The organism is Streptomyces sp. NBC_00094 (assembly GCF_026343125.1).
In the GTDB taxonomy this organism is placed as follows: domain Bacteria; phylum Actinomycetota; class Actinomycetes; order Streptomycetales; family Streptomycetaceae; genus Streptomyces.
Genome location: NZ_JAPEMB010000001.1, coordinates 5,888,883 through 6,119,568 on the forward strand (window position 1 = coordinate 5,888,883; position 230,686 = coordinate 6,119,568).

Consider the following 230,686-nt stretch of genomic DNA (forward strand, 5'->3'; position numbering starts at 1 on the left):
GCAACCGGGTCACCGGCCGGATCGTCGCCTCCTCCTTCATCGGTGTCTCCACCCAGTACGTGGTGAACAGCCCGGCGGGCGCGGAGCTCCAGGTGTACGAGCAGAACATCGAAAGGGACGCGCGACTCCGCCCCGGTGCCGAGGTCGTCCTGCACTGGAACCCGGCGCACACCTTCGGGCTCGACGCGGCGCAGGACATCGACGCCGGTGTGGAGACGGTGGAGGACGCCGGATGAGCACTCCCACTCTCCCGAAGGAGGCTGCGGCGCCGGTCGAGGAACCGGTTCTGCGCAAGCCCTCCGCCCGCAAGCGGCTCGTCCCCTACTGGCTGCTGCTGCCCGGCATCATCTGGCTGCTCGTCTTCTTCGCGCTGCCGCTGGTCTACCAGGCGTCGACCTCGGTCCAGACCGGCTCCCTGGAGCAGGGCTTCCAGGTCACCTGGCACTTCCAGACGTACTGGGACGCCTTCACCGAGTACTGGCCGCAGCTCGTCCGCTCCCTGCTGTACGCCGGGACCGCGACGCTCCTGTGCCTGCTGCTCGGCTACCCGCTGGCGTACCTGATCGCCTTCAAGGCCGGCCGCTGGCGCAACCTGATCCTGGTCCTCGTCATCGCCCCGTTCTTCACCAGCTTCCTCATCCGGACGCTCGCGTGGAAGACGATCCTGGCCGACGACAGCGTCGTCGTCGACGTGCTGAACGCGCTGCACGTCCTCGACGTGACCAGCTGGCTCGGCTGGACCGAGGGCGAGCGCGTCCTCGCCACCCCGATGGCCGTGGTCTGCGGTCTGACGTACAACTTCCTGCCGTTCATGATCCTTCCCCTCTACACCTCCCTGGAGCGGATCGACGGCCGACTGCACGAGGCCGCGCAGGACCTGTACGCCTCCCCGTCGACCACCTTCCGCAAGGTGACCTTCCCGCTGTCGATGCCCGGCGTCGTCTCCGGCACCCTGCTCACCTTCATCCCGGCCGCCGGCGACTACGTCAACGCCGAACTGCTCGGCTCGACCGACACCAAGATGATCGGCAACGTCATCCAGTCGCAGTTCCTGCGGGTCCTCGACTACCCGACGGCCGCCGCTCTCTCCTTCATCCTCATGGCGATCGTGCTCGTCATGGTCACCGTCTACATCCGCAAGGCCGGAACGGAGGACCTGGTCTGATGCGTTGGATCCGTCGGAACCTCGTCGTCATCGCGGGCCTGCTCACGCTCGCGTACATGCTCCTGCCGAACATCGTCGTGATGGTGTTCTCGTTCAACAAGCCGAACGGGCGCTTCAACTACTCCTGGCAGCGGTTCTCCCTGGACGCCTGGAAGGACCCCTGCGGCGTCGCCGACATGTGCGAGTCGCTCTCGCTCTCGCTCCAGCTCGCCGCCTGGGCGACCGTGGGCGCCGTCGTCCTCGGCACGATGATCGCCTTCGCGCTGGTCCGCTACCGCTTCCGGGCGCGCGGCGCGATCAACTCGCTCATCTTCCTGCCGATGGCGATGCCCGAGGTCGTGATGGCCGCCTCGCTGCTCACGCTCTTCCTCAACATGGGGATCGAGCTGGGCTTCTGGACGGTCCTGATCGCCCACATCATGTTCTGTCTGTCGTTCGTCGTGACGGCGGTCAAGGCGCGGGTCATGTCCATGGACCCGCGTCTGGAGGAGGCCGCGCGCGACCTCTACGCGGGCCCCACGCAGACCTTCCTGCGCGTGACCCTGCCGATCGCCGCGCCCGGTATCGCAGCCGGCGCGCTGCTCGCCTTCGCGCTCTCGTTCGACGACTTCATCATCACCAACTTCAACGCGGGCTCCACCGTCACCTTCCCCATGTTCGTCTGGGGCTCGGCGCAGCGTGGAACCCCCGTTCAGATCAACGTCATCGGCACCGCGATGTTCGTCCTCGCGGTACTGATGGTGGTGGCCGGTCAAATCATCACGAACCGGCGCAAGAAAACAGCAACAGCCTGAGCAATAGGCAGCTCAGGCACTGAAGGAGTTGGAAACCATGGCCCCAGTTGCCATGCGTCTCGCTGCACAATCTCTCTCCGACGCCCAGCCCGTCCCCTTCTGGCTGGAAGATCCCGGCAAGCCCGGAGCCCTGCCCGCCCTCACCGGCACCGAGAAGTGCGATCTCCTCGTCGTCGGCGGTGGCTACAGCGGACTGTGGACCGCGCTCCTCGCCAAGGAGCGCGACCCCTCCCGGGATGTCGTACTGATCGAAGGCCGCGAGGTGGGCTGGGCCGCCTCGGGCCGCAACGGAGGCTTCTGCGCCGCCTCCCTCACCCACGGCTTCGGCAACGGGCTCGCCCGCTGGCCGGGCGAGCTGCCGAAGCTGGAGGAGCTCGGCGAGCGCAACCTCGACTCCATCGAGGAGGCGGTCGCCCGCTACTCCCTGGACTGCGACTTCGAGCGCACCGGCGAGATCGACGTGGCCACCGAGCCGTACCAGGTCGAGGAACTGACCGAGATCTACGAGGAGATCGACCGGCTCGGTCTCGCGGACGGCCTCGAACTCCTCGACCGGGACGCCGTCCGGGCCGAGGTCGACTCGCCGACCTTCCTCGGCGGCCTCTGGGACCGCCGCGGCGTGGCCATGCTCAACCCGGCCAAGCTGGCCTGGGGCCTCAAGCGGGCCTGTCTCGACCTGGGCGTCCGGATCTTCGAGAACACCCCCGGCCTCGAACTGGTCTCCGTCGGCGCCGGCATGGGCGTGCGCACCCCGTACGGCCGGGTCCTCGCCGGCCGGGTCGCGCTCGGCACCAACGTCTTCCCTTCGCTGGTCAAGCGGGTCCGCCCGTACACCGTCCCGGTGTACGACTACGCCCTCATGACCGAGCCGCTCAGCCCCGAGCAGCTCGCCTCCGTCGGCTGGAAGAACCGGCAGGGTCTCGGCGACTCCGCCAACCAGTTCCACTACTTCCGGATCACCGCCGACAACCGCATCCTGTGGGGCGGCTACGACGCGATCTACCCCTTCGGCGGCAAGCTCGACGCCGAGATGGACCACCGCCCGGAGACCTACCTCAAGCTCGCCGAGCACTTCTTCCGCTGCTTCCCGCAGCTGGAGGGCCTGCGCTTCAGCCACGCCTGGGGCGGCGCGATCGACACCTGCTCGCGCTTCTCGGCCTTCTTCGGTACGGCACACAAGGGCAAGGTCGCGTACGCGGCCGGGTTCACCGGCCTCGGTGTCGGCGCCACCCGCTTCGGCGGCGACGTCATGCTCGACCTGCTCTCGGGGGAGCGCACCGAGCGCACCGACCTTGACATGGTCCGCTCCAAGCCGCTGCCGTTCCCGCCGGAGCCGATCGCCTGGGCCGGCATCGGCATCACCAAGTGGTCGATGGCCCGCGCCGACGAGCACGGCGGCCGGCGGAACCTGTGGCTGAAGACGATGGACAAGCTGGGTCTGGGCTTCGACAGCTAGGCGGTGGATTCACGCGGCGGGGTCACGGTGTCTTCCGTGGCCCCGCCGCGCCGTTCCCGCCCGCCGCGGCCAGCTCGCCCTCGCCCTCCGTGTCGACGTGCGGCAGGATCCTGTCCAGCCAGCGCGGGGTCCACCAGGCCCACTTCCCGAGCAGGGTCATCACCGCGGGCACGAGCAGCAGCCGCGCGACCGTCGCGTCGATGAGCACGCTCGCGGCCAGACCGAGCCCCATCATCTTCACCACGATGCTGTCGTTGAGGATGAAGGCCGCGAAGACGCTCACCATGATGAGCGCCGCGCAGGTGATGACGCGCGCGGTGATCTCCAGGGCGTGCGCCACGCTCGCCTTCGCGTCGCCGGTGCGCAGCCACGCCTCGTGGACCCGGGACAGCAGGAAGATCTCGTAGTCCATGCTCAGGCCGAAGACGATGGCGAACATCATCATCGGTACGTAGCTCTCGATGGGGACGTCGCCGGAGACTCCGAGCGCCGGGCCGCCCCATCCCCACTGGAAGACGGCGACGACGACGCCGTACGAGGCGGCGATGGACAGCAGGTTGAGCACCGCCGCCTTGAGGGCCACGAGCGGGCCGCGGAAGACGACCAGGATGACGAGGAACGCCAGCGCGACGACGACGGCGATGATGAGCAGCAGCCGGCTGGAGACGATGTCGAGGAAGTCCACCTGCGCGGCGGTGGTGCCGGTGACGTACGTGGCGGCGGTGGTGCCGTCGACGGCCTGCGGCAGGACGTCGTCGGCCAGGTGGTTGGTCAGGGAGGTCGTGGCCTCGTCCTGCGGGGCGGCGACCGAGTAGGCCGTGGCGATCAGGACGTCGCCGTCCGAGGTCGGGGTGAGCGGGGTGATCAGGAGGGCGTCGGGGACCCCGGTGAGTGCCTTCTGGGCCTGGCTCGCCAGGGCGGAGCGGTCGGCCGCGGCGACCGAGGTCTGGTCGATCACCAGCGTCAGCGGCCCGTTGGAGCCGGGTCCGAAGGCCGTGGACATCAGGTCGAACGCGCGCCGGTCGGTGAAGGACTCCGGGTCCGCGCCGTCGCCGATGTGGCCGAGCTGGATGGAGAACAGGGGGATGGCGAGCACCGCGAGGACGACGACGCCCGCGGTCAGGAACGACCAGGGGCGGCGCTCCACACGCAAGGCGTAGCGGTGCCAGGTGCCGTGCGCCTCGCCGGTCGACTCCTCGCTCCCGCCGGTCGACGGCTCGGTCTCGGCGACCGGGGTGCGCAGGTGCAGCCGGTCGATGTGGCGGCCGATGAGCCCGAGCATCGCCGGAACGAGCGTGAGGGCTCCGGCGACGGCGGTGACCACGGTGGAGGTCGCGGCCAGGCCGAGCAGTCCGATGAAGCTCAGTCCGGAGACCCACAGTCCGCCGAGGGCGATGACGACGGTGCAGCCCGAGACGAGGACGGCCCGCCCGCTGGTCGCGGTGGCGAGGCCCGCCGCCGTGACCGGATCCCGGCCGTTCATCAGCAGCTGTCGGTGCCGGGTGATCAGGAAGAGCGCGTAGTCGATGCCGACGCCGATGCCGATCATCGTGGCCAGGGTGGGGGAGACGGTCGCGAAGGTCCACACCGAGGCGAGGAGCCCGAGCACCGCGAGGCCGCAGACGGCCGCCACCAGGGCGGTGACCAGGGGAAGCACGGCGGCGATCAGGCTGCCGAAGCCGATGATCAGGACGATGATCGCGACACCGAACCCGATCGCCTCGCTGGTCCGGTCATCGGCCTCGGGCCGGGCCAGTTCACCCAGCGAACCGCCGTACTCGACCTGGACCCCGGCGGCGCGCAGGGGTTCCACGGCGCTGTCGACCCCGGTCAGGTAGTCGTCGCCGAGGGTGCCGGGCTGGACGTCGAAGCGGACGGTGATGTAGCCGGTCTTCCCGTCGGTGGACAGCGGGCCGACGTTGGGGGTTCCCGCGGGAGGGGCGGGCGGCGGGGTGCCGGGCGCGGGCAGCGGGCTCGTGGCGTTCAGGACGTGCGGGAGCTTCTTCAGCGAGTCCACGGCGGTCGAGACCTGGTCGCCGACGTCCGTGAGCGGTTTGGCGCCGTCGTGCAGCACCACCTGGGCGCTGTAGCCGCCGGCGGCGGGCTCGTGCGCACGCAGCACGTCGAGCCCCTCCTGGGACTGGGTGCCCGGCAGCGAGTAGTTGTCGGAGTACTCGCCGCCGTACGCGTGGTTCAGCCCCACCAGGGCGCCCAGGGCCACGACCCAGGCGACCAGCACGACGACGAAGTGGCGGGCCGACCACTCGCCCATCCGCCGGAGCAGGCCCTTGCCGGAGCGTCGACCGCCCTGACCGGCACCGCCTGGTGCGGTACCACCGGATGGCTGGGGCAACGGCATGCGTACTCCCGTGGCGAGGGCGGTGTGTCCGGGTATGGGCGGAGGCTCATACGAACACGCGGGGGCGGGCGAGCCGGGGAGGCCGCCGATCAGGCCCCCCGGCATCCACCCGATCGGGCGCGCCCGAGGGACGCCGGTGCGCCGGCTGTATCCCCCTGGCGCGACCACCCGCTCGCCGTGTGACGCAGGTCACTCGTGATCGGTGGTCCGAACCCGCGTAATGATCGCCGCCGAGCCCGCTCTCCCCTGTGTGGACAACGCGTCCGCGCAGAGAAGGGAGGCCGGAGGCCATGACTGGTTCGGGGGCGGCCAAGACCGCGGTGGAGTGGCTGGCATCGGTGGCGCCGGATCCCGACGCCTGCAGGTGGGAGTGGGAGCGCAACCCTCACGGGGTCGCGCTGCTGCCCGCCGGCAGGCGCTGGGACGTGCTGATCCTGCCGGGGGAGCTCGGCTATCCCACCCTCGACGTGCTGACCCGTCTGGTGGACCGGCCGGGTCCCGTCCTCGCCGACTTCGGCGACGCCCGGGTCGGCTTCTTCGTCCCGCCGGGCACCGCGGCCCGCTGGCTCGGCACCGGCGTGCGCGGTGCGGGCTCCGGCACCTGGATCGTCGTCCCGTACCCGGGGCGGGCGACCGGCGGGGTCCGCTGGCTGGTGGCGCCGGACGGGGTGGGCACGCTCAACGACACCTCGCTCCTGGAGCTCGCCATGCATGAGGCGGCGGGCCAACTGGCCAGGGGAGAAGGGGGATCGGCCGGGGATTGACGGGCGGGCGGCAGGGGGACGGCAGGGGGACGGCAGGGGTCCCGTGCGCGACAGAGGTCTTGACCACTTGATTGGTCTGGACCATGCTGTGGCGCGCTCCACCTCGATTCCCCCACCCCCGGAGGCAGTTGTGGACCGCACCAGACCCCTCACCCTGCTGTTGGCGAGCGCCCTCGCCGCCGGCGGGCTCATGGCGCTCACCCCTGCGGCGGCCCAGGCCGCCGACGCCGAACTCGCCCGCAACGGCGGCTTCGAGGCCGGCCTCGACGGCTGGAGCTGCACGGCGGGCAGTGGCGCCGTCATCTCGTCACCCGTGCACGGCGGGACGAAGGCGCTCCAGGCAACCCCGGCCGGCAGCGACAACGCCAAGTGCTCCCAGACCGTCACCGTCAAACCCAACTCCTCGTACGAACTGAGCGGTTGGGTGCGCGGCAGCTACGTCTACCTCGGTGCCGCCGGTACCGGCACCACCGACGTCTCGACCTGGACGTCGTCGGCCTCCGACTGGCAGCGCCTCTCGACCCGGTTCACGACGGGCGCCTCGACCACCTCGGTCACGATCTACACCCACGGCTGGTACGGCACCCCCGCCTACCAGGCCGACGACCTCTCCCTCTTCGGCCCCGGCGGCGACCCCGTCCAGATCCCGGCCGCCCCCGCCGGGCTCTCCGCGGGCTCGCCGACCTCCACCACCGTGCCGCTGACCTGGACCGCGGTCTCCGGTGCCACCTCGTACCACGTCTACCGGGGCACCACGAAGATCCAGACGGTCACCGGCACCTCGGCCACCGCGACCGGGCTGACGGCCTCCACCCCGTACACCTTCCAGGTCACCGCGGTGAACAGCGCGGGCGAGTCCCCGAAGTCCGCGACCGTGACCGCCACGACGACCAGCGGCGGCGGGGGCGGCAACCCCGGCCTGCCCGCGCACGCCCTCGTCGGCTACCTGCACGCCAGCTTCGCCAACGGCTCCGGCTACACCCGCATGGCCGATGTCCCCGACTCCTGGGACGTCATCAACCTCGCCTTCGGCGAACCGACCTCGGTGACCTCCGGCGACATCCGCTTCAGCCTCTGCCCCGCCACCGAATGCCCCAACGTCGAATCCGTCGCGGACTTCAAGGCGGCGATCAAGGCCAAGCAGGCCGCGGGCAAGAAGGTCCTCATCTCCATCGGCGGCCAGAACGGCCAGGTCCAGCTCGCCACCACCGCCGCCCGCGACACCTTCGTCACGTCCGTCTCGAAGATCATCGACGAGTACGGCCTCGACGGCCTCGACATCGACTTCGAGGGCCACTCCCTCTCGCTGCAGACCGGTGACACCGACTTCCGCAGTCCGACGAGCCCGGTCATCGTCCACCTGATCCAGGCGGTCAAGACCCTCAAGGCCAAGTACGGCTCGGGCTTCGTCCTGACGATGGCCCCCGAGACCTTCTTCGTCCAGCTCGGCTACCAGTACTACGGCTCCGGCCCCTGGGGCGGCCAGGACCCGCGCGCGGGCGCCTACCTCCCGGTCATCCACGCCCTGCGCGACGACCTCACCCTGCTGCACGTCCAGGACTACAACTCGGGCTCCATCATGGGCCTGGACAACCAGTACCACTCGATGGGCGGCGCCGACTTCCACATCGCCATGACCGACATGCTGCTCACCGGCTTCCCGGTCGCCGGCAACACGGAACGCTTCTTCCCGGCGCTCCGCCCCGAGCAGGTCGCCATCGGCCTCCCGGCCTCCACCCAGGCGGGCAACGGCCACACGGCCCCCGCCGAGGTGAACAAGGCCCTCGACTGCCTCACGAAGAAGACCGGCTGCGGCACCTACCAGACCCACGGCACCTGGCCGACGCTGCGCGGCCTGATGACCTGGTCGATCAACTGGGACCGCTACAACCAGTGGCAGTTCTCGCAGAACTTCGACGCGTACACGTGGAGCTGACCGCCAGGATCAGCACGCCCAGGCAGAGGCTGGCCAGCACGTCCAGCGGCCAGTGAAAGCCCCGTAGGACAAGACCGGTCCCCGTCACCGCCGTCAGCACGGCGGCGACGGGGATCAGCCGGTTCGAGACGAGGAAGGCCGCGCCGAAGTAGGCGACCATCGCGGTGGCCGTGTGGCCCGAGGGGTAGTAGCCGTGAGCCCAGGGTTCCAGGGGGCCCGGGCGGGCCGTCCACTCCTTCAGCGGAATCACGAGGAGCGGTACGAGGGCCATGGCGAGCCCCGCGTACAGCGCGGCGATTCGGCGGCCGCGCCACACCGCGTACGCCATCGCGCAGCCGAGGACCGGAAGGGCGACCGTCATGTTGCCGAGGTCGGAGGCGAGCTCGCTCAGGGAGCGGGGGACCGTGTCCACCAGGGAGCGGGAGACCCGCTCGTCGAGCCTGGCCAAGGGGCCGTGGACGAGCACCTGCCAGGTCACGACGGCGAGGGCGACGAGCGCCGAGAAGAGAGCCGGCCGCCCTGGAACAGGGGGGGTGGTTCCAGGGCGGCCGAGGGGATCGGGCTGCCGCGCGCCCCGGGGGGTGTGGGGCGGGCGGCCATCCGATCGGTGAGGAGTCCCGGAGCACGAGGCTCCAGCGGGGTGCGCCGAGGCGCGGTGTGGACGGGGCTGGGGAGGCTCCGCCCGGGGTGTTTCTCTCATCTGCAGAAACCGTACGCCAGAGAAGAGGGGGCCGACAGCGGGAAGGGCATCCCGCCATCGGCCCCCCACAGAGTCTTCACACCGTGTGTGAGAACCGGACCCGTCGAGCACCGCTCGACGGGTCCGGGCGTGTCGGGCCCACCCGGGCCCGGACGGCTCAGATCTGGGCGAACGCGCCCTCGATGACGTCGAGGCCCTCGTTCAGGAGGTCCTCGCCGATGACCAGCGGCGGCAGGAAACGCAGCACGTTGCCGTAGGTGCCACAGGTCAGGACCAGCACACCCTCGGCGTGGCAGGCCTTCGCCAGGCCGGCCGCGGCCTCCGCGAACGGCTCCTTGGTCGCCGGGTCCTTCACCAGCTCGATGGCGATCATGGCGCCGCGGCCACGGATGTCGCCGATGATCGGGAACTTCTCCTGCATGGCGGTGAGGCGGGCCTTCATGACCTCCTCGATGCGCTTCGCCTTGCCGTTGAGGTCCAGCTCCTTCATCGTCTCGATGGAGCCGAGCGCACCGGCGCAGGCCACCGGGTTGCCACCGTAGGTGCCGCCCAGACCGCCGCCGTGGACGGAGTCCATGATCTCGGCGCGGCCGGTGACGGCGGCGAGCGGCAGACCGCCCGCGATGCCCTTGGCGGTGGTGATGAGGTCCGGGACGATGCCCTCGTCCTCACACGCGAACCACTGGCCCGTGCGGCAGAAGCCGGACTGGATCTCGTCGGCGACGAAGACGATGCCGTTGTCGTTGGCGAACTTCACGATCGCCGGCAGGAAGCCCTTGGCCGGCTCGATGAAGCCACCCTCGCCGAGGACCGGCTCGATGATGATCGCGGCGACGTTGTCGGCGCCGATCTGCTTGCTGATCTGGTCGATCGCCTGGGCGGCGGCCTCGGGACCGCAGTTCTCGGCGCCGGTCAGCCAGCGGTAGCCGTAGGCCACCGGCACGCGGTAGACCTCGGGGGCGAACGGACCGAAGCCCTGCTTGTACGGCATGTTCTTCGACGTCAGCGCCATCGTGAGGTTCGTACGGCCGTGGTAGCCGTGGTCGAAGACCACGACGGCCTGGCGCTTGGTGTACGAGCGGGCGATCTTCACCGCGTTCTCGACGGCCTCGGCGCCCGAGTTGAACAGCGCGGACTTCTTGGCGTGGTCGCCCGGGGTCAGCTCGGCGAGCGCCTCGCAGACCTCCACGTAGCCCTCGTACGGCGTCACCATGAAGCAGGTGTGCGTGAAGTCCTGGAGCTGCGCGGAGGCGCGGCGCACGACGGCCTCGGCGGAGGCGCCGACGGAGGTCACGGCGATGCCGGAGCCGAAGTCGATCAGACGGTTGCCGTCGACGTCCTCGATGATGCCGCCGCCGGCCCGCTTGGTGAAGACGGGCAGCGTGGAGCCCACGCCACCGGCGACCGTGTCGAGACGGCGGGCCTGAAGCTCCAGCGACTTCGGACCGGGGATGGTGGTGACGACGCGCCGCTCCTGCGGGACAGCGTTCATGCGGGGCTCCTGGGGGTGTTCTGGACGCACTTGCGGGTTTCCTCCGCAGGCTAGGTGCGGGGGAGGGGGTGTGGCATGCGCCGATCGGGAGTGATCGCGGGTGTGTCGTTGTCCGGGATGGACATGGCGGCTCCGATTCCCCACCCAAGGGTGAGCGGTTACGCCGGTCGGCGGCGATCGCCCGTACGGGTGGGCGAAACCCCTCCGGGGCGCTCCCGGCCCACTAGATTGACGAGGGCACAGACGCGGCGACCTGGCTGGTCAGGGGGCAGGGGTAGATGGAGACCGACGGCACGTACGAGTCACGCGACACCAGGGGAGGCGCGGTACCACGGCCGGCGGTGCCGCCACCCGGCTCCGCGCCGGTGGTTCCCCCGGCGTCGGCTTCTCATGCGGCGGCCTTCGTTCCGCCGCCGGGTCGTGTCCCCGCGGCTGCACCGCCACACCCGGGGGCCATTCCTCCGCCGCCCGGCCACGCGCCCGGTCGGATCGCCGTCGCCGACTGGCTGCGCATCCCCCGGCCGGTTGCCGAGCCCGGGGTGTGGCGCCTCGGACACCGGCCCCGCCCCGCGGAGGAACCCGAGGAGGTGCCCGCCCGCCGGCTCTTCACCGGCGCCGTGATCGCCCTGCTCAGCGGCTGGCTTCTGTGGTCGCTGCTCTGGAACGGATACCTCGGCCGCTACTGGCTCTGGCCTCTGCTCGTCCTCACCCCGGACTCCTGGCGCACCGATGCCGACACCTGGGGAATGGCCATCTACACCTATTACGCGATCGTCGGTGGAGGCTTCCTCGTCTTCTTCGCCCGCATCGGCCACGTACCGGACATCTGGCGCCGCTACACCCGTAAGAAGGACGCGCCCGTCCCGCCGCCCCCGCCCGGCGCCGACCCCGCAGACTGGCCCGAGATCCGGGAGGCCGGGCTCGCCGACACCGCGCAGACCCTCGCCGAGGCCATTCGGCAGGGGCTCCTCGGGGACGTGGACTATGCCCGGCTCCGGCGCGCCTGGCACGGCGTGCGGACGCGCCCCGATCGACTGCCCGCCTTCACCGAGGCCGTGCGGACCCGAGGCGCCGCCGCCTGCGGTCATCCCTCCGGCAAGCGCGATCTGCCGATCCGTACCGCCACCCACGACCTCGCCACCGGGCAGGTCCTCATCGGCACGGCTGCCGACCACCCCCGCAATCCTTACGCGCGGCGCACCACCGGTGTCGCCCTGGAACAGGGCGTGCTCGGGACCTCGCTGCTGGCCGTCGGGCCCGCCGGGTCGGGGAAGACCACGCGGCTGATCCGGCCTGTCGTCGAGTCCCTCTGCCTCCAGGCCCTCGCCAACCGTGCCGCCGTCGTCGCCGTCACCGCCCACGGTGCCTCGCTCGGAGCTGACGAGGCCTTCGACGTCGTCGTCTCCGTCGGCCGAGCCGAATCCACCCACGACCTCGACCTGTACGGCGGCACCGACGACCCCGACGAGGCCGCCCGGATCCTCGCGGAGGCGCTTGTCGGCGACCTCGTGGCCGACAGCCGCAGGGCCGCCACCGCGCTCGCCCAGCTCATCGGCCCGTTCCGGGCCGTGTACGGCCGCTTCCCCGCCGTCCCCGAGCTGCGCGAACTCCTCTCGGGCACCCCCGCCGCCCTCGATGCCCTCCGCGCGGCCGTCGCCGCCGACCCGGCCCAGATCCGCGAACTCGACGCCCGGCAGCGCCAGGCCGAGCGCGGCGATGACATCGGCGTACTGCTCGCCGAGAGGATCGCCTTCCTCGACCGGCCCGCCTTCGCCGCCTTCTTCGCCACGGACCCGGACGCGCGGCCGCAGTTCTCCCTCCGGGCCCTCGAACACCCCCTCCGGGTCCGCGTCGATCTCCCTGAGCGTGGCCACGCGGAAGCCTCACGGATCGTCTCCCGGCTGCTCCTCTCCCAGTTCACGGAGGCCGCCCTCGGCCGCCGAGACCGCTCCCTCTTCGCCTGCCTGGTCCTCGACGACGCCACGCACACCGTCACCGGCGAGGCGCTCCGCGCCGTCCAGCGGCTCCGCTCCGCGCACGCCGGCGTCGTCCTCGCCTTGCGCAGTCTGGAGGACGTGCCCGAGGCACTGCGCGGACCGTTGCTCGGCGCGGTCGGCTGCCGGATGGCCTTCGCCGGACTCGCGCCCTGGGACGGTGGACGGTTCGCCGATACTTGGGGCACCGAATGGGTCCAGACGAGGGACGTCACCAACCGGCAGATCATCTCCGATGAGCCCCTTACCAAGGCCCTTCACGCGATGCGGCGGATCGTGACCGGCAAGGCGACCACCGCGGAGGCCGTCACCGTCCGGGAAGTGGAGCGGCAGCGGTGGTCGGCCTCCGACCTCGCCCACGCCGTCCCACCCGGCCACGCGGTCCTCTCCCTCACCCATGTGCGCGGCGAGCACACGCCACCGCTCCTCGTCGAGCTCGGCAGCTGAGCAGGCACCTTTCGGCCCTGGCACAATCGGGGGCGCCGCTCGGCTGAGCGGCGCCCCCTCGCTCAAAGGTCCGACGGTCCCCAATGCCGCCCACCCTCGCCTCGCTCGTGCAGCACTCCGCCCTCAAGCTGATCGTCCGCGCGGGTGAGGACCGCCTCGACACCCCCGTCCGCTGGGCCCACGTCAGCGAGCTGGCCGACCCGGTCCCGTACATGGAGGGTGGCGAGCTCCTGCTCACCACCGCGCTCACGCTGGACGCCGAGGACCTGGAGGCGATGCGCCGCTACGTGCGGCGGCTGCTCGGTGCGGGTGTCGTCGGGCTCGGCTTCGCCGTGGGCGTCAACTACGAGGAGATCCCGCGGGCCCTGCTCGACGCGGCGCGCGAGGAGCATCTGCCGCTCCTCGAAGTGCCGCGCAGGACCCCCTTCCTGGCGATCAGCAAGGCGGTCTCGGCGGCCATCTCCGCCGACCAGTACCGGGCCGTCACGGCCGGCTTCGAGGCCCAGCGCGAGCTGACCCGGGCCGCGCTCGCCGAGGGCCCGGAGGCGGTCGTCGCCCGGCTCGCCGCACACGTCGACGGCTGGGCCGCGCTGTACGACACCTCCGGCACGGTCGTCGCCGTCTCGCCCGAGTGGGCGGCCCGCCGGGCCGCCCGGCTCACCTCCGACGTGGAGCGGCTGCGCGACCGGCCCGCCCCCGCGAGCGCCGTGGTGGGTGGTACGGACGACCGCGTCGAACTCCAGTCGCTCGGGTCCGGGCGGCGGGTGCGCGGCGCGCTCGCGGTCGGCACCGGCGCCCCGCTGGGCACCGCCGAGCGGTACGCCGTCCACTCGGCGATCGCCCTGCTCACCCTCACCACGGAACGTTCCCGCTCGCTCCAGGCCGCCGAGCACCGCCTCGGCGTGGCCGTCCTGCGCATGATGCTCGCGGGCCATGCCGACCACGCCCGCGCGGTCGCCGGCGACGTCTACGGAGGCCTGCTCGACTCCCCCTTCCGGCTGATCGTCGCGGAGCCCGCCGGGAGCGGGCCGGCCGGGGAGGCCCCGCTGCCGGTCCTCGCCGAGACCCTGGAGACGGCCGCGGCCCGGGCGGGCGAGGCGGTGCTCACGGTCCCGGAGAGCGAGGGGCGGCTCGTCGTCCTCGCCGGGGACGGGGGCGCCGTCGCCGCCGCCTGCCACGCGTACGCGAACCGGGAGGCGGAGGAGACCGGGTTCGTCCTCGGGCTCTCCGCCCCGGCCGGCCCTGTTACCGCGGCGGGTGCGTACAAGCAGGCGGAACAGGCCCTCGCCGTGGCCCGGCGGCGCGGCCGCGCGCTCGTCGAGCACGAGGAGCTGGCCGCCGGCTCGGTCCTGCCGCTCCTCGCCGACGACGCCGTCCGCGCCTTCGCCGACGGGATGCTCCGCGCCCTGAGGGAGCACGACGCGACGGGCCGCGGCGACCTGGTCGCCTCCCTGCGCGCCTGGCTCTCCCGGCACGGTCAGTGGGACGCGGCGGCGGCGGACCTGGGCGTCCACCGGCACACCCTGCGCTACCGGATGCGGCGCGTGGAGGAGATCCTGGGCCGCTCGCTCGACGACGCGGACGTCCGGATGGAGCTGTGGCTGGCTTTGAAGGCGACGGGGCAGGACGGGGAGTAGGGGAGTAAGGGGAGGAGCGCGGGGCCTACCGGGCCCACCGGCTGTACGGGCCTAACAGGCCCACCGCGCCCAAGCCCCCGGGCCCACCGGCCGTACGGGCCTAACAGACCCAAGCCCCCGCGCCCACCAGCCCCCGGCCCACCCCCTACTCGCCCGAACCCTCGTTCCCTCCCTGCCCCACGCTCCGCCGCCGGCCGTCGCGCACCGCCTCGCCGCCCAGCAGGGTCACGGTGGCCACCGCGCGGACCCAGCGCGGGCCGCCCCGCGCCGCCCACACGACGCAGACGCACCCTCCGACGGCGAGCACCAGTACGCCGATCAGGATCATCAGGATCATGTCTTCCCCCATTCGCTGTCGCGGTCGGGGTCATCCTGTCACCAGCCCGACCGAGAGCCCTTTGCCCTGCTCCCGCCGTCCGGATCCTGGTATTCCTGCCCGAAAACGGGCAGATTCCTTGATCGTCGCGCCCCGGACTCCCTACTCTCCTGTACATGACACGATCCGCCGCCGGTCCGGCCCCCGAGTCCCACCAGGCCGCCCCCGAACCCCGTACCGCCGCTCCGGCCGCCCCCGCCCGCCGGATCACCGGCGCCGTCTGGGCGGCCCTCGGCATCGTGTACGTCGTGTGGGGGTCGACCTACCTCGGTATCCGGATCGTCGTCGAGACGGTGCCGCCCTTCCTCTCCAGCGGCGCCCGCTTCGTCACCGCCGGCCTGCTCCTCGCCGCGATCATCGCCTGGCGGCAGGGCCCCGCCGCCCTCAAGGTGACCCGCCGGCAGCTCGCCTCGGCCGTCCTCGTCGGCCTGCTCCTCATCCTCGGCGGCAACGGCCTCGTCGTCCTCGCCGAGACCTCCATCCCCTCCGGCCTCGCCGCCCTCCTCATCGCCGTCGTCCCCGCCTGGGTCGTCCTCCTGCGCGCCGCCGCCGGGGAGCGCCCCGGCCTCGGTGCCGTCGGCGGCGTCCTGCTGGGCCTCGCCGGTCTCGGCGTCCTCACCCTCCCCGGCCTGAGCGGCGAGGTGAAGATCGGCGGCGTCCTGCTCGTCGTCGTCGCGACCCTCTTGTGGTCCGTCGGCTCCTTCTCCTCCGCCCGGCTCCCGATGCCGTCCAACCCGTTCACGGCGAGCGCGTACGAGATGGTCGCGGGCGGCCTCGGTGGGCTCGCGCTCGGCCTGTTCCGGGGCGAGCACCACGGCCTCGACCTCGGCGCGATCTCCGGCCGTTCATGGGTGGCCCTCGCCTACCTGATCCTCTTCGGCTCGCTGCTCGCCTTCACGGCCTACGCCTGGCTCCTCCAGGCCGCCCCGCTCTCGCTCGTCGCCACGTACGCGTACGTCAACCCGGTCGTCGCCGTCCTCCTCGGTGCCCTCGTCCTCGACGAGGCCCTGACCTGGCCCATCGCCCTGGGTGGCGCGATCGTCGTCGGCGGTGTCTGCCTCATCGTCTCGACCGAGCGGCGCGGGTGACCGACGGCCCACCCGCACCGAGCGCCCCGGGGCACCCGCGGAGCTCTTCGGCCGAAGCGGACAGGCCCGCCACCCCCACTACTCCATACCGGACAAGCCCACGCCCGCCGTCCCGGCCCTAACGTGTCACGAGAGCAATCGCTCGCTCCCCGAAACGGAAAGGGCCGGGACGCAATGACGACCACCCACGCCTTCTGGCTCGCCGGCCGCGAGGCCACCGGCGACACCACCTTCGACGTCACGAACTCGTACGACGGACGTCTGGTCGGCAAGGTCAGCGTGCCCACCGAGGCCCAGGTCGAGGAGGCCGTCGCCGCCGCGCACGCCGTCGTCGACGAGTTCGCCGCGACCCCGGCGCACGTCCGCGCCGCCGCCCTGGACCACGTGTCGAAGCGGCTCGCCGAGCGCACGGAGGAGATCGCCCTGCTGATCTCCGCCGAGAACGGCAAGCCCATCAAGTGGGCCCGCGGCGAGGTCGGCCGTGCCGTCTCCGTCTTCCGTTTCGCCGCCGAGGAGGCCCGCCGCTGGAACGCCGGCGAGGCCCAGCGCCTGGACACCGAGGCCGGCGGCGCGGGCCGCCTCGCCCTCACCCGCCGTATCCCCAAGGGCGTCGTCCTCGGCATCGCGCCGTTCAACTTCCCGCTGAACCTCAGCGCCCACAAGGTCGCCCCGGCCATCGCCGTCGGCGCCCCGATCATCCTCAAGCCGGCCCCGTCGACCCCGATCTCCTCCCTGATCCTGGGCGAGATCCTGGCCGAGACCGAGCTGCCGGCCGGCTCCTGGTCGATCCTGACCGTGCCGAACGACCGCATGCCCGCCCTCGTCAAGGACGAGCGCCTCCCGGTCATCTCCTTCACCGGCTCGGACAAGGTCGGCTACGCCATCCAGGAGTCGGTGCCGCACAAGCACTGCACCCTGGAGCTCGGCGGCAACGCCGCGGCCGTCGTCCTCCCCGACTGGTCCTCCGAGGCCGACCTGGACTGGGCGGCGAGCCGTATCGCCACCTTCTCCAACTACCAGGGCGGCCAGTCCTGCATCTCCGTCCAGCGCGTGATCGTGGACTCCTCCGTCCACGACCGCCTGCTGCCGAAGATCGTCGCCGCCGTCGAGGCCCAGGTCACCGGTGACCCGTCCGACGCCGCCACCGACGTCGGCCCGCTGGTCGACGAGGCCGCCGCCCAGCGCGTCGAGGCCTGGGTCGACGAGGCCGTCGCGGCCGGCGCGAAGCTCCTCACCGGCGGCAAGCGCGAGGGTGCCACCTACGCCCCGACCGTCCTCACCGACCTTCCGGAGGGCGTCACCCTGGCCCGCGCCGAGGTCTTCGGCCCGGTCCTGACGATCGCCAAGGTCGACGGCGAGGCCGAGGCGTTCGCCGCGGTCAACGACTCCGACTTCGGCCTCCAGGCGGGTGTCTTCACCCACGACCTGCAGACCGCCTTCCGCGCCCACCGCGCGCTCGAGGTCGGCGGCGTGATCGTCGGCGACGTCCCGTCCTACCGCGCCGACCAGATGCCGTACGGCGGCGCCAAGCGCTCCGGCGTCGGCCGCGAGGGCGTCAAGTTCGCGATGGACGACTACACGTACGAGCGCGTCCTGGTCCTGACGGGCCTGGCGCTGTAGTTCGTACGCGACGAGGCCAGACGGCCCGAGCCCACTGTGCGGGGGCTCGGGCCGTCTTCCGTTCTCCGCGGGGCGCCTCTCCGTGAGGCCCCACCGTGGGGCAACCCCTTCCGCCGGGCGCCCCTCCGTCAGGCGACGGGAGCGTCGACGAGGCGGACGACCTCGGCGGGCTTCGCTCGGAAGGCCTTGTTCGTGGCGTCGGCGGCGGCCATGTGCGGGGCGACGTCGTGCGCGGCGAGCGCCTCGGCCGAGGCCCAGCGCTCGATCAGGGCGAAGCGGTCGGGGTCGTCCGCCACCCGGTGGAGGTCGTACTGCAGGCAGCCGTCCTCCGCCCGTACGAGCGGTGCGAGCGCCTCGAAGGCGGCGACCTGTTCCGAGCCCCTGCCGGGCAGTGCGGTGATGAGGACGATGAGCTTGATCGGCTGCGACATGCCGGGGACCTTACGCGGCACCCTCCCCACCGGCGGGCCCGTCTCACCAGGAGGACGAGGGAGCGCGAGGGCCAGCGGGGGAGAGCAAGGGGGAACGAGGGAGAACGAGGGCCAGCGGGGGAGAGCAAGGGGGAACAAGGGGGGAACGAGGGAGAACGAGGGAGAACCTCCCGCACACGCCCCCGCCGCCTTTCCGAACCCGCGGATATCGGGTACGACGGACACAGAACCCCCAGCCCCGACGAGCGGCGAGGTGAGCATGTCCGCACCCACCCAGCGGCCCAAGGTCACCGAGCGCGAGGCCCGGCAGACCGCCGAGGCCGCGCGCGAGCAGGACTGGCACAAGCCGAGCTTCGCCAAGGAACTCTTCCTCGGCCGGTTCCGCCTGGACCTCGTCCACCCCCACCCGCTCCCCGCCGACGAGGACGTCCGGCGCGGGGAGGCGTTCCTCGCGACCCTCCGCGCCTTCTGCGAGACCCGGATCGACGGCGCCCGCATCGAGCGCGAGGCCCGCATCCCGGACGAGACGATCACCGGGCTCAAGGAGATCGGCGCGCTCGGCATGAAGATCGACCCGGCGTACGGCGGTCTCGGTCTCACCCAGCTGTACTACAACCGCGCCCTGGCCCTCGTCGGCTCCGCGAGCCCCGCCGTGGGCGCCCTGCTCTCCGCGCACCAGTCGATCGGCGTACCGCAGCCACTGAAGCTCTTCGGCACCCAGGAGCAGAAGGACGCCTTCCTGCCCCGCCTCGCCCGAACGGACCTCTCCGCCTTCCTCCTCACCGAGCCCGACGTCGGCTCCGACCCGGCCCGCCTCGCCACCAGCGCCGTACCCGAGGACGACACGTACGTCCTCGACGGCGTGAAGCTGTGGACCACCAACGGGGTCGTCGCCGACCTGCTGGTCGTCATGGCCCGCGTCCCCGTGTCCGAGGGCCACCCCGGCGGCATCACCGCCTTCGTCGTCGAGGCCGACTCGCCCGGCATCACCGTCGAACACCGCAACGCCTTCATGGGGCTGCGCGGCCTGGAGAACGGCGTCACCCGCTTCCACCGTGTCCGCGTCCCGGCCGGAAACCGCATCGGCCCCGAGGGCAGCGGCCTCAAGATCGCCCTCACCACCCTCAACACCGGCCGGCTCTCGCTCCCGGCGGTGTGCGCGGGCGCCGGCAAGTGGTGCCTGAGGATCGCCCGCGAGTGGTCGGGCGTCCGCGAGCAGTGGGGCAGGCCCGTCGCCCGCCACGAGGCCGTCGGCACCAAGATCTCCTTCATCGCGGCCACCACCTTCGCCCTGGAGGCCGTCGTCGACCTCGCCTCCCAGCTGGCCGACGAGGACCGCAACGACATCCGCATCGAGGCCGCCCTCGCCAAGCTGTACGCCTCCGAGATGGCCTGGCTGATCGCCGACGAACTGGTCCAGATCCGGGGCGGCCGCGGCTACGAGACCGCCGACTCCCTGGCCGCCCGAGGGGAGCGGGCGGTCCCCGCCGAGCAGATCCTGCGCGACCTGCGGATCAACCGGATCTTCGAGGGCTCGACCGAGATCATGCACCTGCTGATCGCCCGCGAGGCCGTCGACGCCCACCTCTCCGTCGCCGGCGACCTCATCGACCCGGACACCTCCCTCGCCGACAAGGCGAAGGCCGGCGTCCGGGCCGGCGGCTTCTACGCCCGCTGGCTCCCCGGACTCGTCGCCGGTCCGGGGCAGCTGCCCGGGGCGTACGGGGAGTTCGGCGCCCTCGCGGGTCACCTCCGGTACGTCGAGCGGACCTCCCGCAAGCTCGCCCGCTCGACGTTCTACGCGATGTCCCGCTGGCAGGGCCGCATGGAGCTCAAGCAGGCCTTCCTCGGGCGGATCGTCGACATCGGCGCGGAGCTCTTCGCGATGAGCGCCGTCTGCGTACGGGCCGAACTCCTCCGCACCACGGGCGACCACGGCCGGGAGGCGTACGAGCTCGCGGACGCCTTCTGCCGCCAGGCCCGGCTGCGGATCGAGGAGCTCTTCGGCCGCCTCTGGTCCAACACGGACGACCTCGACCGGCGGATCGTCGACGGCGTCCTCGACGGCCGGTACGCGTGGCTGGAGGCGGGCATCGTCGACCCCGGCGACGACGGCCCGTGGATCGCGGACGCCACGCCGGGGCCGTCGACCGAGGAGAACGTCCACCGCAGGATCCCCTGAGGCAGCCGCCAGCCGCCAGCCGCCAGCCGCCAGCCGCCAGCCGCCAGCCGCCCGCTCGCTGACCGCCCGCCGTGCTCCCGCTGACCGTCCGCCGCCCTCCCGTCGACCGTTCGCCCCCGTTCCGCCATGCGGAACGCGGGGCCGCCCGCCCCGCCCACACGGCAGGATGACGCCCGTGACCGTCATCGACATCCCCGGCTCCAAGTCCGTCACCGCCCGCGCGCTCTTCCTCGCCGCCGCGGCCGAGGGCACCACCACCCTTCTGCGGCCGCTCGTCTCCGACGACACCGAGGGTTTCGCCGAAGGCCTCACCGCCCTCGGCTACGCGGTCCGCCGCGAGCCCGACGCCTGGCACATCGAGGGCCGCCCCGCCGGTCCCGGCGCCGAGACCGCCGAGGTCTACTGCCGCGACGGCGCCACCACCGCCCGCTTCCTGCCCACCCTGGTCGCCGCCGGCCACGGCACGTACCGCTTCGACGCCTCCGCCCAGATGCGACGGCGCCCCCTCGGCCCGCTCAGCACCGCCCTGCGCACCCTCGGCGTCGACCTGCGCCACGAGGAGCACGAGGGCCACCACCCCCTCACCGTCGCCGCCGCCGGCGTCAAGGGCGGGGCGCTCACCCTCGACGCCGGGCAGTCCTCCCAGTACCTGACGGCCCTGCTCATGCTGGGCCCGCTCACCTCCGACGGCCTCGACATCACCGTCACGGACCTGGTCTCGGAGCCGTACGTCGAGATCACCCTCGCGATGATGCGGGCCTTCGGCGCCGACGTACGCCAGGAGGGCCGTACGTACCGGGTGGCCCCCACCGGCTACCGGGCGAGGACGTACGGCATCGAGCCCGACGCCTCCACCGCCAGCTACTTCTTCGCCGCGGCCGCCCTCGAACCGGGCCGCTCCGTCACCGTCCCCGGCCTCGGCACCGGCGCGCTCCAGGGCGACCTGGCCTTCGTCGACGTACTGCGCCGCATGGGCGCCGACGTCGAGATCACCGACACCGGGACGACCGTCCGCTCCACCGGAAGCCTGCGCGGACTCACCGTCAACATGCGGGACATCTCCGACACCATGCCGACCCTCGCCGCGATCGCGCCCTTCGCCGACGGCCCCGTCCGCATCGAGGACGTCGCCAACACCCGGGTCAAGGAGTGCGACCGCCTCGACGCCTGCGCCGAGAACCTGCGCCGCCTCGGCATCACCGTCCGCACCGGCCCCGACTGGATCGAGATCCACCCCGGCACGCCCACCGGCCCCGCCGAGATCGCCACCCACGGCGACCACCGGATCGTCATGTCCTTCGCCGTCACCGCCCTGCGCACCCCCGGGATCACCTTCGACGACCCCGGCTGTGTGAAGAAGACGTTCCCCGACTTCCACCGGGTCTTCGACACGTTTGTCCACACCCCGTGAAGTCCGCACAGCGTTTGCGGCGAGAATGGGGGGCATGAGCGACCGCCCCTCTCCTCTCGCCGATCCCCACATCGCCTTCGACGTCTCCGAAGGACGCCGGGACATCGTCGTCCTCGGCTCGACCGGGTCCATCGGCACGCAGGCCATCGACCTGGTGCTGCGCAACCCCGACCGCTTCCGGGTCACCGCCCTGGCCGCCTCCGGCGGGCGGGTCGGACTGCTCGCCGAGCAGGCGCACCTGCTCAAGGTCGCCGCGGTCGCGGTCGCCCGCGAGGAGGTGCTGCCCGAGCTGCGCGAGGCGCTGACGGCGCTGTACGGCTCCGAGCCCCTGCCCGAGCTCCTGGCGGGCCCGGACGCGGCCACGCAGCTCGCGGCCTCCCCCTGCCACACCGTCCTCAACGGCATCACGGGCTCCATCGGCCTCGCGCCCACGCTCGCCGCCCTCGAAGCCGGCCGCACCCTGGCCCTCGCCAACAAGGAGTCGCTGATCGTCGGCGGCCCGCTGGTCAAGGCGCTGGCGAAGCCGGGCCAGATCATCCCGGTCGACTCCGAGCACGCGGCCCTCTTCCAGGCGCTCGCCGCCGGCACCCGCGCCGACGTCCGCAAGCTGATCGTCACCGCCTCCGGCGGCCCGTTCCGCGGCCGTACGCGCGCGGAACTGGCCCATGTGACCCGCGAGGACGCGCTCGCCCACCCGACCTGGGCCATGGGCCCGGTGATCACGGTGAACAGCGCGACCCTGGTGAACAAGGGCCTGGAGGTCATCGAGGCGCATCTGCTCTACGACATCCCCTTCGACCGCATCGAGGTCGTCGTGCACCCCCAGTCGTACGTCCACTCGATGGTCGAGTTCACGGACGGCTCCACGCTCGCCCAGGCGACCCCGCCGGACATGGGCGGCCCGATCGCCATCGGCCTCGGCTGGCCCGAGCGCGTCCCGGACGCGGCCCCCGCCTTCGACTGGAGCAAGGCCTCCACCTGGGAGTTCTTCCCGCTCGACACCGAGGCCTTCCCGTCGGTCGGGCTGGCCCGGCACGTGGGCGACCTGGGCGGTACGGCACCCGCCGTCTTCAACGCGGCGAACGAGGAGTGCGTCGAGGCGTTCCTCGCCGGAAGGCTGCCGTTCAACGGAATCATGGATACGGTCACAGCGGTCGTCGCGGAGCACGGCGTTCCCGGTACGGGAACCTCTCTCACCGTCCCGGACGTCCTCGAAGCGGAGACCTGGGCGAGGGCCCGGGCCCGAGAGCTCGCAGCGAAGGCAACAGCGGAGGCCCGCGCATGACCGAAATGCTCCTGTACGCCCTGGGCATCGTGCTGTTCGCGCTGGGACTGCTCGTCTCCATCGCATGGCACGAGCTGGGCCACCTCTCCACGGCCAAGCTCTTCGGCATCCGCGTGCCGCAGTACATGGTCGGCTTCGGCCCCACGATCTGGTCGAAGAAGCGCGGCGAGACCGAGTACGGCATCAAGGCCATCCCGGCCGGCGGCTACATCCGCATGATCGGCATGTTCCCGCCGGGCGCGGACGGCAAGATCGAGGCCCGCTCGACCTCGCCCTGGCGCTCCATGATCGAGGACGCCCGCGAGGCCTCGTACGAGGAACTCCAGCCCGGAGACGAGACCCGGCTCTTCTACACGCGCAAGCCGTGGAAGCGCGTGATCGTGATGTTCGCGGGACCGTTCATGAACCTGGTCCTGGCCCTCGCGCTGTTCTTCGGCTCGATGATGACGCTGGGCATCGCGGGCCAGACGACCGAGGTCGCCGGGGTCCAGAAGTGCGTCATCAAGCAGAGCGAGAAGCGCGAGAAGTGTGCGACGGGCGACCCCGTCTCCCCGGCCTTCAAGGCCGGCCTGAAGGACGGCGACAAGATCGTCGCCTTCAACGGCACGCCGGTGAACGACTGGGACGCGCTCTCCGACCGCATCCGGGAGACCGTCGGCCCCGCGACGATCACGGTCGAGCGGGCCGGACAGCGCGTCGAGCTGCACCCCACGCTCGTCTCCAACAAGGTCCCGAAGAAGGACGAGGACGGCGAGGTCGTCCAGCCCCTGACGTACATCGACGCCGGCTACCTCGGCTTCGCCTCCAAGTCCGAGGTCGCGCCCCTCACCTTCGGCGAGACCACCGAACGCATGACCGACCGCCTGGAGGGCAGCGTCCACTCGGTCATCGCCCTCCCGGGCAAGATCCCCGGCCTCTGGGACGCCACCTTCGGCGACGGCGAGCGCGCCGACGACTCGCCGGTGGGCGTGGTCGGAGCCGCCCGGATCACCGGCGAACTCATGAACATCGAGGCGCCGCCGACGACGATCCTCGTGATGTTCATGGACCTTCTGGTCATGTTCAACGTCTCGTTGTTCCTGTTCAACATGCTTCCGCTGCTGCCGCTCGACGGCGGCCACATCGCGGGCGCCCTCTGGGAGTCCGTACGCCGCCACACGGCCCGGATCTTCCGGCGCCCCGACCCGGGCCCGTTCGACGTGGCCAAGCTGATGCCCGCCGCCTACGTCGTGGCCGGCGTCTTCGTCTGCTTCACCCTGCTCGTCCTTGCCGCCGACATCGTCAACCCGGTGAGGATCACGTAACTCCCAGGGGGGCCGGACGCCACGGTGTCCGGCCTCCCGCTCCCGGGGCGGTAACCTCGGAGACCTGAGACCGCCGACGCACAACCTTGAGGTTGCACAGAAGATGACCGCGATTGCTCTCGGTATCCCGACCGTCCCCACCCGGCTCGCCGAGCGGCGCAAGAGCCGGCAGATCCAGGTCGGCAGCGTGGCCGTCGGCGGTGACGCCCCCGTCTCCGTGCAGTCGATGACGACGACCCGCACCTCCGACATCGGCGCCACGCTCCAGCAGATCGCCGAGCTGACCGCCTCCGGCTGCCAGATCGTGCGCGTGGCCTGCCCCACGCAGGACGACGCCGACGCGCTCGCCACGATCGCCCGGAAGTCGTCGATCCCGGTCATCGCCGACATCCACTTCCAGCCGAAGTACGTCTTCGCCGCGATCGACGCGGGCTGCGCGGCCGTCCGCGTCAACCCCGGCAACATCAAGCAGTTCGACGACAAGGTCAAGGAGATCGCCAAGGCGGCCGGCGACGCCGGCACCCCGATCCGCATCGGCGTCAACGCCGGCTCGCTGGACGCGCGGCTCCTGAAGAAGTACGGCAAGGCCACTCCCGAGGCACTCGTCGAGTCCGCCCTCTGGGAGGCCTCCCTCTTCGAGGAGCACGGCTTCCGCGACATCAAGATCTCGGTCAAGCACAACGACCCGGTCGTGATGGTCGAGGCCTACCGCCAGCTCGCCGCCCAGTCCGACTACCCGCTGCACCTCGGCGTCACCGAGGCGGGCCCGGCCTTCCAGGGCACCATCAAGTCGGCCGTCGCCTTCGGCGCCCTGCTCTCCCAGGGCATCGGCGACACCATCCGCGTCTCGCTCTCCGCGCCGCCGGTCGAGGAGATCAAGGTCGGCATCCAGATCCTGGAGTCGCTGAACCTGCGCCAGCGCCGTCTGGAGATCGTCTCCTGCCCGTCCTGCGGCCGCGCCCAGGTCGACGTCTACAAGCTCGCGGAGGAGGTCACCGCCGGCCTCGACGGCATGACCGTCCCGCTGCGCGTGGCCGTCATGGGCTGCGTCGTCAACGGCCCCGGCGAGGCCCGCGAGGCCGACCTCGGCGTCGCCTCCGGCAACGGCAAGGGCCAGATCTTCGTGAAGGGCGAGGTCATCAAGACCGTCCCCGAGTCGAAGATCGTCGAGACCCTCATCGAAGAGGCGCTCAAGATCGCCGAGCAGATGGAGAAGGACGGCGTCGCCAGCGGCGAGCCGACCGTCGCCATCGCCGGCTGACCCCCTCTTCACGGCTCGGTTCGCCTCCGGGGCGCTCCAGCCGGGCTCACGGCCCCGACCGTGCTCGCCTCCTTCGTTCCTCAGGAGGCTCCGCGCGCTCGGGCCGTTCCCCCGGCCGCGCCCCTTCGGCTCACTCGCCGGTCCGCGCGAGCCTTGTCAAGGCTCGGTGCGCGCAAGCCCCGTCACCCGCCCAGGGTGGCGGGGCTTCGCGCTGCCACAGGCGTGGCCCGCGACCGTCCAGGTAAAGTGCGGAGACCAGCAGATCCGTCCCGTGAGGCCCCCTCGTGTTGACACAGACGACCACCCGGGTCCTCGAACCCGCCGACCTCGGCGCCGCACTCGCCGTCCTGGAGAGCGCCCCCGTCGAGAACGCCTTCGTGACCGCCCGCGTCCAGGTCGCCGGACTCGACCCCTGGCGTCTCGGCGGCGAGATGTGGGGCTGGTACGCCGACGGCCGACTGCGCTCGCTCTGCTACTCCGGCGCGAACCTCGTCCCCCTCTGCGCCACCCCCGAAGCCGTCCGCGCCTTCGCCGACCGGGCCCGCAGGATCGGCCGCCGCTGCTCCTCGATCGTCGGCCCCGTCGAGCCCACCAGCCTGCTGTGGCAGCTCCTGGAGCCCAGCTGGGGCCCGGCGCGGGACGTCCGCGCCCGCCAGCCGCTGATGGTCGCCGAGGAGCCCTCCACGACGGTCGTGCCCGACCCGCTGGTCCGCCGCGTCCGCAAGAACGAGATGGACGCGATCATGCCCGCCTGCGTGGCCATGTTCACCGAGGAGGTCGGCGTCTCCCCGCTCGCCAACGACGGGGGACTGCTCTACCAGGCCCGGGTCGCCGAGCTCGTCGGCGCGGGCCGCTCCTTCGCCCGGATCGAGGACGGCAAGGTCGTCTTCAAGGCCGAGATCGGCGCCGCGACCCGCCAGGCCTGCCAGATCCAGGGCGTCTGGGTCGCCCCCGAGCACCGCGGCAAGGGCCTCTCGGAGACGGGCATGGCCGCCGTCCTCCAGTACGCGCTCGCCGACGTCGCACCTGTGGTCAGCCTGTACGTCAACGACTACAACACGCCCGCCAGGGCCTCGTACCGCCGTGTCGGCTTCCAGGAGACCGGCGCCTTCATGAGCGTGCTGTTCTAGGGGGTGTCTTGTCGGTCAGGCCGGGCTCGCGGCGTCTGGCACGGCACCTCGCCGCGTTGCCGAAACGCCTGAATAGCTCCGCTATCAAGGCGCTCCGGCGCCTTGCGATGCACTGCACCAGACGCCGCTCCCTGGTCCGGCCTGACCGACAAGACACCCCCTGAGGCCCCGGCCACTTGTAGGGTGCGCCGCATGGATGACGCAGAGGTCGTGATCGGGCCGGTCAATCTCGCCGCCCGGGTGGACGAGGCCCTCGCCGTACAGGCGGTCGCCTTCGGCCTGGACCAGGGCGAGGTCGCCGTACGCCGGCACATCGTGTTGCGCCACCTCATGAGCCCCGGCGCCCGCGCCTTCGGGGCGACCACGCCCGACGGACGGCTCGTCGGCTTCGTGTACGGGATGCCCAACGACCGGACCCACTGGTGGTCCACCGTCGTGGAGCCGTACCTGCGCGCCACCGGCACCGCGGACTGGCTCGACGACTCCTTCGTGATCACCGAGCTCCACGTCCACCCCGACTTCCAGGGGCGGGGCGTCGGCCGCGAGCTGATCACCACGATCACCGAGGGGGCCGCCGAGGAGCGCTCGATCCTCTCCGCGATCGACACCGACTCCCCGGCCCGCGGCCTCTACCGCGCCCTCGGCTACGACGACCTCGCCCGCCAGGTGCACTTCCCGAGCGCGGCCCGCCCGTACGCCGTGATGGGCGCGCCCCTGCCGCTCAAGCGCCGGAACTGATTTCTCCGACGCGGGCCCACCCGGCTAACCTCGGGCCATCACCGTCAGTCCCGGCAGGAGTACGAGAACCATGGCCAACGCACCGGTCCAGCGCATGTCCCAGTTGATGGCGAAGACGCTGCGCGACGACCCGGCGGACGCCGAGGTCCTCAGCCACAAGCTCCTCGTCCGAGCCGGCTACGTGCGCCGCACCGCCGCCGGCATCTGGAGCTGGCTGCCCCTCGGCAAGAAGGTCCTCACCAACGTCGAGCGCATCGTCCGCGAGGAGATGGACGCCATCGGCGCCCAGGAGGTCTCCCTGCCGGCGCTGCTGCCCCGCGAGCCCTACGAGGCCACCGGCCGCTGGGACGAGTACGGCGCCGAGCTCTTCCGCCTCCAGGACCGCAAGGGCGGCGACTACCTCCTGGGCCCGACCCACGAGGAGATCTTCACCCTCCTGGTGAAGGACCAGTGCTCGTCCTACAAGGACCTGCCGGTCATCCTGTACCAGATCCAGACCAAGTTCCGCGACGAGGCCCGTCCCCGCGCCGGCATCCTGCGCGGCCGCGAGTTCCTCATGAAGGACTCGTACTCCTTCGACACGGAGGACGAGGGCCTCGCCCAGTCCTACGCCCTGCACCGCCAGGCGTACCAGCGCGTCTTCGAGCGCCTCGGTCTCGACTACCGCATCGTCGCGGCCACCGCCGGCGCGATGGGCGGCTCGAAGTCCGAGGAGTTCCTCGCCCCGGCAGAGGCTGGCGAGGACACCTTCGCCGACTGCCCGAACTGCGACTTCGCGGCCAACACCGAGGCGGTCTCCTACGAGCTGCAGCCGGTCGACGGCTCGGCCGTCCCGGCCGCCGAGGAGATCCCCACCCCCGACACCCCGACCATCGAGACCCTCGCCGCCTCGCTCGGCGTGCCGGCCTCCGCCACGCTCAAGAACCTCCTGGTCAAGGTCGACGGCGAGATCGTCGCCGTGGGCGTGCCGGGCGACCGCGAGGTCGACCTGGGCAAGGTCGAGGAGCACTTCGCCCCGGCGACCGTCGAGATGGTCACCGAGGCCGACTTCGCCGAGCGCGCGGACCTGGTGCGCGGCTACGTCGGTCCGCAGGGCCTGGAGAAGGTGAAGTACGTCGCGGACCCGCGCGTGGCGCCGGGCACGTCGTGGATCACGGGCGCCAACAAGGACGGGATGCACGCGAAGAACGTCGTCGCGGGCCGTGACTTCGAGGTCGACGAGTACGTGGACGTCGTCGTCGTGGTCGAGGGCGACCCGTGCCCCAAGTGCGGCACCGGCCTGAAGCTGGACCGCGCCATCGAGATCGGCCACATCTTCCAGCTGGGTCGCAAGTACGCCGACGCCCTCAAGCTCGACGTCCTCGGCCAGAACGGCAAGCCGGTCCGCGTGACCATGGGCTCGTACGGCATCGGCGTCTCGCGCGCCGTGGCCGCGCTCGCCGAGCAGACCGCCGACGAGAAGGGCCTGTGCTGGTCCGCCGAGGTCGCCCCGGCCGACGTCCACGTCGTCGCCGCCGGCAAGGCCCTCCAGACCGAGCTGGCCCTGGAGGTCTCCGACAAGCTGGCCGCCGCGGGCCTCCGCGTCCTGGTCGACGACCGCGCGGGCGTCTCCCCGGGCGTCAAGTTCACCGACGCGGAGCTCATCGGCGTCCCGAAGATCCTGGTCGCGGGCCGCCGCTCCGGCGAGGGCGTCGTGGAGCTGAAGGACCGCCTCACGGGCGAGCGCGAGGAGCTCACGGTCGACGAGGCGATCGCCCGCCTCACGGCCTGACGACGCACCGGAGGGGCCGGGCCGCACACCGCCCGGCCCCTCCACCACGCCCCACCCCACGTGGAGCCGCCGTACCCGGGCCCGGGGGGGCCTTGTGGGGATCAAGGCCGCAGGCCCGCCCGCGCGGGGCTCACCTGTCGGTGTCGTCGGGCGTCGGTACGGGTTCCACCGACGCGCCCGTCAGGTCCGCCACCACCTCCGCCGCGTCCGCCCGCCCCTTCAGGTACGCCGCGCTCAGCGGCGCGGTCACCGGCTCCGTACCGGTCACCGGCTCCGTACCCGCTGCCACCCCGCCTGCCGCCGCGGGCGCCGGCGTCGCGCGCTCCAGGAACCGCAGCAGTTCCACCGGGATCGGCAGGACCAGCGTCGAGTTCTTCTCCGCCGACACCGCCATCACGGTCTGCAGCAGCCTCAGCTGCAGCGCCGCCGGCTGCGCGGACATCACCGCCGCCGCCTGCGCCAGCTTCTTCGACGCCTGGAGCTCCGCGTCCGCGTTGATCACCCGCGCCCGCCGCTCCCGGTCCGCCTCCGCCTGCCGGGCCATCGAGCGCTTCATCGTCTCCGGCAGCGAGACGTCCTTGATCTCGACCCGGTCGATCGCGACGCCCCAGCCCATCGCGGGGCTGTCGAGCATCAGCTCAAGGCCCTGGTTGAGCTTCTCCCGGTTGGACAGCAGATCGTCCAGGTCGCTCTTGCCGATGATCGACCTCAGCGACGTCTGCGACATCTGCGAGACCGCGAACCTGTAGTCCTCCACCGCCACCAGCGCGTCCGCCGCGTCGACCACCTTGAAGTACACGACCGCGTCCACCCTCACGGTGACGTTGTCCCGGGTGATGCCCTCCTGCGCGGGCACCGGCATCGTGACGATCTGCATGTTGACCTTGTGGAGGCGCTCGGCGATCGGCACGATCATCGTGAATCCGGGGGAGCGCACCTCGCTGCGCAGCCGGCCGAAGCGGAAGACGACCCCGCGCTCGTACTGCTTCACCACCCGCGCTGCCGCGCCCGCGTACACCACGGCCGCCGCGGCCGCGCCGGCCACCGCCATCAACAGCTCTTCGATCATCACGGCCCCCTGGAATCGAGCCGAACGGTACAAAAAGGGTATTCCCCTACAGCCAGCCCGCGAACTCCAGGAGCAGCTCGGCATCCTGCCGCCGCCCCGCCGTGAGCGCCCGCGTCCCCGACTCGACCGCGCGGAACAGGGTCCAGCCGCGCAGCCGCTCCCGGTCCATGTCCAGGGAGTCCGCCAGCTTGTTCACCCGCCGCCGGGCCGTCGACGCGCCCGCGGAGGCACCCACCAGGTCCTCGACCCGGTCGCGGACGAGCCGTGCCAGGTCGTAGGCCCGCTCGCCGACGAGCGGCTCGGGCCCGACCGACAGCCACGGGGCCCGGTCACCGGCCAGCACCTTGCCCTGCCGGAAGCAGCCGTGCAGCAGCAGCGACTCCTCCGGGGCGGCCACCAGCTCCTCGCGGGCGGCGAGCGCCGCCGCCGTCAGCTCGGCGGTGGCCGGGTCCGTGCGGTGCTGCTCCATCGCCGTGGCCTGCCGTTCCGTCCGCTCGGCCACCGACTCGAAGCCGTGCCCGGCCGGCGGCTCGACCCAGAGCTTCCGTACGGTCCCGGCGGCCTCCAGGAGGGCCTTTGCCTCCGGCAGTGAGCGCAGCGACACCTCGGGGTGCAGCCGTTCGAGGACGAGCCCGCCCTCGGCCGTCTCGTCGACGAGCTTGACCGCGCCCCAGCCGTTCCAGTGCGCCAGCGCGTCCCGCTCCAGGTCGGGCCGGGCGAACGGCGGCGCGATCTTGAGGGCCGCGGGGGAGTCGTCGGGGCGCCGGACGAGGAGGACCAGACTGCTCCGCCCGCCGGGGGCCATGACCCGTTCGGCCTTCAGCGAGGCGTGGTCGAGCACGGTCCGCGCGTGCTCCGGCAGCGGCCCGAGCCACTCGGTGGCCGCGGTGTCGCCGTACGTCTCGCCGAGCGCCCGTACCAGTCGCTGCGGCGGTTCGAAAGCCATGCGTGCGTTGTCCTTCTGACGTTCGGTCTGGCGTGGGGTCGGCCCGCTCGGGGCCGGACTCACACCCGCTCGGCGAGCCCAGGAAAGGTTACGTCGCTGCCGCGCCAGCGGACCGCGCGTACCGCCGCCTCCCGCAGCGCGGCGGCCGCCTCGCGCCGCAGCGGGCCCTCGGCGGCCCGGACGAGGTCGGAGTACACCCCGGCCACCCGGTCCTCCAGAACGGCCGCGAGCCGCACGGCGGCGGCCTGGTCCGTGACCCGGAACGGCAGCCGGTAGGCGGCCGCGGCGACCGCGGGGGCGCCGCCGAGGTCGCGCACGGTCCGGCGCAGGCCGTCCCGGCGGGCCCGGTGCGCCTCGTACGCGGCGGTGGCCTCCGCGCGGCGCTCCGTACCGATCCGGCCGCCGACGACCCCGTACCCGTACACCGCCGCGTGTTCGGCGGCGAGGGCCGCCTGGGCGGCGTCGAGGGCGCTGCTCATGCCGGTGCTCCTTCGGTCAGCAGGTAGGCGTGCGCGGCGCCCGCCGCCGCCACGGAGGCGAGCAGCCGGGCGTACTCCGGAGGGGCGGTGAGCAGGGCGTCCGTGTGCCGGTCGGAGGCGGTGCGCTCGGCAGCCGCGAGCTCCTTGAGGGCCGCCCGGGGGTCCGCCGCGACCGGTACGGGTACCGGCCGCGGCGACACCGAAGCCGAGGCCGAGGCCGAAGGGGAGGGGGAGGAGGGCGAGATCGTCGCGGGTCCCACCGTCGTGCCGCCCTCGCCGAGGGCCTTCGCGTGCGCCGCCACCGAGCGTCGCAGCGGGGTCAGCCGGGTGGTCAGGGCGGGATGCGCGGCGAGCGCCGCGTCGTAACGTTCCAGCAGGGTCCGGGCCGTCGAGACCGAGCGGAGCCGCAGCGCCGCCTCGGCGCGCGCCACCCGTTCGGCCTCCAGCTCGGCGGCGCTCGGCCGCCGAGTTCCGTCGCCTTCGCCGGAGGAGGAGGTGCAGCCCACCAGGGCCGTGGCGCCCGCCGCCGCGCCCGCCCTGAGGAGTGCGCGCCTGCCCGTCGTCGTCACGCTCTCTCCCTCGTCCGTCGTCCGTCGTCGAAGATCGTCGAGATCACCGCAGGCGAGCGTACCCGCGGCCCCCGAGGCGGTGGACGGCAACACCCTCCGGGACCGGATACCCTTTGGTCTGACACGCGACGAAACCCACAACAGCACACGCGGCCGAGGAGTCACCCGGATGAGCACCACCCAGAGCGACAGGCTGCGCGGACTCCTTGAGCCGCTCGTCCACGCGAAGGACCTGGATCTGGAAGAGATCGAGGTGTCCCGGGCCGGCCGCCGTGGCCTGCTGCGCGTCGTCGTGGACTCGGAAGAGGGCGTGGAGCTCGACGTCTGTGCCGAGCTGAGCCGTGAGATCTCCGAGAAGCTCGACGAGACCGACGTGATGGGCGAGGGCGAGTACGTCCTCGAAGTCAGCTCCCCCGGCGCCGACCGCCCCCTGACCGAGCACCGCCACTACGTGCGGGCGACCGGTCGGCTGGCCAAGCTCCAGCTCGCCGAGGACGGCGAGCTCGTCGCCCGGATCCTCGCCGTGGACGAGGACGGCCTCGACCTCGAAGTGCCGGGTGTGAAGGGGCGCAAGCCCACCGCCCGTCGGGTCGAGTTCGCCGACATCGTCAAGGCGCGTGTCGAGATCGAGTTCAACCGCAAGGACAAGAAGGAAGAGGAGGCGTAGCCGTGGACATCGACGTGAAGCTGCTCAAGGGCTTGGCGAATGAGAAGGAGATCTCCTTCGACCTGCTGGTCGAGGCGATCGAGTCGGCCCTCCTCATCGCGTACCACCGCACCCCCGACGCCCGCCGCCACGCGCGCGTGGAGCTGAACCGGGCCACCGGCCACGTGACGGTGTGGGCGAAGGAAGACCCCTCCGATCTGGAGGAGGGCCAGGAGCCCAAGGACTTCGACGACACGCCGTCGGACTTCGGCCGGATCGCGGCGAGCACCGCCCGCCAGGTGATCCAGCAGCGACTGCGGGACGCCGAGAACGACGTGACGTTCGGTGAGTACGCGCGCCGCGAGGGCGACGTCGTCGCCGGTGTGGTGCAGCAGGGCAAGGACCCGAAGAACGTCCTCGTCCGTCTGGACGACAAGCTGGAAGCTATCCTTCCGGTGCAGGAGCAGGTGCCGGGCGAGGACTACTCGCACGGTCTGCGACTGCGTACGTACGTCGTCCGGGTGGCTCGTGGTGTCCGCGGTCCGTCCGTCACCCTCTCGCGCACGCACCCCAATCTGGTGAAGAAGCTCTTCGCCCTGGAGGTGCCGGAGATCGCCGACGGCTCGGTCGAGATCTCGGCCATCGCCCGTGAGGCCGGTCACCGCACCAAGATCGCGGTGCGTTCCACCCGTTCGGGCCTGAACGCCAAGGGTGCCTGCATCGGCCCGATGGGCAGCCGCGTCCGCAACGTGATGGCGGAGCTGCTCGGCGAGAAGATCGACATCGTCGACTGGTCGGACGACCCGGCCGAGATGGTGGCCAACGCGCTCTCCCCGGCGCGGGTCTCCAGGGTCGAGATCGTGGACATGGCCGCCCGGTCCGCCCGGGTGACGGTGCCCGACTACCAGCTGTCGCTGGCGATCGGCAAGGAGGGCCAGAACGCCCGCCTGGCCGCACGTCTGACCGGCTGGCGGATCGACATCCGTCCGGACACGGAGCAGGCCGGTCCGCAGGACTGAGACCCGTTTTTGGCCAACAGCTGTTCGATTCTTGCCCCAAACGGGTGGGGTCGGTACGGGGAGGTAGACTTAATCGTGTCTGGCCGGACGCAAGCCCGCGTATGCCCTGAACGAACCTGTGTGGGATGTCGGGAGCGAGCGGCCAAGAGCGATCTACTGCGGATCGTGGTGATCAAGGACGAGTGTGTTCCGGATCATCGCGGTACGCTGCCCGGCCGGGGTGCGTACCTGCACCCCGCCATCGTCTGTCTCGACCTGGCGGTCCGCCGTCGAGCGTTCCCGAGGGCCTTCAAGGCCCAGGGCCCGTTCGACACCGCGGAGCTCCGTCACCACGTCGAGCGATCGGCACCGCAGTGAAGAAGTACGGCACGGATCACCGTGCGGTCAGGTACCTCGCGAGTTGGAAGTAGGTCGAGATTGCGATGAGCACTCGATGAGTACGCGATGAGTACGCCCATGAAGTAGCGACGGTCCGGCGGTAACCGGACCTAAAAGGAGCGAAGTGGCTAAGGTCCGGGTATACGAACTCGCCAAGGAGTTCGGCGTGGAGAGCAAGGTCGTCATGGCCAAGCTCCAAGAACTCGGTGAATTCGTCCGTTCGGCGTCCTCGACGATCGAGGCGCCGGTCGTGCGCAAGTTGACTGACGCTTTGCAGGGTCCCGGCGGCAACGCCGGCAAGACCGCTGCCAAGCCTGGCGCGCCCCGCAAGGCAGCGCCCTCCCCCGCCGCGCCGAAGCCGGCTGCGGCATCCGCCGCGCCGTCCCCGGCGCAGGCTGTACGTCCCTCCGCCCCGAAGCCTGGAGCGCCCGCCCCGGCGGCGCCCAAGCCCGTGGTCGCGGAGAAGCCCGCCGCGGCGCCCACCTCGGGTACGCGTCCCACCCCGGGTCCGAAGCCCCCGGCCGCGCAGAAGCCTGCGCCGGCCTCCCCGGCTCCGACGACTCCGGAGTTCACCGCGCCTCCGTCGGCTCCGGCCGCCGGTCAGCAGCGTCCCGCCGGTGCGACCCCGGGCCCGCGCCCGGCCGCCCGTCCGGCCCAGCAGGCCCCGCGCCCGCAGGGTCAGGGTGGTCAGGGTCAGGGCGCCCCGCGCCCGCAGGGCCAGGGTGCCCCGCGTCCGGGCGGTGCCCGTCCGGCCGGTCCGCGTCCCGGCAACAACCCGTTCACCTCGGGTGGCTCCACCGGCATGGCGCGGCCGCAGTCGCCGCGTCCCGGTGGCGGCGCCCCGCGTCCGCAGGGCGGCCCCAACGCCGTTCCGGGCGCTCCGCGTCCGCAGGGTGGCCCCGGTGGCGCCCCGCGTCCGCAGGGCCAGGGCGGCGCGCGTCCCACCCCCGGTGGCATGCCGCGTCCGCAGGCTCCCCGTCCGGGCGGCGCGCCCGGCGGTAACCGTCCGAACCCGGGCATGATGCCGCAGCGTCCCGCTGCCGGCCCGCGTCCCGGTCCTGGCGGTGGCGGCCGTGGTCCCGGTGGCCCCGGCGGTCGTCCGGGTGGTCCCGGCGGTGGCGGCGGTGCTCGTCCCGGCTTCGCCGGTCGTCCGGCCGGTCCCGGCGGTGGCGGCGGCGGCTTCGCCGGTCGTCCCGGTGGTCCCGGTGGTGGCGGCGGCGGTCGTCCGGGTGGTCCCGGCGGCGGTGGCGGCGGCTTCGGCGGTCGTCCCGGTGGCTTCGGTGGCCGTCCCGGCGGTCCCGGTGGACGTGGTGGCACGCAGGGCGCCTTCGGTCGTCCCGGCGGTCCCGCGCGTCGTGGTCGCAAGTCGAAGCGTCAGAGGCGCCAGGAGTACGAGGCCATGCAGGCCCCGTCCGTGGGCGGCGTGATGCTGCCCCGCGGTGGCGGCGAGGTCATTCGCCTGTCGCGCGGTGCGTCCCTCACCGACTTCGCCGAGAAGATCGGCGCCAACCCGGCGTCGCTCGTCGCGGTGATGATGAACCTCGGTGAGATGGTCACGGCGACGCAGTCCGTCTCCGACGACACGCTGACGATGCTCGGCGAGGAGATGAACTACACCGTTCAGATCGTCTCGCCGGAGGAAGAGGACCGCGAGCTCCTCGAGTCCTTCGACATCGAGTTCGGCGAGGACGAGGGCGGCGAAGAGGCTCTGGTCTCCCGTCCGCCGGTCGTCACCGTCATGGGTCACGTCGACCACGGTAAGACCCGACTTCTCGACGCGATCCGCAAGACGAACGTCGTCGCGGGCGAGGCCGGTGGCATCACCCAGCACATCGGTGCCTACCAGGTGGGTACCGAGGTCAACGGCGAAGAGCGTCGCATCACCTTCATCGACACCCCGGGTCACGAGGCGTTCACCGCCATGCGTGCCCGTGGTGCGAAGTCGACCGACATCGCGATCCTCGTGGTCGCGGCCAACGACGGCGTCATGCCGCAGACGATCGAGGCGCTCAACCACGCCAAGGCCGCCGGCGTCCCGATCGTCGTCGCGGTCAACAAGATCGACGTCGAGGGTGCCGACCCGACCAAGGTCCGCGGTCAGCTGACCGAGTTCGGTCTGGTGGCCGAGGAGTACGGCGGCGACACGATGTTCGTCGACATCTCCGCCAAGCAGGGTCTGCACATCGACTCCCTGCTCGAGGCCGTCGTCCTCACCGCCGACGCCTCGCTCGACCTGCGGGCCAACCCGAACCAGGACGCGCAGGGTATTGCGATCGAGTCCCACCTCGACCGTGGTCGTGGTGCCGTCTCGACCGTCCTGGTCCAGCGCGGAACGCTGCGCATCGGCGACACCGTGGTGGTCGGCGACGCGTACGGCCGTGTCCGGGCGATGCTCGACGACAAGGGCAACAACGTCGAGGAGGCGACCCCGTCGACTCCCGTCCTGGTGCTCGGTCTCACCAACGTGCCGGGTGCCGGCGACAACCTTCTGGTGGTCGACGAGGACCGTACGGCCCGCCAGATCGCCGAGAAGCGTGCTGCGCGTGAGCGCAACGCCGCCTTCGCCAAGCGCGTCCGCCGGGTGTCCCTCGAGGACCTCGACAAGGTGCTCAAGGCCGGTCTGGTCCAGGAACTCAACCTCATCATCAAGGGCGACGCGTCCGGTGCGGTCGAGGCTCTCGAAGCCTCGCTGCTCCAGCTCGACGTCGGTGAAGAGGTCGACATCCGGGTCCTGCACCGCGGTGTGGGTGCGGTCACCGAGTCCGACATCGACCTGGCGATGGGCTCCGACGCCATCGTCATCGGCTACAACGTCCGTGCGGCCGGTCGTGCCGCGCAGATGGCGGAGCGCGAAGGCGTCGACGTCCGGTACTACTCGGTGATCTACCAGGCCATCGAGGAGATCGAGGCGGCCCTGAAGGGTCTCCTCAAGCCGGAGTACGAAGAGGTCGAGCTCGGTACGGCGGAGATCCGCGAGGTCTTCCGCTCGTCCAAGCTGGGCAACATCGCCGGTGTTCTCATCCGCTCCGGCGAGGTCAAGCGCAACACCAAGGCGCGCCTCGTCCGCGACGGCAAGGTCATCGCCGAGGACCTCACGATCCACGGTCTGCGCCGCTTCAAGGACGACGTCACCGAGATCCGCGAAGGCTTCGAGGGCGGTATCAACCTCGGAAACTTCAACGACATCAAGATCGACGACGTCATCGCGACGTACGAGATGCGCGAGAAGCCGCGCGCCTGATCGCGTCCGATCGCAGTAGTGAGCCGGGGCCGGTCGGTGGAACTTATTCCGTCGATCGGCTCCGGCCGTTGCGTGTACGGTTCTGGTGTCCCTGCCGAGCGACGGCCCGGCAGGCCACCGAACCCGAACCGGCGGGACATCCGGCACCGCATGTACGTGGGGACTCTGTCCTTCGATCTGCTCCTCGGCGACGTTCACTCGCTGAAGGAGAAACGCTCCGTTGTCCGCCCCATCGTCGCCGAGCTCCAGCGCAAGTTCTCCGTGAGCGCGGCCGAGGTGGGCGACCAGGACCTCCATCGCAGAGCCCGGCTGGGCGTCGCACTGGTGTCCGGGGACCCGGGGTTCGTATCGGACGTGCTCGACCGCTGTGAGCGGCTCGTCGCCGCACGTCCCGAGGTGGAGCTGCTTTCGGTGCGCCGCAGGCTCCACACTGATGAAGACTGAATGAGCAAGGCAAAGAAGGAGAAGGACCAGTGGCCGACAACGCGCGGGCGAAGAAGCTGGCAGACCTCATCCGGGAGGTGGTCGCCGAGAAGCTGCAGCGCGGCGTCAAGGACCCCCGCCTGGGTACGCACGTGACCATCACGGACACCCGCGTCACCGGTGACCTGCGGGAGGCCACGGTCTTCTACACGGTCTACGGCGACGACGAGGAGCGGGCGAGCGCCGCAGCCGGCCTGGAGAGCGCCAAGGGCGTCCTCCGTTCGGCCGTGGGCCGCGCGGCGGGGACCAAGTTCACCCCGACCCTGACGTTCATCGCCGACGCCCTCCCGGAGAACGCCAAGACGATCGAGGACCTCCTCGACAAGGCGCGGGCCTCGGACGCGCAGGTGCGGGAGGCGTCCTCGGGCGCCGCCTTCGCGGGCGAAGCCGACCCCTACAAGAAGCCGGGCGAGGACGAAGCCGCCGAATGAGCAACGCAGCAAAGACGCCCGACGGGCTTGTCGTCGTCGACAAGCCGTCGGGCTTCACTTCGCATGACGTCGTGGCCAAGATGCGCGGGATCGCCAAGACCCGCCGTGTCGGCCACGCGGGCACGCTCGACCCCATGGCCACGGGCGTTCTCGTCCTGGGCGTGGAGCGGGCGACCAAGCTTCTCGGTCACCTCGCGCTGACCGAGAAGGAGTACCTGGGCACCATCCGCCTGGGTCAGACCACGATCACCGATGACGCCGAGGGCGAGATCACGGCGTCTGTCGACGCTTCGAAGGTCACCCGGGAGCAGATCGACGCGGGCGTGGCCGAGCTGACCGGCGCCATCATGCAGGTGCCGTCGAAGGTCTCCGCGATCAAGATCGACGGCAAGCGGTCGTACGCGCGGGTGCGCAGCGGCGAGGAGTTCGAGATCCCGGCCCGCCCGGTCACCGTCTCCTCCTTCCAGGTGTACGACGTCCGCGAGGCCGAGGCCGAGGACGGCACGCCCGTCGTCGACCTGGTCGTCTCGGTCGTCTGCTCCTCCGGTACGTACATCCGGGCGCTCGCCCGGGACCTCGGTGCCGGGATCGGCGTGGGCGGCCATCTGACCGCGCTGCGCCGCACCCGGGTCGGCCCGTACAAGCTGGACGCGGCCAAGACCCTGGAGCAGCTCCAGGAGGAGCTCACGGTCATGCCGGTCGCCGAGGCGGCCGACGCGGCGTTCCCGCGCTGGGACGTCGACGAGAAGCGGGCCAAGCTGCTCCTGAACGGCGTCCGGCTGGAGATGCCGGAGTACCCGGCGGGTCCGGTCGCGGTCTTCGGACCCGAGGGGACGCTGCTGGCGCTGGTCGAGGACCAGCGGGGCAAGGCCAAGAGCCTGGCCGTCTTCGGCTGAGGTCACCTGCGCACTTCCGTGGGGCGGGCACGCACGCGTGCCCGCCCCACGGTGCTTTCCCGGAGTCCGGGGAAGACCGCTGTCCGCCGACTCCGTGAGATTCACCCCATCGGGGAGGCGCTCGGAGTGAAAGGGGGAGCGCCGGGGGGCGTGTTTCCCGAGTCGGTTCTCCGAGTGATCACCGTCGACCTACCGTCGACACCATGGGACGCGGGGACCTGGCGACGCTGGTGGAAATCTGTGATCCGGCGGGCCGGCCGCGCGGCACCGGATTCCTCGCCGATCACCACGGCACGGTCGTCACCAGTCACGAAGCCGTCGACGGGCTCGCCCGTGTCGTTCTGCACGCCCCCGGCGACCTGACCTGCCTCGCCGAGGCCGAGGCCGTCACCGCCCTGCCGGAGAGCGGCCTCGCACTCGTACGGACCGAGGGGCTCGGCGTCCGTCCCATGGCACTCGCGACCCGCCCCGAGATCGAACCCGGTACGTACGTGCGGATCGCCGCCCAGGGCTGGCGCGAGGCGCGGGTGCTCGGCCCCGCCGCCGTCACCTACACCACCGCCGACCGCTTCCACGTCCTCGCGGACGCCCTCGAACTCGCCATCGGCACCGAGGGCGCCGAGGCGATCCGCCTCGGCGGACAGGCGGCCGGCGGCCCCGTCCTCGACACCGCCACCGGCACCGTCCTCGGCGTCCTCGGCACCGCCCTGCACGGAGAGCGCGCGGCCGCCGGATACGCCGTGCCGCTCCGGCCCGACGGCCCGCTCGCCGCCCTCCTGCGGCGCAACGCGGCCACCGTCCCCGCCTACGGACCGGACCTCAACCTCGCCGGGATCCTGGAGCTCACCGCCACCTCCACCGGGCCCGCGAGAGACCCCGACCCCTGGCCGGAGCCGGTCGAACGCCCCGAGTGCGTCAGGGAGTTCGCCCGTTTCGCGACCGGTGAGGCGCCCGTCCTCGCCCTGGTCGGCGCCCCCGGTACCGGCCGTACCACCGCCCTCGCCTCGCTCTGCGCCCGCCGAGCCCGGGGCGTCGCACCGGCCCCCACGGTCCGGCTGCGCGGCGCCGACCTGCGTGCCGAGGACCACTCGCTCGCCGACGCCGTCGGGCGCGCCCTGCGCCAGGGGGGCCGGATCGTGGCGGCCTCCGGGGCGCTCGGCGACACCGCGACCGCGACACCGGAGCGGGCCGCCGCCCTCGCCCGGGAGGCCGGCCGGCCGCTCCTCGTCGTCCTCGACGGCCCCGAGGAGATGCCCCCACTCCTCGCCCACCGCCTCGCCGACTGGACGGCGGCCACCGAGCAGTGGCTGCGGGTCCACGGCGTACAGCTCGTCACGGCCTGCCGCCCCGAGCACTGGGACCTGGCCGGCGCCCTCTACACGCCGCACGCCCTGCACCGGCCGGCCCGGGGGAGCGGGGAGGGCCTGCCCGGGGCGCTCACCCTCGGGCCGTACTCCGAGGAGGAGGCGCGGGCCGTCCGCCAGGGGTACGGGATCGGGGCGGCCGACCTCGCCGAGGCGGACGCCCGTCACCCGCTCGCCCTGCGGCTCCTCGCCGAGGTGCGGGCGGCGCTGCCGGGAGAGGTGCCCGGGCGGCCGGGGCGGGAGGAGATCTTCACCGCCCATCTGGACCTGATGTGCCTGCGCGTCGCGGTCAGGGTCGCCGCGGGCTCCCGGCCCCTCGTGCGGGGGACCGTCGTGCGCCTGCTCGCCGCGCGGGTCGCCGGCCAGGTCCACGAGGCCGCCCGTCGCTGCCTCGGCCCCGGACACGGTGTCCTCGACCGCGCCTCCTTCGAGGAGCTGTTCCCGTGGCGGGAGGGGTGGGCCTCGGCCGTCCTCACGGAGGGCCTGCTCGTCCCCGCGGGCTCCGGCTACCGCTTCGCCCACGAGGAACTCGCCGACTGGCTGCAGGCCGCCCACCTGGACCTGGACACCGCGCTGGACGCCCTGGTCCACAGCCGCCGCGAGGAACCGTCCCCGCCGGGGAGGGGAGCGGCCCCGGTGGGCGGTTCGGGTCCGGTGGGCGGTTCGGGTCCGGGTCCGGGGGCCGGGGTGGCTCAGGCGGGGGGTCCGGGTCGGGGGGCCGGGGCGTCTCAGGCGGCCGGTCCGGGTCCGGGGGGCGGCGCGGCTCACGTGGCCGGTACGTCGGCGGGTACGGCTCCGGCGTTCTCCGCCGCTCCGGCACGCGCCGACGTCCCCCGGCAGCGGACCGCCCCGGAGGCGGAGCCCGCGTCCGATCACCTTCCCGTGCCCCGGCACCGCATCGGGCCGGTCCTCCAGGCGCTGCTGCGCCTCCACCGTGAGCAGGGGCCGGCCGCCCTCGCCCCGCGTCTCGCCGCGCTCGTCGAGTCCCTCGACCGGTTCGCGGACGCGGACGGCGGGGCCGGCTCGCCGTCCGGGGGCGCCGGGCCGCACGACCCCGCCGACGCCGTCTGGTGGGCGGCCCGGCTGGTCGGGGAGAGCGTGCGGCGGGTGGGTGACCCGCGGCCGTATCTGCCCGTCCTCCGGTTCCTCGCCGACCGCATCGGCCGCCGCCCCGCGCGCCACCCGGTCTTCGCCGCCTTCGGCGTGGAGTTCTGGCAGACGCTCCCCCTCGGCGAGGACGAGCGGATCGATCTGCTGCGCCGGCTCGTGCCCGCCGACCCGCCACCAACCGAGGCACTGACCGGGGCGCCGGGCGGGGCCCGGTGCCTCGACACCGTCGCGGAGCTGCTCGCCGCCGACCCCCGGGGCGTCCAGCCGCTGCTGTGCCGCTGGTTCGGCGACGATCGTCCGCTGCCCGCCGCCCCGCACGCCACCGTCGCCACCGCCGCCCAGGCCCTCCTGCACACCCACAGGGCGCTCGCCGTCGACGACCTGTGCGAGGCACTCGTCGCCACCGCCCACCCGCTCGCCGACGGGCTGCTCGCCGCCCTCGCCGAGGACGAGCCCTCCGCCCTCTGCCGGGCCGTCGACCGCTGGGCCCACGACGACGGCCGCCCCGAGCGCCGGGTCGCCGCCGCCGCGTACGGACATCTGGTCGCCGGCCGGCTCACCAGCCCCGCCGACCGCGAACTCCTCCGCTACGCCGCCCTCGCCCTGCTCGCCCGCCCCGGCGACCAGGCGCTCCACGGCCCCGCCCTCGGGCTGCTCATCCGCGACCCGCAGACCCGCGCCCGCCATCTGCCCCGCGCCATCGCGGAGCCCCGTACCCCCGCACCCGCCCTCGCCGAGGCCCTCGCGACCCACCCCGGTCCCGTCCTCACCGCCTTCCGGTCCCGACTGCACGGCACGGGCGAGGAGGCCGCCGCCGCCCTGCGCGCCCTCGCCGAGATCGACACGCCCGCCCTCACCCGCCGCGTCGCCGCCCTCGTCCGCGACTACGTCTCCCGGCTGCCCGAAGGCGCCGGGCACGTGGCCCGCTTCGTCGACCGGCGGTTCGAGGACGGCCCGGCGGCCAGGGCCGTCCTCTTCCCCCTGGTCTCGGGGCTGATCCGGGGCCGCCCCGCCGTGGTCCGCCGCGCGCTCGCCCCGGTGCTCGCCGCCCCCGGCACGGGCGCCTCCCGCCATCTGCGCGCCGAGCTGCTCGACGTCCTCCTGGAGCACGAGCGGTACGAGGCGGAGACCGGCGAGTACTCCGTCCTGGACGCCCTGCTCGCCGCCGCGGCCGAGGGCGGCGGACGGCGCAGCGAGCCCCGTACCAGGGAGCTCGTGCACCGGGCCGGCACGCTGTACACCCGTACCCCCGCGGGCGTCGGACGGCTCGACCGGGCCCTGGCCGGGCTCGTCCGCGGGCATCCCGGCTTCGCCGCGCTCCTCGCCGGATGGATCGTCGGAGCACCGGGGGAGTGGGCCCCGCTGCTCGGCCCGGAGACCGTCCGGACACTGCGGAGCCCCCGCACTTCCATGCCGATGCGGACCGACGGCCGTGGGCATGGCAGTCTTAGACCTGCGTAATCGGCGAACAGGCGGACGAGGAGCGGTCACAGTGCAACGCTGGCGTGGCTTGGAGGACATCCCCCAGGACTGGGGGCGCAGCGTCGTCACCATCGGCTCCTACGACGGGGTGCACCGCGGGCACCAGTTGATCATCGGGCGTGCCGTCGAGCGGGCCCGTGAACTCGGCGTCCCCTCCGTCGTGGTCACCTTCGACCCGCACCCCTCCGAGGTCGTGCGGCCCGGCAGCCATCCGCCGCTGCTCGCCCCGCACCACCGGCGCGCCGAGCTGATCGCGGAGCTGGGCGTGGACGCGGTGCTCGTGCTGCCGTTCACGGCCGAGTTCTCCCAGCTGTCCGCGGCGGACTTCATCGTCAAGGTGCTCGTCGACAAGCTGCACGCCAAGGCCGTCATCGAAGGCCCGAACTTCCGCTTCGGACACCGGGCCGCCGGGAACGTCGCGTTCCTCGCCGAGCTCGGCGAGACGTACGACTACGACGTCGAGGTCATCGACCTGTACGTCAGTGGGTCGGCCGGCGGCGGACAGCCCTTCTCCTCCACCCTCACCCGACGGCTCGTCGCCGAGGGCGACATGGCCGGCGCGGCCGAGATCCTCGGCCGCCCGCACCGCGTCGAGGGCACCGTGGTCCGCGGCGCGCAGCGCGGCCGCGAGCTCGGCTTCCCGACGGCCAACGTCGAGACCCTGCCGCACACGGCGATCCCGGCGGACGGCGTCTACGCCGGCTGGCTGACGGCCGCGGGCGAGCGGATGCCGGCGGCGATCTCCGTCGGCACGAACCCGCAGTTCGACGGCACGGAGCGGACGGTCGAGGCGTACGCGATCGACCGCGAGGGCCTCGACCTGTACGGGCTGCACGTGGCCGTGGACTTCCTGGCGTACGTGCGCGGCATGCTCAAGTTCGACACCCTGGACGACCTGCTCCGGGCGATGGCGGCGGACGTGAAGCAGAGCCGCGAGCTGACGGCGACGTACGACCGGGAGAACCCCGCGGCCTGACGGGCCACCAGGGCCCGTCGCCCCCGGGCCGGCGGGCTCAGTCCGTCGCCTCTCGCGTCACCCAGTGGCACGCCACCGCCCGCGTACCGCCGCCCCCGAGGACCGGCAGGCCCTCGCCCCGGCAGCGGTCGGCGACCGGCGCCGCCTCGCCCGAGGCGAGCAGCTGGCAGCGGGCGTGGAAGCGGCAGCCGGACGGGATGCGGGACGGGTCCGGAGGTTCGCCGGTCAGCACCACCGGAGCGCCGCCGGACTCGGGCAGGACCGACAACAGTGCCCGGGTGTACGGGTGTTGCGGAGCCGTCAGGACGGTCTCCACGGGGCCGGTCTCCACGACGCGGCCCAGGTACATCACCGCCACCCGGTCCGCGATGTTCCACGCGAGACCCAGGTCGTGCGTCACCACCAGGGCCGAGAGGCCGAGTTCGTCCCGCAGGCGCAGCAGCAGCGCCAGGATCTCGCCCCGTACGGACGCGTCCAGCGAGGCCACCGGCTCGTCGGCGACGATCAGTTCGGGTTCCAGGACGAGCGCGCCCGCGATGACCACGCGCTGTCGCTGGCCACCGGACAGCTCGTGCGGATAGCGCAGGAAGAAGCGCTCCGGCGGTCGGAGCCCGGCCCGCGCGAGGGCCCCGGCGACCGCCTCCCGCTCGTCCTGCGAGGATCGGTGGACCGCGTGGATCCGCAGCCCCTCGGCCACGGCGTCGTACACCGTGTGCCGGGGGTTCAGCGAACCGCTCGGGTCCTGGAGGACGAGCTGAGCCCGCTTCCGGTAGGCCTTGAGGGCCCCGGAGGAGTACGCGAGCGGCTTCCCGTCGAAGGAGACCGTGCCCGACGTGGGGCGCACCAGGCCGAGCAGCGAGCGGGCCAGCGTCGTCTTGCCGCACCCCGACTCGCCCACGAGCGCCACGATCTCACCGGCACCGATGTCCAGGTCCACCCCGTCCACCGCGCGGGCGGGCGGCGCGCCCCGCCGCCCGGGGAAGACGACGTGCAGCCCGCTCGCCGTCAGCAGGGGACCCGCAGGGGCCTCCGTGCCCAGGACGGCACTCACGGCGGTACTCATGACGCACTCCCCACGTGTACGCAGGCGGCCCGGCGCCCCGCGCCCGCCTCCCGCAGTTCCTGGTCCTCCGCCGCGCAGGCGTCCAGCGCCACCGGGCAGCGCGGGTGGAAGGCGCAGCCGCCCGGCAGGTCCGCCGGGTCCGGCGGGTCACCCGGCAGGCCGCGCGGCGCCCGCCGGGACGCGAGGTCCCCGATCCGGGGGAACGCCGAGGACAGCGCCCGCCCGTACGGGTGCGCGGCGGCCTCGTACACCGCCCGCGCCGGACCCTCCTCGACGACCCGTCCCGCGTACATCACGGCGAGCCGGTCGCAGGTGTCGGCGAGGACGGCCAGGTCGTGGCTGATCATCAGGAGGCTGATGGACTGCTCGGCGACGAGTCCCTCGATCAGCCGCAGGATCTGTGCCTGGATCATCACGTCGAGCGCGGTCGTCGGCTCGTCCGCGACGATCAGCCGCGGCTCGCAGGCGAGCGCCATCGCGATCATCACGCGCTGCCGCTGTCCGCCGGACAGTTCGTGCGGATAGGCGGCCGCGCGGGCGGCCGGCAGTCCGACGTGCTCCAGCAGCTCGCCGACGCGCCTGCGGGCCGCCGCAGGGGTCGACCTGCCGTGCACGAGCAGCGGTTCGGCGATCTGGTCCCCGATCCGGTGCACCGCGTTGAGCGAGTGCATCGCGCCCTGGAAGACGATCGACGCGCCTGCCCAGCGCACGGCCCGGAGCCGTCCCCACGACATGGCGAGGACGTCCTCCCCGTCGAGCAGGACCTCGCCCTCGATCCGCGCCGAGGCCGGCAGGAGCCGTAGCAGCGCGAGCGCGAGCGTCGACTTCCCGCAGCCGGACTCGCCCGCCACGCCCAGCTTGCTCCCCGCCTCCAGGGTCAGGTCGACCCCGCGTACGGCGGGCACGGCGGCCGCCCCCGACCCGTACGTGACCCGCAGGTCCTTGATCTCCAGCAGGCTCAACGCCCCACCCCCAGCTTCGGGTTGAGTACGGACTCGACGGCGCGGCCGCAGAGCGTGAACGCCAGCGCGACCAGCGCGATCGCGATACCGGGCGGAGCCAGGTACCACCAGTGGCCGGAGGAGACCGCGCCCGCCTCCCGGGCGTCCTGGAGCATCCCGCCCCAGGAGACCACCGTCGGGTCGCCGAGCCCGAGGAAGGCGAGGGTCGCCTCGGTGAGGATGGCCGTCGAGATGCCGAGCGTGGTCTGCGCGAGGACCAGCGGCATCACGTTCGGCAGGACGTGCCTGCCCATCACATGCCGGTGGCCGCCGCCGAGCGCGGTCGCCCGCTCGATGTACGGGCGGGACTCGACCGCGATCGTCTGCGCCCGCACGAGGCGGGCCGTCGTCGGCCAGGAGGTCACGCCGATCGCCAGGACCACCGTCCACATCGACCGGGACATCACCGTGGCGAGCACGATCGCGAGGACCAGCGTCGGCATCACCAGGAACCAGTCGGTGATCCGCATGACGACGGTCGAGAACCAGCCGCCGTAGTGCCCGGCGATGATCCCGACCAGGGTGCCGATGGCGACCGAGAGGACCGCCGCGAGGAGTCCCACGAGCAGCGAGATCCGTGCTCCCCAGATCAGCAGACCGAGCAGCGAGCGCCCGAACTGGTCGGTGCCGAGCGGGAACTCGGCGCTCGGCGGCTCCAGGGCCGTGCCCGGCGCCTGCGTCACCGACTGGACGTCCGCGCCGACGGTCAGCGGGGCGGTGAGGGCGAGCAGGGCGATGAGGGCGAGTCCGGCGAGGCCGTAGAGCCCGGCGCGGTGGGTGCGGTACTGCTTCCAGAAGCGGGCCACCGAGGCCCTGCGGCGCTCCCACACCAGCGACGTCGTGGGGGAGGGCGTCTTCGCGGTCGTCATCGGCCCACCCGGGGATCGAGCAGCGGATAGAGCAGGTCGGCGATCAGATTCATCAGGATCATCGCTCCGGCGAAGACCACGAACAGGCCCTGTACGAGGGGCAGATCGGGCACGCTGAGCGCCTGGTAGAAGAGGCCGCCGAGCCCGGGCCAGGAGAACACCGTCTCCACCAGGATCGAACCGGCCGCCACATGGCCCAGGTTGATGAAGATCATGGTGACGGTCGGCAGGAGCGCGTTCGGTACGGCGTGCCGGCGCCGTACGACGTCGTCCCGCAGCCCCTTCGCCCGCGCCGTCGTCAGATAGTCGCCGCCCATCTCGTCGAGGAGCGAGGAGCGCATCACGAGCAGGGTCTGCGCGTAGCCGACGGCCACCAGCGTGACCACGGGCAGGACCAGGTGATGGGCGACGTCGAGGACGTACCCGAAACCGGTCTCGCCGGTCCCCGACTCCATGCCGCCGGTCGGGAAGAGCCCCGGGATCGGCCCCATGCCGACCGAGAACACGATGATGAGCAGCAGGCCCAGCCAGAACGACGGCACCGACCACAGGGTCAGCGCGATCCCGGTGTTCAGCTTGTCGCCGAGGCCGCCGTGGCGCCAGGCCGAGCGGGTGCCGAGCCAGAGCCCGAGCGCCGAGTAGATCACCACGGCGACCCCGGTGAGCAGCAGCGTCGCGGGCAGCTTCTCCGTGATCAGCTCCCCGACGGGGGCGCGGAACTGGAACGAGGTGCCGAGATCACCGCTCAGCGCCTTGGCGCAGTAGTCGGTGAACTGCTGCCAGAGCGGCAGGTCGAGACCGAACTGACGGCGGAGCGTCGCGAGTTGCTCGGCCGTGGTGGGCACGCCGTGGGTCATCGCCTTCACCGGGTCACCCGGGATGATGCGGAAGAGGAAGAAGCTGGTGACCAGCACGGCGAGGAGCGAGACGAGCGCGCCGCCCAGCTTCCCCGCCGCATGGCGGAGGTAGCCGAGGGAGGAACCGGTGCGGGGTGCGCCGTCCGTGGCGCGGGCCTTCTCGGCCCGCGCCACGTCGGCGGGGGTGCTTGCCGTCGTCACGGACTACTCGCGGTCGTCGGCGGTGGTGCGGCGGCGCCGGGCGCCCCAGACGCCCACGCCGACGAGGACGATCACGGCGGCGGCGATCCCGACGATCACCCCGGTGGACGAGCCGTCCTCGGAGTCCTCGGCCTGCGCCATGGGCACGGCCGACCACCAGCTCCAGTAGCCGTCCTGCCCCCACAGGTTGCCGGCGGCCTCGGGCATGGTCGTGATGGACTTGATCTGGTCCGTGCGGTACGCCTCCAGGGCGTTCGGGTAGGCCATGACGTTCATGTACCCCGTGTCGTACAGCCGGGACTGCATCCTCTTCACCAGATCCGCCCGCTTGGCGGCGTCGTACTCCACCGCCTGCTGCGCGTAGAGCGCGTCGAACTCCTTGTCGCAGATGAAGTTGTCGGTGGCTCCGCTGTCCTTCGGCGTCGCCGGGAGCGTGCCGCAGGTGTGGATCGACAGCACGTAGTCCGGGTCCGGGTTGACCGACCAGCCGTCGAAGGCCAGGTCGTAGTCGCCCTTGACCCACGGGTCGGAGACGCTGTCCAGGCACTCGACCGTCAGCCCGATGCCGAGCTTGCCCCACCACTCCTGGAGGTACTTGCCGATCGCCTTGTCGTTCGGGTCGGTGGCGTGGCACAGGATGCGGAAGTCGAGCGCCTTGCCGTCCTTGCCGACCCGCTTGCCGTCGGCGTTCTTCCGGTACCCGGCCGCGTCGAGGACCATCGAAGCCCCGGCCGGGTCGTACGCCCGCTTCTGCGCGGCCTCCGGCTTCCAGAAGTACGAGCCGAAGCGCGGCGGGATGTACCCCTCGCCCTCGACCGCGTGGCCCTGGAAGACCTTGTCGACGATGGTCGTCCGGTCGACGGCGAGGAAGAGGGCCTTCCGTACCGCCGGGTCGAGCAGTGCCTTGTGGCCGTTGCCGAAGGTCTTGCCGTCCTGGGAGCGGGCGCCGGGGTTGGTGGCGATCGCGAAGAAGCGCCGGCCGGGGGCGTCGTTCACCTTGACGTTCTTCTGCGACGTCAGCGCCGCCGCCTGGGCGGGCGTCAGGTTCGGTACGAAGGACACCTCGCCCTTCTGGAGCGCGGCGACGGCGGCGTCACCGTCCTTGTAGTACTTGAACACCAGCTCGTCGAACTTGGGTGCGCCCCGCCAGAACGTCTTGTTCGGCTTGAGCTTGATGTACTGGTCGACCTTGAAGTCCGTGATGACGAAGGGGCCGTTGCCCACGATCGGGAACTGCTGGTCGTTGTTGAACTTCGAGAAGTCCCCGACCTTCTCCCACACGTGCTTCGGCACGATCGGCACGTCGAGCGCCGTCATCGTCGCCTGCGGCTTCTTGAGCCGGATGACGAGCGTCTGCGCATCGGTGGCGGTGACCGTCGCGAAGTTGGACGTGAAGCTGCCGTTCGCGGTGGCGGCGTTCGGGTCCGTCATCATCTTGTTGAAGGTCCAGGCCGCGTCCTCGGCGGTGGCCTGCTTCCCGTCGGACCAGGTCGAGTCCTTGCGGATCGTGTACGTCCACGTCAGCTTGTCCGGCGAGGAGGTCCACGCGGTCGCCAGGCCGGGGACCGTCCGGGCGTCCTTGGCGTCGTAGTTGGTGAGGTACTCGTACGCCAGCCGGTGGATGCTGGTCGAGGTGAGCTTCTGGGCGAGGAACGGGCTCAGCGAGTCGATGCTCTGCGAGACGGCCACCGTGAGGGTGGTGCCGCCGCCCTTCGCGTCATCGGCCGTGGCCTGGGCGGGCGGGGCGGCCTGGTCGGCCTGCGCGGCCTGGGGAACGGCCGCGAGCGCGGTGGCGGCGACACCCGTGGCGAGAAAGAGCCGGAGGAGTCTTCGGGGGGCGGCCGGACGGGAAGGGACCTTCGTGACCATGACCATAGGACGTGACCTCGTGTCGTGGATCTTGGGGGCGCCAACTGGTGAAGCGAAGGTCTATCAGCGGCGGACCACCGCGTCAACGATGCGTCAAACCCCTTGTGGGCTGCGGGAATGCCAAGAGGCTCCGTATCGGTGAACCGATACGGAGCCTCATTGGTCTACTCCTGTAACGCCTTACTGCTGAGGGGCTGGCGGCGCCTGCGGAGGCGCCTGGGGGTCGGCCTGCGGAGGCAGCGGCTGCCCGGGCGCGGGCTGCGACGGATCCTGCGGCTGAGGCTGCTGCCAGGCCTGCGGCACGCCCGGCTGCCCGGGCTGCTGCGGATAGGGCTGGGGAGCCTGGGCCGGATACGGCTGACCGGGTGCGGGCTGTCCGGGTGCGTACTGCCCGGGCATCGGCCCGCCGCCCCCGTACTGATCGGGCATCGGCTGCCCGGGTGCCGGCTGGCCCGGCATGGGCGGACCCGGCTGGCCGTACCCCTGCGGGGGGTACGGCTGCTGTGCCTGCGGCTGCGCCGGGTACGGCTGCCCGGGCTGCGGCGCCTGGGGCGCGTACGGCTGACCCGGCGTCGGCTGTCCGGGCGCGTACTGTCCGGGCGCGTACTGCCCGGGACCGGGCTGGCCGGGCATGGGCTGGCCCGGCATCGGCTGCCCGGGTGTGTACTGCCCCGGCACGGGCTGCCCCGGACCCGGCTGTCCGGGCGCGTACTGCCCGGGCATCGGCTGGCCGCCCCCGTACTGATCGGGCATCGGCTGGCCTGCCCCGTACTGATCGGGCATCGGCTGCCCGGCCCCGTACTGCCCCGCTCCGTACTGCCCGGCCCCGTACTGATCGGGCATCCCCTGGCCCGGCATCGGCGGGGCCATGTGCGGAGGCAGCCCGCCCTGGCCGTCGCCGGTCCACAGCCCCTGCGCCTGCTGCGCGCGGGCGAAGTCCTCGGCCACCATCGCCGAGAGGTGGAAGTACGCCTCCCGCGTCTTCGGCCGCATCATGTCGAGGTCTACCTCGGCACCGGCCGACAGGTGCTCGTCGAAGGGCACGACCACGACACCGCGGCAACGGGTCTGGAAGTGCTGCACGATGTCCTCGACCTTGATCATCTTGCCGGTCTCGCGGACCCCGGAGATGACGGTGATCGAGCGCTGCACCAGGTCCGCGTAGCCGTGCGCGGAGAGCCAGTCCAGCGTCGTCGACGCGCTGGACGCGCCGTCCACGGAGGGCGTGGAGATGATGATCAGCTGATCGGCGAGGTCGAGGACCCCGCGCATGGCGCTGTACAGCAGACCCGTACCCGAGTCCGTGAGGATGATCGGGTACTGCTTGCCGAGGACGTCGATCGCGCGCCGGTAGTCCTCGTCGTTGAAGGTCGTCGAGACGGCGGGGTCCACGTCGTTGGCGAGGATCTCCAGACCGGAGGGCGCCTGCGAGGTGAACCGGCGGATGTCCATGTACGAGTTGAGGTACGGGATCGCCTGCACCAGGTCGCGGATGGTCGCCCCGGTCTCGCGCCGCACCCGGCGGCCGAGGGTGCCGGCGTCCGGGTTGGCGTCGATCGCCAGGATCTTGTCCTGCCGCTCGGTCGCCAGGGTCGCGCCCAGCGCGGTCGTCGTCGTGGTCTTGCCGACGCCGCCCTTGAGCGAGATGACCGCGATCCGGTAGCAGGAGAGGACGGGCGTCCGGATCAGCTCCAGCTTCCGCTGCCGCTCCGCCTCCTCCTTCTTGCCGCCGAGCTTGAAGCGGGCCGCGTTGCCGGGGGTACGGCTCGACTTCGGCTTCTGCTTGTTGTTCCGCAGCAGCCGGTCGGAGGAGAGCTCGACGGCCGCGTTGTACCCGAGCGGGGCGCCCGGAATGGACCGCTCCCGCTGGTCGTGCGTCACGGGCGAGGGCCAGGCGGCCCCGGTCCGCGGGTCGACCGGCGGCTGCGCCTCGTGCGGCGGTACGGCTCCGGGGTGCGGGTATCCGTACCCGTCGGCGGCCTGCGCCTGCGGCGGCACACCACCGGGCTGCTGCTGCGGGTATCCGTAACCGCCGGCCTGCGGCGGCTGCGGGGGCGTACCCGGATGCGGGAAGCCGTAGCCGCCCTGCGGAGCCGGCGGCGGGACGGCACCGGGCTGCGGGTATCCGTACGCGCCGGGAGCCTGCGGCGGTACGGGAGCGGGGGCGGCGGGCGCCCCCTGGGCCGGCCAGGCGGCGGCGGGCGGCAACGGCGCGGCCTGGGGCACCGGCTGGGCCCCCGGAACCGGCTGCGCCGGCCACTGCTGAGCGGGCGCGGGCGCGGCCGGCTGGAACGACGGCGGCAGCGGCGGCAGTCCGGCCCCGCCCTGCGGCGCGACGGGCGGGTAGGCCCCGGGGGCCGAGTCGGCCTGGGGCGCGGGGAAGGGCGCCGGAGCGGCGTCGGCCTGGAGCGCGGCACCCGGGAAGGCTCCCGGAGTGGTGGCGGCGCCGGCCTCGGATGCCTCGGACGGCGCGGCGACGACGCCGTGCTCCGTACCGCTGTCCGAGTCGGCAGCAACAGCAACAGCAACAGCAACAGCAACAGCAACAGCGTCGACATCAGCGTCGACACCAGCGGCGTCATCGGTGTCGACGTCGGTGTCGGCCTCGTTGTCCGCCGACGGGGCCGACGGGGCCGACGGGGCCGACGGGATGTTCGCCGCCTCTCCGTCGGCATCGGGCGCGGCCGTCACCACGTCGTCCGAGCTCGTCGCGTCCGCGTCCGCGTCGGCGTCCGCCTCGGCGGCCGTCGTACCGGCCGAGGCAGCGCTCTCGACGGCTCCCGGCGCCTCGGCGCCGTCCGTACCGGAAGCTTCCCCTCCGGCGGCCTCGCCCCGCGCGGCCTTCGCCGCGGCCGAGCGCTCGGCCATCTCGCGCTTGAGCGAACCGGGAGAGAAGCGCATGGTCGCGCCGCTCTCCACGGTGCCGCCGCCGAACGGCTCACCGCCGCCGAACGACTCACCGGCCCCGGCGGTCACCGGCGCGGGCGTCTCGGGCGCGGGCGCCGGCGCGGGAATCGGCAGGGGTGCGGGCACCGGCACGGACATCGGCACCGGCATCGGCGCGGGCGGCACCGCGGCGACCGGCGTCTCCGGCGCGCCGACAACAGGCGCCACGGGCGCGGGCGCCACAGGAGTCGCGGGGGCAACAGGATGCACAGGAGCCACGGGGCCCACCGGAGCCACGGGGCCCACCGGAGCGACAGGGGCCGCGGGCGATGCCGGCGGCTGCGCGCCCCAGCCCGGCTCGAAACCGCTGCCCGCCGGGAGCCCCGGCAGCGCGACCGGCGCCCCGCTCGGCGGCGGGGGAGTGGCACCGCCCGACGCCGCACCGCCCGACGCGTTCTGCGTGTACCAGGCGGGCGGGGTGTAGTCGATGGTGAACTCACCCGTCATCTCGGCGGGATCCGCGTCGGACTGATCGTCGGCGGGCGGATTCCAACCCCCGTGGATCTCGTCGCGATCGCCGTTCACTTTGCCTCCTGGTGTGGTCGAGCACCCTTGTGCCGTTGTGGGCGGGGCTCTTCCAGCCTAATCGGCGCGGCATCCGTCGGGCAGGCCCGGCGGTCGCTCCGCGACCGCCGTTCCGACCGGGTCAGGCCCCCCAAGTGACCCGGTCGCGCCGCAGAGTGAGAACCCCGACCGTTCAAAACGATGCAAATACGGACGTACGTGAACGACTTCGTGCCGCTCAGTCCATCCGGCGCGCGCCGCCCAACAATCCGGTCTCGGCATCCGTCGCCTGCGTCATCACGAACTGCCGGTCGCCCGGGGTGCACCAGAGGGTCACCCCGTCCGCGAGCGTGGACAGCGCCTCGTACTCGTGGCGCGGCAGGCTCATGATGCGGCCGATCTGCGCGGCCTCGTCCGGGGAGACCCGCTGGATCCCGACCAGCGAGGACTTCTGCAGGAGTCGGGGCGCGACCGGGCTCAGATACGGGAGCAGCGTCACGACCGACTGCCACGGCGCCGAGACGACGCGGCCGCGCGGCGGGCGCATGCCGCAGTCGCGCACGACGACCACCGGGCTGCCCGCCGAGGCGCCCTGCGGCGGCACCCGGCCCACGTCGTGCAGCGAGATACAGGGCTGCCCGCCGCCCGCGGCCTGCGCGAGCGCCGTCCACGCCTGCGCGCGGCCGGTCTCGACGGCCACCCGGGCGCCCGTCGCGGCGGCCCGCAGCGCGAGCACCTGCGCGGTCCACAGGCCGCCGATGAGCGTGATGTCGTACGGGACGGGCCGGTTGATGCCGAGCACGGCCGGCCGGTTCTCGGCGTCCACGCCGATCACCATGCCGTCGTCGCCGACGGGGAGGGCCAGCGCGTCGAGCTGGTCCACGGGTACGGAGTGCCGGTCGCGGCGCGGACCCACGAGCCCGAAGCCGAAGCGGGGCCGCGCGTCCCGCGCCGTCCGCGCGGCAGCGCGCCCGGACCCGGCGCCACGGGACCCGGAGCCACGGGACCCGGAGCCACGGGAGGAGGAGCCGCGGGAGGACGGCGTCCCGGAATTCGACGGCGTACCGAAAGGAGCGTGGGCCATCAGCGCGCACCCCCCAGCGGCAGCGTCGCGAGAATGCCCGGCACCTGTTCCCGGTCGAGCCGCACCAGACCCGTCCGCACCCCGCGCGCCGCGCGCTCCAGTTCGTGCCGCGCCGCCACGAGTTCCTCGTCGCTGCGCCCGGTGATCCGTACGTGTCCGGTCACCGTCACCTCCTGCCGGTCCCCGCCGCTCAGCGTCAGGCTGAACGTCGTCGCGAGCGCGGGCAGCGAGGTCAGCAGGGCCACCAGCTGCGGCATCGAGGCGCCCGCGCTGCCGCCGGGACCGCCCAACTGGGGCCAGCGCCCCACCCAGTACGTCGTGTGCCGCCGGTCGTCGACCCGCCAGGTCCGCGCGGTCTCCTGGGTCCGACGGGTCTGCGCCTGCCCCCGGCCCGCCTGCGCGATCGCCATGGGGCTCGCGCACGTCGAGGTGGCGATCGCCGAGGTCAGCTCCTGCTCGGTCAGCACGCCGGCCGAGAACCCGGCGCCCGCCAGCCGGCTCGCCAGCTGGTCCGCCGCCCGCACCACGCACTTCTGCGCGCCCGTCATGCCGCCGCCGCGCGCGGCGACCGCCTCCGGGCACAGCTCGGGGTCGAGCTTCAGCGCGATCCAGGTGATCCGTACCGCGGGCGAACCCGTCTGCGCCTGGAGCGGTCCGTAGTTCCGCGCGGCCATCGACTGCGCCGGCAGGTGCGGCGCGGGCGCGGGCTGCGTGTGCTGCACGATCTGCGCCGACTCCAGCCGGATGCCGTCCACGCTCAGGACGTCCCGGACGAGACCGACGGGCAGCGGCCGGGCCGCGCGGTCGGGCCGCAGCGCCGTACCGTCCGACTCGACCCGCAGGACGGCCGTCAGGAACGTGCCGTCACCGATCATGCCGACCGGCCGCCGGTCGCGGTCGCTGTACGCGTACGTCCGCAGCGCCGGATCGCACTCCACGACCGGCGCGAGCCCCGGCTCCGTGCCCTCCGGCACGGTGAAGGAGGCCGCCCGGCGCGAGCGGGCGCGCAGCGCGAGGAAGGTGCCGAGCCACTCGGGCAGGGACCGCCGGTGGCGGCGTACGAGCGCCAGCAGGACGAGTACGACGGCGACCACGCCCGCGGGCACGAGCAGCAGTCGGTCGACGACCCAGGCGACCGCGAGCAGGGCCGCCGCCACCTCTATCAGTACGAGCTGTTGCAATCGGAACGAACCGAAGTGTCCGGGACGTGCCTGCAGTCGTGGTGAGACCGAGGAAATGGGTCCCGTGGAAGGGGGTTCGGAGGCCGTGGCCGCGGCGGGCCGCGTCCGCGTCGCGGAAACCATGATGGAGAATCCCCCTCAATTCGGCCCGATCACCCTGGCCCGCCAGGGCATTGGCGGCCGGATCACCCTACCCGCCCCACGAACCCCACGGGACAGCAGGCATAGTAGGGGGCCGGTCCGACAGCCGGGACCCGGGTGCCACTTCCCCCCGGGCCTCGCGCGAAGACTGCGCCTGACGAGAATGGGGACTCATGGCATCGCGCCGGGACGAACTCAACGCGTACACCTTTGCGAAGAAGCGCACGGTGGCGGCATTCCTCCAACCCTCGCCCTCCGGTACGGAGGAGGGGGCGCCCAAGCCGCTGCGCGCGATCGTCCCCGGGCTCATCGTCGCCGCGCTGGTCATCGCGGGATTCGGCGCCTGGGGCATGTTCAGCCCGCAGGCCCCCAAGGGCTGGGACACCCCGGGCACCCGGGTGATCGTCGGCAAGCAGTCGACGACCCGGTACGTCGTCCTCACCACCGGCAAGGACAAGGACGCGAAGACGCTGCTCCACCCCGTCCTCAACCTCGCCTCCGCCCGTCTCCTGCTCAACCCCGACCAGTTCCAGGTCGTCCAGGTCAGCGACAAGACGCTCGACGAGGACAAGCAGCGCGGGCCCATCCTCGGCATTCCGTACGCCCCCGACCGCCTTCCCTCCGCCGACGACGCGGGCAAGGAGAAGCGCTGGGCCGTCTGCGAGCAGCCCGGCGGCGGCAAGGGCGCCAGCGTCCAGAAGGCGACCTTCCTCTTCGCGCAGCGCGACCTCGGGCGCACCGAGGGCGCGAACAAGCTCGACGACGGAGAGATCCTGTACGTCAAGGGCCAGAAGGGGAGCGCCCAGTTCCTCGTCGACCACACGGGAACCAAGTACCCGGTGAAGTCCGAGGTCCCCGGCCTGGTCACCGCCCTGGTGGGCCTCAACAAGGAGCCGCAGCCCGTCACCGACGACTGGCTCGCCACCTTGAAGACCGGCGACGCCATCGACTTCCCGCACCTCGAGGGCGAGGTCGGCGCCTCCACCGACATCCCCGGCAGCACCCTCACCGGGACCGAGAACCGCGTCGGCATGGTGCTCCTCGCCCAGACCGGCTCCGGGCCCCAGCACTACGTCGTGCTGCCCGGCCGGGTCCAGCCGGTCTCGGCGTTCACCGCCTGGCTCCTCATCAGCTCCCCGCAGACCCGGCCCCTCGACATGGACGGCCAGGACACCACCGTCGACGCCTCCTCCTTCGTCCCGGACCCGACCGTCTTCAACAAGCAGGCGCGCTGGCCGCAGCTGAAGTCCGAGCAGGTCAACGCCGTCACCGGCGAAGGCGCCCGCGACACCGTCTGCAGCGTCCTCACCGACGTGGACGACAAGGGCAACACCACCCTCACCACCTGGGCGGGCCCCGAGTACCCCGCCGAGATCACGGCCGGCGGCACCAGCACGTACGTCACCCCGGGCAGCGGCCTCCTCTACACCCAGGTCCAGGGCAAGCAGAAGGACGGCTCGCTCTTCCTCGTCACCGACACCGGGCTGCGCTACGCGGTCCAGGCCAACAGCGACAGCGACTCCACCCGCTCCGACATCGGCGTCGGGGAGCAGGGGGAGCAGACCGACAGACGCCCGCAACCCTCCGACGCCCAGAAGCGTCTCGGGTACCAGAAGGTCATGCCGGTCCTCGTCCCGATCGAATGGTCGGAGTTCCTGTCGAAGGGCCCACGGCTCGACACCAACAGCGCGCGTCAGCCGCAGGGTTCCTAGGGGGTGGCACCGGTGACGACGACGAACCGCGCGGCGGCCCTGCTCACCGCCGCCACCCTGACGGGCCTGCTGGCGACGCCCACGGCGGCCGCGGCGGAGCCCTTGGCACCCGCGGCGCCGACGACACCCGCGACGGCGGCGGAACCGGCCGGTCCCGCGCCGGAGCGCTGGTCGCTCGACGGCGGAGGCGAGTGCACCTTCCCCATGAAGAAGCAGATCGCGGGCACCCCCTGGCCGCTCCAGCGGGTGCTCCTCGACGAGCTCTGGCAGGACACCAAGGGCGAGGGCGTCCGGGTCGCCGTCATCGACACCGGGGTCGACGACGTCAACCCGCAGCTGCGCAAGGCCGTCGACGCCAAGGCGGGCAAGGACTACCTCAAGCCCGACAAGAAGAACCCCGGTTTCGGCGACGAGAAGCGCGGCAAGACCGACGGCACCGTCGACGACGTCGGCCACGGCACCAAGGTCGCCGGCCTCATCGCGGCCCGCCCCGGCGACGGCACCGGCTTCGTCGGCCTCGCCCCCGAGGCGATGATCATCCCGATCCGCCAGAACGACGAGAAGAACAGCGGCAAGTCCGACACCATGGCCCAGGCGATCGACTGGGCCGTCCTCAAGGGCGCCCACGTCATCAACATCTCGCAGGACACCACCCAGCCGCTGGGCCCCGATTCGCCCATGGCCAAGGCGGTGGCCCGGGCGATCGCCAAGGACGTCGTCGTCGTCGCCTCCGCCGGCAACGACGGCATGGACGGCAAATTCAAGAACACCTACCCCGCCGCCTTCCCCGGGGTCCTCGCCGTCGCCTCCTCCGACCGGAACAACGAGCGCGCGAGCTTCTCCCAGTCCGGCACCTTCGTGGGCGTCGCCGCCCCCGGTGTCGACATCGTCTCCACCGTCCCCGGTGGCGGCCAGTGCGTCGACAACGGTACGAGCTTCTCCGCCCCGTACGTCGCCGGCGTCGCCGCCCTGCTCCGCGCCAAGTACCCCAAGTGGAGCGCGGCCCAGATCGTCACCCGGATCGAGCAGACCGCCGTCCGTTCCATCAACGGCCGTGACCGCTACGTCGGTTGGGGGGTGGTCGACCCGGTGCGGGCGCTCGCCGACGTCCCCGGGGCACCGCCCTCCTCACCCACGCCCGACCCCGACCCGCCGAAGCCGCCGGCGCCCGAGCCGGCCCGTCTGGCGCTGTCGGAGACGCCCCAGGAGCGCTCCGAACGGCTCGCCACCTATGCGTTGGGGATCGGTGGTGTGCTGGTGGCCGTGGTCGCCGGAACCGCCGTCGTGATCCGCGACGGCCGCCGCGGGAGAGGGGTTCGCCGACCTGCGTAACGGTCAAGTATCCGGTGCCTCCTTTGCAGTTGGAACTGCCGCCGCCAATGGCTAAAGTGACCGCTGGGGGCACGGCAGTGCGAACCCAGCACGGGGGCGGCATCAGAAGATTCCCGTCCGCATCACGACCGGAAGGCCCGACGGCCCGGCCGTCGAAGCCACCGAAGGAAGAAGGGGCAAGATGTCGAAAGACCTGAACGTAACCAGTGCCGAACAAGTTCGGCTCGCCGGCCGGATCCAGGACTTCTCCGACGAGCTCCAGGCCCGCATCACGTCCCTCAACGGCGTGGTGGACCGCGTCCAGGCGGGCTGGCAGGGCGCTGCGAGCAAGGAGTACGACCGGGTCCAGAACGACCTGAACCAGCGTCTGCGCAGCATGCGTGCCGAGCTCACCAAGCTCGAGGAGATCATGCGCATGAGCGCCGACGGGTTCTCGCGTGAGGAGGAGGACCGTCTGCGGTCCTTCCGCACGATGGACGCCAGCGGCGGCGCCGGTGGCGGCGGCGGCAACCAGAGCGCCATCCTCGGCGTCTGAGCCACCGGCTCGACCAGTCCTCCGCGCCCACTCTCACTTCAGGAGTCATCAGCATGACCACTGCGGTCAATTACGACACCGTGACGCAGGCGGCGGCCGACACCCGCCTGACCTCCACCACCCTCACCCAGAAGCTGGACGACCTCATGGCCGAGGTCAACCGCGTCGCCTCCAACTGGGAGGGTGAGGCCAAGATCGCGTACCGCGAGAGCCAGGACCGCCTGACCCGCGACATGGCCGGCATGAACCAGGACCTGGCGCGCATCGCCCAGCTCCTCGACGAGTCGGTCGCCGGCTACCAGGACACCGACAAGGGCAACGCCGCCCGCTTCCGTATGTGACATCCCGCGGACGCACGTGAGGGGGTGGCCCGTTCCGACGGGCCACCCCCTCACGCGTACCGCCGCTTACCGCAGGTCGAACTCGCCGTCCCGGGCGCCGAGGACGAACGCGTCCCACTCGGCCTTCGTGTAGCGCAGCACCGTGCCCTTGTCGAGCGAGGAACGCATCGCCACCGCCCCCTCGGGCAGGTGCGCGATCTCCACGCGCTCCTCGTCCGGGCTGGTGCCCGGAGCGCCCTGCCACTCGACGGCGGAGATGTCGAGCGCGTACAGCTCGTCCTTCTGCCGCTGCTTCTCGGCGGCCAGGTCGCTGTCGGCGGTGCTGGCGTGTGCGTCGGTCATCGGCGCTTTCCCTTCGCGGTGGTACGGCGGTCCCCTCCACAGTAGTGGGACCGCCGTACCCGAACGGCGGGAAATACCGTTCCGCTCAGTGCTGCTCGGGCAGCCATCCCAGCTGCACCAACGGCGTCCCCCGCTTGCGCGAGACGAACGTGCCCCGGCCCGGAGGCATCGGCCTCGCCCGGACGTTGCCGAGGATGTCGCCCTCCTGCGGATCGCCGGAGAGCAGCACGCCCTGCGCGCCCAGCTCCCTCATGCGCTGCATGAACGGCTCGTACATCGCCCGCGAGGCTCCCGCGGCGCTCCGCGCCACGATGAACCGGATGCCGACGTCCCGCGCGAACGGCAGGTTCTCGACGAGAACGGCCAGCGGGTTCCCCGAGTTGGTGGCCACCAGCTCGAAGTCGTCGATCAGCACGAACAGTTGAGGACCCGACCACCAGCTCCGGTCCCGCAGCTGCTGCGGAGTGATGTCCGGCTTCGGCGCACGCTTCGTCATCACCGTGCTGATGGCGTCCATGTGCATCTGCATGGCCGAGGCCATCGGCGCGTACTCCAGGAGGTGCGAGGGCGCCACCGCCTCCAGCATCGTCCGCCGGTAGTCGCCGACCACGATCCGCGCCTGCTCCGGCGTGTACCGCTCGCACAGCTGCTTGGCGATCAGCCGCAGCAGCGCCGTCTTTCCGGACTCGCTCTCACCGAAGACCAGGAAGAACGGATCCGACTCGAAGTCGACGAACACCGGCTCCAGGTTCGTCTCGTCGATGCCGATCGCGATGCCGTGCTGCGGGTACTCGAAGCCCTTCGGCAGCTGCTCCGCCGGCAGCCTGCGCGGCAGCAGCCGCACCGCCGGGGCCGGAGCCGCGGTCCAGCTCGCCTTCACGGCCCGGACGAACGCCGACGTGCCGTCCGAGAGATCGGCCGACGAGCTCGACCCGTCGATCCGCGGCAGCGCGCCCATGAAGTGCAGTTTCTCCGCCACCTGACCGCGCCCCGGCACCCCGGGCGGCACGTTCGCCGCGACCTTGCGGTCGAACTCGGAGTCCATGACGTCACCGAGCCGCAGTTCGAGCCGGCCCAGCATCTGGTCCTTGAGGGCCGCCCGCACCTCCATGTACCGGGAGGCGGTGATCACCACGTGGATGCCGTAGCCCAGACCGCGCGCCGCGATGTCGGCGACGATCGGCTCCAGCATGTCGTAGTCGTTGCGGAAGCCGCCCCAGCCGTCCACGACCAGGAAGACGTCACCCCAGGCCTCGCCCGGCAGTTCACCCGCCGCGCGCTTGCGCCGGTAGGTGGCGATCGAGTCGATGGAGTGCGAACGGAAGAACTCCTCCCGCCGGTTGAGGACCCCCATCACCTCCGCGACCGTCCGCCGCACCCGCTCCGGGTCGAGCCGCGACGCCACCCCGCCGACGTGCGGCAGGTCGGCGAGCGAGTTCATGCCGCCACCACCGAAGTCGAGGCAGTAGAACTGCACTTCGGCCGGGGTGTGGGTGAGCGCGAACGCCGAGACGAGCGTCCGCATCAGCGTCGACTTCCCGGACTGCGGACCGCCGACCACCATCATGTGACCGGCCGCGCCGGAGAAGTCCCGGTACAGCACCTCGCGCCGCTGCTCGAACGGCTTGTCGATGAGGCCGAGCGGGACCGTGAGGCCGCCCTGCCGCGTGTACTCCGTCGCCGTGAGCCCCCGATCCGCCGTCTGCGCGAGCCCGGGAAGCAGCTGGTCCAGCGAGGGCGCCTGGTCGAGCGGCGGCAGCCACACCTGGTGCGCCGGCACGCCCTGGCCCTCCAGCCGGCGCACGATCACGTCGAGGACGGTGTCCGCGAGCGCGTCGTCCTCCTCCGCCCGCCGCTCCGCCAGGTACGCCGGGTCCGGAGCCGCGTACACCACCGGCACCGGCGACGCCGTGAACACCGCGGGCCGCCGCTCCACCGGCATCTGCCCGATCTCCAGACGCGGCCCGCCCGACCGGTGCGTCCCCGAGACGTACGCCGCCTTGAAGCGGGTCATCTCGTCCGTACCGAACTTCAGATAGCCCGAACCGGGCACCGAGGGCAGGTGGTACGCGTCCGGCACACCGATCGCCGTCCGCGACTCCGCCGCCGAGAAGGTCCGCAGACCGATCCGGTACGAGAGGTACGTGTCGAGTCCGCGCAGCTTGCCCTCCTCCAGGCGCTGCGAGGCGAGGAGCAGGTGCACACCCAGCGAACGGCCGATGCGGCCGATCTGGATGAACATGTCGATGAAGTCCGGCTTGGCGGTGAGGAGCTCGGAGAACTCGTCGATCACCAGGACCAGCGAGGCCAGCGGCTCCAGCGGGGCACCCGCCGCCCGCGCCTTCTCGTAGTCGTGGATGTTGGCGTAGTTGCCCGCCGAGCGCAGCAGCTCCTGGCGCCGCTGCAGCTCGCCGCGGATCGCGTCACCCATGCGGTCGACCAGCGTCAGGTCGTCCGACAGGTTGGTGATGACCGCCGCCACGTGCGGCATCTGCGACATGCCGGCGAAGGTCGCGCCACCCTTGAAGTCCGCGAGGACGAAGTTCAGCGTCTCCGAGGAGTGCGTCACCGCGAGACCGAGTACGAGCGTCCGCAGCAGCTCCGACTTGCCGGAGCCCGTCGCGCCCACGCACAGACCGTGCGGGCCCATGCCCTCCTGCGCGGCCTCCTTCAGGTCCAGCATGACCGGCTGGCCGTCCTCGCCGACACCGATCGGCACCCGGAGCCGCTCGGCGACCGTCCGGGGCCGCCACGTCCGCGCCACGTCCACCGACTCGGCGTCCCCGAGGTTCAGCAGGTCCGTGAAGTCCAGATTGGCGAGCAGCGGCTCGTCGTCGTCCCCGCCGCCCATCCGCAGCGGTGCCAGCTGACGGGCCAGCGCCTCGGCGGCGGGCAGCGAGATGCCGTCCGGCAGCCCCTCGTACGCGAAGCCGCCGCCGAACTCCAGACTCAGCCGGCCCGGTCGTACCACCACCGAGAGCCCACCGCGCGGCTCGTCGAGCTCGCCCGAGACGACCTCCACGATCGTCACGCCCTGCAGCCCCTCGGCCGCCGCGAACAGGGAGTCGGGGGGCACCATGCCGCCGTCCAGGACCACGACCACGTGCGGCTGGTCGAGGACGGGCTGGTTGTCCCGGGAGAACCGCGGCCGCCCGTCGAGCTTCGAGCGGATCAGGTTCTCCAGCTCGCCGAGGTCGTCACCGAACAGCCGCTTCGTCCCGGCTCCGTCGACCTGCCCCGGCACCTGGGTGTGCGGCAGCCACTTCGTCCAGTCCCACCGCTCCTGCGAAGCCCGCGCCGCGACCACCGCGACCATCAGGTCATCGGGGGAGTGCAGCGTCACCAACTGCGCGACCAGGGCCCGCGCCACGGCCTGCGCCGACTCCGCCTCGCCCGAGACCGTCACGTGGTAGAACGCCCGCATCGAGACCGCCATCGGCAGTCCGTCCAAGGTGCCGTGTACCGCGAGGAACTGCTGCATCGCCCCCGCGCACAGCGGCTCCAGCTCGTCCACCGGAGCCGTGTCCGGCGCCACCAGCGGCGTCGACAGCTGCTGCGCCCCGAGCCCGATCCGCGCCTGCCCGAAGTCGTGGTCGCCCACCCGGCGTTCCCATACCCGCGAACCCTCGGCGACGACCGACCAGAGCTGCTCGGGGGAAGGGTGCAGATACAACTGCGCGTCCCGCTGCTTCCGGGCCGTGCGCCGGACCGTACGCCGAGTCTGCGCGAGGTATTTGAGGTAGTCGCGGCGGACATCGGACATTTGCCCCTGCGTACCGCGACGGAATCTGACGAACTGGGCGACGGCCATCGCGACCGTCGACGCCAGCATCAGCACGCCCATGATCCGCATGATCGGCGACGGCGTCATGAAGAAGAAGACCACCGACGAACCCATGCCGAGCATCGGCAGGAGCTGCATCAACGCCGACTCCTGCTGCCCCCGCGGAAGTTCCGGCGGAGACTCCAGGACCAGTTCCTCACCGGGCACTTCCGGCGGAAGCGCCCTCGGCGGGCGTTTGACGACGATCTGGCTCACCGGCGCATCAATCCCTCGTAGGAGGCGGGCTCGTGGCGGGAGCATCCGCGCCGGCACCCCTGTCGGCAGCCGAGCGCGCGGACTTCCCCCATGGGACGGCGATCCTACTTGCAGCCCCCACCGGCCGTCCCCGGTAGGGTGGCGCGCGCATCGTGCGCAACCGCGAATCAGGGGGTCCAGACACGTGAGTACGACCGCAGCGACCGGTTTCTGCCGCGTCACCGTCGTGGCGCCGGACAGCCGCATCGACGTCGCGCTCCCCGAGGACATCGCCGTCGCCGACGTCTACCCGGAGATCCTGCGGCTCACCGGGCAGACGCAAACGGCGGGCACCCCCACCGGTTACCACCTGGTCCGCCGCGACGGCTCCGTCCTCGACGGCGCCCGCACCCTCGCCGCCCAGCAGGTCCTCGACGGCGAGGTGCTCTCCCTGCGCCCCTTCGCCCAGTCCCTGCCGCCCGCCGTCTACGACGACGTCTCCGACGCCGTCGCCTCCGCGGTCACCCGGGACCGGCACCTGTGGGGCGACGAGCTGCTCCGCGGCGCCGGACTCGTCGGCGGAGTGCTGCTGCTCGTCCTCATGGGCTTCGTCCTGTGGTTCGCGGACCCGGTCCGCCACGACATGCACAGCCTGCCAGGGATCATCGCGGGCGGCGCGGGCCTGCTCCTCACCGCCTTCGCCGGTGTCCGCGCCCGCGTCTACGGGGACCGGGCGACCGCCGTCGCCCTCGGCCTGGGCGCCCTGCCCCTGCTGCTCATCGCCGGCTCCGGCATCGTCGGCCCCGACGCCGGCCAGGGCCCCGGCCGCCTCCAGTTCCTGCTGGGCTGCGTCACGGTCCTCGTCGCCTCGGTGGCCCTCGTCGCGCTCACCCCCAGCGGAGACGCCCCCTTCGTCGCCGCCACCTTCCTCGCCACCGTCGGCACCCTCGCCACCTTCGTGGCGATCCTCACCGAGAGCTCCGCCACCGAGACCGCCGCCGTCTGCGCCCCCGTCGCCATCGGCCTGGTCGCCTTCCTGCCGGGCCTCTCCGCCCGCTTCGCCCGGCTCCCCATCGGCTACGCCACGCCGCGCAGCGCCGCCGACGACGAGTTCCTCGGCGACGTCCAGCACCAGAACGGCGACGACGCCCACCCCGTCGACGGCGAGCGCATCGCGCTCCAGGCCCGCCGCGGCCACGAGATGCTCCTCGGCCTGGTCGGCGGCTGCGCGGCCGTCGTCGTCGGCTCCGCCGCCGTCCTCGGCTTCGCCGGGAACTTCTGGGGGCAGCTCCTCGCCCTCGCCGCCGGCCTGGCGATGCTGCTCCGCGCCCGACTCTTCCGCTACACCTCGCAGGTCGCCTGCGTCCTGGTCGCCGGCATCGCCGCCATCGCCCTGCTGGTCCTCGGCCTCTCCCTCAACCCGCCGGTGGACCTGGTCAAGGACCTCCTCATGTACGGGGACCGCGGCGGCCTCGACATCCGTACGATCTGGCTCACCGCCTCCGTGGCCGCCGGCGCCGCGCTGATCACCGCGATCGGCCTGATCATCCCGAGGAAGGGCCTCTCGCCCTTCTGGGGCCGGCTCCTCGACCTCGCCGAGGGCTTCGTCCTCCTCTCCCTCGTCCCCCTCTGCCTCGCCGTCCTCGACGTCTTCATGGCGGTCCGGTCGCTGACCAGCAAGTAGGGGCGGGGTGGTAAAGGCGACGGGCCCGCTCCGCCGAACTGGTACGCTGTGTGACGGCCGTTTGTGTACGCGCTCTCGGAAGCCCTCGAAGCTTCTGGAAGCTGCGCCCATCGGACCTTCGCCCGCGTAGTCACGGAAGCTTCCCCTGAGATCTAGACCAGGGGCACTCGCGGACGCACGAACCACTAAGAGGAGATCAGCGTGGCTCTCGACGCCGCTGTCAAGAAGCAGATCATGACCGAGTTCGGCCAGAAGGAGGGCGACACCGGCTCCCCCGAGGTCCAGGTCGCCATGCTTTCCCGTCGCATCTCGGACCTGACCGAGCACCTCAAGCAGCACAAGCACGACCACCACTCCCGTCGTGGTCTGCTGATCCTGGTCGGCCAGCGCCGCCGCCTGCTGCAGTACCTGGCCAAGAAGGACATCCAGCGCTTCCGTGCCCTGGTCGACCGCCTCGGCATCCGCCGCGGTGCGGCCGGCGGCGCCAAGTAAAGACGCCGTGAAGGGAGCGGTTCCCACTTTCAGGGGGCCGCTCCCTTTGCTGTACGTGCACAAAGTGCACACAGGCACTTAGTCTGGTCGCACAACCCCATACGACGGACGAGCGAGGAGCCGCCGGCTCGCCGCCGGTCCTCGGTAGTGGCCCCCGGAACATGCCGGGTGCTTCGATCGAAGACCGGCCCGCACCCAAGGCGCGTCTCTCCGCCCCGTCGACACCGTCCCCGGCCACACGGGCCCCGGACGCAAAGACGAACACGTAGGAGAAACCACTAGTGGAGAACGAGACCCACTACGCCGAGGCCGTCATCGACAACGGCACCTTCGGTACCCGCACCATCCGCTTCGAGACGGGCCGTCTCGCCAAGCAGGCCGCCGGCTCCGCCGTCGCCTACCTGGACGACGACACGATGGTCCTCTCGGCGACCACCGCCTCGAAGCGCCCCAAGGACCAGCTCGACTTCTTCCCCCTCACGGTGGACGTCGAGGAGCGGCAGTACGCGGCCGGCAAGATCCCCGGCTCCTTCTTCCGCCGGGAGGGCCGCCCCTCCGAGGACGCGATCCTCACCTGCCGCCTGATCGACCGGCCGCTGCGCCCCTCCTTCAAGAAGGGCCTGCGCAACGAGATCCAGATCGTCGAGACGATCATGGCGCTCAACCCCGACCACCTGTACGACGTGGTCGCGATCAACGCCGCCTCCGCTTCCACGATCCTGGCGGGCCTGCCCTTCTCCGGCCCCATCGGCGCCACCCGCGTCGCCCTGATCAAGGGCCAGTGGGTCGCCTTCCCGACGCACACCGAGCTCGAGGACGCGGTCTTCGACATGGTGGTCGCCGGTCGCGTCCTGGAGGACGGCGACGTCGCGATCATGATGGTCGAGGCCGAGGCCACCGAGAAGACCATCCAGCTCGTCGCGGACGGCGCGGAGGCTCCCACCGAGGAGATCGTCGCCGCCGGCCTCGAAGCCGCGAAGCCCTTCATCAAGGCGCTCTGCAAGGCCCAGTCGGACCTCGCCGCCAAGGCCGCCAAGCCCACCGGCGAGTTCCCGGTCTTCCTGGACTACCAGGACGACGTCCTGGAGGCGCTCACCGCCGCCGTCAAGGGTGAGCTCACCAAGGCGCTCACCATCGCCGGCAAGCAGGACCGCGAGGCCGAGCTCGACCGCATCAAGGAGCTCGCCGCCGAGAAGCTCCTCCCGGCCTTCGAGGGCCGCGAGAAGGAGATCGCCGGTGCCTACCGCGCGCTGACCAAGAAGCTGGTCCGCGAGCGCGTCATCAAGGACAAGGTCCGCATCGACGGCCGTGGCCTCACGGACATCCGTACGCTCGCGGCCGAGGTCGAGGCCATCCCGCGTGTGCACGGCTCGGCGCTGTTCGAGCGTGGCGAGACCCAGATCCTGGGCGTCACCACCCTCAACATGCTCCGCATGGAGCAGCAGCTGGACACCCTCTCCCCGGTGACCCGCAAGCGCTACATGCACAACTACAACTTCCCGCCGTACTCCGTCGGCGAGACCGGCCGCGTGGGCTCGCCCAAGCGCCGCGAGATCGGCCACGGCGCGCTCGCCGAGCGCGCCATCGTGCCGGTCCTCCCGACCCGCGAGGAGTTCCCCTACGCGATCCGTCAGGTGTCCGAGGCCCTCGGCTCCAACGGCTCGACGTCCATGGGCTCGGTCTGCGCCTCCACCATGTCCCTGCTGAACGCCGGTGTGCCCCTCAAGGCCGCCGTCGCCGGTATCGCCATGGGTCTGATCTCCGAGGAGATCGACGGCAAGACGCACTACGTCGCCCTCACCGACATCCTCGGTGCCGAGGACGCCTTCGGCGACATGGACTTCAAGGTCGCCGGTACGAAGCAGTTCGTGACCGCGCTCCAGCTCGACACCAAGCTCGACGGCATCCCCGCCTCGGTCCTGGCCGCCGCGCTGAAGCAGGCCCGTGACGCGCGTCTGCACATCCTCGACGTGATGAACGAGGCGATCGACGTTCCGGACGAGATGTCCCCGAACGCGCCGCGCATCATCACCGTCAAGATCCCGGTGGACAAGATCGGTGAGGTCATCGGCCCCAAGGGCAAGATGATCAACCAGATCCAGGAGGACACCGGCGCCGACATCACGATCGAGGACGACGGCACCATCTACATCGGTGCCCAGCAGGGCTCGCAGGCCGAGGCCGCCCGCGCCACGATCAACGCGATCGCCAACCCGACCATGCCGGAGGTCGGCGAGCGCTACCTGGGTACGGTCGTCAAGACCACCACCTTCGGTGCCTTCGTCTCCCTGATGCCCGGCAAGGACGGTCTGCTGCACATCTCGCAGATCCGCAAGCTCGCCGGTGGCAAGCGCGTGGAGAACGTCGAGGACGTGCTGGCGATCGGCTCCAAGGTCCAGGTCGAGATCGCCGAGATCGACCAGCGCGGCAAGCTCTCCCTGATCCCCGTGATCGCGGACGAGGACGCTGCTGACGCGAAGGACGACACCGACCAGTGACGTCCCGTAGTTCCGTGACGACGGCCCGCCCCTCTTCGGAGGGGCGGGCCGTCGCCCGTACCCAAACGCTTCTCCCGGGCAAGGACGGCATCGGCACGGTCCGCCGCACGACCCTCCCCGGCGGCCTGCGGATCGTCACCGAGACCCTGCCCTCCGTGCGCTCCGCCACCTTCGGCATCTGGGCGCACGTCGGCTCCCGCGACGAGACGCCGAGCCTCAACGGCGCGACCCACTACCTGGAGCACCTCCTCTTCAAGGGCACCCGCAAGCGGTCCGCCCTCGACATCTCCGCCGCGATCGACGCGGTCGGCGGCGAGATGAACGCCTTCACGGCGAAGGAGTACACCTGCTACTACGCCCGGGTCCTCGACACCGACCTGCCGCTGGCGATCGACGTCGTCTGCGACATGCTCACCGGGGCCCTCGTCCTCGAAGAGGACGTGGACGCCGAGCGGGGAGTCATCCTCGAAGAGATCGCGATGACCGAGGACGACCCCGGTGACGTCGTGCACGACCTCTTCGCGCAGACGATGTTCGGCGACACCCCGCTGGGCCGCCCGGTCCTCGGCACCGTCGACACGGTCAACGCGCTCACCCGCGGCCAGATCGCCCGCTTCTACAAGAAGCACTACGACCCGACCCACCTGGTCGTCGCCGCCGCCGGCAACGTCGACCACGCCACGGTGGTACGCCAGGTCCGCCGCGCCTTCGAGAAGGCCGGCGCCCTGACCCGTACCGACGCCGTCCCCGTCGCCCCCCGCGACGGCCGGCGCACCATCCGCACGGCGGGCCGCGTCGAGCACCTGAACCGCAGGACCGAGCAGGCCCACGTGGTCCTCGGCATGCCGGGCCTGGCCCGCACCGACGAGCGTCGCTGGGCCCTCGGCGTGCTGAACACCGCCCTCGGCGGCGGCATGTCCTCCCGCCTCTTCCAGGAGGTCCGCGAGAAGCGCGGCCTGGCCTACAGCGTGTACTCGTACACCTCGGGCTTCGCCGACTGCGGCCTCTTCGGCGTGTACGCGGGCTGCCGCCCCAGCCAGGTCCACGACGTGCTGAAGATCTGCCGTGACGAGCTCGACAAGGTCGCCTCCGACGGCCTCACGGACGAGGAGATCGTCCGCGCCGTCGGCCAGCTCTCCGGCTCGACCGTCCTGGGTCTCGAGGACACCGGCGCGCTCATGAACCGCATCGGCAAGAGCGAGCTGTGCTGGGGAACCCAGATGTCGGTCGACGACATGCTCACCCGGATCGCCGCGGTCACCCCGGACGACGTCCGGGCCGTCGCCCGCGATGTACTGGACCAGCGGCCCTCCCTGTCGGTGATAGGCCCGCTGAAGGACAAGCAGGCGGACCGCCTCCACCAAGCGGTCTCCTGATTTCGAGCCCCTTAAGGAAGATCAATGAGCAAGCTGCGCGTGGCGGTCCTCGGAGCCCAGGGCCGTATCGGCTCCGAGGCGGTCAGGGCCGTCGAGGCCGCCGAGGACATGGAACTGGTCGCCGCCCTCGGCCGGGGCGACAAGCTGGAGACGCTCGTCGAGGCGGGAGCCCAGGTCGTCGTCGAGCTGACCACCCCGGCCTCGGTCATGGAGAACCTCGACTTCTGCGTGCGCCACGGCATCCACGCGGTCGTCGGCACCACCGGCTGGACCGAGGAGCGCCTCGCGCAGCTGCGGACCTGGCTCGCGGCCTCCCCGGAGACCGGTGTCCTCATCGCCCCGAACTTCTCCATCGGCGCGGTCCTCACCATGAAGTTCGCGCAGATCGCGGCCCCGTACTTCGAGTCGGTCGAGGTCGTCGAGCTGCACCACCCGCACAAGGTGGACGCCCCCTCGGGCACCGCCACCCGTACGGCGCAGCTGATCGCCGCGGCCCGAGCCGAGGCCGGCCTCGGCGCCCAGCCGGACTCCACGGCGACGGGCCTGGAGGGCGCGCGCGGCGCCGACGTCGACGGCGTTCGCGTCCACTCCGTACGGCTGGCGGGCCTCCTGGCCCACCAGGAGGTCCTGCTCGGCGGCGAGGGCGAGACCCTCACCGTCCGCCACGACTCGCTGCACCACTCCAGCTTCATGCCGGGCATCCTCCTGGGCGCCCGCCGCGTGACCACCGCTCCGGGCCTCACCTTCGGCCTGGAGCACTTCCTGGACCTGGGCTGACGGCCATGGGCGGAAAGATCACGTACGTCTTCCTGGCCACCGTCCTCGTCCTCGTCTTCGGCGTGGTGGCGATGGAGGGCGTGCTGCTGCTCCTCACGGGCGAGCCGGCTGCCATGGGCATGGGCGCGGTGGCGTTCCTGCTGCCCGCCGTCGGCGGCTGGTTCCTCTGGAAGAACACCCGCTTCGCCCGGCAGGCGGGCCGCCTCGCCACCGAGCTGGAGGCCGAGGGCGGCCTGCCCGTCGACGAGCTGAAGCGCACGGAGGGCGGCCGCATCGACCGCGACTCGGCCGACGAGGTCTTCGCGCGGCGCAAGGCCGAGACGGAGGACTCACCGGGGGACTGGCGCTGCTGGTTCCGGCTCGCGGTCGCCTATCACGACGCCCGCGACACTCCGAGGGCCCGCAAGGCGATGCAGCGGGCCATCGCCCTCCACGAGGGACGTACGGTCAGCGCGTAGCGGCCGGGACGACGCCGTACTCGGCGTTCCAGGCCTCGACCGTGTCGGCCGCGCGGTCGAAGGCCTCGACCCGGGAGAGGAAGTCGGCATTGTGGTCGGTGAGCAGCAGCAGCTGCTCACCACCCTGCCGGCCGAGCACCAGGGCCTGGCCCTGGACGGTCCGGGGGAGCCCCAGCCAGCGCACCGGCTGCTGCGCGGTTCGTACGAAGGTCACCTTCGCCCACGGCACGGTGACGGTCTTGAGGAAGCCCACGCGCCGCACGCCGGCGCGGCTCACCCATGTGCCCATACGGAGCATCCGCAGGGCCGCGAGGATGACGAGCACCGCGAGCCCGAGCGTCACGCCCGCCGCGGCGAAGCCCCCGGCGGCGACGATGATCACGGCGGCCAGCAGCACGAACGACGCGAGCAGCAGCGCGAGCGCTGCCACTCCGACACGCCACGACCCCGGCCGGTACGGACGACGCCACTGATCGTGGTCGTCGAACGGCAGGGCGACATGGTCGGTCGTGTCAAAAGCACGGTCGGCCGTCAGGAAGGGCAGGGGCACGACAGGTCCTCACTCACAAGCACGCTCGAAGGGGCGGTGCCCGGTGAGGCTACCTCAGCGGTTGTCGGAGGCCTCGGACTGCTGCTGACGAGTGGCGGAGTCCCCCGACTGGAGGGACGGCATACCGAAGATCAGCGATCCGACGAGGCCCGCCACGACGGTCAGCCCGATCAGGGTACGACCCACGATCTGCGAGGCGTTGAGGCGCTCCCGGGGTGGCGGAGTGACGTTACTGCGGAAATGGTCGGCCTCCGCGACGAACGCGAACGGTACGGCCTCTCTCCGGCGGAACATCAGGGCCACTCTCCTCTGTCGATCGACGTGCTTCATGAGTAGAGACGACGGAAAGGACCTTTTGGTGCCCTATTTCACTAAAGAGGCCGAATCTCGTCCTCGGGGAGGACGTCGTTAGAGTGGGCGACTGCAACAGCCGACTGGAAGGACCGCTGGTGACCGACAGCCCCACCGAGAACGTGAAGATCGACTTCCGGAGCGACGTCACCGTTGATCTGGTCAAGAGCGCGGCGAGCGATTCCGACGTCCTCTGGGCGGCGCGTGTGTCCACGGCGGGTGAGCAGTCCCTCGAAGAGCTCCAGAAGGACCCGGAGCGTTCGAAGGGCCTGATCAACTACCTGATGCGGGACCGCCACGGCAGCCCGTTCGAGCACAACTCGATGACCTTCTTCATCAGCGCCCCGATCTTCGTGTTCCGCGAGTTCATGCGGCACCGCGTGGGCTGGTCGTACAACGAGGAATCGGGTCGCTACAGGGAGCTCCAGCCGGTCTTCTACGTCCCGGACACCTCCCGCAAGCTGGTCCAGGAGGGTCGCCCCGGCAAGTACGTCTTCGTCGAGGGCACCCAGGAGCAGCACGACGTCGTCAGCCGCACGATGGAGGAGTCGTACCGGACGGCGTACGCCACCTACCAGGAGATGCTGGCCGCCGGCGTCGCCCGCGAGGTCGCCCGCTCGGTCCTCCCCGTCGGCCTCTTCTCCTCGATGTACGCCACGTGCAACGCGCGCTCGCTCATGCACTTCCTGGGCCTGCGCACCCAGCACGAGCTGGCCGCGGTCCCGTCCTTCCCGCAGCGGGAGATCGAGATGGTCGGCGAGAAGATGGAAGAGCACTGGGCCCGGCTGATGCCGCTGACCCACGCCGCCTTCAACAAGAACGGCCGTGTGGCCCCGTAGGGCACACATGTCCGAAACGCTCATGCGAAGTGTCCGTATTGCGGCGTTTCAGGAAGTTCATCTAGGCTGATCAAACGGACCCGGCACTGCCTGAACCCCCGAGCAGGCAGTGCCGGGCTCCTCTTCTCCTGTCCCCCCTCGGGGACACCCGGCGCTGAGCAGCGAGTAGCGTGTTACCCATGGCTCCGATCTCCACTCCGCAGACCCCCTTCGGGCGGGTCCTCACCGCCATGGTCACGCCCTTCACGGCGGACGGCGCACTCGACCTCGACGGTGCCCAGCGACTGGCCACCCACCTCGTGGACGCAGGCAACGACGGTCTCGTCGTCAACGGCACCACCGGCGAGTCCCCCACCACCAGCGACGCGGAGAAATCGGAGCTGGTACGAGCTGTGCTGGAGGCGGTCGGAGACCGCGCCCACATCGTCGCCGGCATCGGCACCAACGACACCCACCACTCCGTCGAGCTCGCCCGCACCGCCGAGCGCGACGGCGCCCACGGCCTGCTCGCCGTGACGCCGTACTACAACAAGCCCTCGCAGGAGGGCCTCCGCCGACACTTCTCGGCCATCGCCGACGCCACCGAGCTGCCGGTCATGCTCTACGACATCCCCGGCCGCAGCGGCGTCCCGATCGACACCGAGACGATCGTCCGCCTCGCCGAACACCCGCGGATCGTCGCCAACAAGGACGCCAAGGGCGACCTCGGCCGCGCCAGCTGGGCCATCGCCCGCTCCGGCCTCGCCTGGTACTCCGGCGACGACATGCTCAACCTGCCGCTGCTTTCCGTGGGCGCCTGCGGCTTCGTCTCCGTCGTCGGCCACGTCGTGACGCCGGACCTCCGCGCCCTCCTCGAAGCCCACCTGGCCGGCGAGGTCCAGAAGGCCACCGAGATCCACCAGAAGCTGCTGCCGGTCTACACCGGCATGTTCCGCACCCAGGGCGTCATGACGACCAAGGCCGCCCTCGCCCTCCAGGGCCTCCCGGCCGGCCCGCTGCGTCTCCCGCTCGTGGAGCTCTCTCCCGAGGAGACCGACCAGCTCAAGGTCGACCTGGCCGCCGGCGGGGTAGAACTCTGACAACGGACTTCACAACTGAACACTGACAACAGCAAGTGCACGAATGTCATGCGCGCCACGGGCCGAGCGGTACGTGGCGCGCGTGGTGAGGAGAGTCTTTTGAGTCATCCGCATCCTGAACTCGGCGCTCCGCCGAAGCTGCCGAAGGGCGCCCTGCGCGTCACCCCGCTCGGCGGGCTCGGCGAAATCGGCCGGAACATGACGGTCTTCGAGTTCGACGGCCGTCTGCTCATCGTCGACTGCGGCGTCCTCTTCCCCGAAGAGGAGCAGCCGGGCGTCGACCTGATCCTTCCCGACTTCACCATCATTCGGGACCGTCTCGACGACATCGAAGGCATCGTGCTCACGCACGGCCACGAGGACCACATCGGTGCCGTCCCCTACCTGCTCCGGCTCAAGCCGGACATCCCGCTGATCGGCTCCAAGCTGACCCTCGCGCTGATCGAGGCCAAGCTCCAGGAGCACCGCATCCGCCCTTACACCCTTGAGGTGAAGGAAGGCGACCGGGAGATCCTGGGTTCGTTCGACTGCGAGTTCATCGCGGTCAACCACTCCATCCCGGACGCCCTCGCGGTGGCCATCCGCACTCCTGCGGGCATGGCCGTCGCCACCGGCGACTTCAAGATGGACCAGCTCCCGCTGGACGGCCGCCTCACGGACCTGCACGCGTTCGCGCGTCTGAGTGAGGAGGGCATCGACCTCCTCCTCTCGGACTCCACCAACGCCGAGGTCCCGGGCTTCGTCCCGCCGGAGAAGGACATCTCCAACGTCCTGCGCACGGTCTTCGCGAACGCCCAGAAGCGCATCATCGTGGCCAGCTTCGCCAGCCACGTGCACCGCATTCAGCAGATCCTCGACGCCGCCCACGAGTACGGCCGCCGGGTCGCCTTCGTCGGCCGCTCGATGGTCCGCAACATGGGCATCGCCCGTGACCTGGGCTACCTCAAGGTCCCTGCGGGTCTCGTCGTGGACGTGAAGACCCTCGACGACCTGCCGGACGACGAGGTCGTGCTCGTCTGCACGGGCTCGCAGGGCGAGCCCATGGCGGCCCTGTCCCGCATGGCCAACCGCGACCACCAGATCCGGATCGTCCCCGGCGACACGGTCATCCTGGCCTCGTCCCTCATCCCGGGCAACGAGAACGCGGTCTACCGCGTGATCAACGGCCTGACCCGCTGGGGCGCGAACGTGGTCCACAAGGGCAACGCCAAGGTCCACGTCTCGGGCCACGCCTCGGCCGGCGAGCTGCTGTACTTCTACAACATCTGCCGACCGAAGAACCTCATGCCGGTCCACGGCGAATGGCGCCACCTGCGCGCCAACGCCGAGCTCGGCGCGATGACGGGTATCCCCAAGGACCACATCGTCATCGCCGAGGACGGCGTCGTCGTCGACCTGATCGACGGCCGCGCCCGGATCACCGGCAAGGTCCAGGCGGGCTACGTGTACGTCGACGGCCTCTCGGTCGGCGACGTGACGGAGGCCCACCTCAAGGACCGCCGCATCCTGGGCGACGAGGGCATCATCTCGGTCTTCGTGGTCGTGGACTCCTCGACCGGCAAGATCGTGAGCGGCCCGAACATCCACGCCCGCGGGTCCGGCATCGAGGACTCGGCGTTCGACGCCGTGATCCCCAAGGTCGACCAGGTCCTGAACAAGTCGGCCCAGGACGGCGTCGTCGAACCCCACCAGCTCCAGCAGCTGATCCGCCGCACCGTCGGCAAGTGGGTCTCCGACACCTACCGCCGGCGCCCGATGATCCTCCCGGTCGTCGTAGAGGTCTGACCAGCGCAACACCGGAGCGGGGCCCCTCGATTTGCATCGGGGCGCCCCGCTCCAGTACGTTTACGGCTCCGCCAGACCGGGAAGCCCCGGCGCCGACGTGCGCCGGAACAGCTGAACGGGAGGCGGAAATACCGACTCAGAACTTCTGATAAAGTCGGAACCGCTGAAAGGCCCAAGAGCGAAAGCGAAAGGGACCGGAAAGCACCGAGGAAATCGGATCGGAAAGATCTGATAGAGTCGGAAACGCAAGAACGAAGGGAAGCCCGGAGGAAAGCCCGAGAGGGTGAGTACAAAGGAAGCGTCCGTTCCTTGAGAACTCAACAGCGTGCCAAAAATCAACGCCAGATTAGTTGATACCCCGTCCATCTTCGGATGGTCGAGGTTCCTTTGAAAAAAGTCCACCCTTAGCCGGGTGGCGCACAGCGAGGACGCTGTGAACGATCGGTCTTATTCCGACTCGATCGTTCCGCTCTCGTGGTGTCGACCCGATTACGGGTAAACATTCACGGAGAGTTTGATCCTGGCTCAGGACGAACGCTGGCGGCGTGCTTAACACATGCAAGTCGAACGATGAAGCCCTTCGGGGTGGATTAGTGGCGAACGGGTGAGTAACACGTGGGCAATCTGCCCTTCACTCTGGGACAAGCCCTGGAAACGGGGTCTAATACCGGATAACACCGGCTTCCGCATGGAAGCTGGTTAAAAGCTCCGGCGGTGAAGGATGAGCCCGCGGCCTATCAGCTTGTTGGTGGGGTAATGGCCTACCAAGGCGACGACGGGTAGCCGGCCTGAGAGGGCGACCGGCCACACTGGGACTGAGACACGGCCCAGACTCCTACGGGAGGCAGCAGTGGGGAATATTGCACAATGGGCGAAAGCCTGATGCAGCGACGCCGCGTGAGGGATGACGGCCTTCGGGTTGTAAACCTCTTTCAGCAGGGAAGAAGCGAAAGTGACGGTACCTGCAGAAGAAGCGCCGGCTAACTACGTGCCAGCAGCCGCGGTAATACGTAGGGCGCAAGCGTTGTCCGGAATTATTGGGCGTAAAGAGCTCGTAGGCGGCTTGTCACGTCGGGTGTGAAAGCCCGGGGCTTAACCCCGGGTCTGCATCCGATACGGGCAGGCTAGAGTGTGGTAGGGGAGATCGGAATTCCTGGTGTAGCGGTGAAATGCGCAGATATCAGGAGGAACACCGGTGGCGAAGGCGGATCTCTGGGCCATTACTGACGCTGAGGAGCGAAAGCGTGGGGAGCGAACAGGATTAGATACCCTGGTAGTCCACGCCGTAAACGTTGGGAACTAGGTGTTGGCGACATTCCACGTCGTCGGTGCCGCAGCTAACGCATTAAGTTCCCCGCCTGGGGAGTACGGCCGCAAGGCTAAAACTCAAAGGAATTGACGGGGGCCCGCACAAGCAGCGGAGCATGTGGCTTAATTCGACGCAACGCGAAGAACCTTACCAAGGCTTGACATATACCGGAAAGCATTAGAGATAGTGCCCCCTTGTGGTCGGTATACAGGTGGTGCATGGCTGTCGTCAGCTCGTGTCGTGAGATGTTGGGTTAAGTCCCGCAACGAGCGCAACCCTTGTCCTGTGTTGCCAGCGTGCCCTTCGGGGTGATGGGGACTCACAGGAGACCGCCGGGGTCAACTCGGAGGAAGGTGGGGACGACGTCAAGTCATCATGCCCCTTATGTCTTGGGCTGCACACGTGCTACAATGGCCGGTACAAAGAGCTGCGATGCCGCGAGGCGGAGCGAATCTCAAAAAGCCGGTCTCAGTTCGGATTGGGGTCTGCAACTCGACCCCATGAAGTCGGAGTTGCTAGTAATCGCAGATCAGCATTGCTGCGGTGAATACGTTCCCGGGCCTTGTACACACCGCCCGTCACGTCACGAAAGTCGGTAACACCCGAAGCCGGTGGCCCAACCCCTTGTGGGAGGGAGCTGTCGAAGGTGGGACTGGCGATTGGGACGAAGTCGTAACAAGGTAGCCGTACCGGAAGGTGCGGCTGGATCACCTCCTTTCTAAGGAGCACAGTACCGATTGCAGGCAAACGTTCTGCACGGTCAGCTCATGGGTGGAACGTTGATTAGTTGGCACAGTCGCTGTCTGAGAGATCGTGAGTACTGCTTCGGCGTGGAAAACGGGATCGATGAATCGGCTGTGCTTGGCACGTTGTTGGGTATCTGAGGGTGCGGCCGTATGGTCGTTGCCTTCGTGATGCCGGCCCCAGTGAACTCATCGGCTTGTCTGGTGGGGTGATGGGTGGCTGGTCGTTGTTTGAGAACTACACAGTGGACGCGAGCATCTGTGGCCAAGTTTTTAAGGGCGCACGGTGGATGCCTTGGCACCAGGAACCGATGAAGGACGTGGGAGGCCACGATAGTCCCCGGGGAGCCGTCAACCAGGCTTTGATCCGGGGGTTTCCGAATGGGGAAACCCGGCAGTCGTCATGGGCTGTCACCCATGCCTGAACACATAGGGCATGTGGAGGGAACGAGGGGAAGTGAAACATCTCAGTACCCTCAGGAAGAGAAAACAACCGTGATTCCGGGAGTAGTGGCGAGCGAAACCGGATGAGGCCAAACCGTATGCGTGTGATACCCGGCAGGGGTTGCGCATGCGGGGTTGTGGGATCTCTCTTTCACAGTCTGCCGGCTGTGAGACGAGTCAGAAACCGTTGATGTAGGCGAAGGACATGCGAAAGGTCCGGCGTAGAGGGTAAGACCCCCGTAGCTGAAACATTAACGGCTCGTTTGAGAGACACCCAAGTAGCACGGGGCCCGAGAAATCCCGTGTGAATCTGGCGGGACCACCCGCTAAGCCTAAATATTCCCTGGTGACCGATAGCGGATAGTACCGTGAGGGAATGGTGAAAAGTACCGCGGGAGCGGAGTGAAATAGTACCTGAAACCGTGTGCCTACAAGCCGTGGGAGCGTCGCTCATTGGGTTTACCCAATGGGTCGTGACTGCGTGCCTTTTGAAGAATGAGCCTGCGAGTTTGCGGTGTGTTGCGAGGTTAACCCGTGTGGGGAAGCCGTAGCGAAAGCGAGTCCGAATAGGGCGATTCAGTAGCACGCTCAAGACCCGAAGCGGAGTGATCTAGCCATGGGCAGGTTGAAGCGGAGGTAAGACTTCGTGGAGGACCGAACCCACCAGGGTTGAAAACCTGGGGGATGACCTGTGGTTAGGGGTGAAAGGCCAATCAAACTCCGTGATAGCTGGTTCTCCCCGAAATGCATTTAGGTGCAGCGTCGTGTGTTTCTTGCCGGAGGTAGAGCACTGGATAGGCGATGGGCCCTACCGGGTTACTGACCTTAGCCAAACTCCGAATGCCGGTAAGTGAGAGCACGGCAGTGAGACTGTGGGGGATAAGCTCCATGGTCGAGAGGGAAACAGCCCAGAGCATCGACTAAGGCCCCTAAGCGTACGCTAAGTGGGAAAGGATGTGGAGTCGCAGAGACAACCAGGAGGTTGGCTTAGAAGCAGCCACCCTTGAAAGAGTGCGTAATAGCTCACTGGTCAAGTGATTCCGCGCCGACAATGTAGCGGGGCTCAAGCGTACCGCCGAAGTCGTGTCATTGCAGCAATAGGGCCAACGCCCGCTGTGATGGGTAGGGGAGCGTCGTGTGCCGGGTGAAGCAGCCGCGGAAGCGAGTTGTGGACGGTTCACGAGTGAGAATGCAGGCATGAGTAGCGATACACACGTGAGAAACGTGTGCGCCGATTGACTAAGGGTTCCTGGGTCAAGCTGATCTGCCCAGGGTAAGTCGGGACCTAAGGCGAGGCCGACAGGCGTAGTCGATGGACAACCGGTTGATATTCCGGTACCCGCTTTGAAACGCCCAATATCGAATCAGGCGATGCTAAGCCCGTGAAGCCGTTCCGGACCCTTCGGGGAAAGGAAAGTGGTGGAGCCGGCGAACCAGACTTGTAGTAGGTAAGCGATGGGGTGACGCAGGAAGGTAGTCCAGCCCGGGCGGTGGTAGTCCCGGGGTAAGGGTGTAGGGCGTGTGATAGGCAAATCCGTCACACATTAAGCCTGAGACCTGATGCCGAGCCGATTGTGGTGAAGTGGATGATCCTATGCTGTCGAGAAAAGCCTCTAGCGAGTTTCATGGCGGCCCGTACCCTAAACCGACTCAGGTGGTCAGGTAGAGAATACCGAGGCGTTCGGGTGAACTATGGTTAAGGAACTCGGCAAAATGCCCCCGTAACTTCGGGAGAAGGGGGGCCATCACTGGTGATCGGATTTACTCCGTGAGCTGGGGGTGGCCGCAGAGACCAGCGAGAAGCGACTGTTTACTAAAAACACAGGTCCGTGCGAAGCCGTAAGGCGATGTATACGGACTGACGCCTGCCCGGTGCTGGAACGTTAAGGGGACCGGTTAGTCACATTTCGGTGTGGCGAAGCTGAGAACTTAAGCGCCAGTAAACGGCGGTGGTAACTATAACCATCCTAAGGTAGCGAAATTCCTTGTCGGGTAAGTTCCGACCTGCACGAATGGCGTAACGACTTCTCGACTGTCTCAACCATAGGCCCGGTGAAATTGCACTACGAGTAAAGATGCTCGTTTCGCGCAGCAGGACGGAAAGACCCCGGGACCTTTACTACAGTTTGATATTGGTGTTCGGTTCGGCTTGTGTAGGATAGGTGGGAGACTTTGAAGCCGTGACGCCAGTCATGGTGGAGTCGCCGTTGAAATACCACTCTGGTCGTGCTGGATGTCTAACCTCGGTCCGTGATCCGGATCAGGGACAGTGTCTGATGGGTAGTTTAACTGGGGCGGTTGCCTCCCAAAGGGTAACGGAGGCGCCCAAAGGTTCCCTCAGCCTGGTTGGCAATCAGGTGTTGAGTGTAAGTGCACAAGGGAGCTTGACTGTGAGACCGACGGGTCGAGCAGGGACGAAAGTCGGGACTAGTGATCCGGCGGTGGCTTGTGGAAGCGCCGTCGCTCAACGGATAAAAGGTACCCCGGGGATAACAGGCTGATCTTCCCCAAGAGTCCATATCGACGGGATGGTTTGGCACCTCGATGTCGGCTCGTCGCATCCTGGGGCTGGAGTCGGTCCCAAGGGTTGGGCTGTTCGCCCATTAAAGCGGTACGCGAGCTGGGTTTAGAACGTCGTGAGACAGTTCGGTCCCTATCCGCTGCGCGCGCAGGAATATTGAGAAGGGCTGTCCCTAGTACGAGAGGACCGGGACGGACGAACCTCTGGTGTGCCAGTTGTCCTGCCAAGGGCATGGCTGGTTGGCTACGTTCGGGAGGGATAACCGCTGAAAGCATCTAAGCGGGAAGCCTGCTTCGAGATGAGTATTCCCACCTCCTTGAGAGGGTAAGGCTCCCAGTAGACGACTGGGTTGATAGGCCGGATGTGGAAGCCCAGTAATGGGTGGAGCTGACCGGTACTAATAGGCCGAGGGCTTGTCCTCAGTTGCTCGCGTCCACTGTGTTAGTTCTGAAGTAACGAACACGCCCCCCTCGTTTGGGTGGTGCGGCGGTTCATATCTTCATAGTGTTTCGGTGGTCATAGCGTTAGGGAAACGCCCGGTTACATTCCGAACCCGGAAGCTAAGCCTTTCAGCGCCGATGGTACTGCAGGGGGGACCCTGTGGGAGAGTAGGACGCCGCCGAACAACCCGCCCTTTTAGCTCAGTCGGTAGAGCGTCTCCATGGTAAGGAGAAGGTCAACGGTTCGATTCCGTTAAAGGGCTCCACAAAGAGAAAGGCCCCGCCATTGGCGGGGCCTTTTTTGCGTTGTCGTGGCAAAGGTAGAGGAAGGCGGCCCCGTGAGGGGCTGCCTTCCCCCGGGGTCAGCGGGGGTCCGGCTCGCGGAGGCGCATGGCCAGGATGGCCATGTCGTCGGAGGCGGGGGCCTGGGCGAAGCGCTCGACCGCGCGGAGGACGCGGGCGGCCACCGCGCCGGCCGTGAGGCCCGTACACGTCTTGAGGACTTCGGTGAGGCCGTCGTCGCCCAGCATGCGGGTGCCTTCGCGGCGTTCCGTCACGCCGTCCGTGACACAGAGGAGGACGTCGCCCGGGTCCAGCGTGATCGTCTGCTCGTACAGCTCCAGGTCCTCCATGACGCCGAGGAGCGGCTGGGGCTCCGCGGCCGGCTGGACCGTGCCGTCCTGGCGGAGGCGTAGGGGCAGGGGGTGGCCGGCGCAGACGACCTTCAGGATCGCGGAGCCGTCCTCCTGCGGGCGCATCTCGCCGTACAGCAGGGTGAGGAAGCGGCTGCGGGCGCCCTCGTCGAGGATCGCAGCGTTCAGGCGCTCCAGGACGGCCGGGCCGCCGAAGCCCTCGCGGGCCAGGAGGCGCAGGGCGTGGCGGGCCAGGCCGGTGACGGCCGCGGCTTCCGGGCCCGTACCGCAGACGTCGCCGATGGCGAATCCGTAGGCGCCGTCGCGGATCGGGAAGAGGTCGTAGAAGTCGCCTCCCACCTCGTTGCCCTCGCCGGCCGCGCGGTAGATGACGTCGACCTCGACGCCGGGGATCACGGGGAGGCCGGGCGGGAGGAGGCTGCGCTGGAGGGACTGGCTGATCGCCACGCGCTCCGAGTAGAGGCGGGCGTTGTCCAGGGCCAGGGCGGCACGGCGGGAGAGGTCCTCGGCGAGCTCCAGGATCTCCTGGCGGAAGTGGTCCTCCGAGGGGCGGCCGAGGGTCAGCATGCCGATGACCCGGTTACGGGCGACCAGAGGCAGGACGACGGTCTCGCCGGCGACCGTGCTCGCGGTCGCCAGGGTGGTGTCGATGCCGGAGGAGAGCGGGCTCGTGGGGTGGTCGAGGGCGCGGACCGAGGCGCTGAGCGCCGCTCGGTGGGCGGCGTCGCCCGGGGCCGCCCAGACCCGGGCGCCGGGGGTCGGCACGGGGTCGGGCGGGGCGATCGAGGAGAGCAGGTCCTTGAGGCCGTCGATGCGGTCCTCGTCCTCGTGGAGCACGTACGAGAGGTACGGGTCGGAGGACTGGTCGGCGATCGTGTAGACCGCGCACCAGGTGGCGAGGGTCGGGACCGTCATCTGGGCCATCAGGGCCAGGGTCTGGTCGCGGTCGAGGGTGCCGGCGAGGAGGTCGGAGGCCTCGACGAGGAAGCTGAGGGAGCCTCGGCGGAGGCGTTCGAGTTCGCCGAGGCGGGCCGACTCGACCGCCAGGGCGATGCGGTCGGCGGCGAACTGGAGGCGGAGGGCCTCCTCGTTGGAGTAGCGGTTCGCGGATTCGGCGGCCACGCCCAGGGAGCCGGTGAGCCGGCCCTCGACCTTGAGCGGGACGGTGACGACCGAGCGCATGCCGGTGCCTTCGAGGAGGGGGACGGCGCCGGGGACGGCGGCCAGGTCCTCGTGGACGGCGGGCATCCGGGCGGAGCCGTAGCGGCTGGCGCCGGTCTCGACGGGGACGCGGGCGAAGCGCTGGCGGGCGGCGGGGAGGCCGGTGGTCGCCCGTACTTCGAGCTCCGTCTCGTCGTCGGTGGCGAGCAGGAGGAAGGCGGCGTCGCCGTCGAGCATGTCGCGGGCGCGTTCGACCGTGCGCTGGAGCAGGCCGTCGAGGTCGTCGGGGGCCGGGGAGCCGATGAAGACCTCGAAGGGGTCGGCGGCGCGGCTCTCGGAGCCCGGTTCGGCGGCGGGGCGGAGCGGGGTCTGGAGGACGGCGCGCTCGTGCTCGCGTACCAGGAGGCAGACGGTGGAGGGTTCGCCCTGGGCGTCGCGGACCCGGAGATGGGAGGCGTAGACGGGGACGACGCGGCCGTCGGCGCAGCGGATGCCGTAGCTGCCCTCCCAGCGGGAGAGGCGCAGGGCCTCGGCGAGGCCGGTGCCGATGCCGGGGGTGTGGGGCCAGGCGGCGAGGTCGCCGAGGGGCTTGCCGGTGACCTGGTCGGAGGCGTACCCGAAGAGGTCTTCGGCGTCCTCGTTCCAGGACGTGAGGGCTCCGGTGCGGTCGATCTGGGCGACGGCGACACGGACGCGGCTGTCGGCGACCGGGAGGAGGGCGTCGGGGAGAACGGGGCCGGCGGAGCGGGTGCCCACCGGGCGCCCCGGGAGGTCGAGGTGGAACCAGACGTGCTTGCGGGTGGGGGAGTAGTCGACACCCCAGCGGTGGGCCAGGGCGGCGCAGAGCAGCAGGCCCCGGCCGTTCTCGCGGTCGGGGCTGCCGAGGGAGCGGCCGCTCTGGACGGGAATCTCGCGCTCGGGGTAGCGGTCGGCGACCTCGATGCGGATGCTGTCCTCGGCGCGGAGCACGAGGACTTCGGCGGAGGTGCCCGCATGGATGACGGCGTTGGTGACGAGTTCGCTGGTCAGGACGGTGGCGTCGTCGATGAGCTCAGGGTGTCCCCAGCCCTGGAGGGTGTCTCTGACGAACGCGCGGGCGGCCGCGACGGACCGCCCGACAGGTTCGAAGTCGGCTGTCGCCCGCGCGGTGATCACAGCACTCCTCGTACGCGTCTCGACGCCCGGCTCCGCCATGCTCCGTCTGCCCCTCCCACTGCCCGGTGGTCGTGTGCGCACCACACCGTCCCCGCCGGGCGGACCGGGGTGGTGGGACAGCCGGAGGCCAGGTTACTTACCTTCGCTGTCCGCGCGGATGCCGGTCGCCGCAGTTTCCGTCTCCCGGGGGTGGGGACGCTGTGCGAAGCTGCCGAACTGTTATCGCCTGGTTCGGTCGCGGTGAAACACTGGGCAGGCTATCGGCGAGAGCCGGAAGCGTACGGTCGACCCCTTTCGGGAGGGACACGGTGGAGTCTGGCACGGCGGCGCGGCGTGGCGGTGGCAGTGGCACGCGCGCGAGGGGCGGACGTTCCCGTGGGGGGACGGTGCAGGTGGACGAGGCGGCGCTGGAGCGGTTGTTGGCGGCGCTGGTGTCGATGCGGGACGGGAACTTCCGTAAACGGCTCACGGTGTCCGGTGACGGGGTCATGGCGGAGATCTCCGCCGTGTTCAACGAGGTCGCGGACCGGCAGATCCATGTGACGGGGGAGTTGTCGCGGGTCCGCCGGGTGGTGGGGCGCGAGGGCAAGCTGTCCGAGCGGCTGGAGGCCGGGGCCACCGAGGGGGCGTGGGCGGCGGCGATCGAGGCCGCGAACGCGCTGGTCGACGATCTGGCCCGGCCCGTTTCCGAGGTGGGGCGGGTGCTCTCGGCGGTGGCCGAGGGTGACCTCGACCAGCGGATGGACCTGCGTTCGGAGGGTGCCGACGGGGCCGTGAGGCCCTTGCGCGGGGAGTTCCTGAAGGTCGCGCGGACCGCCAACAACCTGGTCGACCAGTTGTCCGTGTTCGCCTCCGAGGTGACGAGGGTCGCCGTCGAGGTGGGTACGGACGGCAAGCTGGGCGGGCAGGCGCAGGTGCGTGGGGTGTCCGGTTCGTGGAAGGACCTCACGGACTCGGTCAACACCATGGCGAACCGGCTGACGGCGCAGGTGCGGGACATCGCGCTGGTGACGACGGCGGTGGCGGACGGCGATCTGTCGCAGAAGGTCACGGCGAACGTGGCCGGCGAGATGCTGGAGCTGAAGAACACCGTCAACCGGATGGTGGACCAGCTGTCGTCCTTCTCCTCCGAGGTGACCCGGGTCGCGCGTGAGGTGGGTACGGAGGGCGAGCTCGGCGGGCAGGCCGAGGTGGCCGGGGTCGCGGGCGTCTGGAAGGACCTCACCGATTCCGTCAACACGATGGCGGGAAATCTCACCAATCAGGTGAGGGGGATCGCGGAGGTGACGACCGCGGTCGCCAACGGTGACCTGTCGCAGAAGGTGCGGGTCTCCGCGCGGGGTGAGATCGCCCAACTCGCGGACACGATCAACCAGATGACCGAGACGCTGCGGACGTTCGCCGACGAGGTGACCCGGGTGTCGGGCGAGGTCGGCGCGCAGGGTCTGCTCGGCGGGCAGGCGCAGGTGCCGGGTGCGGCGGGTACGTGGAAGGACCTCACCGACTCGGTCAACACCGTCTTCCGGAACATCACCACGCAGGTGCGGGACATCGCGCAGGTGACGACGGCGGTGGCCAACGGTGACCTGTCGCAGAAGGTCACGGTCGACGTGGCCGGCGAGATGCTGGAGCTGAAGAACACCGTCAACACCATGGTCGACCAGCTGTCGGCCTTCGGTTCCGAGGTGACCCGGGTGGCCCGGGAGGTCGGTGTCGAGGGTCTGCTCGGCGGGCAGGCCGAGGTGCCGGGTGCGGCGGGGACGTGGAAGGACCTCACCGACTCGGTGAACACGGCCTTCCGGAACCTGACCGGACAGGTGCGGGACATCGCGCAGGTGACGACGGCGGTGGCCAACGGTGACCTGTCGCAGAAGGTCACGGTCGACGTGGCCGGCGAGATGCTGGAGCTGAAGAACACCGTCAACACCATGGTGTCGCAGCTGTCGTCGTTCGCGGACCAGGTGACGCGGATGGCGCGGGACGTGGGCACCGAGGGCCGGCTGGGCGGTCAGGCGCGGGTGGACGGGGTCTCCGGCCGTTGGCGGGAGCTCACGGACTCCGTGAACTTCATGGCCGGCAACCTGACGTCGCAGGTGCGGCAGATCGCCCAGGTGACGACGGCCGTGGCCCGTGGTGACCTGTCGCAGAAGATCGACGTGGACGCGCGCGGCGAGATCCTGGAGCTGAAGAACACCATCAACACGATGGTCGACCAGCTCTCCGCCTTCGCGGACCAGGTGACCCGGGTCGCCCGCGAGGTGGGTACGGACGGCCGGCTCGGTGGTCAGGCGCAGGTGCCCGGTGTGGCCGGGGTGTGGCGTGACCTCACGGACTCGGTGAACGGCATGGCCGGGAACCTCACGACCCAGGTCCGTAACATCGCGCAGGTCGCGACGGCGGTCGCCCGTGGTGACCTGTCGCAGAAGATCGACGTGGACGCGCGCGGCGAGATCCTGGAGCTGAAGAACACCCTCAACACGATGGTGGATCAGCTCTCGAACTTCGCGGAGCAGGTGACCCGGGTGGCCCGTGAGGTGGGCACCGAGGGAATCCTGGGTGGTCAGGCCGAGGTGCAGGGGGTCTCCGGCACCTGGAAGGACCTCACCCAGTCGGTGAACTTCATGGCGAACAACCTGACCATCCAGGTGCGCAACATCGCCGAGGTCACGACGGCGGTCGCCATGGGCGACCTCTCCAAGAAGATCACGGTCGACGCCCGGGGCGAGATCCTGGAGCTGGTCACGACCGTCAACACGATGGTCGACCAGCTGTCGAACTTCGCCGACGAGGTCACCCGCGTGGCCCGTGAGGTGGGTACGGAGGGCATCCTCGGCGGCCAGGCGCGGGTGCGCGGGGTCACCGGTACCTGGAAGGACCTCAGCGACAACGTCAACCTGATGGCCAACAACCTGACCAGTCAGGTGCGGAACATCTCCCGGGTCTCGGCGGCCGTCGCCAACGGTGACCTGACGAAGAAGGTGACGGTCGAGGCGCGCGGCGAGGTCGCCGAGCTCGCCGAGACCGTCAACACGATGGTGACGACCCTGTCGTCCTTCGCCGACGAGGTCACACGGGTGGCCCGTGAGGTGGGTACGGAGGGCGAACTGGGCGGCCAGGCCCGGGTCCCGGGTGTCTCCGGCACCTGGAAGGACCTGACCGAGTCGGTGAACTCGATGGCCGACAACCTCACCGGCCAGGTGCGGCAGATCGCCGCCGTCACCACCGCCATCGCCAAGGGCGACCTCACCAAGAAGATCGACATCGACGCGCGCGGTGAGATCCAGGAGCTGAAGAACACCATCAACACGATGGTCGACCAGCTGTCGAACTTCGCCGAGGAGGTCACCCGCGTGGCCCGCGAGGTGGGCACCGACGGGCAGCTCGGCGGGCAGGCCCGGGTCCGGGACGTGGAGGGCACCTGGAGCGACCTCACCGAGTCCGTGAACGAGATGGCAGGGAACCTCACCCGGCAGGTGCGGGCCATCGCGGCCGTCGCCACCGCGGTGACCCGTGGTGACCTCAACGTCAAGATCGACGGTGTGGACGCGGCCGGCGAGATCCAGGCGCTCCAGGACAACATCAACACGATGATCGCCAACCTGCGCGACACCACCCTCGCCAACGACGAGCAGGACTGGCTCAAGAGCAACCTGGCCCGTATCTCCGGTCTCATGCAGGGCCGCCGGGACCTCGACGACGTCGCCTCGCTCATCATGAGCGAGCTCACGCCGGTGGTCTCCGCCCAGCACGGCGCCTTCTTCGTGGCCATGCCGACGGGCTCCGCCCACAGCGACGCCGAACTCGTCGGTGAGGGCGACGGCTCGTACGAGCTGCGGATGCGCGGGAGTTACGCGTACTCCACCGGGTCCATGCCGACCTCGTTCCGCCCCGGCGAGACGCTCATCGGGACGGCCGCCGAGGAGAAGCGGACCATCCAGGTCAACGTGCCGCCGGGCTATCTGAAGATCTCCTCGGGGCTCGGGGAGGCCTCGCCCGCGCATGTGATCGTGCTTCCGGTGCTCTTCGAGGGCAAGGTCCTCGGGGTGATCGAGCTGGCCTCGTTCCAGCCGTTCGCGCAGATCCAGCGGGACTTCCTCAACCAGATCGCCGAGCTGATCGCGACCACCGTCAACACCATCAGCGTCAACACCAAGACCGAGGTGCTGCTCCAGCAGTCGCAGGAGCTCACCGAGCAGCTGAAGGAGCGTTCGGCCGAGCTGGAGCACCGGCAGAAGGAGCTTCAGGGCTCCAACCTGGAGCTGGAGGAGAAGGCCGAGCTGCTCGCCCGGCAGAACCGTGACATCGAGGTGAAGAACACCGAGATCGAGGAGGCCCGGCAGGTCCTGGAGGAGCGGGCCGAACAGCTCGCCGTCTCCATGCGGTACAAGTCCGAGTTCCTGGCCAACATGTCGCACGAGCTGCGCACCCCGCTCAACTCGCTGCTGATCCTGGCCAAGTTGCTCGCGGACAACGCCGAGACCAACCTGACGCCGAAGCAGGTCGAGTTCGCGGAGACCATCCACGGCGCCGGCTCGGATCTGCTCCAGCTGATCAACGACATCCTCGACCTGTCCAAGGTCGAGGCGGGCAAGATGGACGTCTCGCCGACCCGGATCGCGCTCGTCCAGCTCGTCGACTACGTGGAGGCCACCTTCCGGCCGCTCACGGCGGAGAAGGGGCTCGACTTCTCGGTGCGGGTCTCGCCCGAGCTGCCGGCCACGCTCCACACCGACGAGCAGCGGCTGCTCCAGGTGCTGCGCAACCTCCTCTCCAACGCGGTGAAGTTCACCGACTCCGGCGCGGTGGAGCTGGTGATCCGGCCGGCGAGCGCGGACGTGCCGCAGTCGATCAGGGAGCAGCTCCTTGAGGCCGGTTCGCTGCGTGATCCGGAGGCCGACCTGATCGCGTTCTCGGTGACCGACACCGGGATCGGGATCGCGGCGAGCAAGATGCGGGTCATCTTCGAGGCGTTCAAGCAGGCCGACGGCACGACCAGCCGGAAGTACGGCGGTACGGGTCTGGGTCTTTCGATCAGCCGGGAGATCGCGCGTCTGCTGGGCGGTGAGATCTTCGCGGCGAGCGAGCCGGGCCGTGGTTCGACCTTCACGCTCTATCTGCCGCTGAGCCCGACGGAGCTGCCGTCGCACGGGTACGGGCAGGGGGCGTCGGACTCCGAGGACCTGCAGCAGGGGGCCGAGGAGGGGACGGCCGGGATGGTCCACGCGTTCCCGCACTTCCCGCCGCCGCCCGTACGGACGGAGGCGAGGTCGGGGGCCGGGGCGCTGTTCCGGCACCGGCGGAAGGCCGCGGCGGAGGCGACCGGGGCGCGGGCCGGCGTACCGGGCCAGTCCGGTGAGCAGGCCGCCGCGGATCTGGGGGGGCCGGAGGTGGACGTCGAGCCGCGCCGTACCTTCAACTTCTCCGGCGAGAAGGTGCTCATCGTGGACGACGACATCCGTAACGTCTTCGCGCTGACGAGCGTCCTGGAGCAGCACGGGCTCGCGGTGCTGTACGCGGAGAACGGGCGCGAGGGCATCGAGGTCCTGGAGCAGCACGACGATGTGACGGTCGTGCTGATGGACATCATGATGCCGGAGATGGACGGGTACGCGACGACCACCGCGATCCGGCGGATGCCGCAGTTCGCCGGGCTGCCGATCATCGCGCTGACGGCGAAGGCGATGAAGGGCGACCGGGAGAAGGCGATCGAGTCGGGTGCCTCCGACTACGTGACGAAGCCGGTCGACCCCGATCACCTGCTGTCCGTCATGGAGCAGTGGATGCGGGGGGAGTGACTCCGGCCGGGGGCCCGCGCGGAGCGCCGCGCGGGCCCTCGGGGCTTCGCTGACGGACTGTCGCCACGGGGGTGTGAGGGGTCGGGATACGGGGAACCTTCTGGTCTCCCACCGCGTTTCTGCTACGTGCACAGTGACATCGCGGTGACAGGGTGTGGCGACGGGCGGGGTGCGGCTACGATGACCGGCACAAGGACGGACGGCGCTAGGGAGTCGTCTTCTGGGGCGGCACCCGGTGCTTCCCCCGGTTCGGGGACCCGGGGCGAGCCGTTGCCGGGGCGAGGAGGACGGGGCATGGTGCAGAAGGCCAAGATCCTCCTGGTCGATGACCGGCCGGAGAATCTGCTGGCGCTGGAGGCCATTCTCTCCGCGCTCGATCAGACGCTGGTGCGGGCATCGTCCGGGGAGGAAGCGCTCAAGGCGCTGCTGACGGACGACTTCGCGGTCATCCTGCTGGACGTCCAGATGCCGGGCATGGACGGGTTCGAGACCGCCGCGCACATCAAGCGGCGCGAGCGGACCCGGGACATCCCGATCATCTTCCTCACCGCCATCAACCACGGCCCCCACCACACCTTCCGGGGGTACGCGGCCGGCGCGGTCGACTACATCTCGAAGCCGTTCGACCCGTGGGTCCTGCGCGCCAAGGTCTCCGTCTTCGTCGAGCTCTACATGAAGAACTGCAAGCTGCGCGAGCAGGCCGCGCTGCTGCGGCTGCAGTTGGAGGGCGGCACGGAGGGCGGTCACGGCAAGGAGTCCGCCGGTCTGCTCGCCGAGCTCTCCGCCCGCCTCGCCGCTGTCGAGGAGCAGGCGGAAGCCCTGTCGAAGCAGCTGGACGACGACTCCGCCGACGCGGCCGCCGTCGCGACCGCCGCGCACCTGGAGCGGAAGCTGACCGGGCTGCGGCGGGCGCTTGACGCCCTGGAGCCGGGGACGGGTGCCGCGCCGACGCTGCCCGCCCAGGCCTGACGTACCGTCAACCGATCGGGTGGGCCGTGATGCGGCGTCAGCAGCGTGCCGCGACAAGGGTCACTCGATCGGGTAATGCGGACACCCGCGGCCCTACCGGCGGGTGAGAGCGGACAGCCCGTCCCCTCACCGGTAACCTCAGCATCATGGCTTCACGTACGTCCGGCAAGGGTTCCCAGGGCACGGCGGGCACCGCAAAGCCGCGCGCCGGCCGGACGACGGGCGCCGCGAAGAAAGCGGCGCCCGCGAAGTCGCCCGCCAAGCCGCCCGCGAAACCGGTCGCGAAGAAGGCGCCGGCCAAGAAGGCCACGCCCGCCAAACGCGCGCCCGCGCGGAAGACCGCCGCGAAGAAGGCGGCTCCCCGCCCGGCACCGTCCCCCACCGGGGGCGTCTACCGGCTCGTCCGCGGCGTCTGGCTCGGCATCGCCCACGGTGTGGGGGCGATGTTCCGGGGGATAGGGCGTGGGGCCAAGGGGCTCGACCCCGCCCACCGCAAGGACGGTCTCGCCCTGCTGCTGCTCGGCATCGCGCTGATCGTCGCCGCGGGCACCTGGTCCAATCTGCGCGGCCCCGTCGGCGACCTCGTCGAGATGCTCGTCACCGGGGCCTTCGGCCGGCTCGACCTGCTCGTGCCGCTGCTCCTCGGGGCGATCGGCGTCCGGGTGATCCTCTACCCGGAGAAGCCCGAGGCCAACGGGCGGATCGTCATCGGGCTCTCCGCCCTCGTCATCGGCGTCCTCGGCCAGGTCCACATCGCGTGCGGCTCACCGGGCCGTGACGACGGCATCGAGGCCCTGCAGGACGCGGGCGGCCTGATCGGCTGGGGCGCGTCCCAGCCCCTCGTCTTCATGATGGGCGAGGCCCTCGCCGTACCGATGCTGGTGCTGCTCACGGTCTTCGGCCTGCTCGTCGTCACCGCCACCCCGGTCAACGCCATCCCACAGCGCCTGCGCGCCCTCGGCGCCCGCCTCGGCATCGTCGAACCGGCCGACGACCCTGCGGAGGCCGAGGGGTACCAGCGGTACGAGGAGTACGAGGAGTACGACGAGGAGTGGCGCGAGGCCGCCCCGCGGACCGCTCGCCCCGCCCGACGCCGGGCGTCCGGCCCGGTGGAGCCGTACGACGTGGACAGGGCCGAGGCGGAGCTCCTGGAGCGGCGGAGCGGCCGCTCCTCGCGCCGCTCCGCAGCGGCCGACTTCGACTCCGGCCTGGACCCGGTGGACGTCGCCGCGGCGGCGGCCGCCGCCCTCGACGGCGCGGTGCTCAACGGGATGCCTCCCTCCCCGATCGTCGCCGACCTGACCCGTGACGTCACCGCCGAGCGCGCCGCCGCCGTGGCCGCCGCCGCGGAGGCCTCCGGGGCCGTGGCCCCGGCCGCGCCCGTACCACCGGCGCGCGGGGGGCAGCAGCGGACCGGCGGGGGCGTACCCGATCTGACCAAGCCCGCGCCCGAGCCGACCGACCTGCCGGCCAGGGCCGAGCAGCTCCAGCTCTCCGGCGACATCACGTACTCGCTGCCGTCGATGGATCTACTGGAGCGCGGCGGGCCCGGCAAGACGCGCAGCGCGGCGAACGACCTCGTCGTGGAGTCGCTCTCCAACGTCTTCACCGAGTTCAAGGTCGACGCGGCCGTCACCGGCTTCACCCGCGGTCCGACGGTCACGCGGTACGAGGTCGAGCTCGGCCCCGCCGTGAAGGTCGAGAAGATCACGGCCCTGACGAAGAACATCGCGTACGCCGTGGCCTCCCCGGACGTGCGGATCATCTCGCCGATCCCCGGCAAGTCCGCGGTCGGCATCGAGATCCCCAACTCCGACCGCGAGATGGTCAACCTCGGCGACGTGCTGCGGCTCGCGGACGCGGCGGGCGACGACCATCCGATGCTGGTCGCGCTCGGCAAGGACGTCGAGGGCGGCTACGTGATGGCCAACCTGGCGAAGATGCCGCACGTCCTGGTCGCCGGTGCCACCGGCTCCGGAAAGTCCTCCTGCATCAACTGCCTCATCACCTCGGTGATGATCAGAGCGACCCCCGACGACGTCCGGATGGTGCTCGTCGACCCCAAGCGGGTCGAGCTCACCGCCTACGAGGGCATCCCGCACCTGATCACCCCGATCATCACCAACCCCAAGCGGGCCGCCGAGGCCCTGCAGTGGGTGGTGAAGGAGATGGACCTCCGCTACGACGACCTGGCCGCCTTCGGCTTCCGGCACATCGACGACTTCAACCAGGCCATCCGGGACGGGAAGATCAAGCTGCCCGAGGGCAGCCAGCGGGAGCTGAACCCCTACCCGTACCTCCTGGTGATCGTCGACGAGCTCGCCGACCTGATGATGGTCGCGCCGAGGGACGTCGAGGACTCGATCGTCCGCATCACCCAGTTGGCGCGCGCCGCCGGCATCCATCTCGTCCTCGCCACCCAGCGGCCGTCCGTGGACGTCGTCACCGGTCTCATCAAGGCGAACGTGCCCTCGCGGCTCGCGTTCGCCACCTCCTCGCTCGCCGACAGCCGGGTCATCCTCGACCAGCCCGGTGCCGAGAAGCTGATCGGCAAGGGCGACGGCCTCTTCCTGCCGATGGGCGCGAACAAGCCGGTCCGTATGCAGGGCGCCTTCGTCACCGAGCACGAGGTCGCGGCCGTCGTGCAGCACTGCAAGGACCAGATGACGCCCGTCTTCCGAGAGGACGTCACGGTCGGCACCAAGCAGAAGAAGGAGATCGACGAGGACATCGGCGACGACCTCGACCTGCTGTGCCAGGCCGCCGAGCTGGTCGTCTCGACGCAGTTCGGCTCCACGTCGATGCTCCAGCGCAAGCTGCGCGTCGGCTTCGCGAAGGCCGGCCGGCTGATGGACCTGATGGAGTCGCGGAACATCGTCGGACCGAGCGAGGGTTCCAAGGCGCGTGACGTGCTGGTGAAGCCCGACGAGCTGGACGGGGTGCTGGCCGTGATCCGGGGGGAGTCGGGGGCGTAGCGACGGGGGTGTGGAGTGGGGGGCTGGGTGCCACCAGGGCGTCGGTGTACCCGATCGAGACCGGGCCGAGACTCACTCGTAAGGGAACGGGGGGCAACCGTTTCCCCTGGCCGTACGTCAAGTTGGACGGTGGGACAGATGGATGTCCCAGCCTCATGGCGTACAAACAGCACCCGCCCGGTTGCCCCACCCTTTCGTACCACCCATAGACTGAACGTCCAGCAGGTGGCTACACGCTCGAAAGGCGCTCTCGTGTCCATCGGCAACTCCCCCGAAGACGACCGGACGTTCCCGGCAGACGACCGGGACTCGATCGGTCGCGCTCTCCAGCAGGCCCGTATCGCCGCCGGTCTCACCGTCGAAGAGGTCAGTGCCTCCACCCGTGTCCGGATTCCGATCGTTCACGCGATCGAGGAGGACGACTTCTCGCGCTGCGGCGGTGACGTCTACGCCCGCGGGCACATCCGTACCCTCGCGCGCGCCGTCGGCCTCGATCCGGCTGAGCTGATCGAGCAGTACGACGCCGACCACGGCGGCCGTCCCGCGCCCACCCCCGCCGCCCCGCTCTTCGAGGCGGAACGTATCCGCCCCGAGCCGCGGCGGCCCAACTGGACCGCCGCGATGGTCGCGGCGATCGTCGCCGTCGTCGGTTTCGTCGGTTTCACGATGTTCGACGGAAACGAGGCCCCCAAGGGCGCCACCGCGGCCGACGGGGGTCCGGCCCCCGCGCCGGAGAAGGCGACCTCCGCCGCCAAGCCGAAGCCGGTCAAGCCCGCGGCCCCGAAGCCCAGCGAGAGCGCGATCGCCGCGGTCCCGCAGGACAAGGTCACGGTCAAGCTCACCGCCGTCGACGGCAAGAGCTGGATCTCGGCCAAGGCCAAGGACGGGAAGCTGCTCTTCGACGGCCTCCTCCTGGAGGGCGAGTCCAAGACCTTCCAGGACGACGACCGCGTCGACCTGGTCCTCGGCAACGCCGGCGCCATCGAGCTCCACGTCAACGGCAAGAAGGTCGAGGAGAAGTTCGAATCCGGCCAGGTCGAGCGGCTCACCTACACCAAGGGCGACCCCGAGGCCGGATGATCCGCCGGGCGCCGTCGGGCCCCTTCCGGCCCGGTGATGTGACCTCTGTCGCGCAGGTGAACCCTGCGCGACGGGGGAACGGCCGGGACGAAGTAGTCTTGAGCTCATGCCCGAACGCCGTACCGTCGCCCTTGTCACTCTTGGCTGCGCCCGTAACGAGGTGGACTCGGAGGAGCTCGCAGGCCGCTTGGCAGCGGACGGCTGGGAGCTCGTCGAGAACGCCGAGGACGCGGATGTCGCCGTCGTCAACACCTGTGGATTCGTCGAAGCCGCCAAGAAGGACTCCGTCGACGCCCTCCTCGAAGCCAATGATCTGAAGGATCACGGCAAGACCCAGGCCGTCGTGGCCGTCGGCTGCATGGCCGAGCGGTACGGCAAGGAGCTCGCCGAAGCCCTCCCGGAGGCCGATGGCGTCCTCGGCTTCGACGACTACGCCGACATCTCCAACCGCCTCCAGACCATCCTCAACGGTGGCAGTGTCGAGGCCCACACCCCGCGTGACCGGCGCAAGCTGCTGCCGCTGTCTCCCGTGGAGCGCCAGGAGGCCGCCGCGGCCGTGGCGCTGCCCGGACACGGCGACACCGCCGAGGTCCCCGTCGACGCGCCGGCCGACCTTCCGGAGGGCCTCGCGCCCGCGTCCGGGCCGCGTGCGCCGCTCCGCCGCCGGCTGGACACCAGCCCCGTCGCCTCGGTGAAGCTGGCCTCCGGCTGTGACCGCCGCTGCTCCTTCTGCGCCATCCCGTCCTTCCGTGGCTCCTTCGTCTCGCGCCGTCCCTCGGACGTGCTGAACGAGACGCGCTGGCTCGCCGAGCAGGGCGTCAAGGAGGTCATGCTGGTCTCCGAGAACAACACCTCGTACGGCAAGGACCTCGGCGACATCCGGCTCCTGGAGAGCCTGCTGCCCGAGCTGGCCGCGGTCGACGGCATCGAGCGCGTCCGGGTCAGCTACCTCCAGCCCGCCGAGATGCGCCCCGGCCTGATCGACGTCCTCACCTCGACCGAGAAGGTCGCGCCCTACTTCGACCTGTCCTTCCAGCACAGCGCCCCGGACGTGCTGCGGGCCATGCGCCGCTTCGGCGACACCGACCGCTTCCTGGAGCTCCTGGAGACCATTCGGTCCAAGGCCCCGACGGCGGGTGCCCGCTCCAACTTCATCGTCGGCTTCCCCGGCGAGACCGAGGCGGACTTCGCCGAGCTGGAACGCTTCGTCACCCACGCGCGGCTCGACGCCGTCGGTGTCTTCGGCTACTCCGACGAGGACGGCACCGAGGCCGCCACGTACGAGCACAAGCTCGACCAGGACGTCGTCGACGAGCGGCTCGCCCACCTCTCGCGACTCGCCGAGGAGCTCACCGCACAGCGCGCGGAGGAGCGAATCGGAGAGACCCTGGAAGTACTCGTCGAGTCCGTCGACGAGGAGGACGGCTGGATCGGCCGAGCCGCCCACCAGGCGCCCGAGACCGACGGCCAGGTGGTGCTCACCACGGCCGACGGTACGAGCCCCGACCTGGCTCCGGGCCGTATGGTCAGGGCGAAGGTCGTCGGCACGGAAGGCGTCGACCTGGTGGCCGAGTGTCTTTTCGAGGAGGCAGCCAGATGACCGGAGTCCCGGCATCCGCGACGGGCGGGACCGGTAGGCCGGCGCCCCGCGGAAAGCTGGGCACTGCGGCCGTCAACCAGGCCAGCCTGTGGAACATCGCCAACATCCTCACCATGATCCGGCTCGTGCTCGTGCCGGCCTTCGTGGTGCTCCTGTTCCAGGACGGCGGTCACGACCCCGCCTGGCGCGCCTGGGCCTGGGCGGCGTTCGCCGTGGCCATGATCACGGATGTCTTCGACGGGCACCTGGCCCGTACGTACAACCTCGTCACCGACTTCGGGAAGATCGCCGACCCGATCGCCGACAAGGCCATCATGGCCGCCGGTCTGATCAGCCTCTCCTTGCTGGGTGACCTGCCCTGGTGGGTGACCGGGGTCATCCTGGCCCGCGAGCTGGGGATCACCCTGATGCGGTTCTGGGTGATCCGGCACGGGATCATCCCGGCGAGCCGCGGCGGCAAGATGAAGACGCTCGCGCAGGGCACGGCGGTCGGCATGTACGTGCTCGTGCTCACCGGACCACTGGCCACCCTGCGCTTCTGGGTGATGGCGGTGGCCGTCGTGCTGACGGTCGTCACCGGTTTGGACTACGTGCGCCAGGCGATCGTCCTGCGCCGCCAGGGCCTCGCGGAGGAGCGGGCGGCCGCGCGGTCGGAGGCGGCGACGCGATGACCGAGGCCGCCCGGGTGCTGGCACTGCTCGCGGAGCGTGGTGACACGCTGGCCGTCGCGGAGTCGCTCACGGGTGGTCTGGTGGCCGCGGAGCTCACCGGCGTACCAGGAGCCTCGAAGTCCTTCCGGGGTTCGGTCACGGCCTATGCCACCGTCCTCAAGCACGAGCTCCTGGGTGTCGACAAGGCCCTCCTCGCGGAGCGCGGCGCGGTCGATCCGGAGGTCGCGCTGCAGATGGCGGCGGGTGTACGGGTCCGGCTAGGGGTCGACTGGGGGGTCTCCACGACCGGGGTCGCGGGCCCCGAACCGCAGGACGGGCAGGCCGTCGGAACCGTCTACGTGGCGGTCGCGGGACCGGCCGGGACGAGCGCCGGAGCCGGGAAAGTGGTCTCGTTGAGATTGAACGGCGACCGCGCGGACATCCGTAGAGAGAGCGTACGGAGCGTGTTGACACTGCTCCATGAGGAACTCTCGGGGAATGCGCGGGCACAGGATACGGAACACAACGGGGGGAATTGATGTTTGCAGCCCTGAGTGAACACGACATCGCTCCCCGCACGGCCGCAGCGCGAGGCGGTACGGTGGGGCGTGAAGGATGCGGCTACGCGGTCCGAGGAGGGAGCCACCGATGATCCTGCTCCGTCGCCTGTTGGGTGACGTGCTGCGTCGGCAGCGCCAGCGCCAAGGCCGTACTCTGCGCGAAGTCTCCTCGTCCGCCCGAGTCTCGCTCGGCTATCTCTCCGAGGTGGAGCGGGGGCAGAAGGAGGCTTCCTCCGAGCTGCTCTCCGCGATCTGCGACGCGCTGGACGTACGGATGTCCGAGCTCATGCGTGAAGTGAGCGACGAGTTGTCACTGGCCGAACTGGCCGAGTCGGCAGCGGCGAGCGAACCGGTGCCGACGCCGGTACGCCCGATGCTCAATTCGGTGTCGGTGACGTCGGTGGCCGGTGTGTCCACCGGGCGGGTGACCATCAAGGCGCCCGCGGAAGCGGTGGACGTCGTCGCTGCCTGAACCGAAGTGGGGTGAAGCCCCGGTCGATGCCTGTTGTGGGCATCGACCGGGGCTTTTCTCCGTTTCGGGACGCCGTGTGGGGTGTTTTGTCTGAGATGCCGGGTTCTGGTGGGGCGTGCCATGGTGGAGGCACGTACGACTGGTTGGAGATCCCGCATGTCTGTCGTGAAGAGCCCGCTGTCCGAGGCCGACCGCAAGACGGTCGGCAACGCCCTCCAGGGGGCGCTGGTCGACTTGGTCGACCTCGCCCTGGTCGCCAAGCAGGTGCACTGGAACGTCGTCGGACCGCGCTTCCGCTCCGTCCATCTGCAGCTCGACGAGGTCGTCGACACCGCGCGGCTGCATTCCGACACCGTGGCGGAGAGGGCCTCCGCCCTCGGCGTCAACCCGGACGGACGCTCGACGACCGTGGCCTCCTCCAGCGCGATCGGAACGGTGCCGGAAGGGTGGATCAAGGACGGGGAGGCGGTGCAGCTGCTCGTCGCCGCCCTGGGGGCGGTCATCACCCGGATGCGGGAACGGATCGACGCGACCGGTGACCCCGACCCGATCAGCCAGGACATCCTGATCGGCCTGACGGGCGACCTGGAGAAGCATGCGTGGATGTTCCAGGCGGAGAGTGTGTAGGGCGTGGCCATACGTGCGGCGCGCGCCGGGTTTGCCTCCGGTGCGCCCTCCCGCTGGGTGATCCTGCCGGTCTAGCGTCGACCGCAGGAGGCGGCCATGGTACGGCGACGTGTTCCGCCGGCGACGCTCGCGCTGGTCGCGGTCGGGCTGGTGGCCGGGGGGCTCTGGTGGTGGGCGGTGCTGCGCCTGCTCCTCGTGCCGGGGGAGGCCGGGCCCGTCGAGGGGGCGGTGGTCGCGGGTGGCTGGGGGCTGAGCCTGTTGCCGGTGCACGTGGCTGCTTCGGCGCGACGGTCGGGTGGCGGTGGTCGCGCGAGGGTTTCGGGTGCCGGTGGGGCTGGCTTCGGTGGGCCGGGTGACGGTTCTGGGCTTGGTGGGCCGGGTGGCGGGGCTGGGGTTGGTGGGCCGGGTGGCGGGTCCGGGGTTACCAAGGCATCGCGACGCCGCCGTTGGGGCGGAGGATCTGGCCCGTCGTGAACGAGGAGGCGTCGGAGGCGAGGTGGAGGACCGCGTGGGCGATGTCCTGTGCCTCGCCGACCCGGCCCAGGGGTGAGTGACGGATCATCGCGGCCTCCGCCTGCTGCTGGGCGGCCGGCTCGTGACGGTCCGTCATGGGTGTACGGATCCATCCTGGAGCGACCGCGTTGACCCGGATGCCGTACCGGCCCACCTCCACCGCCAGCGTCTTCGTGAGCTGGACGACGGCCGCCTTGGTGACGCTGTAGCAGAGCAGGCCCGGGCTCGCGGTGTCCATCGCGCCCGAGGCCATCGTGACGATCGAGCCCGCGGTGCCGGAGGCGATCATCGAGCGGGCCGCCTCCTGGCAGGCGTACAGGACTCCCTTGAAATTGACGGCGAGGACGCGGTCGAGGTCCTCGTCGCGGGTCTCCAGGACGCTGCTCGTGTGCATGATCCCGGCGACGGCGGCCATGACGTGGAGGGGGCCCGCGGAGCCGACGGCGGCCGCCAGCGCGGTCCGGTCGGTGACGTCCAGGGGGTGCGGGTGCGCGGTGCCGCCCTCGGTCGCGACGAGGGTGGCGGTCTCCTTGAGGCCGTGCTCGTCGCGGTCCGCGCAGTGCACCGCGGCTCCCGCCTGGGCGAGGAGGAGTGCGGTGGCGCGGCCGATGCCGCTCGCCGCTCCCGTGACGAACGCGGTGCGGCCGGTGAGGTCGTACGCCGAGAGGGTCATCCCCGGACCGTACGACCGGATCTGACGGGTCGTCAATCAGTGGGCCCGGGTTGGCAGGACGGGCACCAGTACGTGACCCGGTCGCCGAGCTCCGCCTTCCTGATCCGGGCCCCGCAGCGCAGACAGGGCTGTCCCTCGCGACCGTAGACGTGGAGCGGGGTGCCGGTGCGGCGCGTCGTGGTGGTGCGTCGGTCGGGTCGGTCCTTGTTCGCCTCCAGGAGGCGGTGGGCGGTCGCGACGAGGCGGGCGGGGACGTCCGGGCCGAGCTCACCGACCGGGAGCCAGGGGGTGACGACGGCGAGGAAGGCCAGCTCCGACTTGTACACGTTGCCGATGCCGGCCAGGTTGCGCTGGTCGAGCAGGGCCTCGCCGAGCGGGCGGTCCGGGTCGGCGCGCAGGCGGCGCACGGCCTCCTCCGGGTCCCAGTCGGGGCCGAGCAGGTCCGGGCCGAGGTGGCCCACCGCACGGGGCTCCTCGGCGGTACGGATCAGCTCCAGGACCGGAAGTCGGTAGCCGTACGCGGTGGACTCGGCGTTCCCGAGGACCGCGCGGATCTGGTGGTCGGGGCCGCCGCGCGGGCGCTCCCCGGTGGCGTACACCCGCCAGGCACCGTCCATCCGCAGATGGGAGTGGAGCGTGAGCCCGCCCTCGATCCGCGCGAGGAGGTGCTTGCCGCGCGGCGTGACGTCGAGGAGCGTGCGGCCGGTGAGGTCGGCGGTCGCGAACCGGGGCACGCGGAGGTCCGAGCGGGTCAGGACCCGCCCGGCCAGCGCGGTGTGCAGGCGGTGGGCGGCCTGCCAGACGGTGTCTCCTTCGGGCACGTGTCCATGATGCCGGGTGGTGTGGGGAGCGGGCGTGGTTCAGGCGCGCAGGCGGAGGCCTCTGGGCGTGGCGACGAAGCCCGCTGCCTCCAGGGGGCGGGCGAGCGGGGAGGTCAGCGCCGTGGCGCCGTTGATCCGCTCCACCGTGACCGTGCCCAGGGCGCCCTCCCGTGCCGACGCGGCCAGTGCCTCGGCCGCCGCCGTCAGGGCGGGATCGTCCGGCTCGGTCGGCCAGGAGAGGAGGGTCTTTCCGCCCCGCTCCATGTAGAGCGCGAGCTCGCCGTCGACGAGGACCACCATCGCGCCCGCCTTGCGGCCGGGCTTGTGCCCGGCGCCGGTCGGCGGCTCGGGCCAGGAGAGCGCCGCCCCGTACGCGTTCGCCGGGTCGGCCGCCGCGAGGACCAGCGCGCGCGGGCCGGCCGCCGCCTCCACGCCACGGTCGCGGGCCGTCGCCGCGGCCCGCAGCCGGTCCACGGCCCCGTCCATGGCGAACTGGGCCGCGCCGAGGCCCTCCACGACATAGCCGCGCCGGGCCTGACCGCTGTCCTCGAAGGCGGACAGAACGCGGTACGTGGCGGAGAAACCGCCCTCCACGTCCTCGGCGGCCACCGCGCCCCGGGTGACCACGCCGTGCCGGTCCAGGAGGGTGCGGGCCAGGGCGTGCGCCCGGTGCGTCGGCTCCGGCTCGGCGGGCGGCAGCAGCGACCAGCGGCCGGAGACCGTCGGCGGGCCCGTGCGGGACACCGGGCGGGCGGCGGCGGCAAGGGTGCCGTACCGGCCGCGGGGGACCGTGCGGCGCGCACGGTGGGCGGTCGACCCCGCCGTGCGGCCCGAACCGAGCAGCGAGCGCAGGGGAGCGAGGGTGTCATTGGTGAGCCGGCCCGACCAGGCCAGGTCCCAGAGCGCGTCGGCGAGCTGCGGGTCGGTCGCGTCCGAGTGGGTCGTGGCCCTGACCTGGTCGGCGATCTGCCGGAAGAACAGGCCGTACCCGCCGGAGAGGGTCGTGAGCACCGACTCGTGCAGCGCGGACAGCTCCAGCGGGTGCGGCGGGGGGAGGAGCAGCGGCGCAGCGTCCGCGAGGTACAGCGAGACCCAGCCGTCCTTGCCGGGCAGTGATCCGGCGCCGGCCCAGATCACCTCACCGGTGGTGGTCAACTCGTCGAGCAGCGCCGGGGAGTAGTCCCGGACGCGGGACGGCAGGATCAGCTTCTCCAGCGCCGAGGCGGGCACCGGCGCGCCCTGGAGCTGCTCGATCGCGCGGGCGAGGCCGTCGATACCGCGCAGACCGCTGCCGCCCAGGTGCTGCCACTGGGGGAGGAAGGTCGCGAGCGCCGCCGGCGGCACCGGCTCCAGCTCGTGGCGCAGCGCGGCGAGGGAACGGCGGCGCAGTCGGCGCAGCACGGCCGCGTCGCACCACTCCTGGCCGATCCCGGAGGGATGGAACTCGCCCTGGACGACCCGCCCCGCGGCGGTGAGCCGCTGGAGCGCGCCGTCCGTGACGGCGGGGCCGAGCCCGAAGCGGGCGGCGGCCTGCGAGGAGGTGAAGGGGCCGTGCGTGCGTGCGAAACGGGCGAGGAGATCACCCAGCGGATCCTTGACCGGCTCGGTGAAGGCCTCGGGGACACCGACCGGCAGGGCCGTGCCCAGGGCGTCCCGGAGCCGTCCCGCGTCCTCGATCGCCGCCCAGTGGTCCCGGCCCCCGATCCGCACCCGGATCGCGCGCCGGGCCCGGGCGAGGTCGGGCGCCCACGCGGCGTCGGCACCTCGCTCGGCCAGCTCGGCGTCGGTCAGGGGGCCCAGGACCCGCAGCAGGTCCGCGACGCCCTCCACGTCCTTGATCCGCCGGTCCTCCGTCAGCCACTGCAGCTCGCGCTCCAGCTCGCCGAGGACCTCGGGGTCGAGGAGCTCGCGCAGCTCCGCCTGGCCGAGCAGCTCGGCCAGGAGCCGGGAGTCCAGGGAGAGCGCGGCCGCCCGCCGCTCGGCGAGCGGGGAGTCGCCCTCGTACAGGAACTGCGCCACGTAGCCGAAGAGGAGCGAGCGGGCGAAGGGCGACGGCTCGGGGGTGGTGACCTCGACGAGCCGGACCCGGCGGGCCTCGATGTCGCCCATCAGCTCGGTGAGACCCGGGACGTCGAAGACGTCCTGGAGGCACTCGCGGACGGCCTCCAGGACGATCGGGAAGGAGCCGAACTCGCTCGCCACCTGGAGGAGCTGGGCGGCGCGCTGCCGCTGCTGCCAGAGCGGGGTGCGCTTGCCCGGGTTCCGCTTGGGCAGCAGCAGGGCGCGGGCGGCGCACTCGCGGAACCGGGAGGCGAACAGCGCGGAGCCGCCCACCTGGTCGGTGACGATCTGCCCGATCTCGCTCTTGTCGAAGAGGGCGTCGGCCGCGCCGACGGGCGCCTGGTCGGCGTCGTACGCCGTGTCGAGATGCCGGCCCGGGTCGATCGGTTCGTGGTCGAGGAGGTCCAGGCCCATCAGGTCGGCGTCCGGGAGGCGCAGCACGATGCCGTCGTCCGCGTGCATCACCTGCGCGTCCATGCCGTACCGCTCGGCGAGCCGCGCGCCCAGCGCCAGCGCCCAGGGCGCGTGCACCTGCGCGCCGAACGGGGAGTGGATGACGACCCGCCAGTCCCCGAGCTCGTCCCGGAACCGCTCGACCAGGATCGTCCGGTCGTCCGGCACGTGGCCGCAGGCCTCGCGCTGCTCGGAGACGTACGCGAGGACGTTGTCCGCGGCCCAGGCGTCGAGGCCCGCGGCGATCAGCCGCAGCCGCGCGTCCTCCGGCCCGAGGGCGCCGAGCTCCCGCAGGAACGCGCCCACCGCGCGCCCCAGTTCGAGCGGGCGGCCCAGCTGGTCGCCCTTCCAGAACGGCAGCCGGCCCGGCACCCCGGGCGCGGGGGAGACGAGCACCCGGTCCCGGGTGATGTCCTCGATCCGCCAGGACGTGGTGCCCAGCGTGAAGACGTCGCCGACCCGCGACTCGTACACCATCTCCTCGTCGAGCTCGCCGACCCGGCCCCCGCCCTTCTTGGGGTCCGCGCCCACGAGGAACACGCCGAACAGGCCCCGGTCGGGGATCGTGCCGCCCGAGGTGACGGCGAGCCGCTGCGCGCCCGGCCGCCCCGTGACCGTCCCGGCGACCCGGTCCCAGACCACGCGCGGGCGCAGCTCGGCGAAGGCGTCCGACGGGTAGCGGCCGGCGAGCATGTCGAGCACGCCCGTGAACGCCGACTCCGGCAGGGAGGAGAAGGGCGCCGCCCGGCGCACCAGCGCGAGGAGGTCGTCCACCTGCCAGGTGTCGAGGGCCACGATGGCGACCAGCTGCTGGGCCAGCACGTCCAGCGGGTTCGCGGGGATCCGCATCGACTCGATGGCGCCCGAACGCATCCGCTCGGTCACCACGGCCGCCTGCACCAGGTCGCCCCGGTACTTGGGGAACACCACGCCCGTCGAGACCGCGCCGACCTGGTGGCCGGCGCGCCCCACGCGCTGCAGCCCGGAGGCGACCGACGGCGGCGACTCGACCTGCACCACCAGGTCGACCGCGCCCATGTCGATGCCCAGCTCCAGGCTGGAGGTGGCCACCACGGCGGGCAGCCTGCCCGCTTTGAGGTCCTCCTCCACCTGGGCCCGCTGCTCCTTCGACACCGAGCCGTGGTGGGCCCGGGCGAGCAGCGGCGGCGCGCCCCGAGTCGAGCCCGACTGGGCCATGACCTCGGCCGGGGGAGTGCCCTCGGGGAGGGGCTCGCCGGTCGCCCGCTCGTACGCGATCTCGTTGAGCCGGTTGCACAGGCGCTCCGCCAGCCGGCGGGAGTTCGCGAAGACGATCGTCGAGCGGTGGGACTGGACGAGGTCGGCGATCCGCTCCTCGACGTGCGGCCAGATCGACGGCTTGTCGCCGCCGTCCTTGCCTTCGGAGGCCGGGGAGCCTCCGAGCTCGCCCATGTCCTCGACGGGGACGACGACGGAGAGGTCGAACTCCTTCCCCGACGGCGGCTGGACGATCTCCACCGCGCGGCCCGGGGACAGGTAGCGGGCGACCTCGTCCACCGGGCGGACCGTCGCCGAGAGACCGATCCGGCGCGCCGGACGGGGCAGCAGCTCGTCGAGCCGCTCCAGGGAGAGCGCCAGGTGCGCGCCCCGCTTGGTGCCCGCGACCGCGTGGACCTCGTCCAGGATGACCGTCTCCACGCCCGACAGGGCCTCGCGGGCGGCGGAGGTCAGCATCAGGAACAGCGACTCGGGGGTGGTGATCAGGATGTCCGGCGGCCGGGTCGCCAGGCTCCGCCGCTCGGCGGCCGGTGTGTCGCCGGAGCGGATGCCGACCCGGACGTCGGGCTCGGGCAGCCTCAGCCGGACCGACTCCTGGCGGATGCCGGTCAGCGGGGAGCGCAGATTCCGCTCGACGTCCACGGCGAGTGCCTTCAGCGGCGACACGTACAGCACGCGGCAGCGCTTCTTCGCCTCGGCCGGCGGGGGAGCGGACGCCAGCCGGTCCAGCGAGGCGAGGAAGGCGGCAAGGGTCTTGCCCGAGCCCGTCGGAGCGACGACGAGCACGTCGGAACCCGCGCCGATGGCCTTCCAGGCGCCCTCCTGCGCGGCCGTGGGCGCGGTGAAGGCCCCGGTGAACCAACCACGGGTCGCGGGGGAGAACGAGTCGAGCGCGGACCAGACCATGTCCCCCATCGTGCACCCGCCCACTGACAACCGCCCGGACCTGGGGAAATCCGCTCGTGGCAGGGGGCCTGCGAGGGAGTCGCGGTGGGCCCCTGGCGCAGAATGGAGGCATGGCGAGCGGAGAGCGGGCGCGGTACTGGCAGTACTCCGAGCTGCCCGGGGTCGACCTGCTGCACGCCCACTACATCCGCAAGGCCTTCGCCCGGCACACCCACGAGACCTTCGTCTTCGCCGCGATCACCGAGGGCGTCGAGGCCTTCCACTACCGCGACGAGCTGGTCCACGCGGGGCCCGGACAGATCGCCCTGGTCAACCCCGACACCCCGCACACCGGGCACGCGGGCGTGCCCGAGGGATGGACCTACCGCACGATCTATCCGGACGCTGAGCTCGTCCGGTCCATCGCCGCCGACACCCTCGCTTTGCGCGGCTCGGTCGGTTTCTCCGTGCCCGTCGTCGACGACCCGGAGGCGGCACGGCTCGTCGTCGGTGTCCACCGGGCCGCCGAGGAAGGCAACGCGCTCGCCGCCGACAGCCTGCTCCGCCTGGTCACCGCGCGGATGCTGCGCAGCCACGGCGGGCTGATCACCCCGCTCCCGCCCCGTACCGCCGGCGCGCGGAACGCGGCACGCGCGCGTGCCGTCCTGGAGGAGCGGATGGCCGAACCCCCGACCCTGGAGCGGCTCGCCACCGACCTCGGCACCAGCCCCTTCGCCCTGCTCCGGGCCTTCCGGCAGGCGTACGGGATGCCGCCGCACACCTGGCTCACCGACGCGCGCGTGCGGCGGGCCAGACAGCTGCTCGACGCGGGGACGCCCCCGGCGGAGGCGGCCGTCGCCGTCGGCTTCACCGACCAGCCCCACCTCAACCGGCACTTCACGCGCAGCGTCGGGGTGCCGCCGGGCGCGTACCAGCGGGCGCGGGGCGCCGCCGTCCGGTCGGGCGGCCCGGACGGTGACGCAAGAACGTACAAGACCGGTCAGTCGTCGAGTACGTAGTGTTCCGGGCGTGGCAGAACAGACAGCACCTCCCGTCATACGGGACGACGGCGCGCGGGCGAAGCCCGACGCCGCCGTCGTCCGCGACGCCCTCGGCGTCGGCGTCGCCGTCGGACTCTCCGGCTTCGCCTTCGGCGTGACCTCCGCCGGCGCCGGCCTCACCCTCCTCCAGACCTGCGTGCTCAGCCTGCTCGTCTTCACCGGCGCCTCGCAGTTCGCCCTCGTCGGCGCCCTCGCCGCGGGCGGCAACCCCTTCACGGCCGCCGCCGGAGCGTTCTTCCTGGGCACGCGCAACGCCTTCTACGGGCTGAGGCTCTCCCAGCTCCTCGCCCTCCCGAAGGCGGTCAGGCCGTTCGCCGCGCACTGGGTGATCGACGAGACCACGGCGGTCGCGCTCGCCCAGCCGTCCCGGCGGACCGCCCGCCTCGGATTCACCCTGACCGGCCTCACGCTGTACGTCCTCTGGAACCTGACGACGCTCCTCGGGGCGCTCGGTGCCGAGGCGATCGGCGACACCGCGGCCTGGGGGCTCGACGCGGCGGGGCCCGCCGTCTTCCTGGCCCTGCTCGCCCCGATGCTGAAGTCGGCCACCGAGCGCGCCACCGCCGGCATCGCCGTCCTGCTCGGCCTCGGGCTGCTCCCCGTCCTGCCCGCCGGCGTCCCGGTCCTCGCGGCCGCGCTCGCCGCGCCCGCGGTGCTGTGGTTCCAGGGCCGCCGCCGTACGCCTCCGGCTGGGCGGGAGACCGGACGGGACACGGCACGGGAGACCGGACGAGAGAAGGAACGAGAGACCGGGCGAGAGAAGGAAGCAGAGACCGGGCGAGAGAAGGATCTTCGATGAACGTGTGGATCGCGATCGGGCTGACCGCCGCCGGCTGCTACCTGGTCAAGCTCGTCGGCCTGCTCGTCCCCGCGGGCGCGCTTGAGCGGCCGCTCGTCCAGCGGCTCGCGGCCCTCCTGCCCGTCGCCCTGCTGGCCGCGCTCACCGCGCAGCAGACGTTCGCCACGGGCGGCTCCCTCGTCCTGGACGCCCGGGCCGCCGGGCTCGCGGCCGCCGCCCTCGCGCTCGTCCTGCGGGCCCCGTTCCTGGTCGTCGTGGGCGCGGCCGTCGTCGTCACGGCGGGGGCACGGGCCCTGGGCTGGTGAGGCCCCGGGCCCGTACGAGATCCCCTCAGTGCGCCACCGGGACCCGCGCCGAGGGGGTTTCCGGGACCCCCAGCCGGTCGGCATCCCGCTCCGGGCGGAGGAACAGGGCCGTCAGGACGCCGGCCACCACGAGCAGACCGGCAGTGAACAGCCAGCCGTTCTCGTACCCCTGGGCCGTCGTCGCGCCGGCGTCGACGATCCCGCCGAGGACCAGGGGCGCCAGGACCCCGCCCAGGGCGAAGACGCCCACCACGGCGCCGAGCACGATCCCGCGCTGCGCGGGCGGGGTGATCCGGGCGACCGCCGTCTGGCCGACGGTCATCATCGGCAGCGCGAGAGCCATCGGGCCGAACATCATCGGCACCCGCAACCACTCCTCTCCCGCCGTCGCGAAGACCGTCACGGCGGCGGCGGAGAGCAGGAGCAGCACCCCGGCGCCCGCTCCGGCCGGGAGCCGGCCGGGCCTTCCGCGCCGGGCCGCGCGCTGGGCGACCACGCCGTGCACCAGCAGGACGACGCCGTTGGCGACGGCTCCCGCACCCACCATCAGGCCGGCCCGGTGCGCGTCCCAGCCGAGGACGGTCTCCAGGTAGTCCGGCAGCCAGGTCAGCTTCGAACTCATCAGCCAGTACGCGGCGAACGAGCCCACACTCGCGGTCAGGAACGTGCCGCTCAGCAGGATCCTGCGCAGCGGCACCTCCGCCGGCCAGGATGCCGGCCCGGATGCCGGCCCGGACCCTGCCCCTGCCACGGCATCGGACGCCGCCCCGGCCGTCTCCCCGGCCGCCTCTCGGGCCGTCTCTCCCGCAGTGAGCCGTGCGGCCGGGCCGACCGGTGGCGCGAGCGGCCCCTCGGAGCCGTACCGGCGCCAGACGACGGCCCAGACCAGGCCGATCACGCCGACCGCGCCGAAGGCCCAGCGCCAGCCCCACCCGGAGATCACCGCCGACAGGACGGGGGCGGCGACCGCGACGCCGGCGGCCGCGCCCACCATCAGGACGGCCGTCGGCAGGGTACGGTCCCGCTGCCCGAACCAGCCGTGCAGATGGTGGACCGCCACCGGGGCCGCCGGCCCCTCGGCGGCGCCGAGCAGCACGCGCGTGACGATCAGCGTCCCGAACCCGGCGGCCGCCCACACCATCGGCAGCTGGGCCGCCGACCACAGCAGCGCCATCCCGAGCAGCAGGACCGAGGTCCGCACCTTCCGCGTCAGGGCCGACACGGCGAGCGCGGAGACCGAGAAGAGCGCGAAGAACGCCGCCTGCGCCGCCCCGAACTCCTGCCGGGAGATGTCGAACTCGCGCATGATGCCGGGCCCGGCGAGGCCGAGGACCGCCTTGTCCGCGAAGTTGACCAGCATGAAGCCGAGCAGCAGCCACGTCGTGCCCCAGGGGCCGACCCGCACCGACCGGCTCAGGACTCCCTCCGCCGGCCTTCCCGTTCTCGTGGGCCCGGTCATCCGCAGCACAGGTCCTCGTCCGCGACCACACCCACGCTGATCGCGCCGGCGGCCCGCTCGCGGCCCGCGGCCGACCGGGTCAGCTCCGTCGTCACGTCGGTGCCCTCGGCCACCGCCGCGGACTCGGCGGCGGCCCAGTGGAACACCCCGCGCGCCATCGTCGACGTCTCGCGCCCGGCCCGCGTCCCGTACACGAGGGCCCGGATCCGGGCCACCTCGACGTCCTCGGGGGCCGCGAGCGCCGCCGTCTCCGCCAGGTGCGAGGCCAGTCGCAGATCGCCCTCGTCCAGGAGCCGGGCCGCCCGCTCGGCGAGGGCGAGCGCCCCGCCCGCCGCGTCGGCCAACTCGGCGGCGACGGCCGCCTCCGGGGCCGGCTTCAGGCTCGCCGGGTTCTGGTCGTACCAGCCGCCCCACAGCCGCCACAGGTTCCGTACGACGAACTCCGGCTCGTCGTAGGCGGGGTGGAGGTACGGCTTCGCGAGCAGCTCCTCGGGAACCTTCACGCCGTGGATGACCGCGTCGAGCCGCAGCCCCGCGTTCATCAGGTCGCGGGTCTGCGCGCACAGCGATTCGAGCAGGGTCGCCGTGTCGTCCAGGGCCTGCGCCACCCGGTCCGCGCCGACGATCGGGATCCCGTGGCCCGGCAGCAGCACCTCGGCGCCCAGCTCGCCCATGGCGCGCAGCGCCCGCGCCCATTCCTCCGGGTAGCGCTGCACCTTCTGCGGGTTGCCGGCGTTGGGGGAGTTCCAGATGAAGAGATCACCCGTGCAGAGGGTTTTGAGCTCCGGCACCCACACATAGGTGTGGTCGTCCGTCTCCCCGCGCGCGTGGAACAGCTCGAAGGTCAGGTCGCCGTGACGGACGGTCAGCCGGTCCCGGTAGGTCGTGTCCGGGTAGCGGTACTCGGTCGGCCAGTCGAGGCCCGGCACGCCGAACTGGCGCCGGTTGATCCAGGAGTTGTACCCCGAGGTCTCCACGTACCGGTCGAAGCGGGCGGCCACCGCCTCGTGGGCGATCACCTCCGGCCGTACCGGTTCGGCGTCGAAGGGGGCGACGCCGAAGACGTGGTCGACGTGGCCGTGCGTGTAGACGACGGCACGGACCGGGTCCGGGCTGAAGGCGCGGACCGCCGTGTGCAGCAGCCCGGCGGTGCGGAGGTCGCCGGAGTCGACCAGGACGAGACCGGCGCCCGTGTCGAAGGCGGCCACGTTGGCGAAGGCCGGGAAGAAGCCGATCCGGTCGCGGACCGGGATCAGCTCCTCGGACGTGAACGCACCCGTGAGGTGCGGCAGCAGGCTCTCCTCGCCCCGCCAGACGCGATCGGTGTAGTCGATGTACGTACGGGGGTTGTGCTCGGTCATACCAGCGGCTCCTTCGGTGCTGTGCGGCGGAACGCCTGGGCACCGAGTTTCGGCCTGTCATGTGCGTCGCGACATCCTGCGGCGTCACAGCTTTCGGGGATGTGTACTGTGACGCGTCACAGTCGGCCTGCCGCGGTCGGCGCATCCCGGTCGAGGAGGATCGGTCGTGCCGGAGATCTCCGAGGCGGCCCGCGCGCTCGCACTGCGCTGCGAGGCCCGGGTCAACGAACTGGCCCGCAGGATGAGCAGGGACTCCTTCGCGCGGCTGCCCGGCTACGACCGGCTCCCCGACGAGATGAAGGACGTCGAGATCGCGGCGACCGTACGCCACGGCGTACGGCTCTTCCTCCGCCGCGCCCTCACGCCGGAGGTCGGGGGGCGCGGCTCCATGCGGCTGTTCCGCGAGCGGGCCGCGCAGCGCGCCGAGGAGGGAATGCCGCTCCATCTGCTCCTGCGCAGCCACGCCCTCGGCATGTACGTGCTGTGGCAGGCGCTGCGCGAGGTGGCGCTGCCGGGCGACGAGGCGGCCCTCGTCGAGCTCGCCGACCTGCTCCTGGAGGCCCAGCAGGGCATCGTCGGGGCCGTCGCCGAGACGTATCTCGACGAGCGCTCGGCCCTGGAGACCGAGCGGCGGGCCCAGCGCCGGTCCCTGCTTCGCGGGCTCCTCGACGGGACGCTGTCCCCGGCCCGGCTGGCAGCGGAGCCGTTCGGGATCGACGGGCCCTGTCTGGTGCTCGCCGTCGGAGTCGATGGCGGTGGTGTCGGTGGTGTCGGTGGTGCGGGCCTTGTGGGTGCCTCCGCCTCCGCCTCGGCTCCCGGTCCCGCTTCCGGTGAGGGTGACGTGGCCGCGCGCAGGCGGCTGCGCCGGGTCCAGACCGCTCTCGACCACTGCTTCGGCGTGGAAGTGCCCGCCCTCCTCGATCTCGGTACGGAGCCGGGGCGGGCGATCGTCCCCGGCGCCGCCGAGCCTCCGGAGGACCTGGCGCGGCGGCTCTCCCGGGCCGCGGGAACCACGCTGAGGGTCGCCGTCGTGCCCGCCGAGGGCCCGGGGGACGTGCCGGAGGCCGCCCGTACCGCCGGCGAGGTCCTGCGGGTCGCCGCCGGGTGCGGGCTCCCGCCGGGCATGCACCGGCTCGACGACGTACTCCTGGAGTACCACCTGTCCCGGCCCGGGGAGAGCGGCCGGCGGATCGCGGCCCTCCTCGACCCCGTCGCCGACCGTCCGGAGCTCCTGGAGACGCTCCGCGTCCACCTCGCCCACGGGCAGGACCGGCGCGCCACGGCCACCGCGCTCGGGCTGCACCCCAACACGGTCGACAACCGGCTCGCCCGGATCGCCGAACGGACCGGTATCGACCTGGCGACGCCGAGGGGCACGTCGACCGCCCTCGCGGCCCTGCTGCTGCGCGAGGTGCCGGAGGGGTGAGGGGTGCGGCTCGCGGGCCGGTGGCCGGAGCTCGGTGTCAGTCGACCGGGCGGCCGTGGGCGCGGAGGGTGCGCAGCGCCTCGATCGTGACGATCGGGCGCCATTCCAGGGCCGTTCCGGGGGCCCAGGCCGCCCAGCGGATCGGCCAGCCGCCGTCCTCCTCCTGGTCGGCTTCGAGCCGGTCCAGCGACCGCCCCATCTCCTCGTCCGTGAACCAGCGGGCCGCAAGCGAGTGCGGCACGCGCGCGTAGTCGTGCGGGAAGTGGTGCTCGCCGGGCGCGTACCCGTCCGGGACCGCGTACTCCTCCGCCCGGTCCGGGTCCAGGACGGCGAGCCGCTGCTCGCGCACCAGCCGCCCCAGCCGGTGGGCCGCCGCCTCCGCGCGCGAGCGGTCCGGGGCCCCGTCCAGGAAGGCGACGGCGGCCTGGATCTCGTACGGATGGGACTTCTCCAGCGACTCCACCGCGGCCCAGCAGAACTCCGTGGCCCGGAACAGCCACGCGTGCCACACCTGGTTACGGTGCAGCAGCCCGACCACCGGGCCGGTCGTGAGCAGCGCGCTCGGCGGGGAGTCGACGACCGGGACGAACGGCGCCGAGGGGTAGCCCCGCTGGGACGGGTGGATCGCCGGAAGAGCGCCCTCGTGCGTCGAGATCTCGGTGAGGTAGCGGCAGATCCGCTCCACCCGCATCCCGCCGCACCGGCCGATCGAGTCCAGGACCCGGAGCGCGTGCGCGGTGTGGAGGGGCTGACTGACCGGCCCGCGCAGATCCGGTTCGAGCGCGTGGCCGTAGCCACCGTCCTCGTTCAGATACGCGGTGAGGGCCGTCTCGACCGCGTCCGCGCCACCGCGCTGGAAGTGGTAGGCGAACCGGCGCTGTTCGAGGACGCGGGCCGTCAGCCAGACGAAGTGCTCGGCGCGGGCCAGGGGGGTCGAGTGCGGTGTGGAGCGGGGTTTTTCGGCCATGCTCCGACCGTAGGGCGGAAAGTCGCGGTGACAAGGCCTGCGGAGCGGGCTGCACTCTTGGGAGCGGGATACTGGGGTCATGCGGTTGACGATTTTCTGGGAACGGATGGCGGACCACTTCGGCGCGTCCTATGCCGAGTCCTTCGCGAGTGACCACGTGATGACGGAACTCGGGGGGCGGACCGTGCGGGGCGCGCTCGACGCCGGCTGGGAGGCGAAGGACGTGTGGCGGGCCGTCTGCGCCGCCGTCGACGTACCGGCCGACAAGCGGTGAGCAGCCGGTAAACGGTGGGGTGACAAGCGGGGATGTGCGGGGTCCGGGGTGGAATGTCCGTGCGGTGCGCGAGACTGGCGGGGTGGCCCCGACTGACGAGACCGACAAGACAGCCCCGACCGATCCGACGGTGACATCCGCCTCCGCCGGCTCGACCCCTCCACCGGTGACTCCGGCGGGGCCGACGGCCTCTTCGGCGGCTCCGGCCGCGCGGATGCCCCGTTGGCTGCCCCGCGCGCTCGTCCTGGCCCTCGCGCTCTACGCCTGTTTCCTGCTGGGCAGCTGGGCCTTCCACCAGCTCGTCGGGCTGCTGGTCAACATCCTGCTGGCGTTCTTCCTCGCCCTCGCCATCGAGCCGGCGGTCGGCCGGATGGCGGCGCGCGGGATGCGCCGCGGTCTCGCCACCTTCCTCGTCTTCTTCGGCGTCCTCGTCTTCGGCGTCGGCTTCGTCGTCCTCCTCGGATCGATGCTGGCCGGACAGATCGTCGACATGGTCGAGAACTTCCCCAAGTACCTCGACTCGCTGATCAACTGGATCAACGAGAGCTTCCACACGGAGCTGTCCAGAGTCGAGGTCCAGGACAGTGTGCTGAGCTCGGACTGGCTGCAGAAGTACGTGCAGAACAGCGCGTCCGGCGTGCTCGACGTCTCCGCCACCGTCCTCGGCGGCCTGTTCCGGCTCCTGACGATCTTCCTGTTCTCGTTCTACTTCGCGGCCGACGGGCCCCGGCTGCGGCGCGCGCTCTGCTCCGTCCTGCCGCCCGCCCGGCAGACCGAGGTGCTGCGGGCCTGGGAGATCGCGGTCGACAAGACCGGCGGCTACCTCTACTCGCGCGGCCTGATGGCCCTCATCTCGGGCGTCGCCCACTTCGTGCTCTTCGAGATCCTGGACGTGCCGTACGCACCGGCGCTCGCCGTCTGGGTCGGTCTGGTCTCGCAGTTCATCCCGACGATCGGCACCTATCTGGCCGGCGCCCTGCCGATGCTGATCGCCTTCACCGTCAACCCCTGGTACGCGCTGTGGGTGCTCTGCTTCGTCGTGATCTACCAGCAGTTCGAGAACTACGTGCTCCAGCCGAAGCTCACCTCGAAGACCGTGGACATCCACCCGGCGGTGGCCTTCGGATCGGTGATCGCGGGGACGGCGCTGCTCGGCGCCGTCGGCGCGCTGATCGCGATCCCGGCCGTCGCCACCCTGCAGGCCTTCCTCGGTGCCTATGTGAAGCGGTACGACGTGACGGACGACCCGCGCGTCCACGGGCACCGGCGGTACGGCGAGGCGGTGGTGGCCCGGCTGCAGAAGGCCCTGCATCACAAGAAGGAGGCTTCGCAGGAGGAGTCATGACCCGGACCCGCGGTCCGGGGCCGTGCTTCGTCGTCCCGGGTCAGAGGTACGAGGGGCGGGTCACCCGGTGCCGGAAGGCGTGCCAGGTCCACGCCTGGACCGTCACGAGGAGCGGGGTGACGACGAGGAGGGCGGGGACGAGCAGCGTCAGCGTGGCGGGGGAGGCGGCCTGCTCGGACAGCGGGAGGGCGGTGCCCGCCCAGAGCGGCAGCCCGGCGAGGAGAACGCCGGTGAGGGCGAAGGGCTGCCACGGGCGCCCTGCACGTCCGACGAGCCTGCGGGCGCGCTCGTACGGGAGTCCCGTGAGCCGGAGCGTGGCGAAACCCAGCCCGTGCGCGGCGAACAGGGCGGCCACGGCGAGCGCGGTGAGAACGGCCGTCGCGCCGGTCGCCGGGGCGTACGGGCGCCCGGTGAGCAGGGCCGCGAGCAGCCAGCCCCAGGAGAGCGCGACGGTCCAGCTGCCGCACGTGACGGCGGTGTCGCAGCCGGCGCGCCAGCGCGGCCCCGGGCCCCGGCCGCGTGACCAGAGCCCCGCGTCCCGGACGATCCAGCCGGTCAGCAGGGCGACGAGCACGGGGGACTGACCGCTCAGGAGCTCCCCTTCGAGGGCGGGGAAGCAGCCGACGAGGACGCCGGCGGTCGCGACCAGCCAGACCTCGTTCCCCAGGAAGAAGGGGGCGAAGGAGGCGAGGACGAGGCGCCGCTCGCGGTCGTCGCGGCCGAGCCAGGGGGTGAGCATGCCGGTGCCTATGTCCGCCCCGGCGAGGACGAACCAGCCCGTGGCGAAGAAGGCGAGCAGGGCGATGGCCAGGGTCTCCACGGGGGCTCCTCGGGGCGGGTGACGGGTGACGGGTGACGGGTGACGGGTGACGGGTGAGGGGCGACGGGTGTGACGGGTGCGGTCGGTGTGGTGGATGGGGTGAGTGGGTCGGGTGACGGGTGACGGGTGACGGTAGGTGGCGGGGTGCGGGTCGGCGGGGCTCAGTAGCGGGGCGCGGGGAGTGCGTCGGCGGGGTCGGGCGATCCCGGGCCGTTCCCGTCCGGGGCGCTCCCGTCCCGGCCGCTTCCGTCCGGGCCGTCCCGGTCCGGACTCTCCTTCTCCGGCCGCTCGTCGTGGCCGAGACCGGACTCCACGGGGCCGCGGCGGGCGTGCCGGGCGAGGAGCCAGGCGTTGAGGAGGGCGAGCAGCACGAAGACCGTGGTGAAGACGGTGAGGGAGAGCCGCATGGTGCCGGGGGAGAGGTCGGAGACCGCGTCCTCCGTCTTCAGGAGCCCGTAGACGACCCAGGGCTGCCGGCCCGACTCCCGGAAGACCCAGCCGCTGATCATCGCGAGGTACGGCAGCGGCACGGCGGCCATGAGGACGAGGTGCCAGAGCCTGAACCGGAAGACGACCTTCTTGAAGCAGGCCAGGATCACCCCGGAGAAGCACAGGTACATCATCAGGGCGAAGCTGATCAGCATCACCAGACCACCGCCCCGGGTCCACGCCTCCGAGGGCACGTAGTCGCCGGGCCCGAACCGGGCGGACATCTCCGCCTGGAGCCGCGCGATCTCGGCCGCCTTTCCGCTGAAGACGGCCGACTTCATCGGCTGGAAGGTGGTGAGGGTGGCGAACTGGATCCCGCCGAAGACCGCGGCGGCCATCAGCGCGGGCGCCGACACGAACACCCCGATCCGCAGGCTGCGCCCGAAGAACTCCCACTCGGGGGTCCGCCGGAACAGGTGGTACGCGCTCACCCCGGCCATGAAGAAGCCGGCGGTGAGCAGCGCCCCAGCCAGGACGTGCCCGAAGGCGAGCAGCGCGGAGGGGTTCGTCAGCACCGCGACCGGGTCGTCCAGGACGAGCTCGCCGCCCTCGGAGGCGTACCCCACGGGATGGTTGAGGAAGCCGTTGGAGACGAGGATCCAGTACGCCGACAGGTAGGCGGTGAGGGCGACGATCCAGATCGCGGCCAGATGCGCCCAGCGGTTGAGCCGGTGCCAGCCGAAGATCCACAGGCCGAGGAAGGTCGACTCGACGAAGAAGGCCACGACGGTCTCCACCGCGAGCGAGGCGCCGAGGACGTTGCCGGCCTCGTGGGTGAGCCCGCTCCAGGCCATGCCGAACTGGAACTCCATCACCAGGCCGGTGACGATCCCGACCGCGTAGTTGATCACGTACAGCTGACCCCAGAACCGCACCATCCGGGCGTCCAGGGGCTTCCCGCTGAACGTGGCCCGGGTCTGGAGCGCGGCGACGACGGTCACGAGCCCCAGGGTGAGGGCGACGAAGAGGAAGTGGCCGCCGGCGGTGAGGGCGAACTGCAGCCGCGCGAGATCGAGGACGTCGTGATTCACCCGGTCAGTGTCGGCGTACGGTCAACGGGTCGGCGTCGGCCTGAGGAGGACACCTCGCGTACCCCGCAGGTTGCGCCGGCCCACGCGCGCGTACCCCGGGAGTTGCGGGTCCGGGCCCGAACCCCTAGGGGGTCTCGAAGGTCAGGCCAGCCAGCCGGGGGTGATCATCCCTGACTCGTACGCCAGGATGACCAGCTGCGCGCGGTCCCGTACCGCCAGTTTGGTCATGATCCGGCTGACATGGGTCTTGGCGGTGGCGGGGGAGAGGACGAGCCGGCCGGCGATCTCGTCGTTGGAGAGCCCCGCGCCGACCAGGCCGAGGACCTCGCGCTCCCGCTCGGTGAGGGCGTTCAGCCGGGGGCTCGGGTCCGGCTGCCGCCCGGCGCCACCGGCGCGGTCGGCGAACTCGGCGATCAGGCGGCGGGTCACGGCGGGGGCGATGAGCGCGTCGCCGCGCGCCACGACCCGTACCGCGTGCAGGAGCTCCATCGGCTCGGTGTCCTTGACGAGGAAGCCCGACGCTCCCGCGCGCAGCGCCCCGTACACGTGGTCGTCGGCGTCGAAGGTGGTCAGGACGACCACCCGGACCCCTTCGAGCCGCTCGTCGGCGGTGAGGCGCCGGGTGGCTTCGATGCCGTCGAGGACCGGCATGCGGATGTCCATCAGGACGACGTCCGGACGGAGTTCCCGGGCGAGCGCGATCGCCTGCTCGCCGTCCCCGGCCTCGCCGACGACCTCGATGTCGTCCTCGTCGGACAGGATCGACCGGAAGCCGGCCCGGACCAGGGTCTGGTCGTCGGCGAGCACGACACGGATCATCGGGGGTCCCCTTCGGGTGCTGCGGGGTCTGTGGGCTCTGTGTTGTTGATGGAGCCTGTGGGGGTGGCCGGTGTGGCCGGTGTGGTCGGTGGGTCGGTGGGGAGTGGCAGCCGGGCGTCGACGAGGAAGCCGTCGGCGGTGTTCCGGGCGGTGAGCTCGCCGCCGAGTGCGCGGGCCCGTTCCGCCATGCCCCGGATGCCGCTGCCCTGAGGACCGCCCTCGGACGCCCCGCCGCCGTCGTCCGCGACGCGGAGCCGGAGCACGCGCGTGCCCGCGCGCGTGTCGGCGTCGGGGGGCGCGTCCCAGTCGAGGGTGACCCGTACCGTGCGCGCGCCCGCGTGCCGGGTCACGTTCGTCAGTGACTCCTGCACGATCCGGTACGCGGCGAGGTCGACCGGCGGCGGCAGCGGTACGGGCGTGCCCGTGATGCTCGTACGGACGTCGAGCCCGGCGCTCCGGGCGCGCTCCACCAGGTCGCCGAGGAGGGCCAGGCCGGAGGCCGGGGAGGTCGGCGTGGCCTCGTCCGCGCGGCGCAGCACGCCGAGCGTGGCCCGCAGCTCGCGCAACGCGTCCTTGCTGGTGGCCTTCACCGCCTCCAGGGCCTCGGCGGCGGTGGCGAGCCCGGCCTCGGGGGCCGGGTTCTTGCTCAGCCGGTGCAGTGCGGCGCCGGACTGGACGTTGATCAGCGAGACGCTGTGGCCGAGGATGTCGTGCAGTTCCCGGGCGATCCGCAGCCGCTCCTCGGTGGCGCTCTGCCGGGCCCGGGCCTCCTGCTCCCGCTCGGCGGCGAGCGCGCGTTGTTCGACCTCGTGCAGATAGGCGGTCCGGGTGCGCTGGGCGCGGCCCACGGCGACGAGGCTGATCAGCCAGCCGGCCAGCATGGCGAGCGAGGTGTCGTCGATCTGGCGGTGCCCGGGCTGCTGCCGGATCTCGCCGAGGCCGACCGCGAGCAGGGTGACGGCGGCGAGCGCGACGGCGGCGGTGAACCGGCCCTCGGCCGCGGTGGTGTAGAGCGCCAGCGCGAAGGCGATCATGAGCGGGCCGTCCTGGGCGGACAGCGGGTAGTAGACCACGCAGGCGAGGAGCGTGACGACGGCGACGGCGACCGGTTGCCGCCGCCGGAAGTACAAGGTCCCGCAGCCGACCAGGACGAGCGCCCAGCCGAGCGCCGTACGGGATGCCGGCTCGTTCGTGTACCGCGCCGAGACGAGCGTCCAGAGCGCCACGACAGCCAGGACGACGCCTGCCACGAGGGCGTCGGCGGTCCGCGGCGGCAGACGTCCGCCGGGGCGGTCGCGGAGGGGGAGGGGCATGCGTCGAAGGATAGGCGGCGGGCGGTCTCCGGGCTCCGCGTCCGGGCTCTTGAGCAGCCGTCGGCGTGGGCCCGCCATGGTCTTCGAGCCCCCGCCATGGGTCGAGTTGTATAGTCAAAAAAGTTAATAATGAGTCGGGGGAAGGTGGGGTCTCATGTCGGACGGCGGGTTTCTGCGGTACGTCGCCCTGGGGGACAGTCAGACCGAAGGGGTCGGGGACGGGGACGACGCCGTCGGCCTGCGCGGATGGGCGGACCGACTCGCCGAGCTGATCGCCCGTGACACCCCGGACCTGCGGTACGCCAACCTGGCGATACGGGGCCGTCTCGCCGGGCAGGTGCGCGCCGAACAGCTGGCCCCGGCGCTCGCCCTGCGGCCCGACCTCGCCACGGTCGTCGCCGGCGTCAACGACCTGCTGCGGCCCCGCTTCGACGCGGACGAGACGGCCGGGCACCTGGAGGCGATGTTCGCCGAACTGACCGGTCGGGGGGCCCGGGTCGCGACCCTCACCTTCCCCGACGTCGGCCGGCTCATCCCGTTGGCCCGCCTGCTCGGATCCCGCGTCCAGGACCTCAACGAGCGCATCCGGGAGGCCGCGCGCCGGCACGACGTCACCGTCGTCGAGACCTCGCACCACCCGGTCGTCACCGATCCCCGGCTGTGGAGCGCCGACCGGCTGCACGCCGGTCCGCTCGGCCACGCGCGGATCGCCGCCGCCGTCGCCCAGGCCCTGGACCTGCCCGGCAGTGACGACACCTGGACCCGCCCGCTGCCTCCGCCACCGGGTCCCGCCCGCACGGGTCTGCGTGCGGCCGGCGCCGAACTGCGGTGGGCCGGGGCCTTCCTCGGGCCCTGGCTGGGGCGGCGCCTCCGCGGCCGTTCGTCGGGCGACGGCCGCCGGGCCAGGCGCCCGGAGCTGCTGCCGGTAGGTTCGGGGGTGTGACGTGTGAGCGACCGGGGGTGGTGGGGTGAGCGGGGCCGATCCCGGGCCGGGTGACGGCCGTGCGGCCCGCCTGGACGAGCTCGCCCGGGTGGTCACCGAGCGGTTCGGTCTCGACGCCGACGGATACCGGCACGGGCCGTGCCGGGCCGAGCGCGAGGCCGACGACGACACCTGGACGCTGGCGTGGACCGACGGCCCGACCGTCGAGCAGGTGCTGCGGGAGGCGGGGCCGGAGGGCGAGGGGCTGCCCTGTCGGCGCCGGCTCTCGGAGGAGACCGTCGCCCTCGGAGCCGTACGGCTGGCGACGGGGGTTCCGTGGGCTCCTGGCGGCGCCGCTCGCCCGCGGATCACACCGGAGGCCGTGGAGCGGCTCTGGTACGACGTGCCGTTCCCGCGGCCCGCCACCGACCGGGAGCGGGCACTCGTCTACGCCGTGGTCTACGAGGCCCGCGACAACAGTCGCGCCAATCGTGTCCCGGCCGGTCGGATCTGCGACCTGGTGGCCGCGACGGGCCTCGCGCCGTTCGCCGAGCGCATGCGGATCCCCCTCACCCCTGTGGAACTCCTGACGGCCCGGTACGCCGCCGCCCACGGTCACCCGGCCTGGCGGTACCGGCTGGCGCCGCTGGACGCGCCGACGCTCCTCCGGGCGGTTCTCGCGGACCGCAGGGCCTCGGCCGAGCTGCTGGCCGCCGCCCTCACCCTCGCGTCAGGGCCGGACGGAGAGCACGGGGCCGTCGCCGACGAACTGAGGGAGCGCCTTCGTCGCCCGTGGCCGTGAGCCCGGGGAGACGGGTCGCTCCGGCTCGCGTGGCACGCTTGACACTAAAATCGAACATCCATTCTGATGGAGGTCCGGGTCCCTGGGAATCGTGGGCTTGTCGACGAGTTGTCCACAGGCTGGAGGGGACGTCGGGGCCCATTGTCAGTGGCAGGGGTTAGCGTCTTTCACATGAAGCGATCGACTCAAGCAAACCGGGTGGAACCCATGGCAGGAACCGACCGCGAGAAGGCTCTCGAAGCCGCACTCGCACAGATTGAACGCCAATTCGGCAAGGGCGCCGTGATGCGCATGGGTGACCGCGTCCAGGAGCCGATCGAGGTGATCTCCACCGGATCGACCGCGCTCGACATCGCGCTCGGCGTCGGCGGCCTGCCGCGCGGCCGTGTCGTGGAGGTCTACGGACCGGAGTCCTCCGGTAAGACGACCCTGACCCTGCACGCCGTGGCCAACGCCCAGAAGGCCGGCGGCCAGGTCGCCTTCGTGGACGCCGAGCACGCCCTCGACCCCGAGTACGCCAAGAAGCTCGGCGTCGACATCGACAACCTCATCCTGTCCCAGCCGGACAGCGGTGAGCAGGCCCTCGAGATCGTCGACATGCTGGTCCGCTCCGGCGCCCTCGACCTGATCGTCATCGACTCCGTCGCCGCGCTCGTCCCGCGTGCGGAGATCGAGGGCGAGATGGGCGACTCGCACGTCGGTCTGCAGGCCCGTCTGATGAGCCAGGCGCTCCGGAAGATCACCGGCGCGCTCAACCAGTCCAAGACCACCGCGATCTTCATCAACCAGCTCCGCGAGAAGATCGGCGTGATGTTCGGCTCGCCGGAGACCACGACCGGTGGCCGCGCCCTGAAGTTCTACGCCTCGGTGCGCCTCGACATCCGCCGTATCGAGACCCTCAAGGACGGCACGGACGCGGTCGGCAACCGCACCCGCGTCAAGGTCGTCAAGAACAAGGTCGCGCCGCCCTTCAAGCAGGCCGAGTTCGACATCCTCTACGGCCAGGGCATCAGCCGCGAGGGCGGCCTGATCGACATGGGCGTGGAGCACGGCTTCGTGCGCAAGGCGGGCGCCTGGTACACGTACGAGGGCGACCAGCTCGGCCAGGGCAAGGAGAACGCCCGTAACTTCCTGAAGGACAACCCCGACCTCGCCGACGAGATCGAGAAGAAGATCAAGGAGAAGCTGGGCGTCGGCGTCAAGCCCCAGGCTCCGACGGCCGAGCCCGGTGCGGACGCGGCGACCAGTGCCGACGCGGCCGGCGCGGACGACGCCGCCAAGACCGTCCCGGCGCCCGCGACCAAGACCGCGAAGGCGACCAAGGCCACCGCGGCCAAGAGCTGAACCGGTGACCGGTCGCACCGAATGGCCGGGTGACGGCCCCGACTCGTCGAGGGCCGAGAAGGAGCCGTCACCCCAGGATCCGGCTGAGCGGGCGCGCGCGATCTGCCTGCGCCTGCTCACCGGGACCCCGCGCACGCGCAAGCAGTTGGCCGACGCCCTGCGCAAGCGGGAGATCCCCGACGACGTGGCGGAGGAGGTCCTCTCCCGCTTCGAGGACGTCGGGCTCATCGACGACGCGGCCTTCGCGGGGGCCTGGGTGGAGTCCCGCCACCACGGCCGGGGCCTCGCCCGGCGGGCCCTCGCCCGGGAGCTGCGGACCAAGGGCGTCGAGCCCGCGCTCGTGCAGGAGGCGGTGGACCAGCTCGACTCCGAGCAGGAGGAGGCCACCGCGCGCGAACTCGTCGACCGCAAACTGCGCGCCACCCGCGGCCTCGACCGCGACCGGCGCCTGCGGCGCCTCGCGGGGATGCTCGCCCGCAAGGGGTACCCCGAGGGCATGGCCCTCCGCGTCGTCCGCCAGGCGCTGGAAGCCGAGGGCGAGGACACGGACGGGCTGGACGAGTCCTTCTGACCTCCCGGGGGGGGAAGGAGGGGGACTCGTCCGGGCGGGGCGCTGCGCGCGCTTGCCCGAGCCCAGGCCCGACCGTACTGCCAGGGATGCCCGGCCCCGCCCGCACCCGCCCGCCGGGTACGAGGGGGCCAAGGTCGGCCCGTTGCCGTCAGGCGGTACGTGGAGGGCCAAGATCCGACCCATTGCCTTCAGGCGGACGAGGGGCCAAAGCCCAGCCCATTGCCTTCAGGCGGACGAGGGGGCCAAGGCCCGGCCCGTTGTCGTCAGGGGCGGGTGGCGGGGAGTAGGACCGGGAGGCCGGCTGCCTTCCAGGCCTGGAAGCCGCCGATGAGGTCCGTCGCCCGGTGCAGGCCCAGGCGGCGGAGGGACTCGACCGCCAGCGACGAGGCGTAGCCCTCGTTGCAGAGGACCACGACCCGGAGGTCGTGGCTGTCCGCCTCCGGGGCACGGTGGCTGCCCAGCGGGTCGAGCCGCCATTCCAGTTCGTTGCGTTCCACGACCAGCGCGCCCGGGATCAGGCCGTCCCGCCCGCGCAGGGCCGCGTAGCGCGTGTCCACCAGGAGCGCGTCACCCGCCTCGTACGCCTCGTGGGCGGCGCGGGGCTCGATCCGGTCGATGCCGGATCTGACCCGTTCGAGCAGTTCGTCGATGCCCACGCGTTCGCCGCTCACTGCCAGTCCTCCGGGCGCTCGACCTGCTCGAGACGGAGTACCGCGCCCGATCGGCTGAAGCGCCGGATCAGCGGGAGCGGCGGATAGTACGCGTGCACCGACACCGCGTGGGTGTCCGGGGACTCGTTGAGCACCTCGTGCACGTGGTCGCGGCCGAAGGCCCGGCTCCCGCCCTCCGGCAGCCTGCGGGACCGGTCGAGGCCGTCGGCCAGCTCCAGGGTCTTCCAGCCGCCCGACGGGAGCCGTACCGCGAGCGCGTTCTCGGTCAGGGTGCCGCGCGCGGTGGCGAAGGCGCCCTGGGACTCGGCGTGGTCGTGCCAGCCGGTGCCCGTGCCGGGCGGCCAGCCGATGAGCCAGGCCTCGCTGCCGCCGGGCCCGTCGAGCCGTACCCAGGTACGGCCCTCGGGATCGAGCGGCAGGGAGTCGACCAGTTCCCGGTCGGCGGCCGTACGGCGGACGAAGTCGAGCAGCTCCGCCGCCGTCGGAGCGGAGGCGGGGGAGGCGAGGGAGGGGGAGGGGGAGACAGCGGGCGTGGGCGTGGGGGTGAGGTGGGGCACGGGTGACCGTCCTGAGGTTCGCGAAGAGCGCGCGACGGCACCGGGCACACGGACGGACGTCAGCGGCGGGGCGCGCGCGGGGAAGGGGGCGAAGTCAGCAGGACGGGCGACACACGCAGCCCGCATAGCGGACGAGGTCCATATGGACCCTCCGCCACAGGCGCACATCGGTGTCGGTCACGCTCCGGAGTACACCATGCGCGCCCGGGTGGAATCAATGCATGTCCGCCGTGCGGTCGCTGTCGGCGGACACCCCGGCGGCCGCCTCGACGGGCGTGTCGGCCGGCGCGTCGGGGGGCGTGTCGGCGGTGGCCGACCCGCCGCGGGCCGCGTCGGCCGCCGCGTACAGCTGCTCCGGACGGACCCCGGCGAAGGCGGCGACGAGGTGCCCGTCGGGCCGTACGAGGAGGACGGCGTGGGCCGGCGCGCCCGGGTACGCCTCGGTCACCAGGACCTCGGCCTTCGCCGGGAGAGCCCGGACCGCCTCTTCGAGCCGCGGCATCATGCCCGCGCTCCGCCAGTGGCGGCGGTCCCACACGCCGGTTCCGGGCGCGACCAGGAGGACCAGGAGGCGGCCCAGACCGAGCCGGTCCCGGAGTCGTACGGTCGTGCCGTCCGGGGCGGTCACCCGGACGTCCTCGACGGGAGCGCCCACCGGAGTGCCCACCGGGGTCTGCCCGTCGGCGCTCGGAGCCGCGAGGGGGGAGTGCGGGTACGCGGGGGGCGCACCGAGCGGGCCGCGCCCCACGTGACCGTCGGTCAGGAGGGCGTCGTGGCCGCGCGTGACCCCCGGGAGGTACGTCCGCAGGCCACCGCCGCCGCGCAGCGCCGGCAGCGACTGGTCGGCCGCGCGCAGCCGGGAGGCGATGGCCGTCCGCCGCTCGCTCTGGTAGCTGTCGAGCAGCCGGTCCGAGGCGCCGTGGTGCCAGGTGTGGGCGAGCTTCCAGGCGAGGTTGTCCACGTCCCTGAGCCCCTCGTCGAGGCCCTGCGTGCCGACCGCGCCGAGCAGGTGGGCCGCGTCCCCGGCGAGCAGCACCCGGTCCACCCGCCAGCGCCGGGCGAGCCGGTGGTGCAGGGTGTGGACGCCGGTGTCGATGAGTTCGTACGGGGGTGTCGTCCCGTCGCACCAGCCGGCCAGGGTCTCGCGGATGCGGTTGACCAGTGCGTCCGGGGTGACGAGCTCGCCGCGGGGCGGAAGCAGCCAGTCGATCCGCCACACCCCGTCGGGCAGCGGACGGGCGGTGATCTCCTCGCCGCTGCCCCGCCACGGGGGCTGGCGGTGCAGCAGGGCCTCGCCGGGCCAGGGGAGTTCGGTGCGCAGGGCGGCGACCGCGTGACGTTCCACCGCCGTACGGCCGGGGAAGCGGATGCCGAGCAGCTTGCGCACGGTGGAGCGGGCCCCGTCGCAGCCGACGAGGTGGCTGCCGCGCCACCAGGTGCCGTCCGGACCGCGGGTGTGGGCGGTGACCCCGTCCCGGTCCTGCTCGATCGTGTCGAGCCGGGCCTCGGTGACGAGCCGGACGAGCTTCTGCCGGGCGATGGCGTCGCGCAGCCCGCGGGCGAGGGCGTGCTGGGGGATGTGCAGGGGCGCGGCCGGGTCGGAAGGGGAGTCGGGGTCCTCGGACCACTCCTCCGTACCGCTGAGTCCCAGGTCGAGCGGGGTGTGGCGGGTCAGCTGGCGGCGGCGCATGCTGCGCCAGCCGACCCAGCGCACACCCTCGTCACGGAGGGTGGTGCAGCCGAGGCGCTCCACCATGGCGGCCATGTCGGCGCGCAGGACGGCGGTCCGCGCGGGGCGCGGATCCTCCTTGCCCGCGCCCTCGTCGAGGACGACGCTGGGCACGCCCTGCGCGGCGAGCGCGAGGGAGAGCGCGAGGCCGACCGGCCCCGCGCCCACGATGATCACCGGGTCCACGGCGCGGCTCCTGAAGGCCGGACGGTCATGAGGGCAGCACAGCTGAGTGTGGCACGAGCCCGGTGGTTGATCACAGACCGTATGCAACCCACTGAGGGTGCTTGCGTCAAGCGACGGGGTGGGCGCGGTGCGGCTGACATGAAGTCAGTACCGATCCGGCCCACCCCTGTTGCTCCGTCGACTCCGTCGCGGTCAGGCGCCGCTGACGGTCTCCGTCTTCACCTCGGTGGGGCCGGCCTGGGCCGGGAGCGCCACCGAGGCGGACTTCTTGCCCTGGCGCAGTCGCTTCTCCAGCCAGCCGGCGAAGCTGGTCAGGGCGAAGTTGAGGGCGATGAAGATCAGCGCGATGACCGTGAGGGTGGCGATCGTGTTGGCGCCGTAGTTGGCCGTGATCTCCCGGTTCTGGCTGAGCAGCTCCGCGAAGCCGAGCATGGCGCCGCCGAGCGCGGTGTCCTTGACGATCACGACGAGCTGGCTGACCAGGGCGGGCAGCATGACGGTCACGGCCTGCGGCAGCAGGACGTACAGCATGGTCTGGCCCTTGCGCATGCCGAGCGCCTCGGCCGCGTCGCCCTGGCCCCGGGGCAGCGAGAGCACTCCGGCCCGGACGACCTCGGCGATCACCGAGGCGTTGTAGAGCACCAGGCCGGTGACGACCGCGTACAGCGGGCGGAAGTCGGAGCTCACCGTCGTGAACTGCCGGTAGATCTGGTTCGCGAAGATCATCAGGAGCAGCACGGGGATGGCCCGGAAGAACTCCACGATCGCGCCACTGGGTACCCGTACCCAGCGGTGGTCGGAGAGCCGGCCGATGCCGAGGACGGCGCCGAGCGGCAGCGCGATCAGGATGGAGAGCCCGGCGGCCTTGAGGGTCTCGGCCAGGCCGGGCAACAGGTACGTCGTCCAGGTCCGGGAGTCGGTGACGAACGGCGTCCACTTGTCCGCCGCCAGCTGGCCCTTGTCGTCCAGCGCGACCAGGACCCGCCAGGCCACGAAGGCCATGACCGCCAGGAAGAGGATCGTGTAGACGACGTTGCGCCGCTTGGCACGCGGGCCGGGGGTGTCGTACAGGACGGAGCTCATCGCTTCACCGCCAGTCGCTTCGCGGCCCAGCCCAGGAGCAGGCCGGTGGGGAGGGTGAGGACCATGAAGCCGAAGGCGAAGACGGCGAAGACGGCGAAGAGCGCGTCGGGCTCGAACTCGATCATCGTCTTCATCAGTCGTGCCGCCTCGGCGGCGCTGATCGCGGCCGCGACGGTGGTGTTCTTGGTGAGGGCGATCAGGACGTTGGCGAGCGGGGTCACCGCGCTGCGGAAGGCCTGCGGGAGCACCACCAGGGTGAGGACCTGGGTGAAGCTCAGGCCCAGCGCGCGGGCGGCCTCGGCCTGGCCGGGCGGCACGGTGTTGATGCCGGAGCGCAGCGCCTCGCAGACGAACGTGCCGGTGTACGCGACGAGTCCGAGGATCGCGAGCCGGAAGCCGATGTCCTCGGAACCCTTCCCGCCGAGCGTGATGAGCAGCGTCTGGTTGAGGCACAGCAGGCAGGCGACGATGACGACCGTCAGCGGGGTGTTCCGGACGATGTTGACGTACGTGGTCGCGAAGACCCGCATCATCGGGACCGGGCCGACCCGCATCGCGACCAGGGCGGTGCCCCAGATCAGCGAGCCGATCGCCGAGAAGAAGGTGAGTTTCGCCGTCACCCAGAAGGCGCCGAGCAGGTCGTACTGCCCGGAATCAAGAAAGTCGAACACGATGCCCCGCGCTCTCCCCTGGTGGTCGGTCGGTGTGGAGGCCGGTGCGTGGGCAGCGGCCGGTGCCGGCGTGACGGCCGCCCCCGAGCGGGGCGGCCGTCACGGCCGAGGCGGGGTCAGGTCAGTTCTCGACCTTGGGCGCGGGCTCGTACTTGTAGCCGGAGGGGCCGAAGTGCTCCTTGACGAGCTTCTCCCAGGTGCCGTCGGAGACCATCTTCTCCAGCGCCTTGTTGATCTTGCCGCGCAGCTCGTCGTCGCCCTTCTTGACGCCGATGCCGTACTTCTCGTCGCTCATCCGGAGACCGGCGAGCTTGAACTTGCCCGCGTGGTCCTTCTGCGAGGCGTAGCCCGCGAGGATCGAGTCGTCGGTGGTGAGGGCGTCGACGGCCTTGTTCTCCAGGCCGGTCAGGCACTCGGAGTAGCCACCGAGCTGCTGGAGGTCCGCCTTCGGGGCGAGCTTCTCCTTGACGTTCTGCGCGGAGGTCGAGCCGGTGACCGAGCAGAGCTTCTTGGCGTTGAGGTCCTCGACCTTGGTGATCGAGCTGTCGTCGGCGCGCACGAGCAGGTCCTGGTGGGCCAGGAAGTACGGACCGGCGAAGTCGACCTCCTTCTTGCGCTTGTCGTTGATCGAGTAGCTGGCGACGACGAACTTGACGTCACCGTTCTTGATCAGGTTCTCGCGCTCGGCGCTCGGCGCCTGCTTGAAGTTGATCTTGTCCTCGGCGTAGCCGAGCTCCTTGGCGACGTAGCGGGCGACGTCGACGTCGAAGCCGGCGTACGTGCCGTCCGGGGTCTTCAGGCCGAGGCCGGGCTGGTCGAACTTGATGCCGACGTTGATCTTGTCGCCGTTGCTGCCGGAGTCGGAGCCGGTGCCACAGGCGGTGGCGGTCAGGGCGAGGATGACGGCGGCCGCGGCGGCGGCGGAGGTGTTGCGAAGCTTCATGGAGGAAAGTCCCTTGAGTAGGCGTGAGTTGGGAAGAATAGGTCCGAACTCGCTCAGTGGTGAAGGATCTTGGAGAGGAAGTCCTTGGCCCGGTCGCTGCGCGGGTTGCTGAAGAACTCCTCGGGCGACGCCTGCTCGACGATGCGGCCGTCCGCCATGAAGACGACGCGGTTGGCGGCCGAGCGGGCGAAGCCCATCTCGTGGGTGACGACCACCATCGTCATGCCGTCCCGGGCCAGCTGCTGCATGACCTCCAGGACCTCGTTGATCATCTCGGGGTCGAGCGCCGAGGTCGGCTCGTCGAAGAGCATGACCTTCGGGTCCATCGCGAGCGCGCGGGCGATCGCCACGCGCTGCTGCTGACCACCGGAGAGCTGAGCCGGGTACTTGTCCGCCTGGGTGCCGACCCCGACCCGGTCGAGCAGGGCACGGGCCTTGACCTCGGCGGCCTTCTTCTCCGTCTTGCGAACCTTGATCTGACCCAGCATCACGTTCTCGAGCACCGTCTTGTGCGCGAAGAGGTTGAACGACTGGAAGACCATGCCGACGTCGGAACGCAGCCGGGCGAGCTCCCTGCCCTCCGCGGGCAGCGCCTTGCCGTCGATGGTGATGGTGCCGGAGTCGATGCTCTCCAGCCGGTTGATCGTTCGGCACAGCGTCGACTTGCCGGACCCGGAAGGCCCGATCACGACCACGACTTCACCGCGGGTGATCGTCAGGTCGATGTCCTGGAGGACGTGCAGCGCGCCGAAGTGCTTGTTCACCTCGGACAGGACGACCAGATCGTCCGCGGCACGCGGGGCGTCCTCGGGACCCTTGGACACTGACACTCCGCTCATGGGCCTCTTGCTCCGTCCTGCTCGGTTGGGGAGGACACTAGAGACCCGATGAGACGACCGTCATCACATCTGAGCGGAAATTGAGGATAACGATCCGGTCGCAAACGGACACAGCGTGTGAAGGTGACGCCTGTGCCGTACCGGGTGGATAACAGAAACGTCGGTGTAACAGGGGGAGACTTGACTGTGACGCCGATGATCGGCGTTCATGCCCTGGTACCACTTGGTACACAGAGAGCCGAGAATCCGAGAGACCGAGAAAGTACGGAGGAGGTACGCATGCGACTGCTGCTCGTCGAGGACGACGACCACGTCGCCGCCGCCCTCTCCGCGATCCTGGCCCGGCACGGCTTCACCGTCACCCACGCCCGCAGCGGCGAGGAGGCGCTCCAGGCCGTCCTGCCCACCGCGCAGGGCGAGCGGCCCTCGTACGGGGTGATCCTGCTCGACCTCGGCCTCCCCGACCAGGACGGCTACCAGGTGTGCGGCCGCATCCGGAAGCTCACCACCACACCGGTGATCATGGTCACGGCCCGCGGCGACGTACGCTCCCGGATTCACGGGCTCAACCTCGGCGCCGACGACTACGTCGTCAAGCCCTACGACACCGGCGAGCTCCTCGCCCGCATCCACGCCGTCAGCCGGCGCAACGCCGGGACCGAGGAGACGGCGGGCGCCGCCGGAGCCACCGACGGGACCCTGCTGCGGCTCGGCTCCGTCACCATCGAGCTGCCCACCCGGCGCGTCAGCGTCGACGGCGAGGCCGTCGCCCTGACCCGTAAGGAGTTCGACCTGCTCGCGCTCCTCGCCCAGCGCCCCGGGGTCGTCTTCCGCCGCGAACAGATCATCAGCGAGGTCTGGCGCACCAGTTGGGAGGGGACCGGCCGCACCCTGGAGGTGCACGTCGCCTCCCTGCGCTCCAAGCTGCGGATGCCCGCCCTGATCGAGACCGTGCGGGGCGTCGGCTACCGCCTGGTCGCCCCCGCCGCGTAACCCCCCGGCAGGACCGCACGTGCGCACCCGACTCCTCCCGCTGCTCATCGTCCTGATGGCCGGGGTCCTGCTGGCCCTCGGCTTCCCGCTCGCCGCCAGCCTCGCCGCCTCCGAGCAGCAGCGGGTCGTCGTCGACCGGCTCGACGACGCCGCCCGCTTCGCCGCCCTCGCCCAGTTCGTCAGCGAGAGCAGCCCCGGCACCGACGAGCGGCGCACCACGCTCAGAGGCGAACTCGCCAGCTATCACGACGTGTACGGCATCCGGGCCGGCGTCTTCTACCGTGACGACCGTGCCATGGCCGCCGCCCCCGAGGACTGGACCGTCCCGTACGAGGGGGACGGCCGCCGCGCCTTCGGGGAGGCGCTCGTCGGGCGCCGCAGCCACGACCCGCCGCAGGTCTGGCCCTGGCAGCGGCACGCGCGGCTCACCATCGCCTCCCCGGTCGTCCGGGACGGCGACGTCGTCGCCGTCGTCGTCACCGACTCGCCCACCGGGCAGCTCCGCTCCCGCATCCTGCGCGGGTGGCTGCTGATCTTCGCGGGCGAGGCGGCCGCGATGCTGGTCGCCGTCGGCGCGGCCTTCCGGCTCACCGGCTGGGTTCTGCGGCCGGTCCGCGTGCTCGACTCCGTCACCCACGACATCGCCACCGGGCGCATGAACTCCCGCGTCGCCGCGACCGGCGGACCGCCCGAACTGCGGCGTCTGGCCCTCTCGTTCAACGAGATGGCCGACAACGTCGAGGACGCGCTCGAACAGCAGCGGGCCTTCGTCGCCGACGCCTCCCACCAGTTGCGCAACCCGCTGGCCGCGCTGCTCCTGCGGATCGAACTCCTCGCCCTCGAACTCCCCGAGGGTAACGAGGAGATCGCCTCCGTACGCACCGAGGGCAAGCGCCTCGCGCAGGTCCTCGACGACCTCCTCGACCTGGCTCTCGCCGAGCACGTGGCCGCCGAGCTGCGGCTCACCGACGTCGGTGCGCTGGCGGCGGAGCGGGTCGCCTCCTGGCGGCCCGTCGCCGACGACAAGGGCGTCCTACTGACCGGGGAGTGCGGGGCGTACACGGGGTGGGCGGATCCGGTGGCCCTCTCCAGCGCCCTCGACGCGGTGATCGACAACGCGCTGAAGTTCACCCCGCCCGGCGAGGAGGTCACGGTCACGGTCTCGGTGCCGTCGGGCGGGGCGAGCGTCGACGTCGTCGTGGCCGACCAGGGGCCCGGTCTCACCGAGGACGAGCTCGTCCGGGTCGGCGACCGGTTCTGGCGCTCCGGCCGGCACCAGAACGTGAAGGGCTCGGGGCTCGGCCTCTCCATCACGCGCGTCCTGCTGACGGCGGGCGGCGGCGGCCTCACGTTCGCGCCGAACGAGCCGCACGGCCTGCGGGTGACCGTCACCGTCCCCCGGCACGCCCCCGCGGAGCGGGACGGTCAGGGGTTCAGGGGTTCAGGGTTCTAAGCGGCACGGGGATTCCGGAGTTCCGGAGTTCCGGAGTTCCGGGCTTCAGGGCTTCAGGGCTTTACCGAGCGGTAGTAGCGGCGGGCGCCCTCGTGGAGGGTCAGGGGCTCGGTGTAGATGGCGGTCCGCAGGTCCACGAGCTGGGCCGGGTGGACCTGCCTGCCGATGGCGTCACGGCTTCCGATCACGGTACGGGTGAAGCCCTCCACCATGCCCGGGTCGGCCTCGACGGTGGTGACCAGGAGGTTCGCCACGGCCAGCGTCTCGACCGGCCGGCCTTCCTGCGCGTGCGCGTACGCGTCCGCCGGGATCACCGCCGACCGGTAGTGGCGGGTCGACTCGCCGCCGCCGTGCAGCCGGTCGACCAGGCTCGCGTCCAGCGGGATCAGCCGGATCGGGAAGCGCTCGGACAGGGTCTGCACGGCCTGGGTGGGCAACCCGCCCGACCAGAAGAAGGCGTCGAGGTCGCCGTTCTCCAGGTGCCCCGGCATCGTGTCGATGCCCGCCGCGACCGGCTGGATGTCCCGTATCGGCGTGAGGCCGGCCGCCGAGAGGACCCGGTCCGCGATCAGTCGCACGCCGGAGCCGTCCTGGCCGACGCCGACCCGCAGCCCCCGCAGGTCCTGCACCTTCTTGACCGGCGAGTCCTTGCGTACCACCAGCTGTACGTAGTCGTCGTACAGCCGGGCGCAGCCGCGCAGCCGATCGAAGCCGGGCTTGGTCTCGCGCTGGTACTGGGACACCGCGTCGGCCGTCGCGACGGTGAAGTCCGCCTCGCCCGAGGCGACCCGGGCCAGGTTCTGCTGGGAGCCCTCGCTGTCCTTCAGCGTTATCGACACCTCGGGAAGGTCCTCGGCGAGGGCCTGCTTGAGGAGCTTGCCGTACCGCTGGTAGACGCCGGTGGGGACACCCGTACTGAAGGTCACCGAGCCGCTGGGGACGGGGGTGCCGAAAGGAACCAGCCACCACACGAGCACCCCGCACACCGTGAGCAGCGCGGCCGACAGTGCCAGGACACGGCGGCGGGCGGCACGGGAGAGGGAGGCGAGCATGGGGGCGATCCTGCCAGTTCACCGGCGCCGCTGGCCAGGGACGGCCGGTGTGAGGCATTCGCGCGGGGGCCGGCGAGGGCCCCCGCGCGAGGCCGGATGCTCCTCCGGGTGGCGTCAGTAGGCGAAGCCGGACTTGCCTGTCTTCGTCGTCGTGACGTGGGTGATGCCGCTGCCCGGCGGGAGGGCCACGGTGGTGCCCGTTCCCGTGGGCGCGGTCGTGGAGCCGTCGCCCAGCTGGGCGACCGCGTTGGCGCCCCAGCCGATCACCGAGCCGTCGTCCAGCGCGGCCAGGGTGAAGTCGGCGCCGCCGGCGATGTCCTGCACGCCCCTGAGGTGGTCCAGGACGACGGGGGTGGTGCGGTTGGCGTTCGTGCCGTCGCCGAGCTGCCGGTCGGTGTTCTTGCCCCAGCCGGCCAGGCTGCCGTCGTCGAGGACGGCGAAAGAGGACGCCGAGGTGGTGAAGATCCGGGCCACCGCGTCCAGGTAGGCGACGTCGACGGGCCTGGGCGCCTCGGTGACGGAGTCGTTGCCGACCTGGCCCTCGGTGTTCTTGCCCCAGGCCTTGATCGTGTTGTCGGCGGTCAGCGCGAGGACGTGGTCGCAGCCCACCGAGATGGCTTCGACGTCCTCGAGATCGGCGACCTTCTGCGGGGTCTCGCGGTTGGCGGTGCTGCCGGTGCCGAGCCGCCCGTTGGCGAAGGCGCCCCAGGTCCAGACCGTGCCGTCCTGACGCAGGGCGACGCTGAAGTCGCAGCCCGCGCCGACGTCCTTGACCTGGTCCAGGCTCTGGACGGGCATCGGTGTCTTGTGCGGGTTGGTGGTGTCCAGGCCGGTGCCCAGCTGCTTCGAGGCGTTGCTGCCCCAGGCGTAGACCCGGCCGCCCTTGACGGCGAGGACGTGGTTGAGGCCGGCGGAGACCTCGCTCACCCGGGAGAGGCCTGCGACGGTGGCCGGGAAGCTCTGGGCGGTCGTGGTGCCGTTGCCGAGCTGGCCGGTGGTGTTGGAGCCCCAGCTCTTGACGGTGCCGTCCTTGAGGAGGGCGACGGCGAAGGGGTTGGCGGCCGCGGCGACGCCACCGCCGCCTCCGGAGAGCTCACGGACGTCGTCGCGGGTGATGCCGGTGACGGCGGTGGGGGTCTGCTGGGTGAGGACGGCACCGTTGCCGAGCTGGCCCTGGGCGTTCTCGCCCCAGGCGCGTACCCAGGGGTCGGTGCCGGCGGCGGCGTGGGCGGAGAGGCAGGGTGCGGCGAGGGCGGTGGCCGCCGTGAGGGCGGCGAGCAGGGTGATGCGCTGGCTGTGGTGCATGGGGACCTTCCGGGTCAGTAGGCGTAGCTCGACTTGCCGGTGATGGGCGTCGAGACGCGGGTCGCGCCGCTGCCTGCGGGCAACGCGGTGACCGGGGTGGAGGAGCTGGTGGTGGTGGCGTCGCCGAGCTGGCCGGCCGCGTTCTCGCCCCAGGCGAGGACGGAGCCGTCGGAGCGGGCGGCCACGGTGTGCCCCCAGCCGCCGGCCATGTCGGTGACCTCGTCCAGACCGGGTACGGGGACCGGGGTGGTGCGGGAGGTGGTGGAGCCGTCGCCCAGCTGACCGTGGCCGTTCCAGCCCCAGGCACGGACCGAGCCGCCGTCGAGCACGGCGAAGCTGTGGTACCCGCAGCCGTGGATCCGGGCCACGCCGTCGAGCTGGTGCACTTCGACCGGCGAGGGTCCGACCTCGGTGCTGTCGTTGCCCAGCTGCCCCTGGGCGTTGTAGCCCCAGGCCCGCACGGTGCCGTCGGCGAGCCGGGCGAGCGCGTGGTTGCAGCCGCTCGCGATCTCCACGACGTCCGTGAGGCCGGGGACCCGTTGGGGGGTTTTCCGGTCGGTGGTGTCGCCGAGTCCGAGCTGCCCGCTGTGGGCACGGCCCCAGGTCCAGACGGTGCCGTCCTCCCGCAGGGCGACGGCGTGTTGGCAACCGGCGGCGACGTCCCTCACCTTGTCCAGGCTCTGGACCCGCACGGGTCGCGTGGCCGAGGTCGTGCCGCCGTCGCCGAGCTGGCCGTAGGTGTTGTCGCCCCAGGCGAGGACCCGCCCGCCCCGGACGGCGTAGGCGGCCTGGAAGCCGGCGGCGACCTCGGTGACTCCGGAGAGTCCGGCCACGGCGGCCGGGAAGGGCCGGTTCACGGTGGTGCCGTCGCCGAGCTGGCCCGCGAGGTTCCCGCCCCAGGACTGGACCGTGCCGTCGGCGAGGAGCGCCACGGCGAAGGCGTTGGCGGTGTTGTTCCCCCCGCCGGACAGCTCGCGCACGGAGGCGCGGGCGAGTCCCTGGACGGCAGCCGGGGTCTGCCGGTCGGCCGTGGTGCCGTTGCCGAGCTGGCCGCCCGCGTTCGCGCCCCAGGCCCGTACCCACGGTTCCCGTGGTTCTGCGGCGACGGCGGGTTGGGCGTGGGTCGCGGTGAGTGCCGCCAGGGCGAGGAGCGTGACGGCGCCCCTTGCGTATGCGTACGTCATGGGAGTACGCCCCCGCTCAGTACGCGTACGTCGTGTTGCCGCCCAGGGAGACGGCCATCGCCTTGATCGCCGAGCCCTCGGTGAGGATCCTCACCAACTCGTACTGCGAGTCCGTCGTGCCGTTGCCGAGCTGGCCCTCGCCGTTGTGGCCCCAGGTGAAGACGTCGTCCGCGGTGACCGCGACGCCGTGCCGGGCGCCCGCCGCGAGGTGCTGGACGCCCTCCAGGCGCGGGATCTCGACGGGGGCCGTGCGGTTGGTGCGGGAGACGTTGGCGTCGGAGGCCACGTCGCTCTCCAGGAGCTGGCCGTACTGGTTGTTGCCCCAGCCCCAGACGTGGCTGTCGCTCGTCCGCACGTAGTTGTGGTGGGCGCCGGCCTCGATGTCCGAGACGCCCTCGACCCAGTCGACGTCGACGGGGACGGTGGAGGACTTGGTGGAGGAGTTGCCGAGCTGGCCGTAGAGGTTGTAGCCCCAGGACTTGACGGTGTCGTCGGCGGTCAGCGCGAGGGCGTGGTGGCAGCCGGCGTCGATCTCCACGATGTTCTCCAGGCCCAGTACCTGTCGGGGTACGGAGCTGGTGGCGCGGTTGCCGGTGCCGAGCTGGCCGTGGATGCCGCGGCCCCAGGCGTACACCTTGCCGTTCTCCAGGAGGGCGAGGCTGAAGTCGCAGCCGGCCGAGATCTGCTTGACCCTGGGCATGCCCTGGACGCGGTCGGGGACGGTGCGGCTGTCGCCGGTGCGGTTGTTGCCGAGCTGTCCGTAGGAGTTGTCGCCCCAGGAGTAGACCTGACCGGAGGTGTCGAGGGCGAGGGCGTGCTTTCCGCCCGCCGCGACGTCCTTGATGTTGTTCAGCCGCGGGACGGTGGTGGGCACGGTCTGGTTGGTGTTGCCGCCGTTGCCGAGCTGGCCCGAGGAGTTGTGGCCCCAGGACTTGACCGTCTTGTCCGTACGGGCGAGGGCGAAGGAGTCGGACGAGGAGGTGCCGCCGGCCGAGAGCTGGTCGACGTCGCCGCGGAAGAGACTGGTGACGGAGGCGGGGCTGAGGCTGTCGCTCAGGGTGCCGTTGCCGAGCTGGCCGGTGCGGCCCGCGCCCCAGCTCAGCACGGTCGGGTTTCCCTCGTTGGCCGTCGCGGCCGGGGCCAGGGCCGGTACGGCGGCGAGGGCGGTGGCCGCCGCGAGGACGGCCGCGGCGAACGTCCGGCCGCGCAGCGCGGCGGGGACGGGCAGGGGGCCGCGCAACGGAGTGCGCGTGGGGGTGCGTCGTGAACGGGACATGGCTCTGCTCTCCTTCGACGGGGACATACGGGAGCGCGGCGTCCGGCGGGTGCCGTCCGCGTCCGCGGGGTGGGCGGAGGCGGACGGGGGCCGGGCGCGGGTCATGCGAACACGGGTGCCGGGCCCCTTGGGCATGGGACGCCCACGGCCGGTGCGACGACCGGGACGGGCCGTCGGGCACATGAGCAGACTGTCCGAGAATGATCACTGCGGCGAGCCGACGCGGCTGAAACACCCGTCTGACGGACGCCCGTTCGGGGTTGGGCTCCGGGGGCGCATTCGCCCGCGGCGCACGCCCTGAGGGGTGTGTCGGCGGGTGGCCCCGGCGGGCCGCCGAACGGCGGCGGCCGGGGGAGTGGGGGGCCGTTCCGGGTGCGGCCTCCAGCCCTCACGCGAGCACCCCGGATTCCCTACGAACGGGTGGACCGGTGAGCCCGGGGCGCCGCCCCCGAACTCCTCTCCGTCACCCCCTCCGAAGGGTCCCGAGTGCGCTCCGCCGAAGCGGTGAGCGGGCCCTGTCGAGTGCGCCGCGCCGTGTGTCCTGCCGTGGCGCCGGGGCCCCGACGGTTAGCGTCGGAAAGCGCTCGGTGATCTTGAGGGCAGTCCCCTGTCCGCCCCTGGCGTCCCCAACCGAGCGCACCAACTCACCCCTGTCCCAAGGGAGTTCCCGTGCCCGTATCCAAGGCTTCGCCGAGGCGTGCGCTGAGCGCCGCCGTCCTGGCCTCCGCCCTCGCCTCTGCCCTGGCCCTCACGCTGAGCCCGGTCCTGGCCCCCGTCGCGTACGGCGCCGAGTGTCAGCCGGAGGACCAGGCCTGCAAGGACAAGGAGACCAACGCCGCGGAGGCGAAGGAGGTCGAGGAGCAGCAGAAGAAGACCCAGGAGGCGGCCGGCCAGGCCGACAAGGACATCAAGAAGATCGGCAAGGACCTGGAGGAGTGCCCGCCCGGCTCCAGCTCCTGCATGGAGAAGCTGGCCGGCAAGGGAGGCCGCGAGGAGGACGGCCTCGCGGACATGAGCACCACCATCTCCACGAACGAGCCGGAACCCGCCGCCAACGCCGCCCAGGCCGTCGAGTCCACCTGCGCGGCCTTCCCGGCCTCCCTCCCGCAGGGTTCGAGCGATCCGGGGCAGTCCCCCTTCCCGGCCTCCCAGCTCTGCTCGATGCTCGGCTCCTGACTCCTCCCCGCCGTCCCGCGCACCCTCCCCGAAAGGGGTACCTCGTCATGCCTCCGCGCCGTCCCCGCGCCGCCCGCCTGTCCGCCCTCGCCCTCGGGCTCACCGCGCCCCTCGCCCTCCTCGCCCCGCCCGCCCTCGCCACGGCCGAGGAACCGGCCGGCGAGCCCCCCGCCGCTCCCGTCGCCCGCGCCGTCACCGCCGACGGCCGCCCGGCGAAGATCGCCGACGTCCTGGAGTACTGCGGGACGAAGCGCACGGCCTGCTCGTTCGCGATCGACCCCAAGGCCGGCCGCGAGTACGCCACCGCCGTCAAGTCCCTCGGCAACGCCGTCGTCAACTGCACCACGAGCGACATGGGCGTCGACCGGACCGTCACCCTGAAGACCGGCAGCACCGACAACATCGGCGGCGAGATCTCCGGCACGATCACCGCCGAGGGCACGGTCAGCGCCTCCGGCGAGGTCACCACCAACCTCTCCCAGGAGATCAGCACCACCCACAAGACGCCGGACCTCAGCAAGGGGCCCACCTCCGAGGCGGGCACCAAGACCACCGTCGGGGGCGGCGGCAAGGTGGCCGGCTCGCTGAGCGCGAAACTCGCCTTCGAGGCCGCCTTCAAGGCCACCTACTCCAAGTCCTGGACGATCGAGAACACCGAGGAGACGGTCTACAAGACCACCGTCAAGCCGTACGACATGCTCGTCTTCGGCGCCAGCGCCTCCATGCGGCGCGTGGTCGGCAACCTCGTCACGGACACCGGGCGGAAGATCCTCAACGTGAGCGTGGACAGCCCCTCCATGGTCAACAGCAGCACCTTCGTCGCCCAGACGTACGCCGTCCCCGACAAGCTCTGCGGCCGCAAGCGCCCCGCCGGTGACACCGCCGGCGACGGCGACAACACGTCGCCCACGCCGCCCGGTCTCGTGCGCTCCGTGCGTGAGGTGCCGGCCGCCCGGGCGGTACCCCTGGGCGCCGAACCGAAGCGCGAAGTCGTCCTGTCGTCCCACGGTTCCTGACACCGGAGGAGTTCCCGCCATGAACCGCTCGCTCGTCTCCCTCACCGTTCTCGGCGCCGCCGGTCTGCTGCTCCCGGTCGCTCCGCTCTCCGTCGCCGCGCCGGTCGCCGCCGCCCCCGAGGCGGCGGCCGCCGCGCAGGCCGTCCCCGTCCTCAACGGCGACTTCGCCGAACCCGTCATGAGTGGCGACGGCCCGACCACCGTCGGCATCGCCTTCTGGACCGGCCTCAACCAGCGTTACTCACCCACGGCTTCGGGCCGCACCGACGGCTCCCACGCCGTCGCCCTCCAGAAGGACGGCAACACGCTCCGGCAGCGGCTGCGCGGGGTCCGCGCGGGAGCCAGGGTCACCGTCACGTACGAGGACAGCCCCGCCGTCTCCAAGGAGTGCACCGGCGAACAGGTCGTCAACGGCCAGCCGTACGCGGTCACCGGCTCCGGCGGCCCGGTGAGCGAGGTCACCACCGCCGGAGACCCCGACCGTGCGAAGGGCAGACCCGGCACCGGCCGCTGGACCGGCCGCGCCTACGAGTTCACCGCCGGGGAGAACGAGCCGATGCTCACCTTCACCACCCGGGTCACCGACTCCCGTACCCATGTGACCTGTTCGCCGATGATCGCCCGCATCCGGGCGGTCGAGGTGCCGCCGGACCTCGACAAGACCGTCGACAAGACGGCGCTCGGCACCTCCGAGGCGTACAAGGGCAACGAGCGGGAGAGCACCCTCCACAACGCCGCCGCGGCCTGCAACGGGGAGAACGCCTGCACCTTCCGGCCCGACACCCGCACCTCCTTCCGCTACTACGACCGGGCCCGGGTCGTCGGCGAGGCCTTCGTCAACTGCACCCGCAACCCGCTGGAGCACTCCCGCCTCCTCTCCTACGCCGAGCGCGGGCACGACAGCATTGCCCAGACCTACGCCGCCGCGAACCTCCCGCTCAACGAGGTGGCCAAGCTCCCCACTTCGGGCGTGCGGGAGGACGACGAGAAGCGGGTCAAGGAGCGCCCGATGGCCACGCAGTTCGCCCTCGCCTACGAGAGGACCTGGCAGCGGCCCTGGCAGTGGTTCAGCAGCGACCAGCGGACCGTCGTGGAGAAGATCCAGCCGGGCGAGGTCAGTTGGGTCGAGATGCAGCCGAGTCGCGAGCGGGTCGAAGGGTGGTTCGTCAGCAAGAAGGACGACTACCGGCTGCACGCCGTGATCGACGGCCCCTCCCGCGCCGTGCCCGACCGGCTGCTCCAGCGCACCGGGCCCATGTCCGAGGCCGAGAAGCAGCGTTGTGCCGCAGCCCGGCCCATGACCACCACGCCGGTGGGCGCGGACGCACCCGCGAGCTCCAGTGACAAGGGCCTGCTCAAGATCCCGGCGCCGACGGCTCCCGGCGCGCGGTCCGTGAACCGGAGCATGCCGCTGGAGTGACCTCCTCGTAGGGGGCGTCCTGCCCGCTCGCGCGCCGCCTCACCCCGCCAGGGTGGTGAGGCGGCGCCGCACCTCGTCCCGGCCCAGGGCCCGTGCCACGGCGAACAGGTCCGGGCTGCGGACGGCGCCCGTCAGCGCGACCCGGACCACGTTCGCGACCTCCCTCGGGGGGCCCGCCCAGCGGTCCGGGTCCCGGCGCCAGGCGGCCGTGTCCGGAGCGAAGCCGTGCCGACCGGCCAGCTCGCGGAGGAGCCCGTACCACTCCTCCGGGCCGGCCGCGTCCGTCGCCCCGGCCGCGAACTCGGCGGCGATCCGGCGCACCAGGTCCGGGGCGAGACCGCCGTAGAGGTCGTCCCCGGCGGGTGGCGCCGAGCCGAAGAGCTCCGTGAAGAGGAAGCCGTACCGGTCCCGGAAGCACGACCAGCGCTCCAGGTCCTTCCGGGCCGGAGCGCCCTCCGGCCGGGCCACCGCCACGGCGGCCAGGGTGAGCCGTTCGTGGCGCGTGAGGACGGAGGCGAGCTCGGGGTCGTACTCCTTCGCCCAGGCGAGGAGCTGCGCGTACAGCTCATGCGGGGCGAGCGAGGCGATGAACTCCCGGCTCAGGGAGTGCAGTTTGGGCAGATCGAGGAGCGGGCCCGAGGGGCGCATCCCGTCGAGACGGACCTGGGCGGCGAGCGCGTCGGCCGTGGGGACGTCCATGAGACGGATGTTGGCGAGGCCGCGCAGATAGTGCTGAACGGCGGCCGGCGGATAGCCCGCGGCCAGGTAGTACTCGACCGACGCCTCGGGGTCCTTGCGCTTGCTGAGCTTGCGGCGCGAGGCCCCCTCGGCCTTCATCAGCGGGGCGAGATGGGCATAGGCGGGCGGCTCGAAGCCGAGCGCCGCGTGCAGCTGGAGGTGGACCGGGGCCGAGGAGAGCCACTCCTCGCCGCGTACGACCAGGGTGACCCGCATCAGATGATCGTCCACCACGTGGGCGAAGTGGTACGTGGGAAGGGGGAGTTCCTCCGGAGAGGACGGCCGCGAGGACTTGAGCAGCACGATGTCGTTGCCGTTGTCCTGCATGGTCACGGAGCCGCGGATCCGGTCCGTGAAACGGACCCGGCCGGGGAACTCGTACGGGCAGCGGAACCGCACCACGTACGGCTCGCCGGACGCGAGCCGCCGTGCCGCCTCCTCCGGGGGCGACGTCCGGCAGGGCGCCCACCGGCCGTAGTAGCCCAACGGGGAGCGTCCCGCGCGCTGCTCCTCCGCGCTGCGGGCCAGCCGGTCCCGGTCGCAGAAGCACGGGTACGCGCGGTCGCGCCGCAGCAGGTCCCGTACATGGCTGAGGTAGACGTCCCGCCGCTCCGACTGGAGGTACGGGCCCCACGCGCCGTCCCCGGCGGCGCCGCCCTCGTCCGGGGCGAGGCCGAAGGCGTCGAGTAGCCGAGAGAACTCCTGCGCGGCTCCCGCGACATGGCGTACGCGGTCGGTGTCCTCGACGCGCAGCACGTGCACTCCGCCCGACTGGCGGGCCAACGCCCGGGCGACGGCGGCGGTGTAGAGACCGCCGATGTGCAGATGTCCGGTGGGGCTCGGGGCGAAGCGCGTCACCTCGGCGCCGTCCGGCAGATCGCGCGGTCCGAACCGCCGCTCCCAGTCGGCCGGTTCAGGGAGATCGGGCGGGAACATCGCGTTGATGACGGACAGGTCGAGCACGGTGCACTCCCTCCTGGGGTTCCTGCAGTGATCCACCGTAGGCCGGTAATCGGACGAATCGACGGGGGCGGGGGCGCGAGGCTGCGGGACTCCGAACCCACGTGGGCGCTGTGGGCTGCGAGGCGGAGGCCCGGTCAGTAGCGTCCCGAGGACCGTTCCGTATCCGACGGAACGGCGTCGGACCGCCGACACGAGGAGGTGGACGCGATGGCCGGACCGCGCGCGGTGGCGCTGCTCGCACTCGGTTCCTTCGCCGTCGGGACCGACGCCTACGCGATGGCGGGGCTGCTCCCCGGCATCGGCGCCGACCTGGACGTCTCCGTCTCCCTGGCCGGCCAGTCCGTCACCGCGTTCACCCTCTGCTACGCGCTCGCCGCGCCGCTGTTCTCGGCGCTCCTCGCCCGCCGGGGCACCCGGACGCTGATCGTGACCGCCCTCGTCGTCTTCGTCGTCGCCAACGCCGGGAGCGCGCTGGCCGGTTCGTACGCCGGACTGCTCGGCAGCCGGGCCCTCGCCGGCGCCGGAGCGGGCCTCTTCACCCCCGCGGCGGCCACCGCCGCCGTCGCCCTCGTCCCGCCCGAACGGCGCGGGCGCGCCCTCGGGCTGGTCCTCGGCGGGATGAGCGCCGGCACGGTGCTCGGGGTCCCGCTCGGCCTGCTCGTCGCGGCCGGCTCCGGCTGGCGGGCGGCCCTGTGGCTGGTCACCGGAATCGGCGTCGTCGCCCTGCTCGGCGTGGTGACGGCCCTCCCGGCCGTACGGGGAACGGCGGCGCCCTCGCTGAGGGCCAGGATCGGCGCGCTCGGCCGGCCCCGCGTCGCCGTCGTCGTCGCCGTCACCTTCACGCAGACCGTGGCCAGCCTCGGGCTCTACACCTACCTGGAACCGGTGCTCCAACGGGTAGCGGACATCGGGAGCTCCGTGCCGTACCTCTGGGTCTGGGGCCTCGGCGGAGTCTGCGGCAGCCTCCTCGCCGGGACCCTCGTCGACCGGACCGGACGGCCCGCCCTCCTCGCCGTCGCGCTGCTCGGCACCCTCGGGGGCGCCCTCGCGCTGCTGCCCTGGAGCGGCGCCGTGCCCGGTCTCGTCCTGCTGCCCCTGCTCCTCTGGGGCGCGGTCGGCTGGGCCTTCGTCGTACCGCAGCAACACCGGCTCCTCGCCGAGGAGGCCGGCGGAGGCGCCGCCGCCGTCGGTCTCAACAGCTCCGCCACCTACCTCGGCGGCGCCGTCGGCTCCGCGCTCGGCGGCCTCGCCCTCGCCCAGGGGCTCGACGCCCGCTGGCTCCCGCTCCCCGCCGCCGGGGTCGCGCTCGCGGGAGTACTCCTCCATCTCGCCGTGGCCCGAGGCGTCACCCGGCGCGACGCCCGGATCGAGCACCGCACCACGGACCACGCCACAGGGGCCGCCGCCGCGGACGCGACCGCGGCCGAGACCCCGGAAAGGAACGCCCCATGAAATTCGGCGTCAATCTGCCCAACTACGGGCCCGAGGCCACACCCGACGCCCTCGCCGACTGGGCGCTGCGGGTCGAAGCCCTGGGCTACCACTACGCCATGGTCTCCGACCACGTGGCGCTCACCCCGGACGTCCAGCACCTCTTCCCCGCTCCGTTCTACGACCCCTTCGCGACCCTCGCCTGGCTCGCCGGGGTCACCAGGACCGTCGGGCTCGGCACGACCGTCACGATCCTCCCGTACCGCCATCCCGTGCACACCGCCCGCGTCGCCGCCAACATCGACCGGTTCAGCAACGGCCGCCTCGTCTTCGGCGCGGCGGCGGGCTGGGCCGCCCGCGAGTTCGCCGTCCTCGACGTCCCGTACCGCAAGCGCGGCGCCATCAGCGACGAGTACCTCGCGGCCATCAAGGCCTGTTGGGCGGACGAGGTCGCCTCCTTCGACGGCGCCCACGTCTCCTTCCGTGAGGTGCACACCGGCCCCCTGCCCGTGCAGCGCCCCGGGCCGCCCGTCTGGGTCGGCGGGCACAGCTACGGCGCCCTGCGCCGGGCCGTCCGCCTCGGTGACGCCTGGCACCCGACCTCCGTCTCCGGCGACTGGCTCCTCGGGGTCGGTCTGCCCACGCTCCGCCAGGTCGCCGAGGAGCACGAGCTGCCGGTGCCCGACATCTGCCCCCGGATCAAACTCCGGGTCACCGAGCGTCCGTTGGGCCCCGGCCGGCTCCTCGGCGAGGGCACCCTGGATCAGCTCGCGGACGACCTCGGGCTGCTCCAGGACCTGGGTGCGCGGGCCGTCGTCCTCGACCCCACCTACCCGGGCGACCTGCGGGAGCCGGGCCGTACCGCGCGGGATCTCGACGTACTGGAGACACTGGTCAAGGAGGTCGTCGACGTGGACGCCGGCTGCGTACGATGACCCGAAAGCGGGAGGGGGCGCGGGACGTGGCCGATCCGGATCTGCGGAAGCTGCGGGTGCTGAGGGAACTCAGCGAGCGCGGCACCGTCAGCGCGGCCGCACAGGCGCTCCACCTCACCCCGCAGGCCGTCTCGCAGCAGATCAGCGCCCTGGGGCGGGAGTTGGGCGTCGCGCTCACCGAACCGTCCGGGCGGCGGCTGCGGCTCACCGGGGAGGCGCGGATCGTCCTCCGACACGCCGACGCCGTCTTCACCCAGGTCGAGCAGATGCGGGCGGAGCTCGCCGCGCACCGGAGCGGCGAGCGCGGGGAGGTCGCGGTCGCGGGCTTCTCCACCACCCTCTCGGCGCTGATCCTGCCCGCCGTGGCACGGCTGCGGGAGACCCGGCCGCTGCTGCGGACCTCACTGGCCGAGGTCGACCCGCCGGAGAGCTTCTCCCTGCTGCACCGCGGGGAGACGGACGTCGTCATCTCCGCGGACACCGCGCTGCACCCCGGCCCGGCGGGTGAGGACGGGCGCGCCGACGCCCGCTTCCACCGGGTCGCGCTCTGCGAGGACCCCTTCGACATCGCGCTGCCCGGGGGGCACCGGCTGCTCGACAGCCCCCGGCTCGTCCTCGCCGACCTCGCCCAGGAGACCTGGATCTTCGCCACGACGGGGATGTGCCACGACATCGGCGTCGCCGCGTGTACGGCGGCCGGGTTCACCCCGCAGGCCTCCCACGCCATCGGCGACTGGGACGCCACGCTCGCGGCGGTGCGGCTCGGCCTGGGGGTCGCGCTGGTCCCGCGGATGGCCAAGCCGGCACCGCGCCCCGAGGTGACGGTGCGCGCGTTCACCGAGCAGGCGCCCTCCCGTACGGTCTTCGCGGCCGTACGGGAGGGCAGCCAGACCTCGCCGGAGATCGCCGCCGTCCTGGACGCGCTCCGTACGGTGGCCAGGGCGGCCGTCGCGGGCTGAGCGGCCGCCGGCGCGGGGCTCGGTCCCTGGCGCGAGGTTCGGTCCCCGAAGCGCCACGGCTCGTGGACGGTACCTTCCACCAGACGTTGCTGGACCCGCCCGGACGCCGGTGCGAGGCTCGTTCCCGTACCGCGGAGAGCTCCGCGCGACCCCCTTCTTCCTCCCCTTTTCACTTCCTTCCTTGCCGAGCCCTCCGGAGAGCGGGAACACCCATGTCCAAAGCCACGTACACGCGGCTGGCCGCGCTGAGTCTCGTCTGGGGCTCCGTCTTCCTGTGGATCAAGATCGCGGGATACGGGTTCTCGCCCGTGCAGATGGTGCTGATCCGGCTCGCGCTCGGCGCCGTCGTGATCCTCGCCCTCGGGTACGCGAAGGGGCTCCGGCTGCCGAAGGAGGCCGCCACCTGGGGCCACCTGACCGTCGCCGCGCTGCTCGGCAACGCCGTGCCGTGGACCCTGTACGCCGAGGGGGAGATCGCCGGCTCCAGCAGCGTCGCCGCCGTGGTCAACGGGAGCGCGCCGATCTGGACCCTGGCGGCCGCCCTGCTGCTCGGCCAGGAGAAGCGGGTCTCCGGCTTCAAGGCGGGCGGCGTGCTGCTGGGCCTCGGGGGCACCGCCCTCATCGCCTCACCCTGGAACTCGTCTTCGGCCGGGACCGGGTGGAGCATCCTCTGCTTCGTCCTCGGCTCGATCAGCTTCGGAGCCAGCTTCGCGTACATGGGCAAGTTCCTCGTGGGCAAGGGCATCCCGCCGCTGATGCTGGCGGGCGGCCAACTGAGCGCGGCCACCGTCCTGTTGCTCGTCGCCTTCCCCTTCCTGGGCCTCCAGACCGTCACCTGGCGCACCGACTCGGTGATCGCGGTGCTCGTCCTCGGCGTGGTCTGCACCGGCTTCGCCGCGCTGCTCAACTTCGAGCTGATCATCAAGGACGGGCCCACGGTGGCCTCCACCGTCACCTATCTGATGACCGCCGTGGCCGTGGTCCTGGGCGCCGCCGTGCTGCACGAGCCGCTCGGCTGGACGGTCTGGCTCGGGGCGGTCGCGGTGCTCGCCGCCACCGGTCTGCTCCGGCGCAAGCCGCGGCCGGCGCCGGAGGAGACCGAGACCGCCGCTCCGACCCCTCAGGCCCAGACCGCCGCCGCCGATTAGGGCCTGTCCGGCGGGCGACGTCGAAAACAGGAATCCGCAAGGTGATACCCGGCCGTTCTTCGGCGGCCGGGTGTATGCCATTCCCTCGGGGAATTCCGGGCCGTCGGCCGCAACACGGTGTTCATTCAATGGGCGGCGGGTGGGTGGTAGCGTCGCAAGTGGAAAAACCCGGCCTTTATGGGGGAGTCGCACGTGGCTTTTGTGGTCGAACTCGTTTTCCGTGGAAGTGAGACGGACCGGTTGAGTTTCGGAGAGGCACACCGGGCCTACTGGAAAAGAATGGCAGCCCGCGGCCTTCTCCTCGGAGGCGGCCCCTGGCGGGACGGCACCGGAGAGTTCCTCGTCTGCGAGGCCCCCGACCGCCGGACGCTCTTACGGGTGCTGTACGCCGACCCGTACGCCCAGGCCCAGGTCGTCGGGGAGCTGAGGGTCCGGGAGTGGAACGCGGTCATGGGGCACGTGGTCCTCGCCGGCCTGGAGCGCTCCACGGGCGGTGCCGGGACGCACGAGCGAATACGCGGGGGCGTTCCGGCGCCCGTCGCAGCGCTCGTCCCCTCGCCCACGCGTATCGTCCCGCCGCGTCCGCGTGAGGGACTGACCGCCCATGAACGGCGCATCGCCACGATGATGCTCGACGGCCTCACCAACAAGCAGATCGCGGAGTCCTTCACGGTGTCGACCCGGGCCGTGGAGCTGCACATCACCCGGATCTACCGCAAGCTCGACATCCGTCGACGCGCCCAACTGGCCGCTGCCATAGGCCGGTTCGAGTCCGTGCTGGTCTCCTGAGCCGCTCGCCCGCACCGTACCGCACATCCCGCACGCCACCGCACACGATGGGGAGTCGTCATGCCGCTGGTCGAGATAACCGTTCCCGAGGGTGCCCTGCCCCAGGCCGCCGCGGAGGTCCTGCAGCAGCAGGTCGCCGACGCCGTGCTGACGGCCATGGGCCTGCCCCGTACCGAGTTCTTCGCCGCCGCCACCTGGGTGTACGTCCGCGAGGCCGCCAAGGGCCTCGCGGCCACCGGCGCCGGCCGGCCCCCCGGCGTCCTCGTCGTGGTCACGCCCCTGGAGGGCTTCCTCACCCCCGAGCGGAACGAGGCCCTCTCCGTCGAGCTCACCCGCCACGTCCAGGAGGTGACGGGGCCGGACACCGTGGTCTGGCTCGTGGTGAACGAGATCCCGGAGGGGAACTGGGCCGTGAACGGCGGACTGACCCGCAGGGCGAAGATCGACGAATTCGTCGCCGAAGCCGAAGCCGAAGCCGAAGCTGAAGCCGAAGCCGAAGCCGAAGCCGAAGCCGAGGCCGAGCGGGCCGCGAAGGCCTCGTAGGCCTCAAAGGTCGACTGAATTCCGCTTCCGCTTCCATTCCGCTTCTCTTTCGTTGACGATTCCGTTTCGCCCGCGGCGCCGCACCGTATTCACGGTGTGGCGCCGTCCGCATTTCCGTGACCGGGCAGCTGAAATGCGGGTGCGGAATCCCGTATCGATGGAGTGGATGTTGCGCCCGTACGGTGGAGGTATTGGCAACGACGGATGGGAGAGACTCCTTCATGGCTCTGCATTCGGCGCCGCGGCTCGGCGTGGTGGTTCCTTCGGGAAACGCCGCGGCCGAACCCGAGATCGGCAGCCTTGTCAGTCCCGCATTCAATGTCCATACCTCGCGATTCCCGGTACTCCCCGGAAATGACCTCCGCGGCCGCCTGGAGAAGTACAACGACGTGCTCCCCGAGGTGCTGGGGAATTTCGGCGGACTGCGTCTCGACGCCGCCGTCGTCTCCTGCACCGGATCCCATTACCTCCTGACGCCCGAGGGCGACCAGGCCCTCTGCGCGGAGCTCTCCGAGCGCGTCGGGGCCCCCGTACGGTCCGCCGCGCTGGCCATCCTCGACACTGCGCGCGCCGTGGGCGCCGAGCGGCTGGTCCTGATCTCGCCGTACGAGCCCTGGCTCACCGAACTCTCCCGGGCCTACTGGGAGTCGGCCGGCCTCACGGTCGACCGGGTGGTCAAGGTCCGGGCCGGCGCCCGCTTCTCCCCGTACGACGTGACCACCGACCAACTCGTCGCGCAGGTACGGGAGGCCGAACTGCCCGAGGACGCGACGCTGTTGTTCACCGGGACCGGCATGTTCACCTTCGACGCCCTCACCGAGCTCGGGCGGGACAGTGGGCAGACCCTGCTCACCTCCAACCTGGCGAGTGCCTGGTGGGCCCGGGACGTCCTCGGGATCCCGGCGGAGGGCCCGGACGCCCACCCGCTGCTCCGGAGGCTGGCGGAGCGCACCGGCGCCGCCGCGGCGGCGTCGTCGTGAGCGGCGGCCATACCGGCGCCCGCGATCCGGTCGCCGTCGTCGGCGCCGGCCCCGTGGGCCTGACCGCCGCGCTCGTCCTCGCCCGCGCAGGAGTGCCGGTGACGGTCCTGGAGTCCAGGGTCGGGCTCGCCACCGAGTCCCGCGCCTCCACCTTCCACCCGGCCACCCTCGACCTCCTCGACGAGCTCGGCGTCGCCTCGGGCCTGCGCCGCCAGGGTCGTACGGTCGACCGCGTCCAATGGCGCGACCTGGACGGCGGGATCCACGCCGAGCTGGACTACGCCCTGCTCGCCGGACACACCGGCCACCCCTACCGACTCCACGTCGAACAGGCCCGGCTCACCCCGCTGTTGCTCGCCGAGCTGACCGCGACCGGCCTCGCCGACGTACGGTTCGGGGCCACCGTCACGGGAGCCGAGCAGACCGGCCTCGGCGTGCGGTTGCGCATCGAGGACGCGGCGGGGCGCGGCACCCGCTCCCACCACCCGTACGTCCTGGCCGCCGACGGCAGCCGGAGCGGGCTGCGCGAACTCGCCGGCCTCCCCGGCACCGCCGAGGAGTATCCGGACTACGCGCTCCGCGTCGTCACCGAGGTGCCGCTCGACGAACTGGTGCCCGGACTCGCCCCTTTGGCGTACGTCCGCGATCCCCGGGCCTCGTTCAGCGCGCTCGGGATGCCCGACCACTGGCGGCTGATCTTCCGGATCCCGCGCGGTGTGGCGCGGGACCGGGTGCTCACGCCCGACGCCGTGCGGGCCAGGGTCGAGCAGGCCCTGCCGGGCGCCGCCGGACGCGCCGTACGCGTGACCGACGCGCACACGTACCGTCTCGCGCGCTTCCTGCTGCCCCGGTACCGGGCCGGCCGGATCCTGTTCGCCGGCGACGCGGCCCATCTGACGTCCACCGCGGGCGGCCTGAACATGAACTGCGGGATCCATGACGCGGTGGAGACCGGCCGCGCCCTCGCCGCCATTCTGCGCGAGGGCGCCCCGGACGAGAGCCCGCTCGACGCGGCCCTTGAACGGCGGCGCTCCGTCGTCGAGTCGGCGGTCATCCCGCGCAGCGAGGCCCGGACGGCCGGGCTCGACGACCCCGCCGAACTCCCCGCTCGGATCGCCTCCTTGCGGCGCACCGCCGCCGACCCCCGCTCCGCCACCGACTACCTGCTCAAGGCATCACTTCTCGACGTCGCACCACGACCCCTGAAAGGTGACGCACATGCGGATCTGGTTTCACAAGCACACCGTTGAGGGACGGCTCCCGCTGCTCGACCAGTGGTACCGGGAACACCTCGACGCGATCGCCGCGCCCGGCACCACCGTCGACATCAAGACCCTGCCGGCCGACACGTACCCCGACCGCACCCCCTTCGGCCTGGTCGGCCACCACTCCGCCCAGGTGCTCTTCAGCCGCCACTTCTCCGAGTCGGCGCTCGTCGCGGAGCGGGAGGGGTACGACGCCTGGGTGATCGCCGCGGGCCAGGACCCCGGTCTGCGCGACGCCCGCCACCTCGCCTCGATCCCCACCCTCGGCTACGGAGAGACGGCCTTCTTCCTCTCGGCGCTCACCGGGCAGCGCTTCGGCGTCCTCGGCTTCATGCCGCCCCTGGAGGAGCCCATCCGGGCCAACATCCGCCAGTACCGTCTGGAGTCCTCGCTGAGCTCCTACGAGGTCGTGCCGGGCGGCTGGGACTCCGTGCACCGTTCCCTGGAAGGGGACTTCGACGAGTTCGTCGAGGTGTACTCGGCCGCCGCCCTGCGGGCCGCCAAGGCCGGGGCCGAGGTCATCATCCCCGCCGAGGGCATCCCCAACGAGATCCTCTGGCACCTCGGCATCCACGAACTGCACGGACTGCCCGTGATCGACCCGGCAGGACTCGCCGTGAAGCTCGCCGAAACCCTCGTCCAGCTGGGCGAGTTGAAGCTCTTCCAGCGCAGCGGACACGGCTACTGGTTCAGCCGCCCCGACGAACCCGTCGCCAAGCACCTGGAGCAGGTGTTCCTCGGCTCGGCGCTCTAGGAGATGCCGTGTCCGCCCCGCCCGCCCTCGCGACGGGCCCGGACCACCACCCGCACGCCGGCCCGTATCCCGGCACCGGCCCGTACCTCGGCAACGGTCCGTACCACCGCCCCGGCCCGTATCCCGGCACCGGCCCGTACCTCGGCAACGGTCCGTACCACCGCCCCGGCCCGTATCCCGGCACCGGCCCGTATCCCGGCACTGGTCCGTACCCCGTCACCGGTCCGTGCCCCCGCACCGGCCCGTACCCCCACGGTCATGCACCGCACCCGCCTTCGTACTCGCACGCCGCCACGCCCTCAAGGGAGTCACGCTCATGACGTACGACGCCTACGGCCGCAACACCGCGGCCACCGACCCCGCCGCCCCCTACTACCGCCCGCGCCGGCTGCGCCGCACGCCCGCGCTGCGGCGCTTCGCCGCCGAGACCCGCGTCGGCCCCGCCAACCTCGTCCAGCCCCTCTTCCTCCGCGAGGGCCTCACCGAGCCGCGGGAGATCTCCTCCATGCCGGGCGTCTTCCAGCACACCCGCGACACCCTCCGCAAGGCCGCCGCCGAGGCGGTCGCCAACGGGGTCGGCGGGCTCATCCTCTTCGGCATCCCCGAGCACAAGGACCCGACCGGCACCGGCGCCGTCGACCCGGACGGCATCCTCCAGGTCGCCCTCCGTGACGTCGTCGCCGAGGTCGGCGACTCCACCGTGATCATCGGCGACATCAACCTCGACGAGTACACCGACCACGGCCACACCGGAGTCCTCGACGCCCACGGCGACGTCGACAACGACGCCAGCATCGAGCTGTACGCACAGGCCGCCGTGGTCCAGGCCGACGCCGGCGCCCAGATCGTCGCCCCCAGCGGCATGATGGACGGCCAGGTCCGGCGTATCCGCGAGGCACTCGACCAGGCCGGCCACCAGTCCGTGGCCATCCTGGGCTACTCCGCCAAGTACGCCTCGCACTTCTACGGCCCCTTCCGGGACGCCGTCGAGTCCACCCTGCGCGGCGACCGCAAGGGCTACCAGCAGTTCCCCGGCAACATCCGCGAATCCCTCCTGGAGGTCTCGCTGGACGTCGCCGAGGGCGCCGACCTGGTCATGGTCAAGCCCGCCCTCGCCTACCTCGACATCGTCCGGCTCATCGCGGACCACGTGCAGGTCCCCGTCGCGGCCTACCAGGTCTCCGGCGAGTACTCGATGGTCGAGGCCGCGGCGGCCAAGGGCTGGATCGACAGGGAGCAGGTCGTCCGCGAGAGCCTCGCCTCCATCCACCGCGCGGGCGCCACGCAGATCATCACCTACTGGGCCTCCGAGTTCGCCCAGAGCCTGGACCGGTGACCCGGTGACCTCGTCCGCCTCCATGCTGGTCCTCGGCATCAGCCACGCCAGCGCCCCGCTCGACCTCCTGGAGAGACTCGCCGGCACCGACCGGCCCGCCGAGGACCTCGTCTCCGACGTGACCTCCGTCGACGGCATCGACGCAGCCGTCGTCGTCTCCACCTGCAACCGCCTGGAGATCTACGCCGAAACCCGGAACTCCACCTCCGACCCCGGCGAACTGGGCCACCTCGGCGCACTGTTCGCCCGGCACACCGGCGTCGACCGCGAGGAGATCGCCCCGCACCTCTACAGCCATCGCGCCGACGGAGCCGTACGCCACCTCTTCGCCGTGGCCTCCGGCCTCGAATCCGTCGTCGTGGGCGAGGACCAGATCCTGGGCCAGGTCAAACTCGGCCTGGAGCGGTCCCAGCGGCTCGACCGGACCGGCGGGGTCCTCGCCAAGGCCGTCCAGACCGCGTTGCGGGTCGGCAAGCGGGCCCGTAACGAGACCGGGCTCAACGAGGCGGGCCGCTCGCTCGCCACCGCCGGACTCGCCTTCTTCGAGCGCCGGGTCGGCTCCCTCCACGGCAAGACCGCCCTGGTCATCGGCGCCGGCGCCTTCGCCGGCGTGGTCGTCGCCGCGCTCCGCCGCTCCGGACTCGACCGGGTGCACGTCGCCAACCGGACCCCCGACAAGGCCCAGCGCCTCGCGGACACCACCGGGGGAGTGGGGTACGCCCTGGAGGACGTGCCCCGACTGCTCGCCGAGGTGGACGTGGTCGTCGGCGCGACCGCCGCCACCGGGCACCTCGTCACCGCCCGGCACGTCGAGGAGGCGCTCGCCGCCCGGGACGGCCGCGAGCTGTTCCTGCTCGACCTGTCACTGCCGCACAACATCGCGCCCGGCGCGGCACAGCTGCCCGGCGTCACCTTCGTCGACCTGCGGCGGATCGCGGAGGAGGGCCAGGAGGACGAGATCTCGACGGCCAGCGTCCAGGCCGCGCACGAGCTGGTCGACGCGGAGGTCGAGCAGTTCCGCACGGGTCTGCGGCTCGCCGGCGCCAAGCCGGTCCTCACCGCGCTGCGTACGGCGGCGTCCGAGGCCGCCGAGGTCGAACTCGACCGACTCGTACGCCGGTTGGAGGGGCTCGACGGAGCGGCCCGACAGGAGATCGGCCGCAGCGTGCGCCGGATCGTCGACAAGGTCCTGCACCAGCCGACCGTCCTGGTACGGGAGTTGGCCGCCGACCCGGACGGAGCCCGGCACATCGCCGCCTTCACCCGCCTCTTCGCCACCGCCGAGAGCGCCGGCACGAACGAAGGGAACGACACCAACAGCAGCGTGAACAGCGCGAACGCCATTGACGCCACGAGCGACACGAATACCACGAACACCACGAACGCCACGAACGCCACGAACAAGAAGAAGATCGAGGCCATCGCATGAGTGACATCTCGGCTCTCTGGGAAGCCGAATCCATCGCCGTCATCGGCGCCAGCGAGCGCCCCGGCGCCCTGGGCCGCAAGCCGCTCGACTACCTCCTCCGGTACGGCTACAAGGGCCGCATCCTGCCGGTCAACCCGCGCTCCCCGGAGATCCTCGGCGTCCCCGCGTACCCCAGCGTGAAGGACGCCCCCGGCCCCGTCGACCTGGCGCTGATCATGGTGTCCGCCGAGCGCGTCCCCGGCGCCGTCGACGACTGCGTGGCCGCCGGCGTCAAGCTCGCCGTCATCGCCTCCTCCGGCTTCGCCGAGACCGGGGAGGAGGGCGCCCGCCTCCAGGCGGAGGTGGTCGCCAAGGCCCGCGCCGGGGGCCTGCGGATCATCGGCCCCAACTGCATCGGGGCCGTCGGATACGAGAACCGGGTCCTCGCCACCTTCAGCCCGCTCTTCGGCGCCGAGTCCGTACCCTTCGAGCCCGGAACCCTCGCCTTCGTCAGCCAGAGCGGCGCCCTCGGCTTCGGCGCCGCCAGCCTCGCCCTGGAGCGGGGCCTGCGCCCCGGCTGGGTCGTCAGCACCGGTAACGACGCCGACGTCACCGCGCTCGAAGTGCTCCGCGAGCTCTCCGCCGTCCCCGAAGTCACCGGCCTCCTCGGCTACTTGGAGGACACCCCGGACATCGGGACGCTCCGTGAGCTGGCCGGCTCCGGAAAGCCCGTCGCCCTGCTCAAGTCGGGCCGTACGGAGGCGGGCGGCCGCGCGGCCGCCTCGCACACCGGAGCTCTCGCCACCGACGACCGCGTCCTGGACGCCGCCCTGCGCGGCCTCGGCATCGTCCGCGTCGACGACATCGACGAACTCCTCGACGTGGCCCGGGTCTTCGAGTCCGAGCGACGCCCCACCGGCAACCGCGTCGCCGTCGTCACCACCTCCGGCGGCTCCGGCATCCTCGCCGCCGACGCGGTCGAGGCACACGGTCTGGAGCTCAGCGCCCTGGAGCCCCGCAGCAAGGAGGCGCTCGCCGAGATCGTCCCCGCCTTCGGGGCGATCGACAACCCGGTCGACATCACGGCCACGGTCCTCAGCGACCCCTCGCTCTTCGACCGCTCCCTGGACGTCCTGATCGCCGACGACACCGTCGACATCATCGTCGCCGCCTTCTGCGTGATGGCCGGACCCGACGTCGAGAAGGCCGTCAACGCCCTCTCCCGGGCCGCCGAGAAGGGCGGCAAGCCCATCCTCGTCGCCCGCACCGGCGCCGACTTCCTCGCCCCCGACGCGCCGCGCGACCTGCGCGAGGCCGGCCTCCCCGAATACCCGACGCCGGCGCGCGCCCTGCGGGCAGCCGCCGCCCTGTGGGAGGTCAGCCGCCCCCGTACGCTCCCGGACGCGCCGCGCCCCGGAACGGTGTCCGGACCCGGGGCGGGGGCCACGGAGCCCGAGCTCAAGCAGCTGCTCGCCGAGGCCGGGATCGCCGTGCCGAAGGGCCGGATCGCCGCCGACGCCGAGGACGCGGCGCGGGCCGTGACCGAGGTAGGCGGTACGGCGGTGCTCAAGGCCGTCGTACCCGGGCTGCTCCACAAGACGGAGGCGGGCGGCGTCGAGATCGGCGTCACCGTCGCCACCGCGCCCGAGGTCTTCGCCCGGCTCGCCGCACTCGGTGGCCAGGTGCTCGTCGAGGAACTGATCGGTGACGGAGTCGAGTTGATCGTGGGCGTACGGTCGACGGACCTGGGTCCGGTCCTCACCGCCGGCCTCGGCGGGATCTTCACCGAGGTCCTCGACGACGTCGGCCACCGGCTCCTGCCGCTGGCCCCGGGCGAGGGCGCGGACCTCCTCGCGGGGCTGCGCGGCGCGAAGCTCCTCACCGGCAGCCGCGGCCGGGCCGCCGTCGACATCGAGGCCGCCGCCGCGCTGCTGCACCAGGTCGGCGAACTGGTCCAGGACTGGCCGCCCGGCTTCGAGCTGGACCTCAACCCCGTACGCGTACGGCAGCGGGGAGCGGTCGTCCTGGACGCCGCGCTCAGTGTCGATGCCGCGCTCGGCGTCGACCCCGCGGTCGGCGTCGACGCCGCCCGGGCGGCGGTCCGATGAGCGCCGGTGGAGACGTCGGCGCGAGCCGAGTCGTCGGCGGGGGCATAGCCAGCCAGGCGCTCTTCGAGCGCGCCCGCAAGGTCACCCCCGGCGGCGTCAACTCCCCGGTCCGCGCCTTCGGCGCCGTCGGCGGCACCCCGCCCTTCATGGCCTCGGCCCAGGGCCCGTATCTCACGGACAGCGACGGGAAGGAGTACGTCGACCTGATCTGCTCCTGGGGGCCGATGATCCTCGGCCACCGCCACCCGGCCGTCATCGAGGCGGCCGCCAGGGCCCTGGAACGAGGCACCTCCTTCGGCGCTCCGTCGACCGGAGAGGTCGAGCTCGCCGAGGAGATCGTCGACCGGGTCGACCCCGTGGAGCAGATCCGCCTCGTCAGCTCCGGCACCGAGGCGACGATGTCGGCGATCCGGCTGGCCCGCGGCTTCACCGGGCGCGGCAAGGTCGTGAAGTTCGCGGGCTGCTACCACGGCCACGTGGACGCGCTGCTGGCCGCGGCCGGCTCCGGCCTCGCCACCTTCGCCCTCCCCGACACCCCCGGGGTCACCGGCGCCCAGGCGAGCGACACGATCGTCCTGCCGTACAACGACCTGGCCGCCGTGGAGAAGGTCTTCGCCGAGATCGGCGACGAGATCGCCGCCGTGATCACGGAGGCCGCGCCCGGCAACATGGGCGCCGTCCCGCCCCTCCCCGGCTTCAACGCCGGCCTCAAGGAGATCACCGCCCGTCACGGCGCGCTCTTCATCTCCGACGAGGTGATGACGGGCTTCCGGGCGAGCCGCTCAGGCTGGTACGGACGGGACGGCGTCGCGCCCGACCTGCTGACCTTCGGCAAGGTCATGGGCGGCGGCTTCCCCGCCGCCGCCTTCGGCGGCCGCGCGGACGTGATGGCCCACCTCGCCCCGGCCGGGCCCGTCTACCAGGCGGGCACGCTCTCCGGGAACCCGGTCGCCACCGCCGCCGGCCTCGCCACCCTGCGGCACACCACCCCCGAGGTGTACGCACGGCTCGACGAGGTCTCCGGCACGATCGGCCGCGAGGTCTCCGCGGCTCTGGCCAAGGAGGGCGTGGCCCACCGGGTCCAGTACTCCGGCACGATGTTCTCTGTCTTCTTCACGGAGGACGAGGTGGTGGACTTCGACGGTGTCCGCGCCTCCGAGTCGTACCGCTACACGCCCTTCTTCCACGAACTGCTGCGACAGGGCGTCTACTTGCCGCCCTCGCCTTTCGAGGCGTGGTTCGTCTCGGCCTCGCACGACGACCGCGCCGTGAGCCGGGTGGTCGAGGCGCTCCCGGCCGCGGCGGCGGCCGCGGCGGCGGCGAAACCCTGACGGCGGTGTCGCAGGAAAGGGAAAGCCCCCGTGGAGGAACCACGGGGGCTTTCCCTTGCTCACGGGCTACGCGGCGAGGTCGACCCGCACCTCGACATTTCCGCGGATCGCCTTGGAGTACGGGCAGCGCCCGTGCGCGGCCTCGGCGAGCCGCCGCGCGTCGGCCGGGTCGAGGCCCGGCAGTTCGACGGTGAGGACCACCGACAGGTGGAATCCGCTCTCCTCCTTGTGCAGCGCCACCTCGGCGCTGACGGTGTCGTCCGTGAGGGCGATCCGCGACTCGCGCGCGGAGACCCGGAGCGCGCTGTGGAAGCAGGCCGCGTAGCCGGCGGCGAAGAGCTGCTCGGGGTTGGTGGCGGTGCCGGACCCGCCCACGGCCTTGGGGCTCGACAGGGGAAGGTCGAGGAGCCCGTCGGAGGAGCGCACGGCGCCGTTGCGCCCGTCTCCGGTGGAGGTGACCTCGGCGGTGTAGACGACGGTCATTCGTCATGCCTTTCGGGATCGGGGACTTGGGGAATCAGGGACTCGCGAACTCGCGAACTCGCATGAATCGGGGAACCGGAATCGGGGACCCGGATTCGAGGGCTCGGAGGAACCGGAGGATCGGGTAGGGGGAATTCACCCAGTCTCGAACGGCGCCGATTTCCGGAGGCTACGGAACTCCGCAGTCCTCTCCCGAACAGGGCGGATTAGCGTGGAGGGCCTCACCGTCCGACATATTCAAGGGAGTTGGCCATGGCCGGACCGCTGACCGGAGTACGGGTGCTGGAATTCGCGGGCTCGGCGCCCACCGCCTTCGTCGGCACGCTCCTGTCCGACCTCGGCGCCGATGTCGTACGTGTCGACAGGGCACCCGCCACCGCGCCCCGCCCGGCCGCCGACGCGGACACCGGCCCCGGCCCGACCGCCCGCCCGGACACCGCCCCGGCCACCGGCCCCGGCGCCCACCCTGCCCGCCCCGCTACCGACCGCGCCCCGGAGAACCCCCTCTCCCGGGGCCGCCGTTCCGTCGCCCTCGACCTCAAGAGCCCCGAGGGAGCGGAGCGCGCGCTCGACCTCGCCGCACACGCCGACATCCTGGTCGAGGGATTCCGCCCCGGCGTCGCCGAGCGCCTCGGCATCGGCCCCGAGGCCGCTCACGCCCGTAACCCCCGTCTGGTCTACGGGCGGCTCAGCGGCTGGGGTCAGCAGGGGGAGTGGGCGGGGCGCGCCGCCCACGACCTGGCGGTGCTCGCCCTGACCGGCGCCCTGGACACCGACCCGGCCACCGGGGCCCCGGTGCCGCCCCCGACCGCGTACCTCTCCAGCTTCGCGGGCGGCGCCAACGCCCACGTACACGGACTGCTCGCCGCGCTCCACGAGCGGGAGCGCTCCGGCCGGGGCCAGGTCGTCGACACCGCTCTCGCCGACGGCGCCGCCCTGATCTCCACCCTGATCCACCAGTGGCGGGCGGTGCCCGGCAACCACACCGTCACCGACGCCCCGCACTACTCCCTCTACCCCGCCGCCGACGGCCGGTACCTGGCGGTGGCCGCCATCGAACCCCGGCTCTACGGGAACCTCCTGGAACAGCTGGGCCTGGCGGATGCCGAGGCGCTGCCCGACCGCGACGACCCGGCCGCCTGGCCCGAGTTGCGCGCACTGATCGCCGCCCGGTTCGCGAGCCGGGACCGTGACCACTGGGTGAAGCTCTTCGACGCCGTGGACGCCGGGGTGGCCCCGGTCCTCGCCGCCGCCGAAGCGGCCGTCCACCACCAACTCGCCGCCCGTGAAGCCTTCGTGGCCATCGGCGACACGCTCCAGCCGGCCCCCGCCTCCCGCTTCGGGCGCACCCCGACCGGGGTCCCGGGCCGCGCCCCCCTCCCCGGCGAGCACACCGAGGAGGTCGTCGCCGAGTGGAGGGACTGACCGACCGGGCGCGGTCAGGGCCCCGTCGGGGTGCCGGGCCCGCGGAACGGGCCGTCGAGCGACGCCCATTGGAGCAGCATGATCGTCTTGGCGTCGGCGATCCTGCCGTCGCGGATCATCGCGAGGGCCTCGGTGAACGGGAGTTCCACGGTCGTGATGTCCTCGCCCTCGGCGGCGATCCCGCCGCCACCGCCGGCGAAGTCCGCCGTGTCGTAGGGGGCGGCGAAGAAGTGCAGCCGTTCGGTGACCGAGCCGGGGCTCATGTAGACGTCGAAGACGTGCTCGGCGGCGCCGAGCACGTGTCCCGTCTCCTCGGCGGCCTCCCGGCGGCCGCCGGGACGGCCGCGATGCTGTCGTAGACGTGCTTGCCCTGCTCACGGGCCTGGGTGACCATCATGTCCGCCCCCTCGGAGGGGCCGCCGATCCGCAGGACCGCGTCGCAGCGGGAGAGCAGCCGTTCGGCGACGGGGTGGAAGACCTCCTGGAAGAGCGCGTCGCCGGGGCCGGCGCTGCCGGCGGCCTCCAGGAGCGGGAGGGCGAGCGCCTCGCCGGTGACGGGCAGGTGCCCGGCGCGGAAGAGGACGAGGGCGGTCTCGTTCATCGCCCGGACGTTGGCTTCGAGCTTGAGGGGGTCGTCGCCGGTGCCGGAGCGGTACGGGCCGGCGACGAGGATCATCAGAGGGCGGGGAACAGCGGTCATGACCGGATCACTCCTCGATACGAACAGAACACGAACGCGAACACGAGCACGGGCACGGGCACGGGTGCGAGCACGGGCGCGGGCACGAGTGGGGCGCGGGGTACAGGTACAGGCACAGGCACAGGCGCAGGCGCAGACACGCGCACGGACACCGACACCGACACCGACACCGCCACCGACACGGACACCGACACCGACACCGCCACCGACACGGACACCGCCACCGAGACCGCCACAGGGCACGTGCACGGCGAGCGGCGCCTTCACGCCAGCCGGACGTCGACGCCCGCCTCCCGCAGGGCGTCCAGCGTCCGAGGTCCGCCCGGATGCGTGGCGGCGTCCTCGGCGGCGCCGTCGGTGACGAAATGGTCGGCCGCGCCGAGCGGGGCGACCCGGCTGAACGCGCGTACACCCAGCTTGGTGGCGTCCGCCACCACGACCGTGCGGTCGGCCCGGGCGAGCCCGACCTGCTTGACGGCCGCGTCGTCGAGGGAGAACTCCGACCAGCCGTCCTCGGCGTGCACCCCGCCGATCGACATCAGGAAACAGTCGAAGGCCAGCGACTCCAGCGTGCGCAGGGCGAGCGGGCCGACGAACGAGCGCTCGCCGGGACGGGAGCGGCCACCGACGACCAGCAGGTCGATTCCCGGCCGGTCGGCCAGGACCACCGCCGCCTGGAGGCTGAGTACCGCGACCGTCAGCGGGCCCCGCGCGGCGAGGTGCTCGGCGACGTGGACGGTGGTGGTCCCCGCGTCCAGGAGGACGCGCGATCCCGGCTCCACCAGCGCGGCCGCGGCCGCACCGACGCGGTCCTTGGTGGCGGCCTGCCACGGCTCCCGCGCGGAGAACCCGGCCTGTTCGTCCCGTACGCGGGTGGCGACGGCGCCCCCGTGCACGCGGCGCACCAGGCCCTGACGCTCCAGCGCGTCGAGGTCCCTGCGCACGGTCATCTCCGATACGCCCAGTCGATGGGAGAGCTCCGACACGGAAACCCGGTCGGAGCCCTGCACCAGTCGCAGGGTCAGGTCCAGACGATTGGCGACACCCATGACCTCTTCCTATCATCATCATGTGCGAACGGACATGATGATGTGCGAATGCGGCGGGGGAGATCAGGCCCTCCTGGCGCCGCGCGATACGCGACGTCAGGTCCGCGGCGGAGACAGGGGAATGGCGGCGGAGAGCACCGTGCCTTCGCCCGGGGCCGACTCGACGGTGAGGACGCCGCCCAGCTGTTGCACGCGGGCGCGCATCGCGGGCAGACCGTGGCCGCGTACGCCGCCGGGCGCCTGGGTCGGGTCGAAGCCCCGGCCGTCGTCGGCGATGTCCAGGACCACCTGGTCGTCCAGGTGGCTGAGGGTCAGGGCGGCGGTGGCGGCGTCGGCGTGCTCGCGGACGTTGGCGAGGGCGCCCTGCGCGATCCGCAGCAGCGCGGACTGCACGCGCTCGGGCAGCGCGGCGGTGGGGGTGCCGTCCTGGTGGAAGCGGATGCGGAGGGTGTCGGAGGTCTCCCGGTCGGCGAGGGTCCGCAGCGCCTCGTCGAGTCCGGCGCCGTCGGCGAGGTCGGCGGGTGCGAGGTCGTGCACGAAGCGGCGGGCCTCGGTGAGGTTGTGCTCCGCGATGGTCGCGGCGGTACGGACGTGGCGGCGGGCGGCCCCCGGATCGCCGTCCCAGAGCCGGTCGGCGGCCTGGAGCAGCATCTGCTGGCTGGAGAGGCCCTGCGCCAGCGTGTCGTGGATCTCCATGGACAGCCGCTGACGCTCGGCGAGTGTGCCCTCGCGGCGCTCGGTCTCGACCAGATCGCGCCGGGTGCGGACCAGGTCGGTGATGACGGTCCGCAAGCGGTCGGCCTGCCGCTGGGAGTAGATGAAGACCGCCGTGGCCGCGGCGGCGACGGCCGGTGGCGCGAACATCAGAGTCGGGTCGAAACCGAAGCGCAGCCGCAGTTTGACCTGAGCGGCCACGACGAAGGCCGTGATCAGCGCGACCAGGATGATCGCGGAGCGGGTACGCAGGGAGCGCAGGCCGGTGTAGAAGAGCGGCACCGCGCACCAGCCGAAGCTGGGGGCGAGGGCGACCAGGGTGAGCCATGAGCCGATCACGGCGGTCAGCCAGAGCGCGGCAGCCTTGCCGCGCCCACCGGCAGCCGTGCCACGCCCACCAGGAGCCGCATCGCTCCCACCGAGGGCCGGGTCGCTCCCGCCGGGGGCGGAGGTCCGCCCGGGCCCCAGGGTCGGGCCGAGGAAGTAGAGCAGGGCGAGCGCGATGGCGAGGGCGATCACCCATGGGGTGGCGCGGGCGCCGGGGTGGACGATCAGGTAGCGGGTCAGGGCGGAGCACAGGAGGACGAAGAACGCCACGTGCATCACGGTCGCGAGCCAGCCGGCATCGGGGTCGGTCTCCTCGATGCCGATGGGTGCCCCGTCGTTCATCCGCACTGCTCCGCTCCTTGCCGCCGACCGTACGCGCCGGCCTCAGACTATCCGGACATATCACCTCCACTTCGGCTGATCGCTTGCCCCTGCCACCCCCGCCGGGGTCCGCCGAGAACCCGCGGTCCAGATGAGTGCGCCGAGAACAAGGCGTACACCGCCGTCTCCTGGAACGCCCCGACCTCGGAACCGGCCGAGCGCCTCACGCCCCGACCTCGGAACCGGCCGAGCGCCTCACGCGCCGACCCTGGAGGACATCCCGGCACCGGGACTGCGAGGGAGGAGGGGGCTGTCGGCCCCCTTACCCTTGAGCCATGACCAGCAGCAGTGACCGGGCCGGAGCGGTGGACGAAGTGGGCGTTACTCGAAGCTACGAGATCCGGACCTACGGGTGCCAGATGAACGTGCACGACTCCGAGCGGCTTTCCGGTCTGCTGGAGGAGGCGGGCTACGTCCGGGCCCCCGACGGGTCCGACGGCGACGCCGACGTCGTCGTCTTCAACACCTGCGCGGTGCGCGAGAACGCCGACAACAAGCTGTACGGCAACCTCGGCCGGCTCGCCCCGATGAAGACCACGCGCCCCGGCATGCAGATCGCCGTCGGCGGCTGCCTCGCCCAGAAGGACCGCGACACCATCGTCAAGAAGGCCCCGTGGGTCGACGTGGTCTTCGGTACGCACAACATCGGCAAGCTGCCGGTGCTCCTGGAGCGCGCCCGCATCCAGGAGGAGGCGCAGATCGAGGTCGCCGAGTCGCTCGAGGCCTTCCCCTCCACGCTGCCGACCCGGCGCGAGTCCGCCTACGCCGCCTGGGTCTCGATCTCCGTCGGCTGCAACAACACCTGCACCTTCTGCATCGTCCCGGCGCTGCGCGGCAAGGAGGAGGACCGTCGCCCCGGCGACATCCTCGCCGAGATCGAGGCCCTGGTCGCCGAGGGCGTCTCCGAGATCACCCTGCTCGGCCAGAACGTCAACGCGTACGGGTCGGACCTCGGTGACCGCGAGGCCTTCTCCAAGCTGCTGCGGGCCTGCGGGCAGATCGAGGGCCTGGAGCGGGTCCGCTTCACCTCCCCGCACCCGCGCGACTTCACCGACGACGTGATCGCGGCGATGGCCGAGACGCCGAACGTGATGCCGCAGCTGCACATGCCGATGCAGTCCGGCTCGGACGCGATCCTCCGGGCGATGCGCCGCTCGTACCGGCAGGAGCGTTTCCTCGGGATCATCGAGAAGGTCCGCGCGGCCATTCCGCACGCCGCCATCTCCACCGACATCATCGTGGGCTTCCCCGGCGAGACCGAGGAGGACTTCGAGCAGACGATGCACGCCGTCCGCGAGGCCCGCTTCGCGAACGCCTTCACCTTCCAGTACTCCAAGCGCCCCGGCACCCCGGCAGCCGACATGGACGACCAGATCCCCAAGGACGTCGTCCAGGAGCGCTACATGCGCCTCGTCGCGCTCCAGGAGGAGATCTCCTGGGAGGAGAACAAGAAGCAGGTCGGCCGGACCCTGGAGGTCATGGTCGCCGAGGGCGAGGGCCGCAAGGACGGCGCCACGCACCGCCTCTCCGGCCGCGCCCCCGACAACCGGCTCGTCCACTTCACCAAGCCCGAGCAGGACGTCCGGCCCGGCGACGTCGTGATCGTCGAGATCACCTACGCCGCCCCGCACCACCTGCTCGCCGAGGGCCCGACGACATCGGTACGCCGTACCCGCGCCGGCGACGCCTGGGAGAAGCGCACCACCGCGGCCGCCGCGAAGCCGGCGGGCGTCCTGCTCGGCCTCCCGAAGATCGGCATCCCGGAACCGCTCCCGGTCGCCGACGCCCCGGCCTGCGGCAGCCACTGACCGCGCGGGCGGGAGCGCGGGCGCAGCCCGGCTGACGAGGGGACGCGGGCCCGGGGACGGCGCCGGACCGCGTCCTCGACCGCGTTCCTCGACCGCGCCGGACCGGGTTCTGCGACCGCGCCGGACCGGGTTCTGCGACCGCGCCGGACCGGGTTCTGCGACCGCGCCGGACCGCGTTCCGCGACCGCGCCGGACCGCGTTCCGCGACCGCGCCGGACCGGGTCCCGCGACCGCGCCGGACCGCTTTCCTTGACCACCCCGGACGGAGTTCCGCGACCGCCCCGGCCGCGTGTCCCGGGACGGCGAGGATCCGGGCCGACGGCCCAGTAGGGTGCGGATCATGCTTGTCGCCGCCGCCGTCTGCCCCTGCCCGCCGCTCCTCGTGCCCGAGGTCGCGACCGGCGCCGCCCCCGAGTTGGACGCCGCGCGGACCGTGTGCGCCGACGCCGTCGGACTGCTCGCCGCCGCACGCCCCGACCGGCTGTACGTCGTCGGCCCCGTCGGCGCGGGTACCGGCGGTGTCTTCCCCGCCGGTACGACGGGCTCCTTCGCCGGCTTCGGGGTCGACCTCTCCGTACGGCTCGGTGACGGGCCCGCCGGGGACCGCCCGCTGCCCGCGAGCCTCGCCGTCGGCGCCTGGCTCCTCGGCCGCTCCGACTGGGCCGACGCGCCCGTCGAGGGCCTCGGCGTGGACGAGCGGGAGCCGACCGACGCCTGCGCCGCGACCGGTCGTGAGCTCGCCGCCTCCGCCGGGCGGGTCGCGCTCCTGGTGCTGGGGGACGGCAGCGCCTGCCGGACCGTCAAGGCGCCCGGCTACCTGGACGAGCGGGCGGCCGGCTTCGACGAGGAGGCCGCCCGTGCGCTGGGCACGGCCGACGTGGCCGCGCTGCTCGCGCTGGACGAGGGGCTCGCGTACGAGCTGAAGGCGGCCGGCCGCGCGCCCTGGCAGGTCCTGGCGGGCGCCGCCGAGGGCGCGGGGCTCGAAGGCAGACTCCTCCACGAGGACGCCCCGTACGGGGTGGAGTACATCGTCGCCGCCTGGTCCTGACGAGGTCCTGACGAGGTCCTGACGAGGTGACTGAGGAACGACGAGGACGACGCGGAACGGCGGACGGCCGCGGAGCATCATGCTCCGCGGCCGTCCGCCGTTCCGGGGGACCGTCGGGTTCGGGCGACGCCGGTCGTCAGGCGGCGGGCGGCGGGGTCGCGCCGCCGCTCCCGGGCGTGCCGTCGTCCTTGTGACCGATCCGGTCCAGCGCGTCCTTGGCCTTGCCGGTACCGGACTGGATCTTGTCGCTGTACTTGCCCTTGGTCTTCTCGTCGACCAGCTTCGCTGCCTTGTCGAGTCCGTTGTCGATCTTGCCCCCGTGCTGCTGCGCGAGGTCGGCCACCTTGTCCTTGGCCGGGGTGAGCTTGGCCTTCAGCGAATCCAGGAGACCCATGGGGCACCTTCCCTCCACGGACCCTCGGCGAGTCCGCGTTGCGTGTCCTGCCCCCAGGACCCCCGGGGGCCTACTTACGAGCGCCTTCGCCTGCCCCGTTGTCCGCGGCGGCCTCGGCCGACTGCTGCTTCGGGATCTCGACGACCTCGGACGCGACCTCGACCCCGTCGGCGACATCAACATCAACATCAACATCGACATCGACATCGACATCAACATCAACATCGACATCGACATCGACATCAACATCGACATCGACATCGACATCAACGTCGACATCAGCATCGATATCAATGTCGATGTCGGCATCTCCGTCGATGCCGGTCCCGACCTCGACCTCGACCTCGGCCGCGGTGCGCACCTCCGCCACCTCGGTCTCGGACTCGGCCTCCGTCACCCCGTCCTCCGACGCCACGACGGCCCCGGTCCCCTCCGGCGAGGCCTCGGCCACATCCTTCTTCTTACGGCGAAACATTGCAAAAACGCTCATATTCACTCCATAGCGTACTCGGGCGGGAGCGGCTCGGCGGTGACAGACGGCCGGAACCTCGCAACAGGCAACGAAGTCGGATGGGGCCCGTCACGTAGCTCATTCGGGGACGGGTCGGGAGGTTTGCGAGACTGGTGCAGTGAGAAGCGCAGCTCCCGCCTCGCGGGTCATCGCCGTCGTCGGTCCCACTGCGGCCGGAAAGTCCGATCTGGGCGTATTTCTGGCCCAGCAGCTCGACGGCGAGGTCGTCAACGCCGACTCGATGCAGCTCTACCGGGGGATGGACATCGGCACCGCCAAACTGACGATGGAGGAACGGGACGGTGTCCCGCACCACCTCCTCGACATCTGGGACGTGACGGAGGCCGCCAGCGTCGCCGAGTACCAGCGGCTGGCCCGCGCCGAGATCGACCGGCTGCTCGCCGCCGGCCGCACCCCCGTCCTCGTCGGCGGTTCCGGCCTGTACGTACGGGGCGCCGTCGACGCCCTGGAGTTCCCCGGCACCGACCCGGCCGTCCGGGCGCGGCTGGAGGCCGAACTGGAAGAGCGCGGCTCCGGCGCCCTGCACTCCCGGCTCGCCGACGCCGACCCCGAGGCGGCCCGCGCGATCCTGCCCAGCAACGGCCGCCGCATCGTCCGCGCTCTGGAGGTCATCGAGATCACGGGCAAGCCCTTCACCGCCAACCTGCCCGGCCCCGACTCCGTCTACGACACCGTCCAGATCGGCGTCGACGTGGCCCGCCCCGAACTGGACGAGCGGATCGCCGCGCGCGTGGACCGGATGTGGGAGGCCGGCCTCGTCGACGAGGTGCGGACCCTGGAGGCACAAGGCCTGCGCGAGGGCCGCACCGCCGCCCGCGCCCTGGGCTACCAGCAGGTACTCGCCGCGCTCGCGGGGGAGTGCACCGAGGACGAGGCGCGCGCCGAGACCGTCCGCGCGACGAAGCGCTTCGCCCGCCGTCAGGACTCCTGGTTCCGCCGCGATCCCCGTGTCCACTGGCTCAGCGGAGCCGCCGATCACCGCGGGGAACTCCCGCGAGATGCGCTGTCGTTGGTCGAACGAGCGGTTACAGCCTGATCACGTGATGGCATCGGGACGCCCTGCCCGTCATTCAGGCGGTCGGGAGCGTGCCATCATCGAGCATCGATCGACCAAGTGGAGTCCGAGTGGGGAGGGCGCGTGGCGATGGAGGCCGGCCCTCGCGACATCGAACAGCAGGACGCGGTCCTGGGCGGCCCGACGGGCGACGCCCCGGTCGGGACCCCGGGCCTGACACCGGACGGTCCTGACGACGCGGAAGGTACCGCCGTCGAGGTGGACGCCGACGAGGTCGAGGTCGAGCTCAGGCCGCAGCGCCGTCTGCGGATCTGGCAGCTCGCCCCGATCGTGGCGCTCGCCGCCGTCGGCTCCCTGATGTTCGCCTTCCCGCTCGCCTTCGGCTCGGGGGACGGCGGCGCCGTCCTCGCCATGCTCGGACTGCTCATCAGCTCCTGCGCGGCCGGCTGGGGCATGATGGCCGCCCGCAAGGTCGGCTACACGTGGCCCGGGCTTCCGCAGCGCGGCTCGGGCGTGCGCCCCGACTGGCGCGTCCTCGCCCTGTACATGGCCACGATCGGCGTCCTGGTCGCCCTGGCCGTCTGGCGCGTCGCCCGCCTCCGCTGACACAGCCCGGGGCCCCGGGCCCCGCGGGCCGGTCCCCGACCGTCCTGTGGACGGCCGTGCGGTCCGTCGGACCCGCCCCGTACAGTTGATCTCGTGACCAGGACGCAGACCCCGCCGCTCCCCTTCCTCAAGGGCCACGGCACCGAGAACGACTTCGTGATCGTCCCCGACGCGGACAACGCCGTGGAGCTGGCGCCCGCCGCCGTCGCCCGGCTCTGCGACCGGCGGGCCGGCATCGGCGGGGACGGACTGCTGCACGTCGTGCGCAGCGCCGCCCACCCCGAGGCGCGGCACCTGGCCGACGAGGCCGAGTGGTTCATGGACTACCGCAACGCCGACGGCTCGGTCGCCGAGATGTGCGGCAACGGAGTCCGGGTCTTCGCCCGCTACCTGCAGCACGCCGGGCACGTCTCGGCCGGCGAGGTCGCCGTCGCGACCCGGGGCGGGGTCAAGAACGTCCACCTCGACAAGGACGGCTCCGTCACCGTCTCCATGGGCCGCGCCGTCCTCTCCGAGGCCGGCGCCACCGTCACCGTCGACGGCCGCAGCTGGCCCGCGCGGAACGTGAACATGGGCAATCCGCACGCGGTCGCCTTCGTCGAGGACCTCGGCCACGCGGGCAACCTCTTCACGGAGCCGCCCTACGAGCCGGCCGCGGTCTACCCGGACGGGGTGAACATCGAGTTCGTCGCCGACCGCGGACCCCGGCACGTCGCCATGCGCGTCCACGAGCGCGGCGCCGCCGAGACCCGCTCCTGCGGCACGGGCGCCTGCGCCGTCGCCGTCGCCACGGCCCGCCGCGACGGCGCCGACCCCGCCGCGAGCGGCACCCCCGTCACGTACACCGTCGACGTCCTCGGCGGGACCCTCGTCATCACCGAGCACCCCGACGGCGAGATCGAGATGACCGGACCCGCCGTGATCGTCGCCGAGGGCACCATCGACCCGGCGTGGCTGTCCGTTCCCACCGAAACCAGCGAAATCGAAACAGTCAACGACTGATTTGTCGCTCGAATGGGTGATCCGATTCACGCTGAGCGAGAGCGTGACTGCGCCGCGTGGTGGGGTCGGTAGCATCAAGCACCGGCCCCCCGGGCACGCCTGGCCCGCCCACCGCCGGTCGACGTTGCCGGAGGTGCCCCATGAGCGCAGAGGCCACCAACCCTGTGAGCGCGGCGGAAGCCGCCGTCACCGACACGACCGCCCGCAGACGCGGACGCGCCCGGATCGACCTGCGCCGCCTGGGCCGCGCGGCCCTGCTCGGCGCCACCGCCGGCCCGGCCCCCCGTGACCGGCTGCCCGACGCCATCAGCCATGTCGCCGAGGCGCACCGGGCCCACCATCCCGAGGCCGACCTCGCGGTGCTGCGCCGGGCGTACGTCCTCGCCGAGTCCTCGCACCGCGGTCAGTTCCGCAAGAGCGGCGAGCCGTACATCACGCACCCGCTCGCGGTCACCCTCATCCTCGCCGAGCTCGGCGCGGAGACCACCACCCTGACCGCCTCCCTCCTCCACGACACCGTCGAGGACACCGAGGTGACGCTCGACCAGGTCCGCCGCGAGTTCGGTGACGAGGTCGCGTACCTCGTCGACGGCGTCACCAAGGTCGAGAAGATCGACTACGGCGCCGCCGCCGAGCCCGAGACCTTCCGCAAGATGCTCGTCGCCACCGGCAACGACGTCCGGGTCATGTCGATCAAGCTCGCGGACCGCCTCCACAACATGCGCACCCTCGGCGTGATGCGGGCCGAGAAACAGGCCAGGATCGCCAAGGTCACCCGGGACTTCCTCATCCCGCTTGCCGAACGGCTCGGGGTCCAGGCCCTGAAGACCGAGCTGGAGGACCTCGTCTTCGCGATCCTCCACCCCGAGGAGTACGAGACCACCCGGGCGCTCATCGCCGAGAACTCCCACGCGGGGGACGCCCTCGCCGCCGTGGCCGAACAGGTCGGGGCCATCCTGCGGGAGGCCGGCATCGGTGCCGAGGTCCTCGTCCGCCCACGGCACTTCGTCTCCGTCCACCGCGTCCGCCTCAAGCGCGGCGAGCTGCGCGGCTGCGACTTCGGTCGGCTCCTCGTCCTCGTCGCCGAGGACGCCGACTGTTACGGGGTCCTCGGCGAGCTGCACACCTGTTTCACCCCGGTGATCTCCGAGTTCAAGGACTTCATCGCGGCGCCCAAGTTCAACCTGTACCAGTCCCTGCACACGGCGATCGCGGCCCCCGACGGCGCCGTGGCCGAGATCCTCATCAGGACCCACCGGATGCACACGGTCGCCGAGGCCGGAGTCGTCGCCCTCGGCAATCCGTACGCGGGCCAGGAACCGTACGCCACCCAGACCCGGGACTCGGAACGCGCCCGGGACACGGAACAGGCCCCGGGGCAGGCGGCCTCCGCTCCCTCCCCGGCCCCGGCCCCGGTCTCAGCCTCCGCATCGGGCTCCGCCCCTGCCCCTGCCCCTGCCCTGGCCCGCGGCTCCGCCCCCGTCTCCGCCGCCCCGCGCGCGCAGCCCGAGGACGGTGAGCGCGTCGACCCCACCCGGCCCGGCTGGCTCTCCCGGCTGCTCGACTGGCAGCAGTCCGCCCCCGACCCCGACACCTTCTGGACCTCGCTCCGCGACCACCTCGCCGAGGACGACGAGATCACCGTCTTCCGTGCCGACGGCAGCGCCCCCGGCACGATCAGCCTGCCCGCCGGGGCGAGCTGCGTCGACGCCGCCTACGCCCAGCACGGCGAGGCCGCCCACGGCTGCCTCGGCGCGCGGGTCAACGGCCGTCTGGCCCCCCTGAGCACCGTCCTCGGCGACGGGGACACCGTCCTGCTGCTGCTCTCCCAGGACACCGTGTCCGGACCCTCTCCCGAGTGGCTCGACCACGCCCGTACCCCTGCCGCCAGGATCGCGATCACCGGCTGGCTCCAGGCCCACCCCGAGTCCGCCGCGACCCCCGCCGAGGCGGGTCCCCGGCCCTCGGTCGCGGTCACCGCCGACCGGCGCTCCGGCGCCGAACTCCACGCCGACCTCGTAGGCGAGCAGCCCGCCGCCGTCCGCCCCGCGGGCTGCTGCACCCCCGTACCGCCCGACGAGATCACCGGCTTCCGGGTCCGTGGCGGCTCGGTCACCGTCCACCGGGCCGGCTGTTCGGCCGTGGAGGTCATGCGTGGAGGGGGCCGCGAGCCCGTCGCCGTCCGCTGGGGCGACGCCGCCCAGTGCCGGGTCACCCTCGTCGCCGAGTCCTTCGGTCGGCCGCGGCTCCTCGCCGACCTCACCGAGGCCATCGCCACCGCCGGTGCCGCCGTCGTCTCCGCGACCGTCGAACCGCCCAGCGAGCAGCGGGTCCGCCACACGTACACCCTCCACCTCCCCGACGCGGCCGGGCTCCCGGCCCTGATGCGGGCCATGCGGGACGTGCCCGGGGTGTACGACGTGACCCGCGCCCGCCGCCGACGCCCGGCGGAGCCGCGCGAGGCGTGACGGGCCTAGGGAGTGTCCGGCCTGATCGGCAAGACATCCCCCTAGGGCCCTGACATCGACGTGACATGACCCCCTTCGGGTGGCGGGCGAGCGCGCCGCCCGGAGGAGCGGGGAAACCCCTGGTAGCCGTAGGGCCAGTCCTCCGGAAAGGCCCTGGCCCATGCAGCCGATGCAGCCCGTGCAGCCCGTCCAGTCCATGCCCCTCGTCCGACACTCCCCGCCGCCCCGCGCGCGGTGGCTGCGCGCCGCCGTCCTCGTCGTCGCCTCGACCGGACTCGTCGCCGCCGCGCTGCCCGCCCCGGCGCCGCTCGGCATCGGCGACCCGCTCTTCCCCCACCTCGGCAACCCCGGCTACGACGTCCGCGCGTACGACCTCGATCTCACCTATCAGGGGGACAACACGAAGCCGCTCGCGGCCGTGACCCGGATCGACGCGCTCGCCACCGAGGACCTGGAGCGGCTCAACCTCGACTTCACCCACGGGAAGGTCTCCGCCGTCACCGTCGACGACCTGCCGGCCGCCTTCACGAGCAGCGGCGAGGACCTGGTCGTCACCCCCGCCGTGCCGATCGACGCCGGCGAAGCGATCGAGATCACCGTCACCCACACCAGCGACCCCACCGGCCCCGCCGACACCGGCGGCTGGGTCCGCACCGGCGACGGGCTCGCCATGGCCAACCAGGCGGACGCCGCCCACCGGGTCTTCCCGTCCAACGACCACCCGGCCGACAAGGCCTACTTCACCTTCCGGATCACCGCCCCCAGCGCGCTCACCGCCGTCGCCAACGGCCTGCCCGTCGACCGCGTCACCGACGGAGCCGCCACGACCTGGACGTACCGCACCAGCCATCCCATGGCCACGGAGCTCGCCCAGATCTCCATCGGCAGCTCCACGGTCGTGCGCCGGACCGGCCCCCGCGGGCTGCCCGTCCGGGACGTCGTGCGGACCGCCGACCTGGAGCTGATGGAGCCCTGGCTCCGCAAGACCCCCGGCCAGCTGGAATGGATGGAGCGGCAGGTCGGCCCGTACCCCTTCGAGACGTACGGCGTGCTCGTCGCCGACGCCGACACGGGTTTCGAGCTGGAGACGCAGACCCTCTCGCTCTTCGAGCGCGGCATCTTCACCGAGCCGGGCTTCCCGGAGTGGTACGTCGACTCGATCATGGTCCATGAGCTGGCCCACCAGTGGTTCGGCGACAGCGTCTCGCCCCGCACCTGGTCCGACCTCTGGCTCAACGAGGGGCACGCGAGCTGGTACGAGGCGCTGTACGCGGAGGAGAAGGCCGGCAAGTCCCTGGAACTCCGCATGAAGGCGGCCTACGCGGCCTCCGACGAGTGGCGTGCGGACGGCGGCCCGCCCGCCGCCCCCGAGCCGCCCTCGCCCGAGCACAAGATCAGCCTCTTCCGGCCCGTCGTCTACGACGGCAGCGCCCTCGTCCTCTACGCGCTCCGCAAGGAGATCGGCACCGAGGCCTTCGGGCGACTGGAACGCCGCTGGGTCGCCGACCACCGGGACGGGACCGCCACCACCGCCGACTTCACGGCCCTGGCCGGAGAGATCGCCGGACGGGACCTCGGCGCCTTCTTCCGTGGCTGGCTGTACGCGGCGAAGACCCCGCCGATGCCCGGACACCCCGACTGGCGCACCCGCCCGGCCGAGGCCGTCAGGACCACGCCGAAACCCGCGTGACGGGCCCGGCCGGGCCGTGCCACCATCGTCAGGTCGGCGACGCGGCCGGAACCGGGAATCTTCCGGTGCCGTCACGCGTTGCGACGGATACAGAACCCTCGTTTCATTCGACGTAAGGACCCAATGACCTCCTCTTCTTCCCCTTCCCAGGACGAGCAGCGCTTCGCGGAGACGAGCCGTACCGAGAGCCTTCGGGCCGATGCCCTGATGGAAGAGGACGTCGCCTGGAGCCACGAGATCGACGGAGAGCGGGACGGCGACCAGTACGACCGCTCCGAGCGCGCAGCCCTGCGCCGCGTCGCCGGCCTCTCCACCGAGCTCGAGGACGTCACCGAGGTCGAGTACCGCCAGCTGCGCCTGGAGCGCGTCGTGCTGGTCGGCGTCTGGACCTCGGGGACCGTGCAGGACGCGGAGAACTCCCTCGCGGAGCTCGCGGCCCTCGCCGAGACGGCGGGCGCCCTCGTGCTCGACGGCGTGATCCAGCGCCGTGACAAGCCGGACCCGGCGACCTTCATCGGCTCGGGCAAGGCGCGCGAGCTGCGCGACGTCGTGGTCGAGACCGGCGCCGACACCGTCGTCTGCGACGGCGAGCTCAGCCCCGGCCAGCTCATCGCCCTCGAAGACGTCGTCAAGGTGAAGGTGGTCGACCGGACCGCCCTCATCCTCGACATCTTCGCCCAGCACGCCAAGTCCCGAGAGGGCAAGGCGCAGGTCGCGCTCGCGCAGATGCAGTACATGCTGCCGCGACTGCGCGGCTGGGGTCAGTCGCTCTCCCGTCAGATGGGTGGCGGCGGCGGTGGCGGCATGGCCACCCGTGGCCCCGGTGAGACCAAGATCGAGACCGACCGGCGTCGGATCCGCGAGAAGATGGCGAAGATGCGCCGGGAGATCGCGGAGATGAAGACCGGCCGCGACATCAAGCGGCAGGAGCGCCGCCGTAACAAGGTGCCGTCGGTCGCCATCGCCGGATACACCAACGCGGGCAAGTCCTCTTTGCTCAACCGCCTCACGGGCGCGGGCGTGCTGGTGGAGAACTCCCTGTTCGCCACCCTCGACCCGACCGTGCGCCGGGCCGAGACGCCCACCGGCCGGGTCTACACCCTGGCCGACACGGTCGGCTTCGTCCGGCACCTGCCGCACCACCTGGTCGAGGCGTTCCGCTCCACCATGGAGGAGGTCGGCGAGTCCGACCTCATCCTGCACGTGGTGGACGGCTCGCACCCGGCGCCGGAGGAGCAGCTGGCCGCCGTGCGCGAGGTCTTCCGGGACGTCGGCGCGGTGAACGTCCGGGAGATCGTCGTCGTCAACAAGGCGGACGCGGCGGACCCCCTGGTCCTCCAGCGCCTGCTGCGGACGGAGCGGCACTCCATCGCCGTCTCGGCCCGCTCGGGCCAGGGCATCGAGCAGCTGCTCGCGCTCATCGACGCCGAACTGCCGCGCCCCGAGGTCGAGCTGGAGGCCCTCGTGCCGTACACGCAGGGCGGTCTCGTCTCGCGGGTGCACGCCGAGGGCGAGGTGGAGTCCGAGGAGCACACCCCGGAGGGCACCCTGCTCAAGGCCCGGGTGCACGAGGAGCTGGCGGCGATGCTCGCGCCGTACGTCCCCGCCGCGCACTGAGTCACGGCAACCACTGAGGGCGCTGCCCCCTTCCCTTGACGGGGAGGGGGCAGCGCCCTCGGTCGTGGTGCGATGTCGTGCGGTGGCCGAGTGGCCGAGTGGCCGAGTGGCCGGATGGCCGGGTGCCCGGATGGTGAGGCGGGCGGGCGGTCAGGTGGTCAGCGGGCGAACTTCTTGCTGACCATCTCGTGGGCCGCCTTGGCGCCCTTGCCCAGCTGCGGTCCGGCGAGCCAGCCGTTGCCGCCGGCCGGGCCGATCGAGGTGTTCGACACGAGCGCCGTCTTCCCGTTCGGCAGCACCCGGAACCAGCCGCCGCCCGAGGACCCGGCCGTCATCGTGCAGCCGATCCGGTACATCGTGGGCGTGGCCGGAGCCGTCGTGAGCCGCGTCGCCCGGTCGAGGCACTTGTGCATGATCAGACCGTTGTACGGCGAAGCCTGCGGGTAGCCCCAGGCTCCGACCGTCCCGGACTGCGCGGCCGTCGGCGCGGAGAAGTCGACCGGCAGCGCGGCACCGACGGTCTCCTCCAGCGACTTGCGGCCCCGCTCGGGCTGCACGTGCAGCACGGCGTAGTCGTACGGCCAGGCCTGGTTCGTGCCGCCGCGCTGGATCCACTCGCCCGAGGTCACGGCCCAGTCGGCCCAGTACTGGCCGTAGGGCGCTATCTCGTGCGGCTGCGCGTTGCGCAGCGCGGAGGCCGACTTGCCGAGGTCGTTGTAGGCCGGCACGAAGGAGATGTTGCGGTACCAGCCGCCGCGCTTGCCCGCGTGGACACAGTGCCCCGCCGTCCAGACCAGGTTGGACTTCCCGGGGCGGCGCGGGTCCTTCACGATCGTGCCGGAGCAGACCATGTGCCCCTGCGGCGAGTCGAAGAAGATCTTCCCGACCGGTGCCGCGTTGCGGTGGTACGGCGTCTTCTCGCGCTGCGCCCTGACCGGCCGGGGCGTCGGGTCCGTGCCGCCGGTGCCGGCCTGCGCGGTGATCGTCTGGTCCGGGCTCTTCGCCGACTGCATGCGCGTCGGGTTCCAGAGACCGTCGATCACCGGGTTGACGAAGTCCTCGGCCTCACGGAGCCAGGTCGCCTGGTCCCAGTTCTTCCACTCGCCGCCCTTCCACTTGTCCAGGTCGACGCCGTGCTTCTTGAGCTTGTCGGCGACGTCCTTGGCCAGGTCGCCGCCGGCGTCGTCGGTGGCATCGGTCGCGGGCGCGGAGCTGCTCGCCCCGGCGGCCGGCTTGTCGGCGGCCGGGGTCTCGGTGGGGCCGCAGGCGGTGGCGGTCAGCGCGAGCGCCGTGGCCAGGCCGAGGAGGGCGGGTAGGAGCCGTACAGAACGCATGAAGTGTCTTCCCCCTGTGATGTGTTCCGCGTCCGGGACCGGCCACGCTTTCGGCGCGCCAACGCCTTGACGTTGCCATGGACGTGTCATCTGCGGTGCACAGTATGCCCGTTGGGCGGGACGCGGACGGGACGTGGGCAGGATGTGGGACAGCGGCCGGACATGGAAGGAGGCGGGACCCCGGGGCCCCGCCTCCGTCGCCGCGCCTACTGCCCGGCGTACTTCTTGCTGACCTCGTCGAAGATGGCCTTGGCCTCCGGTCCGAAGCGCGGACCCGCGAGCCAGCCGGCCGTCGACGGGCCGATCGAGGTGTTCGACACCAGCGCCGGCTTGCCGTCACTGCCCTGGGCCACCCAGCCGCCACCGGACGAGCCGCCGGTCATGGTGCAGCCGATCCGGTACATCGTCGGCTGCTCCGCCTTCAGCGACAGCCGGCCCGGCTTGTCCTGGCACTGGAACATCTTCTGGCCGTCGAACGGCGGCGCGGCCGGGTAGCCGGTCGCCGTCAGGCTCGTGATCTTCGGAACGGCCGGCGCGTTGAACTCCACCGGAAGCGCCGAACCGACGGTCTCCTCCAGCGACTTGCCCGAGGTGCCCTTCTCCGGGGTCACCTGGATGACCGCGAAGTCGTAGGGAGCGCCCGCGCCACCGGTGGACGCGCCCTGGGCGATCCACTCGTCGGAGGTCTTGACCCAGTCCGCCCACCACACGCCGTAGGGCGCGATCTGCTCCCGCGTCGCCTTCTCCAGCGCGGAGGTCGGCAGCGCGGCGTCGTTGTACGAGGGCACGAAGGCGATGTTGCGGTACCAGCCGCCCAGCTTGCCCTTGTGCACACAGTGTCCGGCCGTCCAGACCAGGTTGGACTTGCCCGGGTGGGCGGGGTCCTTCACCACGGTGGCCGAGCAGACCATCGAGCCCTCGGGGCCGTCGAAGAAGACCTTCCCGGACTCGGGGGCGTTGCTGTGATACTTCGGCGAGACGGCCTTGGCCCGCACCGCGTCCGGGGTCGGGTCGGTGACACCCTCGTCGCCCGAGATGTCCTCCTCCTCGACCGGCTTGTCAGGCCGCTCGGCGTCCCGCATCCGGTCCGGGTCCCAGAGGTCCTCGATGATCGGGTTGACGAAGTCCTTGGCCTCACGGAGCCACTTGTCGCGGTCCCAGTTCTTCCACTCGCCGTTGCGCCACTTGTCGAGGTCGATCCCGTGTTCCTTCAGACGATCCTTGATGTCCTCCGGAATCTTGATCTCGTCGTTCGGGCTCAGGCTCGCGGGAGCGCTGGGCTTGTCTCCGGCGTTCTCCTCGCTCGGCCCGCAGGCCGTCGCGGTGAGCGTCAGCGCCGCGACGGCGGAAGCCGCCATCAGCAGCGGACGAATCGATCGCATCTCGTGATCCCCCTGGGACTACATCAACGTGTGCATAGGTGAACGGCGGTCGTGTCCTCGCGGACGACCGACGGCCCCCAACTATGCCGGTGCCGGAGGGGACGGTACCCGCCCCGCCGCCGGTTCCGGATCCCTCACAGCCGTTGCCGTGCCGTGATCCGGGACACGCCAAGTTCTTCGCACCGGGCCCGTGATCCCCGGCAGTTCCCGTCGTTGGTACGTACGGGGGACACAACGGCGGCGTTCAGGACGGCCCTTGCGGCGGCTCCACGACGTCCCGATGTGCAACGTAACTGTTACAGCGGGAGGACACCGAGCCGTGGCCGTGACCGAATCAGCTCCTGCCGCCGCACCTGCCGCGCGGGTGCGGAACCAGACGGGCGACGGGGCGAACGACGCGCCGCACGAGGGCCCGTGTGGCGTGAGTGACCAAGGGGGCGGGGGAGGCGGGGGGTACGAGGGCATCCTGCGCCGTCAGTCGCAGCGCGAGTCCGCCGCCCGCACCTACGCCCGCTCCCTGCCGATCGTCCCCGTGCGGGCCCGGGGCCTCACCATCGAGGGCGCGGACGGCCGCCGCTACCTGGACTGCCTCTCCGGCGCCGGGACGCTCGCCCTCGGCCACAACCACCCCGTGGTCCTGGAGGCGATCAAGAAGGTCCTCGACTCCGGAGCCCCGCTCCACGTCCTCGACCTCGCCACCCCCGTCAAGGACGCCTTCACCTCGGAGCTGTTCGCCACGCTTCCGGGCGAACTCGCCGACGACGCCCGCATCCAGTTCTGCGGACCCGCCGGCACGGACGCCGTCGAGGCCGCCCTCAAACTCGTCCGCACCGCCACCGGCCGCGACGGACTCCTCGCCTTCACCGGCGCCTACCACGGCATGACGGCCGGTGCCCTCTCCGCCTCCGGCGGAGCGACCGACGTCCGCGTGACCCGGCTGCCCTACCCGCAGCAGTACCGCTGCCCCTTCGGCGTCGGCGGCGACCGAGGCGCCGAACTGGCCGCCCGCTGGACCGAGACCCTCCTCGACGACCCCAAGAGCGGTGTCCCCGCGCCCGCCGGAATGATCGTCGAGGCCGTCCAGGGCGAAGGCGGGGTCATCCCCGCCCCCGACGAATGGATGCGGCGGATGCGCCGCATCACCGCCGACCGCTCCGTCCCGCTCATCGTCGACGAGGTCCAGACCGGCGTCGGTCGCACCGGCGCTTTCTGGGCCGTCGAGCACAGCGGTGTCGTGCCCGACGTGATGGTCCTCTCCAAGGCCATCGGCGGCTCCCTCCCCCTCGCCGTCATCGTCTACCGGTCCGGGCTCGACGCCTGGGAACCCGGTGCCCACGCGGGCACCTTCCGCGGCAACCAGCTCGCCATGGCCGCCGGGACGGCCACGCTCGCGTACGTCCGCGAGAACAAGCTCGCCGAACGGGCCGGCATCCTCGGCGCCCGTATCCTCGGCCGACTCCAGGGCCTCGCCGCCGCCCACCCCTGCGTCGGCGACGTCCGCGGCCGGGGCCTCATGATCGGCGTCGAACTCGTCGACCCCGACGCCGCCGGTCCGGACGACTCCGTCCCGCCCGCAGCCCCCGCCCTGGCACTCGCCGTCCAGCAGGAGTGCCTCGCCCGCGGGCTCATCGTCGAACTGGGCGGCCGCCACTCCGCGGTGGTCCGGCTCCTGCCCCCGCTCACCCTCACCGACGAGCAGGCCACCGCGGTCCTCGACCGCTTCGCCGACGCCCTGGCCGCCGCCGAGCGGTCCCACACCCCCGCAGGGGGTACGCCTCCGCGCCCCGCCTCCCGCCGGGCCACGGCCCCCCGGACCGCCCCCGGACCGTCCCACTGACCCGGACCGCCCCCGGCCCCACCCCAAGGAAGCCCCCGTGAACGCCACCCCCACCTCCCCGGTGACCGAGCCCGCGACGCCCCTCGCCGTAGAGGAACCCACCGTCCCGCGCCAGCACGCCGGACCGTACGATCCCCGGCCGGCCCGCCCGGCCGCCGCGGTCATCGCGCCCGACCCGCTGGACGACCCCGACCCGCAGCGCGCCGCCGACGTGGCGGCCATCGAGAACCTGCTCCGCTGCTGGATCCGGGAGAAGAACCTCCCCGCCCCCGACTCCACCACCCTGCGCGTCCCCCTCGACGCGAGCGGCGCCGCCCTCCTCGTCCCCGTCCGCTACTGGTCGGCCACCGGCTGGCACCGCTTCGGCGCCCCCGCCCTCGAAGGCCTCCCGGCCTCCGCCCCGACCGTCGACGCCGTCACCGTCGCCGCGCTGCTCAGCCGCGAGACCGGCCGCTCCGAAGGCACCGAACTCGTCGGCCGGGTCGCCGACTCCGCCCGCCGCACGGCCGACTTCCTCGCCGAGCGCCGCCGCAGCCCCCAGCCGCACCCGGACGCCGACCTCTTCCTCGCCGCAGAGCAGTCCCTGCTGCTCGGCCACCCCCTCCATCCGACCCCCAAGAGCCGTGAAGGACTCTCCGAGGCCGAGGCCCGGCTCTACTCACCCGAACTCCACGGCTCCTTCCCCCTCCACTGGATCGCCGTCGACCCCACGGTCCTCGCCTCCGACTCCGCCTGGACCGAGCAGGGCCGCCACGTCACCGCGGAACAGCTCACCGCCGGCCTCGCCGAAGGACTCACCCTCCCCGCCGGCACCGCACCCCTGCCCCTGCACCCCTGGCAGGCCCGAGAACTCCTGCACCGCCCCGACGTCCGCTCGCTCCTCGACGCCGGCCTCCTCCACGACCTCGGCATCCACGGCAGGCCCTGGCACCCCACCTCCTCCGTCCGCACCGTCCACCGCCCCGGCGCACGGGCGATGCTCAAGCTCTCCCTCGGTCTGCGCATCACCAACTCCCGCCGCGAGAACCTCCGCAAGGAGCTCCACCGCGGCGTCGAGGTCCACCGGCTGCTGCGCACCGGCCTCGTCGACGAGTGGCAGGCGGCCCACCCCGGCTTCGACATCGTCCGCGACCCCGCCTGGCTCGCCGTGGACACTCCGGACGGCACCCCCGTCCCCGGACTCGACGTCATGATCCGCCACAACCCCTTCGGGCCCGGCGACGACGCCGTCTGCATCGCCTCCCTCACCACCCCTCGCCCCTGGCCAGGGGCCACCACCATGCGCTCCCGGCTCGCCGACGTCATCGGCCGCCTTTCCTCCCACACCGGCCGCCCCACCACGGCCGTCGCCGCCGAGTGGTTCCTGCGCTACCTCGACCAGGTCGTCCGTCCCGTCCTCTGGCTCGACGGACACGCCGGCATCGCCCTGGAAGCCCACCAGCAGAACACCCTGGTGCTCCTGGACCCGGACGGCTGGCCCGTCGGCGGTCGCTACCGCGACAACCAGGGCTACTACTTCCGCGAGTCCCACCGTGGCGAGCTGGAGAGCCGCCTCCCCGGCATCGGCGCCCACAGCGACACCTTCGTCTCCGACCAGGTCACCGACGAGCGCTTCGCCTACTACCTCGGCATCAACAACGTCCTCGGCCTGATCGGCGCCTTCGGTGCCCAGCACCTCGCCGACGAGCGCGTCCTGCTCGCGGCCTTCCGTAGCTTCCTCACCTCCGCCACGAGCCTGGGCTCACCCCTGCCGCACCGGCTCCTGGAGGCCGCGACCCTGCGCAGCAAGGCCAACCTCCTCACCCGCCTGCACGGCCTCGACGAGCTCGTCGGACCGGTCGACACCCAGTCCGTCTACGTCACCGTCACCAACCCCCTCCGCGCCTGACCCCGACACCTGCCCCTGCCGCTGTCCCTGTCCCTGTCCTTGCCCGGCACCCGCCCCCGTCCCTGAACCCGCCTCGCCCGCACCCGCCGCCGTACCCGAACCCTCCCCGCACGCACCCGCCGCCGGAGCACCCACACCCCGACCGCACCGTCGAGAGGAGCGCGACACCGTGCCACCCACCCGCCCCCCGGTCGACCCGCCCGGGGACGACACCCTCGATCTGAGAGTCGACGACCTCCTCGCCCTCCTCGCGTCCGGAGGCCCGTCACCCTCCCCGGGCGCCGGTCGCTCCGGCGGAGACCTGCTCGACTCCGTCGCCGACTGGGCCCCGACCACCACCCGCTTCGGCGCCTTCCACCTCGAACCCGTACGCCTCGACAGGGACCTGGCGCTCCTCACCCGGTGGATGAACGACCCCGCCGTCGCCGCCTTCTGGGAGCTCGCCGGACCGGAGACCGTGACCGCCGAGCACCTCCGCGCCCAACTCGACGGTGACGGCCGGAGCGTCCCCTGCCTCGGCGTGCTCGACGACGTGCCCATGAGCTACTTCGAGATCTACCGCGCAGACCTCGACCCGCTCGCCCGGCACTACCCGGCACGCCCCCACGACACCGGTATCCATCTGCTCGTCGGAGGCGTCAGCGACCGCGGCCGGGGTCTTGGCACCACCCTCCTGCACGCCGTCGCCGAACTCGTCCTCGACCACCGTCCCCGCTGCACCCGGGTCGTCGCCGAACCCGACATCCGCAACACCCCCTCCGTCTCGGCCTTCCTCGGCGCCGGCTTCCGCTACGCGGCGGAAGTCGACCTCCCCGACAAACGAGCCGCGCTCATGATCCGCGACCGCACCCTCCGTCACGCTCTGTGAACACCCTCCTGCCTTACATACACCGCTCGACCCACAGCGGTTCCCACCCCGAGGAGTCCTCGTGTCGATGTCCCCTGCACCCCACGACTCCGCGCAGCCCACACCTCCCGCCGCGCCCCCCGCGTCCGCACCGGCACCCGAGCTGCTCGCGCCCCCCGAGCTGACCCCCGCCGCCTGGACGAGGGCGTCCTCCCGGCTCCTCGCCAAAGCCCTCGCCGAGTTCGCCTACGAGGAGATCGTCGAACCCGTCCCGGCCACGGACGGCGACCCCGACCACCACGCGCTCCCGCTCGACGACGGCACCACGCTCACCTTCCGTGCCCGCCGCGGGGCCTACGGCAGCTGGCAGGTCGCCGCCGAGTCGATCACCCACGAAGGCCGGCCCCTGACCGACCCCTTCGACTTCCTGCTCCGCGCCCGAAACCTCCTCAGGCTCGACGGCGCGACCCTCGGTCACCTCATCCGCGAACTCTCCGCGACCCTCGCCGCCGACGCCCGCCTCGACCGGACGGCCCTCCCCGCCGACCGGCTCGCCGAGCTCTCCTACGCCGAACTCGAAGGCCACCAGACCGGCCACCCCTGGCTCGTCCTCAACAAGGGCCGCATCGGCTTCTCCGCCTCCGACGCCGCCCGCTGGGCACCCGAGGCACGCCGCGCCACCCGACTGCCGTGGATCGCCGTCAGCAACCGGATCGCCGCCTACCGCGGCGTCGACGGACTCCAAACGCCCGACCGTCTCTACGCACAGGAACTGGACCCCGAGGTCCACGCCGCCTTCCGGGCCGAGCTTGCCGCCCAGGGCCACGAACCCGACGGCTACCTCCTGCTGCCCGTCCACCCCTGGCAGTGGGACGAGATCCTGCTCCCGCTCTACGCGCCGGCCGTCGCCGCCGGGACCGTCGTCCCGCTCTCCGCCGACGGCGACCTCCGCCTGCCGCAGCAGTCCGTCCGTACCTTCCTCAACACCAGCCGCCCCGACCGCCACACCGTGAAACTCCCGCTGTCGGTGCTCAACACCCTCGTCTGGCGCGGGCTGCCCACCGAACGGACCCTCGCCGCCCCCGCCGTGACCGCCTGGGTCCACGGCCTGCGCGACGGCGACCCGTTCCTGCGGGACGAGTGCGGAGTGATCCTTCTCGGCGAGGTCGCGTCCGTCACGGTCGAGCACCCGCTGTACGACCGGCTGCCCGAAGTCCCTTACCAGTACAAGGAACTGCTCGGCGCGATCTGGCGCGAGCCGCTCCGGCTGCCCCCGGGCGAGCGCGCCCGGACCCTCGCCTCGCTGCTCCACACCGACCCGGACGGACGGGCGTTCGTCGCGGAGCTCGTCGAGCGCTCCGGACTCGCTCCCGCCGTCTGGCTCCGCCACCTCTTCGGCGCCCTGCTGCCCCCGCTGCTGCACTTCCTCTACCGGTACGGCACGGTCTTCTCGCCGCACGGCGAGAACGCCATCGTCGTCTACGACGGCCAGGACGTCCCCGTACGCCTGGCGATCAAGGACTTCGTCGACGACGTGAACATCAGCGGCCGGCCGCTCCCCGAGCACGACACGATGCCGGACGACGTCCGTGCCGTGCTCCTCACCGAGGAACCCGACTTCCTCACCCAGTTCATTCATTCGGGGCTCTTCGTCGGTGTCTTCCGCTACCTGGCACCGCTCTGCGAGGAACAACTCGGAGTTCCGGAGAAGGAATTCTGGTCGCTCGTCCGCGCGGAGATCCTCCGCCACCAGGCGCGCTTCCCGGAGCTGAAGGAACGGTTCGAGCTCTTCGACCTCCTCACCCCCCGAATCGAGCGGCTCTGCCTCAACCGCAACCGTCTGCATCTGGACGGCTACCGCGACCGGCCCGAGCGCCCCCACGCGGCCGTCCACGGGACCGTTCCCAATCCGCTCGCGTGAGCCGCGTGCGTGCCTTGGCTGTCAGTGCCGACCCGTAGGCTGGAAGCGCTATGACGAAGCCATCCCTCCCCGACCTCCTCCACGCCGCCGTCTCCGCCGTCGGCGGCACGGAGCGCCCCGGCCAGGTCACCATGGCCGAGGCCGTGGCCGAGGCCATCGACGACAACTCCCACCTCCTCGTCCAGGCCGGTACCGGCACCGGTAAGTCGCTCGGCTACCTCGTGCCGGCGCTGGCCCAGGGGGAGCGGGTCGTGGTGGCCACGGCCACCCTGGCGCTGCAGCGCCAGCTCGTCGAGCGCGACCTTCCCCGGACGGTCGACGCGCTGCATCCGCAGCTGCGCCGCCGCCCGCAGTTCGCCATGCTCAAGGGCCGGTCGAACTACCTCTGTCTGCACCGGCTCCACGAAGGCGTCCCGCAGGACGAGGAGGACGGCCTCTTCGACCCGTTCGAGGCGGCCGCGCCCAGCAGCAAGCTGGGCCAGGACCTGCTGCGGCTGCGGGACTGGTCCGACGAGACGGAGACCGGCGACCGGGACGATCTGACCCCGGGCGTCTCCGACCGGGCCTGGGCGCAGGTCTCGGTCTCCTCCCGGGAGTGCCTGGGAGCGACCAAGTGCGCGTACGGGCCGGAGTGCTTCGCCGAGGCGGCCCGTGAGCGCGCCAAGCTCGCCGACGTCGTCGTCACCAACCACGCGCTGCTCGCCATCGACGCCATCGAAGGCGCCCCCGTGCTTCCGCAGCACGAGGTGCTGATCGTCGACGAGGCCCACGAACTGGTGTCCCGGGTCACCGGCGTCGCCACCGGCGAGCTCACCCCCGGCCAGGTCAACCGCGCCGTGCGCAGGTCCGCGAAGCTCGTCGACGAGAAGGTCGCCGACCAGCTGCAGACCGCGGCCGAGGGCTTCGAGCGGGTCATGGAGCTCGCCCTGCCGGGCCGCCTGGAGAAGATCCCTGAGGACCTCGCGTACGCGCTCATGGCGCTTCGCGACGCGGCCCGCGCGGTGATCACGGCCCTGGGCTCCACCCGCGACAGGTCCGTCCAGGACGAGGACGCCGTCCGCAAGCAGGCCATGGCCTCCGTGGAGACCGTCCACGGCGTCGCGGAGCGGATCACCCAGGGCTCGGAGTACGACGTCGTCTGGTACGAGCGGCACGACCGCTTCGGCGCCTCGCTGCGCGTGGCTCCGCTCTCGGTCTCGGGCCTGCTGCGGGAGAAGCTCTTCACGGAGCGGTCCGTGGTCCTGGCCTCGGCGACGCTCAAGCTCGGCGGCGACTTCAACGGGGTGGGAGCGTCGCTCGGCCTCGCCCCCGAAGGGACCAAGGGGGACGACCTGCCCGTCTGGAAGGGCATCGATGTCGGCTCCCCGTTCGACTACCCCAAGCAGGGCATCCTGTACGTCGCCAAGCATCTGTCCCGCCCCGCGCGGGACGGGGAGCGGGGCGACATGCTCGACGAGCTCGCCGAGCTGATGGAGGCGGCCGGCGGGCGTACGCTCGGCCTGTTCTCCTCCATGCGGGCGGCGCAGCAGGCGGCGGAGGAGCTGCGGAGCAGGATTCCGGAGCTGCCCATCCTGCTCCAGGGTGAGGACACCCTCGGCGAGCTGATCAAGAACTTCGCCGCCGATCCGAAGACCTGTCTCTTCGGCACGCTCTCGCTCTGGCAGGGCGTGGACGTCCCCGGTGCCAGCTGCCAGCTGGTGGTCATGGACAAGATCCCGTTCCCGCGGCCGGACGATCCGTTGATGAGCGCGCGCCAGAAGGCGGTCGAGGAGGCCGGCGGCAACGGCTTCATGGCGGTCGCGGCCACGCACGCGGCCCTGCTGATGGCCCAGGGCGCCGGCCGGCTGGTGCGGGCGACGGGCGACCGGGGTGTCGTCGCGGTGCTCGATCCCCGGCTGGCCACGGCCCGGTACGGCAGCTACCTCAAGTCCTCGCTGCCCGACTTCTGGTACACCACGGACCGCAATCAGGTGCGGAAGTCGCTCGCGGCGATCGACGCGGCGTCGAAGGCGGCGAGCGACTGATTCCCTGCCGTGCGTCTCCTGGCACGGCAGGGCCCCGGGACCGGCGCAGTGGGTCCCGGGGCCGTTCAGAGCCGGCGAGTGGTGTCAGACCCGCCGGAGCACCGCCACGACCTTGCCGAGGATGGTGGCCTCGTCGCCGGGGATGGGCTGGTACGCCGCGTTGTGCGGGAGGAGCCAGACGTGGCCGTCCTCGCGCTTGAAGCGCTTGACCGTGGCCTCGCCGTCGAGCATGGCGGCGACGATGTCGCCGTTCTCCGCGACGGGCTGGCGGCGGACGGTCACCCAGTCGCCGTCACAGATCGCGGCCTCGATCATCGAGTCACCGACGACCTTCAGGACGAACAGCTCGCCGTCACCGACCAGCTGCCGGGGGAGCGGGAAGACGTCCTCGACGGACTCCTCGGCCAGGATGGGTCCACCGGCCGCGATCCGGCCGACCAGCGGGACGTACGAAGCGGCCGGCTTGCCGGTCGTGTCCGTCGGCTGGGTGCTCGGCTGGTCCGAGCCGCGGACCTCGTACGCCCGGGGGCGGTGAGGGTCGCGACGGAGGAAGCCCTTGCGCTCGAGCGCCATGAGCTGGTGCGCCACCGAGGACGTGCTGGACAGTCCTACCGCCTGGCCGATCTCTCGCATCGACGGCGGGTAGCCGCGGCGCTGGACCGAGTCACGGATGACCTCGATCACCCTGCGCTGCCGGTCGGTGAGACCGGAGCTGTCGGCCCTGATGCCTGGAGGTCGCCCGGGAAGAGCGCGGGCGGGTCGCCCGGGCTCCTCGCCGTTCATGGCTGCGTCATTCATGGCGTGCACCGGCTCGAGTCGGCCCTGGGAGCGGTCCTGGGCGGTGATGGTGGCACTGTCTGCGGTGGTGGTCACGTCGTCGGCCCCTCTCGAATTTGTCTCCCTGGCTGGCACAACGGTAGTGGCTTTCGAAAGGTTGCGCCAAACACACGTTCGAGTGAAAATTCGCAGATTGCCTTACGCCTATACGTGCGGGGGTGTATGAGTACCGTCGCTCCGACATGCCCGGCCATCCGAATTCGGTCGTTACGGTAGCCTTCGCCGCTGGGCCGCGGACACCCGGTGTGCCCTCCCAGTGTCGCACCCGGAGGCCCGGAATCCCGGGAGCCCGCGGTCCGCGACACGCGCAGGGCGTCGAATCGTCCCCAACCCAAGATCTAGTGGTTGGATGGCATCGACCGCCCAGGGGTAGTGGTCCCCGGTCTGCCGGGGCCGCTTCGATCGCCTATGCTGGAGGTCGCTTCGCAGGGCCTTGACGGCCGGGTGAGGCTCATCAGTCGTGCTGTGAGGGAGGGTCGGAAGCCATGCACTGCCCCTTCTGCAGGCACCCCGACAGCCGTGTCGTCGACAGTCGCACCACCGACGACGGGACGTCGATCCGACGTCGTCGTCAGTGCCCCGACTGCTCTCGCCGCTTCACCACGGTGGAGACGTGCTCGCTCATGGTGGTGAAGCGGTCCGGTGTCACCGAACCCTTCAGCCGCACCAAGGTCATCTCCGGCGTGCGCAAGGCGTGCCAGGGGCGGCCGGTCACCGAGGACGCCCTCGCCAAGCTCGGCCAGCGGGTCGAGGAGGCGGTGCGCGCCACCGGGAGCGCCGAGCTGACCACCCACGACGTGGGTCTGGCCATCCTCGGCCCCCTGCAGGAGCTCGACCTCGTCGCGTACCTGCGCTTCGCGTCCGTGTACAAGGCCTTCGACAGCCTCGAAGACTTCGAGACCGCCATCGTGGAACTCCGCGAGCGGTCTCCCGCTGAGAACCGTGGGCCCGGTGCGACCCCTGAGGTCCCCGTTCCCGCCACTGCCGCCGACTGATCGGCGGGCCGGGTCGGTCACGACCCGGCGATCGGCCGCCGAGCGGCCCGACAAACGTGCCCCGGGAGACCTGTGAGGTCCTCGTGGCAGCAGTACCGAAAGACGTACAGAAGACGGTGCCCTAGGACTTTCTGGGTGCCAAAGTGTGTTTTGCCCGTATATGGGAGGCGGCATGACAGAGACGGCGAGCGGCCCGGCACGTGGTTCCCGCAACAAGGGGACCAAGTCGGCGAGCAAGGGCCTGCGTATCGAGCGCATCCACACCACCCCTGGCGTGCATCCGTACGACGAGGTGGTCTGGGAGCGTCGTGACGTCGTCATGACCAACTGGCGCGACGGCTCGATCAACTTCGAGCAGCGTGGCGTCGAGTTCCCCGGCTTCTGGTCGGTGAACGCGGTCAACATCGTCACCAGCAAGTACTTCCGGGGTGCCGTCGGCACCCCGCAGCGCGAGACCGGTCTCAAGCAGCTCATCGACCGGATCGTGAAGACCTACACGAAGGCCGGCGAGGAGTACGGATACTTCGCGTCTCCGGCCGACGCCGAGATCTTCGAGCACGAGCTGGCCTACGCCCTCCTGCACCAGATCTTCAGCTTCAACTCGCCGGTCTGGTTCAACGTCGGCACCCCGCAGCCCCAGCAGGTCTCCGCCTGCTTCATCCTGTCCGTCGACGACTCCATGGAGTCCATCCTCGACTGGTACAAGGAAGAGGGCATGATCTTCAAGGGCGGCTCCGGCGCCGGCCTGAACCTCTCCCGTATCCGCTCCTCCAAGGAGCTGCTCTCCTCCGGCGGCAACGCCTCCGGCCCGGTCTCCTTCATGCGCGGTGCCGACGCCTCCGCGGGAACGATCAAGTCGGGCGGCGCGACCCGTCGCGCGGCCAAGATGGTCATCCTCGACGTCGACCACCCCGACATCGAGAACTTCATCGAGACCAAGGTCAAGGAAGAGGAGAAGATCCGCGCCCTCCGTGACGCGGGCTTCGACATGGACCTGGGCGGCGACGACATCACGTCCGTCCAGTACCAGAACGCCAACAACTCCGTCCGCGTGAACGACACGTTCATGAAGGCCGTCGAGGCCGGCGGGAAGTTCGGCCTCACGTCCCGCATGACCGGTGAGGTCATCGAGGAGGTCGACGCCAAGTCGCTCTTCCGCAAGATGGCCGAGGCCGCGTGGGCCTGCGCCGACCCGGGCATCCAGTACGACGACACGATCAACCACTGGCACACCTGCCCCGAGTCGGGCCGCATCAACGGCTCGAACCCGTGCAGCGAGTACATGCACCTGGACAACACGTCCTGCAACCTCGCCTCGCTGAACCTCATGAAGTTCCTCAAGGACGACGGCAAGGGCGCCCAGTCCTTCGACGTCGAGCGCTTCGCGAAGGTCGTCGAGCTCGTCATCACCGCGATGGACATCTCCATCTGCTTCGCCGACTTCCCCACGGAGAAGATCGGCGAGAACACCCGCGCCTACCGCCAGCTCGGCATCGGCTACGCCAACCTCGGCGCCCTGCTGATGGCGACCGGCCACGCGTACGACTCCGACGGCGGCCGCGCCCTCGCCGGTGCCATCAGCTCGCTGATGACCGGTACCTCGTACAAGCGCTCCGCCGAGCTCGCCGCGGTCGTCGGCGCGTACGACGGCTACGCCCGTAACGCCGAGCCGCACCAGCGCGTCATGCAGCAGCACGCCGACGAGAACACCAAGGCCGTCCGCTTCGACGACCTGGACTCGCCGATCTGGGCCGCCGCCACGGAGGCCTGGCAGGACGTCGTCCGCCTCGGCGCCAAGAACGGCTTCCGCAACGCGCAGGCCTCGGTCATCGCCCCGACCGGCACCATCGGTCTCGCGATGTCCTGCGACACCACGGGACTCGAGCCCGACCTCGCCCTGGTGAAGTTCAAGAAGCTCGTCGGCGGCGGCTCGATGCAGATCGTCAACGGCACCGTCCCGCAGGCCCTGCGCCGCCTGGGTTACCAGGAGGAGCAGATCGAGGCGATCGTCGCCCACATCGCCGAGAACGGCAATGTGATCGACGCCCCGAGCCTGAAGACCGAGCACTACGAGGTCTTCGACTGCGCCATGGGCGAGCGTTCCATCTCCGCGATGGGCCACGTCCGCATGATGGCCGCCATCCAGCCGTGGATCTCGGGCGCCCTCTCCAAGACCGTGAACCTGCCGGAGACGGCCACGGTCGAGGACGTCGAGGAGGTCTACTTCGAGGCCTGGAAGATGGGCGTCAAGGCGCTCGCGATCTACCGCGACAACTGCAAGGTCGGCCAGCCCCTCTCCGCCAAGAAGAAGGAGGAGGAGAAGGTCGAGGTCACCGCGAAGTCCGAGGCGACGATCCGCGAGGCCGTCGAGAAGGTCGTCGAGTACCGTCCGGTCCGCAAGCGTCTGCCCAAGGGCCGTCCGGGGATCACCACCTCCTTCACCGTGGGTGGCGCCGAGGGCTACATGACCGCCAACTCCTACCCGGACGACGGTCTCGGCGAGGTCTTCCTGAAGATGTCCAAGCAGGGTTCGACCCTCGCGGGCATGATGGACGCCTTCTCCATCGCCGTCTCCGTCGGTCTGCAGTACGGCGTTCCGCTGGAGACCTACGTCTCGAAGTTCACCAACATGCGCTTCGAGCCGGCCGGTATGACGGACGACCCGGACGTGCGGATGGCGCAGTCGATCGTCGACTACATCTTCCGCCGCCTGGCGCTGGACTTCCTGCCCTTCGAGACCCGCTCCGCCCTCGGCATCCACTCGGCCGAGGAGCGTCAGCGCCACCTCGACACCGGCTCGTACGAGCAGTCCGAGGACGACGAGATCGACGTCGAGGCCCTGGCCCAGTCCGCGCCGCGCGCCCAGGAACTGAAGGCCGTCCCGGCTCCGGCTCCGGCCCCGGTGGCCGAGGTCCCGGCCCCGAAGCAGGCGCACACCTCGGCGGAGCTCGTCGAGATGCAGCTCGGCATCAGCGCCGACGCCCCGCTCTGCTTCTCGTGCGGCACGAAGATGCAGCGCGCCGGCTCCTGCTACATCTGCGAGGGCTGCGGCTCCACCAGCGGCTGCAGCTGACGATGGGCGGAACTGCGCCCGATGCGGTGCTCGGCGCAGTTCATCCAGCTCGTTGACCGGAAGGTGGGCGGGGGAACCGAAGGAGTTCGGTTCCCCCGCCCACTGCCGTACCGGCTGATCTCCGTCCTTGACGACGAGGTCGGAACGGCGTGCGCGGAGCCGCTGGTCCGGGCCGGGTACAGCCACTCCGCCCTGCTCGTCATGCTGCACGAGGGGCCGGTGCCGGTCGGCGGGGCCGCGGAGGAGGTCGACCTCGACGCCCTGCGCGGCCCGCTCTCCCGCCGTCGGCGGCACCTCCTGCCGGACGTCGACGACGAGGCGTCCGTCATCTCGTCGACCGGCGCGAGGCCCGTCGGCGCGGGGCCGACACCGTCCGCTTCATCGGCGCCCGTACGGAGGAGGGCGAGGTCGCCTCATGGGCCGACCTCTATCTGGACCCGGCGACCGGCACGGCCCGGATCGAGGACCTGATCACCTCGGAGGCCCATCTGAGGCGCGGCCATGCCGACGCCGTCCTGGGCACCGCCCTCCGTACGGCCGCCGCCGAGGGCTGCGGCTTTCGGTTCCTGACCGCCGATGCGGCGGACTGGCCGCGCCACTGGTACGAGCGCCGCGGCTTCTCCGTCATCGGTCGCTCACACTGCTTCGAACGGGCCTGATCGCGGAGGGTCCCTCAGGACGGCGTGGAGCCGAGGACCGCCGCGAAGGCTCGCGGGTCGGCGTCGAAGCCGTGGCTGAGGGCACGGTACGACCAGCCGTCCGCCCCGTCCCTGGTGAACTCCACGACCGTCGCCGACAGGGCGTCCGGCACGTCCGCGAAGTCGTGCGTCAGGAGGTCGGTGTACCCCTCGCTGACCCGTATGCCGGTGTTCGCTATGGCGCCGAAGGTCAGTCTGCCGCCGCCCTGTTGCACCGTCACGCCCACCACCACGCGCGCGTAGTGCGGTGCCAGCCGGTCCAGCTCCAGGGTCATGGCCTCGTCGTAGCCGAAGCCCTGGCCCGTACGGCTGTCGCGGTGCAGCGTGATCGTGCCGTCGGGGGAGCGGCTCCCGAAGTGCACCAGGTAGACCGGTGCCCCGTGCGGGTCACCGGCCGCGAAGACGCCGGCGACGAGGTCCAGATCGTGCGCCGGCGCACCGGTCGGGGCAGGATCCCACTTGAGCGTCACCTCGACCCTCGCCACGCCCTTGTTGAGTCCGCTCACGGTGCTTCCCCTCTCCACGCACGCCCCCGCGTACGCCTCGCCTCGACCGTCTCCCCACTCAAAAGCCCGTGGTTGCGGGGAGATTGCTCATGGTGTCATGGGGCTACGACAGTGGACCCGGCGGTGGAGGGGGAGAGCGGTTTGTGGAGTGGTGACGAGCTGGATCTCGACGCATATCTGGCTCGAATCGGCTACGACGTCGATCGCGACGGGGAACTCTCCCCTGATCTGAGGACGTTGACGGCACTGCACCGGGCGCATGTCCGGTCCATTCCGTTCGAGAACCTCGACGTCGCCCTCGGTCGGCAGGTCCCCCTGGACGTGAAGAGCCTGCAGGCCAAGCTCGTCCGCCGGCGTCGCGGCGGCTACTGCTACGAGCAGAACTCCCTCTTCGCGGCCGCGCTCGAACGGATCGGCTTCGGGGTGGCCGGGCGCGGAGCCCGTAACCGCACCCGGGGGGCTGCCCTGCTGCCCGTCACGCACGCGCTGTTGGCCGTCGAGACCGAGGGCCAACAGTGGCTCGCGGACGTCGGGTTCGGATGGCAGGGGCCGCTGGAGCCGGTTCCCCTGCGGGACGGGGCGCGCGTGGAGCAGGGCGGCTGGACGTTCGGGATCGGGAGGGAGGCCGACGGCATTCACGTACTCCGCTCGCTGCGTCCCCAGGGCTGGACCGATCTGTACGCGTTCTCTCCGCAAACCCTGTATCCGGGTGACTTCACGGTCATGAACCACTTCAGCTCCAGCCATCCCGAGTCGCGCTTTCTCGGCCAGGTCGTGGCCCAGAAGCCCGGGCCCGAGGTGCGGAGGGCGCTGGTGCGCGAGACGTTGTCGACGGTGTGGGCGAACGGAGCCGGCGAGGAACGGATCGTGACCGTCGGCGAGTTGGCGGCGACGTTGAAGGCCGACTTCGGTATCGAGATCGACGAGGAGGAGCGCGCGGGACTGGAGCGACTGCACCCGGTGGGAGTCTGACGCGCACTGCCGGGGCGCCCCTTCGGCCCGTACGATGGCGCGGTGTTGGTCAAGTGGATTCGCTGCACCGTGATGGACCGTCGAGGGTTCGAGCGGGGGCAGCGGAAATGGGCGGGGCTGCTCGGCGAGCCGGGGTTCCGGGGCCAGGGCGGCGGGTGGAGCCGGGCTCGGCCGGACGTCGCCCACATCTTCGCGTTCTGGGAGAGCAGGGCCTTCTACGACTCCTTCATGGCGCGGTCCCACGACCGGCTGGCGGCCTCGCAGGGGGGCACGTACAAGGACATCGAGGTGAAGCTGTTCGACCACCGCTTCGACGTGAAGACGGGGTTCGAGCCGCGGTTCACCGACGCCGATGTGGCGCGGGTGGCGCACTGCCGTGTCCACGAGGACCGGGCCGAGCACTTCGCGCTCATGCAGGAGAAGGTGTGGAACCCGGCGATGGCCGGGTCCCCGGGCATGGTGCGGGGGCTGTTCGGCGAGGCGCCCGGCAGCGAGTTCCTGGTGCTCTCGATGTGGCGGTCCGCCGCGGAGCACGGGAAGTACCGGGTGGAGCGCGTGGAGCGGCTGGGGCTGCGGGCGAGGACCGACGCCGATGTGGCGTCGCTTACCGGTGACGTGGTGCAGCTCGAGAGCGCCTGGACGGTCTGAGCGCGCGCCGGGGCCTGGGCCCTGTGGGCCCGGGTGTGCGTGTGTGGCGGGTCTTTGCGTGTGTGGCGGGTGTGCCGGGCGTGGCTCCTCCGTCGGATGGGCTTCGGGTGGCCCCTCGGCCGAGCCCGCTCCGGGCCGTCGATCTAGGGTCGGGGTATGGCACGACCGCGGCGCATCGTTCTCGTACGGCATGGAGAGTCCGAGGGCAATGCCGATGACACGGTGTACGAGCGGGAGCCCGACCATGCCCTCCGGCTCACCGAGACCGGGTGGCGGCAGGCGGAGGAGACGGGGGAGCGGCTGCGGGGGCTGTTCGGGGAGGAGCCGGTCAGCGTCTACGTGTCGCCGTACCGCCGTACCCATGAGACGCTCCGCGCCTTCCGCCTGCCCCGGGAGCAGACGAGGGTGCGGGAGGAGCCGCGCCTGCGGGAGCAGGACTGGGGCAACTGGCAGGAACGGGAGGACGTGCGTCTGCAGAAGGCGTACAGGGACGCCTACGGGCACTTCTTCTACCGCTTCGCCCAGGGCGAGTCCGGGGCCGACGTGTACGACCGGGTCGGGGCCTTCCTGGAGAGCCTCTACCGCAGCTTCGAGGCCCCCGACCACCCGCCGAACGTCCTGCTGGTCACCCACGGACTGACCATGCGGCTGTTCTGCATGCGCTGGTTCCACTGGACGGTCGCGGACTTCGAGTCGCTGTCGAACCCCGGAAACGCCGAGACACGCACGCTCCTGCTGGGCGAGGACGGGAGATACCGGCTGGACCGGCCGTTCGAACGCTGGCGTACCCCGGAACCGTACGGTCCTACCGGATAGAGTGGCTGAGCGATGACCGCTGACTCCTCACTCGACCGGCGCTTCGACCGCGCCCTGGCCAGCCTGCGCGGGCTGTCCGTGGGAGACGCCCTGGGCTCCCAGTTCTTCGTACCCGCCCACTACCCCCTGCTGAAGCGGCGCGAGCTGCCGCCCGGCCCCTGGCAGTGGACCGACGACACCGAGATGGCCTGCTCCGTCCTCGCCGTCCTCGTCGGCCATGACCGCATCGACCAGGACGCCCTCGCCCTGTCCTTCGCGAACCACCACGACTTCGACCGCGGCTACGGTCCGGCGGTCAACCGGATGCTCCGGCTCGTCCGGGAGGGCGGTGACTGGCGGGAGCTGGCCTCGGCGCTCTTCAACGGGCAGGGGTCCTGGGGCAACGGCGCCGCGATGCGGATCGCCCCGCTCGGCGCCTGGTACGCGGATGACCCCGAGCAGGCGACGCACCAGGCCGAGATCTCCGCGTACACGACACACCAGCACCGCGAGGCCGTGGTGGGTGCGATGGCCGTGGCCGCCGCTGCCGCCCTCGCCGCCGACCCGGCCGGACCGCCCACGCCCGAGGCGCTGCTCGACGGGGTCGTCGCCCTGGTGCCGCGCAGCGCGGTGGGGGCGGGCCTGCGCAGGGCGCGCGACATGCTCGACTACGGCGACGCGAGCACGGTCGCCGCGGTGCTCGGCAGCGGTCGGCGGACCAGCGCGCACGACACGGTGCCGTTCGCCCTCTGGTCCGCGGCGCGAGCGCTCGGCGACTTCGAGCAGATGTTCTGGACGACCGCGCAGGTCGGCGGTGACGTCGACACGACCTGCGCCATCGCCGGGGGCGTCGTGGCCTCCGCGGTGACCGGTGCTCCGCCGGCGGCATGGCTGCGGCAGACGGAGGACCTGCCGGGATGGGTCCCGGTCGGGACGGCCTGATACGGGAGACGCCCCCTGAGCCCTTGTAAGGGGGTTCAGGGGGCGTCGTCGTGCTCTCTCAGGGGCGTACGGCGTGTTCTCGGGGCGTGCAGCGTGTTTTCAGGGGCGTACGGTCGCACTCGCGCCACCGGTCGCACCACCTCATGCCACCGGCCCAGCCGCCTCCGCCCGGCCGCTGAGCGCTTCCAGGTCGCTCTTGCGGACGCGGATCACCAGGACCGCCGTGACCAGGGCGATCAGCACCATCGCGACGGCCGCGGTGAAGGCCGAGGCGATGCCCGCCGTCAGTACGTCGTGGCCCCATGGAGCGGGCAGCTCCTTCGTCTGCGCGAACGCAGCCTGCTGCTCGGGCGTCGCGTTCGCGAGGAAGTCAGGGGCCACCTTCGCGCCCTCCTCGCGGCTCGCCGTGGCGAAGACCGTGACCAGGATCGACAGGCCGAGCGAACCGCCGACCTGCTGTGTGGCGTTGAGCAGGCCCGATGCCGCGCCCGCCTCGTGCTGGGCGACGCCGGAGACGGCCGTGAGCGTGAGCGTCACGAAGTTGAGCCCCATGCCGAAGCCGAACAGGACCATCGGCCCGAGGACGGCGCCGGCGTAACTGCTGTCCGAGGTGATGAACGTCAGCCAGAAGAGGCCGAGTCCGGTGATCGCCGAGCCGCTCACCATGAAGGGCTTCGGGCCGAGGACCGGCAGCAGCCGCTGTGCGAGCCCCGCGCCGGTGACGATCGCGACCGTCACCGGCAGGAAGGCGAGACCGGACTGGATCGGGCTGTAGCCGAGGACGTCCTGGACCCACAGGACGATGAAGAAGAACATGCCGAACATGGCGGCCGACAGGCTGAGCATGATGACGTACGTGCCCGAACGGTTGCGCTCCGCGAACATCCGGAGCGGGGTGATCGGCTCCTTGGCCCGCGACTCCACGATCCCGAAGGCCACGAGCAGGACCACGGCCGCGACGAACGAGCCGATGGTCAGGGAGTCCCGCCAGCCCTTCTCGGACGCGCGGATGAACCCGTAGACCAGGGCCGCCATGCCGAGCGTCGAGGTCAGGGCTCCCGCGATGTCGAAACGGCCCGGGTTGCGCTCCGACTCCGCGATGTAGCGCGGGGCGAGGTAGGCGATCAGCAGGCCGATCGGCACGTTGACGAAGAAGACCCAGCGCCAGTCGAGCCACTCGGTGAGCATGCCGCCGGCGAGCAGCCCGATCGCGCCGCCGCCGGCGGACACGGCGGCGAACACGCCGAACGCCCGGTTCCGCTCCGGCCCTTCGGCGAACGTCGTGGTGATCAGCGCGAGTGAGGTGGGCGAGGCGATGGCGCCGCCGACGCCCTGCAGGGCGCGCGCGGCGAGCAGCTGCCACGGCTCCTGGGCGAAGCCGCCGAGCAGCGAGGCCAGGGTGAAGACGAGGATGCCGGCCATGAACACCCGGCGGCGCCCCAGGATGTCCCCGGCTCGTCCGCCGAGGAGCAGCAGGCCGCCGAAGGTGAGCGTGTAGGCGCTGAGCACCCACGAGAGGTCGGTGGTCGAGAAGGAGAGCGCGTCCTGGATGTGCGGCAGGGCGATGTTCACGATGGTGGCGTCGAGGACGACCATCAGCTGGCAGGCGGCGATGACGGCCAGCGCGATGCCCGGCCGGCCTCCGGCGCGGTCCGGTCCGTTCGTGGACTGTGTGTCCACCGGAGAAGTTGTCACTATGGATCCCCCACGGAAGAATTAGTGAACGCATCCGTTCACTGTTCTCCACGGTAGTGACTCCCCCTCAGTGAACGCAACCGTTCACTGAGTGCTGCCGCCGCCCGACCTGTCGGCCCGCCACCCCCGGTCCGTCCCCCGTGACTTGCCCCGAACGACTCGCTCAACGGAGAGATCCTGATGGTTACTTCGCGCTCCACGGCCGCCGCCCGGCCGGAGGGGGCGTCGCTGCGACGCCGCGGCCCCGTGCTGGAACGGGCCATTCTGGAAGCCACGCTCGAACAGCTGGGCAGCGTCGGCTGGAACGGTCTGACGATGGAGGGTGTCGCGGTCGGCGCGCAGACGGGCAAAGCGGCGGTGTACCGGCGCTGGCCGTCGAAGGAAGACCTGGTCGCCGACGCCCTCCAGGCCGGGCTGCCGACCCTCGACGAGGCACCGGACCGCGGAGGCGTCCGCGAGGACCTGTACGCGCTGTGCCTCCGCGTCCGGGACGTGATGTTCTCCAAGCCCGGCCAGGCTCTGCGCTCGGTGCTTCACGAATGCGACGCGGAGTCCGCGGAGAGGTTCCATGAGCTGATCGTCAAAGGGGTGACCGAGCCGTCGACCCGGCTCTTCCAGGGCGTGCTGCGGCGCGGAATCGCGCGGGGCGAGGTGCGGGCCGACGCGATCGACGATCTGGTGCTCGATGTCGTACCCGCCCTGATGATGTACCGCTCCAAGGTGTGCGGGAGCGAATGGCCGGACCATGAGATCGCCGACATGGTCGACCGGGTGATGGTGCCGCTGATCCGGATCGGGAAGGTCTGAGACCGGTCGGCCGTCGCCGTGTGGACGCGCCGAGGAGAAGTCGAGGAGCTCCCGAGGGGAATCCGGGTATCGCGGGCGGCGCCGGGCGGCGTAACCTGGCTGGCGCCATGCCGTACGAACCTCCCACCCACACTGTCGAGCGATCGCTCCGAGCGACCACCGGCGCCAGGATCGTCGCCGGAGTCGACGAGGTCGGGCGCGGGGCGTGGGCCGGTCCCGTCACCGTGTGCGCGGCCGTCACCGGCCTGCGCCGACCCCCCGCCGGCCTCACCGACTCCAAGCTGATCACCCCCAAGCGCCGTACCGCGCTGGCCTCGGAGCTGGAGCAGTGGGTCACGGCGTACGCGCTCGGCGACGCCTCCCCGGAGGAGATCGACGAGCTCGGGATGACCGCGGCCCTCCGGCTCGCGGCGGTCCGGGCCCTCGAAGGGCTCCCCGTCCGGCCCGACGCCGTGATCCTCGACGGCAAGCACGACTACCTCGGCAGCCCCTGGCAGGTCCGTACGGTGATCAAGGGCGACCAGTCCTGTGTCGCCGTGGCGGCCGCCTCCGTCATCGCCAAGGTCCGACGGGACGCCGTGATGGCGGAACTCGAGACCGGGGCCGAGGGATGTGCCGCGTTCGGATTCGCGGCCAATGCGGGCTACCCTTCGCCGGTCCACAAGGCCGCCCTGGAGGAGCTGGGGCCCACCCCGTACCACCGCCTCTCCTGGTCGTACCTGGACGCGTTGCCCCAGTGGCGCCACCTCAAAAAGGTCCGCCTCTCCGCAGAGGCGGCCGCGCTGGAAAGCGGGGGCCAACTCGGCTTCGACTTCTGAACTTCCGGCTGCTGAGCCCTCCCTGAGGGCCGCCCGAGCAGCCGGGGTGCACTTCCGTGCCCACCCGCCGATGCCCCGCGCAGCGGCGTTTGATAGACATCCACCCATGCCTCTCACCCCCGAGGAGCCTCAGATTCACGAGAGCGCCCAGGGTCCCCGCGCCACCACGGCCGCAGGCCGTCCCGCGTCGACCCCCCGTCCCGTACCCGGCCCGCGTTCCGCGGCCTCCCCGCGTCCCGGTGGTCCTGGCCCCGGCCCGGCCAGGCCGGCGCCGCCGGCCCCGCGGCCGCACCCCGGTGCCGGTCAGTCCCCTGCCGTCGGTGGGGAGAATCGTTCCGACCAGCGATCCGGCCCGCAGCTCCAGGTGATCCCGGCCCCGGTCGACGGCGCGCTCGACGCCGCCGAGGAGGCCCTGGACCTGCTCCTGGAGAGCGGGCGGGCACCCGGCGACGTCCTGGTGCTCACCACCGGCGACCAGCACCCGTGGGCGGCGCACGAGCTGTCCTTCGGCGAGGCCGCCTACTGGGCCCAGCAGGACGGCGGTGACGACGTGTTCTTCGCGGACGCCGCCGCCGTGGAGCGGGCCGCCACCCGGCCCGTGGTGATCGTCGCCGTCAACGGCGGAAACGACGAGACCGCTGCCCGCGCCCTGCCGCTGGCCATGGCCCGCGCCGGTGCGCTGCTGATCGTCTGCGGCGAACCGGCACGCGTCGCGTCGCTCGTCGGCGCCGGCGTCTGATCGACCACCCCTCCCGCCGGACCGTGACGCGGTCCGGCGGGACGGCGTTCGGTGTGTGGCCTCGGCGGGTGACTGCCGACGTGCGGTGGCCGGCGAGTGGCTGTCTGTGTGATGCGGTCGGTCTGTGGTCGTCAGCCGTGTGGCTGTCGGTGTGCCGCGGTCGGTCGGCGTATCGCCGTCAGCGTGCGGCAGCCCGGCGCAGGGGTTCGGGCGCGCCGCTCGCGGTTCTCGGAGCGAGGCTGCCGAGTTCGGCCGCCTCGCTCCCGAGTGATTCCGGGCGCGAGTCGGAGCTCGGCCGACGGCCTCCCCGGCCCTCGCCGAGCACCTGCCAACCCCCTCGGGTCAGCGTGATGTACGCGCCGCAGCGGAGTCCGTGCAGCGTGCAGGCGTCCCGGAGCCCCCACATCCAGGCTCCGTCCTCCTCCGTCCAGCGCTCGTCGCCCTCGCGGCAGTACAGGAGGACGGCGGTCCGGACAGGGGTGCGGCGCCGGAGGTCGTGCGGAATGACGCGCCGCAGGTGCGCGAGGAGCGCGTTGCGGAAGTCCCAGCCGTCCGCCGGCGTGGGGCGCCGGACGAACGAGGCGCTGGCGGTGAGCCGTTCCTCGTGGTCCAGAACCGCCACGACCGCCGTCGAGGGCGTGGGCGCGTGGCGCGAGTGCAGTCCACTGACGACCTCACGCGGATTGCCCAGCAAGGGAATTCCCGCCCCGGCCCACTCGGCCGGTTCGAGTATCCGGGCGAGGCGGCTGGCGGACTCGGGCGACGATCTTGTCGAGGTGCCTGTGGACGGAGCGAATCCGAGGGTCACGGTCCTCCCTTCGGATACGCGCCCGCGCGGCGGGCGTAGTCGGGTGAGGGCGCACCACGGCACGGTCCATCGGGCCGCTGACGGGCCGTGCGGGGCGGTTTCCCAATTCTTGCTTGGCCCGTGCGCGAGCGGCAATGAGCAATTGAGGTCGCTGACGGGATTGCGGCGGTATGCCTCTCATATCCCTGCCCAGTTGCCCATTGTTCACTCCCCGTTTCCCCACCTGTTTCACCCCAGGACGGTGAGCATCAGCGGAAACATCCCTTCCGGTCCGGCCGTCCTCGCTCGCCGTGCGGCCTCCGCACGCTCCGCGAACGCTCTGCGGGTGCGATGTCACGCTGAGTGAGTTGGGTGATTGTCGGTGCCATCGGGTTGCATGGAGGGATGGACAACCAGGAGCTCCGCGCCGAAGCCGATGCCATCCTCGCTGAGCTCGTCGGCACCCCAGGGGGCTCGGCGCGCCTGCGGGAGGACCAGTGGCAGGCGGTGGCGGCTCTGGTCGAGGAGCGCCGCCGTGCCCTGGTGGTGCAGCGCACCGGCTGGGGAAAGTCGGCGGTGTACTTCGTCGCCACGGCGCTGCTGCGGCGGCGCGGCTCCGGTCCCACCGTGATCATCTCGCCGCTCCTGGCGCTGATGCGCAACCAGGTCGAGTCGGCGGCGCGCGCCGGCATCCAGGCGCGCACCATCAACTCGGCCAACCCGGAGGAATGGGACACCATCTACGAGGAGGTCGAGCGCGGCGAGACCGACGTGCTCCTCGTCAGTCCCGAACGCCTCAATTCCGTCGACTTCCGCGAGCAGGTCCTGCCCAAGCTCGCGGCCACGACCGGTCTCCTGGTGGTCGACGAGGCGCACTGCATCTCGGACTGGGGGCACGACTTCCGGCCCGACTACCGCCGGCTGCGGGCGATGCTCGCCGAGCTCGCCCCCGGCGTGCCGGTGCTGGCCACCACCGCGACGGCCAACGCGCGCGTGACCGCGGACGTGGCCGAGCAGCTGGGCACCGGGGCCGGCGAGGCCCTTGTCCTGCGCGGCCCGCTGGACCGGGAGAGCCTGCGCCTCGGCGTGGTCCGGCTGCCGGACGCCGCGCACCGCCTGGCCTGGCTCGCCGAGCACCTGAACGAGCTGCAGGGATCCGGGATCATCTACGCCCTCACCGTGGCCGCCGCCGAGGAGGCGACCGCCTTCCTGCGCCAGCGCGGCTTCACGGTGGCCTCCTACACGGGACGCACGGAGAACGCCGACCGGCTGCAGGCCGAGGTCGACCTCCAGGAGAACCGGGTCAAGGCGCTGGTCGCGACATCGGCGCTGGGCATGGGCTTCGACAAGCCCGACCTCGGCTTCGTGGTGCACCTGGGGTCGCCCTCCTCTCCCATCGCCTACTACCAGCAGGTCGGTCGAGCCGGTCGCGGGGTCGAGCACGCCGACGTCCTGCTGCTGCCGGGCGCGGAGGACGAGGCCATCTGGCGCTACTTCGCCGATACGGCCTTCCCGCCCGAGGCCCAGGTCCGGCAGACCCTCTCGGCCCTCGCCGACGCGGGCCGGGCGCTCTCCGTGCCCGCCCTGGAGGCGGCGGTGGACCTTCGTCGCACCCGGCTGGAGACCATGCTGAAGGTCCTCGACGTGGACGGGGCCGTCAAGAGGGTGAAGGGCGGATGGACCTCCACCGGGCGGGAGTGGACCTACGACTCCGAGCGGTACGCGTGGGTGGCCCGGCAGCGGGCGGCCGAGCAGCAGGCCATGCGCGACTACGTGAGCACGTCCGGGTGCCGGATGGAGTTCCTGCGCCGCCAGCTCGACGACGAGGGAGCCGTCCCGTGCGGCCGCTGTGACAACTGCGCGGGGCCCTGGGCGGACTCCTCCGTCTCCTCCGAGACGCTGACCGGGGCCGCGAAGGAGCTGGACCGCCCGGGTGTGGAGGTCGAGCCGCGCCGGATGTGGCCGACCGGGATGCCCGCGCTGGGCATCAACCTCAAGGGGCGCATCCCCGCCGGAGAGCAGTGCTCCACCGGGCGGGCCCTGGGGCGGCTCTCGGACATCGGCTGGGGCAACCGGCTGCGCCCGCTGCTCGCCGACAACACGCCCGACGGCCCGGTCCCGGACGACGTCCTGAAGGCCGCGGTGGCCGTCCTCGCCGACTGGGCGCGCTCCCCGGGCGGCTGGGCGCCGAACGTCCAGGACGCCGGCGCCCGGCCGGTGGGCGTCGTCGCCGTACCGTCCATGACCCGCCCGCACTTGGTCGGCTCCCTCGCCCAGGGCATCGCGACCGTCGGCCGCCTGCCCTTCCTGGGCACCCTGACCTACACGGGGCCCGAGGGCGCGCACGCGGCACGCCGCAGCAACTCCGCCCAGCGTCTGCGGGCGCTTTCCGGGGCCTTCGCCGTCCCGGAGGAGCTGGCCGCCGCCCTGGCGGGTTCTCCCGGTCCGGTCCTGCTCGTGGACGACTCCACCGACTCCGGCTGGACCCTCGCCGTCGCCGCCCGCCTGCTCCGTCAGGCCGGCGCCCAGCAGGTGCTTCCGCTGGTCCTCGCCGCCGCGGGCTGAGCACCTTTAGCACCGTCACGCGGTCACGAGCATAGGGGTTTCGATCCCGTCGCACGGCCGCCCTGTGGACAACTCCACGGGGCGGCAGATGCCGCATTCCCGGAGTTATCCACAGGGGTTTCGGAAATCGGGAGATCACGAGACCGTCCTGACCATGAACGCGAATCACCACGAACCCAGTGGACTTTCCCGTACCCAGCGGATCACCCTGCGCGGCCCGGCCGAACTGGCCGACGCCCTGCCCTACATGCTGGGCTTCCACCCCAGCGACTCCGTCGTCCTGGTCGCTCTCCACGGTGAACGCGGCCGCTTCGGCGGCCGGGTCAGGCTCGGCATCCCGCGCTCGCCCGGCGAATGGGCGTCCACCGCGGACCACCTCGCCGAATGCCTCGTCGAGGGCGGCGCCCGGCACGGCGCCAGGCCGGACGGGATCGTCGTCTTCCTGTGCCAGGACCCGGCGCCCGGCGAGACGGGCCACCGGGTCATGGAGCGGCTGCGCCCCTTTGCGCAGCGACTGCGGACGGCCTGCGGCGCCCTCGACATCCCCGTCTACGAAGCCCTCTGCATCTCCGACGGTCTCTACTTCTCCTACTGCTGCCCGGACGAGCGGTGCTGCCCGCCCGGCGGTACGCCCCTGGCGCTCAACGGCACCTCGGTGGCGGCGGCGTCCGCCGCTTACGCCGGCCTCCAGGTGCGTGGCTCTCTCCGGGACATGGAGGCCCGACTCAAGCCGTACGGCACGCCCGGGGACGAACAGCAGCGCGCCGCCCTCGACGCGGCGGCCGCCGCGATCGTGCCCCGCATCCTCGAAGGCCCGCCGGGACAGGGGCGGGAAGAGGTGCGCGAGGCGACGCTGCGCACCGCGCGCGAGATCCTCCGGCGGTTCGCCAATCCGGTGCGCGGGTCGTCCGGGGACCGTCCTGCCGATGGTGCGACGTCCCGGTCCCGGCCCTCCGGCGGGGCGGAGGCGCAGGCGAGGACCGCAGAGGGCGTGATGGCGACGGACGCGGCCGACGACGCTCTGATCGGGACCGAAGAGGCGGCCGCGATCATCCTGGGCCTCCAGGACCGGGCCACCCGGGACCGCGCCGCCGAATGGATGGAGGGCTGGGAGGGCACCGCCGCGCTGCGGCTCTGGCGCGTACTGGCCCGACGCTGCGTCACCCCCTACGAGGAGCACGCCGCCGCGCCGCTCACCCTCGCGGGCTGGACGGCCTGGTCCACCGGCGACGAGCCGACCGCCCGGGTAGCCCTGGGACTCGCGCTCGACGCCGACCCCGAGTACGTCTTCGCCCGACTGCTGCACCAGGCGTGCAACGAAGGCCTGGACCCCGAGTCGCTCCGCTCCTGTCTGCGGAGCGAGCGGGACTCCCGGACGCCCGTGGAGCAGGCCGCTCCGTCGCCCTCCCGGCGGGTCACGACCCGCACGGCCCGCCCGCAGGGGGTCCGGCAGAGCCTCAGGAAGCCCGGGCGGCAGACCGGCGGCAGGGAGCGCGGGACATCGGCCGGAGTCCGGCCGAGCGGCCCCGCCACGGGCAGGCCGGGGAGCGGTGCCCCGCGCCACGGAGGGCAGCGCGGCAGCAGGAGCGGTCGATGACGACCGTGACCCGGCCGCCCACGCGCGCGTTCACCTCTCTGGCGGTGTCGGACGAACCGTGCCGCCGTCACGCCGCCGGCCGCCCGGACCGTACAGAGAGCACCCCATACCCGCCATGGCCCTCAGCCCCGTCCCGGCCCCCGGACGCCCCGCAGGACACCCGAAGGGGCTCACGCACGGACCCCCGTCCGGCGTGGGCTCGGCGCCGTCCCGCGCGGCGCGGCCGGGGGAGCTGCCCTCGGTGCACGGCGCGCTCCTCTGCGTGGCCCTGCCCGCCCTCGCCGTCTGTGCCGAGCACGGGCAGCTCACCGGCGAGGGGCCCGAGGGCGTGTACGCGGCGGGAAGACGGCTCCTGTCCCGCTGCGTCCTGCGGGTGGCGGGGCGCGAACCCGTCACCCTCCAAGGCCGCATGGCGGGCGCCGACCGGGCGGTGTTCCTCGGCGTGCTGCGTGTCCCCGGGGACACGGGGCCGGATCCCGGGCTCGCCGTCGAGCGCTCACGAGGCGCCGACGGAACCGAGCGCATCACCCTGCGCAATGCGACCGCCCGCACCCTCCGCCTCCCCGTGGAGATCGCTCTGGGCACGGATCTCGCGGACCTGGGCGCGGTCGCGACCGGCCGGACGGGACCCGAGCTCACCCCGAGCGTCCACGGCACCGGACTGCGCTGGACCGCGGGCGACGGACGGTCCGCCGCCGTCACCGCGGACCCGCCGCCCATGGACTCCCTGGCGGCGGCCGGCGTCCTGCGCTGGGAGGCCGAGCTGGCGCCGGGAGCCCCGTTCACGATCCACCTGCGGGTACGTGACGACCGCCCGGCCGGGCCGGTGCCCGCCTCGGGAGGACGCTTCGGACGGCCCGGCGGCCACCTCCTCGCGGAGGCGCTGGCCGAGGGCGACGACCCACGCCCGGGGGAGCTGCTCCGCGCCGCCGTCGAGGACCTGCGGGCCCTGCTCCAGCGAGACCCCGCCCACCCCGCCGACGTCCACCTCGCGGCCGGCGTCCCCTGGCGTTGCGGACCGGTCACCGCCGAGGCGCTCTGGGCCGCCCGCATGGCCCTGCCCCTCGGGACCAGGCTCGCCGCCACCACGCTCCGCGCGCTGTGCCGCACCCAACTCCAGGGCACCGGACCCGAGTCCGGCCGCCTCGCCGGACCCCTCCGGGACGCAGGTCCGCACCTTCCGCCCCGCTGCACGGGCATCGAGGCCACCCTCGCCGTGCCGGCCGTCCTCGCCGAGGCCCGCCGCTGGGGCCTGCCCACCGCGGATCTGGAGGAGCTGCTCCCGGCGGCGGAGCGCTGCCTCGGCTGGCTGCGCCGCACGGTCGCCCGGGACGGCTTCGTATCCGACCCGGGGCCCGCCGGTCCCTGGCGGGCGGAGACCCAGGCGCACGCGCACCGCGCGGCCCTGCTCGGCGCGGACCTGCTCGACGCCTGCGGGCGGCCCGGGGGAGACGCTCTGCGCGAGTCGTCGCGGACACTGCGCGAGGGGTTCCGTCGGGAGTTCTGGCTCGACGACCGGGCAGGGGGCCGGCCGGCCGTCGCCCGCGCTCCGGGCGGTCGGACATGGTCCCAGTGGGGCGGCTGGGCCGCGCATTTGCTCGACACCGGACTGCTGGGCGGCGGGCGGTACGCGCAGGGCCTGCTGGACAGGGCGGAGACCGAGCAGGTGGCCAGACAGCTTGCCACGCCTGCCCTCGACTCCGGCTGGGGCCTGCGCGGACTGGGCACCAAGGAACCGGGATACAACCCCTTCGGCCACCGGGCCGGCGCGGTCCGGGTGCACGAGACGGCGGTCGCCGTGGCGGGCCTCGCCGCCGCCGGCCACGAGAAGGAGGCCGCCTCCCTGCTGCGCGGACTGCTCGACGCCGCGGAGGCCTTCGCGCATCGGCTTCCCGAGATGTACGCGGGGGAGCAGCGGACGGCCGGATCGCGTCCGGTGCCGCACCCGGCCGCGTGCCGACCCGCGGCCGTCGCGGCCGCCGGGGCGGTGCAGGCCCTCGTCACGCTCGCCGGGATCCGGCCCGACGCGCCGGGGCGCTCCGTGTCGGTGCACCCCATGCCCTCGGCCCCGCTGGGCGCGATTCGACTGTCGGGGCTCGTGGTGGCGGGAGAGCCCTTCGCCGTGCGGGTCGGCAGGCTCGGTCTCGGTATGGTCGAGGAGGCCGCAGAGGGCCTTCAGCTGGGGGTGTGACGGGATGCCGGGCGCAGACACGACGGAAGCTTCACGGCGCGACGAAGAAGTCGCCGCCGATCACTCTCCGAGGCGTGTTTATCGTCAGGGAGACGACTATGATCGCGGCATGTCTCCCTACGACCCGTCGGCCTTTCCGCCTTTCGCTGTCACCGTCGACCTGGTCGTGCTCACCGTGCGGCGCCACGCGCTCTGCACGCTGGTCGTGCGGAGGGGAGAAGCACCGTTCCAGGGGTGCTGGGCGCTCCCCGGCGGCTTCGTCCGCGAGGGTGAGGACCTCGGCGCCGCGGCCGCCCGCGAGCTGATCGAGGAGACCGGTCTCCACGCCCACGACCCGGGCGATCCGCCGCCCGTGGAGGGCAACGGCGCGCACCTCGAGCAGCTGGCGACGTACGGGGCTCCCGACCGTGACCCGCGGATGCGGGTGGTCAGCGTCGCGCACCTGGCGCTCGCCCCGGACCTTCCCGCCCCGAGGGCCGGCGGGGACGCGAACAGCGCCCGCTGGGCCCCGGTCGAGGAGCTGCTCGGCGAGGACGTGGCAGCCGGAGCGGAGGCCGAGAGGGAAGGGGGCGGAGGAGCCGAGCCGCTCGCCTTCGACCACGCCCGGATCCTCGCCGACGGAGTGGAGCGGGCCCGTTCCAAGATCGAGTACTCCTCCCTCGCCACGGCGTTCTGCCCGCCGGAGTTCACGGTCGGAGAGCTGCGGCGCGTCTACGAGGCCGTCTGGGGCGTCGCCCTGGACCCGCGCAACTTCCATCGCAAGGTGACCGGCACGCCCGGCTTCCTCGTCCCGGCCGGTGGCACCACGACCCGTCAGGGAGGGCGCCCCGCCCAGCTCTTCCGGGCAGGTGGGGCCACCCTCCTCAACCCGCCGATGCTGCGCCCCGAGGTCTGATCGACCCGCTGTTCCGGCGCCCCAGGTGTCAACCCTGCGCCGAAAGTCCGAAATGTAGCGTTATCTTGCTGCGGTAGCGCCGCCCTGCCGCGGAGCGGTGTCACCTACCGCGAGAGAAGCGATGCTCCAGGCAATCGGACTGACCAGCACTCCCCGCCGTGATCGCCCGCCCGTCGTGGACGATCTGACCTTCGAGGCGCGGCCCGGCGCAGTGACCGCGCTCCTCGGCCCGACGGGCTCCGGCAAGACCACCACGCTCCGGCTCATCCTCGAACTCGATCCGGGCCGCGGGATCACCTACTTCCGGGGCAGACCGCTGCATCGCGTCGCCCACCCGTCCCGCGAGGTCGGCGTGTTCCTCGGCGACGTACCAGGACACCCCTCCCGTACCCTCCGGGGGCAACTGCGGATGCTCTGCGCCGCGTCCGGAACTCCCCTCGCGCGGGCCGAGGAAGCGCTGCGCTCCGTGGGCCTCACCGGACTGGAGGGACGGAGGATCGGCACCCTGCCGCTCGGCGCGGACCGTCGACTCGGCCTGGCCTGCGCCCTGTTGGGCGCCCCGCACACCCTGCTGCTCGACGAGCCGGGCGCCGGCCTCTCCGCCGCCGAGAGCGCCTGGTTGTACGAACTCCTGCGCGCGCACGCGGCCGGCGGGGGAACGGTGCTCTACACCACGTGCGACCCCAAGGACGCGGCCCGGCACGCCGACCGGGTCGTCACTCTCGACGGCGGCCGTCTCGTCGCCGACCAGGACGCGACCGAGTTCGCGCGCACCCGGCTGCGGCCCCGGGTCGCGGTCCGCACCCCCCACGTCGCTCGACTGGCCGCGGCGGTGACTCAGGAGGCCAGGGCCGCCCGCCGGCCGGTCGAGGTGGTCGCGGAGGACGGCAACCTGCTGTCGGTCTACGGCAGTGACTGCGCCGCCGTCGGCGACACCGCGTTCCGCCACGGTGTGGTGATCCACCGCCTCGCCGACGAGACCGGCGACACGGCGCCCGCTTCCCGCACTCCGAAGGACGCCACCCGCGAGCGCGGCGCTTCCGGACGGAACCACCCCGGGCAGGACCCTTCCGGGCAGGCCGCCTCAGGGCAAGGCCCCTCCGGAGCGGCCCCCTCCGGGCAGGATCCCGCCGAGCCTCGCGTTCCACCCTCCCGGGCCGCCGCCCGGAGGCCGGCGCGCTCGCCCTCGCGCCCACTCCGGTACGAGCTCCGCCGGCTCGTGGGCGTGCCGAGCACCCCGCTCGTCGTGGCGACGGTCCTGCTCGTCTCCGTGACCCTCGCGCTGCTCCTCGGGCGCGGGGGCGTGGCCGCGCTGCCCGCCGTCCTCGCGGGCTGGCCCGCGATCCTGCCGCTGCCGCCCGCCGCCCTCGGGGCCGGGCTGATCGGCGCCTGCTCCTTCGGGGAGGAGTACCGCTATCCCGCGCTCACGGCGGGCCGGGGCGCCGTGCCCCGCCGGCTCGGCCTGCTCCTGGCCAAGCTCGCGGTGTCGGCGGCCGTGGCCCTGGGCCTCGGGGGGCTCGTCGCGGCGGCCGACCTGGGGGCCCTGCGCCTCGTCTACGGCGGCGAGTTGATCCCTGTACCGGAGAACTGGCCTGCGCTCTGTGCGAGTTGGCTGGGGCTGCTCGTGGGCTGCGCCTGGGCGGGGGTGCTCGGGGCCGGAGTGTTCCGCGCCGCCGCCGCGGGCGTGGCCGCGGTCCTCGCCGTACCGGTGGCTTTCGTTCCGCTGCTGCAGAAGGTGCTGACGGGACCGTCGGTGCGGTCGGTCGCCGGACTGCCCGGGAGGTTGCGCGAGTTCGCCGGACCGCAGTGGCCTCCGGCCGCGGACCGGTGGTTGACGGGAGCGCTGCGGGTGGTCGGACAGCCCGCCGGGGTGGCGCTCTCGATGGTGTTGACGGGGTTGCTCTGCGCCTATGTGTTCACCGGGCTTCACCGAAAGGCACGTTGGTGATCGAATTCGGACCGAAAGGTTCCGGATTCCGATCAACTCTCTTAAAAATTGCCCACTATGTCCGATTAATCGTCAATTGTGTAGGGGGTGCCGATCACCCTTTCGTGTGCTTTTCACCAAAGACCTCAAGGGTCACGGAAGCAACGCCGACAAAGGATGCGTGAGTACCCTTGCGCACACCATGATGACCGCCGCCCGCCCCGTCGAGTCCGGCCTCGGCGCCCCGGGCGATCTCGACCGCTACCCCTACGCGGAGGCGCCCGGCGCCGGCCGCGTGGGCCCGCCCTCCTGGGAGGGCGTGGACACCGACCTGGGCCGTGTCGGTCGCCGGAGCGCCGGCAGCCGGGGCCGGGGGCTGCACGGGCAGCTCGTCCAGCAGCTCGGCCAGATGATCGTCTCCGGTGACCTCGGAGCCGACCGCCCCCTCGTCCCCGAGGAGATCGGCCAGCGGTTCGAGGTCTCGCGCACCGTCGTCCGCGAGTCGCTGCGCGTGCTGGAGGCCAAGGGTCTCGTCAGCGCCCGCCCGAACGTCGGCACCCGGGTCAGGCCCGTCAGTGACTGGAACCTCCTCGACCCCGACATCATCGAGTGGCGCGCCTTCGGCCCGCAGCGCGACGACCAGCGCCGCGAGCTGAACGAGCTGCGCTGGATGATCGAGCCGCTGGCCGCCCGCCTCGCCGCCGGACACGGCCGCGAGGACGTCCAGCAGCGCCTCGCCGACATGGTCGAGATCATGGGGCACGCGTACGCGCAGGGTGACGCGGTCACCTTCTCCCGCGCGGACGCCGAGTTCCACTCCCTGCTCATCCAGCTCGCCGGGAACCGCATGCTGGAGCACCTCTCCGGCATCGTCGGCGCCGCGCTCCATGTCTCCGGCGGTCCCGTCACGGGCTGCGACCGGCCGAGCGAGGCCTGCCTGACGCACCACGCCCGGATCGTCGACGCGCTGGCCGCCGGGGACGCCCACGGCGCCGAGACCGCCATGCGGCAGCTGCTGACCGTCCACCCCGAGGTGGAGCGCGTCGTTCCCGCCCCCCGCGAACACTGATCGCGGACTGTGGGCGGAAGCACGGAGGCGTACGCATCGCCTGCCGCCGGGTCCGATCGTGGTCCGGGGGAGCCCGTCAGGGCTTCCCCGGATGGCGCCAGGGTCCCGGCGGCGCGAATGTGCCATGATTTACCACTTCGGCTGTTTCGCCGCATATGAGGTGTGACTCGGGCCACGAAGATTGGGCGTAACACTCCTCCGAGCCGTGCGATGACCTAAGAGGTGACAGCCGAGGAAGGAATACAGCAGCCGTTCGAGGCGCTGTGCAGTTCCCCGGCCCAACCCGCGCCGTCGGCACATTTCCCGCCGACGGTCGTCGGCTCCAGCCCGATCCAGGGCGGGGCCGGAAGCCGTTTCCATCGTTCCGAGAGGTTGTTCGTGTCGGCCAGCACATCCCGTACGCTCCCGCCGGAGATCGCCGAGTCCGAGTCTGTGATGGCGCTCATCGAGCGGGGAAAGGCTGATGGGCAGATCGCCGGCGATGACGTGCGTCGGGCCTTCGAGGCCGACCAGATTCCGCCAACCCAGTGGAAGAATGTTCTGCGCAGCCTCAATCAGATCCTCGAGGAAGAGGGTGTGACGCTGATGGTCAGTGCAGCGGAGTCGCCGAAGCGCGCCCGCAAGAGCGTCGCTGCGAAGAGCCCGGCCAAGCGCACCGCCACCAAGACCGTCACTGCCAGGACGACCGTGACGAAGACCACCGTCTCGGCCTCTACGGCTTCCGCGGCCGACGACGACCTGGCCGACGAGGCCGGGTCGCCCGCCAAGAAGGCAGCCGCGAAGAAGACGGTTGCCAAGAAGACGGTGGCCAAGAAGACCGTCGCCAAGAAGACGACGGCCAAGAAGGCCACGTCCAAGAAGGACGCCGACGAGCTCGCCGAGGGCGAGGAGCTCCTCGACGAGGTCACGCCCGGCAAGGGCGAAGAGGAAGAGACCGAGGGCGAGAGCAAGGGCTTCGTCCTGTCCGACGAGGACGAGGACGACGCGCCTGCCCAGCAGGTCGCCGTCGCCGGTGCCACGGCCGACCCGGTCAAGGACTACCTCAAGCAGATCGGCAAGGTCCCGCTGCTCAACGCCGAGCAGGAGGTCGAGCTCGCCAAGCGCATCGAGGCCGGCCTGTTCGCCGAGGACAAGCTCGCGAACTCGGACAAGCTCGCTCCGAAGCTCAAGCGTGAGCTGGAGATCATCGCCGAGGACGGCCGCCGGGCCAAGAACCACCTCCTGGAGGCCAACCTCCGTCTGGTGGTCTCCCTGGCCAAGCGTTACACCGGCCGAGGCATGCTCTTCCTGGACCTGATCCAGGAGGGCAACCTGGGTCTGATCCGCGCGGTCGAGAAGTTCGACTACACCAAGGGCTACAAGTTCTCCACGTACGCCACCTGGTGGATCCGTCAGGCGATCACCCGCGCCATGGCCGACCAGGCCCGCACCATCCGTATCCCGGTGCACATGGTCGAGGTCATCAACAAGCTCGCGCGTGTGCAGCGCCAGATGCTCCAGGACCTGGGCCGTGAGCCCACCCCGGAGGAGCTGGCCAAGGAGCTCGACATGACCCCTGAGAAGGTCATCGAGGTCCAGAAGTACGGCCGTGAGCCGATCTCCCTCCACACCCCCCTGGGTGAGGACGGCGACAGCGAGTTCGGTGACCTCATCGAGGACTCCGAGGCGGTCGTGCCGGCCGACGCGGTGAGCTTCACGCTCCTCCAGGAGCAGCTGCACTCCGTGCTCGACACGCTCTCCGAGCGTGAGGCGGGCGTCGTCTCGATGCGCTTCGGCCTCACCGACGGCCAGCCGAAGACGCTGGACGAGATCGGCAAGGTCTACGGCGTGACGCGCGAGCGCATCCGTCAGATCGAGTCGAAGACGATGTCGAAGCTGCGCCACCCGTCGCGTTCGCAGGTCCTGCGCGACTACCTCGACTGATCCGTCCGAGGCACAGAGCGACACACGAAGGGCCCGGTTTCCCCGAGAGGGAGGAACCGGGCCCTTCGCTTGTGCGCGGGTGCACGGTGCGGGCAGGTGCAGGACGCTGGGTGAACCGACATCACCGCAGAGTCAGGAGGCTCCATGCGTGGTCCCTTCACCCGTGCCTTGACGGGTGCCCTGGGCCTGATCACGGCGGCGGCGGGGCAAGTCGCCACCGCCGTCCCCGCGGGCGCCGACAGCGTCGTGGTGGGCGGCCGACAGGCCCTGATCGCGGAGGCGCCGTGGGTCGTGGCGCTGTCCAGTCGTGACCGGTTCGGGGGTACCCGGGCGGGGCAGTTCTGCGGAGGCGTGGTCGTGGCGCCGACCAAGGTGCTCACGGCGGCCCACTGCCTGGGCAGGGAGGTGCTCGGCGGCGAGCCGTGGGAGGTACGTGACTTCGCGGTCATCGCCGGCCGCGCCGCGTTGCGGGGGCAGGGTGGGCAGGAGATCGGGATCTCCGAGACCTGGATCAACCCCGACTACGACCCGACGACGAACTCGGGCGATCTCGCGTTGCTGACGCTCGCGAGCGCGCTGCCGCAGTCGTACGTGATCGGCGTCGCCCGCGCGGGAGACCCGGCCTACGCGCCCGGTACGGAGGCGGACGTCTACGGCTGGGGTGACACGACCGGCAACGGGACCTACGCCTCCGCGCTGCGGACGGCCCGTGTCCAGGTGCTGCCGGACGCGGCGTGCGAGCGGGCGTACCCGGGCGGTTTCGGCGTCGCGTACCGCAGCGACACGATGCTGTGCGCGGGCGACCCGCAGGGCGGCAGGGACGCGTGCCAGGGGGACAGTGGCGGCCCTCTGGTGGCTGGGGGGCTCCTCGTCGGCCTGGTGTCCTGGGGGAGCGGCTGTGGGCAGGCGGAGAACCCGGGCGTCTACACGCGGGTCTCGGCGGTGCTCCCGGAGCGCTTCTGACGATCCACTCCGGTCGCGGGCGGGAGTGATCCCGGCCGCGGATACGAGAACGGGCGGCCACCCCCCTCGACTGCGGGGGTGGCCGCCCGTCGGCCGATCAGTGACCGGCTCGGGGCTCGTCGGGGGTGCGAGGCGTCAGTGCTCGTCGCCCGTCGTGCGGGCCGGCACGTCGGTCAGCCGGTCCGTCTCATCCTGTATCTCAGCGGCGATCTTCTTGAGTTCCGGCTCGAACTTGCGGCCGTGGTGGGCGCAGAAGAGCAAGTCACCTCCGCTGGTCAGGACGACACGCAGGTATGCCTGGGCGCCGCAGCGGTCGCAGCGGTCAGCGGCCGTCAGGGGGCTCGCGGGGGTCAGAACAGTAGTCACGTCGCCTCTTCTCTAGCTCGACGAGCTGTCGTACCAGGGTCAACATCCAACCAGGCCGGAAACGTTCCCGCTCGTGGCTTTTCCTCGAAACTTTTTCCCAAGGTGGCTGTCTGCTGCCGGTTGGCGGCGAATGAGCCGTATTGCTTCGCACTACGGATTTCGCGTTGCTTGTGTCGGTGCGTCCTCCCGGCGTGGTTGCCGGTTGTTGATGAGGACGTGCCCGGAGCCTAAATGGTTCATGCCTGGAAGGGAACGTGATGTTCGCGTCACCCCATCGAGGGATCGAACATCCATACGACCCTGGACTAGCATGAGGAAACGGGGTGGGTGGCGTGAACACCGTCCTACCAGGCATCGGTACCCTCTGACCGGTGAACGACGCCGGGCCTTACCCCACCGGGCCAGTTTTCAAATTCAGCGAGGAGCGAACCGCGTGACCGCCGAAACGTCCGTGCCGTCCAGTGCGCTGCTGACCGCAGACCGTGACGGTTCCAACTACACCGCGCGGCACCTGCTCGTACTCGAAGGGCTCGAAGCGGTCCGCAAGCGCCCCGGTATGTACATCGGGTCCACCGACAGCCGCGGCCTGATGCACTGCATCTGGGAGATCATCGACAACTCGGTCGACGAGGCCCTCGGTGGCTACTGCGACCACATCGACGTCATCCTCCATGAGGACGGCTCCGTCGAGGTCCGGGACAACGGCCGAGGCATCCCGGTCGACGTCGAGCCGAAGACGGGGCTGTCCGGCGTCGAGGTCGTCATGACCAAGCTGCACGCCGGCGGAAAGTTCGGCGGCGGTTCGTACGCCGCGTCCGGCGGTCTGCACGGCGTCGGAGCCTCCGTGGTGAACGCCCTGTCGGCCCGCCTCGACGTCGAGGTCGACCGGAACAGCGCCACGCACACGATCAGCTTCCGCCGCGGTGTCCCCGGCATCTTCACGGAGCAGGGCTCCGACAGCCCCTTCGACCCGGGCAACGGCCTGCAGAAGGGCAAGCGCGTCCCGAAGACCCGTACGGGCACGCGGGTCCGCTACTGGGCGGACCGGCAGATCTTCCTCAAGGACGCCAAGCTCTCGCTGGAGACGCTCCACCAGCGCGCCCGGCAGACCGCCTTCCTCGTGCCCGGCCTCACCATCGTCGTCCGCGACGAGCGGGACCTGGCCGGAATCGGCAAGAGCGAGGAGACCTTCCGCTTCGACGGCGGCATCAGCGAGTTCTGCGAGTACCTCGCGCAGGACAAGGCCGTCTGCGACATCCAGCGCCTCACCGGCATGGGCACCTTCAAGGAGACCGTCCCGGTCCTCGACGAGCGCGGGCACATGACCCCGACCGAGGTCACCCGCGAGCTCGCCGTCGACGTCGCCCTGCGCTGGGGCACCGGCTACGACACGTCGGTCAAGTCCTTCGTCAACATCATCGCCACCCCCAAGGGGGGTACCCACGTCTCCGGTTTCGAGCAGGCGATCACCAAGACGGTGAACGAGGTCCTCCGCTCGGCCAAGATGCTGCGCGTCGCCGAGGACGACATCGTCAAGGACGACGCCCTGGAGGGGCTCACGGCCGTCGTGACGGTCCGCCTCGCCGAGCCGCAGTTCGAGGGGCAGACGAAGGAGGTCCTGGGCACCTCCGCCGCCCGCCGGATCGTGGCGAACGTGGTCGCCAAGGAGCTCAAGGACTTCCTGACCTCCACCAAGAGGGACGCCAAGGCGCAGGCCCGTGCCGTCCTCGACAAGGCCGTCGCCGCCGCCAGGACCCGGATCGCGGCCCGCCAGCACAAGGACGCGCAGCGCAGGAAGACCGCGCTCGAGTCCTCCTCGCTGCCGGCCAAGCTCGCCGACTGCCGCAGCGACGACGTGGAGCGCAGCGAGCTCTTCATCGTCGAGGGCGACTCGGCCCTCGGTACGGCGAAGCTCGCCCGCAACAGCGAGTTCCAGGCCCTGCTGCCCATCCGCGGCAAGATCCTCAACGTCCAGAAGTCCTCGGTCTCGGACATGCTCAAGAACGCCGAGTGCGGGGCGATCATCCAGGTCATAGGAGCGGGCTCGGGCCGCACCTTCGACATCGACGCGGCGCGCTACGGAAAGATCGTCCTGCTGGTCGACGCCGACGTCGACGGCGCCCACATCCGCTGCCTGCTGCTGACGCTCTTCCAGCGCTACATGCGGCCCATGGTCGAGGCCGGACGCGTCTTCGCGGCCGTACCCCCGCTGCACCGGATCGAGCTCGTCCAGCCGAAGAAGGGCCAGGACAAGTACGTCTACACGTACTCGGACAACGAGCTGCGGCAGACCCTGCTGGAGTACCAGCGCAAGGGGGTCCGCTACAAGGACTCCATCCAGCGCTACAAGGGTCTGGGCGAGATGGACGCCGACCAGCTCGCGGAGACCACGATGGACCCGCGCCACCGCACCCTGCGCCGGATCAACATCGGCGACCTGGACTCGGCGGAGCAGGTCTTCGACCTCCTCATGGGCAACGACGTGGCGCCCCGCAAGGAGTTCATCACCAGCTCCGCGGCGACCCTCGACCGCTCGCGCATCGACGCCTGACCGGCTCACCCGAGCCGGCGATCACCTGACGGGCCGTGCGGTACGCATATCAGCACGGCCCGGTCAGGTCACCTGGGAGAAGTGTCACCTGATGGGGTGAAGAGAGGGAGGAGAAGAGTCCGGGATCTTCCTGCTCTGTCCATCCTTGGGCACGCGGCCGAAACGGTTCGCTGACAAGGAGAGTTGGCCGGTGGAGCAGGTGGACATTCAGGACGGGTGCGACGTTTCGGCGGGGCCGACCGACGCCCCCCGGTACGACACGGCAGTGCCGCGGCAGCGGGTTCCCGGTGCGGCGGAGATCTACCTGGAGGTCCAGCGGAGTCCCGCCTTCCAGGAAGTGCGGCGCCGCTACCGCCGGTTCGTCCTCCCTGCCACCCTCGCGTTCCTCCTCTGGTACCTCGCCTATGTCGTCGCGGCGACCGCGGCACCCGGACTCATGGCGCGGCCGGTCGCCGGGGCCGTGAACGTGGCGATGGTCGCGGGACTCGGACAGTTCGTCAGCACCTTCCTGCTGACCTGGGCCTACGCCCGCCACGCTCGACTGCGCCGGGACCGGGCGGCCCTGGAGCTCCGCTGGGACACGCAGGAGATGACCAGAGGGGTGGCGCAGCGATGACCGGAGACCATCAGACCCTGGCGCTCGTGCTCTTCAGCGTCTTCATCGCCGTCACCCTGGGGATCACCACCTGGGTGAGCCGCAACCGGCACGGCTCGGCGGAGGAGTTCTACGCCGGGGGCAGGCTGTTCTCGCCCATGGAGAACGGTTTCGCCATCGCCGGCGACTACATGTCCGCCGCCTCCTTCCTCGGCATCTCGGGGCTGATCGCCCTCTACGGCTACGACGGCATGCTGTACTCCGTCGGCTTCCTCGTCGCCTGGCTGGTCGTCCTCCTGCTCGTCGCGGAACTGGTCCGCAACTGCGGTCGGTTCACGCTCGCGGACGTCGTCGCCGCGCGGATGTCCGAGCGGCCGGTACGGATCGCCGCCGGAACCTCCTCCGTGGCCGTCTCCGTGCTCTACCTCGTGGCCCAGATGGTCGGCGCCGGAAGCCTGGTCGCCCTGCTGCTCGGCGGCACCAGCGAGGCGGCCCGCTCCTGGACCGTGGTCGGCGTGGGGGCGCTGATGGTGATCTACGTGTCGCTCGGCGGCATGAGGGCCACCACCTGGATCCAGATCGTCAAGGCTGTGCTGCTCATGGCGGGCACGATCGCCCTCACCGTCCTCGTCCTGCTCCGCTTCCACGGCGACGTGAACAGCCTGCTCTCCGCGGCGGCCGACCGCAGCGGCCACGGACGGGACTTCCTCGGCCCCGGGCTGCGCTACGGCGGCGACTGGACCGCGCGCCTCGACTTCATCAGCCTCGGCATCGCCCTCGTCCTGGGCACCGCCGGCCTGCCGCACATCCTGTCGCGCTTCTACACCGTGCCCACCGCCCGGGCCGCCCGCCGCTCCGTCGTCTGGGCCATCGGCCTCATCGGCAGCTTCTACCTGATGACCATCGTGCTCGGCTTCGGTGCCGCCGCCCTGATCGGCCCCGCCGAGGTCCGCGCCTCCAACGCCTCGGGGAACACCGCCGTACCGCTGCTCGCCCTCGACCTCGGCGGCGGCGCGGGCTCCACCGGCGGCACCGTGCTCTTCGCCATCGTCGCCGCCGTCGCCTTCGCGACGATCCTCGCGGTCGTCGCCGGGATCACGCTCGCCTCCTCGGCCTCCGTCGCCCACGACCTGTACAGCTCGCTGCGTCGCCGGCACGCGAAGCGGCAGTACAGCGAGGTGACCGTGGCGCGGTTCGCCGCAGCCGGGATCGGCGCGGCCGCCATCGGCCTCGGGCTGCTCGCCCGCGACCTCAACGTGGCCTTCCTCGTCGGCCTCGCCTTCGCGGTCGCCGCCTCCGCCAACCTGCCCGTCCTGCTCTACTCGCTGTTCTGGCGGAAGTTCACCACCCGGGGCGCGGTGTGGTCGGTCTACGGCGGGCTCGTTCCCGCGGTGCTGCTCGTCCTGCTGTCGCCGGTGGTCTCCGGCAGCCCGGAGGCGCTGTTCCCCGGTGTCGACTTCCACCTCTTCCCGCTGCAGAACCCCGGTGTGGTCTCGATCCCGCTCGGATTCCTCGCGGGCTGGATCGGTACGGTCACGTCGACCGAGCCGCCGGACGAGGCGCGGCACGCCGAGACCGAGGTCCGGGCGCTGACGGGGGCCGGGGCCGTCTGAGCGGCCGGGGCACCGCGGAGGGCAGCGGGGGCCTCAGGTCGCGGTAGGCGAGGCCGCCCAGGCGTACCGGTGTTCGGGGCGACCCGTCTCGCCGTACCGGAGCGAGAGCCGCACCCGGCCGGTCCGTTCCAGGAGTTTGAGGTAGCGCTGCGCTGTCTGGCGGCTCACCCCGGACCGCTCGGCGATCTCCTGAGCGGAGAGCGGGCCGTCGGCGGCGAGGAGGACCTGCCGGACCAGCTCGGCGGTCGTGGGGGAGTGCCCCTTCGGCAGGTCCGGGGCGACGGTGCCGGCCGCCAGGACGCCGAAGATCCGGTCCACCTCGGTCTGTTCCGCCTCGCCGCCGCTTCCGAGCGCACTCCCCAGGGCGCGTCGGAGCGCCGCGTACGCCTCCAGCTTGGTGCGCAGTCCGGCGAAGTTGAACGGCTTGACCAGGTACTGGAGGGCGCCGTGCCGCATGGCCGCCTGCACGGTGGCCACGTCCCGGGCGGCGGTCACCATGATCACGTCGCACTGGTGGCCGCGCGCCCGGAGCTCCCGTACGGCGGCGAGGCCGTTCTCGTCCGGCAGGTAGTGGTCCAGGAGGATCAGGTCCACCGGATGCCCGTCCAGGGCGTCCAGCGCCTCGGCGGTCGAGTGGGCGGTGGCGGTCACCCGGAAGCCGGGGACCTTGGTGACGTACGCGGCGTTGATCCGCGCCACGAGCACGTCGTCGTCCACCACGAGTACGTCGATCATCGCGCCTCCCCGGCGGGCTCGGGTGCGACGGCGGTACCGACGGGGCCGGGTACGGGTCCGCGTGCGGGGCCAGGCCCGGGTACGTGCTCGGACTCGGGCTCGGTCAGGGCGTCCGGGAGGACGACGGTGAACTCGGCGCCGCCGTCCGGGCCACCGGCCACCCGGGCCGTGCCGCCCCTGCGCTCGGCCAGGCGGCGTACGAAGGCGAGGCCGAGCCCGCGCTTGCCGTGGGACGGCGGCTCCTTCGTCGACCAGCCGTCGGTGAAGATCACCTCACGGCGCTCCTCGGGAACGCCCGGGCCGCTGTCCGTGACCCGCAGCACGACCGTACGGCCCTCGGTGCGGAACGCGACCTCGATCCGGGCGCCGGGGGTGCCCGCGACGGCGTCCAGGGCGTTGTCGACGAGGTTGCCGACGACCGTGACCAGCTCGCGGGGGTCGACCAGCCGGTCCGGCAGCAGGGACTCCGGGGAGAGCCGCAGCGACGCTCCGCGCTCGGCGGCGACGGTCGCCTTGCCGACCAGCAGGGCGGCGAGCAGGGGGTCGTGGACCTTCTCCGTGACCTGCTCGGCGGTGGCCCGGTGTACGCCGACCACCTCGGTGACGAACTCGACCGCCTCCTCGTGCAGATCCAGCTCCAGGAGTCCCAGGAGGGTGTGGAGCCGGTTGGCGTGCTCGTGGTCCTGGGCGCGGAGGGCGTCGATCAGACCCCGCGTCGAGTCCAGTTCGCGTCCGAGGCGCTCCAGCTCCGTACGGTCGCGCAGGGTCGCGACGGCGCCGCCGTCGTCCGTGGGCATCCGGTTGGCGATCAGCACGCGGTGGCCCTGGACGGTCACCAGGTCCTCGCCCGTGACCCGGCCGGCGAGGACGTCGGCGGTACGGCCCCCGCCGAGGACCTCGTCGAGCGGCCGGCCCGCGGCCTCGGGACCGAGACCGAGGAGGCGCTGCGCCTCGTCGTTCATGAGCCGCACGGAGCCGGTGCGGTCGATGGCCACGACACCCTCCCGGATGCCGTGCAGCATGGCCTCCCGCTCGGCGAGCAGCGCGGAGATGTCGGAGAAGGCCAGGTCGTGGGTCTGACGCTGGAGCCGCCGGGAGATCAGGTACGCGGCCAGGGCCCCGACGGCGAGCGCCCCGCCCGCGTACGCGAGGAGGCCGGGGATGGCGGCGAGGAGCCGGTCGCGGACGCTGTCGTACTCGATGCCGACCGAGACCGCGCCGACGATCCGGCCGTCCGCGTCCCGTAGCGGCGCCTTGCCGCGGGCGGAGCGGCCGAGCGTCCCGCTGTCGATCTCCATCACCTCGCGCCCCGCGAGGACGGCGCTGGGGTCCGTGGAGACCCGCCGGCCGATCTGCGCGGGGTCGGGGTGCGACCAGCGCGTGCCGTGGGTGTCCATGACCACGACGTACTCGGCGCCCGTGGACGTCCGGATCCGCTCGGCCTCCGTCTGGACCGGGCCCCGCGAGGAGGGCGGGGTGCCGGTGAGGTCGGCGGCGAGCCGCGGGGAGGCGCTGGTCTCGGCGATGGCCAGGGCCCGTCGCATCGCCTGATCGTCGAGCTGCTCGCTGAGCGGGGCGAGGAAGAGCCCGGTGGCGAGGACGGTCACACCGGTCGCGATGGCCAGCTGCATCAGCAGGACCTGCGAGAACACCCGCTGCGGCCACCCGAACCGCCGACGGCGCGCGGGGGGCCGCGCGGGGCTGGTGCTCTGTGCGGGGTCCATGCCAGAAAAGGTAAAGGGCCGGGGCCCGCGACCGGAAATGTACGGCCGGGGGGGCGACGCCCGGGTCCGGGCCGCAGGGCGTGCCCGAGCCCGGTGCGGAGTGCCCGGTGGGGTGGTTCCGCCTATCCTGGGGCTTTCCCGCGGCCGTGGGAAAGCCCGCGACCGGAGGCACGACTCTTGAGCACGCAGCAGATCCCCGTCGTCGTCCTCGCCGGGTTTCTCGGGGCGGGGAAGACCACGCTCCTCAACCACCTGCTGCGCAGCGCCCGGGGCACCCGTATCGGGGTCATGGTCAACGACTTCGGGGACATCGGCATCGACGCGATGACGGTCGCCGGGCAGGTCGGGTCCACCGTCTCGCTCGGCAACGGCTGTCTGTGCTGCGCGGTCGACGCGAGCGAGCTCGACGAGTACCTGGAGGTCCTGACCCGGCCCGAGTCCCGGCTCGACGTGATCGTGATCGAGGCCAGCGGCCTCGCCGAGCCGCAGGAACTGGTCCGCATGGTGCTCGCCAGCGAGAACGAGCGGATCGTCTACGGCGGACTCGTCCAGGTCGTCGACGCGGCCGAGTTCGACACCACCCGGCGGCTTCATCCCGAGACCGACAGGCACCTCGCCATCGCCGACCTCGTGGTCGTCAACAAGGCCGACCAGGTCCCGGAGGACCGGCTGCGGGCCGTCCGGGAGACGGTGACGGGCCTCGCGGGGCGGGCCGCCGTGGTCGAGGCGTCCCACGGGCGGGTCGAGCCGGAGCTGCTCTTCGACCGGGTGGTGCCCGAGGGCGAGATCGAGGGCCAGATGTCGATCGAGGACGTCCTGTACGGTCCCGAGGACGACGCGGAGGCCCATCCGCACGCGGCGTACGAGACGCTCTCCCTGACCGCCGCGACCCCACTGCACCCGCGCCGGCTCATGGACTTCCTGGACGCGCGGCCCGAGGGCCTCTACCGGATCAAGGGCTTCGTCGACCTCGGCGCCGCCGACCCGGTCAACCGCTACACCGTGCACGCGGTCGGCCGCTTCCTGCGCTTCTACCCCGAGCCGTGGCCGGCCGGCGAGGAGCGGCTCACCCAGCTCGTCCTGATCGGCTCCGGCATCGACGCGGCCGGTCTCCGCAAGGAGCTCGCCGGATGCGCGCTGAACGGTCCGCAGGACGCCCCCGACGAGCACAGCATGTGGGGCGTCCTGCGGTACGTGCGACAGACGGAGGAAGAGCCGGACGAGAGCTAGGGCCGTCCGGCGGATCAGGGCCGGACAGGCCCTAGGGCTCGATACTCCCCCGGGGGTGGCTCGCCGATCAGGCCGGGCTCGCCACCACCTCCACCGGCTGGGGCAGCGGGGTGCCCGAGCCGTCGCGGCGCGGGTCCACCTCCGGCAGCGGCACCGGGGTCCCGTTCTTCTGCGCGGCCCGGGCCGGCGTGGTGCCCGCCCAGGCCAGGATCAGGACGTCCTCGCCCTTCAGGAACCGCTGGCAGCGGACACCGCCCGTCGCGCGGCCCTTGCGCGGGTACTGGTCGAAGGGGGTCAGCTTCGCCGACGTACCCGCCGCGGCATCCAGCGTCCCGGTGGAGCCCGCCACGGTGAAGACCACGGCGTCCGCCGCCGGGTCCACGGCTGTGAACGAGAGCACCTCGGCTCCCGCGGTCAGCTTGACGCCCGCCATGCCACCGGCCGGCCGGCCCTGCGGCCGTACCTGCGCGGCCGGGTAGCGCAGGAGCTGGGCGTCGGAGGTGATGAAGACCAGGTCCTCCTCGCCCGTCCGCAGCTCGGCCGCGCCGACGATCCGGTCACCGTCCTTGAGCGTGATGACCTCCAGCTCGTCCTTGTTCGCCGGGTAGTCCGGCACGACGCGCTTCACCACGCCCTGCAGCGTGCCGAGCGCGAGACCCGGCGATGACTCGTCGAGCGTGGTCAGGCAGACCACCGACTCGTCCGCCTCCAGGGACAGGAACTCCGAGAGCGGCGCGCCGCCCGCGAGGTTCGGCGTGGCCGCGGTGTCCGGGAGCTGCGGCAGGTCGATCACCGCGATCCGCAGCAGCCGGCCGTCGGACGTCACCGCACCGACGTCCCCGCGCTGGGTGGCGGCCACCGCCGACACGATCAGGTCGTGCTTGGTCCGCGGGGCGTCCGGGTCGACCGGCGGCAGCTCCGCCGTCGCCGTACGGGCCAGCAGACCGGTCGAGGAGAGCAGCACCCGGCAGGGGTCGTCCGCGACCTCCAGGGGTACGGCCGCGACGGGCGCGCCCGCCGATTCGAGCAGGACGGTCCGCCGGTCGTTGGCGAACTTCTTGGCGACCGAGGCCAGTTCCGTCGAGACCAGCTTCCGCAGCTCCGCGTCGGAGTCGAGGATCCCGGTCAGCTCGTCGATCTCGCCGTTGAGCCGGTCGCGCTCGGTCTCCAGCTCGATGCGGTCGAACTTGGTGAGGCGGCGCAGCGGCGTGTCCAGGATGTACTGCGTCTGGATCTCGCTCAGCGAGAAGCGCTCCATCAGGCGCTCCTTCGCCTGTGCGGAGTTGTCGCTCTCCCGGATGATCCGGATGACCTCGTCGATGTCGAGGAGCGCGACGAGCAGGCCCTCGACCAGGTGCAGACGGTCGCGCTTCTTGGACCGGCGGAACTCGGAGCGGCGGCGGACGACCTCGAAGCGGTGGTCGAGGTAGACCTCCAGGAGCTCCTTGAGGCCGAGCGTGAGCGGCTGGCCGTCGACCAGCGCCACGTTGTTGATGCCGAAGGACTCCTCCATCGGCGTCAGCTTGTAGAGCTGCTCCAGGACCGCCTCCGGCACGAAGCCGTTCTTGATCTCGATGACGAGCCGCAGGCCGTGGTTGCGGTCGGTGAGGTCCTTGACGTCCGCGATGCCCTGGAGCTTCTTGGAGCCGACGAGGTCCTTGATCTTGGAGATGACCTTCTCGGGGCCGACCGTGAAGGGCAGCTCGGTCACGACGATGCCCTTGCGGCGCGCCGTCACGTTGTCCACGGTCGTCGTGGCGCGGATCTTGAAGGAGCCGCGACCCGACTCGTACGCGTCCTTGATGCCCGCGAGGCCGACGATCCGTCCGCCGGTGGGCAGGTCGGGGCCGGGCACGAAGCGCATCAGCGTCTCGAGGTCGGCGTTCGGGTGGCGGATCAGGTGGCGGGCCGCCGCGATCACCTCGCCGAGGTTGTGCGGGGGCATGTTGGTCGCCATGCCGACCGCGATCCCGGACGCGCCGTTGACCAGCAGGTTCGGGTAGGCGGCGGGCAGTGCCACCGGCTCCTGCTCCTGGCCGTCGTAGTTCGGCGTGAAGTCGACCGTGTCCTCGTCGATGGACTCGGTCATGAGCAGCGCGGCCGGCGCCATCCGCGACTCGGTGTAACGCATGGCGGCCGGCGGGTCGTCGTTGCCGAGGGAACCGAAGTTTCCGTGGCCGTCGACGAGGGGGAGCCGCATGGAGAAGGGCTGTGCCATGCGGACCATGGCGTCGTAGATCGACGCGTCGCCGTGCGGGTGGAGCTTGCCCATCACCTCGCCGACGACACGGGCGCACTTGACGAACCCGCGCTCGGGGCGGAGCCCCATCTCGCCCATCTGGTAGACGATGCGGCGCTGGACGGGCTTCATGCCGTCGCGGGCGTCGGGGAGCGCGCGAGAGTAGATCACCGAGTACGCGTACTCGAGGAAGGAGCCCTGCATCTCGTCGACGACGTCGATGTCGAGGATCCTCTCCTCGTACGCGTCGTCCGGCGGCGGTGTCTTCGTGCTGCGGCGGGCCATCGCGGCTGCGGCTCCTTCACCAACATGGTTGATCTGACGCGGACCATTGTGGACCGTGCCACCGACAACGCCGACCGCGACCCGGAAGAGGGACATCACGAAGGGTCGGGAACTTCGCCAGGTGTCGGCGCGCTTGCATACAGTGGCAGGACCTTTTCACATCGCGATCGAAGGGACGTACATGCCCATGGGTCACACGGCCACGGCCGAGGCCGGCTCCGGCGGCCTGACAGCGACCGAGCACCGGTTGGCGAACGGCCTGCGCGTGGTGCTCTCGGAGGACCACCTGACCCCGGTCGCCGCGGTCTGCCTCTGGTACGACGTCGGTTCGCGCCACGAGGTCGAGGGCCGCACGGGCCTCGCCCACCTCTTCGAGCACCTGATGTTCCAGGGTTCGAAGCAGGTCCACGGGAACGGGCACTTCGAGCTCGTGCAGGGCGCGGGCGGCTCGCTCAACGGCACGACGAGCTTCGAGCGCACCAACTACTTCGAGACCATGCCCACCCACCAGCTGGAGCTCGCGCTCTGGCTGGAGGCGGACCGCATGGGCTCGCTGCTCGCCGCCCTGGACGACGAGTCCATGGAGAACCAGCGGGACGTCGTCAAGAACGAGCGCCGCCAGCGCTACGACAACGTGCCGTACGGCACGGCCTTCGAGAAGCTGACCGCGCTGGCCTACCCGGAGGGCCACCCGTACCACCACACGCCGATCGGCTCCATGGCGGACCTGGACGCGGCCACGCTGGAGGACGCGCGCAACTTCTTCCGCACGTACTACGCGCCGAACAACGCGGTGCTGTCCGTCGTCGGCGACATCGACCCGGAGCAGACCCTCGCGTGGGTCGAGAAGTACTTCGGCTCGATCGCCTCCCACGACGGCAAGCTGCCCCCGCGCGACGGCTCGCTGCCCGACGTCATCGGCGAGCAGCTGCGTGAGGTCGTCGAGGAGGAGGTCCCGGCCCGCGCGCTGATGGCCGCCTACCGGCTGCCGCACGACGGCACGCGCGAGTGCGACGCCGCCGACCTGGCCCTGACGGTCCTCGGTGGCGGCGAGTCCTCCCGTCTGCACAACCGTCTGGTCCGCCGTGACCGTACGGCCGTCGCCGCCGGTTTCGGCCTGCTGCGGCTCGCGGGGGCGCCCTCGCTCGGCTGGCTGGACGTCAAGACCTCGGGCGGTGTCGAGGTCCCGCAGATCGAGGCCGCCGTCGACGAGGAGCTGGCCCGCTTCGCCGCCGAGGGTCCGACGCCCGAGGAGATGGAGCGCGCGCAGGCCCAGTTGGAGCGCGAGTGGCTCGACCGGCTCGGCACCGTCGCGGGCCGCGCCGACGAACTGTGCCGGTTCGCCGTGCTGTTCGGTGACCCGCAGCTCGCCCTCACGGCCGTCGACCGGGTCCTGGACATCACCGCCGAGGAGGTGCAGGCGGTCGCCGCGGCCAAGCTGCGCCCCGACAACCGCGCGGTGCTCGTCTACGAGCCGGTCAGCACCGAACAGAGCGACAGCGACGAGGAAGAGGGAGCGGACCAGTGACCGACGCTGCCGTGTCTTTGACCAGCATGGACTTCCACCCGCAGCCGCGGCCGGGTGTCGCCAGGCCGTGGGCCTTCCCCGCCCCGGACCGGGGGGCGCTGACCAACGGGCTGACGGTCCTGACCAGTCACCGTCCCGGCCAGCAGGTCGTCGCCGTGGAGATCTTCCTGCCGGCTCCGCTGGACGCCGAGCCGGCAGGTCTCGACGGTGTCGCCACGATCATGGCCCGCGCGCTCTTCGAGGGCACGGACCAGCGCACCGCCGAGGAGTTCGCGGCCGACCTGGAGCGCTGCGGCGCCACGCTCGACGCGCACGCGGACCACCCGGGCGTACGGGTCTCCCTGGAGGTCCCGGTCTCCCGGCTGCCCAAGGCGCTCGGGCTGGTCTCCGAGGCCCTGATCGCCCCGGCGTTCCTGGAGAGCGAGGTGGAGCGCCTGGTGCGCAACCGCCTCGACGAGATCCCGCACGAGTCGGCCAACCCGGCCCGCCGCGCTGCCAAGCAGCTCTCCAAGGAGCTCTTCCCGGCCGAGTCCCGGATGTCCCGGCCGCGCCAGGGCACGGAGGAGACGGTCGTCGCGATCGACGCCGCCGCGGTCCGCGCCTTCTACGAGGCGTACGTCCGCCCCGGCACGGCCACCGCCGTGGTCGTCGGCGATCTGACGGGCGTGGACCTGGACAAGGTCCTGGCCGAGACCCTGGGCGCCTGGACCGGCGAGCCGGCCGAGCCGCTCCCGATGCCGCCGATCACCGCCGACGACACCGGACGGGTCGTCATCGTGGACCGGCCCGGCGCCGTCCAGACGCAGTTGCTCATCGGCCGGATCGGTGCGGACCGGCACGACAGGGTCTGGGCCGCCCAGATCCTGGGCACGTACTGCCTCGGTGGCACGCTCACCTCGCGTCTCGACCGGGTCCTGCGCGAGGAGAAGGGCTACACGTACGGCGTGCGGGCCTTCGGGCAGGTGCTCCGCTCCGACGCCGAGGGGAACGGCGCGTCGATGCTCGCCATCAGCGGCTCGATCGACACGCCCAACACCGGCCCGGCACTTGACGACCTGTGGAAGGTGCTGCGGACCCTCGCCGCGGAGGGCCTCACGGACGCCGAGCGCGAGACGGCCGTGCAGAACCTGGTGGGTGTGGCTCCGCTCAAGTACGAGACGGCCGCCTCGGTCGCCGGGACGCTCGCCGACCAGGTGGAGCAGCATCTCCCGGACGACTACCAGGCCCGGTTGTACGCGCTCCTCGCCGAGACCGGCACCGTGGAGGCGACCGCGGCCGTGGTCAACGCCTTCCCGGTGGACCGGCTCGTCACCGTGCTCGTGGGCGACGCGGCGCAGATCGCGGAGCCGGTGCGCGCGCTCGGCATCGGTGAAGTCACCGTCGTGGCAGGCTGATCGGCTGATCGCACCTGCCGGACCCGGCAACGGAGGCCCCGACGTCATGATTTCGTCGGGGCCTTCCGCTATGTCCGAGTTGTGCATATGAGTGGTCGTCTGCCCTGTGGTATGTCTTACAAACGGGCGTGTCTGTTTGGTGATTGAAAGACGATCCGCATAGCGTCGGTGCGGCTGTCCGGCAGTTGCACGTGCCGCATCCGCGGCAACGGACAGTCATCGCCGAGTCCCCGTCAGGCGCGAGCCTGGGGAGCCGGGGACCCACACAGTCCCTGGGGTGAATCGGGCGCCTTCGTCTCGTACGGAGGGGCTCGTAGGAGACCTTCCTGCTCCGAACCCGTCAGCTAACCCGGTAGGCGAGAAGGAAGGAAAGGATCAGCCACTACATGGCGTTCACCCGTGCCACCGGGAAGCATCGTGGTCCGAGCCGGATGGCGCGCCGCAGCGTGGGCATCGCCGGTGTCGCGACGCTCGCCACCACCGGCGTCATCGGAACCTTCGCTTCCCCGGCGCTCGCCGCCGACACGGACAACCGCTCCGTCGAGGACACCGGCCTCACGCAGGTGATCACCGAGGACTCCCTCTCGGACCGGATCGACGCCCAGGCCGCCGCCCAGGAGCAGGAGGCCTTCGAGGCCGTCGCCAAGGCGAAGGTCCAGGCCGAGGCCCGTGCGGAGGCGAAGCGCAAGGCCGAGGCCCGCGCCAAGGAGGTCCGCGAGGAGAGGGAGCGCGCAGCCCGCGAGGCCGAGCGCCGCCGCCTCAACTCCTTCCAGCTCCCCGTGGCCGGTTCGTACGTGACCACCGGCTACAAGACCGGTGGCTCGCTCTGGTCCTCCGGCAGCCACTCCGGCATCGACTTCCACGCGTCCTACGGCAGCCGGGTCGTCTCCGTCGGCTCCGGCACCGTCGTCGAGGCCGGCTGGGGCGGCGCGTACGGCAACAACATCGTGATCCGGATGAACGACGGCACGTACACCCAGTACGGGCACCTCTCGTCCATCGGGGTCTACGTCGGCCAGACCGTCGAGCCCGGCCAGCAGATAGGCGTCTCGGGATCGAGCGGCAACTCGACCGGCCCGCACCTCCACTTCGAGGCCCGGACCGGCTCCGAGTACGGCTCGGACCTGAACCCGATCTCCTACCTCCGCTCCCGGGGCGTCAGTCTCTGACGTCACCCGCACCGCGTCGCAAAAGCCCCGGCTCGTACTGAGCCGGGGCTTTTCGTTGACCGAAACATATCCCTGGATTCCACGGGGGCATCGGAAATTCCGGCCTACTGCAATAGAGTCGCGGAACAGACGCAGAACAGGCGTCGCTCGAATTGTCTCGCGCGGATCAAGGCGGAGGTCGGACATGCGCGTTCCCGCGCAATCGGTATGCACGGCGATCCGGGACGACATCGTCTCCGGTGTCTTCGAGCGGGGAGGGCGGCTGACCGAGGAGCAGCTCGCCCGCCGCTACGGGGTCTCCCGTGTCCCGGTCCGCGAGGCCCTGCGCACCCTGGAGTCCGAGGGCTTCGTCGTCACCCGTCGCCACGCCGGCGCCCATGTCGCCGAGCCCACCGAGCAGGAGGCGGCCGATCTGCTCGACATGCGGGCGCTGCTCGAACCCCTGGGGGCCGCCCGTGCCGCGCAGCGGCGCACCGAGGCGCACCTGAAGGTGTTGCGCGGCCTGGTCAGGCTGGGTCAGGAGCGGGCCAGGCGGGGCCAGGGCGAGGACCTGCGCTCGCTCGGCGGCTGGTTCCACGAGACGCTCGCGCAGGCTTCGGGCAGCCCGGCCCTGACGGCGCTGCTCACCCAGCTACGGCACAAGATCGCCTGGATGTACGCGGTCGATCAGCCCGTCCAGCCCGTGGAGGCCTGGTCGGAGCACGGCGCCATCGTGGACGCCGTCGCGCGCGGTGACGCCGAGCGGGCCAGAGCGCTGACGGCCCTGCATGCCGAGCGCTCGTTGGCGCTGCATCGGCTCAAAAGGCCCGAGCGCGGCCGTGTGAGGGTTTCGCAACATGTCGTCAACACGGCGAGCGGTCGGAATTAACGTGCGCACCGTATACAAAGAATAGGAATTCTTTGGGGCTGTTTCGTGCTGCCCGAAAAGGAGCCCGAAAGCACTGGTTCCGGAAAAGCAAAAACCGTGGCCGCCGAAATGTCGGCAGCCACGGTTTTCGTCGTACGGTACGTCGTGACCGGGTCGGCGCGACCGGGTCAGACGGTCTCGGGGAGCTCGTCGAGACCCTCGGCGACCAGCTTCGCGAGACGGTCCAGCGCGATCTCGGCGCCGTCGGCCTCCGAAGCGAGGACGATCTCCTCGCCGCCCTGCGCGCCCAGGCCGAGCACCGCGAGCATCGACGCGGCGTTCACGGGGGTGCCGTCGGACTTGGCGATCGTCACCGGAACGCCGGAAGCCGTGGCGGCACGGACGAAGATGGACGCGGGGCGGGCGTGGAGGCCCTCGGCCCAGCCGACGTTGACGCGGCGCTCAGCCATGGTGTTGCCCTTCAAGTCTTAAGGGGTTGTCTAGACCAGTCTCTCACGGGACGCGCGGTGCTCGTGCCGACCTTCGGCCCGGACCGGACCGCCTTTCGGTCCTCCCCACCTTGCCCGGAGCCCACTCGCCGCGCGACCGGTGCCGGTGTCGTACACCGGCCGTAGTCTGGCCCCATGGAGAGCGCGTCGGAGCAGTCGGAAGCGGCGGATCGACCGGCATCAGTGGATCAACCGGCACCACCTGCGTCACCGGAGCATGCCTACCCCGACCACTGGGAGGCCGACGTCGTGCTCCGGGACGGCGGCACCGCGCGCATCAGGCCCATCACCACCGACGACGCCGACCGGCTGGTCAGCTTCTACGAGCAGGTCTCGGACGAGTCGAAGTACTACCGCTTCTTCGCGCCCTACCCACGCCTCTCCGCCAAGGACGTCCACCGCTTCACCCACCACGACTTCGTCGACCGGGTGGGCCTCGCCGCGACCATCGGCGGGGAGTTCATCGCCACCGTCCGCTACGACCG

182 protein-coding genes, 1 tRNA gene, 3 rRNA genes, 2 pseudogenes and 1 riboswitch (2 of these 189 only partly in view) are annotated in these 230,686 nt (G+C 71.7%); of the genes and pseudogenes, 124 read left to right on the plus strand and 64 right to left on the minus strand.

Annotated elements, in window-relative coordinates:
* The 4 genes in view from OG580_RS26300 to OG580_RS26315 are tightly spaced (at most 37 nt apart) and all read left to right on the plus strand, a layout consistent with a single transcriptional unit that may run on beyond the window.
* Positions 1-236, plus strand: the end of a protein-coding gene (locus OG580_RS26300) for an ABC transporter ATP-binding protein (protein ID WP_267046121.1). Its footprint begins 922 nt before the window's first position; 236 of the gene's 1,158 nt are visible here — the last part of the coding sequence; its start codon lies off the left edge, out of view; it ends in the stop codon at positions 234-236.
* Positions 233-1,165, plus strand: coding sequence for an ABC transporter permease (locus OG580_RS26305; protein WP_267046122.1), 933 nt, complete (start codon positions 233-235; stop codon positions 1,163-1,165). The genes OG580_RS26300 and OG580_RS26305 overlap by 4 nt, the downstream gene beginning before the upstream one ends.
* Positions 1,165-1,959 (plus strand): ABC transporter permease, encoded by a 795-nt coding sequence (locus OG580_RS26310; RefSeq protein ID WP_267046123.1) that lies wholly within the window; start codon positions 1,165-1,167, stop codon positions 1,957-1,959. Before OG580_RS26305 ends, OG580_RS26310 begins: the two co-directional genes overlap by 1 nt.
* Positions 1,960-1,996: 37 nt before the next feature.
* A complete protein-coding gene (locus OG580_RS26315) occupies positions 1,997-3,415 on the plus strand; it encodes an FAD-binding oxidoreductase (RefSeq protein ID WP_267046124.1) in 1,419 nt (472 codons plus the stop codon).
* Between the two features lie 22 nt (positions 3,416-3,437).
* Here OG580_RS26315 and OG580_RS26320 read toward each other — a convergent pair whose 3' ends face one another.
* Positions 3,438-5,687 carry an MMPL family transporter gene (locus tag OG580_RS26320; RefSeq protein WP_267048135.1) on the minus strand — a complete coding sequence of 750 codons (2,250 nt, stop codon included), beginning with the start codon at positions 5,685-5,687 and terminating at the stop codon, positions 3,438-3,440.
* Between the two features lie 377 nt (positions 5,688-6,064).
* Here OG580_RS26320 and OG580_RS26325 point away from each other — a divergent pair, with 377 nt between their 5' ends.
* Positions 6,065-6,538 (plus strand): hypothetical protein, encoded by a 474-nt coding sequence (locus tag OG580_RS26325; RefSeq protein ID WP_267046125.1) that lies wholly within the window; start codon positions 6,065-6,067, stop codon positions 6,536-6,538.
* A 190-nt stretch (positions 6,539-6,728) separates the two neighbouring features.
* Complete coding sequence (locus OG580_RS26330; RefSeq protein WP_267048136.1) at positions 6,729-8,474, plus strand: chitinase; 1,746 nt, start codon at positions 6,729-6,731, stop codon at positions 8,472-8,474.
* Here the strand turns inward: OG580_RS26330 and OG580_RS26335 are convergent.
* Both OG580_RS26335 and gabT read right to left on the minus strand, forming a co-directional pair.
* Positions 8,410-9,174 carry a phosphatase PAP2 family protein gene (locus tag OG580_RS26335; RefSeq protein ID WP_267046126.1) on the minus strand — a complete coding sequence of 255 codons (765 nt, stop codon included), beginning with the start codon at positions 9,172-9,174 and terminating at the stop codon, positions 8,410-8,412. The genes OG580_RS26330 and OG580_RS26335 overlap by 65 nt on opposite strands.
* Positions 9,175-9,331: 157 nt before the next feature.
* Positions 9,332-10,666 (minus strand): 4-aminobutyrate--2-oxoglutarate transaminase, encoded by a 1,335-nt coding sequence (gene gabT / locus OG580_RS26340; RefSeq protein ID WP_267046127.1) that lies wholly within the window; start codon positions 10,664-10,666, stop codon positions 9,332-9,334.
* A 278-nt stretch (positions 10,667-10,944) separates the two neighbouring features.
* Between gabT and OG580_RS26345 the strand changes: the two genes are divergently transcribed.
* Positions 10,945-13,107 carry an ATP-binding protein gene (locus OG580_RS26345; protein WP_267046128.1) on the plus strand — a complete coding sequence of 721 codons (2,163 nt, stop codon included), beginning with the start codon at positions 10,945-10,947 and terminating at the stop codon, positions 13,105-13,107.
* A gap of 83 nt (positions 13,108-13,190) precedes the next feature.
* On the plus strand, positions 13,191-14,744 hold the full coding sequence (locus OG580_RS26350; protein ID WP_267046129.1) for a PucR family transcriptional regulator: 1,554 nt from the start codon (positions 13,191-13,193) through the stop codon (positions 14,742-14,744).
* A gap of 145 nt (positions 14,745-14,889) precedes the next feature.
* Here the strand turns inward: OG580_RS26350 and OG580_RS26355 are convergent, their stop codons facing one another.
* On the minus strand, positions 14,890-15,081 hold the full coding sequence (locus tag OG580_RS26355) for a hypothetical protein (RefSeq protein WP_267046130.1): 192 nt from the start codon (positions 15,079-15,081) through the stop codon (positions 14,890-14,892).
* Between the two features lie 155 nt (positions 15,082-15,236).
* Here OG580_RS26355 and OG580_RS26360 point away from each other — a divergent pair, with 155 nt between their 5' ends.
* Complete coding sequence (locus tag OG580_RS26360; protein ID WP_267046131.1) at positions 15,237-16,208, plus strand: EamA family transporter; 972 nt, start codon at positions 15,237-15,239, stop codon at positions 16,206-16,208.
* A gap of 174 nt (positions 16,209-16,382) precedes the next feature.
* Positions 16,383-17,828 carry an aldehyde dehydrogenase family protein gene (locus OG580_RS26365; protein ID WP_267046132.1) on the plus strand — a complete coding sequence of 482 codons (1,446 nt, stop codon included), beginning with the start codon at positions 16,383-16,385 and terminating at the stop codon, positions 17,826-17,828.
* Positions 17,829-17,956: 128 nt separating this feature from the next.
* On the opposite strand, the gene OG580_RS26370 is transcribed toward OG580_RS26365, so the two are convergent.
* Complete coding sequence (locus tag OG580_RS26370; RefSeq protein WP_267046133.1) at positions 17,957-18,259, minus strand: putative quinol monooxygenase; 303 nt, start codon at positions 18,257-18,259, stop codon at positions 17,957-17,959.
* A gap of 259 nt (positions 18,260-18,518) precedes the next feature.
* Between OG580_RS26370 and OG580_RS26375 the strand changes: the two genes are divergently transcribed.
* The 8 genes from OG580_RS26375 to OG580_RS26410 all read left to right on the plus strand — a co-directional run bounded on the left by OG580_RS26375 (position 18,519) and on the right by OG580_RS26410 (position 29,341).
* Positions 18,519-20,441 (plus strand): acyl-CoA dehydrogenase family protein, encoded by a 1,923-nt coding sequence (locus OG580_RS26375; RefSeq protein ID WP_267046134.1) that lies wholly within the window; start codon positions 18,519-18,521, stop codon positions 20,439-20,441.
* Positions 20,442-20,616: 175 nt separating this feature from the next.
* The gene (aroA, locus tag OG580_RS26380; protein WP_267046135.1) at positions 20,617-21,852 is read left to right on the plus strand and encodes a 3-phosphoshikimate 1-carboxyvinyltransferase; all 1,236 of its coding nucleotides are present in this window, start codon (positions 20,617-20,619) and stop codon (positions 21,850-21,852) included.
* 34 nt (positions 21,853-21,886) lie between these two features.
* Positions 21,887-23,137, plus strand: a complete 1,251-nt coding sequence (gene dxr / locus OG580_RS26385) for a 1-deoxy-D-xylulose-5-phosphate reductoisomerase (protein WP_267046136.1) — start codon at positions 21,887-21,889, stop codon at positions 23,135-23,137.
* A complete protein-coding gene (locus OG580_RS26390) occupies positions 23,134-24,441 on the plus strand; it encodes an RIP metalloprotease (protein ID WP_267046137.1) in 1,308 nt (435 codons plus the stop codon). Before dxr ends, OG580_RS26390 begins: the two co-directional genes overlap by 4 nt.
* A 103-nt stretch (positions 24,442-24,544) precedes the next feature.
* The gene (gene ispG / locus OG580_RS26395; protein WP_024755628.1) at positions 24,545-25,702 is read left to right on the plus strand and encodes a flavodoxin-dependent (E)-4-hydroxy-3-methylbut-2-enyl-diphosphate synthase; all 1,158 of its coding nucleotides are present in this window, start codon (positions 24,545-24,547) and stop codon (positions 25,700-25,702) included.
* Positions 25,703-25,986: 284 nt separating this feature from the next.
* The gene (locus OG580_RS26400; RefSeq protein WP_267046138.1) at positions 25,987-26,832 is read left to right on the plus strand and encodes a GNAT family N-acetyltransferase; all 846 of its coding nucleotides are present in this window, start codon (positions 25,987-25,989) and stop codon (positions 26,830-26,832) included.
* A gap of 192 nt (positions 26,833-27,024) precedes the next feature.
* The gene (locus tag OG580_RS26405; protein ID WP_267046139.1) at positions 27,025-27,570 is read left to right on the plus strand and encodes a GNAT family N-acetyltransferase; all 546 of its coding nucleotides are present in this window, start codon (positions 27,025-27,027) and stop codon (positions 27,568-27,570) included.
* Positions 27,571-27,640: 70 nt separating this feature from the next.
* Positions 27,641-29,341 (plus strand): proline--tRNA ligase, encoded by a 1,701-nt coding sequence (locus tag OG580_RS26410; RefSeq protein WP_267046140.1) that lies wholly within the window; start codon positions 27,641-27,643, stop codon positions 29,339-29,341.
* 130 nt (positions 29,342-29,471) lie between these two features.
* Here the strand turns inward: OG580_RS26410 and OG580_RS26415 are convergent, their stop codons facing one another.
* The 4 genes from OG580_RS26415 to OG580_RS26430 are packed head-to-tail and all read right to left on the minus strand — an operon-like array spanning position 29,472 to position 32,404.
* Positions 29,472-30,410 carry a slipin family protein gene (locus OG580_RS26415; RefSeq protein WP_267046141.1) on the minus strand — a complete coding sequence of 313 codons (939 nt, stop codon included), beginning with the start codon at positions 30,408-30,410 and terminating at the stop codon, positions 29,472-29,474.
* A 46-nt stretch (positions 30,411-30,456) separates the two neighbouring features.
* Entirely contained in the window at positions 30,457-31,356 is a 900-nt protein-coding gene (locus tag OG580_RS26420; RefSeq protein WP_267046142.1) for an aminoglycoside phosphotransferase family protein, read from the minus strand.
* Positions 31,357-31,415: 59 nt separating this feature from the next.
* Entirely contained in the window at positions 31,416-31,835 is a 420-nt protein-coding gene (locus OG580_RS26425) for a ferritin-like domain-containing protein (RefSeq protein WP_267046143.1), read from the minus strand.
* Positions 31,832-32,404: a hypothetical protein gene (locus OG580_RS26430; RefSeq protein ID WP_267046144.1), complete on the minus strand. Its 573-nt coding sequence runs from the start codon at positions 32,402-32,404 to the stop codon at positions 31,832-31,834. Before OG580_RS26430 ends, OG580_RS26425 begins: the two co-directional genes overlap by 4 nt.
* 169 nt (positions 32,405-32,573) lie before the next feature.
* Here OG580_RS26430 and rimP point away from each other — a divergent pair, with 169 nt between their 5' ends.
* The 9 genes from rimP to OG580_RS26475 all read left to right on the plus strand — a co-directional run bounded on the left by rimP (position 32,574) and on the right by OG580_RS26475 (position 44,430).
* Complete coding sequence (gene rimP, locus OG580_RS26435) at positions 32,574-33,071, plus strand: ribosome maturation factor RimP (RefSeq protein ID WP_267046145.1); 498 nt, start codon at positions 32,574-32,576, stop codon at positions 33,069-33,071.
* Between the two features lie 2 nt (positions 33,072-33,073).
* Positions 33,074-34,069 carry a transcription termination factor NusA gene (nusA, locus tag OG580_RS26440; protein WP_267046146.1) on the plus strand — a complete coding sequence of 332 codons (996 nt, stop codon included), beginning with the start codon at positions 33,074-33,076 and terminating at the stop codon, positions 34,067-34,069.
* Positions 34,070-34,144: 75 nt separating this feature from the next.
* On the plus strand, positions 34,145-34,426 hold the full coding sequence (locus tag OG580_RS26445; protein WP_267046147.1) for a YlxR family protein: 282 nt from the start codon (positions 34,145-34,147) through the stop codon (positions 34,424-34,426).
* A gap of 145 nt (positions 34,427-34,571) precedes the next feature.
* Positions 34,572-37,688 (plus strand): translation initiation factor IF-2, encoded by a 3,117-nt coding sequence (infB, locus tag OG580_RS26450; protein ID WP_267046148.1) that lies wholly within the window; start codon positions 34,572-34,574, stop codon positions 37,686-37,688.
* Between the two features lie 150 nt (positions 37,689-37,838).
* Complete coding sequence (locus OG580_RS26455; protein WP_019889861.1) at positions 37,839-38,132, plus strand: DUF503 domain-containing protein; 294 nt, start codon at positions 37,839-37,841, stop codon at positions 38,130-38,132.
* A gap of 29 nt (positions 38,133-38,161) precedes the next feature.
* Positions 38,162-38,602, plus strand: a complete 441-nt coding sequence (gene rbfA, locus OG580_RS26460; protein WP_267046149.1) for a 30S ribosome-binding factor RbfA — start codon at positions 38,162-38,164, stop codon at positions 38,600-38,602.
* Complete coding sequence (truB, locus tag OG580_RS26465) at positions 38,599-39,498, plus strand: tRNA pseudouridine(55) synthase TruB (protein WP_267046150.1); 900 nt, start codon at positions 38,599-38,601, stop codon at positions 39,496-39,498. The genes rbfA and truB overlap by 4 nt, the downstream gene beginning before the upstream one ends.
* A gap of 203 nt (positions 39,499-39,701) precedes the next feature.
* On the plus strand, positions 39,702-43,433 hold the full coding sequence (locus OG580_RS26470) for a trypsin-like peptidase domain-containing protein (RefSeq protein ID WP_267046151.1): 3,732 nt from the start codon (positions 39,702-39,704) through the stop codon (positions 43,431-43,433).
* A 31-nt stretch (positions 43,434-43,464) separates the two neighbouring features.
* On the plus strand, positions 43,465-44,430 hold the full coding sequence (locus OG580_RS26475) for a bifunctional riboflavin kinase/FAD synthetase (RefSeq protein WP_267046152.1): 966 nt from the start codon (positions 43,465-43,467) through the stop codon (positions 44,428-44,430).
* Between the two features lie 37 nt (positions 44,431-44,467).
* Here OG580_RS26475 and OG580_RS26480 read toward each other — a convergent pair whose 3' ends face one another.
* From OG580_RS26480 to eccE, 8 genes are all read right to left on the minus strand, one after another.
* Positions 44,468-45,493, minus strand: a complete 1,026-nt coding sequence (locus tag OG580_RS26480) for an ABC transporter ATP-binding protein (protein ID WP_267046153.1) — start codon at positions 45,491-45,493, stop codon at positions 44,468-44,470.
* Positions 45,490-46,455: an ABC transporter ATP-binding protein gene (locus tag OG580_RS26485; RefSeq protein WP_267046154.1), complete on the minus strand. Its 966-nt coding sequence runs from the start codon at positions 46,453-46,455 to the stop codon at positions 45,490-45,492. The genes OG580_RS26480 and OG580_RS26485 overlap by 4 nt, the downstream gene beginning before the upstream one ends.
* Positions 46,452-47,363 (minus strand): ABC transporter permease, encoded by a 912-nt coding sequence (locus tag OG580_RS26490; RefSeq protein WP_267046155.1) that lies wholly within the window; start codon positions 47,361-47,363, stop codon positions 46,452-46,454. The genes OG580_RS26485 and OG580_RS26490 overlap by 4 nt, the downstream gene beginning before the upstream one ends.
* Complete coding sequence (locus OG580_RS26495) at positions 47,360-48,421, minus strand: ABC transporter permease (RefSeq protein ID WP_267046156.1); 1,062 nt, start codon at positions 48,419-48,421, stop codon at positions 47,360-47,362. The genes OG580_RS26490 and OG580_RS26495 overlap by 4 nt, the downstream gene beginning before the upstream one ends.
* 3 nt (positions 48,422-48,424) lie before the next feature.
* On the minus strand, positions 48,425-50,290 hold the full coding sequence (locus tag OG580_RS26500) for an ABC transporter substrate-binding protein (protein ID WP_267046157.1): 1,866 nt from the start codon (positions 50,288-50,290) through the stop codon (positions 48,425-48,427).
* Between the two features lie 180 nt (positions 50,291-50,470).
* On the minus strand, positions 50,471-53,761 hold the full coding sequence (locus tag OG580_RS26505) for an SCO5717 family growth-regulating ATPase (protein ID WP_267046158.1): 3,291 nt from the start codon (positions 53,759-53,761) through the stop codon (positions 50,471-50,473).
* Between the two features lie 217 nt (positions 53,762-53,978).
* Positions 53,979-54,824, minus strand: a complete 846-nt coding sequence (locus OG580_RS26510) for a hypothetical protein (RefSeq protein ID WP_267046159.1) — start codon at positions 54,822-54,824, stop codon at positions 53,979-53,981.
* Positions 54,824-56,128, minus strand: a complete 1,305-nt coding sequence (gene eccE, locus OG580_RS26515) for a type VII secretion protein EccE (protein ID WP_267046160.1) — start codon at positions 56,126-56,128, stop codon at positions 54,824-54,826. Before eccE ends, OG580_RS26510 begins: the two co-directional genes overlap by 1 nt.
* Before the next feature lie 191 nt (positions 56,129-56,319).
* On the opposite strand from eccE, the gene eccB reads away from it, so the two are divergent.
* The 4 genes from eccB (at position 56,320) to OG580_RS26535 (ending at position 60,066) form a co-directional block, all read left to right on the plus strand.
* The gene (gene eccB / locus OG580_RS26520) at positions 56,320-57,858 is read left to right on the plus strand and encodes a type VII secretion protein EccB (protein WP_267046161.1); all 1,539 of its coding nucleotides are present in this window, start codon (positions 56,320-56,322) and stop codon (positions 57,856-57,858) included.
* A 12-nt stretch (positions 57,859-57,870) separates the two neighbouring features.
* Entirely contained in the window at positions 57,871-59,190 is a 1,320-nt protein-coding gene (gene mycP / locus OG580_RS26525; protein ID WP_267046162.1) for a type VII secretion-associated serine protease mycosin, read from the plus strand.
* Positions 59,191-59,371: 181 nt separating this feature from the next.
* Positions 59,372-59,725, plus strand: a complete 354-nt coding sequence (locus tag OG580_RS26530; protein ID WP_267046163.1) for a WXG100 family type VII secretion target — start codon at positions 59,372-59,374, stop codon at positions 59,723-59,725.
* A gap of 53 nt (positions 59,726-59,778) precedes the next feature.
* Positions 59,779-60,066, plus strand: a complete 288-nt coding sequence (locus OG580_RS26535; RefSeq protein WP_267046164.1) for a WXG100 family type VII secretion target — start codon at positions 59,779-59,781, stop codon at positions 60,064-60,066.
* A gap of 66 nt (positions 60,067-60,132) precedes the next feature.
* On the opposite strand, the gene OG580_RS26540 is transcribed toward OG580_RS26535, so the two are convergent.
* Both OG580_RS26540 and eccCa read right to left on the minus strand, forming a co-directional pair.
* On the minus strand, positions 60,133-60,408 hold the full coding sequence (locus OG580_RS26540) for a DUF397 domain-containing protein (protein ID WP_267046165.1): 276 nt from the start codon (positions 60,406-60,408) through the stop codon (positions 60,133-60,135).
* Positions 60,409-60,493: 85 nt separating this feature from the next.
* Positions 60,494-64,447: a type VII secretion protein EccCa gene (gene eccCa / locus OG580_RS26545; RefSeq protein ID WP_267046166.1), complete on the minus strand. Its 3,954-nt coding sequence runs from the start codon at positions 64,445-64,447 to the stop codon at positions 60,494-60,496.
* Positions 64,448-64,631: 184 nt separating this feature from the next.
* On the opposite strand from eccCa, the gene eccD reads away from it, so the two are divergent.
* From eccD to OG580_RS26575, 6 genes are all read left to right on the plus strand, one after another.
* The gene (gene eccD / locus OG580_RS26550) at positions 64,632-66,110 is read left to right on the plus strand and encodes a type VII secretion integral membrane protein EccD (protein ID WP_267046167.1); all 1,479 of its coding nucleotides are present in this window, start codon (positions 64,632-64,634) and stop codon (positions 66,108-66,110) included.
* 201 nt (positions 66,111-66,311) lie between these two features.
* A complete protein-coding gene (rpsO, locus tag OG580_RS26555) occupies positions 66,312-66,602 on the plus strand; it encodes a 30S ribosomal protein S15 (protein WP_024758243.1) in 291 nt (96 codons plus the stop codon).
* Between the two features lie 281 nt (positions 66,603-66,883).
* Positions 66,884-69,100, plus strand: a complete 2,217-nt coding sequence (locus tag OG580_RS26560; protein ID WP_267046168.1) for a polyribonucleotide nucleotidyltransferase — start codon at positions 66,884-66,886, stop codon at positions 69,098-69,100.
* Positions 69,097-70,476, plus strand: coding sequence for a pitrilysin family protein (locus OG580_RS26565; protein ID WP_267046169.1), 1,380 nt, complete (start codon positions 69,097-69,099; stop codon positions 70,474-70,476). The genes OG580_RS26560 and OG580_RS26565 overlap by 4 nt, the downstream gene beginning before the upstream one ends.
* 24 nt (positions 70,477-70,500) lie before the next feature.
* On the plus strand, positions 70,501-71,253 hold the full coding sequence (gene dapB / locus OG580_RS26570; protein WP_267046170.1) for a 4-hydroxy-tetrahydrodipicolinate reductase: 753 nt from the start codon (positions 70,501-70,503) through the stop codon (positions 71,251-71,253).
* 5 nt (positions 71,254-71,258) lie between these two features.
* Positions 71,259-71,711 (plus strand): hypothetical protein, encoded by a 453-nt coding sequence (locus OG580_RS26575; RefSeq protein WP_267046171.1) that lies wholly within the window; start codon positions 71,259-71,261, stop codon positions 71,709-71,711.
* Here the strand turns inward: OG580_RS26575 and OG580_RS26580 are convergent.
* Positions 71,701-72,261, minus strand: coding sequence for a hypothetical protein (locus OG580_RS26580; RefSeq protein WP_267046172.1), 561 nt, complete (start codon positions 72,259-72,261; stop codon positions 71,701-71,703). The two genes, OG580_RS26575 and OG580_RS26580, sit on opposite strands and share 11 nt — an antisense overlap.
* A 54-nt stretch (positions 72,262-72,315) precedes the next feature.
* Complete coding sequence (locus tag OG580_RS26585; protein ID WP_267046173.1) at positions 72,316-72,555, minus strand: hypothetical protein; 240 nt, start codon at positions 72,553-72,555, stop codon at positions 72,316-72,318.
* A gap of 155 nt (positions 72,556-72,710) precedes the next feature.
* On the opposite strand from OG580_RS26585, the gene thyX reads away from it, so the two are divergent.
* The 7 genes from thyX to OG580_RS26620 all read left to right on the plus strand — a co-directional run bounded on the left by thyX (position 72,711) and on the right by OG580_RS26620 (position 82,038).
* Positions 72,711-73,451 carry an FAD-dependent thymidylate synthase gene (gene thyX, locus OG580_RS26590; protein ID WP_267046174.1) on the plus strand — a complete coding sequence of 247 codons (741 nt, stop codon included), beginning with the start codon at positions 72,711-72,713 and terminating at the stop codon, positions 73,449-73,451.
* Between the two features lie 179 nt (positions 73,452-73,630).
* A complete protein-coding gene (gene dapA / locus OG580_RS26595; protein WP_267046175.1) occupies positions 73,631-74,530 on the plus strand; it encodes a 4-hydroxy-tetrahydrodipicolinate synthase in 900 nt (299 codons plus the stop codon).
* Positions 74,531-74,629: 99 nt separating this feature from the next.
* Positions 74,630-76,315, plus strand: a complete 1,686-nt coding sequence (locus OG580_RS26600; RefSeq protein WP_267046176.1) for a ribonuclease J — start codon at positions 74,630-74,632, stop codon at positions 76,313-76,315.
* Between the two features lie 502 nt (positions 76,316-76,817).
* Positions 76,818-78,342 (plus strand): 16S ribosomal RNA (locus OG580_RS26605).
* 288 nt (positions 78,343-78,630) lie between these two features.
* Positions 78,631-81,753 (plus strand): 23S ribosomal RNA (locus OG580_RS26610).
* 87 nt (positions 81,754-81,840) lie between these two features.
* Positions 81,841-81,957, plus strand: a 5S ribosomal RNA gene (gene rrf, locus OG580_RS26615).
* The 16S, 23S and 5S rRNA genes sit together here with 1 tRNA gene alongside, the layout of an rRNA operon.
* 5 nt (positions 81,958-81,962) lie before the next feature.
* Positions 81,963-82,038: transfer RNA gene (locus OG580_RS26620), tRNA-Thr, on the plus strand.
* Positions 82,039-82,134: 96 nt separating this feature from the next.
* On the opposite strand, the gene OG580_RS26625 is transcribed toward OG580_RS26620, so the two are convergent.
* Positions 82,135-84,780, minus strand: a complete 2,646-nt coding sequence (locus OG580_RS26625; protein ID WP_267046177.1) for a SpoIIE family protein phosphatase — start codon at positions 84,778-84,780, stop codon at positions 82,135-82,137.
* A 269-nt stretch (positions 84,781-85,049) separates the two neighbouring features.
* Here OG580_RS26625 and OG580_RS26630 point away from each other — a divergent pair, with 269 nt between their 5' ends.
* The 10 genes from OG580_RS26630 to OG580_RS26675 all read left to right on the plus strand — a co-directional run bounded on the left by OG580_RS26630 (position 85,050) and on the right by OG580_RS26675 (position 99,943).
* Positions 85,050-90,536 (plus strand): HAMP domain-containing protein, encoded by a 5,487-nt coding sequence (locus tag OG580_RS26630; RefSeq protein ID WP_267046178.1) that lies wholly within the window; start codon positions 85,050-85,052, stop codon positions 90,534-90,536.
* A 294-nt stretch (positions 90,537-90,830) separates the two neighbouring features.
* Positions 90,831-91,505 (plus strand): two-component system response regulator, encoded by a 675-nt coding sequence (locus OG580_RS26635; RefSeq protein ID WP_267046179.1) that lies wholly within the window; start codon positions 90,831-90,833, stop codon positions 91,503-91,505.
* 146 nt (positions 91,506-91,651) lie between these two features.
* Positions 91,652-94,480 (plus strand): DNA translocase FtsK, encoded by a 2,829-nt coding sequence (locus OG580_RS26640; protein ID WP_267046180.1) that lies wholly within the window; start codon positions 91,652-91,654, stop codon positions 94,478-94,480.
* A 252-nt stretch (positions 94,481-94,732) separates the two neighbouring features.
* Entirely contained in the window at positions 94,733-95,560 is an 828-nt protein-coding gene (locus OG580_RS26645; RefSeq protein WP_267046181.1) for a helix-turn-helix domain-containing protein, read from the plus strand.
* A gap of 106 nt (positions 95,561-95,666) precedes the next feature.
* A complete protein-coding gene (gene rimO, locus OG580_RS26650; RefSeq protein WP_267046182.1) occupies positions 95,667-97,160 on the plus strand; it encodes a 30S ribosomal protein S12 methylthiotransferase RimO in 1,494 nt (497 codons plus the stop codon).
* Complete coding sequence (pgsA, locus tag OG580_RS26655) at positions 97,157-97,831, plus strand: CDP-diacylglycerol--glycerol-3-phosphate 3-phosphatidyltransferase (RefSeq protein WP_267046183.1); 675 nt, start codon at positions 97,157-97,159, stop codon at positions 97,829-97,831. Before rimO ends, pgsA begins: the two co-directional genes overlap by 4 nt.
* On the plus strand, positions 97,828-98,349 hold the full coding sequence (locus OG580_RS26660; RefSeq protein ID WP_267046184.1) for a CinA family protein: 522 nt from the start codon (positions 97,828-97,830) through the stop codon (positions 98,347-98,349). Before pgsA ends, OG580_RS26660 begins: the two co-directional genes overlap by 4 nt.
* Positions 98,350-98,458: 109 nt before the next feature.
* On the plus strand, positions 98,459-98,842 hold the full coding sequence (locus tag OG580_RS26665; protein WP_056648474.1) for a helix-turn-helix domain-containing protein: 384 nt from the start codon (positions 98,459-98,461) through the stop codon (positions 98,840-98,842).
* Positions 98,843-98,998: 156 nt separating this feature from the next.
* Complete coding sequence (locus OG580_RS26670) at positions 98,999-99,469, plus strand: Dps family protein (protein ID WP_267046185.1); 471 nt, start codon at positions 98,999-99,001, stop codon at positions 99,467-99,469.
* A 96-nt stretch (positions 99,470-99,565) separates the two neighbouring features.
* Positions 99,566-99,943 (plus strand): hypothetical protein, encoded by a 378-nt coding sequence (locus OG580_RS26675; RefSeq protein WP_267046186.1) that lies wholly within the window; start codon positions 99,566-99,568, stop codon positions 99,941-99,943.
* Here OG580_RS26675 and OG580_RS26680 read toward each other — a convergent pair.
* Genes OG580_RS26680 through OG580_RS26690 form a run of 3 tightly spaced genes read right to left on the minus strand, consistent with a single transcriptional unit; the run spans position 99,891 to position 106,153 of the window.
* Positions 99,891-100,655, minus strand: coding sequence for an SDR family NAD(P)-dependent oxidoreductase (locus tag OG580_RS26680; protein WP_267046187.1), 765 nt, complete (start codon positions 100,653-100,655; stop codon positions 99,891-99,893). The genes OG580_RS26675 and OG580_RS26680 overlap by 53 nt on opposite strands.
* 32 nt (positions 100,656-100,687) lie before the next feature.
* A complete protein-coding gene (locus OG580_RS26685; protein WP_267046188.1) occupies positions 100,688-101,476 on the minus strand; it encodes an Fpg/Nei family DNA glycosylase in 789 nt (262 codons plus the stop codon).
* Between the two features lie 39 nt (positions 101,477-101,515).
* A complete protein-coding gene (locus tag OG580_RS26690) occupies positions 101,516-106,153 on the minus strand; it encodes an ATP-dependent helicase (RefSeq protein ID WP_267046189.1) in 4,638 nt (1,545 codons plus the stop codon).
* 110 nt (positions 106,154-106,263) lie between these two features.
* Here OG580_RS26690 and OG580_RS26695 point away from each other — a divergent pair, with 110 nt between their 5' ends.
* Genes OG580_RS26695 through OG580_RS26705 form a run of 3 tightly spaced genes read left to right on the plus strand, consistent with a single transcriptional unit; the run spans position 106,264 to position 108,297 of the window.
* Positions 106,264-107,151 (plus strand): AraC family transcriptional regulator, encoded by an 888-nt coding sequence (locus OG580_RS26695; RefSeq protein WP_267046190.1) that lies wholly within the window; start codon positions 106,264-106,266, stop codon positions 107,149-107,151.
* Between the two features lie 10 nt (positions 107,152-107,161).
* The gene (locus tag OG580_RS26700) at positions 107,162-107,992 is read left to right on the plus strand and encodes an AzlC family ABC transporter permease (protein ID WP_267046191.1); all 831 of its coding nucleotides are present in this window, start codon (positions 107,162-107,164) and stop codon (positions 107,990-107,992) included.
* Positions 107,989-108,297: an AzlD domain-containing protein gene (locus tag OG580_RS26705; RefSeq protein ID WP_267046192.1), complete on the plus strand. Its 309-nt coding sequence runs from the start codon at positions 107,989-107,991 to the stop codon at positions 108,295-108,297. The genes OG580_RS26700 and OG580_RS26705 overlap by 4 nt, the downstream gene beginning before the upstream one ends.
* Before the next feature lie 25 nt (positions 108,298-108,322).
* Here the strand turns inward: OG580_RS26705 and OG580_RS26710 are convergent, their stop codons facing one another.
* Positions 108,323-109,756: an MFS transporter gene (locus tag OG580_RS26710; protein ID WP_267046193.1), complete on the minus strand. Its 1,434-nt coding sequence runs from the start codon at positions 109,754-109,756 to the stop codon at positions 108,323-108,325.
* Positions 109,753-111,117, minus strand: coding sequence for an alkyl sulfatase dimerization domain-containing protein (locus OG580_RS26715; RefSeq protein WP_267046194.1), 1,365 nt, complete (start codon positions 111,115-111,117; stop codon positions 109,753-109,755). Before OG580_RS26715 ends, OG580_RS26710 begins: the two co-directional genes overlap by 4 nt.
* A gap of 166 nt (positions 111,118-111,283) precedes the next feature.
* Between OG580_RS26715 and OG580_RS26720 the strand changes: the two genes are divergently transcribed.
* Entirely contained in the window at positions 111,284-112,543 is a 1,260-nt protein-coding gene (locus tag OG580_RS26720; RefSeq protein WP_267046195.1) for a CdaR family transcriptional regulator, read from the plus strand.
* A gap of 37 nt (positions 112,544-112,580) precedes the next feature.
* Here OG580_RS26720 and OG580_RS26725 read toward each other — a convergent pair whose 3' ends face one another.
* On the minus strand, positions 112,581-113,510 hold the full coding sequence (locus tag OG580_RS26725) for a hypothetical protein (protein WP_267046196.1): 930 nt from the start codon (positions 113,508-113,510) through the stop codon (positions 112,581-112,583).
* Positions 113,511-113,589: 79 nt separating this feature from the next.
* Between OG580_RS26725 and OG580_RS26730 the strand changes: the two genes are divergently transcribed.
* Positions 113,590-113,784, plus strand: coding sequence for a DUF3046 domain-containing protein (locus tag OG580_RS26730; RefSeq protein WP_267046197.1), 195 nt, complete (start codon positions 113,590-113,592; stop codon positions 113,782-113,784).
* Positions 113,785-113,950: 166 nt separating this feature from the next.
* Positions 113,951-115,129, plus strand: a complete 1,179-nt coding sequence (locus tag OG580_RS26735; protein WP_267048137.1) for an AI-2E family transporter — start codon at positions 113,951-113,953, stop codon at positions 115,127-115,129.
* Between the two features lie 40 nt (positions 115,130-115,169).
* On the opposite strand, the gene OG580_RS26740 is transcribed toward OG580_RS26735, so the two are convergent.
* The 4 genes from OG580_RS26740 to OG580_RS26755 all read right to left on the minus strand — a co-directional run bounded on the left by OG580_RS26740 (position 115,170) and on the right by OG580_RS26755 (position 119,601).
* Positions 115,170-115,949: a cytochrome d ubiquinol oxidase subunit II gene (locus tag OG580_RS26740; RefSeq protein WP_267046198.1), complete on the minus strand. Its 780-nt coding sequence runs from the start codon at positions 115,947-115,949 to the stop codon at positions 115,170-115,172.
* A 161-nt stretch (positions 115,950-116,110) separates the two neighbouring features.
* Positions 116,111-117,469, minus strand: a complete 1,359-nt coding sequence (locus OG580_RS26745) for a cytochrome ubiquinol oxidase subunit I (RefSeq protein ID WP_267046199.1) — start codon at positions 117,467-117,469, stop codon at positions 116,111-116,113.
* Between the two features lie 141 nt (positions 117,470-117,610).
* Entirely contained in the window at positions 117,611-118,288 is a 678-nt protein-coding gene (locus tag OG580_RS26750) for a response regulator transcription factor (protein WP_267046200.1), read from the minus strand.
* Positions 118,285-119,601: a sensor histidine kinase gene (locus tag OG580_RS26755; protein ID WP_267046201.1), complete on the minus strand. Its 1,317-nt coding sequence runs from the start codon at positions 119,599-119,601 to the stop codon at positions 118,285-118,287. The genes OG580_RS26750 and OG580_RS26755 overlap by 4 nt, the downstream gene beginning before the upstream one ends.
* Positions 119,602-119,755: 154 nt before the next feature.
* Here OG580_RS26755 and OG580_RS26760 point away from each other — a divergent pair, with 154 nt between their 5' ends.
* The 4 genes from OG580_RS26760 to recX all read left to right on the plus strand — a co-directional run bounded on the left by OG580_RS26760 (position 119,756) and on the right by recX (position 123,240).
* Complete coding sequence (locus tag OG580_RS26760) at positions 119,756-120,544, plus strand: SGNH/GDSL hydrolase family protein (RefSeq protein WP_267046202.1); 789 nt, start codon at positions 119,756-119,758, stop codon at positions 120,542-120,544.
* 25 nt (positions 120,545-120,569) lie between these two features.
* Entirely contained in the window at positions 120,570-121,325 is a 756-nt protein-coding gene (locus tag OG580_RS26765; RefSeq protein ID WP_267046203.1) for a hypothetical protein, read from the plus strand.
* Between the two features lie 207 nt (positions 121,326-121,532).
* Complete coding sequence (gene recA, locus OG580_RS26770) at positions 121,533-122,669, plus strand: recombinase RecA (RefSeq protein WP_267046204.1); 1,137 nt, start codon at positions 121,533-121,535, stop codon at positions 122,667-122,669.
* 4 nt (positions 122,670-122,673) lie between these two features.
* Positions 122,674-123,240 carry a recombination regulator RecX gene (gene recX / locus OG580_RS26775; protein ID WP_267046205.1) on the plus strand — a complete coding sequence of 189 codons (567 nt, stop codon included), beginning with the start codon at positions 122,674-122,676 and terminating at the stop codon, positions 123,238-123,240.
* 263 nt (positions 123,241-123,503) lie between these two features.
* Here the strand turns inward: recX and OG580_RS26780 are convergent, their stop codons facing one another.
* The 8 genes from OG580_RS26780 to OG580_RS26810 all read right to left on the minus strand — a co-directional run bounded on the left by OG580_RS26780 (position 123,504) and on the right by OG580_RS26810 (position 129,919).
* The gene (locus OG580_RS26780) at positions 123,504-123,911 is read right to left on the minus strand and encodes a rhodanese-like domain-containing protein (RefSeq protein ID WP_267046206.1); all 408 of its coding nucleotides are present in this window, start codon (positions 123,909-123,911) and stop codon (positions 123,504-123,506) included.
* Positions 123,908-124,468 (minus strand): cysteine dioxygenase, encoded by a 561-nt coding sequence (locus tag OG580_RS26785; protein WP_267046207.1) that lies wholly within the window; start codon positions 124,466-124,468, stop codon positions 123,908-123,910. The genes OG580_RS26780 and OG580_RS26785 overlap by 4 nt, the downstream gene beginning before the upstream one ends.
* A 94-nt stretch (positions 124,469-124,562) precedes the next feature.
* Entirely contained in the window at positions 124,563-124,649 is an 87-nt protein-coding gene (locus tag OG580_RS36280; RefSeq protein ID WP_311605579.1) for a putative leader peptide, read from the minus strand.
* A gap of 33 nt (positions 124,650-124,682) precedes the next feature.
* Positions 124,683-126,383 carry an FAD-dependent monooxygenase gene (locus tag OG580_RS26790; protein WP_267046208.1) on the minus strand — a complete coding sequence of 567 codons (1,701 nt, stop codon included), beginning with the start codon at positions 126,381-126,383 and terminating at the stop codon, positions 124,683-124,685.
* Between the two features lie 192 nt (positions 126,384-126,575).
* Positions 126,576-127,466: an amino acid ABC transporter permease gene (locus OG580_RS26795; RefSeq protein ID WP_267046209.1), complete on the minus strand. Its 891-nt coding sequence runs from the start codon at positions 127,464-127,466 to the stop codon at positions 126,576-126,578.
* Complete coding sequence (locus OG580_RS26800) at positions 127,463-128,137, minus strand: amino acid ABC transporter permease (RefSeq protein WP_267046210.1); 675 nt, start codon at positions 128,135-128,137, stop codon at positions 127,463-127,465. The genes OG580_RS26795 and OG580_RS26800 overlap by 4 nt, the downstream gene beginning before the upstream one ends.
* 121 nt (positions 128,138-128,258) lie before the next feature.
* Positions 128,259-129,080 (minus strand): glutamate ABC transporter substrate-binding protein, encoded by an 822-nt coding sequence (locus OG580_RS26805; RefSeq protein ID WP_267046211.1) that lies wholly within the window; start codon positions 129,078-129,080, stop codon positions 128,259-128,261.
* Positions 129,081-129,133: 53 nt separating this feature from the next.
* Positions 129,134-129,919, minus strand: a complete 786-nt coding sequence (locus tag OG580_RS26810; RefSeq protein WP_267046212.1) for an amino acid ABC transporter ATP-binding protein — start codon at positions 129,917-129,919, stop codon at positions 129,134-129,136.
* 279 nt (positions 129,920-130,198) lie between these two features.
* On the opposite strand from OG580_RS26810, the gene OG580_RS26815 reads away from it, so the two are divergent.
* Together OG580_RS26815 and OG580_RS26820 are read left to right on the plus strand one after the other, a co-directional pair.
* The gene (locus OG580_RS26815) at positions 130,199-130,912 is read left to right on the plus strand and encodes a response regulator transcription factor (protein ID WP_267046213.1); all 714 of its coding nucleotides are present in this window, start codon (positions 130,199-130,201) and stop codon (positions 130,910-130,912) included.
* Positions 130,913-130,931: 19 nt separating this feature from the next.
* Complete coding sequence (locus OG580_RS26820) at positions 130,932-132,365, plus strand: HAMP domain-containing sensor histidine kinase (RefSeq protein ID WP_267046214.1); 1,434 nt, start codon at positions 130,932-130,934, stop codon at positions 132,363-132,365.
* 53 nt (positions 132,366-132,418) lie between these two features.
* On the opposite strand, the gene OG580_RS26825 is transcribed toward OG580_RS26820, so the two are convergent.
* The 4 genes from OG580_RS26825 to OG580_RS26840 all read right to left on the minus strand — a co-directional run bounded on the left by OG580_RS26825 (position 132,419) and on the right by OG580_RS26840 (position 137,182).
* A complete protein-coding gene (locus OG580_RS26825) occupies positions 132,419-133,417 on the minus strand; it encodes a TAXI family TRAP transporter solute-binding subunit (RefSeq protein ID WP_267046215.1) in 999 nt (332 codons plus the stop codon).
* Between the two features lie 114 nt (positions 133,418-133,531).
* The gene (locus tag OG580_RS26830) at positions 133,532-134,722 is read right to left on the minus strand and encodes a chromosome condensation regulator RCC1 (protein ID WP_267046216.1); all 1,191 of its coding nucleotides are present in this window, start codon (positions 134,720-134,722) and stop codon (positions 133,532-133,534) included.
* Positions 134,723-134,736: 14 nt separating this feature from the next.
* Complete coding sequence (locus tag OG580_RS26835; protein ID WP_267046217.1) at positions 134,737-135,906, minus strand: chromosome condensation regulator RCC1; 1,170 nt, start codon at positions 135,904-135,906, stop codon at positions 134,737-134,739.
* Positions 135,907-135,922: 16 nt separating this feature from the next.
* Positions 135,923-137,182 carry a sialidase gene (locus OG580_RS26840; protein ID WP_267046218.1) on the minus strand — a complete coding sequence of 420 codons (1,260 nt, stop codon included), beginning with the start codon at positions 137,180-137,182 and terminating at the stop codon, positions 135,923-135,925.
* Between the two features lie 669 nt (positions 137,183-137,851).
* On the opposite strand from OG580_RS26840, the gene OG580_RS26845 reads away from it, so the two are divergent.
* The 3 genes from OG580_RS26845 to OG580_RS26855 are packed head-to-tail and all read left to right on the plus strand — an operon-like array spanning position 137,852 to position 140,794.
* Positions 137,852-138,358 carry a hypothetical protein gene (locus OG580_RS26845; RefSeq protein WP_267046219.1) on the plus strand — a complete coding sequence of 169 codons (507 nt, stop codon included), beginning with the start codon at positions 137,852-137,854 and terminating at the stop codon, positions 138,356-138,358.
* A gap of 47 nt (positions 138,359-138,405) precedes the next feature.
* Positions 138,406-139,374 carry a hypothetical protein gene (locus tag OG580_RS26850; protein WP_267046220.1) on the plus strand — a complete coding sequence of 323 codons (969 nt, stop codon included), beginning with the start codon at positions 138,406-138,408 and terminating at the stop codon, positions 139,372-139,374.
* Between the two features lie 19 nt (positions 139,375-139,393).
* Positions 139,394-140,794 carry a hypothetical protein gene (locus tag OG580_RS26855; protein WP_267046221.1) on the plus strand — a complete coding sequence of 467 codons (1,401 nt, stop codon included), beginning with the start codon at positions 139,394-139,396 and terminating at the stop codon, positions 140,792-140,794.
* A gap of 39 nt (positions 140,795-140,833) precedes the next feature.
* Here OG580_RS26855 and OG580_RS26860 read toward each other — a convergent pair whose 3' ends face one another.
* On the minus strand, positions 140,834-142,495 hold the full coding sequence (locus OG580_RS26860; RefSeq protein WP_267046222.1) for a glutamate--tRNA ligase: 1,662 nt from the start codon (positions 142,493-142,495) through the stop codon (positions 140,834-140,836).
* 207 nt (positions 142,496-142,702) lie between these two features.
* Between OG580_RS26860 and OG580_RS26865 the strand changes: the two genes are divergently transcribed.
* The 9 genes from OG580_RS26865 to OG580_RS26905 all read left to right on the plus strand — a co-directional run bounded on the left by OG580_RS26865 (position 142,703) and on the right by OG580_RS26905 (position 151,299).
* Positions 142,703-143,947: an MFS transporter gene (locus OG580_RS26865; protein WP_267046223.1), complete on the plus strand. Its 1,245-nt coding sequence runs from the start codon at positions 142,703-142,705 to the stop codon at positions 143,945-143,947.
* Positions 143,944-144,861 carry a TIGR03619 family F420-dependent LLM class oxidoreductase gene (locus tag OG580_RS26870; protein ID WP_267046224.1) on the plus strand — a complete coding sequence of 306 codons (918 nt, stop codon included), beginning with the start codon at positions 143,944-143,946 and terminating at the stop codon, positions 144,859-144,861. Before OG580_RS26865 ends, OG580_RS26870 begins: the two co-directional genes overlap by 4 nt.
* Positions 144,858-145,820: a LysR family transcriptional regulator gene (locus OG580_RS26875; protein ID WP_267046225.1), complete on the plus strand. Its 963-nt coding sequence runs from the start codon at positions 144,858-144,860 to the stop codon at positions 145,818-145,820. The genes OG580_RS26870 and OG580_RS26875 overlap by 4 nt, the downstream gene beginning before the upstream one ends.
* 212 nt (positions 145,821-146,032) lie before the next feature.
* On the plus strand, positions 146,033-146,968 hold the full coding sequence (locus tag OG580_RS26880) for a DMT family transporter (protein WP_267046226.1): 936 nt from the start codon (positions 146,033-146,035) through the stop codon (positions 146,966-146,968).
* A gap of 177 nt (positions 146,969-147,145) precedes the next feature.
* Positions 147,146-147,757: a LuxR C-terminal-related transcriptional regulator gene (locus OG580_RS26885; RefSeq protein WP_267046227.1), complete on the plus strand. Its 612-nt coding sequence runs from the start codon at positions 147,146-147,148 to the stop codon at positions 147,755-147,757.
* Between the two features lie 60 nt (positions 147,758-147,817).
* A complete protein-coding gene (locus OG580_RS26890; RefSeq protein WP_267046228.1) occupies positions 147,818-148,300 on the plus strand; it encodes a hypothetical protein in 483 nt (160 codons plus the stop codon).
* Between the two features lie 389 nt (positions 148,301-148,689).
* The gene (locus OG580_RS26895) at positions 148,690-149,280 is read left to right on the plus strand and encodes an arylmalonate decarboxylase (RefSeq protein WP_323182613.1); all 591 of its coding nucleotides are present in this window, start codon (positions 148,690-148,692) and stop codon (positions 149,278-149,280) included.
* Positions 149,277-150,530: an NAD(P)/FAD-dependent oxidoreductase gene (locus tag OG580_RS26900; protein ID WP_267046230.1), complete on the plus strand. Its 1,254-nt coding sequence runs from the start codon at positions 149,277-149,279 to the stop codon at positions 150,528-150,530. Before OG580_RS26895 ends, OG580_RS26900 begins: the two co-directional genes overlap by 4 nt.
* Complete coding sequence (locus OG580_RS26905; RefSeq protein ID WP_030692337.1) at positions 150,499-151,299, plus strand: aspartate/glutamate racemase family protein; 801 nt, start codon at positions 150,499-150,501, stop codon at positions 151,297-151,299. The genes OG580_RS26900 and OG580_RS26905 overlap by 32 nt, the downstream gene beginning before the upstream one ends.
* Here OG580_RS26905 and OG580_RS26910 read toward each other — a convergent pair.
* On the minus strand, positions 151,296-151,559 hold the full coding sequence (locus OG580_RS26910) for a hypothetical protein (protein ID WP_267046231.1): 264 nt from the start codon (positions 151,557-151,559) through the stop codon (positions 151,296-151,298). The two genes, OG580_RS26905 and OG580_RS26910, sit on opposite strands and share 4 nt — an antisense overlap.
* Positions 151,560-151,615: 56 nt before the next feature.
* Between OG580_RS26910 and hemB the strand changes: the two genes are divergently transcribed.
* The 4 genes from hemB to hemL are packed head-to-tail and all read left to right on the plus strand — an operon-like array spanning position 151,616 to position 157,482.
* A complete protein-coding gene (gene hemB / locus OG580_RS26915) occupies positions 151,616-152,635 on the plus strand; it encodes a porphobilinogen synthase (protein WP_267046232.1) in 1,020 nt (339 codons plus the stop codon).
* A gap of 4 nt (positions 152,636-152,639) precedes the next feature.
* Positions 152,640-154,064, plus strand: coding sequence for a glutamyl-tRNA reductase (hemA, locus tag OG580_RS26920; protein ID WP_267046233.1), 1,425 nt, complete (start codon positions 152,640-152,642; stop codon positions 154,062-154,064).
* Positions 154,061-156,151 carry an acetate--CoA ligase family protein gene (locus OG580_RS26925; RefSeq protein ID WP_267046234.1) on the plus strand — a complete coding sequence of 697 codons (2,091 nt, stop codon included), beginning with the start codon at positions 154,061-154,063 and terminating at the stop codon, positions 156,149-156,151. The genes hemA and OG580_RS26925 overlap by 4 nt, the downstream gene beginning before the upstream one ends.
* The gene (gene hemL / locus OG580_RS26930) at positions 156,148-157,482 is read left to right on the plus strand and encodes a glutamate-1-semialdehyde 2,1-aminomutase (protein ID WP_267046235.1); all 1,335 of its coding nucleotides are present in this window, start codon (positions 156,148-156,150) and stop codon (positions 157,480-157,482) included. Before OG580_RS26925 ends, hemL begins: the two co-directional genes overlap by 4 nt.
* 66 nt (positions 157,483-157,548) lie before the next feature.
* On the opposite strand, the gene OG580_RS26935 is transcribed toward hemL, so the two are convergent.
* Entirely contained in the window at positions 157,549-157,965 is a 417-nt protein-coding gene (locus OG580_RS26935; RefSeq protein WP_267046236.1) for an organic hydroperoxide resistance protein, read from the minus strand.
* A gap of 252 nt (positions 157,966-158,217) precedes the next feature.
* On the opposite strand from OG580_RS26935, the gene OG580_RS26940 reads away from it, so the two are divergent.
* Positions 158,218-159,390 carry a CaiB/BaiF CoA-transferase family protein gene (locus tag OG580_RS26940; RefSeq protein ID WP_267046237.1) on the plus strand — a complete coding sequence of 391 codons (1,173 nt, stop codon included), beginning with the start codon at positions 158,218-158,220 and terminating at the stop codon, positions 159,388-159,390.
* Between the two features lie 14 nt (positions 159,391-159,404).
* On the opposite strand, the pseudogene OG580_RS26945 reads toward OG580_RS26940, so the two are convergent.
* The 4 genes and pseudogenes from OG580_RS26945 to OG580_RS26960 all read right to left on the minus strand — a co-directional run.
* A pseudogene (locus OG580_RS26945) lies at positions 159,405-159,719 on the minus strand (GDP-mannose pyrophosphatase); the annotation flags it as partial.
* The gene (locus tag OG580_RS26950; RefSeq protein ID WP_267048138.1) at positions 159,650-160,066 is read right to left on the minus strand and encodes a DUF4406 domain-containing protein; all 417 of its coding nucleotides are present in this window, start codon (positions 160,064-160,066) and stop codon (positions 159,650-159,652) included. The gene OG580_RS26950 and the pseudogene OG580_RS26945, both read right to left, overlap by 70 nt.
* Positions 160,067-160,353: 287 nt before the next feature.
* Entirely contained in the window at positions 160,354-161,139 is a 786-nt protein-coding gene (locus OG580_RS26955) for a DeoR/GlpR family DNA-binding transcription regulator (RefSeq protein ID WP_267046238.1), read from the minus strand.
* A gap of 96 nt (positions 161,140-161,235) precedes the next feature.
* A complete protein-coding gene (locus tag OG580_RS26960) occupies positions 161,236-162,522 on the minus strand; it encodes a sensor histidine kinase (RefSeq protein ID WP_267046239.1) in 1,287 nt (428 codons plus the stop codon).
* 132 nt (positions 162,523-162,654) lie between these two features.
* Here OG580_RS26960 and OG580_RS26965 point away from each other — a divergent pair.
* The 3 genes and pseudogenes from OG580_RS26965 to OG580_RS26975 all read left to right on the plus strand — a co-directional run.
* Positions 162,655-162,726: pseudogene (locus OG580_RS26965) on the plus strand (heme-binding protein); the annotation flags it as partial.
* A gap of 110 nt (positions 162,727-162,836) precedes the next feature.
* A complete protein-coding gene (gene miaB, locus OG580_RS26970) occupies positions 162,837-164,369 on the plus strand; it encodes a tRNA (N6-isopentenyl adenosine(37)-C2)-methylthiotransferase MiaB (protein ID WP_267046240.1) in 1,533 nt (510 codons plus the stop codon).
* Positions 164,370-164,709: 340 nt separating this feature from the next.
* Positions 164,710-165,417, plus strand: coding sequence for a class III extradiol dioxygenase subunit B-like domain-containing protein (locus OG580_RS26975; RefSeq protein ID WP_267046241.1), 708 nt, complete (start codon positions 164,710-164,712; stop codon positions 165,415-165,417).
* A 136-nt stretch (positions 165,418-165,553) separates the two neighbouring features.
* Here the strand turns inward: OG580_RS26975 and OG580_RS26980 are convergent, their stop codons facing one another.
* Both OG580_RS26980 and OG580_RS26985 read right to left on the minus strand, forming a co-directional pair.
* Positions 165,554-165,811 carry an antitoxin gene (locus OG580_RS26980; protein ID WP_267046242.1) on the minus strand — a complete coding sequence of 86 codons (258 nt, stop codon included), beginning with the start codon at positions 165,809-165,811 and terminating at the stop codon, positions 165,554-165,556.
* Between the two features lie 70 nt (positions 165,812-165,881).
* On the minus strand, positions 165,882-166,301 hold the full coding sequence (locus tag OG580_RS26985) for a hypothetical protein (protein ID WP_267046243.1): 420 nt from the start codon (positions 166,299-166,301) through the stop codon (positions 165,882-165,884).
* Between the two features lie 139 nt (positions 166,302-166,440).
* Here OG580_RS26985 and miaA point away from each other — a divergent pair, with 139 nt between their 5' ends.
* From miaA to hflX, 6 genes are all read left to right on the plus strand, one after another.
* Positions 166,441-167,379, plus strand: coding sequence for a tRNA (adenosine(37)-N6)-dimethylallyltransferase MiaA (gene miaA, locus OG580_RS26990; RefSeq protein WP_267046244.1), 939 nt, complete (start codon positions 166,441-166,443; stop codon positions 167,377-167,379).
* Between the two features lie 108 nt (positions 167,380-167,487).
* Positions 167,488-167,964, plus strand: a complete 477-nt coding sequence (locus OG580_RS26995) for a hypothetical protein (protein WP_267048139.1) — start codon at positions 167,488-167,490, stop codon at positions 167,962-167,964.
* Positions 167,965-168,057: 93 nt separating this feature from the next.
* A complete protein-coding gene (dapF, locus tag OG580_RS27000) occupies positions 168,058-168,966 on the plus strand; it encodes a diaminopimelate epimerase (RefSeq protein ID WP_267046245.1) in 909 nt (302 codons plus the stop codon).
* Positions 168,967-169,106: 140 nt separating this feature from the next.
* Positions 169,107-171,434 (plus strand): bifunctional (p)ppGpp synthetase/guanosine-3',5'-bis(diphosphate) 3'-pyrophosphohydrolase, encoded by a 2,328-nt coding sequence (locus tag OG580_RS27005; RefSeq protein WP_267046246.1) that lies wholly within the window; start codon positions 169,107-169,109, stop codon positions 171,432-171,434.
* 196 nt (positions 171,435-171,630) lie between these two features.
* Entirely contained in the window at positions 171,631-173,124 is a 1,494-nt protein-coding gene (locus OG580_RS27010) for a M1 family metallopeptidase (RefSeq protein ID WP_267048140.1), read from the plus strand.
* A gap of 123 nt (positions 173,125-173,247) precedes the next feature.
* Positions 173,248-174,741, plus strand: coding sequence for a GTPase HflX (gene hflX, locus OG580_RS27015; RefSeq protein ID WP_267046247.1), 1,494 nt, complete (start codon positions 173,248-173,250; stop codon positions 174,739-174,741).
* Between the two features lie 158 nt (positions 174,742-174,899).
* Here the strand turns inward: hflX and OG580_RS27020 are convergent, their stop codons facing one another.
* Together OG580_RS27020 and OG580_RS27025 are read right to left on the minus strand one after the other, a co-directional pair.
* Positions 174,900-176,075, minus strand: a complete 1,176-nt coding sequence (locus OG580_RS27020) for a serine protease (protein ID WP_267046248.1) — start codon at positions 176,073-176,075, stop codon at positions 174,900-174,902.
* A gap of 206 nt (positions 176,076-176,281) precedes the next feature.
* Positions 176,282-177,457 (minus strand): serine protease, encoded by a 1,176-nt coding sequence (locus tag OG580_RS27025; protein WP_267046249.1) that lies wholly within the window; start codon positions 177,455-177,457, stop codon positions 176,282-176,284.
* Positions 177,458-177,776: 319 nt separating this feature from the next.
* Here OG580_RS27025 and OG580_RS27030 point away from each other — a divergent pair, with 319 nt between their 5' ends.
* The 5 genes from OG580_RS27030 to OG580_RS27050 all read left to right on the plus strand — a co-directional run bounded on the left by OG580_RS27030 (position 177,777) and on the right by OG580_RS27050 (position 185,974).
* Positions 177,777-179,294, plus strand: coding sequence for a diaminobutyrate--2-oxoglutarate transaminase family protein (locus OG580_RS27030; protein ID WP_267046250.1), 1,518 nt, complete (start codon positions 177,777-177,779; stop codon positions 179,292-179,294).
* Positions 179,295-179,331: 37 nt separating this feature from the next.
* The gene (locus OG580_RS27035) at positions 179,332-181,182 is read left to right on the plus strand and encodes an IucA/IucC family siderophore biosynthesis protein (protein WP_267046251.1); all 1,851 of its coding nucleotides are present in this window, start codon (positions 179,332-179,334) and stop codon (positions 181,180-181,182) included.
* A gap of 169 nt (positions 181,183-181,351) precedes the next feature.
* A complete protein-coding gene (locus OG580_RS27040) occupies positions 181,352-182,050 on the plus strand; it encodes a GNAT family N-acetyltransferase (protein WP_267046252.1) in 699 nt (232 codons plus the stop codon).
* Between the two features lie 67 nt (positions 182,051-182,117).
* Entirely contained in the window at positions 182,118-183,950 is a 1,833-nt protein-coding gene (locus tag OG580_RS27045; RefSeq protein ID WP_267046253.1) for an IucA/IucC family siderophore biosynthesis protein, read from the plus strand.
* A 50-nt stretch (positions 183,951-184,000) separates the two neighbouring features.
* Positions 184,001-185,974, plus strand: coding sequence for an ATP-dependent DNA helicase (locus OG580_RS27050; protein ID WP_267046254.1), 1,974 nt, complete (start codon positions 184,001-184,003; stop codon positions 185,972-185,974).
* 84 nt (positions 185,975-186,058) lie between these two features.
* Here OG580_RS27050 and lexA read toward each other — a convergent pair whose 3' ends face one another.
* A complete protein-coding gene (gene lexA, locus OG580_RS27055; protein ID WP_024754934.1) occupies positions 186,059-186,847 on the minus strand; it encodes a transcriptional repressor LexA in 789 nt (262 codons plus the stop codon).
* A gap of 449 nt (positions 186,848-187,296) precedes the next feature.
* Between lexA and nrdR the strand changes: the two genes are divergently transcribed.
* The 3 genes from nrdR to OG580_RS27070 all read left to right on the plus strand — a co-directional run bounded on the left by nrdR (position 187,297) and on the right by OG580_RS27070 (position 191,538).
* Positions 187,297-187,806: a transcriptional regulator NrdR gene (gene nrdR, locus OG580_RS27060; protein ID WP_267046255.1), complete on the plus strand. Its 510-nt coding sequence runs from the start codon at positions 187,297-187,299 to the stop codon at positions 187,804-187,806.
* Positions 187,807-187,978: 172 nt separating this feature from the next.
* Positions 187,979-190,879, plus strand: a complete 2,901-nt coding sequence (locus tag OG580_RS27065) for a vitamin B12-dependent ribonucleotide reductase (protein WP_267046256.1) — start codon at positions 187,979-187,981, stop codon at positions 190,877-190,879.
* A gap of 149 nt (positions 190,880-191,028) precedes the next feature.
* Positions 191,029-191,538: a GNAT family N-acetyltransferase gene (locus OG580_RS27070; RefSeq protein WP_267046257.1), complete on the plus strand. Its 510-nt coding sequence runs from the start codon at positions 191,029-191,031 to the stop codon at positions 191,536-191,538.
* Positions 191,539-191,552: 14 nt separating this feature from the next.
* On the opposite strand, the gene OG580_RS27075 is transcribed toward OG580_RS27070, so the two are convergent.
* A complete protein-coding gene (locus OG580_RS27075; RefSeq protein ID WP_267046258.1) occupies positions 191,553-192,083 on the minus strand; it encodes a TerD family protein in 531 nt (176 codons plus the stop codon).
* A gap of 111 nt (positions 192,084-192,194) precedes the next feature.
* Here OG580_RS27075 and OG580_RS27080 point away from each other — a divergent pair, with 111 nt between their 5' ends.
* From OG580_RS27080 to OG580_RS27095, 4 genes are all read left to right on the plus strand, one after another.
* A complete protein-coding gene (locus tag OG580_RS27080; RefSeq protein ID WP_267046259.1) occupies positions 192,195-193,055 on the plus strand; it encodes an arylamine N-acetyltransferase in 861 nt (286 codons plus the stop codon).
* A gap of 42 nt (positions 193,056-193,097) precedes the next feature.
* A complete protein-coding gene (locus OG580_RS27085; RefSeq protein ID WP_267046260.1) occupies positions 193,098-193,703 on the plus strand; it encodes a YdbC family protein in 606 nt (201 codons plus the stop codon).
* 156 nt (positions 193,704-193,859) lie between these two features.
* Positions 193,860-194,519 carry a histidine phosphatase family protein gene (locus OG580_RS27090; protein ID WP_267046261.1) on the plus strand — a complete coding sequence of 220 codons (660 nt, stop codon included), beginning with the start codon at positions 193,860-193,862 and terminating at the stop codon, positions 194,517-194,519.
* Positions 194,520-194,531: 12 nt separating this feature from the next.
* The gene (locus OG580_RS27095; protein WP_267046262.1) at positions 194,532-195,440 is read left to right on the plus strand and encodes an ADP-ribosylglycohydrolase family protein; all 909 of its coding nucleotides are present in this window, start codon (positions 194,532-194,534) and stop codon (positions 195,438-195,440) included.
* Between the two features lie 141 nt (positions 195,441-195,581).
* Here the strand turns inward: OG580_RS27095 and OG580_RS27100 are convergent, their stop codons facing one another.
* Positions 195,582-197,120 (minus strand): MFS transporter, encoded by a 1,539-nt coding sequence (locus OG580_RS27100; protein WP_267046263.1) that lies wholly within the window; start codon positions 197,118-197,120, stop codon positions 195,582-195,584.
* 195 nt (positions 197,121-197,315) lie between these two features.
* Between OG580_RS27100 and OG580_RS27105 the strand changes: the two genes are divergently transcribed.
* From OG580_RS27105 to OG580_RS27115, 3 genes are all read left to right on the plus strand, one after another.
* Complete coding sequence (locus tag OG580_RS27105; RefSeq protein ID WP_267046264.1) at positions 197,316-197,942, plus strand: TetR/AcrR family transcriptional regulator; 627 nt, start codon at positions 197,316-197,318, stop codon at positions 197,940-197,942.
* 107 nt (positions 197,943-198,049) lie between these two features.
* Positions 198,050-198,760 (plus strand): ribonuclease HII, encoded by a 711-nt coding sequence (locus tag OG580_RS27110; RefSeq protein WP_267046265.1) that lies wholly within the window; start codon positions 198,050-198,052, stop codon positions 198,758-198,760.
* A gap of 106 nt (positions 198,761-198,866) precedes the next feature.
* A complete protein-coding gene (locus OG580_RS27115; protein WP_267046266.1) occupies positions 198,867-199,499 on the plus strand; it encodes a hypothetical protein in 633 nt (210 codons plus the stop codon).
* 178 nt (positions 199,500-199,677) lie between these two features.
* On the opposite strand, the gene OG580_RS27120 is transcribed toward OG580_RS27115, so the two are convergent.
* The gene (locus OG580_RS27120; protein WP_267046267.1) at positions 199,678-200,307 is read right to left on the minus strand and encodes a hypothetical protein; all 630 of its coding nucleotides are present in this window, start codon (positions 200,305-200,307) and stop codon (positions 199,678-199,680) included.
* 384 nt (positions 200,308-200,691) lie between these two features.
* Between OG580_RS27120 and OG580_RS27125 the strand changes: the two genes are divergently transcribed.
* The 8 genes from OG580_RS27125 (at position 200,692) to OG580_RS27160 (ending at position 213,416) form a co-directional block, all read left to right on the plus strand.
* Positions 200,692-202,851, plus strand: a complete 2,160-nt coding sequence (locus OG580_RS27125) for a RecQ family ATP-dependent DNA helicase (RefSeq protein ID WP_267046268.1) — start codon at positions 200,692-200,694, stop codon at positions 202,849-202,851.
* A gap of 154 nt (positions 202,852-203,005) precedes the next feature.
* A complete protein-coding gene (locus OG580_RS27130; protein WP_267046269.1) occupies positions 203,006-204,448 on the plus strand; it encodes a DUF4192 domain-containing protein in 1,443 nt (480 codons plus the stop codon).
* A gap of 115 nt (positions 204,449-204,563) precedes the next feature.
* Positions 204,564-206,639 carry a glycogen debranching N-terminal domain-containing protein gene (locus OG580_RS27135; protein WP_267046270.1) on the plus strand — a complete coding sequence of 692 codons (2,076 nt, stop codon included), beginning with the start codon at positions 204,564-204,566 and terminating at the stop codon, positions 206,637-206,639.
* A gap of 109 nt (positions 206,640-206,748) precedes the next feature.
* Positions 206,749-207,534, plus strand: a complete 786-nt coding sequence (locus tag OG580_RS27140) for an NUDIX domain-containing protein (RefSeq protein WP_267046271.1) — start codon at positions 206,749-206,751, stop codon at positions 207,532-207,534.
* A 121-nt stretch (positions 207,535-207,655) separates the two neighbouring features.
* Entirely contained in the window at positions 207,656-209,482 is a 1,827-nt protein-coding gene (locus OG580_RS27145) for an ABC transporter ATP-binding protein (protein WP_267046272.1), read from the plus strand.
* Between the two features lie 160 nt (positions 209,483-209,642).
* Positions 209,643-210,530 carry a FadR/GntR family transcriptional regulator gene (locus OG580_RS27150; RefSeq protein ID WP_267046273.1) on the plus strand — a complete coding sequence of 296 codons (888 nt, stop codon included), beginning with the start codon at positions 209,643-209,645 and terminating at the stop codon, positions 210,528-210,530.
* Positions 210,531-210,908: 378 nt separating this feature from the next.
* Positions 210,909-212,453, plus strand: coding sequence for an RNA polymerase sigma factor (locus tag OG580_RS27155; protein ID WP_267046274.1), 1,545 nt, complete (start codon positions 210,909-210,911; stop codon positions 212,451-212,453).
* Positions 212,454-212,597: 144 nt separating this feature from the next.
* Positions 212,598-213,416, plus strand: coding sequence for a serine protease (locus OG580_RS27160; RefSeq protein WP_267046275.1), 819 nt, complete (start codon positions 212,598-212,600; stop codon positions 213,414-213,416).
* Positions 213,417-213,551: 135 nt separating this feature from the next.
* On the opposite strand, the gene OG580_RS27165 is transcribed toward OG580_RS27160, so the two are convergent.
* A complete protein-coding gene (locus tag OG580_RS27165) occupies positions 213,552-213,782 on the minus strand; it encodes a hypothetical protein (protein WP_024754955.1) in 231 nt (76 codons plus the stop codon).
* 433 nt (positions 213,783-214,215) lie between these two features.
* On the opposite strand from OG580_RS27165, the gene OG580_RS27170 reads away from it, so the two are divergent.
* The 3 genes from OG580_RS27170 (at position 214,216) to OG580_RS27180 (ending at position 218,541) form a co-directional block, all read left to right on the plus strand.
* Positions 214,216-216,333, plus strand: coding sequence for a type IIA DNA topoisomerase subunit B (locus OG580_RS27170; RefSeq protein WP_267046276.1), 2,118 nt, complete (start codon positions 214,216-214,218; stop codon positions 216,331-216,333).
* Between the two features lie 190 nt (positions 216,334-216,523).
* Positions 216,524-216,949, plus strand: a complete 426-nt coding sequence (locus OG580_RS27175; protein WP_267046277.1) for a DUF485 domain-containing protein — start codon at positions 216,524-216,526, stop codon at positions 216,947-216,949.
* On the plus strand, positions 216,946-218,541 hold the full coding sequence (locus OG580_RS27180; RefSeq protein ID WP_267046278.1) for a cation acetate symporter: 1,596 nt from the start codon (positions 216,946-216,948) through the stop codon (positions 218,539-218,541). Before OG580_RS27175 ends, OG580_RS27180 begins: the two co-directional genes overlap by 4 nt.
* Before the next feature lie 33 nt (positions 218,542-218,574).
* Here OG580_RS27180 and OG580_RS27185 read toward each other — a convergent pair whose 3' ends face one another.
* Together OG580_RS27185 and OG580_RS27190 are read right to left on the minus strand one after the other, a co-directional pair.
* Complete coding sequence (locus tag OG580_RS27185) at positions 218,575-219,276, minus strand: response regulator (RefSeq protein WP_267046279.1); 702 nt, start codon at positions 219,274-219,276, stop codon at positions 218,575-218,577.
* Positions 219,273-221,000 (minus strand): sensor histidine kinase, encoded by a 1,728-nt coding sequence (locus OG580_RS27190; protein ID WP_267046280.1) that lies wholly within the window; start codon positions 220,998-221,000, stop codon positions 219,273-219,275. Before OG580_RS27190 ends, OG580_RS27185 begins: the two co-directional genes overlap by 4 nt.
* Before the next feature lie 177 nt (positions 221,001-221,177).
* Here OG580_RS27190 and OG580_RS27195 point away from each other — a divergent pair, with 177 nt between their 5' ends.
* Positions 221,178-222,230 (plus strand): GTP-binding protein, encoded by a 1,053-nt coding sequence (locus OG580_RS27195; RefSeq protein WP_267046281.1) that lies wholly within the window; start codon positions 221,178-221,180, stop codon positions 222,228-222,230.
* A gap of 67 nt (positions 222,231-222,297) precedes the next feature.
* Here OG580_RS27195 and OG580_RS27200 read toward each other — a convergent pair whose 3' ends face one another.
* Positions 222,298-224,754: a DNA topoisomerase (ATP-hydrolyzing) subunit A gene (locus OG580_RS27200; protein WP_267046282.1), complete on the minus strand. Its 2,457-nt coding sequence runs from the start codon at positions 224,752-224,754 to the stop codon at positions 222,298-222,300.
* 181 nt (positions 224,755-224,935) lie between these two features.
* Between OG580_RS27200 and OG580_RS27205 the strand changes: the two genes are divergently transcribed.
* The 4 genes from OG580_RS27205 (at position 224,936) to OG580_RS27220 (ending at position 229,713) form a co-directional block, all read left to right on the plus strand.
* Positions 224,936-226,282: a pitrilysin family protein gene (locus tag OG580_RS27205; RefSeq protein WP_267046283.1), complete on the plus strand. Its 1,347-nt coding sequence runs from the start codon at positions 224,936-224,938 to the stop codon at positions 226,280-226,282.
* Between the two features lie 26 nt (positions 226,283-226,308).
* Positions 226,309-227,676 (plus strand): pitrilysin family protein, encoded by a 1,368-nt coding sequence (locus tag OG580_RS27210; RefSeq protein ID WP_267048141.1) that lies wholly within the window; start codon positions 226,309-226,311, stop codon positions 227,674-227,676.
* Positions 227,677-227,886: 210 nt separating this feature from the next.
* A riboswitch (cyclic di-AMP (ydaO/yuaA leader) is annotated at positions 227,887-228,050 on the plus strand.
* Positions 228,051-228,062: 12 nt separating this feature from the next.
* Positions 228,063-228,845, plus strand: a complete 783-nt coding sequence (locus OG580_RS27215; protein WP_267046284.1) for a M23 family metallopeptidase — start codon at positions 228,063-228,065, stop codon at positions 228,843-228,845.
* Between the two features lie 184 nt (positions 228,846-229,029).
* Entirely contained in the window at positions 229,030-229,713 is a 684-nt protein-coding gene (locus OG580_RS27220; protein ID WP_267046285.1) for a GntR family transcriptional regulator, read from the plus strand.
* Between the two features lie 167 nt (positions 229,714-229,880).
* On the opposite strand, the gene OG580_RS27225 is transcribed toward OG580_RS27220, so the two are convergent.
* Positions 229,881-230,162 carry an HPr family phosphocarrier protein gene (locus OG580_RS27225; RefSeq protein ID WP_267046286.1) on the minus strand — a complete coding sequence of 94 codons (282 nt, stop codon included), beginning with the start codon at positions 230,160-230,162 and terminating at the stop codon, positions 229,881-229,883.
* A 174-nt stretch (positions 230,163-230,336) separates the two neighbouring features.
* Here OG580_RS27225 and OG580_RS27230 point away from each other — a divergent pair, with 174 nt between their 5' ends.
* A protein-coding gene (locus tag OG580_RS27230; protein ID WP_267046287.1) for a bifunctional GNAT family N-acetyltransferase/acetate--CoA ligase family protein crosses the window boundary here: on the plus strand, positions 230,337-230,686 show its 5' portion. It continues 2,701 nt past the right edge of the window; 350 of the gene's 3,051 nt are visible here — the first part of the coding sequence; the start codon lies at positions 230,337-230,339; its stop codon lies off the right edge, out of view.

What these genes read in the sequence shown, in the direction of transcription:
- OG580_RS27225 (WP_267046286.1), bottom strand. Translation starts at nt 230,162, where the DNA reads ATGGCTGAGCGCCGCGTCAACGTCGGCTGGGCCGAGGGCCTCCACGCC.
- OG580_RS26975 (WP_267046241.1), top strand. Translation starts at nt 164,710, where the DNA reads ATGCTTGTCGCCGCCGCCGTCTGCCCCTGCCCGCCGCTCCTCGTGCCC.
- OG580_RS26350 (WP_267046129.1), top strand. Translation starts at nt 13,191, where the DNA reads ATGCCGCCCACCCTCGCCTCGCTCGTGCAGCACTCCGCCCTCAAGCTG.
- OG580_RS26910 (WP_267046231.1), bottom strand. Translation starts at nt 151,559, where the DNA reads ATGACCGTGGGGGTACGGGCCGGTGCGGGGGCACGGACCGGTGACGGG.
- OG580_RS26390 (WP_267046137.1), top strand. Translation starts at nt 23,134, where the DNA reads ATGACCGAAATGCTCCTGTACGCCCTGGGCATCGTGCTGTTCGCGCTG.
- hemB (WP_267046232.1), top strand. Translation starts at nt 151,616, where the DNA reads ATGACGTACGACGCCTACGGCCGCAACACCGCGGCCACCGACCCCGCC.
- OG580_RS26675 (WP_267046186.1), top strand. Translation starts at nt 99,566, where the DNA reads ATGGTACGGCGACGTGTTCCGCCGGCGACGCTCGCGCTGGTCGCGGTC.
- OG580_RS26585 (WP_267046173.1), bottom strand. Translation starts at nt 72,555, where the DNA reads ATGTTCCGCCGGAGAGAGGCCGTACCGTTCGCGTTCGTCGCGGAGGCC.
- OG580_RS26885 (WP_267046227.1), top strand. Translation starts at nt 147,146, where the DNA reads ATGGGGGAGTCGCACGTGGCTTTTGTGGTCGAACTCGTTTTCCGTGGA.
- hflX (WP_267046247.1), top strand. Translation starts at nt 173,248, where the DNA reads ATGACCTCCTCTTCTTCCCCTTCCCAGGACGAGCAGCGCTTCGCGGAG.
- OG580_RS26870 (WP_267046224.1), top strand. Translation starts at nt 143,944, where the DNA reads ATGAAATTCGGCGTCAATCTGCCCAACTACGGGCCCGAGGCCACACCC.
- OG580_RS26325 (WP_267046125.1), top strand. Translation starts at nt 6,065, where the DNA reads ATGACTGGTTCGGGGGCGGCCAAGACCGCGGTGGAGTGGCTGGCATCG.
- OG580_RS26960 (WP_267046239.1), bottom strand. Translation starts at nt 162,522, where the DNA reads ATGAACGACGGGGCACCCATCGGCATCGAGGAGACCGACCCCGATGCC.
- OG580_RS26715 (WP_267046194.1), bottom strand. Translation starts at nt 111,117, where the DNA reads ATGACCGAGCACAACCCCCGTACGTACATCGACTACACCGATCGCGTC.
- OG580_RS26310 (WP_267046123.1), top strand. Translation starts at nt 1,165, where the DNA reads ATGCGTTGGATCCGTCGGAACCTCGTCGTCATCGCGGGCCTGCTCACG.
- dxr (WP_267046136.1), top strand. Translation starts at nt 21,887, where the DNA reads ATGAGCGACCGCCCCTCTCCTCTCGCCGATCCCCACATCGCCTTCGAC.
- OG580_RS26840 (WP_267046218.1), bottom strand. Translation starts at nt 137,182, where the DNA reads ATGTCCCGTTCACGACGCACCCCCACGCGCACTCCGTTGCGCGGCCCC.
- OG580_RS26825 (WP_267046215.1), bottom strand. Translation starts at nt 133,417, where the DNA reads ATGCTCGCCTCCCTCTCCCGTGCCGCCCGCCGCCGTGTCCTGGCACTG.
- pgsA (WP_267046183.1), top strand. Translation starts at nt 97,157, where the DNA reads ATGACCGGAGTCCCGGCATCCGCGACGGGCGGGACCGGTAGGCCGGCG.
- OG580_RS26750 (WP_267046200.1), bottom strand. Translation starts at nt 118,288, where the DNA reads ATGATCCGTGTCGTGCTCGCCGACGACCAGACCCTGGTCCGGGCCGGC.
- rimO (WP_267046182.1), top strand. Translation starts at nt 95,667, where the DNA reads ATGCCCGAACGCCGTACCGTCGCCCTTGTCACTCTTGGCTGCGCCCGT.
- OG580_RS26625 (WP_267046177.1), bottom strand. Translation starts at nt 84,780, where the DNA reads ATGGCGGAGCCGGGCGTCGAGACGCGTACGAGGAGTGCTGTGATCACC.
- OG580_RS27205 (WP_267046283.1), top strand. Translation starts at nt 224,936, where the DNA reads ATGCCCATGGGTCACACGGCCACGGCCGAGGCCGGCTCCGGCGGCCTG.
- OG580_RS26490 (WP_267046155.1), bottom strand. Translation starts at nt 47,363, where the DNA reads ATGACGACCGCGAAGACGCCCTCCCCCACGACGTCGCTGGTGTGGGAG.
- OG580_RS26405 (WP_267046139.1), top strand. Translation starts at nt 27,025, where the DNA reads ATGGATGACGCAGAGGTCGTGATCGGGCCGGTCAATCTCGCCGCCCGG.
- OG580_RS26985 (WP_267046243.1), bottom strand. Translation starts at nt 166,301, where the DNA reads ATGAGCGTTTTTGCAATGTTTCGCCGTAAGAAGAAGGATGTGGCCGAG.
- OG580_RS26330 (WP_267048136.1), top strand. Translation starts at nt 6,729, where the DNA reads ATGGCGCTCACCCCTGCGGCGGCCCAGGCCGCCGACGCCGAACTCGCC.
- OG580_RS26925 (WP_267046234.1), top strand. Translation starts at nt 154,061, where the DNA reads ATGAGTGACATCTCGGCTCTCTGGGAAGCCGAATCCATCGCCGTCATC.
- eccE (WP_267046160.1), bottom strand. Translation starts at nt 56,128, where the DNA reads ATGGTTTCCGCGACGCGGACGCGGCCCGCCGCGGCCACGGCCTCCGAA.
- OG580_RS26315 (WP_267046124.1), top strand. Translation starts at nt 1,997, where the DNA reads ATGGCCCCAGTTGCCATGCGTCTCGCTGCACAATCTCTCTCCGACGCC.
- hemL (WP_267046235.1), top strand. Translation starts at nt 156,148, where the DNA reads ATGAGCGCCGGTGGAGACGTCGGCGCGAGCCGAGTCGTCGGCGGGGGC.
- OG580_RS26935 (WP_267046236.1), bottom strand. Translation starts at nt 157,965, where the DNA reads ATGACCGTCGTCTACACCGCCGAGGTCACCTCCACCGGAGACGGGCGC.
- OG580_RS26670 (WP_267046185.1), top strand. Translation starts at nt 98,999, where the DNA reads ATGTCTGTCGTGAAGAGCCCGCTGTCCGAGGCCGACCGCAAGACGGTC.
- OG580_RS26810 (WP_267046212.1), bottom strand. Translation starts at nt 129,919, where the DNA reads ATGAGCGGAGTGTCAGTGTCCAAGGGTCCCGAGGACGCCCCGCGTGCC.
- OG580_RS27050 (WP_267046254.1), top strand. Translation starts at nt 184,001, where the DNA reads ATGACGAAGCCATCCCTCCCCGACCTCCTCCACGCCGCCGTCTCCGCC.
- OG580_RS26660 (WP_267046184.1), top strand. Translation starts at nt 97,828, where the DNA reads ATGACCGAGGCCGCCCGGGTGCTGGCACTGCTCGCGGAGCGTGGTGAC.
- OG580_RS26695 (WP_267046190.1), top strand. Translation starts at nt 106,264, where the DNA reads ATGGCGAGCGGAGAGCGGGCGCGGTACTGGCAGTACTCCGAGCTGCCC.
- OG580_RS26500 (WP_267046157.1), bottom strand. Translation starts at nt 50,290, where the DNA reads ATGGTCACGAAGGTCCCTTCCCGTCCGGCCGCCCCCCGAAGACTCCTC.
- OG580_RS26530 (WP_267046163.1), top strand. Translation starts at nt 59,372, where the DNA reads ATGTCGAAAGACCTGAACGTAACCAGTGCCGAACAAGTTCGGCTCGCC.
- OG580_RS27005 (WP_267046246.1), top strand. Translation starts at nt 169,107, where the DNA reads ATGAGCGCAGAGGCCACCAACCCTGTGAGCGCGGCGGAAGCCGCCGTC.
- OG580_RS26305 (WP_267046122.1), top strand. Translation starts at nt 233, where the DNA reads ATGAGCACTCCCACTCTCCCGAAGGAGGCTGCGGCGCCGGTCGAGGAA.
- OG580_RS27045 (WP_267046253.1), top strand. Translation starts at nt 182,118, where the DNA reads ATGTCCCCTGCACCCCACGACTCCGCGCAGCCCACACCTCCCGCCGCG.
- OG580_RS26760 (WP_267046202.1), top strand. Translation starts at nt 119,756, where the DNA reads ATGTCGGACGGCGGGTTTCTGCGGTACGTCGCCCTGGGGGACAGTCAG.
- eccB (WP_267046161.1), top strand. Translation starts at nt 56,320, where the DNA reads ATGGCATCGCGCCGGGACGAACTCAACGCGTACACCTTTGCGAAGAAG.
- OG580_RS26755 (WP_267046201.1), bottom strand. Translation starts at nt 119,601, where the DNA reads ATGCCCCTCCCCCTCCGCGACCGCCCCGGCGGACGTCTGCCGCCGCGG.
- miaB (WP_267046240.1), top strand. Translation starts at nt 162,837, where the DNA reads ATGACCAGCAGCAGTGACCGGGCCGGAGCGGTGGACGAAGTGGGCGTT.
- OG580_RS27185 (WP_267046279.1), bottom strand. Translation starts at nt 219,276, where the DNA reads ATGATCGACGTACTCGTGGTGGACGACGACGTGCTCGTGGCGCGGATC.
- OG580_RS26995 (WP_267048139.1), top strand. Translation starts at nt 167,488, where the DNA reads ATGGAGGCCGGCCCTCGCGACATCGAACAGCAGGACGCGGTCCTGGGC.
- OG580_RS27160 (WP_267046275.1), top strand. Translation starts at nt 212,598, where the DNA reads ATGCGTGGTCCCTTCACCCGTGCCTTGACGGGTGCCCTGGGCCTGATC.
- ispG (WP_024755628.1), top strand. Translation starts at nt 24,545, where the DNA reads ATGACCGCGATTGCTCTCGGTATCCCGACCGTCCCCACCCGGCTCGCC.
- OG580_RS27190 (WP_267046280.1), bottom strand. Translation starts at nt 221,000, where the DNA reads ATGGACCCCGCACAGAGCACCAGCCCCGCGCGGCCCCCCGCGCGCCGT.
- OG580_RS26880 (WP_267046226.1), top strand. Translation starts at nt 146,033, where the DNA reads ATGTCCAAAGCCACGTACACGCGGCTGGCCGCGCTGAGTCTCGTCTGG.
- OG580_RS27105 (WP_267046264.1), top strand. Translation starts at nt 197,316, where the DNA reads ATGGTTACTTCGCGCTCCACGGCCGCCGCCCGGCCGGAGGGGGCGTCG.
- OG580_RS26850 (WP_267046220.1), top strand. Translation starts at nt 138,406, where the DNA reads ATGCCTCCGCGCCGTCCCCGCGCCGCCCGCCTGTCCGCCCTCGCCCTC.
- OG580_RS26795 (WP_267046209.1), bottom strand. Translation starts at nt 127,466, where the DNA reads ATGAGCTCCGTCCTGTACGACACCCCCGGCCCGCGTGCCAAGCGGCGC.
- OG580_RS27020 (WP_267046248.1), bottom strand. Translation starts at nt 176,075, where the DNA reads ATGCGTTCTGTACGGCTCCTACCCGCCCTCCTCGGCCTGGCCACGGCG.
- OG580_RS27130 (WP_267046269.1), top strand. Translation starts at nt 203,006, where the DNA reads ATGAACGCGAATCACCACGAACCCAGTGGACTTTCCCGTACCCAGCGG.
- OG580_RS27010 (WP_267048140.1), top strand. Translation starts at nt 171,631, where the DNA reads ATGCCCCTCGTCCGACACTCCCCGCCGCCCCGCGCGCGGTGGCTGCGC.
- OG580_RS27025 (WP_267046249.1), bottom strand. Translation starts at nt 177,457, where the DNA reads ATGCGATCGATTCGTCCGCTGCTGATGGCGGCTTCCGCCGTCGCGGCG.
- OG580_RS27095 (WP_267046262.1), top strand. Translation starts at nt 194,532, where the DNA reads ATGACCGCTGACTCCTCACTCGACCGGCGCTTCGACCGCGCCCTGGCC.
- OG580_RS27220 (WP_267046285.1), top strand. Translation starts at nt 229,030, where the DNA reads ATGCGCGTTCCCGCGCAATCGGTATGCACGGCGATCCGGGACGACATC.
- OG580_RS26855 (WP_267046221.1), top strand. Translation starts at nt 139,394, where the DNA reads ATGAACCGCTCGCTCGTCTCCCTCACCGTTCTCGGCGCCGCCGGTCTG.
- OG580_RS26805 (WP_267046211.1), bottom strand. Translation starts at nt 129,080, where the DNA reads ATGAAGCTTCGCAACACCTCCGCCGCCGCCGCGGCCGCCGTCATCCTC.
- OG580_RS27065 (WP_267046256.1), top strand. Translation starts at nt 187,979, where the DNA reads ATGACAGAGACGGCGAGCGGCCCGGCACGTGGTTCCCGCAACAAGGGG.
- OG580_RS26705 (WP_267046192.1), top strand. Translation starts at nt 107,989, where the DNA reads ATGAACGTGTGGATCGCGATCGGGCTGACCGCCGCCGGCTGCTACCTG.
- rimP (WP_267046145.1), top strand. Translation starts at nt 32,574, where the DNA reads ATGAGCACCACCCAGAGCGACAGGCTGCGCGGACTCCTTGAGCCGCTC.
- OG580_RS26335 (WP_267046126.1), bottom strand. Translation starts at nt 9,174, where the DNA reads ATGAGAGAAACACCCCGGGCGGAGCCTCCCCAGCCCCGTCCACACCGC.
- OG580_RS27210 (WP_267048141.1), top strand. Translation starts at nt 226,309, where the DNA reads ATGGACTTCCACCCGCAGCCGCGGCCGGGTGTCGCCAGGCCGTGGGCC.
- truB (WP_267046150.1), top strand. Translation starts at nt 38,599, where the DNA reads ATGAGCAACGCAGCAAAGACGCCCGACGGGCTTGTCGTCGTCGACAAG.
- OG580_RS26635 (WP_267046179.1), top strand. Translation starts at nt 90,831, where the DNA reads ATGGTGCAGAAGGCCAAGATCCTCCTGGTCGATGACCGGCCGGAGAAT.
- OG580_RS26980 (WP_267046242.1), bottom strand. Translation starts at nt 165,811, where the DNA reads ATGGGTCTCCTGGATTCGCTGAAGGCCAAGCTCACCCCGGCCAAGGAC.
- OG580_RS26360 (WP_267046131.1), top strand. Translation starts at nt 15,237, where the DNA reads ATGACACGATCCGCCGCCGGTCCGGCCCCCGAGTCCCACCAGGCCGCC.
- OG580_RS27145 (WP_267046272.1), top strand. Translation starts at nt 207,656, where the DNA reads ATGCTCCAGGCAATCGGACTGACCAGCACTCCCCGCCGTGATCGCCCG.
- OG580_RS27180 (WP_267046278.1), top strand. Translation starts at nt 216,946, where the DNA reads ATGACCGGAGACCATCAGACCCTGGCGCTCGTGCTCTTCAGCGTCTTC.
- OG580_RS27125 (WP_267046268.1), top strand. Translation starts at nt 200,692, where the DNA reads ATGGACAACCAGGAGCTCCGCGCCGAAGCCGATGCCATCCTCGCTGAG.
- OG580_RS26940 (WP_267046237.1), top strand. Translation starts at nt 158,218, where the DNA reads ATGGCCGGACCGCTGACCGGAGTACGGGTGCTGGAATTCGCGGGCTCG.
- OG580_RS26815 (WP_267046213.1), top strand. Translation starts at nt 130,199, where the DNA reads ATGCGACTGCTGCTCGTCGAGGACGACGACCACGTCGCCGCCGCCCTC.
- OG580_RS26665 (WP_056648474.1), top strand. Translation starts at nt 98,459, where the DNA reads ATGATCCTGCTCCGTCGCCTGTTGGGTGACGTGCTGCGTCGGCAGCGC.
- OG580_RS26955 (WP_267046238.1), bottom strand. Translation starts at nt 161,139, where the DNA reads ATGGGTGTCGCCAATCGTCTGGACCTGACCCTGCGACTGGTGCAGGGC.
- OG580_RS26355 (WP_267046130.1), bottom strand. Translation starts at nt 15,081, where the DNA reads ATGATCCTGATGATCCTGATCGGCGTACTGGTGCTCGCCGTCGGAGGG.
- OG580_RS26690 (WP_267046189.1), bottom strand. Translation starts at nt 106,153, where the DNA reads ATGGTCTGGTCCGCGCTCGACTCGTTCTCCCCCGCGACCCGTGGTTGG.
- OG580_RS27090 (WP_267046261.1), top strand. Translation starts at nt 193,860, where the DNA reads ATGGCACGACCGCGGCGCATCGTTCTCGTACGGCATGGAGAGTCCGAG.
- dapA (WP_267046175.1), top strand. Translation starts at nt 73,631, where the DNA reads ATGGCTCCGATCTCCACTCCGCAGACCCCCTTCGGGCGGGTCCTCACC.
- OG580_RS26415 (WP_267046141.1), bottom strand. Translation starts at nt 30,410, where the DNA reads ATGATCGAAGAGCTGTTGATGGCGGTGGCCGGCGCGGCCGCGGCGGCC.
- OG580_RS26345 (WP_267046128.1), top strand. Translation starts at nt 10,945, where the DNA reads ATGGAGACCGACGGCACGTACGAGTCACGCGACACCAGGGGAGGCGCG.
- OG580_RS26890 (WP_267046228.1), top strand. Translation starts at nt 147,818, where the DNA reads ATGCCGCTGGTCGAGATAACCGTTCCCGAGGGTGCCCTGCCCCAGGCC.
- OG580_RS26420 (WP_267046142.1), bottom strand. Translation starts at nt 31,356, where the DNA reads ATGGCTTTCGAACCGCCGCAGCGACTGGTACGGGCGCTCGGCGAGACG.
- OG580_RS26540 (WP_267046165.1), bottom strand. Translation starts at nt 60,408, where the DNA reads ATGACCGACGCACACGCCAGCACCGCCGACAGCGACCTGGCCGCCGAG.
- OG580_RS26535 (WP_267046164.1), top strand. Translation starts at nt 59,779, where the DNA reads ATGACCACTGCGGTCAATTACGACACCGTGACGCAGGCGGCGGCCGAC.
- recA (WP_267046204.1), top strand. Translation starts at nt 121,533, where the DNA reads ATGGCAGGAACCGACCGCGAGAAGGCTCTCGAAGCCGCACTCGCACAG.
- OG580_RS27140 (WP_267046271.1), top strand. Translation starts at nt 206,749, where the DNA reads ATGTCTCCCTACGACCCGTCGGCCTTTCCGCCTTTCGCTGTCACCGTC.
- OG580_RS26365 (WP_267046132.1), top strand. Translation starts at nt 16,383, where the DNA reads ATGACGACCACCCACGCCTTCTGGCTCGCCGGCCGCGAGGCCACCGGC.
- OG580_RS27200 (WP_267046282.1), bottom strand. Translation starts at nt 224,754, where the DNA reads ATGGCCCGCCGCAGCACGAAGACACCGCCGCCGGACGACGCGTACGAG.
- OG580_RS26905 (WP_030692337.1), top strand. Translation starts at nt 150,499, where the DNA reads ATGCGGATCTGGTTTCACAAGCACACCGTTGAGGGACGGCTCCCGCTG.
- OG580_RS27115 (WP_267046266.1), top strand. Translation starts at nt 198,867, where the DNA reads ATGCCTCTCACCCCCGAGGAGCCTCAGATTCACGAGAGCGCCCAGGGT.
- nrdR (WP_267046255.1), top strand. Translation starts at nt 187,297, where the DNA reads ATGCACTGCCCCTTCTGCAGGCACCCCGACAGCCGTGTCGTCGACAGT.
- OG580_RS26410 (WP_267046140.1), top strand. Translation starts at nt 27,641, where the DNA reads ATGGCCAACGCACCGGTCCAGCGCATGTCCCAGTTGATGGCGAAGACG.
- OG580_RS26575 (WP_267046171.1), top strand. Translation starts at nt 71,259, where the DNA reads ATGGGCGGAAAGATCACGTACGTCTTCCTGGCCACCGTCCTCGTCCTC.
- OG580_RS26320 (WP_267048135.1), bottom strand. Translation starts at nt 5,687, where the DNA reads ATGGGCGAGTGGTCGGCCCGCCACTTCGTCGTCGTGCTGGTCGCCTGG.
- OG580_RS26710 (WP_267046193.1), bottom strand. Translation starts at nt 109,756, where the DNA reads ATGACCGGGCCCACGAGAACGGGAAGGCCGGCGGAGGGAGTCCTGAGC.
- OG580_RS26640 (WP_267046180.1), top strand. Translation starts at nt 91,652, where the DNA reads ATGGCTTCACGTACGTCCGGCAAGGGTTCCCAGGGCACGGCGGGCACC.
- OG580_RS26470 (WP_267046151.1), top strand. Translation starts at nt 39,702, where the DNA reads ATGGGACGCGGGGACCTGGCGACGCTGGTGGAAATCTGTGATCCGGCG.
- OG580_RS27135 (WP_267046270.1), top strand. Translation starts at nt 204,564, where the DNA reads ATGGCCCTCAGCCCCGTCCCGGCCCCCGGACGCCCCGCAGGACACCCG.
- gabT (WP_267046127.1), bottom strand. Translation starts at nt 10,666, where the DNA reads ATGAACGCTGTCCCGCAGGAGCGGCGCGTCGTCACCACCATCCCCGGT.
- OG580_RS26950 (WP_267048138.1), bottom strand. Translation starts at nt 160,066, where the DNA reads ATGATCCTCGTCGCCGGCCCGTACCGCTCCGGCACCGGCGACGACCCC.
- OG580_RS27215 (WP_267046284.1), top strand. Translation starts at nt 228,063, where the DNA reads ATGGCGTTCACCCGTGCCACCGGGAAGCATCGTGGTCCGAGCCGGATG.
- OG580_RS26865 (WP_267046223.1), top strand. Translation starts at nt 142,703, where the DNA reads ATGGCCGGACCGCGCGCGGTGGCGCTGCTCGCACTCGGTTCCTTCGCC.
- dapB (WP_267046170.1), top strand. Translation starts at nt 70,501, where the DNA reads ATGAGCAAGCTGCGCGTGGCGGTCCTCGGAGCCCAGGGCCGTATCGGC.
- OG580_RS27110 (WP_267046265.1), top strand. Translation starts at nt 198,050, where the DNA reads ATGCCGTACGAACCTCCCACCCACACTGTCGAGCGATCGCTCCGAGCG.
- OG580_RS26480 (WP_267046153.1), bottom strand. Translation starts at nt 45,493, where the DNA reads ATGAGTACCGCCGTGAGTGCCGTCCTGGGCACGGAGGCCCCTGCGGGT.
- OG580_RS26830 (WP_267046216.1), bottom strand. Translation starts at nt 134,722, where the DNA reads ATGCACCACAGCCAGCGCATCACCCTGCTCGCCGCCCTCACGGCGGCC.
- OG580_RS26730 (WP_267046197.1), top strand. Translation starts at nt 113,590, where the DNA reads ATGCGGTTGACGATTTTCTGGGAACGGATGGCGGACCACTTCGGCGCG.
- OG580_RS26680 (WP_267046187.1), bottom strand. Translation starts at nt 100,655, where the DNA reads ATGACCCTCTCGGCGTACGACCTCACCGGCCGCACCGCGTTCGTCACG.
- OG580_RS26455 (WP_019889861.1), top strand. Translation starts at nt 37,839, where the DNA reads ATGTACGTGGGGACTCTGTCCTTCGATCTGCTCCTCGGCGACGTTCAC.
- OG580_RS26725 (WP_267046196.1), bottom strand. Translation starts at nt 113,510, where the DNA reads ATGGCCGAAAAACCCCGCTCCACACCGCACTCGACCCCCCTGGCCCGC.
- OG580_RS26370 (WP_267046133.1), bottom strand. Translation starts at nt 18,259, where the DNA reads ATGTCGCAGCCGATCAAGCTCATCGTCCTCATCACCGCACTGCCCGGC.
- OG580_RS26835 (WP_267046217.1), bottom strand. Translation starts at nt 135,906, where the DNA reads ATGACGTACGCATACGCAAGGGGCGCCGTCACGCTCCTCGCCCTGGCG.
- OG580_RS26375 (WP_267046134.1), top strand. Translation starts at nt 18,519, where the DNA reads ATGTCCGCACCCACCCAGCGGCCCAAGGTCACCGAGCGCGAGGCCCGG.
- OG580_RS26425 (WP_267046143.1), bottom strand. Translation starts at nt 31,835, where the DNA reads ATGAGCAGCGCCCTCGACGCCGCCCAGGCGGCCCTCGCCGCCGAACAC.
- OG580_RS26875 (WP_267046225.1), top strand. Translation starts at nt 144,858, where the DNA reads ATGACCCGAAAGCGGGAGGGGGCGCGGGACGTGGCCGATCCGGATCTG.
- OG580_RS26510 (WP_267046159.1), bottom strand. Translation starts at nt 54,824, where the DNA reads ATGGCCCACGCTCCTTTCGGTACGCCGTCGAATTCCGGGACGCCGTCC.